Source organism: Microbacterium terrae, from assembly GCF_017831975.1.
GTDB lineage: Bacteria > Actinomycetota > Actinomycetes > Actinomycetales > Microbacteriaceae > Microbacterium > Microbacterium terrae.
On record NZ_JAFDSS010000001.1, the window covers coordinates 3,649,819 to 3,880,504 of the forward strand.

A 230,686-nucleotide genomic window follows, 5' to 3' on the forward strand; every position below is an offset into this window, starting at 1 on the left:
GGCGCAGGGGCAGGTCGAAGCCGTCACCCGCGAGGTGGGGCACGTGCTGCTGTACGTGCCCGTCGTGCGGCCCGACGAGTTCGACGTCGCCATCAGCTACCTGGTGCGGCGGCTGGAGGAGAACGCGTCGAGCGAGAACTTCCTCTCGGCCGCGTTCGAGCTCGCCGATGATCCGGTTCTGCTCGTGCGCGAGCGCGACCGCTTCCTCGCCTCACTCGCCCGGGCCGACGACCCGGAGTTGTCGATCGGTGCCCACCGCCACCAGGACCGCGCCGCCGAGGCGGCTGCGCTCGCCGCCGGCACCGACGAGAAGCAGAGGCTCCGCACCCGTGCGCGCGGCGGCGACGAGTCCGGTCTCACCCAGGCGGTCATCGGCATCGCGCGCTCCGCCGTCGCCGGCGACGAGATCCTGCAGCGCGAGCCGGGAGAGACCGCTCCGGTCGCGCCGACGGTCGAGGAGCAGCTCTTCGGCGGCGCGAGGTTCGTCGAGACCGCCGTGTTCGCCCCCCGGGAGGGCGCGGAGCGCGCCGCCGGGGCCCCGGGCTTCCACAACGCCCCCGACTCCGATCCGGCGCTGCCCGCCAACCGCGCCTGGGCGCGCGGCATCCTCTCCCGCGTCGAGCACTCCACCGCGGGCGATGCGACTGTCGCGGCGTCGCGCCTCTCCGACATCGCCGCCGTCGACGCCGTCGTCGCACGGGTCGGCGCAGCGGCGGCCGCGTGGGGTGCGCGTCCTGCCGCCGAGCGCGGTGACGTGCTGGCCGCCGCAGGTCGCGCTCTCGAGGCCCGACGCGCCGAACTCATCGAGGTCGCAGCGTCCGAGACCGGCAAGGTGTTCGCCGAGGCCGATGTCGAGGTGAGCGAAGCCGTCGACTTCGCCCACTACTACGCGGCGACCGCGCGTGAACTCGACCGCGTGAGCGGGGCGGTGTTCGAGCCCGCCCTGGTGACCGTCGTCACGCCGCCCTGGAACTTCCCCGTCGCGATCCCCTCCGGTGGCGTGCTCGCCGCGCTCGCCGCCGGGTCGGGCGTGGTCTTCAAGCCGGCTCCGCAGGCGCGCCGCTGTGCGGCTGTCGTCGCCGAGGCGCTGTGGGATGCCGGTGTGCCGCGCGACGTGCTCGCTCTGGTCGACATCGACGAGGGCTCCCTCGGCCAGGCGCTCGTCTCGCACGACGACGTCGACCGCGTCATCCTCACCGGGTCGTACGAGACCGCGGCGCTGTTCCGCTCCTGGCGGCCGGAGCTGCCGCTGCTGGCGGAGACCAGCGGCAAGAACGCCATGATCGTGATGCCGTCCGCCGACCTCGACCTCGCCGCGGGCGACGTGATCAAGAGCGCCTTCGGTCACGCCGGGCAGAAGTGCTCCGCCGCGTCGCTCGTCATCCTCGTCGGTCCGGTCGGTCACTCGCAGCGCTTCGCGCGCCAGCTCGTCGACGCCGCATCGTCGCTGCGGGTCGGCCCGCCGTCCGACCCGCTGTCCGAGGTCGGGCCGGTCATCGAGCCGCCGCACGGCAAGCTCGCGTGGGCGCTGTCGACCCTCGACGAGGGCGAGCAGTGGCTCGTCGAGCCGCGCCGCCTCGACGCGGGCCCCGAGCTCGCGGGGCGCATGTGGTCGCCCGGCATCCGTGTGGGCGTGCAGCCGGGCTCGCGGTTCCACCAGGAGGAGTTCTTCGGGCCGGTGCTCGGCGTCATGCACGCGTCGTCGCTGTCGCAGGCGATCGAGCTGCAGAACGCCGTCGCGTACGGGCTGACCGCCGGGCTCTACACCCAGAACCCCGAAGACCTCGAGGTGTGGCTCGACCGCGTCGAGGCGGGCAACCTCTACGTCAACCGCGGCATCACCGGCGCGATCGTGCAGCGCCAGCCGTTCGGCGGATGGAAGCGGTCCTCGGTCGGCGCGGGGGCGAAGGCGGGCGGCCCGAACTACCTCGTCGGCCTCGGCTCGTGGCGGGCCTCTGCCGGCGGGCAGTCGTCGTCGACGACCCTTCACCTGCGCGGGCTCGATTCGCGCATCGCCGGCGTGATCGAGGCCGCCCAGCCGTCGCTCGACTACGAGGCGTTCGAGTGGCTGCGCCGCGGCGCGCTGTCGGACGCGATCGCGTGGGACCGTGAGTTCGGGCAGGTTCGCGACGTGTCGGCGCTCGGCGTCGAGCGCAACCTCTTCCGGTACCGCCCGGTGGGCGAGGTCGCCGTGCGCGCGACGGCGGATGCCTCGTGGCAGGCGCTGCTGCGCGTGATCGTCGCGGGCGTGCGCGCCGGCGCGGTGCTCACCGTCAGCGCGCCGGTCGGCCTCCCGGCCGGTGTGCGCCGCGCCCTCACCGAGCAGGACGTGCCGGTGTTCGTCGAGAGCGACGCGCAGTGGATCGAACGGATGCAGCTGCCGGCGGCCGACGGGTCGGATCGTTCTGCCCGCGCCCGCCTGGTGGGCTCGCGCTCCTCGGTCGCGCAGCTGCACCGTGCGCTGGCTGCGGCGACCGGCGGAGACCCCGACCTGGCGGTCTACGACGCCGACGTGACGACCGCCGGGCGGCTCGAGCTGCTGCCGTTCCTCCGCGAGCAGTCGATCACGATCACCGCGCACCGATTCGGCAACCCCGACCGCTGGTCGGAGGCGGTGATCTGAGGTCGTCGGATCCGCGGAAACACGCGGCGGATCAGTAGAATCGCGAGGTGACCTCCGACGACGCGCAGCCTCGTGACGACGCGGGCGCCGGCGTCCCGGCGAGCCTTCCCGACCGACCTGCGCCGCTGCGCCGCAAGCCGCGCGCCGCGGTGACGATGCACGAGGTCGCCGCGCGCGCGCGGGTGTCGATCAAGACCGTGTCGAACGTCGTCAACGGCTACCCGCACATCCGCCCGGCGACCAAGGAGCGGGTCGAGAAGGCGATCGCCGAGCTCGGCTACAAGGTGAACATGTCGGCGCGGAGCCTGCGCAAGGGGCGCGCAGGGGTCATCGGGCTCGCGCTCCCCGAGCTCGCCCTGCCGTACTTCGCCGAGCTTGCCGACGCCGTGATGGTCGCGGCCGAGAAGCACGGCGTCTCGGTGCTGATCGAGCACACCGCCGCCCAGCGCGAGCGCGAGTTCGAGGTGCTCCGCAGCCCGCGGCGCAGCCTCACCGACGGACTGCTGTTCTCGCCGCTCGAGATGGGCCAGGACGACGTCGGTGCGCTCAACGTGGACTACCCGCTCGTGCTCCTCGGCGAGCGCATCTTCGGCGGTCCGGTCGACCACGTGACCATGGCGAACGTCGACGGGGCGCGGGCGGCGACGGCGCACCTCATCGAGCGCGGCGCCCGTCGCATCGCCGTCGTCGGCGGGCACGAGGGCGAGGTCGTCGGCTCGGCGGCTCTTCGGACGACCGGCTACCGTCGCGCCCTCGATGACGCGGGCATCGCGTTCGATCCGGTGCTGGTGCGCGAGGCAGGCCTGTGGCACCGCTCGACCGGCGCCGAAGCGGTGCGACGGATGATCGACGAGGGCGTCGAGTTCGATGCGGTGTTCGGGCTCAACGACGCGCTCGCCCTCGGCGCGCTGCACGAGCTGCACCAGCGCCACATCGACGTGCCCGGGCGGGTGAAGGTGATCGGCTTCGACGACATCGAGGATGCCGCCTACGCGACGCCGACCCTCTCGACGATCTCACCCGGCAAGGCACAGATCGCCCAGACGGCCGTCGACTTCATCGTCGAGCGGATCATGGAGCCCGATCTGCTGATCGGCCCCCGCTACGTCGAGGCCGCGTACGCCGTCGTCGCCCGTGAGTCGACCGGCGGCTGATCCGCTCAGTCGGATGCGGCGGAGTCCGCGGACGCCGCCAGCGCCGGCGCGGCGATCCACCCGGTCACGAGGATCGGCGCGGCGAGACCGAGCAGCACGGCCACCGGCGGGACCATCCAGTACGCCCAGCCGATCGCCGCGAGGCTGACGAGGATCGCGCACCCGCGCCCCGGGTGCAGAGCCGGTGCGAGCAGGAGGTACCGGATGCTCGCACCCCACGGGTCGTCGAACTCACCGGCCACGAGGGGGAGGTACGCCAGCGCGACCAGCGCGTACGCGGTCACGACGACGAGGGCGACGCCCATCGCCGCGCGCACCGCGCCGGTGGTCTGCGCCAGCGCCCAGGCATCCGTCGCCAGCAGCACGCCGATGCCCCAGAACGGCAGGGCGAGCAGATTGGCGCGACGGAACGACGACCGCCATGCACCCCAGAACTCGCGCCACATCGCGAGGCCCGCAGTGCCGTCGGCGAGGTGCGACGTGAGCGAGCGCGCGGCTGTCGCGGCGGGGGCGAGTCCGCCCACGATGCCGCCGGCGAGCGTGCCGAGCACGATCAGCACATGGATGCCCACCAGCTGGGTGATCGCCCGCAGCACGAGCATCACCGCCCCCGCCCACCCGGGCACGTCGGCCAGGTCGGCGGAGGCGGGGGAGCGGCGCTCGGCGCTCGGGGCGGTCATCGTCAGCCCTTCGTTCCGGTGAGGGCCACCGAGGCGATGATCTGGCGCTGGAAGATCAGGAACACGATGAGGATCGGCAGCAGGGCCACCACGCTCGCGCCCATGATCAGCGGGTAGTCCCGCTGCGTCGCGAACTCCACGTTGAGGTTCGCGATCACCACCTGCAGCGTCTGGTTCTGCGGCGAGTTCAGGTACAGGATCGGCGCGAGGTAGTCGTTCCAGATCGCCATGAACCACAGGATGAACTGCGCGGCGATCGCCGGGCGGATGAGGGGCACGACGATCGTGGCGAACACCCGCGGGTGCGAGGCGCCGTCGATGTAGGCGGCCTCGATGAGCGAATCGGGAACGCTCGCGAGGTACTGGCGGATGAAGAAGATCATGATGATGTTGCCGAACAGCAGCGGCACGATCAGCGGGAGCAGGGTGTCGACCCAGCCGAACTTCGCGAACATCACGAACTGCGGGATCATCAGGGTCGGGTACGGGATCATCAGGCCGGCGAGCAGGCCGATGAAGATCGCGTTCTTGTACGGCAGCCGCATCTTTGCGAGCGCGTACGCCGCCATCGTCGACGTGATCGAGCCGATGATCGTGACCGTCAGCGACACGATGAGGCTGTTCTGGATGCCCGAGAGGATCGGCGCGGCATCCCACATGCGGGTGTAGGTGTCCCACTGCGGGTCGGTCGGCCACAGCACGGGCGGCAGCGCGAACACCTCGACCTTGGTCTTGAGCGAGGTGGTGAACATCCAGATGAGCGGGGCGAGCATCGCGATCGAGCCGACGGCGAGCACCACGAACAGCACGGCGTTGACGAGCCGGCTCTGCCCCTTCTCGGTGGCCGGGCGCAGTCGCCGCTTCTTGGCGTCGGGGACGGTGAGGGTGCGGGTGTGATCTGACATGGCTGTTGTGCTCACTCGATGCTGAAGTCGTTGCGCTTGTTGAGGCGGAACTGGATCAGGGTGACGACGAAGATGAGGATGCCGAGCACCACCGCCATCGCGGTCGCGTAGCCCATCTCCTGATAGCGGAACGCCTGGCGGAAGACGTACCAGACGACGGTGGCCGAGCTGAACTCGGGGCCGCCGTTCGGGGTCATGATGTTGACCTCGGTGAACAGCTGCGCGCCGCCGATGATGTTGGTCACCACGAGGAAGAACGTCACGGGCCGCACCATGGGCACGACGATGGTCCAGACCCGCTGCGTCGCATTCGCGCCGTCGAGCTTGGCCGCTTCGATGAGCGACGCGGGCACCGACTGGATCGCGGCGAGGTAGAGGAGGGTCGAGTACCCGAGCCCCTTCCAGACGGCCATGATGATGATCGCGGGCTTGACCGTCGCGGTGTTCTGCAGCCAGTCGGGGCCCTGGATGCCGAAGATCGCGAGGAACTGGTTTATGAGGCCGTAGTCGCCGTTGTACGCGAACTGCCAGACGATCGCGACCGCGGCGAGCGACGAGATCACCGGCACGTAGTAGATGGTGCGGAACGCCGTCTGCCCGAAGATGCCGCGGTTGAGTGCGAGGGCGAGCAGCAGCGAGAGCGCCAGGCCGATCGGGATGCCGATCATGTAGAACGCGGTGTTCCACAGCGACGTCAGGAAGTACTGGTCCTTGAACAGTCGCACGTAGTTCTCGAAGCCGATGAAGGTCATCTGCCCGAGCCCGTTCCAGCGGGTGAGGGACGCGTAGATCGCGTACCCGAGGGGGTACGCGGTGAACGCGAGGAATCCGATGATGGGCGCCACCATGAAGGCGAAGGCCCAGCGGTGCTCCACGCGGTGGAGGCGGTTGACCTCGCGCTTGGAGCGCATCGGCTCATCCGGCTTCGGGTTCAGCGCCGCCCGGGTGGCAGACCTGAACGCTGCCGGGGTCGGGATCTGTGTCGACATGCTCGCTCCTGGTGTGGAGTGGGCGCCCCGCCGCAGCGGGGCGCCCACTCGATGATGCGTCAGCCTGCGGAAGCCGCCTGCTCGGCGCGCATGTTGGCCTCGTCGAGAAGAGTCTGCATGCGCGGCTGCACCTCCGCCAGGTAGTCCGCGGCGGTCTGCTCGCCGTCGAGGACGGGCTGGATGTTCGTCCAGAGCTCGTCGTACCAGGCGGCGCCGTAGGTGAATGCCGCCGGCATCGCGCGACCGGTCGTGCTCGCGATGTTCACGAACTCCGCGCGGTTGGCGGGCTCGGCACCCTCCTCGGCCGCCCACTCCTCAGCCATGTCGATGAGGTTGGGGATCTGGATGTTCGCGGAGACGAGGGTCTCCTGCGCCTCGACGTCGGTCGTGAGGTACTTGACCAGGTCGACCGAGGCCTCGGGGTTGCCGCTCGTCGCCGAGACGCCGATGCCGAGGCTGCCGAGCCACGTGGCCTGCTCGCCGGTGGAGCCGACCGGCCAGGGGATGAGGTCGTAGTCGAAGTCGAGGTCGTTGTAGACCGAGACGTCCCACGGGCCGACGGGGAAGAAGCCGATCTCGCCGGCCATCCACCGCTGGTAGGTGTCGAGGGTCGCGGCATCCGAAGCGCTCGGGGTGACCTTCTCGACGTTGGTGAGGTCGGCGAACCACTGCAGCGCCTCGGCGAACTCGGGGGTGTCGACGGTGACCTCGGTACGGTCCTCGTTGGTCCAGTCGCCGCCGTTGCTCCACACCAGCGACTGCAGGTTCCACTGGACGTTGAGTCCGGTGCCCCACTGGTCGATCGCGCCGTCGCCGTCCTTGTCGACGGTGAGCTGCTTGGTCACGTCGACGAACTCGTCCCACGTGTAGCCCGTGGTCGGGTCGGGGAGCGGGATGCCGGCGTCTTCGAGCATGGTCTTGTTGTAGCCGAACGCGAAGGGGCCGACGTCCTTGGGCAGGCCGTAGAGCTTGCCGTCGGGCGTGCCCTGGAGCGTGCCGTCGAAGCGGTAGCTGTCGACGCCGAACTGCCAGATGTTGTCGAGGTCGATGTCGCTCTCCGCGACGAGGTCGGTGATGTCCATCAGGACGCCCGAGTGCACGTACGACTGCAGGTTGGCCTGCTCGATGTAGAACACGTCGGGCACCTTGCCGCCCGACACCGCAGCCTGCAGCTTGGTGGCGTACTGGTCGGCGTCGGTCACGATCATCTCGACCTCGACGCCGGTGTCTTCGGTGAACCGGTCGATGGCCGCTTCGTACGCGGCCTTCTCGTCGGGTCCGCCGCGGAACATGAACTGGATGGTGTCGGCGTCGCCCTCGCCCGAGCCGGCGCCGCAGGCCGACAGGGTGAGCGCGGCGACGGATGCCAGCGCCGCTGCCGCGACGATCTTGGTCTTCCTCATTGATGCCTCCGGTGTGGGATGGGAGGTCGCTGGCCCTCGTTCACTTCTGCGTGTGCCGTTGCCGAGGTTGTCGCCTTTGACCGGTGGATCCGGTGATCCATTACAACGTTAGAGATAGTGCGACATCTCGACGCTCATGTCAAGCGCATCAAAGGATCTTTAAATGAATTGACACCCCGGCGGACGCCTGTGTATGGTCCCTCTACAACGATGTACAGCACTCGCGCCACGACACGGTCGTCCGGCGCCCGGGAGGAGACCCTCACCATGCGCGCAGCGCGTTTCACCCTCGACCCCGCCTTCCAGGTCGGACCGGTCCGCCGGCGCACCTTCGGCTCGTTCGTCGAGCACCTCGGCCGCTGCGTGTACACGGGCATCCACGACCCGGCGCATCCCACCGCCGACGAGAACGGCTTCCGCGGCGACGTGATCGACCTCACCCGCGAGCTGGGCGTGTCGACGGTGCGCTACCCCGGCGGCAACTTCGTCTCGGGCTACCGCTGGGAAGACGGCGTCGGTCCGGTCGACGAGCGCCCGAGCCGTCTCGACCTCGCCTGGCACTCGATGGAGCCGAACACGATCGGCACCGACGAGTTCATGACGTGGGCCGCGAAGGCCGGCGTCGAGCCGATGATGGCCGTCAACCTCGGGACCCGTGGCGTGGAGGAGGCGCTCGACCTGCTCGAGTACTGCAACGTGCCCGCCGGCTCGGCGATGGCGGAGCGCCGCCGCGCGAACGGCGCAGAAGACCCGTACCGGGTCGCGATGTGGTGCCTGGGCAACGAGATGGACGGCCCGTGGCAGATCGGCCACAAGACCGCCGCCGAGTACGGTCGCCTCGCCGCCGAGACGGCGCGCGCGATGCGCCTCATGGACCCGAACCTCGAACTGGTCGTCTGCGGCTCGTCGAGCTCTGACATGCCCACCTTCGGCGAGTGGGAGCGGGTGGTGCTCACCGAGACCTACGAGCACGTCGACTACATCTCGGCCCACGCCTACTACTGGGAGGAGGAGGGCGACCTCGATTCGTTCCTCGCCTCCTCGGTCGACATGGACGGCTTCATCGAAGACGTCGTCGCCACGGCCGACCAGGTGCGCGCCGCCGGTCGCCACAGCAAGCGCATCAACATCTCGTTCGACGAGTGGAACGTCTGGTATCAGAAGCGCGCCGAGTCGAAGCCGCCGACCGGCGACGACTGGCCGGTCGCGCCGGTGCTGCTCGAGGACCGCTACACCGTGGCGGATGCCGTCGTGGTCGGCTCCCTGCTCATCAGCCTGCTGCGCCACACCGACCGCGTGCACGCGGCATCCATCGCCCAGCTCGTCAACGTGATCGCGCCGATCATGACCGAGCCGGGCGGGCGCATCTGGAAGCAGACGATCTTCCACCCGTTCGCGCAGGCGGCGAACCTCGCGAAGGGGTCCGTGCTGCGGCCGGTGATCGCGTCGCCCACCTACGAGACGGCCCGCTTCGGCGAGGTGGCGCTCATCGACGGCGTCGCGACGTACGACGACGAGACCGGCGAGATCGTGGTGTTCGCGGTCAACCGCTCGCAGACCGACACCCTCACGCTCGAGGTCGACGTGCGAAACGGCGCGGTCGAGGTCGTCGAGGCGACCTCGTACGCCCACAACGACCCGCGGTGGACGGCGACGGCCGACGACGACAGCACGGTGCGGCCGCGTCCGAACGACACGGCCGCCGTCGACGCGGGCACGGTGTCGATGCAGCTTCCACCCGTGTCGTGGAACGTGATCAGGCTCGGCCGTGCGGGCTGATCGCCGGATCCTCACCGCCCTCGCGCTCGCCATCGGACTCGCCATGACGACATCCGCCTGCGCCGCCCAGTCGGCGGCCACCCCTCTCGCCCTCGAAGGCGACCTCGCCGTGCACGACCCCGCGCTCGTCGTGGGCGCCGAGGACGAGCCCTGGTACGTCTTCTCGACCGGCGACGTGCGGCGGGGGCTCGGGGCGCCCCAGATCCGCCGGTCCGTCGACGGCGGCACGACGTGGGACGACCTCGGCACCGTCTGGGATGCGGCATCCCGCCCCGACTGGGCCTATGAGGCGGTGCCGGGGGTCTCCAACTTCTGGGCGCCCGACGTCGTCGAGCACGACGGCACCTTCTACCTCTACTACTCCGCCTCGACCTTCGGGAAGAACAGGTCGGCGATCGGGCTCACCACCAACACCACCCTCGACCCCGACGACCCCGACTACGCATGGGTCGATCAGGGCATGGTGTGGCAGTCGACGCCCGGCGTCGACGACTACAATGCCATCGACCCCGGCGTGATCACCGATGAGGACGGCACGCCGTGGATGAGCTTCGGCTCGTTCTGGGGCGGCATCCAGCTCATCGAGCTGGAGTGGCCGAGCGGGATGCCCGTCGCCGGCGCCGAGCCGGTGACCATCGCCTCGCGCGACGCGCCGCCGAACGCGATCGAGGCGCCCTACCTCTATCGCCACGGCGACTGGTACTACCTGTTCGTCTCGGAGGAGTCGTGCTGCAAGGGCACCGACTCGACGTACCGGATCGCGGTCGGCCGCTCCGCCGACATCACCGGCCCGTACGTCGGTCCCGACGGCGCCGAGCTGACGATGGACGGTGCGGGGGTCATCCTCGACGCCTACGGCGACATGGTCGGCCCGGGCGGGCAGTCGGTGTCGGACGGCCACCTCGGCTTCCACTTCTACGACGCTGCTCAGGGCGGCGCGTTCCAGCTGGCGATCCGCGAGCTGGCGTGGACCGACGACGGCTGGCCGGTCGCCCGCACCTCCGAGGAGCTCGCCGCCGCGGAGTAGCCCGCCGGCGCGGACTCCGTCGCCGGGGGCGTCAGATGCCGTCGGCGTCGAGGTGCGAGGGCGGCTCGGCGCGCGCCCGGCCGTCGACCTCGGCGCGGTGCGTCCGCAGGGCGCTCAGCACCGCGGCCCGGATGACGTAGAACAGCGCGACGAGGCCGATCGCGGCGAACGCGAGCTGCAGCACCAGTGCCGACAAAGCATCCATCCCCGAACCATACAACGCGCCGGGGTGGCGCCGACCGGGCCTTCGACGATCGCGGTGTAAAAAATTCTTGACATGACCGTTCCGCCGGCGTAGCGTGCGTGTCAAGAAAACCTGACACCGCAGGAGGCCGTCATGGCATACGCAGAGCGCAACACGTGGGCGCAGCTGATCGCGAGCATCCTGGGCACAGCGGTATACCTCGTGATCGTCGTGCCGCAGCTGTTCCAGAAGCCCGTCGACGAGATCGACTGGGTGTGGCCGATGGTGTGGACGATCCTCGCCGCGATCGTGCTGTCGATCGTCGTGAGCATCGGCTGGGGCATCGCCGCGGGCATGCGCGACCCCGACGAGGAGCACACGGCCGATCAGCGCGACCGCGACATCGAGCGGTTCGGCGACCGGGTGGGGCAGGCCTTCGCCGTGATCGGGTCTCTCGTGGCCCTCGTGCTCTGCATGGTCGAGGCGCCGTGGTTCTGGATCGGCAACGCGATCTTCCTCGGCTTCTTCCTCTCGGCGACGCTCGGCGGGTTCGCCAGGCTCGCCGCGTACCGGGAGGGGATCCCGCAGTGATGGCGGCACGACCCACCCGCGTCACCAACCGCATCCGCGCCGTGCGCGAAGGTGCGGGACTCACCCAGGCCGAGCTCGCCCGTCGCGTGGGCGTGACCCGGCAGACCCTCATCGCGATCGAGCAGGAGAAGTACTCGCCCACGCTCGAGCTCGCGTTCCAGATCGCCCGCATCTTCGAGGTGGGCCTCGACGACCTCTTCCAATACCCGGAGGAATGACATGAACGAGATCCAGAACCAGGCGACGGATGCCGCACCCGGCGCCGTCCCGCAGACGATGACGGCCTGGCGGCAGGAGCGCTACGGCGGTCCCGAGTCCGTGACCCGCCAGAGCGGCCCCGTTCCGGTGCCGGGGAAGGGCCAGGTGCTGCTGCGCGTGCGGGCCACCGCACTCGCAGCAGGAGACGTCAAGGTCATGCGCGGCGAGCCGCTCGTCGGCCGCGCGGCGTTCGGCCTGCGCCGACCCAAGCAGCCGGTGCGCGGCCTCGAGACCGCCGGCACCGTCGTCGCCCTCGGCCCCGGCGTGGCCGGTCTCGCGGTGGGCGACGAGGTGGTCGGCGAGCTGTCGTCGCTCGGCGGCGGGCTGGCGGAGTACGCCGTGACCGACGCCGCGCGCCTGGTGCCGCGGCCCGTGGAGCTCGATCCGGTCGTCGCGTCGACCCTGCCCGTGAGCGGCGTCACCGCGTGGCAGGCGCTCGACCGCGGCGAGGTCGGCGACGGAGACCGCGTGCTCGTGCTGCGGGCCACCGGTGGGGTGGGCACGTTCGCCGTGCAGCTCGCGCGACTGCGGGGCGCCGACGTGCACGCGTTCTGCGGCGAGGCGAACCGCGCTCTCGTCGAGGGCCTCGGCGCATCGCGCACCTGGGACTACCGCGTGACCGATGCCGCGGGCCTGCCGCCCGGGCAGTACGACGTCGTCATCGACATCGCCGGCACGGCATCGCTGCGCGACCTGCAGCGGCTCGTGCGGGACGGCGGCCGCGTCGTGCTGGTGTCGGGCGAGGGCAGCCGGTTCTGGGGTCCGATCGCGCGCCTGGCCGGGGCATCCGTCCGCTCGATCGGCTCGAAGCGACGCCTGCTGTCGTTCCTGGCGACGTCGAAGACCGGTGTGCTCGCCGACCTCGTCGCGCTCGCCGTCGACGGGCGCGTCACGCCGGTCGTCGAGGGGACCTGGCCGCTGGCCGAGGCCGGCGCGGCGCTCGCGCGCACCGACTCGGGGCGGGCCGTGGGCAAGACCGTCGTGCTCGGAAGCGCCCGCATCGACCCGCCGGCGCGGTGATCCCGGCGGTCGACCGCGGTTCCCAGGCTGCACGCAGGTGTCGTGCGAGAATGGATGCGGCGTGCCCGAGTCGATGGCTTCTCACAGCTCCGCCGGGCCTCTGGACAGCGTCCGCCGCCCCTTCCGAAGGAGCCAGATGTCCACCCAGAACACCGCGCCCGCCACCGCCACCGCAGCCGCCGCGGGCGCAGCATCCGCCCGCATCCAGCAGACGCGTCGCTACCTCATGTGCCGCCCCGAGCACTTCACGGTGAGCTACACGATCAATCCCTGGATGGAGCCGGCGAACCCCACCGACACCGCGCTCGCCGTGCGCCAGTGGCAGGCGCTGTACGACACCTACATCGCCCTCGGCCACGAGGTGCACCTGATCGACCCGATCGCGGGCCTGCCCGACATGGTCTACACGGCCAACGGCGGATTCGTGATCGACGGCGTCGCGTACGGCGCGAAGTTCCGATTCCAGGAGCGGATGCCCGAGGGTCCGGCGTTCATGGACTGGTTCCGCGACAACGGCTACGAGGTCGCCGAACCCGTCGAGGTGAACGAGGGGGAGGGCGACTTCCTGCTCGTCGGCGACACGATCCTGGCCGGAACCGGCTTCCGCTCGACCGGCGACAGCCACCGCGAGCTCGCTGAGGTGTTCGGCAAGGAGGTCGTCTCGCTCACCCTGGTCGACCCGCGCTTCTACCACCTCGACACCGCGATCTCGGTGCTCGACCCCGTCGAGGGCCCCGGCGGCGTCGAGAAGGCGAACATCGCCTATCTCGTGCACGCCTTCGACAAGGCGTCGCAGCAGGTGCTCGCCGAGCGCTACCCCGACGCGATCCGCGTCGCCGACGAGGATGGCGCCGTGTTCGGCCTGAACTCGGCCAGTGACGGCCTCAACGTGATCATCTCGCCGCGCGCGAAGGGCTTCGAGGCTCAGCTGCGCGAGCGCGGCTACAACCCGGTGCTCGTCGACCTGTCGGAGCTTCTGCTCGGCGGCGGCGGCATCAAGTGCTGCACGCTCGAGCTGCGGCGCTGAACGGAAGGAACCCCATGAGCACCGCATCGCTCGACACCGCCACGATCGAGATCATCGGCTCCGAAGAGGAGCACGTCGCCCACAACTACCACCCGCTTCCGGTGGTCGTCGCCCGCGGCGAGGGGGCCTGGGTCACCGACGTCGAGGGCAAGCGCTACCTCGACCTGCTGTCGGCCTACTCCGCGCTGAACTTCGGCCACGGGCATCCTGCTCTCATCGCCGCGGCGCAGGAGCAGCTCACGCGTCTCACCCTCACCAGTCGGGCCTTCCACAACGACAGGCTCGGCGTTTTCGCCGGCGCGCTCGCCGAGATGTGCGGCAAGGATCTGGTGCTGCCGATGAACACCGGCGCCGAGGCCGTCGAGACCGGCATCAAGGTCGCGCGCGCCTGGTGCTACCGCGTCAAGGGCATCGCCGACGGCGCTGCGCAGATCGTCGTCGCCCACGGAAACTTCCACGGCCGCACCACCACGATCGTCGGCTTCAGCGACGACGACACGGCGCGTGACGGGTTCGGACCCTTCACCCCCGGGTTCGTGGGCGTGCCGTTCGGGGATGCCGCCGCACTCGAGGCCGCGATCACCGAGTCGACCGCGGCCGTGCTCATCGAGCCGATCCAGGGCGAAGCGGGCGTCATCGTTCCGCCCGAGGGGTACCTGCGTGCGGTGCGCGAGATCTGCACGAAGCACAACGTGCTCATGATCGCCGACGAGATCCAGTCGGGTCTCGGCCGCGTCGGCGAGACGTTCGCGTGCGACCGCGAGGGCGTCGTGCCCGACGTGTACCTGCTCGGCAAGGCGCTCGGCGGCGGCATCCTTCCGCTGTCGGCCGTCGTCGCCGACCGCGACGTGCTGGGCGTCATCCGTCCCGGAGAGCACGGCTCGACCTTCGGCGGCAACCCACTCGCCGCGGCAGTGGGACTGCGCGTGGTCGAGATGCTGCAGTCGGGCGAGTTCCAGACTCGCGCGAAGGCGCTCGGCGAGCACCTCGAGGCACGGCTCGACGCGCTCATCGGCCACGGTGTGACCGCGGTGCGCGTCGCCGGTCTCTGGGCCGGCGTCGACATCGACCCCGCCGTCGGCACGGGTCGCGAGGTCGCCGAGAAGCTCATCGCGCGCGGTGTGCTGGTGAAGGACACCCATGGCCAGACGATCCGCATCGCCCCGCCGCTGGTGATCCGCGCCACCGAGCTCGATTGGGCGGTCGAGCAGCTGAAGGTCGTGCTCGCCGGCTGAGCCGAGCACGCACGACCGGAACGGCGGAACGTTCACCAGCCGGTCGCGATGAGCTTCCTCGTCTTGAAGCTGCCGTTGCCGAGCCCTGAATAGAGGTACAGCCGCCCGGTCGAATCCTCGCGGGCGACGATGTCCGCATAGCCGACGCCGTCGATGTCCTCGCCGGCCGCGATCGTGTACTTGCCCCAACCGGCGCTGACCCGTTGGCGGTTCTTGAACGTCCCGTCGCCACGGCCGAAGGACGCCCACAGCACCCCGTCCGCGTCCACCGAGACGAGGTCTGCCTCGGCGTCCTTGTCGAGCCATCCCGCGGCGTAGAGCGTGTGTCCCTTCCACCCGCTGCTCACTTTCGAGGACGGCCCGAGGAGTGCGCCCGAACTGCTGCCGCGATGCAGTCGCAGGACGCCGTTCCCGTCGACGCTGAGCAGATCGGGGCGATTGTCGCCGCTGACGTCGGCCGAGAGGACGACCTGATGGTTCCGCCACCCCGATCCGACCTTCGTCGGGGGCCGGAGGTAGCCGTATCCGTCGCCTTCGTACATGATGAGGTCGCCGTTCGGGTCGACGGTCACGAGGTCGCTCCTCGGCTCCCGGGCCTGATAGTCGGGGTTCGACCAGAAGTAGTCGTACTTCCCCCAGTTGCCCGGGGCATGGATCTGCTCGTCACCCAGTCCGCTCCGGATGGGAACCCCCGGCTGCAGCTTTCCGCCTGCGTACGAGAAGGCGGAGAGCGTCCCGCCGCTGACCTGCAGGATCTCTCCGATCGGGGCTTCGCAGCAACTGGCGGTCAGGCGACGGCCGAGGATGAACTGATCTGCCGGAAGAGTCGTGACCGGCAGAGTTACCGTACCTGCGTCGATCGGCGCGGTCGTCCGGCCGAACACCCGTGCCCGATCAGCGGGGACGATGCCATCAGCCGGGTCCTTCCCGATGAATGCGGGGTAGCCGTTCAGCCCGCGGAACAGGGCGACGATGTGCCCCCGGACCTCCGAGCCGGCTGTCTCCAGGCCCCGGACCGTGTACGAGCCGTCTGCTGCCGTGCGCGTCTGATAACTCGGAGCGAGCCCGCCATAACCGTCGGGCGCGGTGGCGTAGTCGACGCGTGCGTACACATAGACTTCGGCGTCTGCCTGCGGCGAGCCGTCGGCGTTGCGGAAGGCGCCCGAGATGGACGTGCGTGCCTCGCGCTGGAGCGTGAGACCGGACAGGCCGGCCGACTTCGTGACGAAGATGCGCCCGCGCGCTTGATAGCCGGTCTCCGGGTCGGAGGGGTCGCCCGTGAAGTACCCGAAGGATCGCCCCTCCTTCGAGCTCACGCTCGTCTCGGCAGACAGGTAGTACTTCCAACCGGCGGTGAGGCCGGGAATGGTGAAGCGACCTGCGGCATCTGCCTGGACGCGGTCGATGAACGTTCTGGCGCCGGGCCGCCACGCGGCCACCCACACCGAGCCCGCGGTCGTGCCGTCGGAATCGAAGACCTGCCCCGAGATCGACACCGACGATGCGGCGGAGGCGGGCGCGGCAACTCCGACCGCCAGCGGTGCCACGAGCACCGCCACGAGGGTTGCCGTCAGCCAGCGACGCGGTGAGAAGTGCCGGAGCCGAGGGGAGGTGCGCACGATGACTCCAGGGGGAGGGAGGATGACCACGCGATTCTATGCGCCGCGGGGGCGCAGCCAGGCACTGTCCACAGGCGCGCCCACGGCGTTCGCGACATGGGCCGGTCGTCAGGCGAAGACCGTGATGAAGCGCTCGTGCCAGCCGGTCGCGCCGTCGGGTGCGGGATGCGCGCGGGCGTCGGTCTGCACCTCGCCCGTGGCGCTCGTCGCTCGGCAGCGGATGAGGTGGTCGCCTTCGGTGGCGGTCCACGGGAGGCTCCACTGCACCCAGGTGTCATCGGAGATCGCGGTGGCCAGGGTAGCCGGCATCCACTCGCCCTCGTCGATCTGCACCTCGACGCCCGAGACGCCGACGTGCTGCTGCCAGGCGACCCCGGCGATCACGGTGTCTCCCGCTTTCAGCCCCTGCGCGCGGCGCGGCACGTCGATGCGCGACTGCAGCTTGATCGGGCCGCGCTCCGACCAGCCGCGGGTCGACCAGTAGGCCTGGTCGGCGTCGAATCGGGTGACTTTCAACTCGGTCACCCACTTCGTCGCCGACACGTAGCCGTACAGCCCGGGCACGACCATGCGCACCGGGAAGCCGTGCTCGAGCGGGAGCGGCTCGTCGTTCATGCCGACCGCGAGGATCGCGGCCCGGTCATAGGTGAGCACCTCGAGTGGGGTCGACGCGGTGAACCCGTCGATCGAGCGCGAGAGCACCATGTCGGCCTCGGACGTGGGCGCCGCGCGCGCGAGCAGGTCGCGGATCGGGTAGCCGAGCCACTTCGCGTTGCCGATGAGCGAGCCGCCCACCTCGTTCGAGACGCACGCGAGGGTGGTGTAGCTCTCCTCGAGCGGCAGGGCGAGGAGCTCGTCCCACGTGATCGTGACGTCGCGCTCGACCATGCCGGTGATGCGCAGCGACCAGTCCGCGGGGTCGATCTCGGGCACGATCAGCGCGGTGTCGATCCGGTAGAAGCTGTCGTTCGGGGTGACGACGCGGGCGAGACCTGGCAGGGCGAGTTCGGCTCCGGAAGGAACCGCGGACGCAGCGACCGCAGGCGCCGGCAGGCGCAGCGCATTGCGGACCGCGGTGACCGCGGCGGCTCCGGCGCGGCGCGCGTTGGTGATCGCGATGGCCACGACGCCGGCGGCGACGGCCGCGCCGGACCAGGCGAAGAAGGCGCGCCGGTCGGGGCGGCGGATGTCGTGTCCGGAGCCCGCCGTCCGCTCCTGCGGATCCGAGGCAGGGACCGGATGGGTGGAGACATCGGTGACGGATGCCTCGGTGACGGATGCCTCGGGTCGCAGCATCCGGACCAGGCCCCACAGCGCCGCTGCGCCCACAGCGCCGGCGACGACGGACGGGATCCACGACACCGCGCCCGCTCCGGGCCGCAGCATCGCCAGCACGGCGCCGACGACGCCGAACGCGGCGACGATGACGCGCCCCCACGGCGGGCGGCGCGCCTCGACCCACCCGGCGAGGGCGGCGAGGGCGAGCATCACGAGGGCGATGCCGGCGAGCAGGGCGATCTTGTCAGCGGTGCCGAACAGGGCGATGGCCGTGTCCTTCGCCCAGGGCGGGGCCAGGTCGATGAGCGTGCCGCCGATCGCGGCGACGGGGCTCGATGCCGGGGAGACCACGGCGGCGATGAGCTCCCCGACCCCGACGCCGAGCACCACGGCGGCGACACCGGCGAGGCAGGCGAGCAGCGCGGGCGTTCTGCGCGGCGCGGCGTCGCGCGGCGCCGACCGCGTCGAGTCGACCCGGGGTGTGCCCATGCGGCGAGCCTACGTCCGTGTCGGGCGGCCGGGGCCGGAAGCGGGTGACGAATCGATGACGAATGCCCGGACGGGCCGCGCGAGCAGCGGGGCGGTGCCGGCGCCCGTGCCGGAAACACCTCGGCAACATGCCCCGGGCTAGGCTCTCCCCATGGGTGACCTGTTCGACGGATACGGCTCGATCCTCGCGCCGCGCAAGACGCCTTCCGGTGTACCTGCGTTCGACGAGATGTTCGGCAGTCCGCCGCATCCGGGAGCCGCGGCGCAATCGCGAGAGTCGTACCGGGAGCTCTACCAGGCCCTCGCGAAGATGACGCAGGAGGAGCTGCGCGGGCGCACCGACTCGCTGGCGAGCTCCTACCTCGCGCAGGGCGTCACCTTCGACTTCGCCGGCGAGGAGCGCCCGTTCCCACTCGACGCCGTGCCGCGCATCATCACCTACGACGAGTGGTCGCGGGTCGAGGCCGGCGTCAAGCAGCGGGTGCTCGCCCTCGAGGCGTTCCTCGACGACGCGTACGGCCATCAGCACTGCGTGCGCGACGGCGTGCTGCCCGCGCAGCTCATCGCGTCGTCGCAGTACTTCTACCGGCAGGCATCCGGGATCCACTCCGCCAACGGCGTGCGCATCCAGGTGTCGGGCATCGACCTCATCCGCGACGAGCACGGCGAGATGCGCGTGCTCGAAGACAACGTGCGCGTGCCCTCGGGCGTCTCGTACGTCATCTCGAACCGCCGCGTCATGGCGCAGACGCTCCCCGAGCTCTTCGTCTCGATGCAGGTGCGCCCGGTGGGTGACTACCCCAACAAGCTCCTCGCCGCGCTGCGTGCGTCGGCTCCCGCGGGCATCGAAGACCCGAACGTCGTCGTGCTCACCCCGGGCGTGTACAACTCGGCGTACTTCGAGCACACGCTCCTCGCCCGCCTGATGGGAGTCGAGCTCGTCGAGGGCCGTGACCTGCTGTGCATCGGCGGCAAGGTGTTCATGCGCACCACCCGCGGACCCAAGCGCGTCGACGTGATCTACCGCCGGGTCGACGACGACTTCCTCGACCCGCTGCAGTTCCGTGCGGATTCGATGCTCGGGGCGCCGGGCCTCATGCTCGCCGCCCGCCTCGGCAACGTCACGATCGCGAACGCGGTCGGAAACGGCGTGGCCGACGACAAGCTGCTCTACACGTACGTGCCCGACCTCATCCGCTACTACCTCGCCGAGGAGCCGATCCTCAAGAACGTCGACACCTGGCGCCTCGAAGACCCGAACGCCCTCGAAGAGGTGCTCGACCGCCTGCCCGAGCTGGTCGTGAAGCCCGTCGACGGGTCGGGCGGCAAGGGACTGGTCGTGGGCCCGGATGCCTCGCCCGGCGAACTCGAGAAGCTGCGCAAGCGTCTGATCGCCGACCCGCGCGGCTGGATCGCGCAGCCGGTCGTGATGCTCTCGACCATCCCGACGCTGGTCGAAGACGGACTGCGCCCGCGTCACGCCGACCTCCGGCCCTTCGCCGTCAACGACGGCGAAGACGTGTGGGTGCTCCCCGGCGGGCTCACCCGGGTCGCGCTCCCGGAGGGCCAGCTCGTCGTCAACTCGTCGCAGGGCGGCGGATCGAAGGACACCTGGATCGTGGGCGGCTCCGCACCCGGACACGTCGAGTACGGTCAGGGCACGGGCCTGGCGGGTCTCGTCGCCGATCAGGCGACCCCCACCGCGGCGATCTCGATCGTCTACCCCGACGAGTCCCCGGCGCCCTCGGCGGCCCCGATCGTCTACGACGACCAGCCCGAGGTGACCCACTCGCCGCAGGATCGCCCGCGGTCGCTGTCGGAGCAGCAGGAGCAGCAGCAACAGCAGGCCGACGGCCGCGACGGAGGTGCATCGTGCTGAGTCGCATCCGCGTTTCGACTCGCTCACTGCGCTCGCTCGCTCAACGACCGCCCGCGACGAAGGGTGTCCGGACATGCTGAGTCGCATCGCCGAGTCTCTGTTCTGGATCGGGCGTTACATCGAGCGCAGCGACGGCACCGCCCGCATCCTCGACGTGCATCTGCAGCTCCTCCTCGAAGACCCGTGGATCGACGAAGACACCGCGTGCCGCTCGCTTCTGAGCGTGATGGGCTCCTTCCCGCCCGAGGGTCTCACCACGGTGCGGCGCGAAGACGTTCTCGCGCGCCTCGCGGTCGACCGCAACAACCCGTCGAGCATCGCGTACGCCCTGCAGGCCGCGCGCGAGAACGCCCGGCGGGCACGCGAGATCGTCTCGACCGACCTGTGGGAGACCCTCAACACCACGAACGCCCGGATGCCGCGGAGGCTCCAGACCGACAAGGTGCACGAGTTCTTCCAGTGGGTGCGCGAGCGGTCGGCGCTCGCCGTCGGACTCGTCGACTCCTCGACGAGTCGCGACGAGTCCTGGCAGTTCTTCACCCTGGGCCGGGCGATCGAGCGCACCGACATGACCGCGCGGATGCTGGCGACGCGGTCGCTGACCGAGGCATCCGGTCCGTCGTGGACCACCATCCTCCGCTCGTGCGGCGCCTACGAGGCCTACCTGCGCACGTACCGCGGCATGCCGAGCGCGCGCAACGCCGCCGAGTTCCTGCTGCTCGACCGCCTGTTCCCGCGGTCGATCATCTACTCGATCCAGCAGGCCGAGCAGTGCATGCGCGCGATCGACCCCCGCGACGACCGCGTCGGGCACTCGAACACCGTGCTGCGCGCCCTCGGGCAGATCCGCAACGACCTCGAGTACAGCCCGATCTCCGAGATCCTCGGCGAGCTGCCGCTGCACATGGATCGGGTGCAGAAGGTGACGCGCGAGGCGTCCGAGGCCATCCGTGGGCGGTTCTTCCCCACGCAGGCCGAGCCGAGCTGGATCGGGGAGATCTCATGAGGCTTCAGGAGAAGGAATCATGAAAAGGCTCAGAATCGAGCACCAGACCGGGTACAGCTACCAGGGCGACGTGTCGGCCTCGTACAACGAGGCGCGGATGCTGCCGGGCTCGACCGAGAACCAGTTCGTGCTCAACGCGTCGCTCGACATCGAGCCGTCGTCGAGCGTGAACCAGTTCGTGGACTATTTCGGCACGCGGGTGGCGTCGTTCGACATCCTCTCCGCGCACACGAAGCTGATGATCACGGCCCGCTCGCTCGTCGAGGTGCGCCCGCGCCCGATCGACCACACGGACTACTCGTGGGCCGACCTCGAGCGCGATGCGCCGCGGGCGATCGAGACCGTCGAGCAGCTGTCGCAGACCGCGCGCACGAAGCCGCACCCCGAGGTCGCCGACCTCGCCCGCCGCATCGCCGCCGAGCACGACCATCCCGGTCGCGCCGCCCACGCTATCGCCACGGCGATCGGCGACGCGGTCGAGTACATGCACGGCATCACCGGAGTGCACTCCACCGCCGTCGACGCGTGGGAGGCCCGCAAGGGCGTGTGCCAGGACATGGCGCACATCACCCTCGGCGCGCTCCGCGAGGTCGGCATCCCGGCGCGGTACGTCTCGGGCTATCTGCACCCGAAGCCCGATGCGGCAGTCGGCGAGGCGGTCGCCGGCGAGTCGCACGCGTGGGTGGAGTGGTTCGCCGGGGAGTGGCAGGGCTTCGACCCCACCAACAACATCGAGATCGGCGATCGGCACGTGCTCGTCGGGCGCGGCCGCGACTACAACGACGTGCCGCCGCTGCGCGGCGTGTACGGCGGTCCCCACAAGGGCCACCTGCATGTGAAGGTCACCATCACGCGCGAGGCGTGAGACCGAGGGCGCTCGGGCGTTCGTGAGCCGCCGTCGCCGGCGGAGGCGTCACGCCGGGCTGTCGTCGGGGTCGAGCGCCTTCAGCGTGTCCTCTTCGACGGGGTTGTCGGCGTCGAGTCGTTCCTCGGTCGACTCGTCGCCGCCTGTGGGGGAGTCGGGGTCGGATGCGTCCGGGGTCGGGGCGTGCCGGTTCTCGTCTTCGCGCTCGCGGTCCATGCGCCCCAGGGTACGCCCGACCCGTGACGCGGGCGTCGGGTCAGGCGCCCGACACCACCGCGTTGCTGAGCTGGTCGGCGTCGATGTCGCGCTGCGCGCGGTTGGTCATCAGCACCCAGGCGAGCCCGGCGGTCGGGTGCACCCAGAACTCCGTGCCCGCCCAGCCGCCGTGGCCGTACACGTCGTGGTCGATGAGGCCGGGCGCGCGGGTGCGCAGGTTCCACGTGAAGCCCCAGTCCTGGCCGCGCGCGGCGATGTAGGGCTCGAGGCGCGGGATGTCGCCGGTGAGGGGCCGGAGCATCATCGCGAGGGTCGACGGATGCAGGATGCCGCCGGTCTCTCCGCGCCCGATGCGCAGCAGCGCCGACCCCACGGCGAGCAGGTCCTCGGCGCGGCCGAGGAGGCCTGCGCCGGGGTTGCGTCCGGCCACGAACGTCGCGATGTCGACACCCGCAGCGCCCGCGTCGAGCACCTCGTGCGGGTCGGCCGACTCGTCGAGGGTCAGTCCGTCGGCGCCGATCTCGCGCGCCCAGGCGCTGACCGCGGCATCCCACGGGGCATCCGTCGCCTTCTCGATCATCGCCGCGATGCCCTCGTACGCGATCGTGGAGTACCGCGACGCCGACCCGGCGACGAAGTCGCGCCCGGCCGACAGCAGGTGGTTCCGCAGCGGCGGCGCCGGGTCGAGGGGCGGCTCGGAGATGCCCGCAGTGTGGCTCACCAGGTGCTTCAGCCGCACGATGTCGTCGCGACCTGCGCCGAACTCCGGGAGCGCCGACGTGAGCGGCGTCTCGGGGGTGAAGCATCCGCGTTCGATCGCCCGTGCCGCGGCGATGCCGACGAGCGGCTTGGTGATCGAGAACAGCCGGAAGTGGTCGCCCGTCTTCGCGGGCCGACCGTCGGCCCTGCCGAACGCGTCGAGCGCGACGACCCCGTCGGCCGTGGCGATGCCGAGCACCGCCGTGGGCAGGCGTCCGTCATCGACGCGCGTGCGCGCCCAGTCGAAGGCTGCGGCGTATCCGGTCATGTCGTCCTCGGGGTCGGATCGTCTGGTCGTCGGGCGGGCCCGCGCGGGTCGGTCAGGGCTGGGGTGCTTCAGACCGCGGTTCAGGACCGCGGCGTGAAGCGGGCCGGAGGGAAGGCGTCCGCCACCGCGGCGCGCAGCGTCTCGAGCGTCGCATCGGGACCGTACCACCCGTGCGCGCGCGCCTGCACGAGCACGTTGCCGAGCGCGGTCGCCTCGACCGGGCCCGCGAGCACCGGGAGACCCGAGCGATCTGCGGTGGCCTGGCACAGCAGCCGGTTGAGCGACCCGCCACCCACGATGTGGATGACGTCGATGTCGCGGTCGGTCAGGCGTCCCGCGGTCGCCACCGCACCCGCGAACGCCTGCGCGATCGACTCGACGATCGTGCGTGCGAAGGCGGCGCGCGTGGCTGGCACCGGGGCGCCAGACTCCTCGAGCACCGCGGCGATGCGCGCCGGCATGTCTCCCGGCGCCGACAGGCGCGGGTCGTTGGCATCGAACAGGGCGACGTCCGCGTCGACGGATGCCGCATCCGCGAGGAGCGCCGGCAGATCGATGGCTGCGCCGTCCTCGGCCTCCCACGTGCGCACCGCTTCGCTCAGGAGCCACAGGCCGGTCACGTTGTGGAGGAAGCGCACGCGTCCGTCGACGCCGCCCTCGTTGGTGAAGTTCGCCTCGCGCGCGGCGTCGCTGACCACCGGCTCGTCGAGCTCGACGCCCACGAGCCCCCATGTTCCGCACGAGATGTACGCGGCATCCGGGCTCGACAGCGGCACCGCGACGACGGCCGAGGCCGTATCGTGCGAGCCGACCGCGACCACGTCGAGGGCCGCGCCGATGCGCTCGCGTGCGGCGCCCGAGAGCGTGCCGAGGTGCGCGCCCGGCTCGACGAGGGGCGCGAGGACGGATGCCGGGATGCCGAGCGACTCGGCGAGCTCGACGTCCCACAGCCCGCTCGTCACGTCGACGAGGCCGGTCGTGGAGGCGTTGGTGCGCTCGGCGACGACGGCACCGGTGAGGAGGAAGGCGACGAGGTCGGGCACGAGGAGCGCGGCATCCGCGTCGGCGAGCCCGCGCTCGGTGACGAACTGGTAGAGCGTGTTGAACGGCAGGAACTGCAGTCCGTTGCGCCGGTACAGCTCGTCGAACGGCACGGCCGCGTGCACCTGCTCCACACCGCGCACCGTGCGGTCGTCGCGGTAGTGGAAGGGCTCGCCCTGCACCTCGCCGCCCGAGACGAGGCCGTAGTCGACGGCCCACGAGTCGATGCCCACGCTCGCGATGCCGCGCTCGCGCGCGACCGCGTCGCGGAGACCTTCGACGACGTGCCGGTACAGCGCCGAGAAGTCCCAGTGCAGGGCGCCGTCGGGGCCTTCGACCGGGCCGTTCGGGAAGCGGGCCACCGGCTCGAGGCGCAGCTCGCCGTCACCGACGAACCCGAGCATGACCCGCCCGCTGGTCGCGCCGAGGTCGACCGCCGCGACGACCCCGCCGGTGACGGCCCCGCCGCTCATCGCCCCGCCCCCGTGTGCGAGCGGGCACTCCGGCCCCGAGCGGGCATTGTGGCCTCGTGCGCGGCGTGCTCGCTCGGGAGGATGACGCCCGCTCGCGTGGGAGAGAGGAGGCTCGGAGGGAAGGGGGTGAGGGAGAGGGAGGTCATCGCAGGAACGCCGCGGCCACGCCGGAGTCGACGGGGATGTGCAGGCCGGTGGTGCGGGTGAGCTCGGGCCCCGTCAGCACGAAGACCGCGTCGGCGACGTTCTCGGGCACGACCTCGCGCTTGAGGATGGTGCGGTTGGCGTAGTACTGGCCGAGGTCCTCTTCCTTGACGCCGTAGGTGGCGGCGCGGTTGGCGCCCCAGCCGGCGGCGAAGATGCCCGAGCCACGCACGACGCCGTCGGGGTTGATGCCGTTGACGCGGATGCCGTGCTCGCCGAGCTCGACGGCGAGGAGGCGCACCTGGTGGGCCTGGTCGGCCTTCGTCGCGGAGTACGCGATGTTGTTCGGGCCGGCGAAGACGGAGTTCTTCGACGAGATGTAGATCACGTCGCCGCCGAGCTGCTGCTCGATGAGGATCTTCGCCGCGGCCTTCGAGACGAGGAACGAGCCCTTCGCCATGACGTCGTGCTGCAGGTTCCAGTCCTTCTCGGTGGTCTCGAGGAGCGGCTTGGAGAGCGAGAGCCCGGCGTTGTTGACCACCAGGTCGACGCCGCCGAACGCGAGCACCGCGGCGTCGAGGGCGGCCTGGATGGCGTCGGCGTCGGCGACGTTCGCGGCGACGCCGATGGCGACATCCGTGTTCCCGAGCTCGGCGGCTGCGGCCTGAGCCTTCTCGAGGTCGAGGTCGGCGATGACGACACACGCGCCCTCGGCGGCGAGGCGGGTGGCGATGGCCTTGCCGATACCCGATGCGGCGCCGGTCACGAACGCGATGCGGCCCTGGTGGGTCTTGGGCTTCGGCATGCGCTGCAGCTTCGCCTCTTCGAGCGCCCAGTACTCGATGCGGAACTTCTCGGCGTCGGAGATGGGGGCGTAGGTCGAGAGCGACTCGGCGCCGCGCATCACGTTGATCGCGTTCACGTAGAACTCGCCGGCGACGCGGGCGGTCTGCTTGTTCGCACCGTACGAGAACATGCCCACACCGGGGACGAGCACGATGAGCGGGTCGGCGCCGCGGATCGCGGGGCTGTTCTCGTCGGCGTGGGCGTCGTAGTAGGCCTGGTAGTCGGCGCGGTACTCGGTGTGCAGCTCCTTCAGGCGTGCGATCGAGTCCTCGATCGACGCGTCTGCGGGCAGGTCGAGCAGCATCGGCTTGACCTTGGTGCGCAGGAAGTGGTCGGGGCAGCTGGTGCCGAGTGCGGCGAGGGTGGGGGCGTTCGCGGACGCGAGGAAGTCGGTGACGACCGCGGCGTCGGTGAAGTGGCCGACCATGGGCTTGTCGGTCGATGCGATGCCGCGGATCGTGGCGGCCAGCGCGGCGGCCTTGGCGCGACGCTCCGCCTCGGGGAGTGCGGCGTAGCCGGCGCGCTCCGCGCCGAACGGGTCGGCCGTGCCGTTCGCCTCGATGTAGGCGGCAGCGGTCTCGATGATCCAGAGGCTGTTGGCCTCGGATGCCTCCGAGGTGTCGCCCCACGCGGTGATGCCGTGACCGCCGAGGATGCAGCCGATGGCCTGCGGATTCTGCGCCTTGATCTCGGCGATGTCGAGGCCGAGCTGGAAGCCGGGGCGGCGCCACGGCACCCACACGACCTTGTCGCCGAAGATCTTCGCGGTGAGCTCCTCGCCGTCGGCGGCCGTCGCGATCGCGATGCCCGCGTCGGGGTGCAGGTGATCGACGTGGTTCGCGTCGACGAGGCCGTGCATGGCGGTGTCGATCGAGGGGGCCGCGCCGCCCTTGCCGTGCAGGCAGTAGTCGAACGCGGCGACCATCTCGTCTTCGCGCTCGAGGCCCGGGTACACGTCGACGAGTGCGCGCATGCGGTCGAGGCGCAGCACGGCGAGACCCTCGGGCTTGAGCGTGCCGAGGTCGCCGCCCGAGCCCTTCACCCACAGCAGCTCGACGGGCTGCCCGGTGACCGGGTCGGTCTCGGTGCCCTTGGCAGACGTGTTGCCACCGGCGTAGTTGGTGTTCTTCGGGTCGGCGCCCAGGCGGTTCGACCGCGAGATCAGGTCGGAGACGGCGGGGTTCGTCATGTCGGTTCCTTCGGTGAGTCGTGCGGCCCGGCCGGAGCGCCCGGGGCTGTGTGGTTTCGGTCGTTCGCCTGTCGCGATCTGCGGTGGTGCCGGTGATTCGCGCCAGGTGAGCAGGGATGAGGGGTGTTCGCCGGTCACGAACTGCGGGTGAGGTCCGCAGGGGGCGACAGGGGAGCGGTGGAGGTGGTGAGGGGCGCGTCGGCGGCAGCGCGGAGGGCGCCGGTGGGGAGGAGGGCGCCGGTGGGGAGGAGGGCGTCGAGGCGTGCGGCGATGCGGGCGATGGATGCGGATGCCGCCGGCTCGTGCGGCCGGTTGAGGTGCCCGTGCTCGGTTCCGGGCTCGACGACGACCTCGACCTCGCGGCCGGCGGCGCGCAGTGACGCCGCGAAGGCCTCGCCCGAGACGCGCAGCTCGTCCATGTCGCCGTTGATCATGAGGGTCGCCGGGAACTCGACCAGATCGACGGGGCGCGCCAGGCCCGGGATCGCGCCGGCGGGGGCGCCGTCGACGGAGCCGCCCAGGTAGTTCTCGTACATGCCGAGGACGGCGGCAGGGCCGAAGCGGTCGGCACCCGGGTTGGCGTCGAGCGCTGCGCGCAGGTCTGCGCCGGGCGCCGGCTGCACCGCGAGGAGCGTCGGGTAGGCGAGCACCGCGAGCGCGGGAAGCGTCGGGAACCGGCGCTCGATGAGCCGGATGGCGGCCCCGGCTGCGAGGTTGCCGCCGGCGCTCGTGCCGCCGATCGCGATGCGCGTGCGGTCGATGCGCAGGCGGTCGGCGTTGTCGACGACCCACGACCACGCCGTGAGCATGTCGTCGGACGCTGCGGGGTAGTGGTGACCCGCGCGCGTCGCGCCGCCGGTCGCGGATGCCCACGCCGCAGGAACCGGCGCGAGCCGGTAGTCGACCGAGACGACCGTGGTGCCGCTCGCGGCGAGCTGCCGTGCGACCCAGTCCGACTCGGGCATGTCGAGGTCGCCGCCGGCGAAGCCGCCGCCGTGCGCCCAGACGAGGCCGGTGCCGTCGGGGGACTGCGCGGGGTAGACGCGCACGAGTCCGTCGGCTGCGGAATACGGTTCGCTCATCGGTGTCCTCAGGGTGGTGGTGGAGGTGGTGTCGCCGGGACGCGGGGATCGGCTTCCCGCGCCCCGGCGGTCTGTGGGCGGGGCTCAGGCGCCCCAGCCGGCCTGGGTGCCGCCGACGCGGTCTGCCGCGATCTGCTGCTGGTAGCCGGATGCCGCGTACGCCGCCATCGGGTCGGCCGGGAGGCCGCGCGACTCGCGCCACTCGGCCAGCGCCGGGCGCACGTCGGTGTAGAACGCGTCCATGAACACGGCGTTCGCGGCGAGCACGTCGTTCGCCTGCTGCGCGGCGTCGAGGGCGGCGCGGTCGACGAGCAGCGCGCGCGCCGTCATCTCCTGCACGTTGAGCACCGAGCGGATCTGGCCGGGGATCTTGTCTTCGACGTTGTGGCACTGGTCGAGCATGAAGGCGACGTCGGGGTTGTTGAGGCCCCCGCCGCGGATCACCTCGAACACGATGCGGAACAGCTGGAAGGGGTCGGCCGCGCCGACGATGAGGTCGTCGTCGGCGTAGAAGCGCGAGTTGAAGTCGAACGAGCCGAGCTTCCCGAGGCGCAGCAGCTGCATGACGATGAACTCGATGTTGGTGCCCGGCGCGTGGTGACCGGTGTCGAGGCAGACCATCGCCTTGTCGCCGAGCGAGGCGACCTGAGCGTACGAGGTGCCCCAGTCCGGAACGTCGGTGTGGTAGAACGACGGCTCGAAGAACTTGTACTCGAGCACCAGGCGCTGCTCGTCCCCGAGGCGTGCGTAGATCTGCTGCAGCGAGTCCTGCAGGCGGTCCTGACGGCCGCGCATGTCCATCTGGCCCGGGTAGTTCGAGCCCTCGGCGAGCCAGATCTTGAGGTCGCGCGAGCCGGTGGCATCCATGATGTCGATGCACTCGATGTGGTGGTCGATCGCCTTCTGACGGATGCGCGTGTCGTGGTGGGTCAGTGCGCCGAACTTGTAGTCCTCGTCCTGGAAGGTGTTCGAGTTGATCGTGCCGAGCGCGACACCCAGGTCTTCGGCGTACGTGCGCAGGGCCGCGTAGTCGTCGACCTTGTCCCACGGGATGTGCAGCGCGACCGACGGGGCGAGCGCGGTGTACTTGTTGACCTGCGCGGCATCGGCGATCTTCTCGAACGGGTCGCGCGGGGTGCCCTCGGTCGTCCACACGCGGAAGCGGGTGCCGGAGTTGCCGAACGCCCAGGAGGGGAGCTCGATGCCCTGGCCCTCGAGGGAGGACAGGATCTCGGGAGAGAACGTCGTCATGATGCCGTGCTTTCGTTGGGGGTGGACGGGGTCGCGGCGCGTGCCGCGTCGAGCTGTGCGCCGAGGTTGAACACCTCGGCGAGGGGGGTGGCGGCCTGATCGGGGCGGCCGTCGAGCCCGATGAAGAAGCGGCCCATCTCGGCCTCCCACTTCGCGGCGACCGCGGACGCGGTGAGGTAGGCCTGCGCGGCTTCGTCGTCGTCGGTCTCGTAGTAGCCGATGAGCCTGCCGCCCTCGCCGAGGAAGAGCGAGTAGTTGCGGCGACCGGATGCCGCGATCTCTTCGAGCATCTCGGGCCACACCGGGGTGTGGCGGGCGATGTACTCGTCGAGGAGTTCGGGCTTCACCAGCAGCTGGAAGCAGACGCGCGTCGGTGCGGTCGTGCTCGTCATCGAGGACTCCTGTGATCGTTGAGCGATGAATCGTTTCAAACTCTAACCCGCATGTATCGTTTCACGCAACCCTGGAGCGGTTGGAGAGAGGTGCAGGCGTGTCGGTCAGTGTCAAAGACGTCGCGGCGGCGGCATCCGTCTCGGTCGGCACCGTCTCGAACGTGCTGAACCGGCCCGACAAGGTCGCGCCGGCCACCGTGGAGAAGGTGCACGCGGCGATCGCCGAGCTCGGCTTCGTGCGCAACGACGCCGCCCGGCAGCTCCGGGCGGGGCGCAGCCGCAGCATCGGGCTGGTCGTGCTCGATGTCGGCAACCCCTTCTTCGCGGCCATCGCCCGCGGCGCGGAGGAGCGAGCGGCCGAAGACGGCATGACGGTGCTGCTCGGCAACAGTGACGAGCGCCCCGATCGTGAGGGCGCCTACCTCGATCTCTTCCGCGAGCAGCGGGTGAACGGGGTGCTCGTCTCGCCCACCACCGACGATCTCGTCGCACTCGAGCGGCTGCGCGACGGCGGGGTGCCGGTGATCCTCGTCGACCGCGAGGTGCACGACGGCTCGTTCCCGTCGATCGCGGTCGACGATGTCGAGGGCGGCCACCTCGCGGCGTCACACCTGCTCGCCGCCGGGCGTCGCCGGCTCGCGTTCGTCGCGGGCCCGCTCTCGATCAGACAGGTGCGCGACCGCCTCGACGGTGCGCGTCGCGCGGTGGCGGAGCATCCGGATGCCGTGCTCGAGGTCATCGAGATGTCGGCGCTCACCGTGCTGCAGGGGCGTGCAGCGGGCGAGGGGATCGTCGCCCGGCCCGCCGCCGAGCGACCCGACGCGGTCTTCGCCGCCAACGACCTGCTCGCCGTGGGTGCGCTGCAGGCCTTCAGCCTGATGGCCGATGTGCGCGTCCCCGACGACATCGCCCTCATCGGCTACGACGACATCGACTTCGCGTCTGCGACCGTCGTTCCGCTCAGCTCGATCCGCCAGCCCGCCCACCTGATCGGCTACACCGCTGTCGATCTGCTGCTGCGGGAGCTCGCCGAGCCCGGCGGCGAGCACGATCGCGCCGTGCGCTTCCAGCCTGAGCTCGTGGTGCGGGAGTCGACCGCGCGCTGACTCTGCGGCGATCGCCCCGCGCGGTGTCGGATCACCCACGCGGCGTGGGTGACCGCGTCGGGGGAGCGCAGCGCCCAGACCCGCCGTCGGCGCTCCCGGGCGCCTCGGTACACTGCGGGAATGACTTCGACCGGCTCCGACGCGCCCCGCGCGCGGGGGAGCTACGCGAAGGGCATAGCCCGGCGGCAGGAGATCCTCGACCGAGCGATCGAGGTGTTCGCCGAGCGCGGCGCCCGGCGCACCAGCCTGCGGGCGATCGCCGAAGAGGTCGGGGTCACGCATGCCGCCCTCACCCACTACTTCGGGTCGCTCGACGAGCTGCTCGTCGCGGTCTACCGCGAGTCCGAGCGCCGCGGAGACGAGAACCCGGTCGCGCCGCCGGATACGACTCCGGGAGAGTCCATGCGCATCGCCGCGCAGGAGAACCGGGCGGTCCCGGGCATGGTGCAGCTGTACTCGACCCTGGTGGCCTCGGCGCTCGAAGACGATCGCCCCGCTGCGCAGGAGTTCGCGGCATCGCGCTTCGCGAGACTGCGCGCCGAGATGGCCGAGCGCGTACGGGAACTGCAGGATGCCGGTCGGCTGCGCGGTGATGTCGAACCCGAGCTCGCGGCGGCGCTGGTGATCGCCGCGTCCGACGGCTTGCAGACCCAATGGCTGCTCGACCCCACCGTCGACCACGAGGCCGCGCTCGCCATGCTCGACCGGCTGCTCGCCCCACCGGCAGACTGAACGACGACGCCCCGGCCGACGCGTGTCGGGCCGGGGCGTCGATCGCCCCGTCAGAGCGTCGCAGCGAAGGGGTCGAACCCCTCGGGAAGCAACGGCACCGGCGCGACCGAGCTGGCCACCGGCACGGTGACGCCGGTCGCGGCAGACTCCTGCGCCGACAGCAGCACGTCGAGCACATGGAAGCCCAGCTCGCCCGAGGCGACGTGCGGACGGCCCTCGGCGATGGCGCGCACCATGTCGAGCGCGCCGAGGCCGCGACCCACGGCGAGGTCGGCGTGTTCGATCTCGATCCACTCCTGCGTGGTCTTCATGCCGTCGCGCAGCACGCCCAACGGCTTGACGTAGGCGATGCGGCCCGCGAACTGGTTGGGGTCGGGCAGCACCAGCGTGCCGTCGGTGCCGTGGATCTCGACGACGCCGTGGCGCTCCAGCGCCGAGTCGAAGCTCAGCAGGCTCTGCGCGCTCTGACCCGACTCGAATGCGGTGACGACCTGGATGGTCGAGGGCACCTCGACAGGGAACAGAGTGCCGGCGTTCGGGCCGGTGTGGATCTCGCGCTGCTCCCGGGCCTTCGACCCCACGGCGGCAACCCGGTCGACCGAGCCGAACAGGCTGATCAGCGCTGAGAAGTAGTACGGCCCCATGTCGAGGAGCGGACCGGCACCCTGCGCGAACAGGAAGGCGGGACTGGGATGCCACAGGTCGGGCCCCTGCGTCTGGAAGACGGTCTGCGCGAACAGCGGTCGGCCGATGACCCCCGCCTCGATCGCGCGCCGCGCGGCCTGGAAGCCGGGGCCGAGCAGGGTGTCGGGGGCCGAGCCGATGCGCACGCCCGCGGCATCCGCCTCGTGCAGCAGCAGCGCTGCGCCGTCGCGGTCGAGCCCGAGCGGCTTCTCGGTCCACACGTGCTTGCCCGCGGCGACCGCTGCGCGCGACACCTCGATGTGCGCGGCCGGGATCGTGAGGTTGACCACCAGGTCGACGCCGGGGTGGGCGAGCACGTCTGATGCGGCGCCGAATGCGGGCACGCCGTGCTTCTCGGCCTGCGCCTGCGCGCGCGCCCGGTCGAGGTCGCCCACGATGAGCACCTCGGTGTCGGCGAACGCCGCGAGGTTCTCGAGGTAGGTGTCACTGATGACGCCGACACCGATGATGCCGATTCCGACCGCGCTCATCGGACGAACCCGCCGTCGGTCAGGAATGCGAGGCTCGCCGCGATGTCGTCGAACACATCGCCCGGGGCGTTGTCGTACTCGATGATCGCGTACTCGAGGGCCGATGCCGCGCGCAGCGACTCGGCGAGCGGAACGTCGCCGGTGCCGGCGCGACGCTGGTCGAGGCTGGCGGAGCCGAACTCCTCGGCATCCGGTCCGAACGGGTTCACGGCGGGGGCGATGCCGTCCTTGACGTGGGCGGCGATGAGGCGGTCGCCGAGACGCTCGACGAGAGCGGGCACGTCCTGCCCGCCGGTGAGCGCCCAGAAGAGGTCGAGCTCGATGGCGACCCGCGCGTCGGTGAGGGCGACGAACCGCTCGAAGGCGGTCTGGCCGTCGAAGGATGCCACGAACTCCTGCGCATGGTTGTGATAGCCCACGCTCAGGCCGAAGCCGGCGGCCACGTCGACGAGCGCGTTGAGGCGTTCGGCGATGTCGGTGACGCCCTCGAGCGTCAGCCAGCGCTCCTTGGCGACGAAGGGGTCGATGACGGTGGTGATGCCGATCTTCGCGGCCGCCTCGAAGACGATCTCGGGCGCGGGTGTCGGGATCGAGCCGTCGGGGGTCCACAGCTCGTCGGTGAGCAGCGGTGCGTGTCCGGTCGGGGAGGCGAGGCCGGCGGCATCGAGGGCGGCGCGGATCTCGTCGGGGCGGCGCACGAAGTCGAATGCCTCGACGTTGCGCAGGCCAATGGCCGCGAGCTTGTCGAGGGATCCCGACATGTCGGCGGAGAACTGCTCCGCGAGCGTATAGAGCTGTACCGAAGCGATCGGCAGGGCCACGGTGACCTTCCTTCCCGCGCACGCGCAGGCTGCGGCGGCGCAGAGGGAGCCTAGCAGAAGAAACTTCCGGGTGGAGGTTTTATTCGTGAGGATGCAGTGCGCCATGCTGTGTGGGGACCGACGCCGCGGCGTGGGCCCCTCGCCGTTCTCTTCCCGCGACAAGAAAGCAGCAGCGCATGGCTTCACCCACCCTCACGCTCGGTCCGGTCACGCTCGGCACGTCGGGCCTCGGCGTCGACACCCTGCCCGGAAGTGCCGAGGAGGCGGCGGCGGTCGCCGACGCCGTCGCGCTCTTCGCGTCACGCCACGCCTTCGTCGACACGTCGAACAACTACTCCGACGGACGATCGGAGGCGGTGCTCGGACTCGCGCTCGCCGAGGCGCCGACGGATGCGGCATCCCGCGTGATCACGAAGGTCGACGTGGACCCCGTCACCGGGGCGTTCGACCGCGACCGCGTGCTGCGCTCGTTCGAGGAGAGCACGGCGCGGCTGGGAGTGGATCGTCTGCCGCTGCTGCACCTTCACGACCCCTACGCCGTGAGCGTCGCCGAGGCGACCGGGCCGGGCGGTGCGGTCGAGGGGCTGCGCGAGCTGCGCGACGCCGGTGTCGTCGACGCGATCGGCATCGCGACCTACCCCGTCGACGAGATGCAGGAGTACATCGCCACGGGGCTGTTCGACGCCGTGCTCAGCCACAACTGCTTCACGCTGCTCGGGCAGACGGCCACGCCGCTGTTCGAAGACGCGAAGCGTCGGGGGATCACCGTCTTCAACGCGGCGCCGTTCGGCAGCGGCATCCTCGTCAAGGGCACATCGTCGACCTATGGCTATCGGCCGCCGACGCCCGACGTGGTCGCCCACGTCGAGCAGCTCGAGGCGATCGCGCAGCGCCATGAGGTGGCGCTCGCCGCGGTCGCGCTGCACTACTCGCTGCGCTCGCCGCTGGTGGACTCCACCGTCGTCGGCATCAAGACCCGTGCCCGGCTTGCCGCGCTCGACGCTCTGGTCGACACCGAGATCCCGAGCGCGCTCTGGCCCGAGGTCGATGCGCTGATCGCGGGTTGGTGAGCGTGGCGCGCAACTGGGCCGGGACCCACACGTATGCGGCGCCCCGCATCGTCGAAGCCCGCTCGATCGACGACGTCCGCCGTGCGGTCGCGGAGACGGCACCCGGTCCCGTGCACGCGCTCGGCACCCGGCACTCGTTCACCGACCTGCCCGACACGACCGGCACGCTCATCGACGTCACCGGCATCGCGCCCGTGTTCGACCTCGACGAGGATGCCCGCACCGTGACGGTCGGCGCCGGCACCCGCTACGGGGTGCTCGCTCTCTGGCTGCACGAACGGGGGTGGGCGCTCCCGAACATGGGCTCCCTGCCGCACATCAACGTGGCCGGGGCCGCGGCGACCGGCACCCACGGGTCGGGCGACGGCAACCGCGTGCTGTCGGCGTCGGTGCGGGCGCTGCGCTACGTCGGCGCCGACGCAGAGGTGCACGAGGTGCGAGCGGGCGATCCCGACTTCGACGCCCTGGTCGTGGGCCTCGGCGCGTTCGGGGTGATCGTGTCGGTCACGCTCGCGATCGTGCCGGGCTTCCGGCTGCGCCAGGACATGTACTCGGGCGTGACGTGGGATGCGGCCCTCTCCGACCTCGACGCGGTCACCGGTGCCGGGTACAGCGTGTCGGTCTTCTCGACGTGGAGTCCCGAGACGCTCGGCGTGGTGTGGGTGAAGTCGCGGCTCGACCGCGACGACGACGCCATCGCCGAGACCCTACTCGACGGTCGCGTCGACCCCGACGCCGATCCGCTCCCGGGCCTCGTCGATGTCACCGAGCGGGGCGGCGTGCCCGGGCCGTGGATGCTGCGCCTGCCGCACTTCCGGCTCGACGGCGAGCCCTCGTTCGGCGACGAGATCCAGTCGGAGTACTTCGTGTCGCGCGCCGACGCGCCGGCGGCGCTCGAGGCGGTGCGGGCGTTGGGCGACGGCATCCGTCCGCTGCTCTTCGTCACTGAGCTGCGCACGATGGCCGGCGACGATCTGTGGCTGAGTCCCGCATACCGGCAGAACGCGCTCGCGATCCACTTCACGTGGTTCAACCGCCCCGACGAGGTCGCCGCCGTGCTGCCGGCGATCGAAGCGGCGCTCGCTCCGTTCGGGGCGCGGCCGCACTGGGGCAAGGCGCACGGGTTCGACCGGGTGGCGATGGAGCGGGTGCACCCGCGGCTGGGCGACGCGCGTGCCGTCTTCGAGCGGCTCGACCCCGACGGCCGGTTCGTCAACGATCATCTCGTGCGGGTCGGCGTGCGCGAAGCGCGCTGAGCCGCCTGAGGCGCGACCACCACCCACCGGCCCGATAAGGTCGGCTCGTGCCGATCGACGTGGGGGTCATGCTGCCCCGAGACCTGCCCGCCGCCGATGTCGTGCCGTTCGTGCGGCGCGCTGAGGAGCTCGGGTTCGCCGAACTGTGGGTGGTCGAAGACCTCGGGTTCCGTGGCGGCGTGGCCCAGGCGGCGGTCGCCCTGGCGGTGACCGAGCGGATCCGCGTGGGCATCGGCATCCTTCCCGCCGGCGCACGCTCGGCGGCGTTCGCCGCGATGGAGGCGGCGACCCTCGCGCAGCTCTTCCCGGGGCGGATCCACTTCGGCGTCGGCCACGGCATGCCCGACTGGATGCGCGCCGTCGGCGCCTGGCCCGCCCGGCCGCTGGCCGCGCTGCGGGCCCACGTCGACACACTGCAGACGCTCGTGCGCGGCGGATCGGTCGACGGGGTGGGCCTCGATGCGGCGTGCATCCCCGCCGAGCCCGCGCCCGTGCTGCTCGGCGTGCGCGGCCCGCGCTCGCTGGAGCTGTCGGGAGAGATCGCCGACGGCACGGTGCTCGCCGAGCCCGTCACCCCCGAGTACGCGGCGGCTGCGCGCGCGAGCATCGCCGCGAGTCGCCCGCACCGTGTCGTCGGGTACAACGTCGGCAGCGTCGACGACGATCCGGGCGTCGCGATCGACCGCGCGCGGCCGGCCCTGCAATGGATCGGCGAGCCCGACTGGGAGCCGCACCTGCGTCCGCTCCCGTTCGCCGACGAATTCGCGCGGCTGCGCGCAGCCCACTCGTCGCGCGAGGAGTGGGCCCGGGTGCTGCCGGCCGATTGGGTCGCGCAGCTCGCCCTGGCGGGCACGCCCGCGCAGGTGCGCGCGCGGCTGGACGAGCTCGCGGCGGCGGGGGTCGACGCATCCGTCTTCATCCCCGTCGGCGACGACCCGTTCGCCGCCCTCGACGCGCTCGCTCGCGTGCTCTGACCGGAGCGACGGCGCGCGACGCCGGCCCCGCTTCGGCCGGTTAACCGTGCCGGGCGCGGAACTCCGACGGGCTCACCCCGTGCCAGCGGCGGAAGCGGCGCGAGAAGTAGAGCGGATCATCGAACCCGACGTCGCGGGCGATGTCGGCGATCGCCCGGTCGGTGGTGCGCAGGAACATGTCGGCCCGGGTCATGCGCTCGCGCTCGACGTACTGCTGCGGCGAGAGGCCGAATGTCCGGGTGAACACGTGCGACAGGCGCGACGCCGACAGGTGAGCGACGCGCGCCAGCGACTCCGTGTCGAGCGCCCCGGCGAGGTCGCCGCTGATGTGCTCGGCGACGTGCAGGATGCGCTCATCCAGGCGCGGCGCGGCGCTGCGGTGCGTGTCCAGCCACAGCAGAGCAGCTTCGAGGGAGTTCATCGCGAACATGTCGGACTGGGCGAGCGGGGCTGACGAGAGACGGATGCACGCACGCAGCGCCTCGAGCAGGCGCGGGCGCGCCGCGGTGCCGACGCTGATCCGCGCGGCGGAGGAGCCGGTTCCCGGCCACTCCAGGAGCGGGGCCCACGCGGCGCGCGGGTGGAAGTGGGCGTACGCGAGCGACCAGTTGTCACCGCTCGTGCCGTAGTGCTGGCGCGTACGCGGCGAGAACAGGACTGCGTCGCCGGCGGCCGTCGAGACGGTATCGCCGCCGACGTCCACGAAGCCTGATCCGGCGAGCGTGTAGATGAGGAGCCAGTCGGATCGTCCGCGCTCGCGCAGTGTCGCGTATCCGCGTCGCTCCGTGAACTCTCCCGCCAGGACGCGCTGCGAGGGCGCGCCCTCGATATCGAGAGGGTGCCCCGTTGCGCCGCCTGCAGCAGGATGTTCCATGTCTGCGACCGATTCTGCCATGGCGCCCGAGGTGTGCGCCGGTGAGAGTTGACGCATGACCACAGACGTACTGGCGAGCCACGCCGCCGACTACCAGCAGACCGGGATCGCGCAGCTGCGCGGAGTGCTCACCGCGGAGGAGGTCGCCGAGATCCGCGATGTCTTCACGGATCAGGTCGAGCGAGACCGCTCCATCGGCTCGGCCGACGACCTCGCGCCGGATGACGTGCTGGCGCAGTACCCCCGCTTCATCCATCCGCACCGGCGCGAGGGTCTGCCGGTCGCGGACCTGGCGAAGAAGTGGATGCTCGACCCGCGCATCGTCGGGCCGGTGGTGGACATGGTCGGGCCGGTCTACGCGGCGCAGTCGATGTTCTACTTCAAGCCGCCGACCGCGCGCGGACAGGCGCTGCACCAGGACAACATCTTCCTGCAGGCTCACCCCGAGACCTGCATCGCGGCCTGGATCGCGATCGACGACTGCGACGCCGAGAACGGCGGCCTCAAGGTGGTGCCCGGCTCGCATCGCTACGAGATCGTGTGCCCCGACGAAGCCGACCCCGAGGAGTCGTTCACGAGCACCGAGATCACCCTCCCCGACGGGATGACCGCCGAGCAGACCGAGCTCGCCGCCGGCGATGTGCTGTTCTTCCACGGCAGCACCGTGCACGGGTCGGGTCCGAACCGGTCGGCGGACCGATTCCGGCGCTCGCTCATCTTCCACTACGTGCCAGTGGGGAGCACCGAGATCTCGCGCTTCTACAGCCCGCTGCTCGCGATGGACGGCTCGGAGGTCCTGATCGCACTGACCGATGAGGGTGGTGTCTGCGGTGAGGGGTGGACGCCCAGCGCACCGCACTGAGCTCGGTGTCAGCGGCTCTCGCGGGGGTCGGCGTCGGCCGGTACCCGGATGGGGGTCGTCAGGGCGACCTCCTCGCTGAACTCCTCGGGTGGCACGATCGACAGCGGCCGGGTCTCGTCGATCGTCAGCAGGAACCGACGCTCGTCCTGGCGGTGGAGGCGCCCCGACACGATGAGCCAGGTGGCGCCGATCGCGAAGGCGACCACCGCGGCGCCGGCGCCGAGCAGGATCGCGGCGCGCGGGCCGTATGCGTCTGCCACCCAGCCGACGATCGGCGCGCCGATGGGTGTGCCTCCCATGAGGATCGCCATGTACAGCGCCAGCACGCGCCCCCGCAGGGCCGGGTCGGTGGTGGTCTGCACGTAGCCGTTGGCGGTGGTGAGCATGGTCACGACCGCGAACCCGGTGAACATCAGCGTGATCGCGTAGAGCCAATACGTGGGCATGAATGCGGAGACCGTGGCCGCGGCCGCGAACAGGGCGGTGCCGCCGATGACGACGCGGATGCGGGCGCGGTCGCGCCGGGCGGCGAGCAGGGCGCCGGCGAGCGAGCCCACCGCGAGGATCGAGCTGAGCAGGCCGTAGCCGTCGGCATCCTGGCCGAACTCGATCGCCATGGTCGAGGCGAAGATCGGGAAGTTCATGCCGAACGCGCCGACGATGAACACCATCGCGAAGGTCACCATGAGGTCGGGGCGCTTGCCCACGTAGCGGAAGCCGTCGGCGAGCCGCGACGCTCCGGGGGCCTTCACGCGGGGGATCAGCTCGTGGGTGCGGATGAGCAGCAGCGCGACGATCATCGCGAGGAACGTGACGCCGTTGACGAGGAACACCCAGCCGGTGCCGACCGCGACGATCACGATGCCGGCGACGGCGGGGCCGATCATGCGGGCCCCGTTGAACGATGCCGCGTTCAACGCGACCGCGTTCGATGCGGCCTCGCGCGAGACGAGGTCGGAGACGAAGGCCTGCCGGGCGGGGTTGTCGAACGCGGCGATCACGCCCAGCGCGAGGGCGAACACGTAGATGAGCGGCAGCGTCATGACGCCGAGCAGCAGGAGCACGCCGATCGTCACGCCGAGGATCATCAGCAGGCCCTGGGTGATCACGAGCAGCTTGCGGCGCTCGAACCTGTCGGCGACCCAGCCTGTCACCCCGACGAGCAGGAGCGGCGGGGCGAACTGCAGCGCCATCGTGATGCCCATGGCGCCGGCGTCGTTGTCGGTCAGCTCGGTGAGCACGACCCAGCTGAGCGCGGTCGCCTGCATCCACGCGCCGACGTTCGACACCAGCGCGCCGATGAACCACACCCGGTAGTTGAACACCGAGAACGAGCGGAACATGGCGCTCACAGGGTCACCATCCGCTGCATGATCTCGGCGGCGCGGGCCATGGTGGCGCGCTCCTTGGCGGTGAGGCCGGCGAGCGCGGACTCGACCCAGGCGTCGCGGCGCCGCGCGGTCTCGTCGACCACACGGGAGCCTTCGTCGGTGAGCGCGATCACGACCTTGCGGCCGTCGTTCTCGTCGGCCGAGCGCGAGATGTACCCCGAGTCCTGCAGGCAGTTGACCGTGCGGTTCATCGACGGAGCCGAGACGCGCTCACGCTCGGCGAGCTCGCCGAGCGTGTGGGGTCCGTGCACCCAGAGGGCGGCGAGCACCGCGAACTGCCCGTCGCTCATCGAGTCGACCGCGCGCTGCGTGCGCATGCGGCGGGCGAGGCGGAACGTCGAGATCCGCAGCTGCGATGCGGCTGCGGACAGGTCGTCTGGTTCGGGGGTTCTCTCGGTGCTCATTCGATTAGTTAGCATAGCTTATTAGTTTTGCTAAAGGAATCTCGGATGCCTCGGCCGCGGCGTCCGTCGGCAATAGACTCTGCGCATGCCCGAGTTCACCGATGCACACGGCATCGCGATCGTCTACGACGTCCACCCCGCGAAGACCACCCCGCGCGCGGTCGTCCAGCTGCTCCACGGCGTCGGCGAGCACGCCGGCCGCTACGCCGCCACGATCGAGGCGCTCACCGCGGACGGCTACATCGTCTACGCCGACGACCACCGCGGCCACGGACGCACCGGCATGCGTCAGCACGGCGGCGACGCGTCGCAGCTCGGGCGGCTCGGGCCCGGGGGACTCCCGGCCGCTGCGGAGGCGGTATGGCTGCTCACGCAGATGATCCGCGCCGAGCATCCCGATCTTCCGCTGGTGCTGCTCGGCCACTCGTGGGGCTCGTTCCTCGCCCAGATCCTCGTCAACGACCACCCCGACGGCTACGACGCCGTGGTGCTCAGCGGCTCGTCGCTGCGCTGGCCGGGCGCGCTCAACTCGGGCGACCTCAACAAGAAGTGGAAGGGCCCCGACGCGAACGGCGTCGAATGGCTCTCGACCGATGCGGCGGTGCAGCAGGCGTTCCTCGACGACCCGCTCACCACCGTCACGCCACTGCCGAAGCTGTTCGGGCCGCTCAACACGCTGCGGCTCATCGGCAGGCCGCGCAAGAACCTGGGCGTCGACGTGCCGATGCTGCTGATGGTCGGCCGCGACGACTCGGTGGGCGGTCCGCGCAGCGTGCACCGGCTCGCCGATGCGTACCGCAGCCGCTCGCGTTTCACCGACGTCACGACCCTCGTCTATCCGGGGGCGCGGCACGAGATCTTCAACGAGGTCGTGCAGGAGGACGTGCGCGGCGACCTGCTCGTCTGGCTCGACAAGCGCTTCGCCGCGCGCGACTGACGCACGACGGAGCGGCGTCCGCCCATTGACGGGCTGTCGCAGGTTGCGCCATCCTGTGTGCAGTACCCGCCGTGAGAGCGCTCCCACGCACGTCGAGCGGTGCGGACACTCCTCGGGCGACGACGCCCGGGTGGTCGACGAAGACCGAAGGAGCCCCCGATGATCCATCCATCCCGTCGCCGCGCACTGGCGCTCGGTGCCGCCGCGGCCCTCGCCGCCGGCCTCGCCGTGCCGCTCACTGCCTCGGCGGCCGCCGCTGAGGAGACCGGCCTCGCCGGGTCGGAGCTGTACCTCAACCCCGTGAGCACGACCCTCGAGGCGGCGCAGTCGCTGCGCGGTCAGGCCCGCGCCGACGCGCAGCTTCTCGGCAGCATCCCGTCGGCCGACTGGTTCACGACGGGCACCCCGGCAGAGGTCGAGGCCGCTGTCGACGAGGTCGTCACCGCCGCGGCCGCCCGCGGAACGATGCCGGTGCTCGTCGCCTACAACCTGCCGTTCCGCGACTGCGCGCAGTACTCGGCCGGCGGCGCGGCCGACACCGCCGCCTACGCCGCGTGGATCGACGGTTTCGCCGCGGGCATCGGCGACCGTGCCGCCACCGTGATCCTCGAGCCCGACGGGCTCGGCATCATCCCGCACTACACGACCCTCGACGGCGTGCCCGAGTGGTGTCAGCCCGCAGAGGTGCCCGCCGAGACCGCGGCATCCGATCGTTTCGCACAGCTGAACCACGCGGTCGACGCGCTCGGCGCGCTGGCGTCGACCTCGGTGTACCTCGACGGCACCGGGGCGAGCTGGCTGAACGTCGGCGAGATCTCCGACCGGCTCCTCAAGGGCGGCGTGCAGAACGCCGACGGCTTCTTCCTCAACGCCTCGAACTACCAGTTCACGACGAACTCGACGTACTTCGGCACGTGGGTGTCGCAGTGCATCGCCTATGTCACGCAGGTGAACGCCGGCGACTTCGGGTCGTGCGGCAACCAGTACTGGAACGGCGGTCCGGCGACGGACTGGTCGGGCGTCGCCATGTCGCAGTACGGAGAGTGGAGCGCGGATGCCGCCGACCCGGCCCTGAACACGAGCGGCGTCGACTCGCGCTACGCGTCGATCCTTGGGGGCGTCGAGCCCTCGACCCGCTTCGTGATCGACACGAGCCGCAACGGCCTCGGGCCGTGGCAGTACCCCGCGGGCGAGTTCACCGTGCACGAGGACTGGTGCAATCCGCCCGATCGAGGACTCGGTCTGCGCCCCGACACCACCACCGACGTTCCGCTCGTCGACGCGTACCTGTGGATCAAGGTGCCGGGCGAGTCCGACGGCAAGTGCTACCGCGGCACCGACGGACCGCTCGACCCCGCCCGGGGCATCGAGGATCCGGCCGCCGGTCAGTGGTTCGTCGAGCAGGCGCGCGAGCTCATCTCGCTCGCATCCCCGCCCCTCGCGGCGCTCACGTGCGAGGTCGACGTCCACGGCACGGCGCTCGGCAAGGGGCGCGGATTCGTCGCCGCGGTCACGGTGCGCAACACCGGCACCGCGACGCTCGACCCGTGGACGCTGTCGTGGACCTTCGACGACACGCAGCAGGTGAAGAAGGTCGTCGGCGCATCGTTCACGCAGACCGGCGCCGACGTGACCGTCACGGCCCCTCGACTGCTGTCGAAGCTGCGTCCGGGCAAGACGACGGCCTTCGTCGTGACCGGCACGGGAGCTGCGACCGAGCCGTGGCAGTTCCATCTGGGCGGCGGCGCCTGCACCTCGTGAGGCCTGCGGCGGCGACGGACCGCTCCCGTCCGTCGCCGCCAATAGGCTGGAGACCATGCACGGCGAATACAAGGTGCCCGGCGGGAAGCTCGTCGTCGTCGACCTCGAGGAGCGCGACGGCCGCATCGCGGACTTCCACCTCGCAGGCGACTTCTTCCTCGAGCCTGACGAGGCGCTCCTCGACATCGACGCGGCGGTCAACGGCCTTCCCATCGAGGCGGATGTCGCGACCATCGCAGCAGCCGTGCGCTCGGCTCTCCCGGAGGGGGCTCAGCTGCTCGGCTTCACCCCGGAGGCCGTCGGCACAGCGGTGCGCCGTGCGCTGGTGACCGCCCCCGGGTGGCGCGACTTCGACTGGGAGATCGTGCACGAGAAGCCCGTGTCTCCCCGCATGAACCTCGCGCTCGACGAGGTGCTCACGGGCCGCGTCGGCGACGGCCGGCGCCGCCCCACGCTCCGCCTGTGGGAGTGGGACGAATCGGCCGTGGTCATCGGCTCGTTCCAGTCGCTGCGCAACGAGGTCGACCCGGAGGGGGCGGCCCGGCACGGCTTCGACGTCGTGCGCCGCATCTCCGGCGGCGGCGCGATGATGATGGCCGCGAACTCGATCGTCACGTACTCGCTCTACGTGCCGGCATCCCTCGTGCAGGGCCTCACCTTCGCCGATTCGTACGCGTTCCTCGACGACTGGGCGCTGCAGGCGCTGCGTGCCCTCGGCGTCGAAGCGACCTACCAGCCGCTCAACGACATCGCCTCGCCTCAGGGCAAGATCGGCGGCGCCGCGCAGAAGCGACTCGCCAACGGCGGGGTGCTCCACCACGCGACGCTCTCCTACGACATGGACGGTCAGATGATGACCGAGGTGCTGCGCATCGGCCGCGAGAAGCTGAGCGACAAGGGCACCACGTCGGCGGCCAAGCGCGTCGATCCGCTGCGCCGCCAGACCGGGCTCCCGCGCGAGGCGATCATCGAGAAGCTGATCGAGACGTTCGCGAACCTCTACGGCGCGGTCCCGGGCGAGATCACCGCCGACGAGTACGCCGAGGCCGAAGCACTGGTCGAGTCGAAGTTCGCCACCGACGCGTGGCTGCGTCGGGTGCCGTGAGCGACGAGGCCGCCCCGGGGTCGGTCGAGATCCACCACGGCGACAACCTCGCGGTGGTCGCCGGCTTCGCCGATGCATCCTTCACCCTCATCTACCTCGACCCGCCCTTCAACACCGGGCGGCTGCAGACGAAGTCGATCGAAACCGCCCGCTCGCGCGTCACGTCTCCGTCCGAGTCGGATGCGGCGGCCTCGGAGGCCGCGGAGTCAGCGGTGCTCGCCGGCGCTGCCGACGCGACCGGACTGAGTAGTGGCACGTCCGCCAGCGTGCCGGGGGACTTCCGGCGGGGGTTCCACGGGCGCGAGTACGAGCGGATCACCGGCGACCTGCGGGCGTACGACGACCGGTTCGACGACTACTGGGGCTTCCTCGAGCCGCGGCTCATCGAGGCCTGGCGGCTGCTCGCCGACGACGGCACGCTCTACGTGCACCTCGACTACCGCGAGGCGCACTACGCCAAGGTGCTGATGGACGCACTGTTCGGCAGGGACAAGTTCCTCAACGAGCTCATCTGGGCCTACGACTACGGCGCGAAGACCCGCAAGCGCTGGCCCACCAAGCACGACACGATCCTGGTGTACGTGAAGGATCCGGCGCGGTACTGGTTCGACTCCGACGCCGTCGACCGCGAGCCGTACATGGCACCGGGGCTCGTCACGCCCGAGAAGGCGGAGCGGGGCAAGCTGCCGACCGACGTGTGGTGGCACACCATCGTGCCGACCACCGGCCGCGAGAAGACCGGCTACCCGACGCAGAAGCCGGAGGGGATTCTGCGCCGGATCGTGCAGGCGTCGTCGCGGCGCGGCGACCGGGTGCTCGACTTCTTCGCCGGGAGCGGCACCACGGGCGCCGTGGCCTCGGCGCTCGGCCGCCACGCGGTGCTCGTCGACGCGAATCCCGAGGCTGTCGCGGTGATGACCGCACGGATGCCGCACGCGGTGGTCGCCGGAGCCTAGGGTCGCAGCTCGCGCCACGCGGCGAGGTCGTGCACGGCCACGCCGGCGAATCCCTCGTGGCCTGAGAGGGCGGCAGCGACAGCCGCGGACTGCCGCGCGAGCGCGTCGCGCCCGTCGTCGAAGAACGTGGTGTGCGGCTCGGCCGACGGCACCGTGTCGACGCCGATGCGGAATGGCTTCGCCCGCCGCGCGGCGATCCGCACGGCGGCCTCGGCGTCGGCGAGGATGGCGTCGGCCCGGTCGCGATAGGCGAGGATCGCGACGCCGTCGGCCGCGCGCAGGAGTGCGGTGAAGGCATCCGGATGCTCGCGTGCGAGCCACGCCGGCAGGTCGATGTCGACCTCGATCGGGTCGGCCGCCGCCGACACCGCGCGCACGGTCGCTACGAGGCCGTCGAGGAGTGCGCCCGGGTTGCGCCGCCACTCCGCGGACGCCCAGGGCTCGATGTCGAGGTGCACCCGCGAGAAGAGACCCCCGGTGACGGCCCGCCGGGTCCAGGCGGCAGCGGACGCGGCATCCGTCGCCCACTCGGGCTCGCCTCCGAGGCACGCGACCCGGACGCTCCGGGCGGTGAGAGCCCGCGCCTGCAGGGCGGTCCGTCGGGTGGGCCCCTCCCAGGGCACGCTCGTCCACGCGTCGAGCACCCCGTTGCGCGCGGCGAACGAGGCGAGTTCGGCGGGCGTCGCGGGTGCGGACGCTTCTGTCCACAGCCAGGCCGATCGGGCGAACCAGGGGCTCACCGGATCAGGCTAGCCGCCGCGCGTGACGCGCATGTGACGCGGCGCCACCCCTAGGGTGAAACCCATGCGATTCGGAACCTTCATTCCCCAGGGCTGGCGATTCGACCTCGTGGGCATCGAGCCGGCTGACCACTGGAGGGTGATGGCGACCCTCGCCCAGCGCGCCGACGAAGGGCCGTGGGAGTCGCTGTGGGTGTACGACCACTTCCACACGACTCCGGTGCCGAGCCAGGAGGCCACCCACGAGGCGTGGACGCTCATGGCGGCGTTCGCGGCGTCGACCAGCCGCATCCGTCTCGGTCAGATGTGCACGTGCATGGGCTACCGCAACCCCGCGTACCTCGCGAAGGTGGCCTCGACCGTCGACCACGTCTCGGGCGGGCGCGTCGAGATGGGCATCGGCGGCGGCTGGTACGAGCACGAGTGGCGGGCGTACGGCTACGGGTTCCCGGGCATCCCGGATCGCCTCCGGATGCTGCGCGAGGGCGTCGACATCATGCAGCAGGCGTGGACGACGGGCAGTGCGACCCTCGACGGCGAGTTCTATCAGGTCGACAGCGCGATCGTGCAGCCGCTGCCGGTACAGGACGGCGGCATCCCGATCTGGGTGGCCGGGGGCGGCGAGAAGGTGACGCTGAAGATCGCCGCGACCTACGCGTCGTACACGAACTTCTCGGGGTCGCTCGAAGAGGTCGACCACAAGAGCGCCGTGCTGCGCGGCCACTGCGACGCGATCGGCCGCGACTTCGCCGACATCACCCGCTCGTCGAACTTCAACACCATCGTCGGCGCCACCGAGGCCGAGGCGCGCGACCGCCTGGCAGCGGTGAAGGCGCGGCTGCTGCCGCACGTGGGCCAGGAGCGGGCCGACGGCATCGAGCGCGAGTACCTCGCCTCGCCGGCGTTCGGCACGCCCGAGCAGGTGGCCGAGCGGCTGGCCGAGCGCGAGCGCCACGGCATCACGTACGCGATCCACTACTTCCCCGAGTCGGCGTACGACCTCTCGGGTGTCGACCTCTTCGAGCGCGAGGTCGTCGCCGCGCTCACGTAGGCCGGCGTCGAGCGCACCCGGGCGTCGAGCGGTCCCGGCGAGATGGAGCGCCCACCCGCCCGTCGAGCGCTCGCGCTGATTCGACCGCACCCGGTCGTTGAGCGAGCGCAGCGAGACGAAACGCCCGCCCGTCAGACCAACGCGCGCACGCTCGCGTAGCCGTCGGCATCGATGTCGGGGCGGGATGCCGCCCCGCCGAACACGCGGGTCGTTCCGGAGGCAACGGACCACGACTTCCACCCCGGATCGCCTTCGCGGATGAGCGCGACCGCCGCGCCGTGCACGGCATCGGCGAGCCGGCGTGGCGGCGCGTCACCGGCGATCGCGGTGACGCCTGCGGCGTCGAGGTGGTCGAACCAGAACGGCACGTCGAGGCAGTGCAGCGCCCAGGTGCGGGTGGGGGACGCCCACGAGAACCGGTACACCCAGGTGGGTACGGTCGCCCCGGCCGCAGTGCGCGCCTCGGCGACGCGCACGACGAGCGACCGGAAGACGGCGTCGGTGACGTACCTGCCGATCATCGCGGCGGTGCCCTTGCGCCGCTGGGGGGCGTTGTCGGCGAGATACGCCCGGCGGCGGTCGGTGGGCACCTTGAGCAGCGCGAGCGCGAGACCGGCGGGCACGAGCCGGAGCCGACCGGTGAGCGAGTCGGTCGCCATGGTGAACTCGTCGTCGGTGGCGCCGAGCACGAGGGGTTTGCCCGACCCGACGCCCGACCGCAGCGATGTCATCGTCGGCTCGGCGATGAGATCGCCGTCGATGGCAGGACCCCAAGAGAGCCCTTCGTCGACGAGCGTGGTCATGACGGCCAGCCGATCCTTCGACGCGGGCCGCGCAGCCTCTTCCTGAAGCTCGCGCAGCCGGTCTTCGGGCACTGAGGCGAACCCCTCGCGGGTCGGTGCGACACCCGCGAGGACGGCCAGCTTCGCCGACATCGTGCGGGCCCGCTCCGGCGCGACGCCCGCGATCGCGGCCGACATCGCCCACGCGGACCGGAACAGGTGCTGGGCCGCGGGCATGCCGAGGAGCGTCAGCACGGCGCCACCGCCCGCCGACTGCCCGGCGATCGTCACGCGCTCCGGGTCGCCGCCGAATGCCGAGATGTTCGCCTGCACCCACTCGAGTGCGGCGAGCCAATCGCGCACGCCGCGGTTCGAGGGGGCGCCCTCGATGTGCCCGAACCCGTCGAAGCCGAGCCGGTACGACACGGTGACGGTGACGACGCCGTCGCGGTTGAACGCACGGCCGTCGTACCAGGGGCTCGCGGGCGACCCCGAGACGAAGCCGCCGCCGTGGATGTAGACGAGCACCGGCAGCGCGGCTGCCGCGTCGCCCGGGGCGGGCGTGAAGACGTTCACGTTGAGGGTCGAGTCGCCCGGAACCGACGGCTCGGGGATGAGCGTGATGCCGGTGTCGCCGCGCTGCGGGGTCGGACCGTACTCGACGGCGTCGCGCACGCCCGGCCACGGCGTCACCGGCACCGGAGCGGCGAAGCGCAGCTCGCCGACCGGCGGCTGGGCGAACGGGATGCCGAGGAACGCGGCCGAGGAGCCCGAGGCGAACGGCTCCCCCCGCCAGAGTCCGCGCACGTCGCCGCTCGCGGTCGCGACGACAGGGTGGTCAGGATGCGGCGCCATCGCGCGCACCTCCGTTCGGGCGTGCACCGGTCAGAAGGTCGAAGAGCGCGTCGACGGTGGCAGCCATGTCGACGTCGGGTTCGAGCATCCACTGCACCTGCATGCCGTCGGCGACAGCCTGGAAGATGCGCGCGATCGTCTCGGGCGGCACCGTGTCAGGGATCGCGCCGACGGCCTGCTGCCGGGAGACGGTGGCGGCGAACACCTCGCGCAGCTGGGCGTTTCGGGCCAGGAAGAAGTCGTGTGCGGGGTGCTCGGTGTCGGCGGCGTCGACCGAGAGCCGGGCGAACAGCTGCACGAGCCCGGGCACGTCGGCGTTGTGCCGCACGACGCCGACGTAGCCGCGACGGACGTCGTCGACGGTGGCGGAGGCGGGGGAGTAGGTCGCCTCGTCGAGGCCGGACGACTCGCTGTCGAGCTCGTCGCGCTTTCGGAGGATCTCGGTGAAGAGCTCCTCCTTGCTCTCGAAGTAGTGCAGGAGTCCGGCCTGGCTCAGCCCGACGGCCTCGGCGAGCTGCTTGACGGATGCTCCGCCGTAGCCCTCGCGCGCGATGACCTCGAGGGCGCGCACCAGGATCTCTTCGCGTTTGGCCACGCCCTTGGCGTAGGAACCTCTTCGTGCCATACGGCAAGTAAACCCGAACGATGCTTGATTTCTCAAAACCAAATGACGTATGGTTTTCTCGATCGCTCACAGCCGAGCGTCAGTGAATGCGAGGACATCGACATGACCGACATCTCCACGATCGACGGCGCCCGCGCGGCATCCGTCGCGGACCTCACCCTCGAGGAGAAGGCATCGCTCACGAGCGGTGCGAGCTTCTGGAACACGAAGGCGATCGAGCGCGTCGCGATTCCGGCGCTCATGGTCACCGACGGGCCGCACGGGCTGCGCAAGCAGCGTGAGGGCGGAGACCACCTCGGTCTCGGCGACAGCGTGCCCGCCACCTGCTTCCCGCCGGCGGTCGGACTGGGATCGTCGTGGGACGTCGACCTGATCGAGCGCGTCGGGCGGGCGCTCGGCACCGAGACGTCGATCGAGAACGTCGCGGTGCTGCTCGGCCCGGGCATCAACATCAAGCGCTCGCCGCTGTGCGGCCGCAACTTCGAGTACCTCTCCGAGGACCCGATCGTCTCGGGTGTGCTCGGCGCCGCGATCGTGCGCGGCATCCAGTCGATGGGTGTGGGCACCTCGCTCAAGCACTTCGCCGCGAACAACCAGGAGGCCGACCGCATGCGCGCCTCCAGCGACGTCGACCCGCGGCCGCTGCGCGAGATCTACCTGCGCGGCTTCCAGCGGGTCGTCGAAGACGCCCAGCCGTGGACGGTGATGTGCTCGTACAACCGCATCAACGGCGTCTATGCGTCGGAGGACCCCTGGCTGCTCACCCAGGTGCTCCGCGACGAGTGGGGCTTCGAGGGTCTCGTCGTCTCCGACTGGGGCGCCGTCAACGACCGGGTGACCGGCCTCGCCGCAGGCATGGACCTGGAGATGCCGTCGTCGAACGGGGTGACCGACGCGCAGATCGTCGCGGCCGTCGAGGCCGGCACCCTCGACGAGTCGGTCGTCGATGTCGCCGCCGGACGCGTGCTCGACCTGGTGCGCAAGGCGCAGGCGGGCGCCGGCCTCATCGAGGGCCCGCTCGACGTCGACGCGCACCACGCGCTCGCCCGCGAGGCGGCCGGCAGCTCGATCGTGCTCCTGAAGAACGACGGCGGCGTCCTTCCGCTGGCGAAGGACGCGGGCATCGCGGTCATCGGCGCGTTCGCCGCGAAGGCGCGCTACCAGGGCGCAGGCTCGTCGCTGATCAGCCCCACCCGCCTCGACAACGCGCTCGACGAGATCCGCGCACTCGCCACCGGCGACGTGTCGTATGCGCAGGGCTTCAGCGTCGCGGTCGACGTCTCCGCCGAGGAGACCGCGACGCTGCGCGACGAGGCCGTGGCCGCGGCATCCGTCGCCGAGGTCGCCGTCGTCTTCCTCGGGCTGCCCGCCCGCTTGGAGTCGGAGGGCTATGACCGAGCCGACATCGACCTGCCGGCCGAGCAGCTCGACCTCCTCGATGCCGTGCTCGCGGTGAACCCGAACGTGGTCGTCGTGCTCTCGAACGGCGGCGTCGTCGCGCTGCCGTTCGCCGGTCGCGTCCCCGCGATCCTCGAGGGCTGGCTGCTCGGCCAGGCCGGCGGCGGCGCGACCGCCGACGTGCTCTTCGGCGAGGTCTCCCCGTCGGGCAAGCTCACCGAGACCATTCCGCAGCGCCTCGAGGACACCCCCGCGTACCTCGACTTCCCCGGCGAGTTCTCGCACGTGCGGTACGCGGAGGGCCTGCACGTCGGGTACCGCTGGTACGACTCGCGCCGCATCGACGTCGCCTTCCCGTTCGGGCACGGCCTGTCGTACACGACGTTCGCGTACGGGGATGCCTCTGCTGCGGTCGTCGCGTCGGGCGACATCGCCGTCACCGTGCCGGTCACGAACACCGGCGATCGCGCCGGCCGTGAGGTCGTGCAGGTCTACACCTCGCTCCCGGGCGGCTCGGTGCAGCGGCCGGTGCGCGAACTCAAGGCGTTCGCATCGGTGTCGCTCCATCCGGGCGAGACCGCCGACGTCGTCGTCACGGTGCGTCGCAAGGACCTCGCCTACTGGGACGTGCGCGTCGACGAGTGGGTCGTCGAGGGCGGCGACTACGTCGTCGACGTGGCTGCGTCGAGCCGCGACATCCGCTCGTCGGCGATCGTCGCCGTCGAGGGCGACCCGGTCGTGCTGCCGCTGTCGCGCACGTCGTCGCTCGCCGAGGTGTTCGCCCACCCGATCGCGGGCCCGATTGTGCAGGCCGCGATGGCCGACATGATGGGCGCGATGGGGGGAGCGGCCTCGGTCATGCCCGAGGGCGTCGACATGATGGAGATGATGGGGTCGTTCCCGATCGGGCGACTCGGGATGCTCGCAGGCCTCGCCCCCGCGGGTGACGACGGTCAGGGCGGGATCAGCGCCGAGATGATCGACGGCCTCATCGCGATGGCCAACGCGCCGCAGCAGAGCTGACCGTGGGCAGGAGGGGCTCGCCGTCGCCGGCGGCCCCTCCCGTCGACCCGGGTCGGACGCGGCGTCAGACGGTGTGCGAGATCCAGGCGATCGCGGCGGCCTCGTCGGCCGCCGCGAACACGCGCACGTCGAGCCTGGTGAACGCGGTGAGCATGCCGACCGCGAACGCGAGCCCCTCGTGGTCGGACACGATCGCCAGGCGCCCCCACTCGTGACGGTCGCGCAGGCCGAGTGCCGCATCGCGCAGTGCGACGCCGGGTTCGAATCCGGCCACGTCGTCGATCACCGCGACGACGTCGATCGGACCGCCGGCCCGTGCCGCCTCGGCGATGCGGGTCTCGACGACGTCGCGGTACTCGTCGACGGTCACCTCGCCTCCGACGCGGAAGCCGACGGCGCCCGAGGGCAGGTCCGGGATCTCGGTGAGCATGCGCTCAGCGTAGGCGGCGTGCCGTCGACCGGGCAACGGCGGCGGGCCGGGTCATCGTGATCAGCTCCGCAGGAACGCCAGCAGCGCCTCGTTGACCTCGGCGCCGTGCGTCCAGAGCAGCCCGTGCGGGGCGCCCTCGATCTCGACGTAGGTGGCATCCGGGAGCAGTTGCTTGAACCGCCGCGCGGTCGCGTCGATGGGCAGGATGTTGTCGGCGGTGCCGTGGAGGATCAGGGCCGGCACGTCGATCTGCGGGATGTCTGCGCGGAAGTCGGTCGGCCACGTCAGCGGCGCCGCGGCGATCGCGGTGTTGCCCGCCCGCGTCGCCGTCTGCACGCTCGCGTCGACGGCCTCCTGCGAGATCCGCGAGCCGAGTGTGTCGTCGAGGTTGTAGAAGTCGCGGAAGAACCCCGCGATGAACGCGTACCGGTCCTCGCGGACGGTGGCGGCGATCCCGTCGAAGAACTCCTGGGGCCCGGCGCCGTCGGGGTTGTCGTCGGTCTTCAGCAGATAGGGCTCGAGCGAGCCGAGGAAGGCGGCCTTCGCAACGCGCGCGCTGCCGTAGCGCGACAGGTAGCGCGCGACCTCGCCGGTGCCCATCGAGAAGCCCACGAGCACCGCCTCGCGCAGGTCGAGGTCTTCCATGAGCGCGTGCAGGTCGGCCGCGAACGTGTCGTAGTCGGACCCTGTTCCGGTCTTGGTCGACGCACCGAACCCGCGGCGGTCATAGGCGATGACGCGGTACCCCGCATCGAGCAGAGCGGCCTGCTGCTTGCCCCATGACTCGCCGTCGAGGGGGAAGCCGTGGATCAGCACGACCGGCTGCCCCGACCCCTGGTCGGTGTAGTAGAGCTCGACGTCGACCGAGTTCTCGGTCGCCACGGTGATGTAGGCCACGCTCGTTCCTTCCGGGCCGAGGACGGATGCCGCGGTCCCGCGTACGACGCTAGGCCGCGGTATCCGTCAACGAAAGGCCTTGACGCGGAGCACCCGATGAACTTCCCGGGTCGCCGTGGTTCGGCCCGGGCGGTGACTGCGGGTCAGTCGCGGGCGGCGCCGGCGGACGGGGTGACGGTGAAGATCGTCGGGACGGCGAAGCCGCGCTCGGCGAACGCCGCGATCGCGGCATCCGTCACCGCGGCGACGTCGGCGTGCTCGACCAGGGCGATCGCAGCACCGCCGAAGCCCCCGCCGGTCATGCGCGCACCGAGGGCGCCGGCGGCCAGTGCCGCATCGACGGCGGTGTCGAGCTCGGGAACCGAGATCTCGAAGTCGTCGCGCATCGACACGTGGGAGGCCACCAGCAGGTCGCCGATGGCGCGCGGGCCCGTCTCGCGCAGCGCCTGCACGGTGTCGAGCACGCGCTGGTTCTCGGTCACGATGTGGCGGGCGCGACGGAAGGTGACCTCGTCGACGAGCTCGGCGAGTCGGGGCAGATCGGCCTCGGAGACGTCGCGCAGAGCCGGCACGCCGAACGCGGCGGCCGCGCGCTCGCACGCGGCCCGGCGCTCGCGGTAGCCACCGGTCGAGTGCGCGTGCTTGACGTTGGTGTCGATCACGACGAGGTCGAGACCGGCCGCCGTGAACCCGAGGTCGACGGTCTGGGTCTCGAGCGAGCGGCAGTCGAGGAAGATCGCCGCATCGGGCTGACCGAGCATCGAAGCCATCTGGTCCATGATCCCGGTCGGGGCGCCGACCGCCTCGTTCTCGGCACGACGGCCGGCCTGGGCGAGCGTGACGCGGTCGAGTCCCAGCTGCCACAGGTCGTTGAGGGCCGACGCGGTCGCGCCCTCGATCGCGGCCGACGACGACAGGCCCGCGCCCACGGGAACGTCGGAGGCGAAGGCGAGCTCGACACCGGGGACGTCGCGGGGATCGCGGCGGGCGGCATCCAGCAATGCCCAGGCGATGCCGAGCGGGTACCGGGCCCACTCGGTGACCTCGTCGCGGCGGGCGGGGAAGAGCGCGCTCAGATCGGAGAGGGGGGCCTCGACGGCGTCGCCGTCGAACGTCGAGATGACGATCGCGGTGGCGTCTTCGCGCAGACGCGCGGCCACATGGGTGCGGTGCTCGATCGCGAACGGCAGCACGAAGCCGTCGTTGTAGTCGGTGTGCTCGCCGATGAGGTTCGCGCGGCCGGGAGCCGACCACGTGCCGGCGGGCTCGCCGCCGAAGGTCGCGGTGAACAGCTCGGTCGCGGCGGTGCGAGCGGGGGCGGCGGGAAGGGTCATTCGGTCACCTCGGGGATGGACTGGACTGCCGCGCGCAGACGTTCTGCGGCGGCCTCGGGGGGGACGTCGCCGATCCAGGCGCCCATGGCGGCCTCCGATCCGGCGAGGAACTTGAGCTTGTCGGCGGCGCGGCGCGGGCTCGTGAGCTGCAGGTGCAGGCGCGCGACGTCGCGGCCGCGGCGCACCGGCGCCTGGTGCCACGCGGCGATGTACGGCGTGGGCGTGTCGTAGAGCGCGTCGATGCCGCGGAGCAGCCGCAGGTAGAGCGGGGCGAGCTCGTCGCGCTCGGCGTCGGTGGTCTCGGCGAAGTCGGGCACGTGGCGGTGGGGCAGGAGGTGCACCTCGAGCGGCCAGCGCGCCGCGAACGGCACGAAGGCGGTCCAGTGCTCGCCGGTGAGGATGACGCGGTCGGAGGAGCGCTCGTGCTGGAGGATGCGCTCGAACAGGTCGTCGCCCTCGCGCTCGATCGAGCGGAGCAGGCTCGTCGTGCGCGGCGTCACGTACGGGTAGGCGTAGATCTGCCCGTGCGGGTGGGGGAGGGTGACCCCGATGGCCTCGCCGCGGTTCTCGAACGGGAAGACCTGCTCGATGCCGGGGAGCGCCGACAGCGCGGCGGTGCGGTCCGCCCACGCCTCGATGACGGTGCGGGCGCGGGTGCGCGACTGGGTGCCGAACGATCCGGCGTGCTCGGGGCTGAAGCACACGACCTCGCAGCGCCCGACGCTCGTGCGGGTGCGGCCGAGGCCGGGCGCGTCGAGGTCGTCGAGGCCTCGAGGGGCGTCGTCGGCCGCGGGCGCGTCGCCGTGGGCGACGGCGAGGGCCGGGCCGAAGGAGGGGCTCTTGTTCTCGAAGACGGCGACGTCGTAGCGGCTCGGGATCTCGCTCGGGTTCGCGGGTGTCTGCGGGGCGAGCGGGTCGAACTCGGCGGGCGGCATGAAGGCGCGGTTCTGGCGGGCTGCCGCGACCGAGATCCAGTCGCCGGTGAGCACGTCGCGGCGCATGGTCGCGGTCGCCGGGCGCGGGTCGAGGGTGCGGGCGTCGGCAGCGCGCTCGGCGCCGAGCGTCGTGCCGGGGTCGTCGAAGTAGATGAGCTCGCGGCCGTCGTCGAGGCGCGTGGCGCGCTTGACGACGCCGCCTCCGAGGGTGACGGGGGTGTGGTCGGCGACGCCGGCCGGGCCTGCGGCGTCGGTGGGGGCGACTGCGGCGTCGGTGGGGGCGGACTCGAACTCCGGAATGTTCACGTCAACACGGTAGCAATCACGCGTGGTAACGTCAACATCGACCGGATCAGTGGAGTTCTGCCCGCGGCCGGCAGCGACCAGACGGGGGTGCGCATGCAGCGACGGGTGTCGATGGCCGATGTCGCGGCCCTCGCAGGGGTGTCGGGGCAGACCGTGTCGCGGGTCGTCAACGACAGCCCGCGCGTCGATCCGGCGACCCGCGCCCGCGTGGAGGTGGCCATGGCCGACCTCGGATACCGGCCGCATCGTGCTGCTCGGGCGCTGCGCACCGGCCGCACCCAGACCCTCGGGCTCGTCGTGTCGACGCTCGAGACGGTCGGGAACTTTCGGATGCTGCAGGCCGTGACCGCCGCCGCCACCGCGCGCGGCTTCGCCGTGACCATCGTCACCGTTGGCGCCGCCGGAGAGCTCGAGGACGCCTTCGAGCGCCTCCGCGACCAGGGCGTCGACGGCGCGGTCGTGCTCAACGAGGCGACCGCGATCGCCCGGGGTTCGACGCTCCCCGCCGATCTGCGGCTGGTGGTCGTCGACTCGGCGCCCGACGGCCGGGTCTCGATCGTGCAGTCCGACCATGCCGCGGGTGCCCGGGCGGCGACCGGGCATCTGCTCGCCCTCGGCCACGCGACGGTGCACCACCTCGCCGGGCCCGACGGCTCGTTCGCCGCCTCCGAGCGCGAGCGGGGCTGGCGCGAGGCGCTCATCGCGGCGGGCGCACCCGTCGCCGAGCCCGTGCGCGGCGACTGGTCATCGGCGTCGGGCCATGTCGCGGCATCCGCGTTCGACGCCGATGTCACCGCGGTGTTCGCCGCGAACGACCAGTCGGCCCTCGGACTGCTGCGCGGACTCGCCGAGTCCGGCCGCGACGTGCCGGGCGACGTGAGCGTGGTGGGCTTCGACGACGTCGCGGACGCCGCCGACTATCGGCCCCCCCTCACCACCGTGCGACAGCGGTTCGACGTGCTCGGGGAGCGTGCGGTGGCGACGCTGGTCGATGGCCTCGACGACGCGCGCGGCCAGGTCGACGAGGCGGTGCCGACGCAGCTCGTCGTGCGGGCGAGCACCGCTTCGCCGACGCGCTGAGTGCGGATGCCAGGAGGCATCCGCACTCAGGCGCGTGCGCGGGTCAGCCGGCGTTGCGGCGCGCGGCCCAGCCGGTCTCGACCATCTCGTCGACCGTGTAGCGCATCTGCCAGTCGAGGTCGCGGGCCGCGAGCTCGCCGGTGGCGACGATGCGGTCGGGGTCGCCCGGGCGGCGGGGCGACACCTCGGGCGTGAAGTCGATGCCGGTGACCCGAGCCATCGCGTCCATGATCTGCTTCACCGACAGGCCGTTCTGCGAACCGAGGTTGTAGGCGGCCTCCACCGGCTCGCCGTCGGCGAGACGCTGGGCGGCGATGACGTGGGCGGCCGCGATGTCGGCCACGTGCACATAGTCGCGCACGTTCGTGCCGTCGGGGGTGTCGTAGTCGTCGCCGAAGATCTTCGGGGTGCGCCCGTCGAGGAGCGCCTCGAACACGAGCGGGAACAGGTTGTGCGGGCTGGTGTCGTACACCGACGGGTCGCCCGAGCCGACGACGTTGAAGTACCGGAGCGACGTGTGGCGCAGCGGCGCATCCGTCTCCGCCGTCGCGACGCCCTGATCGCGGATCAGCCACTCGCCGATCAGCTTCGACTCGCCGTACGGCGAAGCCGGGCGCTTGGGGAGGTCTTCGGTCACGAGCGGCACGTCGGGCGTTCCGTATACGGCGGCGCTCGACGAGAACACCAGGTTCGTCACGCCCGCGGCCGCCATCGACTCGAGGAGCACGCGCGTGCCCTCGACGTTCTGCGCGTAGGTGTGGAGCGGGCGCTTGACCGACACTCCCGCGTACTTGTAGCCGGCGAGGTGGATGACGCCTTCGACGCCGTTGTCGCGCAGCGCGCCCTCGACGGCTTCGCGGTCGAGGATCGACGCGCGCACGAACGGCACGCCCTCGGGAACGAACGACTCGTGCCCGCTCGAGAGGTCGTCGATGACGACGGGCGCGAGGCCCGCTTCGGCGAGAGCGCGGACGACGTGGGCGCCGATGTAGCCGGCACCTCCGGTGACGAGCCAGGACATGGTTCTCCTCGGGGTGTGACGGTGGGGGAGGCCGCATGCGCGGTCGGGTCCATTGTGCACGCTCGCGAGGTGCGGTGCCGAACCGCGGTCGGCCGGGTGCGTCGCGCGCTCGCGCCCGGAGTGCGACGCCGCCGGTGTCAGTCCGCCGACGCGGCCCAGCGGGCGGCCTGCCGGATGAGCGTGCGCAGCGTGGGCGACTCGTACGCCCGAGCGTCGTGCCCGAACGCCGAGACCACGGCGCGCACCGGCTGCTCGCGCGCCCACACGATCGGGTGGCTCACGCCGTCGATCTCGTGCTTCACGAGCACCACTGCGCCGGGGTCGACGACGAGGTCGCTGTAGAGCTCGTCGAACAGCTCGATCGTCTCGAGACCCGCCGTGACCGGATGCGTCGCGTCGGCGACCGGAATCGTCGCCGGACCGATGGGCGGATGCCACGAGGTGCCGGCTGTCCACTCCCCGCCGATCGCCTCGCGATACTGCGGGTAGTCGCGCAGCGACGCGGTGGCGGCGTGGAGGGCGAGGATGCCGATGCCGGCGTCGAGCGCCCGGGCGAGGCCTGCCGACGCCGCGGCGTCGCGGTACGGCACGGGGTCGGCCGTGCCCTCGGGCGCGTTGCGCCAGGGGTCGCCGGCGGCGACGACGAGCAGGTCGACGTCGTCGAGGTGCGCGAGCGCGTGGTCGACGTCGTCGTCGACGGTGACGTCGAACCCGTCGGCGCGCAGGATCTCGTCAGCGGCGGCGGCGGTCTCGGCGAACGGATGCCACGGGTCGGCGTACCGCCCGGTGCCGACGGCGATCAGCGCGTGCAGGGCCTTCGACGGCATGATGTCTCCTCGGGGATCACCGGCAGGATAGCGCTTTCCCACATTATCCGCGACAATGGACGGATGCCGCACACGGTCGTGATCGCACCCGACAGCTTCAAGGGGTCGATCCCCGCCGCCGCCGCAGCCGCCGCTCTGTCAGCAGGATGGCACGACGAGCGCCCCGACGACGAGATCCGCCTCCTCCCGATGGCCGACGGCGGAGAGGGCACGCTCGACGCGTTCGCCGCCGCCGTGCCCGGAGCTGTGCGGATGGCGGTCGCCGTGACGGGCCCCGAGGGCACGCCGGTCGAGGCATCCTGGCTGCTCCTGCCGCCGACGCCCGATGCGCCCGCGGGCACCGGTGTGGTCGAACTCGCGTCGACGAGCGGGATCGAGCTGCTCGGCACGCCGCCGCGGCTGCGCGCGCTCGATGCCGACACCCGCGGCTTCGGCGAGACCGTCGCCGCCGCCCTCGCCCACGGCGTGAGCCGGCTCGTGCTCGGGATCGGGTCGAGCGCCTCGACCGACGGAGGGGTCGGGATGCTCCGCGCACTCGGTGCGACCTTCATCGGCGCCGACGGCGAGCCGATCGCACCCGGAGGACGCGGCCTCGATCGCGTCGTCGCCGCCGACCTCGGCGGACTGCCGCCGCTTCCCGCAGGCGGCGTGCAGGTGCTGAGCGACGTCACCAATCCGCTCCTCGGACGCCGCGGAGCGGCCGCGGTGTTCGGCCCGCAGAAGGGGGCGACCGAAGCCGACGTCGAGCGGCTCGACGCGGGGCTTGCGCGATTCGCCGCCGTCGTCGGCGCCGACCGCGCGGACCCCGCCACCCCCGGCGCGGGAGCCGCCGGCGGCACCGGCTTCGGGCTCCTGGCCTGGGGCGCCGCGCTCGTGCCCGGTTCGACCGCGGTCGCCGAGCTCATCGGGCTGCGCGGCGCCGTGGCCGACGCATCCGTCGCCGTCACGGGCGAGGGCTCGTTCGACGGCCAGTCGGCCGCGGGCAAGGTGCCCGCCCACGTCGCTGCCCTCGCCGCGGAGGCGGGGGTGCCGGTGGGGCTCGTCGCGGGGCGGATCGCCGACGATGCCGACGTGTCGGCCTTCGGGGCGACGGCATCGCTCACCGCGCTGTCGGGATCGTCCGACGCGGCGATGGGCGAACCGGCGCGCTGGCTCCGTGCCGCCGGCGCCGCCCTCGCGCGCGAACTCGGCTGAGGGCGCGGCGGGCGCGTTTCGTCTCGCTGCGCTCGCTCAACGACCGGTGTTGGGTCGGGGGCGTTTCGTCTCGCTGCGCTCGCTCAACGACCGGTGTTGGGATGGGGCGTTTCGTGTCGCTGCGCTCGCTCAACGACCGGGGATCGCTGCGCTCGCTCAACGACCGGGGATCGCTGCGCTCGCTCAACGACCGGGGATCGCTGCGCTCGCTCAACGGCCGGGATGGTGTCGGTCGTTGAGCGAGGAGCGCAGCGACGAGACGAAACGCGGTGGCGTTGCCCCGCGGAACGACCCGCCTACGGGACCTGGAGCACGCCGTTGCGGCGGTGGGGCAGTGCAGCGAGCGACGCGTCGCGCAGCTCGGCCGGGAGCAGGCGCTCGGGGGCGTCCTGATAGGTGACAGGCCGGAGGAACCGGCGGATCGCGGTCGCGCCGACCGACGTGTGCAGCGAGGTCGTCGCGGGCCACGGGCCGCCGTGGTGCTGCGACCACGTCACGGCGACACCGGTCGGCCAGCCTGCGAACAGCACGCGGCCGGCGATGCGCTCGAGCACCGCGAGCACCTCGTCGACGTCGTCCGTGTCCTCGGAGTGCAGCGTCGCGGTGAGCGAGCCGGGCACCGCGCGCAGCGCGGCGAGCAGCTCATCCTGCGAGGAGTAGGCGACGAGCAGGGTCACCGGGCCGAAGCACTCCTCGAGGAGCACCTCGGGGCGCGCGGCGACGGCCGCGGCATCCGTCGCCAGCACCACCGGCTGTGCGGAACCGGGCTCGGCGGGGAGGCCCTGCGCGACGACCGAGACCGACGGGTCGGACTCGAGGTGCGCGATCCCCGACGGGAACGCGTCGGTGATGCGATCGGTGAGGAGCGGACCGCCCGCGGCTGCGGCGGTGAAACCGGCTACGAGGCTCTCGAAGCCGCCGCCGGCCGGGACGAACACGACTCCCGGCTTGGTGCAGAACTGACCCACGCCGAGGGTGAACGAGCCGGTGAGACCCTGCGCGAGCGCCTCACCCCGCGCCGCGAGGGCGGCCGGGGTGATGACGACCGGATTCACCGAGCCGAGCTCGCCGTAGAACGGGATGGGATCGGGTCGACCGGATGCCAGGTCGAACAGCGCGCGACCCCCGCCGAGCGAGCCGGTGAACCCCGCCGCCTGGATGACCGGGTGCTGCACGAGGGCGTTGCCCGCTTCGCGGCCGGTGACCAGCGCGAGCGAGCCCTCGGGTGCGCCGGCCTCGACGAGCGCCGCCGCCACGATCGACGCGGTGCGCTCCGACAGACGCGGGTGGCCCGAGTGGGCCTTGACGATGACCGGGTTGCCCGACGCGAGGGCCGACGCGGTGTCGCCTCCCGCTACCGAGAACGCGAACGGGAAGTTCGACGCCGAGAACACGGCGACCGGGCCGACACCGGTGAGCATGCGACGCAGCTCGGGGCGCGGGGGCGCGGCCGAAGTGTCGGCGTCATCGACGGTCAGCTCGAGGTACGAGCCCTCTTCGACGACCGTGGCGAACAGGCGCAGCTGGCCCGTCGTCCGTCCGACCTCGCCGCGCAGGCGGGTCTCGCCCAGGCGCGTCTCCTCGTCGGCGATCGCGACGAGCTCGTCGATGTTCGCGTCGAGGGCGGCCGCGGCCGCGCGCAGCCACGCGGCCCGGGTCGAGGCATCCGCCGCCCGCCAGACCGGCGCGGCAGCAGCCGCGGCCAGCGCGAGTGCGTCGAGCTCTTCGACGGTGGTGGTCTCGGTCGTCGTGGTGGTCATGGTTGGTCCTTTCGTCACGGGTTCGTTCCCCTGTCGCGGTCTACGTGGCTCAGATGCGATCTGCGACAGGCGAACGACGAGGTCAGGTGAAGCGGATGCCGAGGCCGGGGTGGTCGACCTCGGTGAGGGCGGCGCCCGAGATGGCCACCGGAGACGGATCGGCCAGTGCGCCGAGAGTGCCGAAGCCGGCATCCTCCACGTCTTCGGCCATCGGCTCGGCGACGCCGTCGGGGGTGCGGAGGGTCAGGGCGAGCTGGCCCGACAGCTCGGGGAGCAGGTGCGGGTGGAAAGCGGCGCCGTACTCGGCAGCGATCGCCGCGATGGCGAGGAACGGGGTGATGCCGCCCACACGCACGACGTTCGGCTGCACGATCTGCGCGGCGCCGGTGCGGAGGAAGTCGTCGAACCGGTACACGTTGTGCAGGTTCTCGCCGACCGCGATCGGGATGCCGCTCGACGCGCGCAGCCGCGCGGCCAGCTCGATGTGCCCGTGCAGGTCGTCCGCGCGCAGCGGCTCCTCGATCCACGCTGGGTCGACCGCGGCGAGCACCTCGAGGCTGCGGGTCGCGCGATCGAGGTCCCACCGCTGATTGGCGTCGATCATCAGCGCGCGGTCGGGGCCGAGCACCTCGCGGACCGCCTGCATCCGCTCGAGGTCCTCGGCGACGTCGGGTTTGCCGACCTTCACCTTCACCGCGTCGAAACCGGCGTCGACCCAGCGCTGCACCTGCGCGACGAGCTCGTCCTGCGTGTAGTGCAGGTTCACGCCCGAGCCGTAGGCGCGCACGCTCTCGCGGGTGCGACCCAGCCACTGCGACACCGACCTGCCGTCGGCGCGGGCCGCGGCATCCCACAGCGCGAGATCGAGGCCCGCCTGCGCGATCGTCGTGATCCCGCCACCGCCGGCCTCGTGCAGGTGCTGCCAGAGCTCCCGCCAGATCTCGCCCGGCTCGGCCGAGCGGCCGATCGCGAACGCCGTGATGTCGTTCGCGAGCAGGGCGTGCACGGCCTCGGCGCCGATCTGCGGCGTCCACGAGAAGCCCCAGCCCTCGGCGCCGTCGGAGCGCACCACGTGCGTCGCGATCACGCCGACCGACGTGACATCCGCGGCCCACGGGCGCGTCAGCGGCACCCGCACGAGGCGGGTGACGAACGCGGCGATCGTCGCCCCGCCGGGTGCGGGGGCGGCGGCATCCGACAGCAGCGGGCTCGTCACAGCAGCGCTCGTCCCGCCTCGAGGATCTCGCCGAGGCGCGCCTCCTGCGCCGGCGTCGGGTCGACCAGCGGCGCACGCACCGAGCCGACCGGGAGTCCGCCCAGGCGCAGGCCCGCTTTGATCAGCGAGACGCCGAACCCGGGGGTCTCGTCGCGGAGCTTCACCAGCGGTGAGTAGAACCCGTCGAGCAGGGCGCCGCGGCGGACTTCGTCGCCGTCGACGTAGGCGCGGTAGTACGCGTTCGCCACCTCGGGGATCATCGCGAACGCGGCCGACGAGTACAGCGGGATTCCGATGCCGCGGTATGCACCCTGCGTGAGCTCGGCCGTCAGCAGTCCGTTGAAGAACGCGAAGTCGTCGCGGCCGGCGTCGGCGACGGCGCGCACGATCTGCTGCGCGACACCGACGTCGCCCACGCCGTCCTTGAAGCCCACGACCTTCGGGTTCTGCGCGAGACGGCGGACCGAGTCGACCGAGTACTGCGCGTTGCCGCGGTGGTAGATGACGACGGGGAGGTCGGATGCCGCGGCCACGGCCTCGACGTAGGCGACGAGCCCGGCCTGAGGCCCGCCCACCAGGTACGGCGGCAGCACCAGCAGGGCGTCGGCGCCGGCATCCGCCGCCGACTTCGCGAGCGCCGTCGCGTGGCCGAGGGGGCCGCCGGTGCCGGCGACGACCGGCACGCGACCGCCGACGGTCTCTGCCGCGATCTTCACGACGTGGGCTGCTTCGTCGGCGGACAGCGCGTGGAATTCGCCGGTGCCGCACGCAGGGAAGACGCCGCCGGGGGAGTGCTCGAGGGCGGTGGCGACGTGGGTGCGCAGCAGGTCGTCGTCGATCCGGCCGTCGGTGTCGAAGGGGGTGACGGGGAAGAAGAGGATGCCGTCGAAGTTCACGCCAGCACGTCCTTTCGGGTGGGTTCGGTGCGGTCTGCGGTTGCGCCGGTCGGCGGGGCCGGCTCGTCCTCGCCGAGTTCGCCGCGCCAGGTGCGGGTGGGGCGCCAGCCGAGCAGGCGCGCCGCCTTGGCGTTCGAGAAGGCCGGCGCGGTGCCGGTGAGGTGGGCGGCGAGCCGCTCGGAGCCGGGGACGAACTGGGGCAGCAGCTCGGCCAGCGGGCGGCGGGCGAGCGCGTCGTCGGCGCTCACGAAGAAGGTCTCGGCATTGGGGATGTCGGGCAGGGCGTCGAGCAGCGCGTCGATGAACGTCGCGACATCCCGCGCGTCGACGTAGTTGAACAGCGCCGGGGCGGACAGCGCCGGGTCGTCGAGCCGCTCGATCACGGTGTGGCCCTGCTGCGTGGGTGCGCCGCTCCACTCCTCGGGGGCGATCACGTAGCACGGTCGGAACGCCGCGAACCGGGTGGCATCACCCGTCTGGCGGGAGAACATCGCGAGGCTCTGCTCGACGAGGTGCTTCGAGAGGGCATACGCGTTCCACGGCTTCGGCGTCGTGTCCTCGTCGAGCGGGAACCGCTCGGGCAGCCAGCCGGCCGGCGCGTTGTAGCCGAGCACCGTCGGGCTGGATGCCGCGACGATCTTCGGGATGCCGGCGGCCACGCCCGCGCCGATCGTGTTGACGGCGAGGGCTGCGTTCGTGCGGAGGATCACGTCCTCCGGCGCGCTGAACGGCACGGCGATCGCGGCGAGGTGGATGAGCGCGTCGGCTCGCGCCCCGGCGATGGCCGCGGACGCGGCATCCGCATCGGTGAGATCGACGGCGACCTGGGCGACGCCGTCGAGTTCGGCGGCATCCGACACCGCGCGGTCGAGCGACACGATCTCGTGCCCCGCCGCGGCGAGGCCGCCGACGAGGCTGCGCCCGAGCCGCCCGGCTCCGCCGGTGACGACGATGCGGCTCATGCGCGGGCCCGCGCCGCCGCATCCTCGACGAGGAAGCGCACGCCGAGGTCGGCGACCTCGACGGGCTGCCCGGTCTCGAGGGAGCGGTTGCCGGCGATGCCGGTGGCGATGGAGCGCACGCCGTCGCGCCAGTCCGCGGCGCGGGCGAGCGGATCGGACGGGTCTGCGCCTTCGAACACGTCGGCGAGGAGCAGCGCGTCGCCGCCCCCGTGTCCGCCTGCCTGGTTGATGATCGGGACCTCGTATGCCGCTTCCCAGTGGCGCTGCACGAGGAGGCGTTCGCCCTCGGGGCGGAGGGATCCGGTGGTGCCGGCATCGGTCGCCGACGGGTCGAGGACGGGGTGGAGGCCCTCATCGGCGAGCACGGCGCCGCGTTCGACGACATCGAGTTCGGCGCGGCCCTCGGTGCCGTTGACGGCGACCCGGTACCCCTCCCACGGGGCGTGGGCGTTCAGCGAGTAGCTGAGGGTGGCGCCGGAGAGGTAGTCGACGACGAGGGCGAGGTTGTCTTCGATGGTGATGCCGTCGCTGAACACGTCGAGGTCGCGACGGTACCCGTCGTGCTGCTCGGCCTGGAGATACAGGGCGTTCAGTCGCTCGTCCTGCCGAAGGTCGAGCTCGAACGCGTCGGCACCGTCGTGGGTGCCCCGGTCGGGGCGGTTCACGATGCCGCGGGACTCGGCGTTGTCGGCGCCGTAGAACTTCAGGCCGCCGGATGCGTACACGCGGCGGGGGGCGGAGCGGATCCACCAGTTCACGAGGTCGAAGTGGTGGGACGACTTGTGTACCAGCAGGCCGCCGGAGTTCTGCTTCTCGCGGTGCCAGCGGCGGAAGTAGTCGGCGCCGTGCTTGGTGTCGAGCATCCACGAGAAGTCGATCGACGTGACGGTGCCGATGGTGCCGTCCTGGATCACCTGACGCAGCGCCGAGTTGCGCGGCGAGTACCGGTAGTTGAACGTGATGACGACCTCGCGACCGGTGCGATCGATCGCCTCCTCGATCGCCGCCGCGGACGGGCCGTCGATCGTGAGGGGCTTCTCGACCACGACGTCGGCTCCGGCGTCGAGCGACCGCACGATGAGGGACGCGTGCAGGTCGTCACGGGCGCAGATGATCACCCGGTCGACCTGCTGCTCGGCGATCATCCGCTCCAGGTCGTAGGGCGCGTACACGGCCGGCGCCGTGTGGCCGGCGGCCTCGACCACATCGACGTAGTACTGCGCGCGGACCGGGTTCGGCTCGCAGATCGCGACCAGGCTCGCACGGTCGGCATACGTGCGCACGATGGCGTCGACGTACATCTGGGCGCGGTGACCCGCTCCGACGAGGGCGTAGCGACGGGTACTCATCTCACTCCTTCAGGAAACGTTTTCTCAGCGTACCATGTCGCGGTGGAGGGTGGGCCTGGGGGTACTGAACGGCGTCGAGGCAGGACGGCATCGGCGCCTGGGTCGGCGAGGATGCCTGTCTCGGCGGTGAGCGCGGGTGCGAGTGCGCGTGCGGGTCAGGCGGGAGGGGGCCCGCTGGTGCCGCGCACGATGAGCTCGGGCGTGAGCGAGAGGGCGGGCGCGGCGGCGGTGCCGTCGAGCTGTCCGCGCATCCGCTCCCACGCCTGGACGCCGATCTCTTCGGCGGGCACGCGCGCCGTGGTGAGCGGGGGCGTGGTGTACCGGGCGAACGGGATGTCGTCGAAGCCGACGATCGACAGGTCTGCGGGCACGCGACGGCCGCGATCCTGCACGGCGCTGAGGAGCCCCATCGCCACGAGGTCGTTGAACGCGAGGGCCGCGGTCGCCTGCGAGGCCAGTACCGCGTCGGCGGCCGCCGCGCCGGCGTCGAAGTCGACGCCGCACGCGATCTCATTGACCTCGACGTCGGGATGTTGCGCGCGGAAGGCCTCGATCGCCTCGAGTCGCGCGGCGTTCGCGACGCTGCGCTCGATGCCGGCGAGGAAGACGATGCGGCGATGGCCGAGCGCGCGAAGGTGCTCGAGTTCGGCGCCGAGCGCGCCGCGGTAGTCGGCGCGCACCGTCGGCGCGTCGCCCGCCGAGCGGTTGATCAGCACGACGGGTCGGAGGCCGCCGATGAGTCGATCGAGTTCGTCCTGCGCGAGGCGCGGCGAGCACAGGATCACGCCGTCGGTGCGGCGCCGCGTCGCCGTGGCGAGCACGCGCTCCTCGTCGACGGACTCGGCGGAGTCGGCGACGAGCACGTGGTACTCGTCGGCCGCGGCAGCTCGGCTGACGCCGCGGAGGATCGCCTGGAACGTGGGGTTCGCGAGGTCGGGCACGACGACGGCGACGGTCTGCGTGCGTCCGAGCACCAGGCTGCGGGCGACGGGGCTCGCCGAGTACTGCAGCTCGGCCGCGGCATCCTGCACGCGCACGACCAGCTCGGGGTCGACAGTCGGGTTGCCGTTGAGCGCGCGCGACACCGTCGACAGCGACACTCCGGCCTTCGCGGCGACGTCGGAGATTGTGACGCCCTTGGGCTGCCGGGCCATGGGACTCCTCTCGGCTGCCGTCAGTGTAGCCGCCGAGGAATCGCTTCCTCGGATCGTGCCCGCGGTCAGATGCGGGGCGGTGTGCTTCCGCGCACGATGACCTCGAGCGGGAGCGGCGGCTGCGCGGCATCCCAATCCTCATCGACGACAGCGTGCAGCGCGCGGTAGCCCAGCTCCTCGAGCGGGACCCGCACGGTGGTGAGGCCGGGGCGGATGTCGCGGCCGGTGGAGATGTCGTCGAAGCCGGCGACGGCGATGTCGCCGCCGACCTGGCGACCGGCGTCGCGGATCGCCGACATGATGCCGATCGCCACGACGTCGCTGACACCGAAGATGAGGGTGCCTTCGTCGAGCCCGCGGGCGAGGATGCCGGTGCCGATCTCGTAGCCCGCGTCTCGGGTGAAGCCGCCGCGCACCACCTCGTCGATGACGCCGCCCCCACCGGTGAAGCCCTCGGTGAATCCGGCGACACGGTCGTCGGACGTGCGGATGCCGACGGCTGCGGCGACCACGACGGCCCGACGGTAGCCGAGGGTCGCGAGGTCCGCGCCGAGTGCGGCGGCGCCGACGTGGTTGTCGACCGGGACCGAGCGGATGTCGCCGGCGACGCGGCCCAGCGCCACCACGCGGCCGCCGGTCGCCGAGAACGCGTCGAGCTCGTCGCGGAGCCCGGCGGCGTCGTTCTCGTCGGTGCGGGATGCCGCGAGGATGAGGCCGCGTGGGCGCTGTCCGCGCAGGGCCCGCACCAGTCGGACCTCCCGCTGGGGGTCGCGCTCGGTGATCGCGATGGTGACGACCAGGCCCAGCTCGTCGGCGCCGCGGGCGACGCCCGACGCGAGCTGGCCGAAGTAGGGGTCGGCGATGTCGGCGACGAGGAGGGCGACGATGGCGGCGGTGCCGCGCGCCGTCGCCTGCGCCGACAGGTTCGCGGTGTAGCCGAGCATGTCGGCGGCGGCCTGCACCTTCTCGCGGTAGCTCTCGGCGACCTTGCGCGTCGATCCGTTGAGCACGCGGGAGGCGGTCGCGAGCGACACCCCGGCCTCGCGGGCGACGTCGTGCAGGGTGGCGGCGCCCCGGGCAGGCGGCGTGGACTGGCTCACAGGGCTGAGTCTAGGCCCTGGCCGATCGCGGCCGCATAGACTAGCAAACGCTTTCCGCGTGCAGATGCGCGGTCGAAGGGATCGGTGCGCGGTGCACGGTGCGGAGATCGACGAGACGTCCGGGTCGGAACCGGTGCGGATGCTCCAGCCCGCGAGCGTGGAGCTGCTCGCCGGTGCCGATCTCGATGCCGAGCGCACCGTGCGGGCGACGCTGAGCCGCCTCGACACCGAGCGGCTGCTGGCCCCGCTGCGCCGCGAGGCAGGGCTCGAGAGCGGCGACGGCTACGGCGGGTGGGAGGCGGACGGGCTCGGCGGTCACACCGCCGGCCACGCCCTGTCCGCCGCCAGCATGCACGCGGCGCGCGGCGACGACGACATGCGCGCCTTCGCGCAGCGCCTGGTCGACGGCATCCGCGAGTGCCAGCACGCAGGCGGATCAGGGTACGTCGGCGGCGTCCCCGACGGACGCGCGCTGTGGGACGATCTGCGCGCCGGCCGCATCGATGCGGGTGCCTTCCATCTCAACGGCCGCTGGGTGCCGCTGTACAACCTGCACAAGACCCTCGCCGGGCTCGTCGACGCTGCCGAGCTCGCCGCGATCCCCGGCGCCGCCGAGGCCGCCGCCGCGTTCGGCGACTGGTGGCTCGAGACCTGCGGTGCGCTCGATGACGACGCGTTCGAGCAGATCCTGCGCACCGAGTTCGGCGGCATGCCCGAAGCTCTCGCGCGCCTGGCCCTGCTGCGTCGTGACCGATCGCTGCTCGAGCTCGCGCGACGGTTCGTGCCTGACGTGCTGACGACCCCTCTTGCCGCCGGCCGCGACGAGCTCGACGGCCTGCACGCGAACACGCAGATTCCGGTGATCGTCGGCTTCGCGGTCATCGAGCGCGCGGCGCGCGAGCTGGCGCCCGACCTGCTGCCCGAGGTCGAGGCGCGCGAGGGCGCTGCCGCTCGGACGTTCTTCGACGCCGTCGCCCATCGCCGCAGCTCCGCGATCGGCGGCGACAGCGTGCGCGAGCACTTCCACGCGGCATCCGACTTCCTGGCCATGTTCACCGCCCGCGAGGGTCCGGAGACCTGCAACACGCACAACATGATCAAGCTCGCCGCCGAGCTGCACCTGCTCACCGGCGAGGACTCGTACCTGGCGTGGGCCGAGCGCGCCCGAGCGAACCACCTGCGCTCGGCGCAGCATCCCGAACACGGCGGCCTCGTCTACTTCACGAGCCAGCGCCCCGGCCATTACCGGGTGTACTCGCCCGAGGCTGAGGGATTCTGGTGCTGCATGGGGTCGGGCTTCGAGGCGCAGTCGCGCCACGGCGCGCTCGTCTTCACCGAGACCGATCGCGAGGTGCGGGTCAACGCCTTCGTGCCCGCGATCGCGCGGACGGATGCCGCGACCGTCGCGGTGCGGCCGCTCGAGCAGACGGAGCACGGTGTCGACCGGTGGGAGATCGTCGCGGAGGCCATCACGCGCCCTGCGGGCCCCGCGGAGGACGCCGGTGTCGACGGCGGTGCCGGCTTCACTCCGACGCTGAGCGTGCTCATCCCGGACTGGGTCGACGGCGCAGCGGTGGTGCGCGCCGCCGGAGCGGGCGCCGAGCGCGTCGCGGCCGGTGCCCGCTGGCGGGGCGCCCTCGGCGCCGTGGAGGTGGAGCTGCCGCGCGCGTCGCGCGTCGAGCGCGCGCCCGACGGCTCGGCGTGGGGCTGGGTCGTCGACGGCCCCGATGTGCTCGCCGCCCGCCATCCCGACGACACGGTCGAGTATCGGGGCAACGGCGCGCGCATGGGTCACCTTCCGACCGCCGCGCTCCGCCCGCTCGCCGCCACGCCGATCGTCGACCCCGACGACCTCGGCCTCGTGCGTTCCGCCGACGGCCGGCTGCGGATCGCGACGGATGCCGGGGCGGTCGAGCTCGAGCCGTTCGCCGGACTCCACGACGCGCGCTACACGCTGGCGTGGCCGCTCGCCGGGGCCGCGGAGATCGCATCCCGCCGCGCCGAACTCGCGGCGGTGGATGCCGCCTCGCTCGGGCTCGAGGTCCGCACGCGCGACAGCATCCGCTTCGGCGAACAGCAGCCCGAGTCCGACCACGCGCTCATCGCCTCCGACGAGGAGATCGGCATCTCGGGCGACCAGCGGTGGCGCCGCACTCGGGGAGTGATCGAGATGACGCTCGCGGACTGGAGCGGCACCGCCGAGAGCATCCGCCTCACCTGGCTCGCCGGCGACGACGCCGGCGCCGCGCTGCGCGTCGTCTACCGCGGCGACGTCGTCTTCGAGGCGGTGGTCGGCTCCGGCCCGACGGAGTGCATCATCCCCGTGCGGCGCACGGAGGGCGAGGTCGAGATCCCGGTGCGCATCGAGGCGCCGGACGGTGCCGTGACCCCGCGCCTGGTCGAGGTGCGCCTGCTGTCTGCCGCCGCCGACAGCTGAGTTCCGCCGACCGCTGAGTTCCGCTGTCTGTGAGTTCCGCCGACCGCTGAGTTCCGCCGTCCTCGCGGTACCGCCACCTGGACCCCCCTGTCGCAACCTGCGGTCGAGGCTGCACTTTGCGACCGGGGAGCTGGGTGGGTGTTGGGTTCGCCTGTCGCAACCTGCGGGCTGGGTTGCAGATTTTGACCGGGGAGCTGGGTGGGTGTTGGGTTCGCCTGTCGCAACCTGCGGTCGAGGCTGCACTTTGCGACCGGGGAGCTGGGTGGGTGTTGGGTTCGCCTGTCGCAACCTGCGGTCGAGGCTGCACTTTGCGACCGGGGAGCAGGGACCGCCCCGCGGGTCAGCCGAGCGCGCCGCGCAGCCATCCGATCGCGTCGTCCTGCATCGGCGCCGTCCACTCGTGGCCGTCGTCGAACCACCGGCCGGTGTAGCGATCACCGAGCGCGGTGGCGAGAGCGGCGTCGGCCGCGCGCATGCCGGCCGGCGGGAACAGGGGGTCGCGCTCGCCGTACTGCACCAGCATCCGTCCGTCGGTCATCGCGGCGACGGCAGGCCAGTCGCGCCATGCGGCGAGTCCGGGGGAGTGCAGCAGCCAGGAGTGCGCGTCGAGGTAGCCCGGCACGAGCGACGAAGACGTCGCCATCATGCAGGCGACGACGGATGCCGCGACCCGGCGGTCGAGCGCGCCGAGGAGCGCGGCTCGGCCCCCGCCGCCGGAGAGCCCGGCGATGCCGAGGCGGTCGTCGTCGACCTCGGGGAGCGACGCGAGAAGCTCGAACGCGGCCAGATCGTCGCCGGCCACCATTCCGGCGAGGGTCGTGCCGAGCACGCCCAGCGCCTTGGCGAGGTGGTCCTCGTGCAGCGACGAGACGGCGTCGAAGCGCTCCTCGTCGCTCGGCATGCCGCCGTGCTCGCGCCAGAACGCCTCGAGTGCATCGATCTGCGCGGCCAGCTTCGGGCTCGGGGCGCTGAGGTCGAACGCGCGCGAGCCCCACGAGAACGCGTCGTGGGCGAGCACGGCGAATCCGGCTCGGGCGAGATCGCTCGCGACGGCCCGACCGGCGTAGTACGCGGCGCGCAGGTGCGCGGCGGACGGATGCGGGGCGCACGCGGTCTCGACGAGCTGCTCGGCGCCGGTGGAGCGGATGCCGCCGTGGCAGTGCAGGGCGAGCAGACCGGGGAGCACGCCGTTGTGCTCCACCGGAGTCAGGAGGAAGGCGCGCGTTCGGGGGCCGAACCCGAGGCTCCACGAGAGCTCGCGCCCGCGCACCCCGTCGGCGGTCCATTCGCGCTCGACGCGCACCTCTGTCGCGGTCGCCGCGCGCACGCCGAGGATCTCGGCGAGGCGCCGACGATCGGCATCCGGGAATGACACGACGGGCGCGCCCGCGAGGTGAGCCGGAAGATCGGCATACCCCGCGAGCGGCCCGTCGGGTGTCATGCGGTGCCGTCAGCTCGCGACGGCGGCACGCAGGTGGGGCGTGACGGCCGACCCGAAGGATGCCGCGGTCTCGCGCACGATCGTGTCGGTGTCCTTCGCCCAGATCTCCTCGTTGAAGATCTCGACCTCGATGTCGCGGTCGTAGCCGGTGGCCTCGACCGCACGGGTGAGCGACGCGAAGTCGATCACGCCGTCGCCGGGGTAGTGCCGGCTGTTGAGCACGTTGGCGGGCAGCGGCGTCTTCCAGTCGCACACCTGGTAGGTGGCGATGCGGCCCTCGCGGCCGGCGCGCTCGATCGAGGTGAGCACGTCGGGATCCCACCAGATGTGGAACGTGTCGACCGTGACGCCCACGACCTCGGGGTCGAAGTCGGCGGCGATGTCGAGCGACTGCCCCAGCGTCGAGACGACGCACCGGTCGGAGGCGAACATCGGATGCAGCGGCTCGATCGCCAGCTGTACGCCCGCGGCCTTCGCAGCCGGGGCCAGCTCGCCGATCGCGTCGCGCACCCGCTCGCGGGCGCCGATCACGTCACGGGATCCCTCGGGGAGACCGCCGGCGACGAGCACCAGCACCGGGAACGAGCCGGCGGCGCCGGCTGCGGCGAGGGTGGCAGCCTCTTCGATCGCGACGAGGTTGTCGTCGATCGAGGAGCGGCGCGCCGGGCCCTCGGGCATCGTGAAGAAGCCGGAGCGGCAGTGCGTCGAGAAGCGCAGGCCCGAGTCGGCGAGCATCTTCGCGGCGGTCGTGAGACCGACCTCCTGCACGGGCTCGCGCCACAGGCCGATCGACTGCACGCCGTTCGCCACGGTCGCCCGCAGAGCTTCGGCGAGGTCGGCCCTCTTGATGGTGCCCTGGTTGATCGACAGGCGCGGATCGACCGTGCTCATGCGATCACCCCGGGCACGTCGATGCCGTTGTGGCGCAGCATCCCGTGCCAGCGGATCGCCGCCAGTTCGGGCTGCTCCAGGGCGTGGGCCGAGTTCGCGAGCTCGACGATGCGCGACAGGTGCGGGAGGCTCCGCGCGGAGTGGAGGCCGCCCACCATCTGGAATGCGCGCTGGTGGCCGTTGAGCCACGACAGGAACGCGACGCCGGTCTTGTAGTAGAACGTGGGCGCGGCGAACACCTGGCGGCTGAGCTCTTCGGTCGGATCGAGGATCTCGAAATAGCGATCGGCGTCACCGGCGTCGAGCGCCTGGATCGCTGCCGACGCCACCGGGGTGATCGCGGCGAACGCGCCCAGCAGCGCATCGGAGTGCTGACGCGGCGAGTTCGGGTCGCGGTCGGGCTGACGCGCCTGCGGCACATCCTGCCCGCCGATGAGTCCGACGTAGTTGAAGTCGTCACCGGTGAACATGCGCACGCCCTCGGGCAGGCGCTCGCGCACCGACACCTCGGAGGCGGCATCCAGCAGGCTCATCTTCACGCCCGCGACCTTGTCGGCGTTCTCGCCGATGATCTCGAGCAGCACCGACGAGGCCTCGCGCCAGTCGGTCGACCCGAAGTAGCCCTCGAGCACCGGGTCGAACGCGGTGCCGAGCCAGTGCAGCACGACCGGCGCGGTCGCCGACTGGAGCACCTCGCGGTACACGCGGCGGTAGTCCTCGACCGAGGATGCCGCGCGCGCCAGGTGGCGGCTCGCCATGAGCACGGGGCCCGCGCCCTGCTCCTCGGTGAAGTGGAGCTGGGTCTTGTAGGCGTCGATGACCTGGTCGACGGTGATGTGCTCGTCGTCGATGTGGTCGGTGTTGACGCCGACCACGACCGAGCCGCCCTCTTCACGGGCGACCTGGGCCGAGCGCGCGATGAGGTCGCGGGTGGCGGCGGCGTCGAGACCCATGTTGCGCTGGGCCGTGTCCATGGCGTCGGCGACGCCGAGGCCCCACGAGTACACCGCACGGCGGAAGTCGAGCGTCGCGTCCCAGTCGACGTCGGCCGGCTGACCCGGCGTGTTGTCGGCGTGGATCTTCGGCACGACGTGCGCGGCGGCGTACGCGACGCGGCTGCGGAGGGGGCCCTCGGGCTTGGTGTAGCCCGCGGCCTCCTCGAGCTCGACCGCGGTCAGGGCGCCGTCGGCGCCGAGAAGGGAGAGGTGCGGCATGCGGGTCACGCCAGGTTCAGCGTCGGCAGCTCGACCTTGCGGCCCTCACGGCTCGACTCGAGCCCCGCCTCGGCGAGCAGCACGCCGCGGGCGCCCGCGAGCAGGTCGTACTCGTACTCGGTGCCGAGCACGTACGACTCGAGGAACTCCTCCCACTGCTGGCGGAAGCCGTTCTGGAACACGTCGTTGGTGGGAACCTCGGCCCAGTCGTCGTCGTAGTCGTGGCTGTCGGCCAGGTCGGGGTTCCAGACCGGCTTCGGGGTGGCGTTGCGGTGCTGGATCTTCGCGCCGAACAGGCCGACCACGGCCGAGCCGTGCGTGCCGTCGACGTGGAACTCGACGAGCTCGTCGCGGTTCACGCGCACCGTCCACGAGGAGTTGATCTGGGCGACCACGTCGTTCTCGAGCTCGAAGATGCCGTACGCGGCATCCTCCGCCGTCGCGGTGTAGGGCTCGTCGTTCTCGTCCCAGCGGGTGGGGATGTGGGTCGACGCCTGTGCGTAGACGGTCTTCACGCCGCCGAACAGGTTCTCGAGGATGTAGTTCCAGTGGGGGAACATGTCGACGATGATGCCGCCGCCGTCTTCGACGCGGTAGTTCCAGCTGGGGCGCTGCGCGGGCTGCCAGTCGCCCTCGAACACCCAGTAGCCGAACTCGCCGCGCACCGACAGGATGCGGCCGAAGAAGCCCGAGTCGATGAGGCGCTTGAGCTTCTGCAGGCCCGGGAGGTAGAGCTTGTCGTGCACGACACCGGTCTTCACGCCGGCCGCCTGGGCGAGCCGGGCGAGCTCGAGAGCCTCTTCGACCGACTCGGCCGTGGGCTTCTCGGTGTAGATGGTCTTGCCGGCGGCGATCGCCTTGCGCAGCGCGGTGGCGCGGGCCTTGGTGACGAGGAAGTCGGCGTAGATCTCCCAGCGCGGGTCGGCGAGGGCTGCGTCGAGGTCGGTGGTGTAGTCCTCGATGCCGTGCTTGGCCGCGAGCTCGGCGAGCTTGGCCTCGGTGCGGCCGACGAGGAGGGGCTTGACGGTGACCTTGGTGCCGTCGGACAGCTCGATGCCGCCCTGGTCGCGGATCGCGAGGATCGAGCGCACGAGGTGCTGGCGGTAGCCCATACGGCCCGAGACGCCGTTCATGATGATGCCGATCTCGCGGACGGCGGGGCGAGCCTCGGCGGCGGCCGGGGCGAGGGTCGTGTCGGTCACGGTGGTCCTGCTTTCTTCGGTGGGTCCGGCGCGACGTCGCGGTCGCGGAGCGGGGTGAGTCAGGTGCGGGTAAACGCTTTCCAACAGTGTGCCACGGGTGCTGGGCGCGCGCAAGCGCTTTCCCGCTCCCGAACTCGCGCCATCGGTGCTCCGCCCCCAGGATCTGTGGCGCGCGGCCACGATTTCTGGGGGCGGAGCAGCTTGGGGGGTCAGGCGCGGAGCAGGGCGCAGCCGTGCGGCGGAAGCTCGAGGCGCACGACGGAGGAGCCGGGCGCGACGCCGCGCGCGGCATCCGACTGCACCGAGATCGGTTCGACGGCGACGGATGCTCCCGACCAGACGTCGACCACCGGCGCGGGAGCCGCGCCGAACCCGAGCACGCGCGTGTCGAACGGCTCGGTGCGCGCCTCGTCGGAGAGGTTGAACACGGCGACCCAGCGCTCGGCGCCGGCGCCGTCGGCGGCCCACACCACGAGGTCGCGCTCGCGCAGCAGCTCACGGTTGCCGCTCGACGACCGCAGCACCTCGAGCACCGCGTCGTTCTGCAGGAGGGCGACGGTCGCGGCATCCGTCGTCGGAAGATCGCCGCCCACCATCAGCGGCGACCGCGCCATGACCCACAGCGTGACCATCGAGCGGCGCTCGTGGGGGGTGAGCAGGTCGTCGCGCGGCTCGCCGCGCTCGGCGCGCAGGCCGATGCGGCCGAGCGGGAGCATGTCGGCGTCCGGCCAGCCTGCGGCCGACGCCGACGGCGCCCACCGGGCGAGGCGGGCGAAGTTGTCTTCGACGTCGACCCAGCGGTCCCACACGTCGTCGCAGACCCGCCACATCGTCGCGTGCTCGCGGAGGTGGTCGAGGTGGGCGGCCGACAGATCGCGACCCGGCGAGAGCGAGAGCGAGATCTCGCGCGGCGAGGCTTCGATGGCGGCCGAGAGCGACTCGATGTCGGCCGCCTGATAGGGCCACAGCAGGTCATCCGCCTTGATGAAGTCGATGCCCCACGCGTCGTAGAGGGCGATGAGCGAGCGGTAGTAGGCGTCCGCTCCCGGGTGCGCGTGGTCGAGCCCGGCGTAGTGCGGATTCCATTCGCAGAGGTTCGTCATGTCGGCGATCTCCGACGCCGTGGCGCCTGTGCCCAGGACCGGCAGGTCGAGCTCGACGGCACGCTTCGGGATGCCGCGCATGATGTGGATGCCGAGCTTCAGGCCCATCTCGTGCAGCGCTGCCGCGAGCGGGGCGAAGCCGGCCCCGTCTGCTGAGGAGGGGAATCGCACAGCGTCGGGGATGAGGCGGCCGTACTCGTCGAGCGCCAGCTGCGCGTCGTCGGTATAGCCGTGCGTGCGGGGGGTGGGGTCTGCCCAGTCCGCGTCGATCACGACGGTGTCCCACCCGTGCGGCAGCAGATGCTCGGCCATGAACCGCGCGTTGGCGAGCACCTCGTCTTCGGTCACCGTCGTGCCGTAGCAGTCCCAGGAGTTCCATCCCATCGGCGGGGTGGCGGTCTTGCGGAGTGTCATCGTCTTCCTTTCGGTGAAGGCGGTGCGGGTCAGGGCTGGAGATGTTCCAGGACCAGAGAGATGCGGCCGGGGCGGGCGGGGAGCCGGTGGCGGGGGAGCACGCCCGGGCCGCAGGTCGCCGTGCCGACGCCCGACTGGAACAGGTCGACCGAGAGATAGGTGCGCTCCGGCGCCGGGAGCTCCCAATCGTGAGCCGCCGCGGCGAGCTCGCCGCGGCTGTGCGGCGACACCGTGATGGCGAACGGGCGATCGAGCGAGCGAATCCGCAGCGCTCCGCCGCTCACCCGCACCGTGGCTTCGAGGACGTCGATGCGCGAGCCGCTCTCCTGCGGTCGCACGTTCGGCACGGTGAGCTCGTCGGCGGCGAGCGACCACCAGCCGAACCGGGCCCCCGCGCGCAGGTCGGGGTAGCTCGGCATCGGGCCGAACCCGACGACGTCCATGCCCTGCGGCGCACCGGGCAGCTCGAAGTCGAGTCCGAGGCGCGCCCAGTCGGTGGACCACCGGGCATTCGGCACGAGGTCGGCGTCGAGTCGCACCGAGCCGTCGGCCAGCGCCGTCCACACGAGGTCGGCGTCGATGGCGGTGTCGCGGATCGGCGTCCCGGTGCGGGTGCGCACCCGCACCGCGGCATCCGTCGCCTCGATCCCGATCAGGCGGGTGACCATGCGGTCGATGCCGGCCTCGTGCCAGCGCACCGCCACCGGAGGGAGGTCGGGCTCGTCGTTGCCGAGGTCGCGGTCGTTGTCGGTCGGCGCGCGCCACACCCCGACCACCGGTCCGCTGAGCTCGAGGCCGCCGAGGCGCGCCACGCGTCCAGTGACCGGGTCGAGGGACACAGACCCGACGCCGTCGACCGCCGCGGGCTCGACAGCCTCGGGAGCGGCGACGGCGACGGATGCGCGCACCGATTGCCCGTTCGCGATGATGTGTCCGGCCGGCGCCCAGGCCGTCGCGGCTGCGGTCGCCGCCGTCACGGTGACGACGTCGGCCACGGTCGCCACGGTCGCGCGCGCCTCGCCCGCCGCCGTCGGCAGCGAGACCGTGACCGACGATCGGGGCGTGCACGCCGGAACCTCGAGCTCGCCGGCATCCGTCACCACGCCGTCGACCACGCGCTGCCACGACAGCACGAGGTGCGACAGGTCGAGGAAGTCGTGGCGGTTCTCGATCACCACCGACGTGCGGTCGTCGGCGACGCGCAGCACCACCGGCGCGATCACGGCCGCGTAGTGCAGCAGCCCCGGGCGCGGCACCCGGTCGGCCGACACCAGGCCGTCGATGACGAAGTTGCCGTCGTGCACGTCCTCGCCGAAGTCTCCGCCGTACAGGAACCGGCGCCGGCCGGTGCCGTCGTCGGGGGCGAGGATGCCGTGCTCCAGCCATTCCCAGACGAACCCGCCCGCGATGCGCGGGTACCGCTCGAACAGGTCCCAGTACTCGTCGAGCCCGCCGGGACCGGTGCCCATCGCGTGGGCGAACTCGCACTGCAGGAACGGCAGCGTGAGCCGGTGCATCTCATCGGGCGTGCGGTCGAACGCCGCGGGGTGCAGCGCCTCCTCGCCGATCTCGCGCACCTCGTCGAACGGCGCGTACATGCGCGAGTACACGTCGACGTAGCGACTGGACCAGTCGCCCTCGTAGTGCACGAGTCGCGAGGGGTCGAAGGTCTTCGTCCACGACGCCATCGCCTCGAGGTTCTCGCCGTGGTGCGACTCGTTGCCGAGCGACCACATGATCACGCTCGCGTGGTTCTTGTCACGGTGCACGGTGCGGCGCATGCGGTCGAGGTAGGCGCCCTGCCAGCGCGGGTCGGCGCTCGGGTTGCCGCGCCAGCCGGTGTGCTCGAATCCATGGCTCTCGAGGTCGCACTCGTCGATGATCCAGAAGCCGAGTTCGTCGAACAGATCGAGCACCTCGGGATGCGGCGGATAGTGCGAGGTGCGCACCGCGTTGATGTTGTGCCGCTTCATGAGAAGGAGCTCGTCTCGCACGACGCGAGGATCGAAGACGCGACCGTGCTCGGGGTGATGCTCGTGACGGTTGACGCCCCGCAGCATGATCGGAGCGCCGTTGACCAGCAGCACGGCGTCGCGGGTCTCGACGCGGCGGAAGCCGATGCGCACCGTGGCGGTCTCGGTCGCGGTGATCACGCGCGCCTCGTACAGACGCGGCGTCTCGGCGGTCCACGGCTCGACGACGCCCACGCGGATGCCGGCACCCGGCGCCGCGTCGACGGCGAGCTCGTCGATCACGATGCGCGCCGTCGCGCCGCCGTCGGTCGTGACGGCGGCATCGAGCACTCCCTCCGCGGTGGTGGGGTCGTAGTCGGCCACGAGGAACACGTCGTCGACCCCGCCGGCAGGGCGGCCGAGGAGGGTGACGCTGCGGAAGATGCCGGGCAGCCACCACATGTCCTGGTTCTCGAGATAGGTGGCATCGCTGAACTGCGCCACGCGCACCGCGAGGCGGTTGGCCCCGGCGACGAGCGCGCCCGACACATCGAACTCGTGGGTGAGGCGGCTGCCGCGTGTGGTGCCGAGCAGGGTGTCGTTCAGCCAGATCTCGGCCGCCGACTCGATGCCGTCGAAGCGGAGGATGCGGCGTCCGTGGGCGAGTACGGATCCCGATGCGGTGAACTCGAGCCGGTAGTCGCCGATGGGACTCGCGTCCGGCGGGAACGGCGGGTCTACCGGGAACGGCATCTGCACATTCGAGTACGCCGGAGTGCCGTAGCCCTGCAGATTCCAGTGGCCCGGGACGACGATCGAGCCCCAGCCGGCCGTGTCGGCGGTGCGCCAGTCAGCGGGTGCGCCGCGCAGCGACGGCGAGACGCGGAACGCCCACCGTCCGTCGAGCGACTGTGCGGGCGCATCCGAGCGCAGACGCGCGCGGGGCGGGAGGGAGCCGGTGCCGGGAAGAGTGGTGGCGATGTCCATGGATCCTCAGTGAAACGTGGGTGTCGGGTGACTGCTCGATCCTGCCAACAAGCGGGGGTTCCGAAGGGACGCCGAGCCGTGGACGGGAAAGCGGTCTCCTAACTTTTCCACGACCGTTGTGGACTTTGCAATAATGTCCTAACATCAGGTCAGGCAACCCGATCCCGCTCCGCTGACGGAGCCGAGTTCCGCCTCTTGAGATCGACGAAGACGTTGTCCCTGGATCACCCAGGGGAAAGGGAAGACCCAATGAAGCGTTCAGCAAACTCCCGCGTGCGCATCGCGCTCGGCCTCGCCGCGGCGACGGCCACCGCCCTCTCGCTCGCCGCGTGCTCCGCCGGCGGTGGCGACGCCGCCTCCGACGAGCCCATCCAGTTCTTCCTCTCCGGCGACGCCAACCAGGGTGGCGGATACGCCCACATGGCGGAGAAGTACGAAGAGGAGACCGGCGTCAAGGTCGAGATCGTCGACATCGCCAACGATGATCTTCCGACGAAGCTCCGCAACGCGGCGCAGGCCAACGACCTGCCCGCGATCGCCCGCGTCGGAGCCGTCGACCCGGTGTGGCGCAACATGGCGAGCGACCTCTCCGACATCACGGACGGCAGCGAGATCGACACCGACCTGTCGGACAAGGACGACGACGGCAACGTCATCTCCCTCCCGTCCGACATCACCGCGGTCGGCATGTTCATCAACAAGTCCCTCTTCGACGAGGCCGGCGTCGCGTATCCGACCAGCGAGGACGACATCTGGACGTGGGACGAGTACGTCGCAGCCGTCAAGGAGGTGCAGGAGGCCACCGACACCACCTATGGCATGGTGATGGACAAGTCGTCGCACCGTCTGAAGGCCTTCCTCTACGAGTTCGGCTCCGACTACTTCCAGGCCGACGACTCGGGCGAGTTCAGCACGAACGATCAGACCAAGGTCGCGCTGGAGTACTTCGACTCGCTCAACGACGACTCGTTCATGCCGCGCTCCGTGTGGCTCTCGGACGCCGACCCGAACGCGCTCTTCAAGAGCGGCGACGTCGTGTCGTATCTCTCGGGCTCGTGGCAGATCGCCGACTTCTCGGCGAACATCGCCGACTTCGAGTGGGCGTCGGTCTACCTGCCCACCGACGAGGAGCGCGCCACCAACTTCGGCAACGCCGCATCGGTCGTGGTCTTCGACGGGCCGCAGCAGGAGGCAGCGCACGACTTCATCGCGTGGCTGTACGAGCCGGAGAACTACACCGAGCTGTCGGAGACCTCCGGCTTCCTCCCCGCGGTCGGCGGCCTCGACATCGAGTACGCGTCGCACGCAGACGCATTCGGCATCTACAACCAGGAGATCGCCGCTTCGCCGGCGATCGTCGGCGAGATCAAGGCCATGGAGCTGCAGTACGGCGCCCAGGGTGTGACGACCGAGGGCGACCCGGTGCGCGACGAGACCGTGAAGTACCTCAACGGCGAGCAGGACGTCGACACCACCATCGCCAACATCAACGCGCAGTTCACCGACCAGCTGGGCGCTCTGGAGTGACCATGTCCACCACCAAGACCGTCGATGGGCGCAGTGCCGAGACTTCTGCGCTCATCACCGTGGGGCGGCGGACGCGACGCGTCCGCCGCCCCCGGCGGCGCAGCTCGACGAGGTTCGTGCTGGCCCCGCTGACCTTCATCGCCGTCGCGGTGGTGCTCTTCTGCCTGTTCTTCCTCTGGCCGGGGGCGCTCGGCCTCTGGTACTCGTTCACCGACTACTCCGGCGTCGGCACACCCGAGTTCATCGGCGGCGAGAACTACGCCGACCTCATCCAGGACCCGGTGTTCTACTCGGTGCTCGGCCGCACTTTCCTCTACACGCTGCTCTCGGTGCCGCTGCACTACATCGCGGCACTCGGCATCGCGATGCTCCTCACCAGCACGCTCGCCAAGGGCAAGTCGACCGCGCGCATCATCTTCTTCCTCCCCTGGCTGATCTCGCCGATCGTCGCCGGTGTCATCTGGAAGTGGCTCTTCGGCGAGAACTTCGGACTCGTCAACTACCTCATCGAGCTGATCGGCGGTCAGGGTCTTCGCTGGGAGACCGATCCGACGCTCGCCCTCGTGCTGATCCTCATCGTCAGCACGTGGGGCGGCACCGCGTTCAACATGCTGCTGTTCATCGCGGCGATCCGGAACGTGCCGCAGTCCTACCTCGAAGCCGCACAGATCGACGGAGCGAGTCCCTGGCAGCGCTTCCGGCACATCACGCTGCCGCTGCTGCGGCCCACATCGTTCATGGTGATCCTCCTCACGACCATCGGCTCGATGAAGGAGTTCGCGATGGTGCAGGCGCTCAACGGCGGTGGTCCGGGCACGACGAACATGTTCATCGTGCAGTACATCTACCGCACGGGGTTCGAACGTGCCGATGTCGGCTACGCCAGCGCCGCCTCCATGGTGCTCATGGTGATCCTCATCATCATCGCCCTGATCCAGATGCGCTTCGACAAGAGGAACGACCTCGCATGAACACGAACACGAAGGTGAAGCGCCTCGGCATCCCGAGCACCCTCATCCTCTGGCTGCTCGCTCTCGGCTTCGCCGTGCCCGTCGCATGGTTCCTGCTGAGCTCCTTCAAGCCCGGATCCGAGCTGTTCAGCCTGCCGCTGACGCTCTTCCCCGAGGACTGGACGGTCAGCGGCTACTCGACCGCGTGGAACCGGTTCAACTTCGCGCAGTACTTCATGAACACCGCGATCGTCGCGATCGTGACGACCGCGCTCACCGTCGTGGTCAGTGCGATGACCGGCTACGCGTTCGCGAAGTACAACGCGTGGTGGCTGAAGGCGTTCTTCATCTGCATCCTCGCGACGACGATGCTGCCGACCGAGGTCATCATGCCGAGCTCGTTCGCCGTCGTGCGCGACCTCGGCCTGTACAACACGCTCGCGGGCATCATCGTGCCGTCGATCATCACGGCCACCGGCATCTTCATGTTCCGGCAGTACTTCAAGACGATCCCCGACGAGCTGCTCGAGGCGGCGCGCATCGACGGCGTCTCGGAATTCGGCGCGTTCTGGCGGATCATGCTGCCGCTGGCGAAGCCGATCGCCGTCGTGCTCGCGATCTTCTCCTTCCAGTGGCGCTGGAACGACTACATCTGGCCTCTCATCGTGCTCCGCGATCCGAGCCAGTACACGCTGCAGGTCGCGCTGCGCTCCATCGTCGGCGCCGACAACATCGACTGGTCGGTGCTGCTGGCGGCATCCGTCATCTCGCTCGTGCCGATGGTCGTGCTCTTCGCGATCTTCCAGCGTCAGATCATGAATGCCGACATCAACTCGGGCCTCAAGGACTGACGTGGGCTCGCCTTTCGAAGCGGCGCTGCGCGGCGCCGTCGCCGACACGGTCGAGGCGGCGCTCGCGGCGGGGGTCGACCCGGCCGACAAGCACCGCCATCACATGGACCGCGCCAAGCTTCTCGTCGCGGCATTCGTGTGGCCGGCGTCGGCGCACGCGGGCGATGCGCGGCTGGTGGCGTCGGCGCACGAGAGCGTGCGTGCGCTGCGCGCGCTGCAGGGGCCGGGCGGCCTGTTCATCGGCGGTGACAACGTCGACTCGCCGCCGGACTCCTCGTTCACGGTGAACGATGTGTGCGACGCCCGCGAGATCATCCGCGCAGCTCCCGCCGACGCGCGCCTCGCGGCTCTCGCCGCGGAGCTGGACGAGATCGCGGATGCCGCCGAGCCGGCGCTGCTCGTCGGCGGGGTGCACACGCCCAATCATCGCTGGGAGATCAGCGCCGCACTCGCGCGTCTGCATCGCCGCAGGCCGTCGCCCGCACTGCGCGCACGTGCTGAGGAGTGGCTGGCCGAGGGCGTCGACATCACGCCCGACGGAGTCTTCTCCGAGCGCAGTGCGAACTATGCGGCGCACGTCTCGATTCCGTCGCTGACGGTCATCGCCGACGTGTTCGACCGCGCGGATGCCCGCGATGCCGTGATCGCCAACCTCGAGAGCACGCTCGGCCTGATCCATCCCGACGGCACCGTCGAGACGGTGCACTCCCGCCGGCAGGATCAGCGGAGCGCGTTCAGCGTCGCCCCGTACCTGACGCCGTATCGCCGCTACGCGGTGGATCTCGGCCGCGGCGACTTCGCGTGGGCCGCCGAGCGCGCCCTGCACGCCGGCATCCCGTATCCCGCCGCGGTGCTCGGTGATCTGCTCCTCACCCCGGTGGTGGGCGCTGCGCTCCCCGAAGCGGAGCCGGTGCCCACCGGGCGACGGGGCTGGGCGCAGTCTTCACTCATCGTCGATGACGGCGCGCGTCGCCGCGTGGTGGTGTTCGGCGGATCGGACTACCCGCGGTTCCGCCGTGTGCGGTCGGGGCTCGCGACCAACCCGACGTTCCTGCGGATGTACGCGGGCGAGGTCGTGCTCGAGTCGCTGCGTCTGTCGCGTGACTTCTTCGGTCTCGGGCCGTTCCGTGCAGATAGCATGCGCGATGCGGGCGACCGGGGGTGGGAGCTCGTCGAGACGGTGTCGGCGAAGTACTACCAGCCGGTCGGAGACGCGGAGCGGTCGGCGACCGGGGAGTACGAGCTCACCGACGACGGACGCTTCTACGGCTCGATGTCGTTCCCGCGGCGTGCAGCCGATGTGGTCGCGCTGCACACGTCCGTCGGAATCCTGGCGACCGACGACGGCGTCGAGATCACGGTCGGCGTCGACGGGCCGGACTGCCCCTGGGCGATCGAGCTGGCATTCCGCCCCGGCGGGACGTTCGAAGGAGTCCGCGCCCTCGGCGACGGCACGGCCCACCTCGACTCCGGCGTCGGTCGCTATCGAGTCGGCGGCGACGCCGTGGTCATCGAGGGCGGCGAGGGGTATCGCGGTGACGGCACCCCGCGGTACGTCCCCGGCGAGGACTACGCGTTCCTCGGGGCGACGGATGCCGCAACCGGCCCGCGCCTGTATCTGACCGGTCGCTCACCCGGCCGTGTCGTGTTCTCGCTCCGTGCCGAGACTCACGCGAGCTGACGGGCGGTGCCCGTGCCCGGCTACTTCGCGACCAGCGTCGTCTCGAAGCTGTACATGTCGGGGCGGTAGCAGTGGTGACCGTACTCGAACGCACGCCCGGTGTTGTCGAACGCGATCCGCTCCATCGTGAGCACCGGCCCTGCGCCGTCGATGTCGAGCAGGTCGCCCTCGTCGCCATGCGCCCGACGCGCTCCGATCTTCTGCTGTGCGACGCGGATCGTCACTCCGCGAGCGCGCAGCACCTGGTACAGGCCACGAGTCTCGAGCTGCTCTGTCGTGATGTCGGCGAATTCTCGAGGCAGGTAGTTCTCGAGCACGGCGACCGGGATGCCGTCGGTCGAGCGCTGCCGGCGGATGTAGACCACCTCGGCGCCGACGGCGACGCCGAGCCCTCGGGCGACGTCTTCCGTCGCCGGCACGAGCCGGTGGGCGAGCACACGCGTGCCGGGGGTGTGCGCGGAGTTCTGCAGGTCCTCGTAGAGGCTGGTGAGTTCGACCTGACGCGTGACCTGACCCTGCACCACCTGGGTGCCGATGCCGCGGCGGCGCACCAGCAGTCCCTTGTCGACGAGCTCCTGGATGGCTCGGCGGATGGTGGGACGAGAGAGCCCGAGCCGCTGTGCGATGGCGATCTCGTTCTCGAGGCGTGCGCCGGCGGGGATCGCGCCGGAGCGGATCGCCGACTCGAGCCGGCTCGACACCTGGTAGTACAGCGGCACGGGGCCGGTGCGGTCGAGGTCTGCGAACAGATCCTCGGGGAAGTACGTCTCGTCGGCCGCCATGGCTCCTCGTCGTCCGGGGCGTCGGAACCCCATGTACCGACAATATTACTTGGGACCTCACAAACACCAGTGATGCGTTCCGAGGCTTGTGCTATTGTTAGGACATTCCGACGCCATGGGTCGGAAGCATCCGTCATCGGAAGAGAGTTGTACGGCGAAGTATGACCGCGGCCAACGAAGCCCCCCAGAGCCCTGATCTCTCACGGGTGCCCGAGATCCTCGCGATCGGGCGCCTCGGTGTGGACCTGTATCCCCTCCAGGACGGCGTCGGGCTCGAAGACGTGTCGACGTTCGGAAAGTACCTCGGCGGCAGTGCGGCCAACGTCACCGTCGCCGCCTCGCGGCACGGGCGGCGCGCCGGGCTCGTCTCACGGGTCGGAGACGACCCGTTCGGCGTGTACCTGCTGCGTGAGCTCGATCGGCTCGGCGTCGACCCGCGGCTCGTCGCGGTAGACCCTGCGCTCAAGACGCCGATCACCTTCTGCGAGATCTTCCCGCCCGATGACTTCCCGCTGTACTTCTATCGCGAGCCCAAGGCGCCCGACCTCAATGTCGACTCGGCGCAGCTCGACCTCGAGGCCGTGCGCGAGGCCGACATCCTCTGGCTCACGGTCACGGGGCTGAGCCAGGAGCCGAGCCGGGCTGCGCACCTCGCCGTGCTCGACGCGCGCGCCCGCCGCACCCACACGGTGCTCGACCTCGACTACCGCCCCATGTTCTGGGAGTCGGCATCGGCCGCCTCGGCCGTCGTCGCACCGCTGCTGGAGCAGATCACCGTCGTGGTGGGCAACCGAGAGGAGTGCGAGGTCGCCGTCGGCGAGACCGATCCGTCGCGCGCCGCCGATGCACTCCTCGACCGGGGGGTCGAACTCGCGATCGTCAAGCAGGGTCCTCGGGGCGTGCTCGCCAAGACCCGCACCGAGACGGTCGAGGTGCCACCGCACCCCGTCGACGTGGTGAACGGGCTCGGCGCCGGCGACGCGTTCGGCGGTGCACTGTGCCACGGGCTGCTCAGCGGCTGGGGGCTCGAGCGCATCCTGCGCTTCGCCAACGCGGCGGGCGCCATCGTCGCGTCCCGGCGCGAATGCTCCACCGCAATGCCGACCACCGCCGAGGTGGACGCGATCCTGGGAGAGGGGAAGTGACGTGACCGCACCCGCCGACATCGCCCTGCGATTCGACACGCTCCGGGCGCTGCGCGCCGAGCGGCCCGAAGCCGTGCGAGAGGCCCACGCCGAGCGCGCACGGCGCGACGTCATCCGCGGCGACGGGCGCCTCTTCATCGTGGCCGCAGACCACCCGGCCCGGGGGGCTCTCGCCGTCGGCGGGGAGGCCGACGCGATGGCCGACCGCTATCGGCTGCTCGAGCGTCTCACCGAGGCGCTGCGTCACCCCGGTGTCGACGGTGTGCTGGGCACCCCCGACATCATCGACGATCTCGCGCTGCTCGGGCTGCTCGACGACAAGGTGGTCGTCGGCTCGATGAACCGAGGTGGGCTCCGCGGGGCGTCCTTCGAGATGGATGACCGCTTCACCGGCTATGACGTCCGCTCGATGGTGGCGTCCGGCATCGACTTCGCCAAGGTGCTGCTGCGCGTGAACCTGGCCGACTCGGGCACGGCGGCGACCCTCGAGGCAGCAGCCCGTGCGGTCACCGACGCCGCCGACGCCCACCTGCCGATCATGCTCGAGCCGTTCATGAGCCGCTGGGTCGACGGGCGCGTCGTGAACGATCTCACCCCCGACGCGGTGATCCTCTCCCTCGCGATCGCCGCCGGGCTCGGCGGCAGCAGTGCGTACACCTGGATGAAGCTGCCGGTGGTCCCCGACATGGAGCGGGTGATGGCCGCGACGACTCTGCCCACCCTGCTGCTCGGCGGCGAGGGCGGTGACGACCCCGACGAGACGTTCGCGTCGTGGGAGGATGCTCTGGCGCTGCCGGGTGTGCGCGGCCTCACGGTCGGCCGCACGCTTCTGTACCCGCCCGACGGAGATGTCGCCGGTGCGGTCGACATCGCGGCGCGGCTCGTCCACCCCGACCTCTGAGCTCCACGGAGGAACCGCATGACCGATCCTCGATGGTTCCATCGACGCGGCGCCCTCGCCCGCGGCGAGTGGGAGAGCGTGGTCGACGAGACCACACCCGGCTGGCAGCACACCGGCATCCGCATCGCCGAGGTGACGGATGCCGTCGAACTGACGCTGCCCGAGACGGGAGTCGAGCGCATCGTCGTCCCGTTGGCCGGCTCATTCACCGTGACGCACACCGAGGACGGTGCGACCACCGAAACGGGGCTCGTCGGGCGCCCGTCGGTGTTCGCCGGTCCGACCGACGTGCTCTACCTGTCGGCAGCGGCGACAGCCGTCGTGCGCGGAGCGGGACGGGTCGCCGTCGCGACCTCGCCCACCGACGTCGTCAAGAAGACCACCTACATCCCGGCGGCAGGTACGCCGGTCGAGCTGCGCGGGGGCGGCTCGGCGAGCCGGCAGGTGCACAACTTCGGCACGCCCGCAGCGCTCGACGCCGCGCGTCTCATCGTGTGCGAGGTGATCACGCCCGCGTCGAACTGGTCGTCGTATCCGCCCCACAAGCACGACGAGCACATCGACGGCCACGAGTCGCGACTCGAGGAGATCTACTACTTCGAGTCGGCGCCGGGAGCGGGTTCGACCGGGGGAGCAGCAGACGACGCGTTCGGAATCTTCAGCGCCTACTCGTCTCCTTCGGGCGAGATCGAGATCGATGCCCGCGTGCGTTCCGGCGACATCGCCCTCATCCCGCACGGGTACCATGGCCCGGCCGTCGCTGCGCCGGGGTACGACCTCTACTATCTCAACGTCATGGCCGGCCCCGACCCCGAGCGGCAGTGGCTCATCAGCGACGATCCCGCCCACGCCTGGGTGCGCGACTCCTGGCCGGTGGAGGGGATCGACCCCCGGCTGCCCCTCGGACACGACAGCGGAAGCGAGCAGTGATGACCGCGATGAAGCGGATGACCGTGAGCCAGGCGCTCATCGAGTTCCTGGCTCACCAGTGGACGGTCGACGGCGACGTGCGCGAGCGCACCGTGCCGGGCGTCTTCGGCATCTTCGGCCACGGCAACGTGGCCGGCATCGGTCAGGCGCTGCGTCAGCTGAACGCGTCGGAACCCGACCTCATGCCCTATCGCCAGGCGCGCAACGAGCAGGCGATGGTGCACCAGTCGGTCGGCTGGTCTCGGGTGCATCGTCGCCGCAGCACCTGGGCGTCGGCCGCGTCGGTCGGCCCGGGCGCGACGAACATGCTGACCGGCGCTGCGCTGGCGACGACGAACCGGCTCCCTGCGCTGCTGCTGCCGAGCGACACCTTCGCGACCCGCGTGGCCGACCCGGTGCTGCAGCAGCTCGAGCAGCCGTTCGACACCGGTCTCACCGTCAACGACGCGTTCCGCCCGCTGTCGCGGTTCTTCGATCGGGTGCAGCGGCCGGAGCAGCTCTTCTCGACTGCGCTCGCCGCGATGCGGGTTCTCACCGACCCCGCCGAGACCGGGGCCGTGACGATCGCCCTCCCCGAAGACGTGCAGGCGGAGGCCCTCGATGTGCCGCTCGCGTTCTTGCAGGACCGCGAGTGGCACATCCGGCGTCCGGTGCCCGAGACCGCGGCACTCGGCCGCGCCGTTGCCGCGATCCGCGCGGCGGAACGCCCGTTCATCGTCGCCGGCGGCGGAGTGATCTACTCCGGGGCCGAGGAGCAGCTGCGGCGCTTCGTCGAGGCCACCGGCATCCCGGTCGGCACGACTCAGGCGGGCGGAGGCTCCCTGCCCTGGTACCACCCGCAGTATCTCGGCGCCGTCGGCGCCACAGGCACGACGGCCGCGAACCGCCTCGCCGCCGACGCCGACCTCGTGATCGGCATCGGCACCCGCTACAGCGACTTCACCACGGCGTCGCGCTCGGCCTTCCAGGATCCGGGCGTGCGGTTCGTCAACATCAACGTCGCCTCCTTCGATGCGTACAAGCACGGCACGCAGCTGCCGGTGATCGCCGACGCGCGCGAGGCTCTGGCAGCGCTCGCCGCCGAACTCGTGGGCTTCGCGGTGTCGCCGGCGCTTGTCGAGCGGATCACCCGCGAGAAGGGCGAGTGGGATGCCGCCGTCGACGCCGCCTTCGTGCCGTCGGGGCTCGAGCGACCCGGTCAGCCTGAGATCATCGGCGCCGTACGGGCCGCGACCGCTCCCGAAGACGTGATCGTGCAGGCCGCGGGGTCTCTCCCGGGTGATCTGCACAAGCTGTGGCGGGTCGCCGACCCGCTCGGCTATCACGTCGAGTACGCCTACTCGTGCATGGGCTACGAGATCGCCGGCGGCCTCGGCGTCAAGCGCGGGCTCGAGGCTCTCGGCGATGACCGCGACGTCGTGGTCATGGTCGGCGACGGCTCGTACCTGATGCTGAGTTCGGAGTTGGCGACCGCGGTGGCCGAGGGGATCAAGATCATCGTGGTGCTCATCCAGAACCACGGGTACGCATCGATCGGCCACCTGTCCGAGACCGTGGGGTCGGAGCGGTTCGGCACGAAGTATCGCGCGTACGACGCAGATGCCCGCAACTTCCAGGGCGACCAGGTGCTGCCCGTCGACCTCGCGATGAACGCCCGCAGCTACGGGCTCGATGTCATCGAGGTCTCGCCCGGTGCGACGGCCATCGACGACCTGCGGGCGGCCATGGCCACCGCGAAGGCTTCTGCGCGCTCGACGCTCATCCATATCGAGAGCGACCCCCTGCTGTACGCACCCGACGGCGAGGGATGGTGGGACGTGCCCGTGCCCGAGGCGTCATCGCTGGAGGCGACGCAGGCGGCGCGGACAGAGTACGAATGGGGGCGGACCGCGCAGCGGCCGCTGCTCGGAGACGAGGGGAAGCGATGAACGCCACTGTCGCCGGCGCGCCGGTGAGTTTCGGCGTCTTCGAGATGACGCCCGAGGGGGCGCCGACCGTCGCCGCCGACGACCTGCTCGAGACCCTCGCCGAGGCGGGCTACGCCGGAGTCGACCTCGGGCCCGTGGGCTATCTCGGGCGCGAGCGCGAGCTGCGGTCGCGGCTCGCGCGGTTCGGTCTCGAACTCGCCGGAGGCTGGGTGCAGCTGCCGTTCTCCGACGACGACGCCTTCACCGCGTCGCTGCCGTCGCTGCGCGACGCGCTGCGGGTGTTCGCGGATGCCGCCGAGGCCGGGCCCGACCGTCTGCCGCTGCCCACCCTCGCCGACGACGGATCCGCGACGCGACGGGCGAATCCCGGTCGCGGTGCCGAGACCGATCCCCTCGCCACCGAGGCATGGCAGCGGCTCATCGTCAATGCCGGCCGGGCCGCGGAGCTCGTGCGCGAGGCTGGCTTCGAGCCGACGTTCCACCACCACGCCGGCACTTTCGTCGAGTCTCCTGAGGAGATCGACCGCTTCCTCGCCGAGGTCGAGGTCGACCTCACCCTCGACACCGGGCACCTGTTCATCGCCGGCGGAGACCCCGCCGAAGCGGTGACCCGCTGGGGCGATCGCATCAACCACCTGCACCTCAAGGACGTCGATCTTCCGGTGCTGCGGCGCGTGCTCGCCGCGGGCGGAGGCATGCCCGAGGTGTGGTCGTCGGGGGCCTTCGTCGCGTTCGGCAGGGGCGACGTCGCACTCGCCCCGGTGATGGAAGCGATGGACGCCCGCGGATTCGACGGCTGGGTGATCGTCGAGCAGGACGTGCTCAACGCCCCCGACGTCGCCGTCGACGCCTTCCGTGCCGCCCGCGGGGAGGATCAGCGCGTGAATCGCGCAGCTCTGCGGCCGTGGCTCTGAAGCGACGGCTCGTCCGCCGTCGACGGCTCCGCGCCTCGCCCGCATCCGATTCCAGTAGAAAGAGCATCCCGTGACCGACGCCCCACTCCGCTTCGCCCTGATCGGCACCGGCCGCATCGGCCAGGTGCACGCCGCGAACATCGCCGCCGACGCCGAGGCGACCCTCGCCTGGGTCGCCGACCCGTTCGTCGAGGGCGCGCGTGCCGTCGCGGACCGCTTCGGAGGCCGCGCGACCGACACCGCCGAGGAGGTCTTCGTCGCGGGCGATGTCGACGCCGTGCTCGTGGCCTCCCCGACCTCCACCCACGTCGACCTCATCGAGAAGGCGGTGGATGCCGGCATCCCCGTGCTCTGCGAGAAGCCGATCGATCTCGACATCACCCGCGTCGACGCCCTGCGGGCGAAGGTCGCCACAGCGGGCGTGCCGGTCGCGCTGGGCTTCAATCGGCGTTTCGACCCCGCCTTCGCCGAGGTGCGGGCGCGCGTCGCCGCCGGCGAGATCGGCGCGCTCGAGCAGCTGACGATCATCAGCCGCGATCCCGCGGCGCCACCGGCGGCCTACGTCGCCGTCTCAGGCGGGATCTTCCGTGACATGACGATCCACGACTTCGACATGGCGCGCTTCTTCCTGCCCGACATCGTCGAGGTGAGCGCGGTCGGTTCGACGCTGTTCGACGAGGGCGCCCGCGCACACGGCGACTTCGACACCGCGGTAGTGACGCTGCGTGCAGCATCCGGCGCGGTCGTCACCATCATCAATTCGCGGCACAGCGCGGTCGGCTACGACCAGCGGCTCGAGGCGTTCGGCTCCGCCGGCATGCTCCAGGTCGCGAACCGCTCGACGAGCCTCGTCTCGCTCTCGACGGCCACCGCCGTCGAGGCCCGCGCGCCCTACGAGGACTTCTTCCTGCAGCGCTACGCCGAGGCCTACGCTGCCGAACTCCGGGCGTTCGTCGCCCTCGCGCGCGGCGGTACCTCGGACTGCTCGACCTTCGAAGACGGCCGCAGCGCCCTGCTGCTCGCCGATGCCGCGCAGGCATCGGCCACGGAGCGGATGCCGGTCGTCGTGACGTCTGCGTGACGCGCCGGCAAACCGTGCCAACGCCCCCTCCCGGAACAGGAGGGGGCGTTCGCACATGTCCGGGCGCGTCGGCGCGCGACAGGAGGTTGCGGCGGGCCGGGGTCCCCCCGAAGCCCGACCCGCCGCGGCTGAGTGTCAGCTGAGGCGGATCGCCGCCCAGCTGACGGCGGGCAGCGAGACCGACAGCGTCGAACCGTCGACGGATGCGTCGGCCGCCCGCACACCGACCCGCTCGGGGTCGGTGAGGGTGTTCGCCGCGTAGATGTCGTCCTCGTGCAGGAGGTGCGACTCGGACACGGTCACCGAACGGCCGAGCGCCGACACGAGCGGGGACAGGTCGACCTTCAGGTCGGCGGCATCCGTCGTCGAGCGGTTCACGACGAAGAGCGACACGCCCTCGTCGTCGACGGTGGCGACGGCGTTGACCTTCGCGACCTCGCCGAGCTTCTCGCTGGTGAACGTTCCGGCGTCGACGGGCACGCGCACCGCACGGCCGTTCGCCAGCCGCGAGGTGATCGAGAACGGGAAGAAGGTGGTCTGCTTCCAGGCGATGCCACCCGGCTCGGTCATGATCGGCGCGATCACGTTGACGAGCTGCGCGAGCGACGCCGAGCGCACGCGGTCGGCGTGCTGGAGCAGCGTGATCATCAGGTCGCCGAAGACGACGGCGTCGAGCGCGTGGTACTGGTCTTCGAGCAGCCGCGGCGCGACCGGCCAGCCCCGCTCCTCGGGCTTGTCGTTCTGGCCGCCCTCTTCGTTGTGGAGGTACCAGACGTTCCACTCGTCGAAGGAGATCATGATGCGCTTGTCGCTCTTCTTCGTGGCGGCGACGGTGTCGGCGATCGCGACGACGGACTCGATGAACTTCGCCATGTCGACGCCCGAGGCGAGGAACTCCTGCGCGTTCCCGCCCATCTCCTGGTAGTAGGAGTGGCACGAGATGAAGTCGACGTCGTCGAAGGTGTGCTCGAGCACGGTGCGCTCCCACGACCCGAAGGTGGGCATGCCGCGCCCCGACGAGCCGCAGACCACCAGTTCGACCGACGGGTCGAGCATGCGCATCGCCTTCGCCGTGCGCATCGCGATCTTGCCGTAGTCGTCGGCATTGCGGTGGCCGACCTGCCAGGGGCCGTCCATCTCGTTGCCGAGGCACCACATCTTCACCGCGAACGGGTCGGGGCGGCCGTTGGCCGCGCGCTGCGCGGTCCACGTGGTGTCGGCGTCGGAGTTGGCGTACTCGAGCAGGTCGAGGGCCTCGGCGGTGTCGCGGGTGCCGAGGTTCACCGCCATCATGAGGTCGGATCCGACGCGGTCGAGCCACTCCTGGAACTCGTGCAGGCCGACCTCGTTGGTCTCGGTGGAGTGCCAGGCGAGGTCGAGCCGGCGGGGGCGGTCTTCGACCGGGCCGATGCCGTCCTCCCACTTGTAGCCCGACACGAAGTTGCCGCCCGGGTAGCGGATGGTCGAGACGCCGAGCTCCTTGACGAGGTCGATGACGTCCTGGCGGAAGCCCGCGGCATCGGCGGACGGATGCCCGGGCTCGAAGATGCCGTCGTAGATGTGGCGACCGAGGTGCTCCACGAATCCGCCGAAGATGCGGCGGTCGATGTCGGAGACCTCGTTGTAGGGGTCGAGGCGGGCGGTGGCGTCGGTCATGGCCTGCATCTTTCTCATGGGGAGGTGCGACGAATGCCGCGGCACGATGTTCGCCGTGCCGCGGCATCCATTTGTATCGTTATACTACCGGTCTGCCGGGCTCATGTCTCGAAGAATTCAGGCTTCGACGAGCTCAGGCTTCGACAGGCTCAGGCTCGACGAGCTCAGCCGAGGATGACGTCGGCTTCGGCGAAGAACTCGTCCACCGCGTCGTCGACGCTCTTGGTTCCGAGGCCCAGCTCTTTGCCGAGGTCCCAGAACTTCTGCTCGAGCGAGCCGTAGCCGACGACCGGCACCGGCGGGGCGTCGCCCACGCGGTCGGCGTTGGCGTCGATGTAGTCGGCGACCTGCTTGTCGACGCCTTCGAGCACGGTGGCGGCGAGCTTCGACGACGAGGCGGGGAAGCCGAGCGTGGTGCCGAAGATCTCACCGGCCGCGTCGCTGTTCACGACGAAGTCGAGGAAGAGCGCGGCTGCCTCGGGGTGCTCGGAGTTCTCGGCGATGGCGACCTGCAGGCCCGCCTGACGGTAGAGGTCCTTCGAGCCCTCGACGGCGGTCGGGGGCGCGACCATCGAGATCGACGAGGCGCCCGAGTCGGCGATGTAGCCGCCGAGGAAGTTGCTCCAGCTCATCTCGCTCGCGGTGAGGTTCGCGCCGAAGCCGGACTTCGGGGTGATCTCCTCGAGCTTCTGCTGTGGGACGGTGATGCCGTCGCGCAGGTCGTCGCCCGACTCCCAGTACTCGGCGAGCTGCTCCTTTGTGAAGCCGAGCTCGCCGTCTTCGGTGTAGAGGTTGCCGCCCTCGGCGCGCAGCTGCAGCTCGAACGTCTGGATGCGCTGGGTGTAGTCGGTGCCGCCGTACACGGCGCCGCCGGTCGCCTCGGTGACCTCTTCCATCCAGTCGTCGAAGTCGTCGAAGCTGGTGCCGCCCTCGGGGGCGGGGACACCCGTCTCGGCGAGGAGGTCGTCGTTGACGAAGTTGGCCCACAGGCTGTAGCCGGTCGGCAGCGAGTACTGCACGCCGCCGAGCGCCCCCGTGCCGAGGAGGCCCTCGTCGAAGGTCGACATGTCGATGTAGTCCGACACCTCAGCGAGGTCGAGCAGGTGCCCGGGCTCGCCGTACTGGCGCAGATAGCTGTCGGAGAACTGGAAGACGTCGGGGAGCCCGCCGCCGGCGACCTCGGTCGCGCGCTTCTCCCAGAAGCTGGGGAAGTCCGAGAACGAGGTGTTGACCGTGATGTTCGGGTACTCCTCGTTGAAGGCCGCGATCAGGTCGTTGTAGCGCGTGGCGCGGTCGTCGTTGCCCCAGAATGCGAAGTCGATCGTGACTTCTTCTTCGGGGTCGAACTCCGCACCTGCGTCCGAACCGCCGCCGGCGCAGCCGGCGAGTGCGAGTGCGCTGACCGCGGCGATGCCGGCCACGGTGATGAGGCGTGAGTGCTTCATGGTGTCCCTTCGAGTTGGAATGCGCTTTCCGTAGCGATGCGAGTCCGGCCGCAGCGGGCCGGATTCCCTCACACCGACGCTGTGGCGAGGCCGAGCGGCCCCGAGGCGGCGACGACGACCGGAGCCAGCACGAACGCCGCCTCCTGCGAAGCGAGCCGCACGCTCTCGACGGGGGCGCCGGTCTCGGCATCCGTCCCCTCGATCGCGATGTCGACGTCGTCGTCACCGTGGTTGATGAGTGTCACGAGGTCTCCGCGTCGCGCGACTTCGACGTCCGCAGGGAGGCCCGCGACCACCGGTCGCACCCCCGACGACTCGACGAGGGCGGCCACGACGGCGTCGGCACCTGCGGTGTCGGGAAGGGTGGCGATGTACCAGGCCTCCCCGGCGCCGTGCCGGTGGCGCGTGAGCGCCGGGCGTCCGGCCGCGGCTCCCGTCTCGAAGTGAGAGACGACGTCGGCGCCGACCGCGTGGATCGACTCGGCGACGAGGCGTCCCTCGGCGGGCGTGCCGCCGACGGTGAACGCCGCGGTCGCCCGAACCGCGGGCGCGGCCGCGGCGCTCAGCGCTCCGACGCCCATTCCGCCGACGCTGGCCCCGCCGAGAGCACCGAAGTCCTCGAAGCGGATGCCGAGCACGTCGCGCAACTGCGTGACGAAGCCGCCCGGGCGGAACTGGTCGTGGCCGTCGACCACATCGGTGAACGGACCGGCGAGTAGCGTGCCGCCGCCGTCGACGAAACGGGTGAGGGCGGTCGCACCCTCTTCGCGGAGGAGGTACAGCACGGGCGCGAGGGCAAGGTCGTAGCCGTCGTCGACGCGCTCGGGCGCGATGATGTCGACTTGGATGCCGCGGCTGTGCAGCGCGCCGTACCACTCGAGCACCGCCGCGAGATAGTCGACCTCGACGGGGTGGTCGCGCTCCTCGACCGCCCACCAGCTCTCCCAGTCGAACACCAGCGCGACACGGGCGTCTCGTCCGGGCGCGGGCAGCTCGCCCAGCGCCTTCAGGCGCGCGCCGAGCTCGGTGACCGCCTGCCAGGTGCGGGTGTCGGTTCCGGCGTGGGGGAGCATCGCCGAGTGGAACTTCTCGCTTCCTGCCCGGGACTGCCGCCACTGGAAGAACATGATGCCGTCGGCGCCGCGGCCGATCGACTGCGCCGTCTCGGCCATGAGGGCGCCGGGCTTCTTCCCCGGGTTCGCCGGGCGCCAGTTCACGGCATCCGTCGCCTGCTCCCACAGGACCCACGGCACGCCGGGCTTGAGCGAGCGGATCAGGTCGCGCTGGAAGGCCGCGTCGCGGACGCGGGTCGGGCTGGTCGGATCGGGGTAGCAGTCGTCGGCGATGAGGTCCATGTGGGGTGCCCATGCCGAATAGTCGGCGGGCTTGAACGGTCCCATGAAGTTCGTGGTGATCGGCTGCGTCGCGCCCGCCTCGAGAAGGATCGCGCGCTCCATCAGGTAGCACTCCAGCAGCATGTCGCTGGTGAACCGGCGCCAGTCGAGCATCGACGACGGGTTGTGGCTGTACGGGGCCAGCCGCGGCGGGAAGATCTCGTCGAACGAGCCGTAGCGCTGCGACCAGAAGCTCGTGCCCCAGGCCTCGTTGAGGGCGTCGATGCTCGTGTACCGGTCGGTGAGCCAGCGGCGGTAGGCGTCGCGGGCGGAGTCGGAGAAGTCCATCCACAGGTGGCAGCCGAACTCATTGCCCACGTGCCACATCACCACGGCGGGGTGGTCCACATAGCGCTCTGCGATGCGCCGCACGAGTTCGCCGGCCAAGCGACGGTAGGTCGGCGATGAGGGGGCGAAGTGCTGCCGGCTTCCGGGCCAGTACGAGGCGCCGCTCTCGTCGGCGGGGAGGGTGTCGGGGTAGGTGGCGCTGACCCACGGCGGCGGCGAGGCGGTCGCCGTGGCGAGGTTGACCTGGATGCCGCCGGCGTGGAGCTTCTCGATCACGGTGTCGAGCCAGGCGAAGTCCCAGACGTCTTCCGACGGCTGGATGCGCGACCACGCGAAGATGCCGAGACTCACGATGTTGACGCCGGCCTCGCGCATGAGGCGCACGTCGTCGTCCCACACCTCCTCCGGCCACTGGTCGGGGTTGTAGTCGGCGCCGTACAGCAAAGCAGGTCTCCTTGACGAGGTTGGGGGTGTCGGCCGGTGGGCGGTCGTGGTCAGCGCCCGCGACGGGCGGGGATGGCGACGACGGCGGTGGCGGCGCAGCCGAGCGCGGCGATGACGAGGGGGACGAGCATCCAGGTCACGACGCCGGTGAAGACGACGGTCGCGGCGAGGTAGAGCGTGCCGACCGGGTCGCCCGCGAGGGCGGCGGGGATGCCGCGGACGGCGGGCATCCATCCGGTGCCGGGCGTCCAGGCGCCGGCGGCAGCGAGCAGCGCGGTGCCGGCGAGGGTGAGGCCGGCCCAGCCGATGATCCCGATCGCGGCGCCGCCGGGCAGGGCACCGGTGTTCGCGAGGAGGATGTCGGCGATGAGGATGCCGGCGATGAGGGTGGTGACCGCGCCGACGGCGAGCCCGCCGGGGAGGGCGTGCCGGTAGTCGGTCCAGAACTGGCGGGCGTGGGACTGCTCGGCGTTCAGGTAGCGGCGGATGTGGCGGATGCCGGCCGCGAGGGCTGCGGGGAGGGTGATGACGGGGAGGCTCGCGATGGTGACGAGGAGTCCGGTGAGGAGCACTTCGCCGAACAGTGCGAACGCGCCCGTCGCCCCGGGGTAGCGGGCGGCTTCGCGCTCTTCGAGCGTGGGGCCGGAGCCGTCGCGATCGGCGCGACGGGCGGCTCGCATCTGTCGGCGGTCCATGGTGTCTTCTTCCGGGATCCCGGTCAGCCCTTGAGGCCTTGGGTGGCGACGCCGTCGACGAGGAACCGCTGGAACACGAGGAAGAACAGCAGCACGGGGAGGAGGGCGACGAACGACGCGGTGACGGTGGCGCCGTAGTCGGACGACGAGGTCTGGTCGTTGTAGAGACGCAGCGCGATCGGCAGCGGGTAGTTCTCGGGGCTGGTGAGGTAGAGCAGGGGTCCGAGGAAGTCGTTCCAGGCCCAGATGAACGCGAAGATCGCGCAGGTGATCAGGGCGGGCTTGATCAGCGGCAGGATGATCGACCAGAAGATGCGGACGTGTCCGGCGCCGTCGATGCGGGCGGCCTCGTCCATGTCGCGGGGCATCTGGCGCATGAACTGCACGAGGAGGAACACGAAGAACGCTTCGGTTGCGAGGAACTTCGGCAGCAGCAGCGGCCAGAACGTGTCGACCAGGCCGAGGTTGTTGAACAGGATGTACTGCGGGATGATCACGACGTGGAACGGCAGCAGCAGGGTGCCGATCATCGCGGCGAACAGGATGCCGAGGCCCTTGAACTGGATGCGGGCGAACGCGTACGCGGCCAACGCGCTGGAGAGCACGGTTCCGATCACGGAGCCGACGGCGATGATGAGGGAGTTCGCGAAGAACCGCCACATCGGGATGCCGGCGATGCCTTCTGACACCTTGATGTAGTTGTCGAAGGTGGGGTTCTCGGGGAAGATCGCGATCGAGTTGCCGAACTCGCTGTTGGGTTTGAACGTGGAGAAGAACAGCCAGACCAGCGGGTAGAGGACCACCAGGGTGATCGCGGTGAGCGCGATGAACCAGATCACGGTCTGCCAGGTGCTGCGCTTGACCTTGCGGCGCGGGGCGGCAGGGGTCTTGGTGTCGGGGTCGACCTGGTTCTCGGTGACCAGCAGGGCGTTCTCACCGAACGAGGATGTGGTGCTCATCGGTTGTCTCCGGCGTAGTGGACCCAGGATCGCTGGGTGCGGAACAGGATGAAGGCGATGATCGCGACGACGACCAGCAGCACCCACGCGATCGCGGAGGCGTAGCCCATCTGGCCGTCGGAGAATCCTCGCTTGTAGAGGTAGAGGGTGATGAAGTTCGTCATCCCGGCCGGACCGCCCGACCCGTTGCTGATGATGTACGCGGAGGCGAATACCTGGAATGCGCCGATGAGGCCGAGCAGCAGGTTGAAGAAGATCACCGGGCTGAGCATCGGGATGGTGACGGCCCGGAACCGGTGCCAGGCGTTCGCGCCGTCCATCTCGGCCGCTTCGTACAGTTCCTTCGGGATCTGCTTCAGCCCGGCGAGGAAGATGACCATGGTGGCGCCGAACTGCCACACCGACAGCAGGATCATCGCGGGGAGCACCAGGGCGGGGTTGCCGAACCAGCCGCCCAGGTTGATGCCGAAGAACGACAGCGTCGTGTCGACCGGGCCGTCGCCGGCGAACATCGCCCGCCACACGATCGCGACCGACACCGATCCGCCGATGAGGCTCGGGGCGTAGAACGCGGACCGGTAGAACCCGGCGCCCTTGTCGCGGTAGTTCAGCAGCATCGCGATCAACAGCGCGGCGAGCAGGGTGATCGGGGTGCCGATGAACACGTAGATCAGGGTGATCTGCGCGGACTGCATGAACGACGGGTCGTTCGTGAACATGCGGACGTAGTTGTCCAGCCCGATCCACTTGGGCGGGGAGAAGATGTTGTAGTTCGTGAACGACAGGTACAGCGAGTACGCCATCGGCACCAGCGTGAGCCCGAAGAACCCGACCAGCCACGGGATCAGGAACCCGTACCCCGCCAACGACTCCTTGACCTGACGGGAACGCTGCCCCGGCCGATGCAGATCCTGCTCGCCCTTGCCTCGCCCAGACAGGGGACCGCGCGAGGACTTCTTCCCCGTCACGATGACTCTCGTCGCTGTGGTGCTCACGTCGACTCTCCCGATTGTGGTGGTTGGAATGGTGTTCCGGGTCCGGCCGCGAGGCGACCGGACCCGGAAGGCTCTCACGAGGTCAGGACGACGTCCATCTCGGAGAAGAACTGCGAGACCGCGTCCTCGACGGTGATGGTGCCGAAGGCGAGCTCCACACCGATCTGGCGGAACTTCTCCTCGAGCGTGCCGTAGCCGACGATCGGCACGGGCGGCGCGTCGCCCAGACGGTCGGCGATCGACGCCTCGTAGTCCTTGACCTGCTGGCTCAGCGGGTCGAGCTCGGCAGCGGCCAGGGCGGTCTCCGAGGCGGGGAGGCCGCGGTTGGTGCCGAAGATCTCACCCGACTCGGGCGAATTCACGAGGAAGTCGACCAGCGTGGCGGCAGCTTCGGGGTGCTCGGTCTTGGCCGAGATGGTGTGGAGCATCGACGGCTTCAGGTAGAGATCCTTCGCGCCCTCTTCGGTGACCGGAGGAGCGATCAGGCCGAGCTCGGTGTAACCCTCGCCGAGGCCGGCGAGGTAGCCAGCGCCGAAGTTGTCCCACGTGAGCTCGCTCGCCGTCAGCGCGGAGTCGAAGCCGCCCTTGGGGACGAGCTCCTCCACGCGCGACTGCGGAATGATCGTGCCGTCCTCGCGGATGTCGGAGCGCGACTCCCAGAACTCGGTGAGGCGAGCCTCGTCGAAGCCCGGCTCGCCGTCCTCGCTGAAGAGGTACGAGCCCTCCGAGCGCAGCTGCAGCTCGAAGTTCTGGATGCGTCCGGTGTAGTCGCCGCCACCCCAGATGTCGCCGCCGCCGGCTTCGGTGACCTCGGTCATCCATGCCGCGTAGTCGTCCCAGCTGCCGCCGGGGAACTCCTCGACGCCGGCCTGCTCGAGCAGGACCGGGTTGGTGAACAGGCCCCACGCGTTGGTCGAGGTCGCGATGCCGTACGTGGTGTCGCCGACCACGCCGATGCCGAGAATGTTCTCGGGCAGCGGGTCGGTCTGGATGATGTTGCCGAGGTACGGGTCGAGGTCGAGCAGCAGGTTGTTCTCGGAGTACTGACGCAGGTACGAGTAGTCGAACTGCATCACGTCGGGGAGGTTGCCACCGGCGGCCTCGGTCTGACGCTTCTCCCAGAACGAGGGGAAGTCCAGGAAGGTGGCGTTGACGGTGATGTTGGGGTATTCCTCGTTGAACGCGGCGATCGCCTCGTCGTAGAGCTCCGCGCGCACGTCGTTGCCCCAGAACGCGAGGTCGAGCGTGACCTCTTCGTCCGGGTCGAAGGTGGGGTCAGCCTCGGGGGCGTCGCCGCCTCCGGCGCAACCGGCCAGGACCAGGGCGGCGCCGGTCGCGAGTGCGACTCCGGCGAATGCCCGCTTCTTGCTGAACATCGTTGTCCTCTCATGAACGTCTGTGTTCGATCTTCCCGCGCAAGACGTTCGGTGTCTGTTGGTGCGGTCTCGGCGCATCCTTGGTGCTGGAGTGGAAAGCGCTTGCCCGCAAACGTACTGCACATAAAAACGTTTCGCAAGAGTTTGGACAGAGAGATTTAAACGATTCAGTAACGGTCCGGTCTCGCCGCGGATGCTGGACTGTGCGCGGTCACAGTCCAGCATGCCGGATCAGGCCCGATCCCGCGGCGATTCGTGGCCCGCCGTCGTCGGCGGTCGGGGTTGCGAGCGGCCGGGGTTGCGAGCGGCCGGGATTGCGAGCGGCCGGGGTTGCGAGCGGTCGTGGTTGTGCTGCTGCCCCGGCCGCCCGCCCCGGTCGCCCGCCGCGCATGCTGTCGTCGCTGTCGCGTTCCTCGGCTCGATCAGCTCCGCCCCCGCGAATGGTGGCTGCCGAGCGCGGATTCCGGGGTGGAACAGGTGCGAGCGGCTCCCGGTGTTCCACCCCCAGGACTTGTGGGAATCAGGAGCGAATTCTGGGGGCGGAGCGGCAGTTCGGGTGAGTTCCGCCCCCAGGAATCGCGGGCGCCGGGGACGGAATCTGGGGGTGGAGTGGAGGGGGAGAGCGGCGGGGTCGAACGAGGCCGGGGTTGTGGGCGACGGCGGCGATCCCACGGCGACCTGAGGAGTGCGACGTCGGCATGAGGGTTCGAGGAGAGTTCTCTCCGCGAAGTTGACTCGTTTCAATCGCAGAGTTAGGGTCGCTCGGGAAAACGCATTCCCCTCGGCGCCGCCGCTGAGGTAATCGATGGAGATTCTGATGAGCACCAGCACGGCCTCGCCCACGTGGGCGCTCCGACTGCACGCGATGTTCGACTGGGTGCTCTGGATCCTCGTCGTCAATGCGCTCTGGTACGTCTTCACCCTCCTCGGCGCGATCGTCCTCGGCGCGGCCCCGGCCGCCGCGGCGGCATCCGCCCTCACCCGTCGGCGGCTGCGGGGCGAGGTGTTCCCCGCCGTCCCAGCGTTCTGGCGGGAGTGGCGCCGCAGCTTCGTCGACGCGAACCTCGCGCTCGGCCCCGGCTTCGCGGTCGTCGCGCTCCTCGGCCTCGGCGTGGGCGGCATGGCGGTGAGCGGAAGCCTCGGCTCGCCGTTCGGCATCGTCAGCCTCGTCGCGCTGACGGTCGCGGCCACGGTCACCGCGATCGCGGTGCCGATGTACGCCCACTACGACCTGCCGCGCCGCGCCTACCTCGTTACCGCGAGCCGGTGGATGCTGCGCAACCTCCCGCACGTCTTCGTGCTGGTCCTCGCCGCGGTCGCGGTCGTCGCCGTGAGCGCGGTCGTGCCGGGCATCGTGCCGTTCCTGTCGACCGGAGCATGGATCACCGCGAGCACGGTCATGTGCCTCGGCTTCTTCGCCGCGAACGACCGGCGCCTGGAGGAGCAGGCATCCGGTCGCTGACCGGCCCCATCACCACCTGTCCGTCCCCAACCCCCACCAAAGAACGAAGGAGTTCCTTCATGAATCGCAGCAGAGCACTCGTCGGGATCGGTGCCGTCACCGTCACCGCGCTCGCCCTCGCCGGCTGCTCGGCCGGCGGCGACGCCGAGCCGGCAGACCTCGACACGATCGAGATCATGGCGCCGTATCTCGTGACCAACGCGCCCGAGGAGGGCAACGAGATCGAGACGGCGGTCGAAGACGTCGTCGGCGTCGACCTCGACATCACCTGGGTGCCCAACTCGTCGTACGGCGACAAGGTCAACATCACCCTCGCGGGCGACGACCTGCCCCACGTGATGGTCATCCAGGGCAAGGACCCCGGCTTCGTGCGCAACGCCGAAGCCGGCGCCTTCTGGGACCTGACCGACTACCTCGGCGACTACGAGAACCTCGCCACGACATTCCCCGAGGTGCAGAAGGCATCGAGTGTGAACGGCAAGGTGTATGGCGTCTACCGCGCGCGCGACGTCATGCGCGAGGCGGTCATCATCCGCAAGGACTGGCTCGCCAACCTCGGCCTCGACCTGCCCGAGACGACCGAAGACCTCCAGGCCATCGCGAAGGCGTTCACCGAGGACGACCCCGACGGCAACGGCCAGGACGACACCTACGGCATCATCGTGCCGAAGTGGCCCGGCACGATCGGCACCAACAGCCCGTGGGATGCCATGGAGACCTGGTACGGCGCCGGCAACCGCTGGACCGAGCGCGACGGTGAGCTCACCCCGAACTTCACCACCGATGAGTGGCTGGATGCCGTGCAGTACGAGCGCGGGCTCGTCGAGGACGGCGTGGTCAACGCCGACTTCGCGACCTTCGATTCGGCGAACTGGAACGAGCCGTTCCTCAACGGCAAGGGCGGAATCATCATCGACGTGCACTCCCGCGCCGGTGTGCTGATCAACCTGTTCAAGGAGTCCGACCCCGAGAACTTCGACCAGTACGTCGACGTGGCCGGCAACCTCACCGGCCCCGACGGCGAGCTGCACGCGCTGCCGACGACCGGCTACAGCGGCTTCCTCGCGATCCCGAAGGCCAAGGTGCGCACCGAGGCCGAGCTGCGCGCGGTGCTCGAGGTGCTCAACGACCTGAACTCGGCCGAGGCGGGTCCGATCCTCAACAACGGCATCGAGGGCGTCACCTACGAGCTCGAGGGCGATCTCGCCGTCGCGATCGACGACGCGCCGCAGGCGCTCAAGGACACGGTCCTGAGCTACTCCCAGCTCGGCATGAACGTCACCGGCTTCCAGGGGTACCTACCCAAGCAGGCGAGCGACTACGAGCAGGAGATGTACGACAAGCGCAAGGAGATCGAGGCGACCGACACCGAGTCGGCCGAGTTCGACCCGTCCGCACCGTACGTCTCGCCGACGTACGTCTCGAAGGGCGCTCAGCTCGACACGATCGTCGCGGATGCGCGCATCCAGTACATCGCCGGCCAGATCGATCTCGACGCGCTGAAGGCTGCCGTCGAGCTGTGGCGCACGAGCGGCGGCGACGACATCATCACCGAGATCAACGAGCTGGCCTCGGCCGACTCCTGATCCCGAATGCCGGGGCGGCGGCGCAGCCGCCGCCCCGGCACCACCGAGAGGCCCTCCCATGGCAATGCTCGACACCGCCATCACGGCGACCGAGACGCTGACCGTCGAGAAGAAGTCGCGACGGCGACGCGGGGTGCGCGTGCACTTCACCCAGTTCAAGTGGCTGTACCTGCTGCTGGTCCCCGGCATCCTGTACTTCGCCGTGTTCCGCTACTGGCCGATGTACGGCGCGGTCATCGCGTTCAAGGACTACGTGCCGTTCCTCGGCATCTCCGACAGTCCGTGGGTCGGCTTCCAGCACTTCGAGGACTTCTTCTCGAGCCCGGACTTCCCCCGGCTCCTGGCCAACACGCTGATCCTGGCGCTGCTGAGTCTCCTCATCGCCTTCCCGCTGACGATCATCGTCGCGCTTCTGCTCAACGAGATGCGCCTGATGATCCTCAAGCGCACCGTGCAGACGCTCATCTACATCCCCCACTTCCTGTCGTGGACCGTGGTCGCGTCGCTCACCTACCTGCTGTTCGCCCTCGACGTCGGGCCCCTGTTCCAGCTGATCAACGGCATCCTCGGCACCGACGTCAACTTCCTCGCCGACCCGGCCTGGTTCCGGCCGATCATCGTGCTGCAGGACATCTGGAAGAACACCGGCTGGGGCACGATCATCTTCCTCGCCGCCCTCGCCGGCGTCGATCAGGCCCAGTACGAGGCGGCCATCATCGACGGCGCCGGCCGCTTCCAGCGGGTGTGGCACATCACGCTCCCGTCGATCATGCCGACGGTCATCGTGATGCTCGTGCTGCAGATGGGCCAGGTGCTCAACACCGGATTCGAGCAGATCTACCTCATGACCAACTCGCTCAACCGCTCGGTGGCCGACGTGTTCGACACCTACGTCTACTTCATGGGCATCACGCAGGGGTCGTACAGCTACTCGACCGCGGTCGGCCTGTTCAAGGCTGTCGTCGGCGTCGTGCTCATCTTCGGCGCCAACTGGCTCGCACGCCGGTTCAACCAGACGGGAATCTTCTGATGGCTCGCGAGAAGTATCGCTTCAACACGCCTGCGGGACGGGTCTTCGACGTCTTCAACGTCGTCCTGATGATCGGCATCGCCATCATCGCCCTCGTCCCGTTCGTGTTCGTGCTCGCCGGATCGTTCGCGACCGAGTCCGAGCTGGCCACCCGGTCGTTCTTCCTGTGGCCGGAGACGTTCTCGCTCGATGCGTACGAGGCGATCTTCACCAGCCCCGCGTTCGTCCGCGCCCTGGTCACGACGATCGCCGTGACGGCCGTCGGCACCGTGGTGCAGCTGATGCTCACGGCGACGATGGCCTACCCGCTCAGCAAGTCGAACCTGCCCGGCGGGCGCCTGATCCTCTCGCTCATCGTTTTCACGATGGTGTTCTCGGGCGGCATGATCCCGACATTCCTCGTGGTCAAGGATCTGGGTCTGCTCAACAACTACTGGGCGCTGATCCTGCCGATGGCGATCAACCCGTTCAGCCTGATCATCATCAAGAACTTCTTCCAGCAGCTGCCGAACGAGCTGGAGGAGTCGGCGAAGATCGACGGCGCGAACGAGCTGCAGACCCTGTGGAGCATCGTGCTGCCGCTCTCGAAGCCGGTGCTCGCCACCTTCGCGCTGTTCTACGCGGTGGGCATCTGGAACGACTTCATGTCGCCGCTGCTCTACCTCAACGACAACTCGATGTGGACGCTGCAGATGTTCCTGCGACAGGTGACCGTCGCGACCGACCTCTCGATCGTCGAGCAGGACCCGTCGCAGATGCCGCCCGCGCAGGGGATCAAGTTCGCGGTCATCATCGTGGCGACGCTGCCGATCGTGCTCTTCTATCCGTTCCTGCAGAAGCACTTCGCGAAGGGCATGCTGATCGGCTCGGTCAAGGGATGAGCGATCTGCGCTATGCGAACCCGCTCGCCTCGGCGGCCGACGTCGCCGACTGGATCGGGGAGGGTCCGGTGTCGGCCGCGCAGGGCGACGACGGCCTCGTCCTCTCGAGCGCCGGGGGGCCCGACGACCACTGGACGCTCTGGTGTCCCGAGACCTTCGGCGACCGCATCCGCGTCACGTGGGAGTTCTCGCCCCGCGGGGAGCCGGGTCTGGCGATGCTGTTCTTCGGCGCGGCATCCGTCGTCGGCGGCGGCATCTTCGACGCCGATACGGCCCCGCGCGACGGGGCGTATCCGCAGTACCACTCGGGCGACATCCGCACGCTGCACGTCTCGTACTTCCGGCGCCGGTGGGAGGACGAGCGCGCCTTCCACACCTGCAACCTGCGCAAGTCGCCGGGGTTCCACCTGGTCGCGCAGGGCGCGGACCCCCTTCCTCCGGTCGTCGACGCACGCGACGCGTTCTACCGGATCGAGGTCGTCAAAGACGGTGCGCACGTCTCCTTCGCCATCGACGACCTTCCCCTCTTCGCCTGGGCCGACGACGAGTCGACCGGTCCGCGCGTCCGCGAGGGCCGCATCGGCTTCCGCCAGATGTCGCCCCTCGTCGCCTGCTACCGCAACCTGGAGGTTCACTCGCTGTGACCGCGATCGACGCGACAGTCCCGCTCCGCTGGCTCGATGACACCCCGCCCGCCCAGCTCTCGGGTGGTGTGACCTGGGGCGTTCCGCTGCCGCGGGGCACCGTCGCCTCGCCGGCGCAGCTGCGGCTGCGCGAGTGCGCGGGCGCCGACGTTCCTGCGCAGTTCTGGACCCTCGCCACCTGGCCCGACGGCTCGGTGAAGTGGGCGGGCGCCGCCGTCGGCGCGCTCGCCGCGCCGACCCGGTACGAGATCGCCGTGACGGATGCCGCGGCACCCGCGTCGGCCGGACACGAGGCTCCTGTCGTGGTGCGCCGCGACGGCGGCGAGATCGGGGTCTCGAACGGGCTGACCGAGATCGTGTTCGCCGCGGACGCCGGCGCCGACACCGTGGCCCGGCGCATCCTGCGCGACGGGCGTGTGGTCGCGGAGGACCTGCGCCTCGTGAGCCTGCTGCAGGAGGAGATCCCCGAAGACGGCGGCCCGGCGCCCCGGCGTCCGTTCCGCTCGCGGACGACGGTCGTCGAGGTCGAGCAGGACGGCCCGATCCGCGCGGTCGTGCGCGTCGAAGGCGTGCATCGCGACGAGGCCGGCGGCCGCGAGTGGCTTCCGTTCACCCTGCGCTTCGTCGTCGCGGCCGGTTCGGCGGAGGTGCGCGTCGTGCACACCGTCGTCTGGGACGGCGAGGCCGACCACGACTTCCTCGCCGGGCTCGGCCTGCGCGCCGACGTGCCGCTGCGCGCGGCGCTGCACGACCGCCATGTGCGCGTCGCCGGCGCCGACGGCGGCTTCTTCTCCGAGGCGGTGCGGGGCCTCACCGGACTGCGGCGCGACCCCGGCGCCGAGGTGCGCGCAGCCCAGATCGCGGGAGCGCAGACCCCGCCGGTCGACACCTGGAACCCCGAGGTGTCGAACAGGCTCGAGCTCATCCCGTCGTGGGCCGACCTCACCCTCACCCAGCTGAGCGCCGACGGCTACTCGCTCCGCAAGCGGACGAAGGCGGGGCACGCCTGGATCGACGCCGGCGCCGGAACCCGTGCCGAGGGTTTCGTCTCGGTGAGCGATCCGACCGGCGGCCTCGGCGTCGGCATCCGGTCGTTCTGGCAGTCACACCCGGGGCAGCTCGACCTGCGCGGCATGACCGGCGACCGGGCCGAGCTCACCGCATGGCTGCACGCTCCCGAGGCGCGCCCGATGGACATGCGGTTCTACCACGATGGTCTCGGGCAGGACGACTTCGCGACTCAGCTCGAAGCGCTCGAGATCACCTACGAGGACTACGAGCCCGGCTTCGGCGACGCCCACGGCGTCGCCCGCACCCACGAGCTCACGCTGTTCGCGTATGCCGCCACGCCGCCGATCGCCGAGGTCGCGGCATCCGTCGACGCCGTGCAGCGGCCGCCGCTGCTGCAGCCCACCCCCGAGCACCTCCACGCCGCCGGCGTCTTCGGCGACTGGGCTCCGGTGGACCGGTCGACCGCGGCGCGCACCGAGATCGAGGACAGCATCGACTTCCTCCTCGACTTCTACCTCGGCCAGATCGACCAGCGGCGCTGGTACGGCTTCTGGAACTACGGCGACGTGATGCACGCGTACGACGGCGACCGCCACGTGTGGCGCTACGACGTCGGCGGCTACGCATGGGACAACAGCGAGCTCTCGCCCGACCTGTGGCTCTGGTACTCGTACCTGCGCACCGGTCGCGCCGACGTCTTCCGGCTCGCCGAGGCGATGACCCGCCACACCGGCGAGGTCGACGTGTACCACCTCGGCCGCTGGCAGGGCCTCGGGTCGCGCCACAACGTGCAGCACTGGGGGTGCAGCGCCAAGCAGCTGCGCATCTCGAGCCCGATCTACCGCCGGTTCTTCCACTACCTCACCGCCGATGAGCGGGTCGGCGACCTGCTCACCGAGCTGCGCGACAGTGACGCGCGGTTCCTCGACACCGACCCCACCCGCAAGGTGCGGCCGGATGCGGCGACCTACCGGCCCGACCGCGGTGCGCTCGCCGTCGGCCTCGGCACCGACTGGGGCGCCCTTGCCGCGACCTGGCTCGCCGACTGGGAGCGCACCGGCAACGAGCGATCGCGTGACCGGCTGCTCGGCACCATGGCCGACATCGGCGCTCTTCCGCAGGGCTTCCTCACCGGCGAGGCGCTGTACGACATCGACCGCGGCCGCTTCGACACGACCCGAGACCGGGTGTCGGTGTCGCACCTCAGCGCCGTGTTCGGGCTGGTCGAGGTGGCGAGCGAGCTGATCTCGCTCGTCGACGTGCCCGGGTTCCGTGAGGCGTGGATCGACTACTGCCGGCTCTACCTCGCCTCGCCCGAGGAGCAGATCGCCGCGGTCGGCGAACCGCTCACCGGCATCCATCTCGAGCAGGCGCACAGCCGCCTCACCGCCTATGCTGCCGCGGCGACCGGCGACGACGCGCTCGCCGATCACGCGTGGGAGGCGTTCGAGGGGATCGGGGAGTGGCTCGTGCACCGCAGCGACTTCGTGCTCCGTCGCATCGACGGCGCCGCCGTGCTCAACCCCGTGGACGAGGCGCCCAGCGTCGGCACCAACGACGTCGCGCAGTACGGCCTCGCTGCGATCCAGAACCTCGCGCTGATCGGTCACCGCCTGCCGGAGTGAGGCCGGCTGCCACGCTCGGGCGGGGGCAGTGTTGCTCCGCCCCCGGGATCTGTGGCCGAGGCGCCCGATTCCTGGGGGTGAAACCTTGCCTCGAGCTGAGGTCGGTGTGGTTCCGCCCCCAAGAAAAGGGCGCTGGGGGCACGCTTCCTGGGGGTGGAACTGCGGAGGCCGGCAGGGCGAGGGAGTCGCTGAGCCGGCAGACCGCGGACCCGCGCCCGCCGGCCCGGGTCAGCGGTCGGCGATGAGCACGCCGTCGTCGACCCGCAGGCGTGCGACGTGCACGGCGGTCGGTCGGTGCGCGCGGTCGTCGGCGTCGGCGAGCTCACTGCCGTCCCACCACGGGTGCGTGAAGAAGTAGAAGAGCGTGTCGCCGGCATCCTGCGTGATCGCGCCGTGCCGGCCGATCTGCACGCCGGACTCGATCGGTCCGCTCTCGCCCAGGATCACGGCATCCGCCCCGCCCTGACGCTCCCACGTGACGGCGTCGGCCGAACGGTGCACGGCCATGCCGCGCCATTCGTCGGTGATCATCCACCACCAGCCGTCGAGCTCGAAGGCCGACGGACCCTCGTGCCCGCGCCCGTCGATCGCGGTGCCGTCCGCGTGCCACGCGGAGAGGTCGGCGGATGTCGCGACCTTGGTCACCGAGCCCGCTGCCTCGTCTTTGTACCAGAGGCGCCACAGCCCGTCGGGGCACCGGGCGACGTTCGCGTCGATCACGCGGTCACTGTCGAGCTGAAGAGTCTCGTGCCGGGTCCACACCGCGAGGTCGTCCGACGTGTACTCGACGATCGTGCGGGCGTGCCCCTCCCACTGCGTCGGGATGCCGTCGATCTCGGTGAGGTACATGCGCCACCGCTCACCGTCGTGGATCACCTCGGGTGCCCAGTGCGTGACGTCGACCTCGGCGGGCGGCGCTCCCGCGCGCAGCGACAGCCCCGACGCGTCGGGCTCGAGCGTGCCCGCGTACGTCCAGCGCAGTCCGTCGGCGCTGCGGGCGATGCCGATGCGGCTGCCGTGCACCCACGCGACGCCCGCTCCGGGGTCGGGGTGGGTCGCCCGGCGCTGGGTGTAGAACATCCACCACCCGGTGTGGTCGTCGTGCACCACGCGCGGATCCGTTGCGCCGTCGTAGACGGGGTCGCGGTAGATCTGGCCGGGCGCGGGACGGGACGGGTCGACGGATGCCGCGCCCTCTGCCGCCGGGTGACCCTGGTCTCCGGGCTCGTCGATCAGCGGTGCGGTCATGCGCGACGGTCGGCGACGGGGCTGGCGAAGCCGCGGCGGTGGGTCGGATGCTGCGCGAGACGCTCCGCCGTGACCACGCCGCCATCGGCCGCCGAGGCGTAGATCGCTGCGACGATCTCGAAGGAGCGGGCCGGGTCGGCTGCCGTCGGGGGCAGCGGCGCACCACTCAGAAGCGCATCGAACACCTCGCGGATGAGCGGCGTGTGGCCGCTGCGCTCCTCATCGCCCGGCAGCTCCCACGTCGTCGCCTGGTCTTCGAACCCGGGCGCGGGAGTGATCAGCCAGTTCTCGTGGCCGTGGCCGTACAGGTGCTCGACCGTGATCGTGGCGCGCTCCGTGTCGATGCGGATCACGCTCACCTCCCGCGGTGACACGGCGCTGGTGACCACCGAGGCGACCGCGCCGTTCGCGAAGGTCACCGTCGCCGTCGAGGCGTCCTCGGTCTGGGTCTCGCGCGCGAGACGCCACAGCTGCGCCTGCACGCTCTCCCAGTCGCCGAGGAGGTAGGCGAGCAGGTCGATCTGGTGGATCGCGTGACCGAGGGTGGGGCCGCCGCCCTCGGTCTCCCACTTACCCCGCCACGGCACGGCGAAGTAGGCGGGGTCGCGGAACCACAGCGTCTGGCACTGTGCGATGAGCGGCTTGCCGAAGGCACCGCTGTCGAGCAGGCGCTTCACGTGCGCGGCGGCGGTGCCGGTGCGCTGCTGGAAGACGACGGCGAGCTGCTTGCCCGCGTCGGCGGCTGCGCTGCGCATCTGATCGAGTTCGTCGAGGCTCGGTGCCGGGGGCTTCTCGACGATCACGTGCGCGCCCGCGGCGAAGGCCGCGATCGTCTGGGCGGGGTGGGCGCCCGGGGGAGTGCACACGTGCACGACGTCGGGCTTCGCCGTCGCGAGCAGCTCATCGAGGTCGTCGTAGACGGCCGGCGCCCCGTGGGCTGCGGCGAAGCGTTCGGCGGACTCGCGCGAGAGGTCGGTGACGGCCACCAGTTCGGCGTGCGGGTACGCGGCGATCGCATCGGCGTGGGCCTGGGCGATGGCCCCGGTCCCCACGATGACGCAGCGGAGCGTGTCGGTCATCGGGTGGTCTCCTTCGACGTTCGGGATGCCGCGTCCCGGCGGCATCCGTCACAGCCTAAAACGATTCGAGGGAAAGCGCTATCCCGATTCTGCCGCGATTCCGCGCGTCGCGACCCCGCGGCCCCTCCGCCGACGATGCGACGGCTCAGCCCGGGACGCCTGCCTGCGTGGCGTGCAGGTGCGCATACCGGCCCGCGGCCTGGACGAGCGCGTCGTGCGAGCCGACCTCGACGATCTCGCCGTGCTCGAGCACGACGATGCGGTCGGCCTGCCGGATCGTCGACAGTCGGTGGGCGACGACGAGCGTGGTGCGGCCCTTCATGAGGCGGTTGAGCGCCTCCTTCACCAGCTGCTCCGACTCGGGGTCGAGCGCCGAGGTCGCCTCGTCGAGGAGCAGGATGCGCGGGTCGCGCACGAGTGCCCGGGCGATGGCGAGTCGCTGGCGCTGGCCGCCCGACAGACGCGCTCCGCGCTCGCCGACCACGGTGTCCCATCCTTCGGGGAGGCGGTCGACGAACTCGGCGGCGTTCGCATCGCGCAGAGCCGCGCGGAGGCGCTCATCCGAGACGTCGTCGAGGCCGTAGGCGATGTTCTCGCGGATGGTGCCCTCGAAGAGCACCGACTCCTGCGGAACCACCGACACCGAGCGGCGCACCGTCCGCAGATCCAGCTCCTGCATGTCGACGCCGTCGAGCAGGATGCGCCCGGCCGACGGGCGCACGAACCCGAGCACGATGTTGAGCATGGTCGACTTGCCCGAACCGCTCGAGCCGACGAAGGCGACGGTCTCGCCCGGGGGGATGTCGAGTGAGATGTCGCGCAGCGCGTCGCGATCGGCCTCGGGGTAGCGGTGCGAGACGTGGTCGAGCTCGAGGTGGCCGCCGACGCTGTCGACCGCGCGCTTGCCCTCGTTGAGTTCGAGGTCGGGCTCCTGCAGCACCTCCGAGATGGAGCGCACCGACTCGAGCCCGCGCGCTCCGACGGGGATGAGCATGAGCAGCTGGGTGAGTCCGCCGGTGAGGAGGGTGAAGTAGGTCGACAGCAGCACGACCTCACCGGGAGTGATCGGCAGGAAGCCGGTCAGCGAGAAGATGGCCGCGAGCACGAGGCATCCGACCCCCAGCAGCTGCATCGCGACCCACGAGATCGACGCTACGTGGCCGTTGAGCATGTCGAGCCGCAGGCCCGCGCGGCGCACGCCGTCGGCGCCGGTCGCCACGCGGGTGACGGCGGTCTGCTCGAGGCCATGCGCGCGCGTGACCGGGATGAGCGACGCCATCTCGCCGACGCGCGCCGAGAGGGTCTCGACCTCGCGGCGGAACACCTCGTTGCGCTCGCGCGAACGGTTGCGGAGGCCATGGCGGATGCCGATCGCGATCGGCACGGCGAGGGCGTACACCGGCAGGAACTGCGGCACGGTGATCGCCGTCATCGAGATCGCGCCGATCATGACCATGGTCGACGACAGCAGGGGGTGCGTGATCTGCTGCAGCATCAGCTCGATGTTCTCGACGTCGCGCACGACCTTGGTCTGCACGATCGACGAGCTCACCCGCGTGTGGTAGCCGATCGACAGGCTCTGCAGGCGTGCGGCGAGGGCGTTGCGCAGGTCGGCGCCGGTGTCGCGCACCACCGTCATGAAGTTGCGCGTGTAGATGATGTGCATCGGGTAGTTCTGCACCAGCAGCACGGCGGCGATCGAGAACCAGATCAGCACGGTCGAGACCTCACCGCCGGTGGCGACGATGTCGATGATGCGCGCCGTCACCACCGGCAGGAACCACAGCGGGATCTCCTTGCACGCGAACGCGAGGATGGCGATCGTCATGCGTCCGGGGCGGCGCGCGAGCAGCTTCAGCACGGCGCGGGCGGGGCGCGGGTTCTGGGTGATGTTCACGATGCGGATCGCACCAGTAAACGCTTTCTGCGTCATGCGGCTATGGTATCGACGGATGCCGCACCCCCGGCGGGATCGAGAGGAAGCCATGACCTACCACCTCGCCGGAGACTCGACGGTCGCGCCGCCGAAGCCCGAGGAGCTGCCCATGACCGGATGGGGCTCCTACCTCGAGATGGATGCGCCCACGCGCAACCTCGCGTTCGGGGGAGCGACCACCGAGTCGTTCATCGAGTCGGGCTCGTGGAGCGAGCTGCTCGGGGCGGTGGAAGCCGGCGACACGGTGGTGATTCAGTTCGGCCACAACGACCAGAAGCAGCCCGAACTGCTCGCGGCGCGGGGCGGATACGCCGACCGCCTCCGCGGGTTCGTGGCCGACGTGCGCGGCCGCGACGCGACGGCGGTGCTGTGCACGTCGTGCGAGCGCCGGTGGTTCGACGGAGATCGGGTGATCCCCACGCACGGCGACTACCCCAATGCGGTGCGCGACCTCGCGCACGAGCTCGACGCGCCGCTCATCGACCTCACCGCGTTCACGACCTGGCTCTACGAAGACCTCGGGCCGGAGGCATCCGTCGCTCTGCTCAGCCACTTCGCGCCCGGGGAGCATCCGGTCTGGCCCGAGGGGCTCGTCGACGACACGCACTTCCACGAGCGGGGCGCCCGTCGCATCGCGGCGTTCGTCGCGAAGTCGCTGCGTGCGATCGAGCGCCGCGACGGCGATCAGGCCCCCAAGGGAGTACCCGGCGTCGTCGCCTGACTCGGGGAGCAGGCGTTTCGTCTCGCTCCGCTCGCTCAACGACCGGGGAGCAGGCGTTTCGTCTCGCTCCGCTCGCTCAACGACCGGGGAGGGGCGGTCGTTGAGCGAGGAGCGGCGCGACGAGACGAAACGGTCGCGGGTGGGCGTTTCGTCTCGCTGCGCTCGCTCAACGACCGGGAGGCTCGCAGCACTCGCTCGACGACCGGGAGGCTCGCACCACTCGCTCAACGACCGGGGGTGGTCGTTGAGCGAGGAGCGGCGCGACGAGACGAAACGGTCGCGGGTGGGCGTTTCGTCTCGCTTCGCTCGCTCAACGACCGGGAGGCTCGCTGCGCTCGCTCAACGACCGGGAGGCTCGCAGCACTCGCTCGACGACCGGGAGGCTCGCTCCGCTCGCTCAACGACCGGGAGGCTCGCTGCGCTCGCTCGTCAGTGGGCGCCGCGGCCGGCCGTCGAGGCGCGGACGGCGAGTTCGGGCTGATAGACGATGTTGCCCTGTGCGCTGCCTGCCTCGCCCGAGATGCGGGCGAGGAGCATCTCGGCCGCCGTGCGCCCCATCTCGCGGGCCGGCTGGCGCACCGAGGTGAGGGGCACGGCGGCGATCGCGGCGAACTCGATGTCGTCGTAGCCGACCACGGCGACGTCTTCGGGCACGCGCACACCGCGCGATATCAGCCCGTAGACGAGGCCGATCGCGAGGTGGTCGTTCGAGACGACGAGCCCGTCGGGGCGGTCGTCGGGGTGGCGTGCGGCGATCTGCTCGCCGAAGGCCCGGCCGAGCTCGGACGTGGTGCGCTCGGTCCAGATCGGCTCGAGGCTCGCGCCGGGCACCGCGTCGACCGCCGACTGCGCGCCCTCGCGGCGCTCGCGCACCTGGCGGACGGCGGAGCGCGCGCCGACGTACGCCAGTCGCCGCCGGCCGGTCGCGAGTAGGTGGTCGGCGGCCAGGCGTCCGCCGGCGACGTCGTCGAACGAGACCGAGGGCAGCGAGCCGGTGTCGTCGACGGCATCGACGAGCACGACCGGGATGCCGCGGCGTCGGAGTCGCTCGAGCCAGGGCCCGGTGTCGCCGAAGGGGCTGACGAGGGCGCCTTCGACCTGCACGCGCTCGAAGAGCTCGAGGTGGTCGCGCTCCTTGGCGACGTCGTCGCTGGAGTTGCCGAGGAGCACGCGCATGCCGGCCGCCGACGCGGCATCCTCGGCTCCGGCGACCATGTCGCCGAAGAACGGGTTGGCGATGTTGATGACGGTCATGCCGAGCAGGCCGCTGCGGCCGGCGCGCAGCTGCTGCGCCGCCTGCAGCGGCACGTAGCCGAGCTGGTCAGCGGCTGCGCGCACGCGTTCGACGAGTCTCTCGCTGACGAGGTGCGGACGATTGAGCGCGTTCGAGACGGTGCTGATCGAGACGCCCGCGCGCTCGGCGACATCGCGGATGCCGGCTCGCTTCATGACGACTCGATTCCCCCTGCGGACTCGGTGCCGCCCCGTCGTCGGGGCGCGTGTTCCTGCCCATGCTAGGCGTTCCCGGCCGTCGCGCCGGTCGCGCGTCGGCGCGAGAGGGCGAGGGCGGTGCGCCGCCGGGCTGGTCCGTAGTCATCCCGACGGCACACCAATGAAACGTTTCGGGGCCGAGGCTACTGGGCGACTCCGATCCCGCGCAAGCGGCGGTCGCAGTTCGATGAAACGTTTTTAGAAGATGCTTGCCGTCGCCGCCCGCGCTGTGTCAGACTTCGAGCGATCGCGACGGGAATGCGTTTTCCGTTTCGCTGTCGACACACGTCGAGCCCGCCGCGATCAGGACAGGGCCGAGTCCGTACGCGCCCGGTTCGTTGCGAGGGGATGCCGCGCCGTGGCGGCATCCGTCGCTCCTTTGCCGATGCAGACACAAGGAGGAACCGTGCCCCATCCGTCAGAGCGGCCCGCGGTCGCCAGAGCAGACCACGCGGCGTTCGCGCCACCCCCATCACGCGGACGCGGCGCGCGACGCCTCGCCGCCGCAGCGACGTCGGCCGTCGTCGTCGGCGCGCTCCTCGCCGCGGTGCCCAGCGCCGCGTCGGCCGTCGAGCCGAACGCCGAAGGCGCATACCTCTTCGACTTCGGCGGGCCCGCGTCGCCGCTCGCCGAGGGGCACAACCGCGTCACGCCGACCACGGCGTACGACGCGGGCACCGGCTACGGCATCTCGCTGCCCGCGGGTGCGAGCGTCATCTTCCGCGACCGCACCGGCTCGACGACGCCGGCCGATCCGCTCGCCAACGACTGGATCGGCGGCGTGAACTGGGGCTTCCTCGTCGACGTCCCCAACGGCGCCTACGAGGTGACCATCACCACCGGCGACCAGCTCGCCGGCACCTCGACGACCGCGACGACCGTCGCCCTGGAAGGCGTCGAGGCCGGACGCGTGACCGCGCGGCAGAGCGTGACCGTGCAGTCGTTCACCACGGTCGTCGAAGACGGCCAGCTCACCGTCGGCATCACCGGTACCGGCATCGGCGGCCTCCTCAACGGCGTCGAGATCACCCCGCTCGTGCCCGAAGCGCCCACCGGCGTCGCGATCACGAAGGTCGCGCACGACGCGGTCGACCTCGCGTGGGACGAGGTGGCGGATGCCGCCGGCTACGACCTGCTGCGCGCCGATGTCGACGGCGCCGAGGTCGGCGACTTCGCTCCGCTCGCAGAGGACCTCACCGAGACCTCGTACACCGACGCATCCGTCGAGGTGGGCGCTTCGTACGCGTACGCCGTCGTCGCCGTCAGCAGCTACGACCGGGCATCCGCCCCGAGCGACTCGGTGCGCAGCGGCGTGATCCCCGCGCTCGCCGCACCCGAGGCGCCGTCCGACCTCGCGGTCGGCACGGTGACCGCTGACGCGGTCTCGCTCACCTGGTCGGCGGTGTCGAACACCGACACCTACCTCGTCGAGCGGGCACCGGGGGGCACCGCGACCTTCAGCGAGCTCGGCGTCGTCGAGACCCCCGGCTACACCGACTCGGGTGTCGACACCTCGCAGGCGTGGACCTACCGGGTCACGGCACGCAACGACGCGGGCGAGGCAGCGGCCTCGGTCGACTCGAGCGCCTACAGCGCCCCCGCGCCGCTCCCCGACGGCGACACCGTCACCTTCGACTTCGGCCCGGGTGCGATCGCCGAGGGCGCGCTGCCCGTGACGAGCGCCACCGGGTTCGCCGAGGAGTGGGGCTACGGCTTCTCCACCGCTCCCACCGCCGCGACGCCTGATGTGGACCGCGGCACCGCCGACGCACTGCGCAGCGACTTCGTCGCGGTGGCGGGCTCGACCTTCGAGGTCGACCTCGGCGCAGGTGACTACAGCGTGACGATCACCGCCGGCGACGAGCACGCGGCGACCACGACCACGGTCACCGCGGAGGGCATCGCCAAGGTGCTCGCCAACCCGCAGGCCGCCGGTTCGTACCTGCAGATCCCGTTCACGATCGCCCTGGTCGACGGCACCCTCACCCTGCAGTTCGCCGGTGATGCGGCATCCGTCAACGCCGTCACGATCACGCGTCTGCCCGAGCGTGTCGCCGGCGCCATCACCACGGCGTACATCACGGGCGACTCGACGGTGCAGACCTACGACGCGACCGCGTACGCGCCGCAGGCCGGGTGGGGCCAGATGATCGACCGGTTCTTCGCCGACGACATCGCCTTCGCCAACCACGCCATCGGCGGCCGGTCGTCGAAGAACTTCATCACGCAGGGCCGTCTCGACGAGGTGCTCCGTGCGATCCGCCCCGACGACTACCTGTTCGTGCAGTTCGGTCACAACGACGCCACGCAGGGCGTCGACGACCGCTACGCCAGCCCCGAGGACTACAAGGAGTACCTCCGCACGTACGTCGAGGGAGCACGCCAGCGCGGCGCCACCCCGATCCTCGTGACTCCGGTGTCGCGTCGCTCGTTCGACGCCGAGACCGGGCAGTTCAACGTCAGCTTCCCCGAGTACGTGGCGAAGATGACCGAGCTCGCCGTCGAGGAGGACGTGCTGCTGGTCGACCTGTCGGCCTCGAGCCGTGCGTACCTGAACGAGATCGGCCCCGAGGCGTCGAAGGCGGTGTTCCTGCACGTCGATCCGGGCATCTTCCCGAACCGGCCGGCCGGGATCGTCGACGACACGCACTTCCAGGAGTACGGCGCCATCCAGATGGCGCGACTGATCGCTCAGGATGTCGCGCAGCTCGACGACCCGCTCGCCGCCGAGGTCTCCGACATCGAGCCCCCGGCCGAGGTGCCGGTCGCCCCGCAGAACGTGGTCGCCGGCGCGATCTCGAACGGGGGAGCGACGCTGCAGTGGGATGCCTCGCCCAGCGCCGACATCTACAAGATCTACCGACAGGCCGTGTCAGACCCCGAGCCCACCTGGGCGCTCGTGGGCATGGTCACCCAGACGAGCTCGATCGTGCAGGGTCTCGCCGAGGGCACCGGGTACCGCTACCGGGTGGTCGCGGTGAACGGCCGCGGCGAGTCCGAGCCGAGCGCGACGGTGACCTTCACCACCAAGCAGGCGCTGTACAAGTTCGACTTCCAGCTGTCGGGCAACCCGCTCATGGCGGGCTACACCGAGGTCACCCCGAACATGGGGTACACCGAGGAGCGCGGCTTCGGGTTCGCGACGCCGCTCGCGGCGAACGCGGGCCGCGACCGCGGGGCGGCCGAAGGATCGAACGACCTGATCCGCGATTTCGTGCTCCCGGGCGACAGCTCGACGTTCTCGCTCGACGTGCCCAACGGCACCTACTCGGTGAAGACGTACTCGGGTGACTGGATCGGCTCGACGCGCACCAGCTTCCGGGTCGAGGGCAAGGAAGCCGGCACCGGCAACGCCGGCCGCGGCGCGGTGAACGACACCCTCCGCGGGCCCTACCTGGTCACGGACGGGCAGCTGAACGTCGAGGCGTACGGCGCCGCGGCGGGAACCCGCTTCAACGGCCTCGAGGTGACCCCGATCCTGCTCGGCCCGACCGGGCTCGAACTGGTCGACCTCGACACCGATCCCGCGGCCCCGGCCGTCACCCTCGGGTGGGACGCCGAGCCGGGCCTCACCTGGAAGGTGTACCGCCAGTCGCCGTTCGACGCGAAGCCGGTGCTGGTCGACACGGCCTCCGAGCCGACGTTCGTCGACACCACCGCCCGCGTCGGGCTCGACTACGAGTACCACGTGACCGCCGTCGACCAGACCGACCTGGAGTCGGTGCCCTCGGGCACCGTCGAGGTGTCGTTCGTCGACGCCGACGTCACGGTGCCGAGCGCCCCGCAGGACCTCGGGGTCGAGCGCCTCGAGGCGCGCGAGATCGAGATCTCGTGGGCCACGCCGCTGAACACCCTGTACCACCTGGTGTTCCGCTCCGAGGTCGAAGGCGAGCGCGGCGAACTCGTCGGCGTCGCCGACGCGAACCGCTACGTCGACACCGACGTGCTCACCACGATCCCGTACTTCTACACGGTCGTCGCGGTGAACGCCGGCGGCGCGGGCGCGGCATCCGCTCAACTGGAGACGGATGCTCCGACCGTGCTGCAGCGTCAGGCCGAGTACCTCGACCGGGCCCCGGCCGCGGTGCAGACCGACGACGGCGTGCTGGTGACCTGGCGACTGCTCGGCACCGATCCTGCTGCGGTGGCGTTCCACGTCTACCGCGACGGGGAGCGCATCACCGACGAGCCGATCACCGACTCGACGAACCTGCTCGACGCCGACGGCACCGCCGACTCGACCTACTTCGTCACGAAGGTGCTGAACGAGGTCGAGACCACAGAGACCGACGAGTTCGGCGTGCAGACGGCGGCGTACCTGTCGGTGCCCCTCGACAAGCCCGCCGACGCGTACACGAAGGACGGGCAGCCCTACAGCTACTCGGCCAACGACGCATCCGTCGGCGATGTCGACGGCGACGGCCAGTACGAGCTGTTCGTGAAGTGGTACCCCTCCAACGCGAAGGACAACTCGCAGGCGGGCTACACGGGCAACGTCTACCTCGACGCGTACCGTCTCGACGGCACGCGGCTGTGGCGGGTCGACCTCGGAGTCAACATCCGTGCCGGTGCGCACTACACGCACCACATGGTCTACGACTTCGACGGCGACGGTTCGGCCGAGCTGATCGCGAAGACCGGTGACGGCACGATCGACGGCGTCGGCCAGCCGATCGGCAACGCCAGCGCCGACCACCGCAACAGCTCGGGGTACGTGCTCACCGGACCCGAGTACCTCACGGTGTTCGACGGGAAGACGGGTGCTGCGATCGACACGATCGACTACACGCCGGCCCGCGGCGACGTGGGAGCGTGGGGCGATGCCTACGGCAACCGGGTCGACCGGTTCCTGGCATCCGTCGCCTACCTCGACGGCGAGCACCCGAGCGCGGTCTTCAGCCGCGGGTACTACACCCGTGCCGTCGCCGCCGCGTACGACTTCGACGGCGAGAAGCTGACCGAGCGGTGGGTGATCGACTCGAACGACGAGGGCTCGGAGGGGTTCTACGGGCAGGGCAACCACGCCATGTCGGTGGCCGACGTCGACGGAGACTCGAAGGACGAGATCGTCTACGGCTCGGCGACGATCGACGACGACGGCACGCTGCTCTACTCGACGGGCCTCGGTCACGGCGACGCGCAGCACGTGTCGGACTTCGATCCGTCGCGTCCCGGCCTCGAGGTGTTCTCGGCGCACGAGGACATGGGCTCGTCGGGCAACCGCGGAGCGACGATGCGCGACGCGCGCACCGGCGAGATCCTGTGGGACATCCCGGCGACCGTCGACACCGGTCGTGCCGCGGCCGGCGACATCGACCCCCGCTACGCCGGCGCCGAAGGGTGGGCGGTCGGAAACGACGCCGCCTGGAACTCGCCGGTCGGTCAGCTGAAGTCGGCGACCGGGGAGCTGATCGGCGAGAGCATCCCGGCGGCGAACTTCCTCGCGTGGTTCGACGGCGATCCGCTCCGCGAGATCGTCGACCACGAGTTCGATGAGGCCGCCTACTGGGGCTACCCCACCGTGTCGAAGTGGAACTGGGAGACCGGCACCGAGGAGGTCATCCTGGCCGACGAGGGCGCCCGGTCGAACAACGGCACCAAGGGCACTCCGAACCTGCAGGCCGACCTCTTCGGCGACTGGCGGGAGGAGATCGCGTGGCGTTCGGCCGATTCGACCGAGCTGCGCATCTACTCGACGACCGATGTCACCGAGTACCGGATCCCGACGCTGATGCACGACACCCAGTACCGGGTGGCCGTGGCATGGCAGAACACGGGCTACAACCAGCCGCCGCACCCGAGCTTCTTCATCGGGGACGGGATGGATGCCGCTCCGCTGCCGTCGATCGCGGTGACGGGTGCCCCGTCGGGGTCGGATGACACGACCGCACCGGTGGTCGCCGGGGTTCCGGACGACGGCACCCTGCTGCCCTCGACCGGCACGTTCACGGTCGACGTGGCCGCGACCGACCCGGAGTCGGGGGTGCGCAACCTCGACATCGCGTTCGACGGCGAGCCCGTCGCGCCCGGCGCCGTGATCGACCTCGACGGCCTGGTCGGCTCGCACACCTTCACGGTGCGCGCGGTCAACCACGCGGGGCTCGTGACCGCGGTCACCTCGACCCTGCTGGTGTTCGACGACGAGGGCGCGACCGCGAAGCCGGGTCGGGGAAACCTGTCGAGCAACTCGGGATGGGACGACGGGCTGCACGACGGCACGTTCACCATCTCGATGAACCTCTGGTACGGAGTGAACGGATCGGTGTTCCGCCTCTACGAGAACGGTGAGCTGATCTCGACGAAGCTGCTCGACGCGAACAGCCCGCAGGCGCAGGTGACCACAGTCGACGTCGCCGGCAAGGAGAACGGCACCTACGTCTACACCGGTGAGCTCGTCAACGCGAAGGGCACCACCGCGACCACGTCGGTCACCGTGAAGGTGAAGGATGCCGCGCCCGCCCAGCCCGTGCTCTCGCACGACAACTGGGACAAGGACGGCGCCTACACGGTCACCGCCAACCTGTGGTGGGGCACCAACGGCACCACCTACCGGCTGTACGAGAACGGCACGCTGATCGACGAGCAGGCTCTCGTCGCAGCATCGCCGAACGCACAGCAGGCGACGACCGCCGTCACCGGCCGGGCGCCTGGCACGTACACGTACGTGGCCGAGTTCTCGAACACCGCCGGTGCGACCAGTTCGAAGGAGCTGAAGGTCACCGTGAAGTAGCGCCGTCGAAGCGCTTTGCGCCCTGCCCGGCACGCGTCCACGCGCGTGCCGGGCAGGGCTTCTTCGTTTCAGAACCCAGGAAATCAAGCACATTCAGGTGATCGTTACCTCGGCGTTACGATCAACCATTTGACGAGAGCGCTTCCATGCGCCTATTTTTATCGAAGCGGTTCGACGGACTTCGAAGCACGTTCGACTCCTCGGGCCGCGCCGCCGGCGGACCGGCGACCAGGTACACGAAGGAGTGGCATGGATCAGCGGCGATGGACAGGGGCCGTGAACGCGGGCGCCCGCGGGGTCTGGGCGTGACGCTGTGACGACTCAGGCGCAGGCGCAGGCGGTGTTCCAGGAGGCCGCGGTCCACAACCTCAAGCGTCGGGGCCGGCGCCGGCGCGGCGAGCGGCTGAAGCCCGCGGGGCGGCGCACCTCGTTCCGGATGTTCCTGTGCATCGCGCCGTTCGTCTTCCTGGCGTTCCTGTTCTCGTACCTGCCGCTCTACGGCTGGATCTACTCGCTGTACGACTTCAAGCCGGCACTCGGACTCGAGGGCAGCGAGTTCGTCGGGCTGCAGTGGTTCCAGATGCTGGTGAGCTCGCCGACGCAGATGGCGCAGATCGGCCAGGTGCTGCTGAACACCCTGGCGATCAGCTTCCTCGGGCTCGCGACCTCGATCCTGCCGCTCGCCTTCGCGGTGTTCCTCAACGAGATCAAGGCCGGGTGGTTCCGCAGCTCGGTGCAGACGCTCACAGCACTGCCGAACTTCATCTCGTGGGTGCTCGTCTACATGATCGCGTTCTCGCTGTTCTCGAGCTCCGGCCTCGTCAACGACGTGCTGATGGATGCCGGGCTCGTGACCGCACCGGTGAAGTTCCTCGACACCAGTGAGAACGTCTGGCTCACGATGACGCTGTGGTCGATCTGGAAGGGGCTCGGCTGGGGCGCGATCATCTACCTCGCCGCGATCGCGGGCATCGACCAGTCGCTCTACGAATCGGCCAAGATCGACGGCGCCGGGCGCATGCAGACAATGTGGTACGTCACCGTGCCGCAGCTCATGCCCACCTACCTCGTGCTGCTGCTGCTGTCGATCGCGAACATCCTGAACAACGGCATGGAGCAGTACTACGTGTTCCAGAACGCGTTCAACCGGGAGTACATCCAGGTGCTCGATCTGTACGTCTACAACATCGGCATGACCGGCAACAGCCTCTCGATGGCGACGGCGATCGGCATGCTCAAGAGCCTGATCTCGGTGGCGCTGCTGCTGACCGTCAACGCGGTCTCCAAGCGCGTCCGCGGCGAATCGATCGTCTAGGAGGATCCGTGGTCACCACGACTGAGACCCGCACGCTGCTGGCACCCAAGCGCCCCGCGCAGCCGGCGCGCTATCGCATGACGGCGGGCGACGCGATGTTCCGCATCCTGAACTACACCGTGTTCGCGGTCTTCACGGTCATCTGCGCGTACCCGTTCTACTACCTGATCATCAACTCGGTCTCGGCGAACGACCTCTCGGCGCTCGGCGACGTGCGCCTCTGGCCGATCGGGTTCCACCTCGACAACTACACGCAGGTGTTCCAGCTGCGCGGGCTTCCGCTCGCGACCGCGGTGAGCATCGGGCGCACGGTGCTCGGCACGGCGGCGACAGTGCTCGCTTCGGCGTTCCTCGGGTTCATGTTCACCCAGTCGCGCATGTGGGGCAGGCAGTTCTGGTACCGGTTCATCATCATCACGATGTACTTCAGCGCGGGCCTCATCCCGGTGTTCATCATCATGAAGAACCTCGGCCTCACCAACAACTTCTGGGTGTACGTGCTGCCGTTCGTGGTGCAGCCGTTCAACATCATCCTGGTCAAGACCTTCGTCGAATCGATGCCCCGCGAACTGCAGGAGGCGGCGGAGGTCGACGGTGCGAACATCCTCCAGATCTTCTTCCGCATCTATCTGCCGAACATGACGCCGATCCTCGCGACCATCGCGATCTTCTCCGCGGTCATGCAGTGGAACAGCTTCCAGGACACGCTGATCTACGTCACCGACCAGAGCCTGTACACGCTGCAGTACCTGCTCTACATGTTCATCAACCAGGCCTCGAGCCTCGCCCAGGCGGCGCAGGACGCCGGCGGCAACCTCGGACAGATCGCGAGTGCGGCGACGACCCAGACACCGACGTCGATCCGCATGACGGTGTCGGTGCTGGTCGTGCTGCCCATCATCTTCATCTATCCCCTGTTCCAGCGCTTCTTCGTGAAGGGCATCATGCTCGGCGCCGTCAAGGGCTGACGACGCGAGAACCCCGAGAAAGGAAAGCAATGAAGCTGAAGAGAATGGTGGCCCTCGGGGCCGTCGCTATGCTCGCCGCGGGATCCCTCGCCGCCTGCACCGCCGGCGGCACCGACGAGGAAGTGGTCGAGACCGAGGCGTTCCCCGAGTCGTGGGACGAGACGATCACGATCGACGTGTTCGACGGCCTGGCGAACTACATGGGCATCCAGCAGGGCTGGTTCGCCAAGATCGTCAAAGACAAGTTCAACATGGAGCTGAACGTCATCGCCCCCAACGTCGCCGGCGGCGGCGACACGCTGTACAACACGCGTGTGGCGGCGGGCGACCTCGGCGACCTCATCATCACCGACAAGGGCGAGAAGCTCGATGAGCTGATCGACGGCGGGCTCGTGCTCGACGCGTCGCAGTACTACCCCGCGATGCAGAGCGTCGCAACGTTCGACACCGCCGTGGAGCACCTCAACGAGGGCAAGGAGGGCATCTACGGCTTCCCCGGCTCGGTGTCTTCGAAGCTGCCGACTGAGCCGTCGGAGGGCCTCGAGCCGACCTTCGGCCCGTACCTGCGCTGGGATCTCTACGGCGAGGCCGGGTACCCCGAGATGGACACCCTCGAGGATCTGCTGCCGGTGCTGAAGGAGATGCAGGATCTGCAGCCCACCGCCGACAACGGACAGCCCACCTACGCGTTCTCGCTGTTCAAGGACTGGGACGGCAACATGATGACCGTCGCGAAGCAGCCCGCATGCTTCTACGGCTACGACGAGATCGGGTTCGTGCTCGCGAAGGCCGACGGCTCGGACTACCAGTCGATCCTCGACCCCGACGGCGCGTACGTGCGCAACCTGCGCCTCTACTACGAGGCCAATCAGCTGGGCCTCGTCGACCCCGAGTCGACCACTCAGAACTACGACACCCTGTTCTCGAAGATGCAGAACGGGCAGGTGCTGTTCTCATGGTGGCCGTGGCTCGGCCAGTCGGCCTTCAACACCGAGGAGAACCTGCAGGCGGGCAAGGGCTTCCAGATGGCGCCGCTCGCCGACCAGGAGATCTTCTCGTACGGTGCCGAGGCCTACGGCGGCAAGCAGGTGTTCGCCATCGGCTCCGGTGCGGAGGACCCGGAGCGCATCGCGGCGTTCATCGACTGGCTGTACTCGCCCGAGGGCGCCTACTCCAACGGCAGCCAGACCGGCGCCGGCGCCGGCCCCGAGGGGCTCACGTGGGAGCTCAGCGACGACGGTGAGCCCGCGCTCACCGAGACCGGCACCGCGGCATTCCTGCAGGGTGGCGCGACGGTTCCCGAGGAGTGGGGCGGGGGCGAGTACGCCGACGGCGTCTCGGCCCTCAACATGACGGCCGTGCTGCCCATCGAGATCGACGAGGCGACCGGGTACCCGTACAACTACACCTTCTGGCCCTCCTACCAGGAGTCGATCGCCAACCCGCTGACCGAGGACTGGTCGGCGAAGATGGACGGCTCGACGACGACGATGGAGTACCTCACCGCCAACGACCAGCTGCTGGTCGCTCCCGGCGCGAGCTTCACGGCGCCGGCCGACGCATCCGACATCGAGACCCTGCGCAACCAGGTCAAGGCGATCATCGTGCAGTACTCGTGGCAGATGGTGTTCGCCGAGAACGACGCGCAGTTCGACTCGATGCTCGACGAGCTGCAGGAGACGGCGAACGGCCTCGGCTACGAGCAGGTGCTCGACGTCGACATGGCAAACGCCGAGGCGCAGAACGACGCCCGCGAGCAGGTGACTGCGGACTTCGCCGGCTGAGCGGACGCAACGGACGGGCCCGGGGTCGCACGCGATCCCGGGCCCGTCCGCGTGCGCGGCGCGGCTGCGCGTGCGGCCGGTTGCGCGTGCGGCGCGGCTGCGCACTGCGTCTGCGGTTGTGCACTGCCGATGCCGTTCCGCCCCCAGATTCCGTGGTGCGGAGCCACAGGTTCTGGGGGTGGAGCGCCATGCCGAGCTGCTCCGCCCCCAAGATCTGTGGCGCACGACCGCAGATTGTGGGGGTGGAGCGTCAGGTGCGCGCGGGGGCGTGACCGCGGCGGGGGCTGGGGGGCCGCGGCCGCCCGGGAGGTCAGGCGGAGCGGCGGGTGAAGATGCTCCGGAAGAGGAACGCCGCGACGTAGGCGCCGAACGAGAAGCCGATCGTCGCGACCACGAAGAGGAACGGCGGGAAGACGATGCCGAGACTCACGACCGTGATCGGAAGGAGGAGTATCCCGAGGGTGCGCACCGGCTCGGCGAACGGCAGCAGCAGTGCGTTCTTCACGGTCTGGCGCATCGTGTTGCGGTAGCGGGCGATGAGCGCACACGCGTGGAGGAAGACCGCGAAGACGTAGATCGCCGCGAGGAACGCGAGGACGGATGCGGCGCCCGCGAGCGGGCTCGGGTGCGACATCCAGAACACCCCGCTGAAGGCGAGCACGACGGCCGGCACGAGGAGCGCAGTCGCGGCGAATCCCCGGACGAAGTTCTCGCGCAGCGCGGGGAAGAAGTCGGCGAGCGGGCGGCCGCGCTCGTCGTCGGAGTAGTGCAGCATCACCTGGAACAGCGCGCTCGTGGCCGACCCGATCGTGACGAGCGGCAGGCACAGCACCAGATACACGACGTTGAGGGCGATGAAGGCGAGGAACCCGGTCACACCCGAGGCGATGCGTCCCTCTGGATCGGTGCGCATCGGCGTCACGGCTTCGTCGCGCTCGCCAGGTGAGGGGGCAGCAGCCGCACGGCCTGACGCGGAGAGCCTGCGAGCATCTCGCACAGCATGTCGGTGGCCGCCGCCCCGATCGCCTCGGCCGGCACCGAGATGCTGTCGGCGAGCCCGGGCACGGTGGCCGCCACGTCTTCGGGGCACAGGGCGACCGTGTCGAAGCGGTCGCCGCCGTGCACCGCGAGCCGCGCCGCCGCATGGGGGAGCGCTCCTTCGTTGTGCACGAGGAATCCGGTGGCCGACGGATGCTCCGACACGACCCGGTCGACGGTCTGCGCCGCCTCGGGAGTGCTCGGACAGGGGTGGATGGTTCCCGACACGTCGTTCGCCTCGCAGGCGGCGAGGAAGCCGCGGGCCAGGCGGTCGGCGTACGAGGTGTGCCGCGCCATGACCTCGGGCGGCGAGCCGATGAGCGCGAGGTCGCGGTGGCCGAGCGCGACGAGGCGGTCGACGGCGAGCCAGCCCGCGGCTTCGAAGTCGAAGTCGACGCAGGGCAGCGCTCGCCTGCCGGCGGGGAGGCCGATGAGCACGCTGGGGTGCGGCAGGTCGGTGAGCGTGGCGATGCGGGGATCGTCGCTCTCGACGTCCATCACGAGGAGCGCGTCGACCATCGATCCGCGTGCGGCGCGCTGGAGCGCCTTGGCGTCGTCGCTCGCCAGGAGCAGGATGTCGTAGCCCTGGGTGCGCGCCCGGGTGACGACGCCCGTGACGACCTGCATGATGACGTGCACGTCGACTCCGGAGCGCAGCGGCGCCTGCAGCCCGATGACGTTCGTCGCCCGCGATGCGAGCGAACGGGCGCCGGCGTGCGGGCTGAAGCCGAGGGCGTCGATGGCGCTCTCGACCCGATCGCGCGTCTCCTGCGAGATGGTGCGCTTGCCGCTCATCACGTACGAGACGGTGGAGATCGAGACCCCAGCCTTCTGGGCGACATCCGCGATCGTCACCATGTGGTTCCCCTTCCGCCGGTCCCCGTGGTCACGCCGAGCGTGAGCACGCACGTGCCCCGGGCGTCGCGCGGACCGGTCTCCGCCATTCTCGCGTGCATCGGAGAGTGCCGTCGATCGTGCGCCGCGCGCCGCTGCGTGGACATCGTCACAGGGGTAGTATATGGTCTCCGTTGTTGAAGCGCTTCGAGGATGTTGCGAGAGAGTTCGGGAATCAATGTCGATCACACGTCCTGCCGTCTCCGGCGCCGACGCGTTCACGGCGCTCACCGACGATCTCGGCATCTGCTTCGGGGGCGACTACAACCCCGAGCAGTGGCCGCGCGAGACGTGGATCGAGGATGCTGCGCTCATGGAGCGCGCCGGCGTCAACCTCGTCACGGTCGGGGTCTTCAGCTGGTCGACGATCGAGCCGACGCCCGGCGAGCGCACCTGGGACTGGCTCGACGAAGTGCTCGATCTTCTGCATGATCACGGCATCGCGGTGGACCTCGCGACCCCGGTCGCCTCGCCGCCGCCGTGGCTCGGCGTGCTGCATCCCGAGACCCTTCCGGTCGACCGCGACGGGGTGCGCCTGGTCGCCGGATCCCGCAACCAGTTCGCCCCCGCCTCGCGGGCGTATCGCGACGCCGCGCGCGCCGTCACAGCCGACCTCGCCGCTCGTTACGCGGCCCACCCGGCGGTGCGGATGTGGCACGTCGGCAACGAATACGGGCAGCTCGACTTCGGCGACGAGGCGGCCCGCGGGTTCCGCTCCTGGCTCCGCGATCGCTACGTGACTGTCGAAGCGCTCCACCAGGCGTGGGGCACGTCGGTGTGGTCGCAGCGCTACCGGGACTTCGACGAGATCCTGCCGCCGCGACGCACGCCGTATCTGGTGAACCCGGGGCAGGCGCTCGACTTCCGCCGCTACACCTCCGACGAGCTGCTGGAGTGCTACGTCGAGCTGCGCGACGTCATCCGCGATGCGGGGGCGACCCAGCCGATCACGACGAACTTCATGGGCTTTTTCGCCCACGCCGACTACCACCGGTGGGCCGGCGAGGTCGATGTGATCGCCGACGACCAGTACGTCGACCACGCGTCACCGAACGCCCCGGCCGACATCGCGCTGGTGCAGGACCTGATGCGGTCACTCGGGGGCGGTCGTCCGTGGGTGCTCATGGAGCAGGCCGTGAGCGCGACGTCGTGGCGGGCGCACAACCTGCCGAAGACCCCGGCACGCCTGCGGCTGGACTCGCTGCAGGCCGTGGCCCGCGGCGCCGACGCGGTGTGCTTCTTCCAGTGGCGGCAGGCTGCCGCCGGCGCGGAGCGCTTCCACTCGGCGATGCTGCCGCACGCCGGCGCCGATACCGAGGTGTTCGCGGGGGTGACGCGACTGGGGGGCGATCTGGCCCGGCTGCGCGCCGTGACGGGCACGACCGTCGAGGCATCCGTCGCGATCCTCTTCGATTGGCCGTCGTGGTGGGCGGGCGAGGAGACCGCGCGCCCGACCGAGCGGCACGAGACCCTCGCCGAGGTGGCGCGGTGGCACCGCGACCTGTGGCGCCGCGGGGTCGCGGCAGACGTCGTGCGCCCGGGCTCCGACCTGTCGGGGTACCGCGTGGTGCTCGTGCCCCACAGCTACATCCTCGAGCCCGACGCCGCCGCAACCCTCGCCCGCGCCGTGGCGGGTGGTGCCCAGCTCGTCGTCGGCGCGTTCAGCGGGGTCGCCGACGAGCATGGGCGCATCCTGCAGGGTCGCTCACCGGTGCTGCTGCGCGACCTCCTCGGCGTGAGCGGCGAGGAGTGGGTCGCGCTGCCGGACGCGGGCGTGCAGTTGCGCGCGGAGCCCGCCGCGACGACCGACGCCGCTGCGACGACCGACGCCGCTGCGACGACCGACGCCGCTGCGACGACCGACGCCGCCCCGACGACCGACGCCGCCCCGGCACCGGCATCGCCGCCCGCGACCGACGCGTCGGCAGGGTCGGCGAGCATCCTCGGGGAGAGGCTGCGCGCCGATGGAGCGGAGGTGCTCGCGCGGTTCGCCGCGGGGCACCTCGCCGATGCGCCGGCCATCACGCGGCGCCGCACCGACGCGGGCACCGTCTGGTACCTCGGGGCCGTCGTGTCGGACGACGCGCTCGCCGCCGTGCTGGGCGATGCGCTCGCCGCCGGTGACGTGCAGGGCGCGCTCGGCGCGGCATCCGTCCCCCTCGGCGTCGAGGCCGTGCGCCGCGGCGACGCGCTCTTCCTCCTCAACCACGGCGACGTGCCCGCGCGGCTCGATCTGCCGTCCGCGACCACCGACCTGCTCACAGGCCGAGACATCGGCCCCGCCGCGACCCTCGGTCCGGCGGAGGCCCTGGTGCTCATCGAAAGGCACGCACAGTGAAGTTCACAGACGGGTACTGGCTCGCACGGCCGGGCATGACGCCGCTCTACGCCGTCGAGGTCGACGACGTCCGTGCCGATGCGGCGGCGGGCACCATGACGGTGTACGCCACGACCGTGCCGGTGCGCGGACGCGGCGACACGCTCAACCGCGCCCTGCTGACCATCACGTACTCGTCTCCGGCGCCGGGGGTGATCAAGACGCGCGTCCAGCGTCACTCCGGGGGCGTGCACCTCGGTCCCGACTTCGAGATCACCGCGGCCCCCGACTTCGTCCCCGAGATCAGCATCGACGAGAGCCGGGGCGTGCTGACCGCGGGCGAGCTGTCGGTGGTGGTGCGCCGGTCGGGTCCGTGGCTCGTCGAGTTCCGAAGCGGCGGCCGTGTGCTGACGACGTCGCTCCCGCGATCGATCGGCCACGTCACCAACCACGCGGCGACGTGGGTGCATCAGCAGCTGTCGATCGAGGCGGGCGAGCGCGTCTACGGACTCGGCGAGCGGTTCGGCGCGTTCGTCAAGAACGGTCAGGTCGTCGAGACCTGGAATGCCGACGGCGGCACCTCGAGCGAGCAGGCGTACAAGAGCATCCCGTTCTACGTCACCAGCCGCGGCTACGGCGTGCTCGTCGACAGCCCCGGGAACGTCTCGTTCGAGGTCGGCAGCGAGGTCAACTCGCGCGTGCAGTTCTCCGTCGAGGGCGAGACGCTCGACTACTACGTCATCGACGGGCCCGAGCCGAAAGACGTGCTGCGCCGCTACACCGCGCTCACCGGGCGACCGTCGCGGGTGCCGGCGTGGTCGTTCGGGCTGTGGCTCACCACATCGTTCACCGCCAGCTACGACGAGGAGTCCGTCAACTCGTTCGTCGACGGCATGGCCGAGCGCGACCTTCCGCTGTCGGTCTTCCACTTCGACTGCTTCTGGATGCGCGAGTACCAGTGGACCGATTTCGAATGGGATGCCCGCACCTTCCCGCATCCCGAGGCGCAGCTCGCGCGGCTCCACGCCAAGGGGCTCCGGATCTCGGCGTGGATCAACCCGTACATCGCGCAGCGCTCCGCGCTGTTCGCCGAGGCGGCGGCCGCCGGCTACCTCCTCAAGCGCACCGACGGGGGCGTCTGGCAGTGGGACATGTGGCAGGCCGGCATGGCCCTCATCGACTTCACCAATCCCGCGGCCCGCGACTGGTACGTCGGCAAGCTCGACCGCCTGATGGAGCAGGGCGTCGACACGTTCAAGACCGACTTCGGCGAGCGGATCCCGGTCGACGGCGTGGCCTGGCATGACGGCTCCGACCCGCATCGCATGCACAACTTCTACGCGAAGCTGTACAACGAGGTGGTGTTCCGGGCCATCGAACGGCGCCGCGGCGCGGGCGATGCCGTCGTCTTCGCGCGGTCGGCGACCGTCGGGTCGCAGCAGTACCCGGTGCACTGGGGCGGCGACTGCGACTCGACGTACCTGTCGATGGCCGAGTCGCTGCGCGGCGGGCTGTCGCTCGCCATGTCGGGCTTCGGATACTGGAGTCACGACATCGGCGGCTTCGAGGGCACGCCCGACCCGGGTGTCTTCAAGCGCTGGCTGGCCTTCGGCCTGCTCTCGTCGCACTCGCGGCTGCACGGCTCCGACTCGGTGCGCGTGCCCTGGGTGTTCGACGACGAGGCGGTCGACGTCACGCGGCTGTTCACCAAGCTGAAGATGCGGCTCATGCCGTACCTGGCCCGGTTCGCCGAAGAGGCCCACACCGACGGCATCCCGATGATGCGTCCGATGGCTCTCGAGTTCCCGGGCGACCGCGGCGGCTACGACGCCGACACGCAGTACATGCTCGGCGATGCGCTCGTGGTCGCTCCCGTGTTCACCCCCGACGGGTCGGTCGAGTACTACCTGCCCGAGGGGGAGTGGACGTCGCTGCTCGACGGCTCGGTCGCCGCCGGCCGACGCTGGATCTCCGAGACCCACGGCTTCGACTCGGTGCCGCTGCGGGTGCGCCCGGGCACGGTGCTGCCCCTCGGGGCGGTCGACGACCGGCCCGACTACGACTGGGCCGACGGCGTGACGCTGCGCTGCTTCGCGCTGCCCGACGGCTACGACGCCACCACGACGGTGCCCGGCCACGACGGCGCCGCATCCGTCGCCTTCCACGTGCGCCGCGACGGCGCCGTCATCACCGCGACGACCGACGACGCGCGCGCCGGCTGGTCGCTGCAGGTCGGCGCTCGCACCGTGTCGGCGACCGGCGCCGCGCAGCTGCAGATCGAGATCGAGGAGACCGACCGATGACCACCCAGGCGACCCCCGCGGCGGTGCCGAGCGAGACCGACCCGGACGCGGCGGCGCCGCTCTTCCGCCGGGTCGACGCGTCACTCGCCGAGCGGGCACGCGACCTGCTCGAGCGGCTGACCACCGAGGAGCGCATCGCCATGCTGCATCAGGCGATGCCGGCGGTGCCCCGCTTGGGTGTCGCCGAGTACCGCACCGGATGCGAGGCGCTGCACGGCGCCGCCTGGCTCGGCACGGCGACGGTGTTCCCGCAGCCCGTCGGCCTCGCCGCGACGTGGGACCCCGACCTCATCGAGCGCGTCGGCGAGGTGGCAGCCACCGAGGTGCGGGCCAAGCGCGCCGAGAACCCGCTCGTGAGCCTCAACGTGTGGGCGCCGGTGGTCAACACCCTGCGTCACCCCGGCTGGGGCCGCAACGAGGAGGGCTACTCCGAAGACCCGCACGTGACTGCGCTGTGCGGCACCGCGTACTCGCAGGGCCTGCGCGGCCGGCATCCGCGGGTCTGGAAGACCGTGCCCGCGCTCAAGCACTTCCTCGGGTACGACAACGAGACCGACCGCTCGGTGACCGACTCCGAGATGTCGCTGCGCACCCTCCACGAGGAGGAGCTGCCGGCCTTCCGCGGCGCGATCGAGGCTGGTGTCGCCGGCGGCATGATGCTGGCGTACAACCGGGTGAACGGGTCCCCGGCGCACACGCAGCCCGAGCTCGTCGCCGAGGCCCGGTCGTGGGCGGACGGCTCGCTGGCCGTGGTGTCGGATGCCGGTGCCCCCACGTTCCTCGTCACGACGCAGCGGGCGCAGCCCGACCACGTGCACGCCGCCGCGGCCCTCGTCACGAGCGGGCTCGACTCGTTCACCGACAACGACGCCGATGCCGCGCCGACGATCTCGTACGTCACCGAGGCGCTCGAGCGCGGGCTCCTCACCGCCGCCGACGCCGACCGGGCCGTGCTGCGGCTGCTCGAGCTGCGGCTGCGCACCGGCGAATTCGACGGCGACGCCGACCCGTACGCGACCATCACCGTCGCCGACATCGACCAGCCCGCCTCGCGGGAGCTCGCGCGCGAGAGCGTGGCGCGCTCGGTCGTGGTGCTGCGCAATGCGGCCGGGGTGCTCCCGCTCGCGGAGCCCGCGCGCATCGCGGTGGTCGGCCCGCTCGCCGACGCCGTGCTGACCGACTGGTACGCCGGCACCCCGCCGTACTCGGTGGGCATCGCCGCGGGCCTCGCCGCGCGGTACCCGAAGGCGGCCGTCGAGGTCGCCACGGGCGCCGACACGGTGGCGCTGCGAGCACTGTCGAACGGGCGCTACCTGCGCGCGGATCAGACGGGCGCCGTCGTCGAAGCCGCCGCCGAGGCCGCCACTGACGACACCCGCTTCGACGTCGTCGACTGGGGCGACGGCATCCTCTCCCTGCGCTCCGCCGCGAGCGGGCGTCTGCTCACCGGCGGCGCGTGGCCGGTGCGCGCCGACGCCGACCGCATCGGCGGCTGGGTCGTGCAGGAGAGCTTCCGCCGCCACGTGCACGCCGACGGAACCTGGTCGCTCCTGCACCTCGGATCGGGTCGCTGGCTGCGGGTCATGCGCGATTCGGGGCTCGTCGCCGCTGAGGCCGTGACCGTCGATCAGGCCGAGCGGTTCGCCGCCCGGGTGGTCGTGTCGGGCGCGCAGGCAGTCGCGGATGCGGCGGCCGCCGCCGACCTCGTCGTGGTGGCCGTCGGCAACGATCCGCACCTCGCGGGACGCGAGACGGAGGACCGCCCGCACCTGTACCTGCCCGCATCCGCTGTGGCGGTCTGGCGCGCCGCGCGCGAGGCCAACGACCGTGCCGTGCTCGCGATCGTGTCGAGCTATCCGTACATCCTCGGTGACGGGGTGCGCGACGCCGAGACCGTCGTGTGGTCGAGCCACGGCGGGCAGGAACTGGGGAACGGCCTGGCCGACGTGCTCTCGGGCGACGCGGAGCCGACCGGGCGACTCGCGCAGTCGTGGCCGGCGACGCCCGAGCAGGCCGGCGACCTGTTCGACTACGACACTTTGCGCCAGGGCGCGACGTACCGCCACCAGGCTGACGCCCCCGCGTTCGCGTTCGGCCACGGACTCACCTACGGCGCGGTCTCGTACGGCGAGGTGACGGTGACGGATGCCGCGGCGCCGGCGCCGGCGCCCACGCACGCGCATCCCGGGTTCGCGCCGCGTGCGGGTGACGCGCTCGTGCGCGCATCGGTGCGCGTGCGAAACAACGGCGAGCGGGCGGCAGAAGAGCTGGTGCAGCTGTACGCGCTCCCCGAAGGGATGCCGATCCCGACGCCGCGCCGGCTGCTGGTCGCGTTCGATCGCGTGCGGCTCGAGCCGGGCGAGGAGCGCGTGGTCGACCTGGCCTTCGCGGTCGACCGGCTCGCGGTGTGGGACGACGACGCGCGGGTCGCGGGCGCGGTCGACGACTGGCTGCATGCCGGAGCCCTGCGCGTGCAGCCGGGTGTCTACCGGCTGCACGCCGGCAGCTCGGCGTGGGACCTGCCGGTGTCGACCGCGTTCGAGGTGACCGCCGGCTGAGGACGTTTCGTCTCGGGCGCTGCGCGCCCTCGCTCAACGACCGCGTTGTGCCCCCCCCGGGGTCGTTGAGCGAGCACAGCGAGTCGAAACGTGTGGTGCCCCCTGGTCGTTGAGCGAGCGCAGCGAGTCGAAACGCGTCGCCCCCCCGGTCGTTGAGCGAGCGCAGCGAGTCGAAACGGGTCGCCCCCCGGTCGTTGAGCGAGCACAGCGAGTCGAAACGTGTCGCGCCCCCCCCGGTCGTTGAGCGAGCACAGCGAGTCGAAACGCGTGTCGCCCCCGGTCGTTGAGCGAGCACAGCGAGTCGAAACGTGTCGCCCCGCGCGCTCAGGCCGAGGGCCACTTCCAGCTCTGGAGGCGCCCGCACATGCCGTAGCGGCGCTCGCCGGGGGCGGGCTCGCCGCGCACGACCCCCGCCTCTCCGAGCAGGCCGGGGTCGCCCGAGGCGAGCGAGACGAGCTGCTCGCGGGTGCGCTCGGTCTCGGCCGCGACCGTCGACTCCCACAGGCTCCGCCAGTGCGCGACGCGGGGCTGCACCAGCCGTGCGGCCCGGGCGTGCAGCTCGGCCAGTGCCGCGTCCCCGCGGCGTTCGAGGTCGTCGAGCAGTTCGAGATAGCCGCGGGTGGCCAGGTCGCGCCGGGCTCGCGCGGCATCCGCGCGCTCCGCATCGCCCGCGTCGGCCGGCAGCGCCGCCGCGGCGGCGTAGGCGAGGGGATCATCGAGCACGGCGGCCGGGAACGTGAGCACGGCGTCGCCCGCCTCGGGGAGTCCGGCGTTCTGCATCACCACGACGAGTTCGAGGTCGCCGTGGTTGACGAGGCGATGCACGGTGCCGGGGGAGAACCACACCACTTCGCCCGGCTCGAGCCGGTACACGGCCCGCCCGGTCGCCGAGACGGTGTGCACCTCGCCCGAGCCCGCGGTGACGACGTAGCCCTCGCTCGAAGCCGTGTGCAGGTGCGGGCTGCCGGCGCGGCATCCGTCCTCCGCCTCCCAGTCGTACACGCGCAGGCCGCTCACGGCCACGCCGCCGGGGAAGAGGGGAGTGGTCACGGCGCCAGCTCCGCCGCCAGTGCGCGCGTCTCGTCCACCGTCCACACGCGGTCGCCGAACACGTGGCGGTGGCTGAGTGACACCTCCTCGCCCGGCGCGAGCACGATCGGCTCGTCGAACGAGGCCGACGGGCTCATGATCGGGAACGGCTCGCTGCGCACGAACCACTTGATCGGCGGTGCTCCCGTCGACGAGCCGGCGAAGACGAGCACGGTGCCGCCGCCGTCGACCTCGTCGTGCTCGCCCGACAGCGCGAGCCACGGCGTCTCGGCACCCATCAGCGCATCGGCGTCCTCGGCGTCGACCGACAGCACGCGGCCGCCGGTCCAGGCGCGCGGCATCCGGATCGCGAAACCGGTGTAGCCCGCGTTCGGCCGACCCTCGGTCGTCGGGCTGCCGAGCTCGAGCTCGCGATCGGCGATGTTGCGCAGCGTGCTCGAGAAGTCGAGCTGCCAGAGCCCGCGATCGGTGTCGAGGCCGTGGAACCGGTGCGTGCGGGTCTCGGCGAACCAGTCGTCGCCCGCCTGCGTGATCCAGGTGAGCTGCTCGGTGAACGAGACCGAGGTGTCGGTCTCGGTCGTGGCAGTGAACCCGTCGTGGCGCATGCGGCCGACGTTGTCGAGCGGCACGTACCCGGTCTCGCGCTGGAACGTCGGCCCGCCCCAGAAGTTCTGGCCCGACACGGCGGTCCAGGTCATCTGCAGACCCTTGTGCCAGCGGTGGTCCCACGGGCGGAAGGCGGTGAGCTCGGCCCCGTCGAGGGCGCGGACGGGATGCAGGTAGGGCTTCGGGCCCTCCGACGCCGCGCCGCCCGGGTCGAATGCGTAGCGTGCGATGTCGACGCCGGCAGCGGTGACGGTCAGGTCTGTCTCGGTCGTTCGGAGGGTGAAGTCGGCCACGCGTCCATTGTGGCGCAGATCGACGGAAAACGCTTCCCCAGGTTCGCTCGACATAGTGCAGCGCGGCATCGACGCGGCACCGCGCCCTGACCTGGCCTGCCTCCTCTTCTTCTTCTCGCGAGCGGGCACGTTTCTCCCGAGTGGGCGCACAGGCCACGTGGTGAGCGTGCCCGCTCGCAACGAACGTGCCCGCTCGCGAGGAGTTGGGGGGAGGATGGTGAGGCGGGGGGTCAGGCGATGCGTGTTCCCGGCGGGAGGGTGCGCGCGGGCGTGCGGGTGCGGGCCGACGCCCCCCACAGCAGTGCGGCCGCGAGCACGGCCTGCAGACCGAGTCCGATGAACCAGCTCGGTGTCGAGCCGGCGATGGTCTCCTCCGCGGACTTCCAGGTGTCGTCCTGCGGTTGTGCGCACTCGTCGTAGGTGTATTCGAGCTGCGGGGGCTGCTGGGCCATGCGCACGCCGAGCTTGATCTGCCCGAACATGTCCTCGACGTTGCCCTGCCGGTCGTACGTCGTCGGGGTCGCGTCGGCGAGGATCACGAACGGGTTCGCGCTGAGGATCCACCACCAGTAGTCGTACCGGGGCACCTCGTAGGTGTAGGTCTCCCAGTCGCTGCACACGGGTTCGGCATCCTCGTCGCACGGCCAGTCCGAGGTGGACTGCTCGCCGGGGTAGCAGGGCGGTTCTTCGCCGTCGACCGCGCTGTAGTCGAGGTAGCGGGTGGTCGAGGTCACCGTCGACGTGGTGGAGTACCCGACCAGGAAGAACGCGATCACCGTGCCGATCACGAGCGCCGCGACGACCAGGTACGTCGTCGCCACCGAGAAGAGCGGACGAGCCTGGATGCCGCTGAGCGCGACGCCGATCGCCGAGATCAGGCCCACCTCGACGATGAGCACGAGCAGCGACACCAGGATGGTCAGCGCGCTGCCGCCGCCGGTGATCGTCGCGATGATCAGGAAGGGGGTGGCCACGGCGACGAAGGCGAGGCCCGTGATCCACGCGGCGAACCACTTGCCGAACAGGATCTCGGCGGTGGTCGCGAGGGTGACCTGCACCGTGGCGAGGGTCGCGGCCTCACGGTCGCCGTTGATCGCGTTGCCGCTCAGGGTGGGCGACACGAGCACGACCAGGAGCAGCGTGATGTAGACGATCGTCGAATAGATCCACGGGCCGGGCTCGGGTGCGCTGCGCCACGCCAGGAACGACAGCACCGTGACGCCAACGAGGAGCGCGGCGAAGACGCCGAGCATGACGTACCAGGAGGTGGTGCGGGTGCGCTGGGTCAGTTCCAGCCGGACGATCGTTCCGAGGCGGCGGCCGCTCATGCGCGTGTCTCCTCGTCGGGGGTGGTCGGTTCCGCAGCAGCGGACTGCTCCGCAGGCTCGGGCGGAGACGGATCGGATGCCGGTGCGCCGTCGTGGGACGCAGCCGGGACGCGTGCGGCCGCCGTCGTGCCGAGGTCGAGGAACGTGCGCTCGAGGCTGCCCTGCGCGGCGGCGAACTCGGCGACCGCCAGATCTGCCGACACCAGCGACCGGAGCGCTGCGGCAGCGGCCTCTTCGGAGTCGAAGCCGATGAGCACGTCACGCCGGTCGACGCGCACGGCGTCGGGTGCGAGACCGAGCGCGGCGGCGATCTGCTCGGCGGCGACGGATGCGTCGGCTCCGGCCAGGCGCACGCGCCACGGAGCCACACTGCGGGCAGCGGCATCCACCCGCTCCTGGGCGACGGTCTCGCCCGCCACCATGAACACCGCGTCGTCGACGACCTCTTCGAGCTCGGACAGCACATGGCTCGACACGAGCACCGTCCGGCCCTCGGCGGCGAAGCGGCGCAGCAGCGTGCGCAGCTCGATGCGCGCGAGCGGGTCGAGGCCTGACGCCGGCTCGTCGAGCAGCAGCACGCGCGGGTCGTGCACCAGGGCGCGGGCGAGTCCCAGACGCTGCTTCTGGCCGCGCGAGAGCACACGGGCGGGTGCCTTCGCGAGGTCGGCGAGCCCCACCTCGTGGAGCAGGGCGTGGGCGCGCATGGTCGCGGCGCCCTTGTCCATGTCGTGCAGCTGTCCGGTGACGACGAGGGTCTCGAGCGAGGTGAGGGCGCCCCACGCGCCGAGTGCGTCGGGCATCCACCCGATCCGCGAGCGCACCGCCTGCGGATCGGAGAGCGGATCGACGCCGTCGATGCGGATGGATCCGGCATCGGGCGCGAGCAGCGAGGCGAGCATGAGCAGCAGCGTGGTCTTGCCGGCGCCGTTCGGGCCGACCAGGCCCGTCACCCGCCCGGGCAGGACCTCGAATGTGGCGGCGCGTACGGCGTGCACGTCGCCGAACGAACGCCGCACCCCCGTCGCAGCGATCCCCGGTGTCGTCACGGTCCCACCCTAGGGGGTGAGCCGCGTGCTCCGGCCCGGCGGTCGGGGGCGTTTCGTCTCGTCGCTGCGCTCCTCGCTCAACGACCGGTGTCGGTCGCGCCTCCGTTCAGCGCGAGGAGCGAGTCGAAGCGCGCCCGGGCCGCTGCGTCGTCAGCCGCCGAGGGCTGCCGTCACGACGGCACGGGCCTCGGCCTGCACCTCGGCGAGGTGCTCGGGGCCGCGCAGCGACTCGGCGTACAGCTTGTAGACGTCTTCGGTGCCCGACGGGCGTGCGGCGAACCAGGCGTGCTCCGTCTGTACCTTGAGGCCGCCGATCGCCGCACCGTTTCCGGGTGCGTGCGACAGCTTCGCCGTGATCGGCTCGCCGGCGAGGTCGGTCGCGGTGACGGCGTCGCCCGAGAGCTTGCCGAGCGCCGCCTTCTGCGCGGGCGTCGCCGGAGCGTCGACACGCTGGTACGCGGATGCTCCGAACTCCGCCTCGAGCTCGCTGTAGCGCTGCGACGGCGTCTTGCCGGTCACCGCGAGGATCTCGGCCGCGAGCAGGCACAGCAGGATGCCGTCCTTGTCGGTGGTCCAGACCGATCCGTCGCGACGGAGGAACGACGCACCGGCCGATTCCTCGCCGCCGAACGCGACAGAGCCGTCGAGCAGGCCCGGGACGAACCACTTGAAGCCGACGGGAACCTCGAGCAGCGTGCGCCCGAGCGACTCGGCGACCCGGTCGATGATCATCGACGACACCAGGGTCTTGCCGACCGCGGCATCCGTCGGCCATCCCTCGCGGTGGGCGAACAGGTAGTCGATCGCGACGGCCAGGTAGTGGTTGGGGTTCATGAGCCCGGCGTCGGGGGTGACGATGCCGTGGCGGTCGGCGTCGGCGTCGTTGCCGGTGAGGATGTCGTACTCGTGGCGGCGGGCGACGAGGGCGGCCATCGCCGACGGCGACGACGGATCCATGCGGATCTTCTCGTCCCAGTCGAGCGTCATGAAGCGCCAGGTCGGGTCGACGTCGGGGTTCACGACGGTGAGGTCCAGCCCGTAGACCTCGGCGATCAGCGCCCAGTACTCGACGGATGCTCCGCCCAGCGGGTCGGCGCCGATCCGCACCCCGGCCGCCTTGATGGCGTCGACGTCGATGATCGTGGCGAGGTCGCGCACGTACGCGTCGCGGAAGTCGTACTGGCCGAGCGCATCCAGGTCGATGTCGGCGTGCAGCTTACGCTCGACACCGGCGAGCCCGGCCGCGATCAGCTCGTTGGCGCGATCGGCGATCCACCCGGTGGCGTCGGTGTCGGCCGGGCCGCCGTGCGGCGGGTTGTACTTGAACCCGCCGTCACGCGGCGGGTTGTGGCTCGGGGTGACGACGATGCCGTCTGCGCGGCCCGGGTCGGCGGCATCCCGTCCCGAGTTGTACGTCAGGATGGCGTGGCTCAGAGCCGGGGTCGGCACCCACGAGTCGCGGGCGTCGACGCGGACGTCGATGCCATTGGCGACCAGCACCTCGATCGCGCTGCGCTCTGCCGGCAGCGACAGGCCGTGGGTGTCGCGCCCGAGGAACAGCGGCCCCTCGATGCCCTGCGACCGGCGGTAGTCGACGATCGCCTGCGTGGTGGCGAGGATGTGCACCTCGTTGAAGCTCGCCGACAGGCTCGAGCCGCGGTGGCCGCTCGTGCCGAAGGCGACGCGCTGCTCGGCGACGGAGGGATCGGGCTTGACGTCGTAATAGGCGGCGATCAGCTCATCGATGTCGATGAGGTCGGTGGCTTCGGCGGGCTGTCCTGCGCGACTCATGCCCCCCAGTCTGCCCCCCATGAGCCGCTCGCGCACGATCCGTGACGCCGCACGCCGCACGCGCGCCGGCTCGCCGGCGTGCCGTAAGCAGGATGGATGGGCGGGCGCGCGCGTGTGCGGCCCGGAATCACGCGCCCCGCGCGGTGCGCGGCATCCGTTCGTCCTGCAATCGGCACCGGGCGGAATGCCGACAGGCCCGGGCTAGGCTGGCACCCGTGACTTCCGAGCCTGCCGTCGCGGCATCCGAGCCCGCCCGCCGCACGTACAGCTACCTCGGCCCGGCCGGAACGTTCACCGAGGCGGCTCTCGCCCAGGTTCCCGAGGCTCGCGGCCAGGTGTGGCGGCCGGTGCGCAACGTCGGCGAGGCGCTCGCCGACGTCGTCGAGGGCCGGTCGGATGCCGCCATGATCGCGATCGAGAACTCGGTCGACGGCGGCGTCTCCACCGCGCAGGACGCGCTCGCAACGGTGCCGGGCCTGCGGATCGTGGGGGAGTACCTCGTGCCCGTCGAGTTCGTGCTCGTGGGACGCCCCGGTGCCGCGCTCGCCGACGTGTCGCTCGTGGCCGCGCATCCGGTCGCCTACGCGCAGTGCCTGCAGTGGCTCACGAACGCCCTCCCGGGCCACGCCCACATCCCCGCCGCCAGCAACGTCGCGAGCGCCATGGGGCTCCTCGACGGTTCGAGCGACGCCGATGCGGCGATCGCGCCGCCCGGCATCCTCGAGCACCACGAGCTCGAGCTGCTCGCCTCGAACATCGGCGACAACGCCAACGCGGTCACGCGTTTCGTGCTGGTGAGCCGCACCGTCGCCCCGCAGCCGCAGACCGGCGCCGACAAGACCTCGCTCATCGTGGAGCTGCCCGACGATCACCCCGGCGCGCTTCTTGAGATGCTCGAGCAGTTCGCCACCCGGGGGATCAACCTGTCGCTGCTCGCATCACGGCCGATCGGCGACGCCCTCGGGCGGTATCGGTTCGTGATCGACGCCGACGGCCACATCGCCGACGAGCGCATGGCCGATGCGCTGATGGGGCTGCGGCGCTTCAGCCCGCGCGTGATCTTCCTCGGGTCGTACCCGCGCGCCGACCGTGCCGTCGTGCGCTACCCCGACCGCTACTCCGACGATGTGTTCGTCGAGGCCCGCGACTGGCTCCGCGGCCTCATCTCGGGCGAGCCCGGAGACCTGACGTGACCGCCTTCGTCCTCGACGAGAGGGTGGAGCGCGACGCCCGGGCGCTCGATCGCCTGCGGTCGGAGGCGATCGGCTGGCTCGGCACGAACGGCCGCGACGGGTTCCCGCACGCCGTGCCGGTGTGGTTCCTGTGGCACGACGACGCGGTGATCGTGTTCGTGCAGCCCGGATCGGCGAAGGCGAAGAACCTGCGGGCCGACGCGCGGGCGCTGTTCCACCTCGAGGCCGGCGACGACGGCGAGCAGATGCACGTGCTGCAGGGCACAGTCGAGATCTCGCACGCGGATGCCGCATCGTGGATCAGCCGCATCGGCGAGGCCTACCTCGGCAAGTACGCCACCGGCATCGCCGGGCTCGGCTCGACGCCCGAGCGCATGTGGGCCGACTACTCGATGGTCGTGGTCTTCCGGCCGCACAAGCTCATCGCCTGGTAGGCGTTTCGTCTCGCTCCGCTCGCTCAACGACCGGTGCCTCAGGGCGTTGAGCGAGGAGCGCAGCGACGAACGCGCGCATCCGGGCGCCTGTGCGTCCGCGGGCGCTGTGCCACCCGGTCGTTGAGCGAGGGGCGCAGCGACGAGACGAAACGCGCGCGGCTGCTGCCCCCCTGCCGCGGCCCGCGGTCGCGCAGTACCCTGGGCCTTGCTCGACCGGCTGGGGCGCCGTCGCGCCGACGGTGAGGTGACCGTCGGCGACGCGGGCTCGGCGCGCCGCCGGCGGAATCGCCGCACCGAAGGAGCGCGCCATGAGCGGAACATCCGACCCGATGAACGCGGAGCAGTTCGCCGAGCGGATGCTCGACGCGACGCTCGGCTGGATCGACGTCATGGCGGCGTACCTCGGCGACCGGCTCGGGTGGTACCGCAGCCTGGTCGACGAGGGACCGGCCACCTATCCGGAGCTCGCCGCGCGCACGGCGACTGCGCCCCGCTACGCCCGGGAATGGCTCGAGCAGCAGGCTGTGTCGGGCATCCTGACCGTGGATGCTCCGGATGCCGCGCCCGAACTGCGCCGCTACACCCTGCCTCCTGCAGCGGCCGAGGTGCTCACCGATGCCGGCAGCCTCGCCTACCTCGGGCCGATGCCGCGGCTGTTCGCCGCGACCGCGTCGGTGCTCCCTGAGCTGCTCGACGCGTACCGCACCGGCGGCGGCGTCGGGTGGGAGCGCCTCGGCGCCGACGCCCGCGAGGCGCAGGCGGGGCTGAACCGGCCGTGGTTCGGTGAACTCGCCGACGCGTTCTCCGGCGTGGACGCGATCCAGTCCGTGCTGTCGGCCCCGGGAGCACGGATCGCCGACATCGGCATGGGCGGAGGCTGGTCGTCGATCGCCCTGGCCCAGGCCTACCCGGAGCTCGTCGTGGAGGGCTTCGACATCGACGAGGCGTCGATCGAGCTCGCCCGCCGCAACGCCGACGACGCCGGGGTGTCGGACCGGGTGAGCTTCCGCAACGCCGACGGTGACGGCCTCGCGAACCACGGACGGTTCGACGCGGCGTTCGCGTTCGAGTGCATCCACGACATGGCGCGTCCCGCTGACGTTCTCGCCGCGATGCGCCTCGCCGTGCGCGAGGGCGGACCGGTCGTCATCATGGACGAGGCGGTGGCGGAGCGCTTCGGGGCACCGGGCGACGAGCTCGAGCGGCTGATGTACGGCTTCAGCCTGTTCTGCTGCCTCCCCGACGGCCTGTCGCACGCGTCGAGCGTCGGCACCGGCACGGTGATGCGCCCCGACACGCTCCGCGGCTACGCCCGAGGGGCCGGCTTCGCCGACGTCGAGATCCTGCCCATCGAGGACTTCAGCTTCTTCCGGTTCTACTCCCTGACGCGCTGAGCCCTCAGAGCCCGAGCGCGGCCGCGATGAGCTCGAGCGTCTGCGTGCGGCCGATCGCGGCATCCATCGGCTCCGCATCGTAGGCGCCGGCGATCGGCGAGATCATCACCTCGTCCACCCCGTGCTTCGCGGCGAACGCCGTGAGGGCGCTCGCGACGTCGGCGCCCGTGCCGACGAACCAGCCCGTGCGGGCGGACGCCATGATCTCGGTGGCGAGCCCGTCGAAATCGGCGGCGCCGGCGAGCGCCTGCTCGACGGTCTCGGCCGGGACGAGCGGCTTGTTCGTGCGCAGCCGCGCCATCATGCGCTGGTTGGGCAGCGACCGTGCTTCCGCTTCTTCGGCTGTGGGCGCCGCCACCGCGTTCGCGGTGAGGAAGGTGCGGGGAGCCGACAGGTGCTCCGACGGCTGGAACTGGGTGCGGTAGAGGTCGAGCGCGCGCTCGAGCCCCTGACCCGAGAAGTGGTTCGCGAACACGTACGGCAGCCCGAACGAGGCGGCGAGCTGTGCCGAGTAGTCGCTCGAGCCGAGCAGCCACACCTCGGGTGCGCCGGTCGCCGCCGGTGTCGCGTGCACGTCGTACGTGCCCCCGCTGGTGAATCGCAGCGATGCGCCCTCGGGTGAGACGAGGGCGGCGATGTCGCGCACGTGCTCGGGGAAGCGCTCGACGTCGCTCGTGGTGCCCGACTGGCGCAGCATCTGCGTGATCACCGGGTCGGAGCCGGGGGCGCGACCGATGCCGAGGTCGACGCGACCCGGCGCGAGCGCCTCGAGCGCCGCGAACTGCTCGGCCACGACGAGTGGCGAGTGGTTGGGGAGCATCACGCCGCCCGAGCCGACGCGGATGCGGGTGGTGCGGGCGGCCGCCGCGGCGGCGAGCACCGGCGGTGTGGTCGACGCGACCGCCGGCATGTTGTGGTGCTCGGCGAACCAGAACCGCCGGAATCCGAGTCGATCCGCCGTCGCGGCGAGGGCGAGGGATGCTGCGACCGCCTGTGCGCTGGTCTGCCCGGTGCGCACCGGAACCAGGTCGAGGACCGAGAGGGAGAGGGCGGACTGGTCGGGGGCGGGGGTCGCGGTGCTCATCACACGGGTGCAACCCCCGCCGCGGCATCCGGTATTCCGCGGATGCGCGTCCGGATCAGGGGAGCCGGTTCGCCTTCGCCGCGTTCTCGCGCAGCTCGGCGGCGGTCTGGCGCACCACGTACGCCGGGCGGTCGCGCTCGAGACGCCACGATTCGCTGAGCGGCCCGACGTTCACGGTGTCGAAGCCGAGCCGGTCGTACAGGTCGGTGACGAGGGCGACCGCCTCGTCGTGGTCGCTCGCGGTGCCGAGCGCACGGCGGTCGGGGTCGCCCGCGGGCAGGCCCGTCGTGTTGATGTCGGACGCGTAGAGGTGGTTGAACGCCTTGACGACGTGCGAGGTCGGCAGGTGCTGCTGCAGCAGTTCCGAGGTTGTCGTCTCGCCGCGGTCGAGCGCGTCGATGTGGCCGTCGCGCTCGAAGTAGTAGTTGTTCGTGTCGAGCACGACCTTGCCGGCGAGCGGGGCCACCGGCACCTGGTCGAGGGCCTTCAGCGGAACCGTCACGACCGCGATGTCGGCTGCGGCCGCGGAATCCGTCGCCGTCGCCGCCCTGACGTTGTCGCCCAGCCCCGCGACGAGCTCCGCGAGCGTCTCCGGCCCGCGCGAGTTCGAGATCACCACGTCGTAGCCGAGACCCGAGAAGGCCTGGGCGAGCGCGCTGCCGATGTGTCCTGCACCGATGATTCCGATCGTTGTCATGGTGAGGCGCAACGGCGCCCGTCGCGCGGCTATTCCGGCGGGGTGATCGGGTTTCCGCGTGTGACGGTGTGGTGCCTCAGGGGACGAGGTGCAGCTCGCGACCCGACGTGATGAAGTGCAGCCGCGCCGTCTGCTCGAGCTCCTCGAGCGCGTCGGCCGCGGCGCGGACGTCCTTCGCCGAGACGACCGGTCCGTGGTTGCGCAGCAGGAGAGCGTTGGTGGACGCCGCCTCCGCGCGGGCGAGCGGGCCGAGCCCGTCGTCACCGGGCGCGTAGTACGGCAGCAGCGGCAGCCGCTCGATGCGCATCGTGTAGTACGCCGTGAGGCGGGGGAGCACGTCGCGCTCGTCGAGACCGGCGAGGGCGGACAGCGCCGCGGAGTACAGCGAGTGCGTATGGACCACCGCGCCGTCCTGCGGCCGCGCCGCGAGCACGGCGGCATGGAGAAACGCCTCCTTCGTCGGCGCAGGGCCGTCGAGGTGCGTGCCGTCGAGATCGATGAGCGACAGATCCTCCGGCGTCACCACGCCGAGGCTCACGCCGGTGGGAGTGACGAGGATGCCTCGCTCCGTCCGTGCCGATACGTTGCCGGTGCTGCCGTGTGTGTACCCGCGCGCGAAGAGCGAGTGCGCGACCCCCACGACGTCCGCGCGGAGGCGGCTGTCAGTGCCCGTCATGCGACCAGTCCTCCGACGCGCTCGCCGCCGACGGCGTCCGCCAGGAGGTTCTCGTCGCCGAAGTTCCCGGACTTCAGCAGGAGCGTGAGCGGACGTGGGCCGAGCGTGCGGATCCAGGGAACGCCCGGGGCCGCTTCGAGGCCGATCTCGGCACCGTCGACCGCGAGCGCCTGCACCACCGCGCCCGACGTCTCACCGCCGGCGACCACGATGCGCGTGACGCCCCGCTCGACGAGACCGCGGGCCACCAGGCCCATCGTCGTCTCCAGGAGTGTCGATGCCTCGGCGACGCCGAGGCGCTCCTGCACCTCGCGCAGCTCGGCGGGCGGGAGCGACGAATACACGAGCGGGCCGTCTGCCAGATCCTGCTGGTCGATCCAGGCGAGGGCGTCGGCGGCGAGATCCTCGGGTCGCGCGTCGCGCTCGGCGCGGACGTGGAGCGCGGGATGCCCGCGTTCGGCCATGATCGCGATCTGCTGAAGGGTGCGGGCCGAGCAGCTGCCGGCCAGGGCGACCCCGGGAAGCGACGGATCGATGTCGGCGGGCGCGGAATCCAGCCCGGAGTATGCGGTCGCGCGGCGTTCCAGCGCGACCGCTCCGAGGGCGGCGGCGAGCCCGGCGGCTCCGGTCAGGAGCGGCTCGTCGATGAAGGCGCGGGCGACGTGGAGGAGATCGACGTCGTCGATCGCGTCGATGACGGCGTACGAGCGGTCGGGGAGGGCCTCGACCCGCTGTCGCAGGGCGGCGCTGCCCTCCCGCACCTCCTCCAGATCGAGCAGTGCGATCGGTCGCGCGGTCTGCGGTGCGAGCAGATCCGCGACCGACGACTTGCGCATCGGAGTGAGCGGATGGTGGCGCATCGGCGACTGCGACAGCAGCTGGCGCCCGACGAAGAGGTTGCCCATGTACTGCGTGCGCCGGTGCGGGGGAGAGCTCGGCACGATCGGCGTCACACGCGCCCCGCTGAGGTCGGCGAGTGCGTCGGCCACCGGGCCGATGTTCCCCTCCGGCCGGGAGTCGAAGGTGGAGCAGTACTTGAAGTACAGCTGGGTGGCGCCGTTCTCCTGGAGCCACCGCGCGGCAGCCGTCGACTCCGAGACCGCGTCGTCGACCGGCACGGTGCGCGTCTTCAGCGCGATCACGACGGCGTCGGCGGGCGCGTCGATCGCGTGGCCGGGGATGCCGAAATACACGAGGGTCCGCATGCCCGCGCGACGGAACGCCACGGCGACATCCGTCGCGCCGGTGAAGTCGTCCGCGATGGCGCCGATCATGCGCTCGCCCTTTCGTGTGCCACGAGCGACGCGAGCGAGCGCGCAGCGCTTCCGGGCGTCGTGATGACGGGCAGCCCCGTGAGCTCGGCCACCGCCTCCGCGGCGGGCGCGAGCGAGTACTGAGCGAGGAAGATCGCGTCGGCGGAGTCGCGGACCGGAGCCGTCGCGGCGGCGATGCTCTCCGCCAGCGCGAGCGGGCTCGTCGCGGTGTGGGCACCCTCGGCGATCACGCCGACGATCGTGAGCGCCGAGTGGCGCGGCAGCGAGGCGCGCAGGCGTGCGGTGGAGTCCTCGAGCGCCTCGGCGAGGGGAGCGACCAGGATGATGCGGGAGTAGTCGAGCTCCGCGATCTCGGCGAACGCCGCATCGTCGGCCGTGAGCACGGGCACGTCGATGTGACCGGCGAGCGAGCGAACGACGCTGCCGTAGAGAGAGCAGGTCACGAGCACGCCGTCGGCTCCACCGCGCACCGCGTGATCGATGAGGCGACCCATCCGTTCGCGTTCCTCGGTGCGGATCCCGTGGGCGCGGGCGTCGGTCAGGAGACGATCGTCGAGGATGTTCCACACCTCGACGCCGGTCACGTTGGCGTCGATGGCGGATGCGGCCGGACCGATCGCCGCGGACACGGCGCTGATCACCGCGATGCGGGGAGTGTCGAGAACCACGGGAATTCCTCCAGAGCGAGTGCGATGGAGAAACTATAGCGAAAACTGGATTACTGGTCGACCACTTATCGCCAAGTTGCGATCGTCACGCCGAATAGGATCGGGTCATGACCACTGAGGTTCCCGATTCAGCCGAGCGTCGTCGCGGGCGCCCGCCGCGGGCTGCGGGTGCCGTCGAAGGGCTGCGGGAGATCACCTTCTCGCCGGTCGAGCCGCCGTCCAACGAGATCGCCCGTGCGATCATCGACTACATCCTGTCGGGGCATGTGGCCGCGGGCGACAAGCTCCCCTCGGAGCGGCAGTTCGCCGAGTCGTTCGGGATCGGTCGATCCATCGTGCGCGAGGCGCTCAAATCGCTGGGACTCCTGGGCGTGGTCGAGTTCCGCCACGGCGGTGGAACCTACTTCCGCGGTGCCGACTCGGTGTTCCTCCCGCGGGTCATCGAGTGGGGGCTGCTGCTGGGCGGCCGCCAGGCGTCCGACCTCGTCGAGGCCCGGAAGTTCCTGGAACAGGCCACGGCTCGCCTCGCCGCCGAACGCCGCACGCCCGAGCAGCTGGAGGCGATCGAAGCGGCGCTCGCCGCCATGGAGCGCGCCGTCACCACCGAGCAGTTCGTCGATGCCGATGTCGCGTTCCACCTCGCCATCGCCGATGCCGCGGGCAACGAGGCGCTCGGCAACATGCTGAAGTCGATCGCCGCTCTGCTGCGGGTCTGGATCCATCGCGTGATGTCGGCCGCAGAGACGTTCGAGCCCTCGTACCGCGAGCACGTCCCGGTCTACGAGGCGATTCGCGACGGCGACCCGGAGGGGGCGGAGGCGTACATGCGGACGCACATGCGCCTCGCCGGCGGACGCCTCATCGACACCCTCTCGACGGCCTCCGCCGACGGGGGCGGACCCGACGCGGACTGAGCTCATCCCTTCGCATTTCTTATTTTGTGGTTGACCAGTCGACCACTTGGGGTAATACTGTCTTCGGCGCAGGTGCGCCACATCCGCTCTCCCGGATGCCATCCCACACTCCACGACGACGTGATCGCCGCCGAGACGAAGACGACCCAGGAACGCGAGGCTCCCCGTGATCTATCACCACCTGTTCAACCGCACGGATCACCCCGTCGTGACCGCCGCAGTGATCGGCGCCGGCCAGTACTCGACGGCCGTGGTGACCCAGGCGGCGTACACGCCCGGACTCACGGTCCGCGTCGTCGCCGACATCAACCTCGAGAACGCGATCGGCGCCTACCTCAAGTCCGGACTCACGACCGACGACTTCGCGTATGCCGACACCGCTGAGGCCGCGCAGGCGATCCTCGACGGCGGCGGACGTGTCGTCACCGACCGGGCCGACATCGTGGCACTCCTGCCCGCCATCGACATCGTCTGCGAAGGCACCGGCATCCCCGAGGCGAGCGCCCGCTACGCCCGCGACGCGATCGCCGCCGGCAAGCACGTCGCGATGGTCACGAAAGACACCGATGTCACCGTCGGTCCCGAGCTTCGCGCGCTCGCCGTCGAAGCCGGCGTCGTCTACACGCCCGTCGACGGCGATCAGCACGGTCTGCTCGTGCAGCTGGTGGAGTGGGCGAAGCTGGTCGGCCTCGACGTGATCGCCGCCGGCAAGGCCACCGACGGTGAGTACATCTACGACCCCGAAGCCTCGACGGTGCGCATCCACACCGACAAGAAGATCCACGCGCCGTTCGTCGAGGAGATCACGGTTGCTCCGGAGGATCGCAAGTGGCTCGCGAAGATCCCGGAGGGGGAGTCGTTCCGCTACATCGAGGAGCGCCGCCGGATCCTCGCCCGGCTTCCGCAGCCCGGCTCGTACGACCTGTGCGAGATGGCGATCGCCGCCAACTACCTCGGCTTCGCGCCGCAGGTGGACACGCTCGAGCACGCGCCCCTCCGGATCACCGAGATCCCCGTCGCCTACGCTCTCGTCGGCGACGGCGGCATCTACGCGGCGCCCGGCGCGATCGATCTGGCGACGTGCCTGCGCACCCCCGACGAGTCGGGACTCGGGGGCGGCGTATGGATCACCGTGCGCGCCGAGAACGAGTACTCGAACCACATCCTCACCACCAAGGGGCAGATCGCGAACGCCGATGGCACCGCGACGGTCATCTACCGCCCGTACCACCTCTGTGGAGTCGAGACCTCGGTGAGCCTCCTCGCCGCCGTGCAGCTCGGCGTCGACACGGGTGCCGAGACCTACCGTCCGCACTTCGACCTCATCAAAGTCGCCGCGCACGACATCAAGGCCGGCGACGTCTTCGGCAACGACCACAGCCCGCAGACCACGGCGCGCATCGTCCCGGCGGCGCGCATCGCCGCAGACAACGCGGCAGCCGCGCACCTGCTCACCGGCAATCGCGCCACGCGCGACATCCCCGCCGGAACGGTCATCACCTACGACATGGTCGAGCGCCCGGAGGCGTCGGCGCTCTGGGAGTTGCGCGAGCAGCAGGACGACCGCTTCGAGCTCGCCGAGGCTGGCCTTCCCGCCGGCGTCGCCCGCTGACCCGATCCCTCCCTCATCCGCGTACGTAAAGGAGCGTATTTCCTGTGATCACCCTGTTCGCGTGGCTCACGATCCTCGTCTTCATGACGTTGATCATGCTCAAGCGCATCCACCCGTTCGTCGGGCTCGCCCTCGTGCCGATCGTGTTCGCCATCGTCGGCGCGTTCTTCGGCATCTTCACCGATTCGGTCGCGACCTACCTCGAGATGGCGCCCGCCGATGTGACGCTGCTCAACCAGTTCCAGGCCATTGGCGACTGGTCGCTCGACGGCATGATCCAGACGTCGAAGACGGCGTTCATGCTGCTCTTCGCCATCCTGTTCTTCTCGGTGATGCTCACCGTCGGGCTGTTCGATCCGGTGACCAAGCAGATCCTGCGGATCGCGAAGGGTGACCCCCTGAAGATCCTCGTCGGAACGGGGATCATCTCGGCGGTCGTCTCGCTCTCCGGCGACGGCACGACGACGACTCTGATCGTCTGCTCGGCCCTCATCCCGATCTACCGCAAGCTCGGCCTCAGGCTCATGGACCTCGCGGTGATCCTGATCCTGATGAACACGATCCTGAACCTGCTCCCGTGGAGCGGCCCGACGGCGCGAATGCTGGCGGTCCTCCCCGAGGTGACGGCCAACGAGATCTTGCAGGCGCTGCTGCTGCCGATGGCGCTGTCGATCGCGTTCATGCTGCTGGTGTGCGTCTACCGCGGCTTGCGCGAGCGCAAGCGACTCGGCATCTCGGAACTCACCAACGCCGAGATCGACGAGCTGATGGAGTCCCGCAAGCTCGACAGCGGCGTCATGACCGTGACGCGCAACCGCACGATCATGACGATCAACGCCGTGCTCACCATCGGCGCGCTCACGGTGCTGATGATGGGTCTGTTCGAGCCGGTGTTCATCTTCCTCTTCGGCACGCTCATCGCGATGGCGATCAACTTCCCGGTGATCCCCGAGCTGAAGAAGTTCCTCGACTCGGTGTCGGCCGACGTGCTGGCCACCGTGATCATGGTCATCGCCGCAGGTGTGTTTATGGGCATCTTCACCAACTCGGGCATGTCGACGGCCGTCGCCAACAGCCTCGTCGACGTCTTCCCGCCGGCGTTCGGCGACTCCTGGCCGTTCGTCGTCGCGCTGGTGTCGGCCCCGGGCGGGTTCTTCATCTCGAACGACGCGTTCTTCTACGGGGTGCTGCCGGTGCTCGCCGAGGCCGGCCAGCAGTACGGGTTCTCGCAGTTCGACATGGGGTACGCCTCACTGATGGGACAGGCGTTCCACATGCTGAGCCCGCTGACGGCGTTCATCTACCTGCTGCTCAACCTCACGAAGGTCGACATGGGCGAGTGGCAGCGCAGCGCCGGCAAGTGGGCAGCGGGCATCTTCGTGATTATGATCGGCACATCGTTCGCGACCGGAGCGATCCCGGTGCCGGTGCTCCCGGTCGGCTCGTGGCAGTTCTGGCTCGTGGTGGTGGCGTTCGTCGCCGTCGTCGCGGCGATCGTGACTCTGGTCGAGCGGCGCCGTCGCAAGCGCCGCGCGATGGCCGGCGAGTCGCCGCAGTCCGAGAAGACCGACGCGCATGACCGCGAGGAGTCCGTGCCCGCGAGCTGAGCACGTGGTGAGCGGAGGGGTCGGCCGTCAGGCCGGCCCCTTCGTCGCGCGCGCCGCCTGCTTCACATGCTCGTAGGCCGCGAGGGCGGCCTTGCGGGTCTCTCCGAGGTCGACGATCGGCTCGGGCGGGTTCTCGGACACGTGCTCGGGCGCCCACTCGCCGATGTACCGGCGATCGGGATCGAACTTCTTCGCCTGCAGCTCGGGGTTGAAGACGCGGAAGTACGGTGCCGCGTCGGCGCCCGAGCCGGCGACCCACTGCCAGTTGAAGGGGTTGCTCGCGGCATCCGCGTCGACGAGCGTGTCCCAGTACCACTGCTCGCCCAGCCGCCAGTCCACGAGCAGATTCTTGATCAGGAATGACGCCGTGACCATGCGTACGCGGTTGTGCATGAACCCGGTGGTCCACAGCTCGCGCATGCCGGCGTCGACGAGCGGCACGCCGGTGCGCCCGCGTCGCCACGCGGTCAGTGCGGCCTCGTCGAGGGGCGGCCACGGGAACGCGTCGAACTCCGGGCGCAGGTTGTCGGTCGCGAGGTCCGGGAACCGATAGAGCGTGTGCCAGGCGAACTCGCGCCAGCCGAGTTCGGAGAGGAACGCGCCGCCATGGCCGCCGGCCAGCGTCTCGCGCCACACCGTGTGCGGACTGAGCTCGCCCCACCGCAGCCGCGGCGACAGCAGCGAGGTCGCACCGGCGGCCGGTTCGTCGCGGGAGCGGTCGTAGCCGGCCAGGTCGTCGTCGAGGAACTCGCGCAGCCGCCGTCGCGCCGCGAGCTCGCCCGGCTCCCACGCGTCGCGGAGCCCGCCCGCCCAGTCGGGGTTGCGGGGGAGGAGCCCCCACGCATCCAGGTCGTCGGATGCGACGGCATCCGTCGCTCCCGATACGTGCCGCGGCTCCGCCAGCGGCGTGCGGGGCGCCGGCCCGGCGAGGCAGGCGCGCCAGAACGGCGTGTAGACCGAGAAGGGCGTGCCGGCGCCGGTGGTCACGGTCCAGGGCTCGAACAGGACGGATGCCGCGAACGAGCGCACTTCGATGCCGCGGTCGCGCAGCGACGCCTTGAGTGCCGTGTCGATCGCCCGCTCCGGCCCGCCGTAGCGCCGGTTCCAGAAGACCGCGCCGGCACCGGCATCCGTCACCGTCTCGGCGACCACCCGCTCGGCAGGGCCCAGGCGTAGCACGAGCGCGGCGCCGCGGTCGCGCAGGCGCTCGTCGAGGGAGGCGAGCGAGTGGTGCAGCCACCACCGCGCCGCGCCGCCGAGCGGGCGCATACCGGGCGACTCCTCGTCGAGCACGAAGAGCACGAGGAGGGGCTCGCCGCGATCGACGGCTGCGCGCAGAGCCGGGTTGTCGGCCAGGCGCAGGTCGTCGCGCAGCCACACGATGCTCGGGCCGGTCATCGTTCCATCCTGCCCCGCACCGCCGTGCCGGTCACAGCCCCGACAGGTCGTGCCCCTTCGGCACCGCGATGATCAGCGCACCCGCCTCGACGCGGGTCGTGACCCGCACGGCCTCGCCGAACTCGTCGCCGTCGAGCTGCACCGGCTGCGCCTCGTTCGTGGCGATCTCGATGCCGGCACCGCGCGAGTAGCGGATCGCGTTGTCCTTGGTACGCAGCGACAGGGCGCGGCGGCCGGCGCGGAAGCGGCGCAGCACCGAGTTGTCCCACGCGACGCGGCGCCAGATGAAGATCCACCCGAGCGGTCCCTTGGGCTGGAAGATCACGATGTCGAGGGCGCCGTCGACGATGGATGCCTCGGGGATGAGGTCGAGCCCGGCGGGGAGCTTGCCGCAGTTGGCGAACAGCACGCTCTGCACCTTGGCCGAGTGCAGGCGGTGCCCGGGCAGCTCGTACATGACGCGGAAGGGCTTTGCGCCGGGGAGCGACCGCGCCGCGCCGTCGACGTACGCCACCCAGCCGACCTGCTTCTTCAGCTGCGGGTTCGTGTTGGCGATCATCGCGGCATCCAGGCCGATGCCGCCCATCACCACGAACGCGCGGTCCTCGCTCGTGCCGTCGGCGCGCGCGAGCGTCGACCAGCCGATGTCCATCGGCACGGTGTCGCCGGTGAACGCCGCGGTCACCATCGCGTCGGGCGAGGTGAGGGGGAGCCTGAGGTTGCGGGCGAGCAGGTTGCCGGTGCCGCTCGGCACGATCGACAGGGGCACGCCCGATCCGCTCATCGCCTCGGAGACCGCCCGCACGGTGCCGTCGCCGCCGGCGACGAGCACGATGTCTGCGCCCGCCTCGAGGGCTTCGCGGGTCACGCCGTCGCCGAGGTCTTCGGGGGTCGTCTCGTAGAAGTGCGGAGCGCCCCACCCGGCAGCCGCGGCGGCCTGCTCGACCGTGGCGCGCAGCTTCGGGCCGTCGGCCTTGATCGGGTTGTAGACGAGCGCAGCCCGCTTGGAGGCCGTGGCTTCGTCTGTCATGGTCACACGATAGCCGCAGGCGGTGAACCCCGGCGCCCCGGGCGAACGGTTCCGGATGCTGCGCCCGAAGCCGCGACTAAGCTTGCAGGGTGATCGATCCCGTGCTCCTCCGCGATGAACCTGAGCTTCTCAAGCGCTCCCAGGTGGCGCGAGGGGAGTCGCCCGACACCGTCGACGCCGCCCTCGACGCAGACCGTGCCCGCCGCGCCGCCATCACTGCGTTCGAAGAGCTGCGCGCAGCCCAGAACGCGCACGGCAAGCGGGTGGCCCAGGCGCCCAAAGACGAGAAGGCCGCGCTCGTCGCCGAGGCCAAGCAGTTGAGCGAGCAGGTCAAGGCCGCCCAGCACGCGGTCACCGCGGCCGAGGAGGCGGCATCCGTCGCCCTGTCGAAGATCGAGAACGTCGTGATCGACGGCGTGCCCGCCGGCGGGGAGGACGATTTCGTCACCCTCCGCACGCACGGCGAGACGCCCACCTTCGACTTCGAGCCGCGCGACCACCTCGCGCTCGGCGAGATCCTCGACGCGATCGACATGGAGCGCGGCACCAAGGTCTCGGGAAGCCGCTTCTACTTCCTCAAGGGCATCGGCGCGCGACTCGAGCTCGCCCTCATGAGCCTCGCTCTCGACCGCGCGCTGCAGGCCGGGTTCATCCCGCTCATCCCGCCGACGCTCGTTCGCCCCGAGGTGATGCGGGGCACCGGGTTCCTCGGTCAGCACGCAGCCGAGGTCTACCACCTCGAAGAAGACGACCTGTACCTCGTCGGCACCAGCGAGGTGCCCCTCGCCGGCTACCACATGGACGAGATCCTCGACCTCGGGAAGGGCGCGAAGCGCTACGCCGGCTGGTCGACCTGCTACCGCCGCGAGGCGGGGTCGTACGGCAAGGACACCCGCGGCATCATCCGCGTGCACCAGTTCAACAAGCTCGAGATGTTCGTCTACACGACCGCGGAGGATGCCGAGGCCGAGCACCTGCGGCTGGTGGCGCTGCAGGAGGCGATGCTCCAGGATCTCGGTCTCAGCTACCGCGTGATCGACGTCGCCGCCGGCGACCTCGGCTCGAGCGCCGCCCGCAAGTACGACGTCGAGGCCTGGGTGCCCACGCAGGGCGCGTACCGCGAGCTCACCTCGACCTCGAACTGCACCACCTACCAGGCCCGCCGCCTCGACATCCGCCACCGGCTCCCCGCCGACCAGGGCGGCAAGACGCAGCACGTCGCCACCCTCAACGGCACCCTCGCGACCACCCGCTGGATCGTCGCGCTCCTCGAGACGCACCAGCGCGCCGACGGCTCGGTGGTCGTGCCCGAGGTGCTGCGCCCCTACCTCGGCGGCCTCGAGGTCATGGAGCCGATCGCGTGAGCGAAGCGCACCTGCCGCCGACGGGCTCCATCAAGGTCGTGAAGCCTGCGAAGGCCGCGAAGCTCGTCGAGCAGGTCGCGCGCGACACCGAGGAGGCGCCGGCGGTCGTCGAGCGCCTGCTGATCGTGCTCGACATCGACGGCACCGTGCTGCTCGAAGACGAGTCGCTGAGCCCCGGCGTCGTCGAAGCCGTGGAGCACGCCCACCGCACCGGCCACGAGGTGATGATCGCCACCGGCCGCAGCTGGGAGGGCACGCACGAGATCCTCCGCGCCCTGCAGATCGCCCCCGAGTTCGTCGTCTGCTCGAACGGCGCCGTCGTGCTCAAGCGCATCGACGCGACCGACCTGTCGTACGAGCGGTGGCACGTCGAGACGTTCGACCCCGCCGAGGTGCTGACGCTGCTCAAGGAGCACCTTCCCGACGCGCGCTACCTCGTCGAGCTCCCCGACGGGCACCGCCTGTTCACCGAGCACCTCGACGACTGGAACCTCACCCGCGCCGACCGCGTGCCGTTCGAGGAACTCGCGAAGGCGCCGGTCTGCCGCGTGGTCGTCGTCGCGCCCGAGAAGGGCGAGGGCGACTTCGTCGAGCTCGTCTCGCGCATCGGCCTGCACCAGGTCTCATACGCGGTCGGCTGGACCGCGTGGCTCGACATCGCCCCGCTGGGCGTCGACAAGAGCACCGGCCTCGAGCGGGTGCGCACCGAGCTCGGCATCGACCCCGCGCACGTGCTCGTGATCGGCGACGGCCGCAACGACCTCGGAATGTTCGCGTGGGCCCGGCAGAACGGCGGACGTGCCGTCGCGATGAAGCAGGGCCCGCAGGAAGTGCGGGATGCCGCGACCGAGGTGACGGCATCCGTCCACGAGGGCGGCGTCGCCGCGGTGCTCCGCAGCCTCTGACGGCTCGCACTTCGCGTATCCAGGGCATCCACAGATGCCGCTGGAAGAATCTTCTGCGGAGCCGTCGGCTAGACTCGACGCCTGATCGACGGATGCCACCTCGCGCGGCATCCGATCGGGAGGGTTGTCCGAGCGGCCGATGGACCTGGTCTTGAAAACCAGTGGGCAGCAATGTCCCGTGGGTTCGAATCCCACACCCTCCGCGACAGCATCACGTCGAGGAGACTCCAGAACCGGAAGAACCCCGAGAGGATGCGAGTGAGCGCACACAAGCCCGCCACACGTGGCCGCCGCACGGTGGCGCGCCACGGCGAGCTGTCGTCGCCGCATCCGGTCTCGCTGATCCTCAAGGTGATCGGCGTCGTGCTCGCCGTGGTCATGGTGTCGGGCGCCGGCGTCGCGGCGTATGCCGCGTACGACCTCACCTCCGGGCTCACCGAAGACGCGATCGCGCTCGAGGGGCAAGACGCGGTTCCGCCCGACATCGGCGCGATCGAGGGCGGCGTGAATCTCTTCCTCGCGGGGACGGATGCCTGTGAGCCCGAGTACGCCGATCTGTTCGGCGACCGGTGCACCGGCGCCGACGCGGGCGGTGAGCTCAACGACGTGAACATGCTCGTGCACATCTCGGATGAGCCGCGGCGCGTGACGGTCGTGTCGTTCCCGCGCGACCTCATGGTGTCGATCCCCGAGTGCACCCGCGAAGACGGCTCGACCAGCGCGGCGATGGACTACCAGCCGCTCAACACCGCGTTCACCGTCGGCGGCCTCAACTGCGTGGTCAAGACGATCTCGCAGCTGAGCGGCATGAACATCCCGTTCGCGGCGAAGGTGACCTGGGGCGGTGTGATCGAGATCACCGACGCGATCGGCGGCGTCGAGGTGTGCCTGGCCTCGGGCATCAAGGACCCGTACACGGGCATCGACTGGCCGGCCGGCAACCGTGAGATCTCGGGGATGGATGCGCTGCAGTTCCTGCGCACGCGCCACGGCGTCGGCGACGGTTCCGACCTCGGCCGCATCGCGAACCAACAGCAGTACATGTCGCGTCTCGCACGCAAGCTCATCAGCGACGAGGTGCTCGCCGATCCCGCGACGCTGTACCGGCTCGCCACGACAGCGGTCGACAACGTCACCCCCAGCCAGTCGCTGACCAACCCGCTCACCCTCGTGCAGATCGCGCTCGCCGTGAAGAACGTGCCGTTCGACGAGATCGTGTTCGCCCAGTACCCGGTCGCCGAAGACCCGTGGGATGCGAACAAGGTCGTTCCCGACGAGGCCGCGGCCGACGAGCTGTGGTCGGCGCTCGCAGCGAACGAACCGGTCGAGCTCAGCGGCGAGATAGGCTCCAACGGCGGGGTCGTCGCAGGCGATGACACCGAAGCGGATGCCGGCGACACCGAGGCGACCGCGACCCCCACCCCCGAAGCCACGGGCGAGGCGACCGCCGCGCCGACCGAGGAGACGATCGAGCTGCCCAGTTCCATCACCGGGTCCACCGCGGCCCAGTCGACCTGCTCCAACGGCAACCTCCGCGGTTCCGACTGATGGCGCGACGGAGTGCGGCCGGCGCAGCCGGCCGGGTCACCGTCGCGCGTCACGCGCAGAGCGACGAGCGGCATCCGCTGCTCCGTCTTCTCGCACTGGTGCTGGTCGTCGTCGGCGTCTGCGCGGTGAGCGCGACCGGCGTGGCCGCGTATTCGCTCTGGGATGCGGCATCCACGGTCAAGGATCAAGCCGTCGTGCTGAACCCCGACGAGGAGCTCCCACCGTCGCTCGGCGCGATCGAGGGCGGCGTCAACCTGCTCATGGTCGGCACCGACACGTGCGAGGGTCAGGACGTCAAGCTCTTCCCCCGCTGCGCCAACAACGACTCGCCGGGCGAGCGCAACGACGTGACGATGCTCGTGCACATCTCCGACGAGCCGCGGCGCGTGACCGTCGTGTCGTTCCCGCGCGACATGATCGTGCCCATCCCGGCCTGCCCCGACGGCGCCGGCGGCAGCTACTCCGCGATGAGCGCCCAGAAGATCAACGAGTCGTACACCTACGGCGGACTGGCCTGCACCGCGCTCGCCGTCGAGTCGCTCATCGGCGACAAGATCGACTTCGCGGCCGCCATCCGCTGGACCGGCGTGATCAACATGTCCGATGCCATCGGCGGCGTCGACGTCTGCATCGCGGGCGACATCAGCGACCCGCACACGAACCTCACCCTCACCGCCGGGCAGCACACGCTCGTCGGCGTCGAGGCGCTCCAGTTCCTGCGCATCCGTCACGGCATCGGCGACGGCTCCGACCTCGGCCGCATCTCGAACCAGCAGCAGTTCATGGGCTCGCTGGTGCGCAAGCTGCAGTCCGACTCGGTGCTCGGCGATCCGACCCGGCTCCTCACCCTCGCCACGACCGCGATCAGCCAGGTGCAGCAGGGCCAGCTCGTGCTGAGCTCGGGTCTCACCAACCCGACGCTCATGGTGCAGATCGCCTTGGCCGTGAAGGATGTCGCGTACGAGGACTTCGTGTTCGTGCAGTACCCGACGCAGTACGTCACGGTCGGCACCACCGAGCAGGTGTGGCCGGTCACCGAGGCCGCCGATGCACTCTTCGCGGCAGTGCAGGCGAACGAGCCGCTCACGCTCACCGGCGAGGCGAGCCAGGGCTACGGCGTCGAGATCACCGGCCAGGCCGAGAAGCCGGTGGCCACGCCGAGCGCCACCCCGAGTGAGTCCGGGTCGGCTGGTGATGCGGGTTCGGGTTCTGGCGCGACCCCCTCGCCCTCGGCTTCCGCCACGGCCGAGGCCGAGGATCGTGTCGAGCTGCCGTCCGACATCGCCGGCCAGACCGCCGACGACGTCACCTGCACAGTTCCCCAAGGCTGAGCGCCGGGTCGGTGGCGTTCCCGGCTCTGCCGGGCTTCGGCTCGGGATGTGGTTCGGTCTGCGTGTGCCGGCAGGTTATGATTGCTGAGGTCATCTGCCGATTCGTCGACGGATGCCTGGAGACGTCGCATAGTCAGGCCTAGTGCACCACCCTGCTAAGGTGGAGTCCCCTCACGGGGACCGAGGGTTCAAATCCCTCCGTCTCCGCCAAAAACCCCCGGTAATCCGGGGGTTTTCGCATTTGGGTCAGAAGATCATATTGCCCGTAGACGGCCCCAAATCAGGGTCAGGGGTCCCCCAGGGGTCCCCCGCCGACTTTCGCTCCTCCGCGCGGGCCAGTCTCTCGGCGTGGTCGCGCCGCTGGTCCTCGCCCAGGATGTGTGCATAGACGGCGAGGACGGTGTGAGCCTCGTCGCCGAGATGCTCGGCTACCTCGCTGACCGGCGTGCCCAGGCGCAGCCGTCGCCGTCGCCGTTGCCCCGCGGGCAGCGCGCGGGACTCGCGCGGGACAGCGCCGTGAATGCGCTGCTCGACTTCATCCCACTCGTAGTGTGGGTCGTCGTCGCGCCCCTGTGGTCGAAGTGTCCGCTCGCTCACTCCTCGTCGGCGGGGCTTGCGGGGTTGCGCTCGCGGTCGTCCACAACGTCCCGCGGAGCGTTGTGTAGGTGACTTGCGCCGCGACTGGGCGGCAACGCGGAGCGCGTTCTCTGCCCACCCAGCGTTGAGGAAGCCCCGATGCGCGGCGCCGCTCGCGTGCAAACCATCCTCGGCCGAACTCTTGCGGTGACGACCATGCGGCTATACGATCCGGAGCAAACATTTGATGCACTGCTGTTGCACGTTACCAACGGACGCAGCGCCCGAACCGCAACGTCGCGGAGCACCGGCTCCCTCACCGTCGAAGGACTCGAGTATGACTACACATAGTTCACCCACCACCTCTCAGGGGTGGACCCCACGGATGGTCGTGACGACCATCCTGCTGGCATGCGTGTTGGAGGCGGTGGCGCTCGGTGCCATCATGATCTCAATCGCCCTGCCGAGTATCCTCGAGGAGTTCCCCACCGATCAGGGTGGCTGGCTCCTGTCGACGTACTACCTTGCCGGTGCCGTCGCGGCGCCGATCCTTGGTAAGTGCGCCGACCTCTACGGCAAGAAGCGGATGCTGCTGATCACGATGGGCATCTCGGGCCTCGGCATCATCGTCGCCGTACTGGCGCCGAGTTTCGGCGTGCTGCTGATCGGTCGCACGATGCAGGGTGTGATCCTCGCGACGCTCTCGCTGACCTACTCCCTGATCCGTGATATCTTCCCGCCGAAGCCGGCAGCCTTCGCCGCCAGCATCACGGTTACGGGGATGGGGATCTTCGGCATCGTCACGCCGCTTCTGGTGGGCATCCTCATCGCGGCTTTCGGATGGCGAGGAATGTTCGGTTTCGACGCCGTCTGGACGCTGGGTCTGCTCCTGCTCATCGCCGTCGTCGTGCCTGAGTCATCGCTCCGCCGGAAGGCCCGGCCCGACATCCTGGGTGGTGTGCTCCTTGCGCTCGGCGTCGTCGGAATCCTGCTCTACGTCAGTCTCGGGCGACAGCTGGGGTGGGTTTCGCTCGTGTCCCTCGCATCCCTCATCGGAGGCATCGCGTTCTTCACGTGGTTCCTCCTCCACACCCGACGGGTGGCCGAGCCCATCATCGACGGCTCCCTGTTCCGTCGTCGACCGGTGATCTTCGTCGTCCTGTTCGGGGCGGTCGGCTACGCGCTATCGGCCACGATCGGCCAGCTCATGCCGCTTCTCGCGCTCACCAGCGCAGAGGACGGCGGCACGTATGGCCTGGGTCTCACGACCGTCGAGTATGCCGCCGTAGAAACCCCACGCGCGATCGCCGCCGCCGCAGTCGGCATTCTCCTCGGCATCCTGGTCGCGCGCGGACGATCTCCGCGGATGTTCATGGTGCTCGGCATGAGCTTCTGGCTCGCGGCGACGCTCTGGCTCATCTTCTTCAACGACACGCAGTACTTCCTCACGATCGGCGCGCTGCTCATCGGAACCGGTGGCGGCATGGTGAACGCGTCGCTCCCCAATGTCGTCATTCAGGCGACTCCGGCGGACAACCAGGGCTCCGTCGCAGGAACGGTGCAGCTGTGCCAGACCGGCTTCGGCGCCGTCGCACCCGTGTTGATGTTCGCGATCCTGGCGCCCTATGCGATGCCCTCGTCGACCGGTGGCATCGTCTACCAGGAGACCGGCTTCACGATCTGGCTCACCTGCGCCGCGGTGACCGCTGCGGTACTCCTCCTGCTGGCCGCAACCGTGCTGCGTCCCCGGAAGGGTGACGTCGTCTCGCCGCTCCTGGTCTCGGGCAAGCGCGCGGCCGCCACCGAGGGCGGTGGCGAGGGCGTGCGCGAGCCCGCCGGACAGCCCACGACTTGACCAGGACGAGTTGAGGGCGGCCGGCGCGGATGACTCCGCGTCGGCCGCGCTGTGCTCAGGCGAACTGAGCGGCGGCGTACCGGGTGGCTGACTCTGCCACCTCGCGTTGCCACACGCGCAACTCTCTGGGAGGTGTGTTGATCCCCACGACGCCGAGGATGCGTCCGAGCGATCGATACGCGGTGACGAAGCTTCCTTCCGACACGCTTCCTGAGACGATCTCGGCCTCGTCGTACCCACGCAGGTAGCCGTGCGTCTGGATCTTGACGCCGAACTGATCGGACCACGAGTACGGCACCGAGAAGAAGGGCTCGCCGCGCCGCCCCTCTAGCTCCGCCAGGAGTGTGCGCGCGGCGTGCGCGCCCTGAAGCGTCGCGTTGGTACGGTGCTCGATGCGCATGGACACCCCGTAGGCGGGGTTGAACCAGCGGGCGACATCGCCGGCGGCGGTGACGTTCTGCGCGGCCACGCACGTCGCGTCGCATACGACCCCGTCTCCGAGCGTCAGCCCGCTGTCGGCGAGCCATTCCGTAGCGGGTTCGGACCCGATGCACGCGACGACCACATCGGCCTCGACGATCTCTCCGCTGGACAGGGACACCTCACCGGCGTCGGCGCTGAGAACGGTGGAGTTGGAGAGGATGCGCACGCCCTGCGCGCGATGGAGGCCGGTGATGTATGCGCCGATCCGCGGTCCGAGGACGGTGGTCAGGGGTGCAGGACCGTGGTCGAGCAGCGTGACTCGGCATCCCAGGAGCGCGGCCGATGAGGCGATCTCGGTTCCGAGCAGTCCCGCTCCGATCACCACGACCCGGGCATCGGGGCGCAGTGCCGCCCGCAGTGCTCGCGCGTCGTCAATCGTGCGAAGTACATGTTGAGTGGATGCCGCCGCCACCGGGCGCGGGCGGAGCCCGGTCGCGATCACCATTCCATCGAACGCGATCGTCTCGCCGCGGTCGAGATCCAACTCACGGTCTTCAAGTCGGAGACGCTCCGCGCGTCGACTGAGAAGGAATTTCCCTCCGAGCCCACCCAGATCGTCGTCGCTGCGGAGGCTCAGCCGGGCGTCGTAGCCTGCGTCTTTGAGGAGTTGCTTCGACAGGGGCGGGCGGTCGTACGGTGCATGGGGCTCATCGCCGATCACCGTCAGCGCTCCGGTGAATCCCTGACGCCTGAGCTCTTCTGCCGCCGCGAGTCCGGCCGCGGCCGCGCCGACCACGACGATGTGATTCACTCCCGCACCAGCCTGAGTGCAGCCGCTGGGCAGATCGTCACCGCTTCGCGCACGTCGTCGATGAGGTCATCGCCGGGCTCCTCGATCAGCACGATCGCCACGCCGTCGTCGTCCCGCTGATCGAACACGTCGGGCGCGGCCATCACGCACAACCCGGATGACACACAGCGCGGCTCGTCGAACTCCACCTTGTTGCGCATGATCACCTTCAGCCGATCGCGTCGAAGCCCGCGATCACGGGCGGATGGGCTGCTACGTCGACGAACGCGGCGGCGCCCGGCACTCCGGGTGTGCGCATGTCGGCGAGAACATCGTTCGCGGGGCGGCTGATCCGGTACACGGCGACGAAGCGCGTTGGATGCTCGGCGTCGCTCCCGCGGTAGCGCTCGACACTTTCGATCCCCGGAACTCGTTGCCGAAGCTCCGGCACGTGGACCTCGTCGTACCAGCGATGGAAGTCGGGCTCGGAGACCCCTGGAGCAGGCGTGGTCGTCACGATGAGAAGGCCTGTCGAGGCGTGGTCCATGTCAGCTCCCTTGCCGATCCCGGGGCGACGACCCGTTGGACATCGCGCGGTCAGATTCTAACCCGAATCAACTATTTGCTCTACGGATGGATCCGATTAGGCTCATGCAATGCCTACTGCAGTGGTCAGAGTCATCGTGGACGCGACGCCCGATCCCAAGCGTTTGGCGGGCGGCGTCGCGCGCCTTCGCGCGCAGGGGTTCACCCTTCTCGAGCATTCGACGCGCCCCTCCGACGCCGACAGCATCGAGATCGCGCTCCTACGAGACGACGAGGACTTCGAGTGGTCCGATGATGATGCGGTCTCGTTCTGCCAGCAGGTCTTCGATGCGCCAGCCGCACTGGGAGTCACCACTTTCGTGAGTCGGGGAACCGACGACGACGCCCGCTCGGTGCTGGCACGCTTCGACCTCGTGGGGGATGTGCGTAGGGCCGTCATCGAAGGCAGCGACGTCGTCACAGTGACTGTGCCGCGCGCCGAGATGAGGCGTGTTCCCGAGAGTCGCCTGCACACGGCGCTGGAGGCCGCGCTCAACGCCGAGGTGCAGATCGTGCTGACGGACTGATTCAGCGAGGCTGGAGGAGGCCGCGGAGCACGGAGTTTCTGAGGAAGCGCAGGGTTCGCCGCCGATCGGCCTTCGTCCGATACGGATACGGCACCCAGAGGATGAATCGGAACTGCGGACCCACATCGGAGGGGAGACCGAGGTCGCGAATGTCTCCGGACTCCCGGCCGTGCGCGAGGACGCTCTCCACGTAGTGGAGTCGAGTCGAGGTGCTCTCCTGGAAGGCCTGGACGGCCGGAATGCTCACGCGGCTCGACGACCAGCCGACCTTGACGATCTCGGATTCGAGCTGGAAGCGGTGCTTGGCTTCGACGAAGATCAGAGCGAGTGCGTCGAGGGTGGCGATGTCCGAGTCTTCCGCCGCTCGGATGGCCTCGTAGGCCCGCTCGATGTGGTCCTTATAGGTCTCGACGATCTCGGTGAGGATCTCCTCCTTCGATCCGACGCGGCGGTAGAGAGTGCCCATGCGCACACCGGCTGCGTTCGCGATGTCCCGCACGGTCGTGGCGTCGTATCCCCGGCGTGCGAACTCCGCTCGCGCTGCGTTGACGATGTGCTCGCGGCTCGTGGGGTCCTTCGCCGGCGAGGACTTTCCCCACGACGCGATCCCCTCGAGCGCCGCACGCATCGCGTCGGAAGCGTCGAGCTCTTCGTCCGTCGGGGCCGCCGCCAGGAATCCGTCGAGCAGCATCGAAATCTGTAGCCGCGCGAGTGCCTCCGGATCGTCAGCTTCCGGCGTGTTGATCGCGGCATTGATGCTGAGGAAGTGGAGGGCGAGCGCCAGCCGTTCGGTGTCCAGACTCGCGTCCGGGCTGGGGATCAGGCGGTCGACGGCCCGCTTCCAAACGCGCTCCAGCGACGGTGCACTGGTGCCGACGGCGGCGCGCAGCCGCTCCGTCGATACGCTCGGGGCGTCGTAGGCGAAAAGGCGCATCGCCGCTCGATGCCGTAGTGAGAACGCGATCACGGTGGCAGAGACGTCGACCAGCCGATCCCGGGGGTCGCGGTCGACGTCGTCGAGCAGCCCGGTCAGAGTCTGGATGAGATCGGCTCGATCGTGCTCGAACTCCGCGAGGATCTCGAGCGCGATCTCCTCTTTCGATGTGAAGTGGTGATAGAGGCTCCCCGGCAGGATGCCGACGGCCGTCGCGATGTCGCTCATCGTCGTGGCCGAGAATCCCGACTGCTCGAACAGCTGCGCGGCGATGTTCCTGATCTCGGTGGTGCGGCTGCTCTCTTCGACAGCGGTGCCCTGCACGTCTGTGGGTGTGCCCATCCGTGAATTATCCACTTCCGCCGGCCTCGCGTGCGGGCCGACCTGCCGAATCCGAGTTGCAATGGTTCCGGAACAAATATTAGGTGCGCAAGGCACTTCTCTGCATAATCGGTCGTGCGTGATGCATCGAAGCGCGCGCAGAGAGGGCGATCTCGATGGCGACGATCGAAGTGAACGGCGGTTTCGTGGAATACGAGCTCCTCGGGCCGACCGATGGCGAGGTGCTCACGATCACCCCCGGCGGGAGGTTCAGCAAGGACTATCCGGGTGTGCGGCCCTTCGCCGAGGCTCTCGCGGCCGCGGGCAAGCGGGTGCTGATCTGGGATAGGCCGAACACCGGCCGGTCCGACATTCAGCTCTATGGCCCCTCGGAGTCGCACATGCGCGCCGAAACACTCGCCGGCATCGTCCGTGCGCTGGACCTCGGCCCGGTGGTGGCGCTCGGTGGCTCGGGCGGCGCGCGCGACTCGATCGTCTTCGCGGTCGAGTATCCGGAGCTCATGAGGAAACTCATCGTCTGGTCGATCGTGGGTGGCGCGTACTCGTCGATGAGCCTGGCGAACGTCTACGTGATGAACGAGATCCGCACCGTACGGCGCAGCGGGATCGACGGCATTCTCTCCCATCGAGGTCCTGCGGGAAGCTGGGCCGATCTCGTCGAGGGGAACCCCCGCAACCGTCAGCGGCTCATCGACCTGGGTGCCGACGAGTTCGAGAAGGTCATGTGGCGGTGGTTCGAGGCCTACGTCCCGAAGGCCACCGAGGCGATTCCGGGCGTCCCCGACCACAAGATGCGCAGCATTTCTGTGCCAACACTCGTCGTGCGCGGAGGAGAGGCCGACCTCGATCACCCCAAGCGCACCTCGCTCGAGGTGCACGCGCTCATCCCGGGCTCGCGGCTCATCGATCCGCCGTGGCCGGAGGATGCGTGGGAGCGTGCACAGGAGGCGCGTGACGCGGGCCGAGGGGGAATCTTCGACCCATGGATGCTTGCCGTGCCCACATTCCTCGACTTCGTCGACGAGCCCACGGGCGAACTCGTTTCATCTGGGCTTGCGAAATCCGGCACGGAGCAATAGTTTGTTCCGCATGCAACGAAGCGCCGCATCCGGACCTCGCGTCGACGCGAGTGTGCACGTTTTCTTCTCGTCGGACCGTGAACTCCGCGACTACCTGGGCGAGCCATGGGCGAGCCGTGGTTTTCCGACCTACAACACGACGTACACCGCGCCGCACGGCGGGCGCTTCCTCCGTGACTCGCAGTCGCAGCCGGGACTGCACGCCGGCTCGGACCCGGAGTTCGTCGGGCGTGAGGTGATCGATCAGCGTGGCTTCGACTTCGCCGTTCTCCATCCGATGTCAGTCGGGATGCTTCCCGACTGGCACCTGGAGTCGGCGATCCTCGAGGCGACGAACCGGATGCTGGTCGAGCGGTGGCTCGACTCCGGCACGTACGCTGAGAACTTCCGCGGGACGATCCGGGTGAATCCGAACGATATCGAGTCCGCGGTCCGCGAGATCCGGCGCTGGGGGAGCCACCCGAAAGTCGTGCAGATCGGTCTTCCGATGCAGACACAGGCGCCCTACGGCCGCCCGCAGTACGCGCCGATCTGGCGAGCTGCTGTCGAGGCCGGCCTTCCCGTCGCGATCCACTGGGAGATGGGAGCGGGGATCACTCACCCGCCGACACCGAACGGCGTCGCGCACACGTATCAGCAGCTCGTCGGGTTCCAGCCGCTCACCTTCGTCTACCACCTCATGAACATGATCGTCGAGGGTGTCTTCGAGCAGTTCCCCGACCTCCGTGTGGTGTTCGCGGACGGTGCGGCCGACATGCTGACGCCGATGATCTGGCGGATGGATACGTTCGGTCGCCCGCACTTGGAGCAGACGCCTTGGTCGCCCCGCATGCCCAGCGATTACCTGCCTGGGCACGTGTGGTTCGTCAACGGCATGCTCGACGGCCCCGGCGATGTCGACTACGCCTCGGAGTGGCTCCGGATGACGGGCAAGGAGGACATGCTCATGTTCGGCTCGAGCTACCCCGACTGGCAGACCGCGACCGTCGATGCACTGCCCTCGGCTTGGACCACGGAGCAGCAGGACAAAGTGATGTGGCGGAACGCGGCATCGCTCTATGGCCTTCCTGTTCCCGCACACGTGTGATTCGTCGAAGGAGACTGAAATGACAACGATCATCACGACGTCCGACGTGAAGCAGGAGGCGGCCACCGTCCCCGTGCGGGTCGTCGACTGCGACGTCCACCCGTACCCGCGCCGCGGCGACCTCCAGGAGTTCCTCGACCCGAAGATCGCTAGGCATCTGCGCCTCAAGGGGGAGGGCGCCAACAACGGCGTCTTCTACGACGCGCCGGACTTCTATCACGCGAACGCGATGCGGGTGGATTCTTTTCCCGACGACGGCGAGTTCGCGTGCAGTGATCCCGCGCTCGCATTCCAGCAGCTCGTGCTCGACTCGGGCTCCGACCTGGTGATCCTGGGGCCGACCTCCGGCGGCGGTGGTGACACCGACGAGGAGACCACGGCACTTGCGGCTGCGACGAACGCCTGGCAGGAGGCGCGCTGGCTCGACTCCGAGAACAACTGGCACGGCCGGTTCTACGGGTCGATCTGCGCCAACATCAGCGACCCGGAGCGAGCCGCGCTCGAGATCGAGGCCTGGGCGGGGCACGAGCGGTTCAAGCAGATCCTGATCCACGCCGAGCCGCGTCCGTCGTGGGGGCACCCGAAGTACGACCCGATCTGGGCGGCGGCGGTCAAGCACAATATTCCGATCGCGTGCCACCTCGGGCGCGGGCAGCACAACCTGCTTCCCATGAGCCCGGTCGGGTTCATGACCTACAACCACGACTTCATGGTCACGTACTCGATGCTCGCGGCGAACCAGGTCATGAGCCTGATCTTCGACGGCGTCTTCGAGCGCTTTCCGACGCTCCAGTTCCTCTTCATCGAGCACGCGTTCTCGTGGATCCTGCCGCTGATGTGGCGGATGGATGCGATCCATGCCGCGCGAGGGAACGAGACCGGCCTGAGCAAGGAGCCGTCGCAGTACGTCAAGGACAACATCTGGTTCACCACACAGCCGCTCGACTACCCTGACGACAAGCTCGAACTGGTCCGCGCCCTCGAATGGATGGAAGCCGACAAACTGCTGCTGTTCTCGTCGGACTACCCGCACTGGACGTTCGACGAGCCGCGCTGGCTGGCCAAGCACCTCCCCGAGCGGATGCGCGAGCCGGTGATGTTCGGCAACGCGACGAAGCTCTTCGGTCTCCCGACCGAGGTCGCGCCGCTCCCCGGCCAGGTTCGAGCCTTCTGATGGCGAAGAACATCGGGCTGGCCACCGGACGCGAGCACGTGGTTGCGACGGTCGACGAGATCCCCCCGGGCGAGCACAAGGTGGTTCCGATCGGTCGCTACGGTGTCGGCGTCTACAACGTGGATGGCTCCTTTTACGCGATCGCGAACTACTGCCCCCACGAGGGCGGCCCGCTGTGCGTCGGTCGCACGCGGGGCACGAACGTCGCCGACGACGAGCGACCCGGCGGCGCCCGTGAGAGCCGCCCGGGCGAGTTCATCTACTGCCCGTGGCACCAGTGGGGCTTCGAACTGGCGACGGGCACCACGACGGTGAAGCCGGAGTGGAGCATCCGCACCTATCCGGTCCGCATCGACGGCGACAAGGTTCTGGTGACCGCATGATCTCTCTTACGGACCCCGCGCTCGACGTGCCGGTTGCGCACTTCCCCGGACTCGAGCCGCGATTGCTGCGTTCTGCGGCGGTCGAGGACCTCGCATCGTACCTCGACAGCGGCGGGTACGCACCGTTGCGAAGCCCGGACTCGCTTTTCGATCACGTGGCCGCGGCAGGGTTGCGTGGGCGCGGGGGCGCGGCGTTCCCGCTCGCGCGCAAGATCCTCACGGTGCGGTCGGGCGCAGCATCCCCCGTGCTTGTCGCCAACGGTGAGGAGGGCGAGCCGGCATCGATCAAGGACAAGTGGCTGCTCCGGCATCGCCCCCACCTTGTATTGGATGGACTGCGACTGGCGGCCGCGATGGTCGGTGCGCAGCGCGCTTACGTCTACGTCTCCGACCCGATCGCGGCGCAGAGCGTTTCGCAGGCGCTTGAGGAGTTTCCCGCAGAGGGGTGGAATGAGATCTCCATCTCGGTCCACCGCGTCGAGCCCGCATATGTCGCCGGAGAGGAGACCGCGGCTGTCCGCTCCCTCAACGGCGGCCCGGCGCTCCCCGCGGACAAGCCGCCACGACCCTTCGAGCGAGGAGTCGATGATCGGCCGACTTTGATCAGCAACGTCGAGACGCTCGCGAACCTGCCACTGATCCAGGCGCGTGGCGCGGCGTGGTATCGGTCGGCGGGAACTGACGACTCGCCCGGAACGTTCCTGATGACCTTGACGGTACGCGGCGAGTCGTTGCTGGCCGAGGTGCCTTTCGGGTCCACCCTGCGGCAGGTCCTCGCCTGGCGTGGCATCGACGACGCGATCGACGGGGTGCTGATGGGGGGCTACTTCGCCGGCCTGTTGTCGCCCCGGGTGCTCGATATCCCGCTGGAGTATGGGGCGTTGCGAGATGCCGGGAGTGGGCTGGGATGCGGCGCCGTGGGTATCGTCGATCAGGCCGTGTGTCCGGTCGCGGTGGCAGCGGGCGTGCTGGGGTATTTCGCCGAGCACAACGCCGGCCAGTGCGGCTCCTGCTTCAACGGCACTGCCGCGATGGCAGCCGTCGTCCAGGCGCTGGCGAACGGTCGGGCGCAGACCGCCGACCTCGACCGGCTTCGGCATTGGGCTGCCGATCTGCGCGGCCGCGGTGCGTGCGGCACCCTCGACGGCGCGACGAACATCGCGGCGACCCTACTGCGCGAGTTCCCGGCGCTGGTCGCCGATCACCTCCGGGTGGAATGCGGGAGGTGCGCCGTCGAGGATGCGTCGATGTCCGTCCCCTTCGCAGTCAGGATCGCCTCATGAGCTCGGAACCCATCCGCATCAAGCTGGACCGGACCGTCTGCGACGGCTTCGGCACCTGCGCACTCCATGCTCCGGAGGTGTTCTCTCTGGACGACTGGGGCTATCCGTCGCTGCGTGGCAGCAACGAAGTCGCCCCGGAGCGCGTCTCAGGCGTGCGCCGGGCGATCCTGGACTGTCCCGCGCATGCGATAGCCGAGCTTGACGGCCCCGCGACGATCCCGACCGGGGGAGAACCCGGCACGGCGCGGTCGGCGCGACCCGACGCCCTGTGGCCGCGAGAAAAAAGACCCCCGGCCCCCGACAAGCAGTGAGCTTGCCGACGCACCCCTGAAGTCGTCGCCGCGGCCGTTGCAAAAGGCTCAGGAACGACCTAACCTTGAGCAAATATTTGGTCGCAGCGACGTAGCTGTGATCGAGGAGAGAGAGGTTCAAAGATGACCATCGCTGAATATCTGCCGGTTGACGGCATCGAAGAAGCGATCGCGCTGGGTCCCAACGGAGCCGACGTGACCTCGAAGGTCCCGTTCGCCATGACAAAGCCCCACGAGGTACCGGCGGAGCGCTACTACTCCCGCGAGTTCTACGAGCTCGAGAAGAAGCACCTCTGGCCGAAGGTCTGGCAGATGGCCGCGCGCGAGGAGGAGTTGCCGCACCCGGGTGACTTCGTCGAGTACGAGATCGTCGGCCAGTCCATCCTGATCGTCCGCCAGCCGGACATGAGCGTGAAGGCCCTGCACAACGCCTGCCGCCATCGCGCGACCGAGCTCGCCAGCGGCTGCGGCCGGTTCCCCGGCAACCAGATCGTGTGCCCGTTCCACGGGTGGCGCTGGAAGACGGACGGACAGATCAGCCACGTGTTCGGCCGCGAGGGCTTCAGCGACGAGGCGGTAGACCCGTTGAACATCAATCTGCGCGAGGCGCAGTGCGAGACCTGGGGCGGTCACGTGTGGATCAACCTCGATCTCGAGGCTCCGTCGCTGATCGAATCGCTGTTCCCAGCTGCGAACATCCTCGAGCGCCAGGGCGTGCAGCGCATGAAGGCGAAATGGTGGAAAGAGTCCATCATCAACTGCAACTGGAAGCTCGCGCAGGAGGCATTCTTCGAGGGGTGGCACGTCAAGCAGACGCACCCTCAGCTGTGGACCTACAAGGAGGTCGACGGCGAGGAGGAGATCAACAAGCAGAACGTCGCCTACACGCCCTTCCTCAATGGCCATGGCCGCTTCCAGAGCGGTGACGCACGTTCCAGCTACGGAGGAAAGCCGGACTTCCTGCACTCCGCCCGCATGAACTGGTCGGGTCAGGATGCGATGACCCTCGAGCGCGACGTCACGATCTTCGAGTCGGTCGCCGGTGAGTTGGACACGAGCACGCCCGAGTACACGATGAAGGCTATCGGAGCATTGTACGAGTTCTACAAGGGTGCAGGCATCCCCGCCCCGCCTTTCACGCCCGAGGTCATGAAGCTGTGGGGTGGAGACATCCATCTGTTCCCGAACTACCTCATGCTTCCGATGTACGCGAACTCGCTGGCGTACCGCATCCGCCCCTACAACGATGACCCGGACTGGTGCCGTTTCGAGGTCTGGTCGCTGACCACGTACCCCGAGGGTGAGGATCGCGGGCGTCTCACGCTCACTGGTCGCTACGACAAGGATGACGACGACCACTGGGGCCTGATCCCGCGCCAGGACTTCGCCAACCTCGAGCGCATGCAGCGAGGCATCAAGAACCAGAGCCTGGGTCATACGACGCTTGCCGAGCAGTGGGAGATCACGATCTCGAACATGCACCAGGAGCTCGACCGTCGACTGGCTGCGGAGCTCTGAGCTGCGGTGTTCACCGAGAACTCGGTCCAAGACGTCTCGGTCACGCCCGATGCCCCGTTTGTCACAGCCCTGCTGGCCAAGCTCGTCGACATCGACAAGAACCGGATCAACCGGTCGGACGACCTCGTGCTTCGCAAGGCCGTGTTCGCATTGATCGAGCTGGTCGGCGACCTCGAGGCGCGCGTGCGCGAGCTCGAGGGGCCGGATGCGAGCGAGCGCTGGTACGTCAAGCTCGAAGCCGAGCTCGCCGCACCGACGCCCGACGAGCTGCGCCTGGGTGAACCGGACGAAGCGCGGATGGGGCACTGACACCATGCCCCGCGTGAGGATCATGCCCGCCGACGTCGAACTCGAGGTCAACCCGGGTGAGTCGGTCGCAGAGGCCGCCTGGCGACAGGGCTGGGTCTGGCCGACGCAGTGCTGGGGTCAGGCGGACTGCCTCAGCTGCTTCACTCGCATCGTCGACGGAGAGCAGGATGCCGTACCCGCCGAAGACCTCGAACTGGATGCGATCCGGCTCAAGATGACCGGCAAGATGCGCACCGACGGACAGGTGCGCCTGGCGTGCCAGCTCCGGTGTACCGGTACTGCACTCGTCCTCGAGAAGCGCGGGTTCCGGCGGGAGATTCCCGAGGACAACAACATGCTCACGGCTGAGGCAGAGCCCAGCCGAGCATGAACGACTAGAAGACCAGCAGAAAGGAACTCGAATGAGTGAAACGGTGGCTGAGGCCCCACCAGTCGAACGTGAGCTGACAACGGAGCAGCTCCGCGGACTCTGGACCTCGATGACGTTGGAGGAGGCGCTCGACACGCGGATCCTCAACGGGATCAAGCGCGGCGAGCTCGCAACGGTCATCTGGCCATCGCGTGGCCAGGAGGCGATCTCGGCGGCGGTGGGCGCGGTGCTGCGCACAGATGACCGGCTGATCACCACGTACCGCGGACTCCACGACCATGTGGCCAAGGGTGTGCCGCTGACCGAGATCATCGGCGAGGTCATGGGCACCACGGTCGGAGCATCGCGTGGCAAGGGCGGGACAATGCACATCGCCGACCCCGCGCACGGGGTGCTCCTCACAACGGGCATCGTCGGTTCCGGTGTCCCCATCGGCGTCGGAACGGCACTCGCGGCCGTGAAATCGGGATCGGACCGCGTGACCGTGGTGTCGTTCGGCGATGGCGCGACCAACACCGGCTCGTTCCATGAGGGTGTCAACCTCGCGGCGACGTGGAAGCTGCCCGTCGTGTTCGTCTGTCAGAACAACCTGTACGCAGAGATGACGCCGGTCGAAGACACCATGGCGATCGAGCATGTCGCCGATCGGGCGAAGGGTGTCGGGATGCCGGGGGTCACCGTCGACGGGAACGACCCGGTCGCGACGCTGCAGGTGCTGGCCGAAGCCGTGGAGCGTGCTCGATCGGGCGGCGGTCCGACGCTCGTCGAGGCGGTCACCTTCCGCTTCGAAGGCCACTACGCCGGCGACACCGGTAAGTACATTCCGTCGGAGCAGCTCGCGCGTCAGCGGGAGCTCGACCCGATGGTGACCTTCCCGCGCTACCTCCTTGAGCACGGGTTCACGCAGGAAGAGCTCGACGCGATTCGCGTCGAGTCCGCGGCCGCCGTGGAGGAGGCCCTCCGCACGGTGCTCGCCGCACCCGGACCGGACATCGACGAGATCCGGTCCGATGTCTACGCCGACGGATTGGTGGTCACCCATGACTGAGACCCGCACTATCTCCATTCGCGAGGCGCTGAACGAGGCGCTCGCCGAAGCCCTGCGCGACGACCCGTCAGTGTTCCTCCTCGGCGAGGATCTCGCCGACCCCGCGGCAGGCGTCAATGCAGTCACCAGGGGCCTCGCCACCGAGTTTGGGTCGGATCGCGTGATGAACACGCCGATCTCGGAGGCGGCGATCATCGGTGCGGCGGTTGGTGCCGCGATCGAGGGGTACAAGCCCGTCGCCGAGATCATGATCATGGACTTCATCGGCATCGCGATGGACCAGATGGTCAACCACGCCGCGAAGATCCGTTACATGTCGGGCGGTCGCACCACGTGTCCGATCACCGTCCGCACGGCGGTGTTCGCGGGTACCGGCTCGGGTGGAACGCACTCCCAGTCGCTCGAGGCGTGGTTCATGCACGTCCCCGGGATGAAGGTCGTGTACCCGAGCAACCCGGCGGATGCGAAGGGCTTGCTGCTGTCGGCGATCTTCGATCCTGACCCGGTGCTGTTCATCGAGGCATCCCGGCTGTACGGCGTGAAGGGAGAGGTTCCCGTCGGCGACGGTCATCGCGTCCCGATCGGCAAGGCCGCGATCATCAGGCCGGGCACCGACCTCACGATCATCACATACGGCCTCGCCACAGCCAGCGCCGTGCAGGCCGCGGAGCGACTGGCGGAAGAGGGCGTGGATGCCGAGGTCATCGACCTGCGCACCCTGCTCCCGCTCGACATGGACACGGTGCTGGAATCGGTGGGGCGCACCCGCCGCGCGATCATCGCCCACAACGCGACCACCGTCGCCGGCCCGGGAGCCGAGATCGCGGCGCAGATCTCGGCGAAGCTCTTCGGCGTCCTCGCCGAACCGGTGCAGCGGGTCGGCGCCCGCTTCACTCCGATCCCTGCGCGGGCATCGGAGTTCGCCGTCACCCTCAGCGTCGACGGAATCGTCGACGCTGCCAAGCAAACGATCGGAGCAGTTCGTGTCTGACCATGTCCCCGTGACCATTCCCAAGGTCTCGATGGCCGCTGAAGAAGTGGTCTTCGTCGAATGGCTGGTCGCCGACGGCGCGACCATCAATGTGGGCGACGCGATCTACAGCGTTGAGACCGACAAGATCGAGATGGAGATCGAAGCGGCGGCCGGGGGCATCCTGCGCCACGGCGAGGCCGTCGGCGACGAGACCTACGAGGTCGGCGCGCAGATCGGGCGCATCGAGCAGCCCGCATAGGGATGAGCATGCACTGGGACTTCGAATTCGATGTCGTCTCGGTCGGAAGCGGCGGTGGCGGTCTCGTCGCCGCCGCTTCCGCATCCGACGCGGGCGGCACGGCACTGGTCGTCGAGAAGCGAGGCGTCCTCGGGGGCTCGACCGGCATGTCGGGGGGCGTGGTCTGGCTCCCGAACAACCCGGTGATGAAACGCGACGGCATCGACGACTCCGAGGAACGCGGGATGCGCTACTTCGCGTCGACCGTGGGAGATGTCGGGCCCGCATCGTCGGACGCCCGACGGCGGACCTTCCTCTCGTCCGGAGCCGACATGATCCGCCTCCTCGAAGACAAGGGGGTCGCCTTCGTTCGTTGTGACGGCTACAGCGACTACTACTCGAACAACGACGGCGGACACGACATCGGGCGCTCGATCGAGCCGCGACCGTTCGATGGGCGCCGAATCGGCGAGTGGCTGCCGAAGATCCAGCCGGGAATGGCAGCGGGGCTCGGGATGTCGGTGAAGACCAATGAACTGCGGCACGTCCAGTACTTCAACAGGTCGCTCCGGTCGTTCGTGATCGCCGCCCGTGTTCAGCTGCGCACGTGGGTGTCGGCGCTGACCAAGCGCCCGATCCTGACCAACGGCACGGCACTCATCGCCGAACTCGTGCGGGTGTGCCTGGACGCGGGCGTCGAGTTGTGGACAGACACCGCATTCGAGGAGTTCATCGTCGAGGACGGCGCGGTCACCGGCATCCGGGTCCGTCGGGGTGAAGACGTGGTCGCGGTGCGCGCCCGCAAGGGTGTCGTGCTGGCGTCGGGCGGCTTCGCCCACAATCCGGCGCTTCGGCGGGAGCATGGCGGCGATCAGACGCCCGACCCGGCGTGGAGCGTTGCCAATCCCGGTGACACCGGCGAAGCGCTGTCGGCCGCGATCGCACTTGGTGCTCAGACCGACCTCCTCGATGAGGCCTGGTGGCTTCCGGGGCCGGACCGCGCACTCGGTGCGAGCACCCTGTCAGCGGCGAGGAACCGGCCCGGAACGATCATCGTCGGCACCGATGGCAGGCGCTTCGTCAACGAGTCCAACTCGTACGTCGAGGTGGGGAAGGCGATGTTCGCCCGCGATCAGGTCACGCCGGCCGTGCCGTCCTGGCTCGTCTTCGATGATGGCTATCGTCGGCGCTACGCCCATCGGCGCAGTCTCCTGGTGGGGAGGCTCTCGCCCGAGTGGCTCGAGTCGGGTCTGATCGTCCAAGCGGCTACCCTGCGAGAGCTCGCCGTCTCGTGCGGCATCGATCCGCAGGGGCTCGAGCAGCAAGTCGCCGAGTTCAACCGACACGCCGCTGCCGGAGAGGATCCGCAGTTCGGGCGGGGAACGTCCGCCTACAACGTGTGTCTCGGCGACCCGGGCGGTTCGGTTCCGAACGCTGCCGTGGGCCCGCTCGAGTCAGGTCCGTTTTACGCCTTCCGCGTCTTCCCGAGCGACGTCGGGACATGCGGAGGCCTGATCACCGACGAAGCGGCCCGAGTGCTCACCGCGGATGGCCCGATCCCGGGACTGTACGCCACCGGCAACACCACGGCGACGGTCATGGGCCGGCACTACCTTGGCGCGGGCGCGAGCATCGCCAACTCCATGGTTTTCGGGTACGTTGCTGCTCGCCATGCGCTCGGCGGATCGGACGATCCAGAACAGCCTCAAGACCGCAAGACACAAGGAGTCAGCGCATGACCATAGCCCCGCCCCTCACCGCCCCGCCGCCGGCGTCCCCGGCTCTCGACGTCTCTCCGCTGCGCGGTTCGACCGAGAAGCTCAGTCGACTTCGCAAGATCATCGCGCGCCGCATGTCCGAGTCGCTGCAGAACACCGCGCAGTTGACCACCGTGGTCGAGATCGACGTCACCAAGCTCGCCGCGCTCCGGGATGAGCATAAGCAGGCATTCGTCGAGCGGGAGGGTGTGAAGCTGTCATTCCTGCCCTTCTTCGCGAAGGCCGCCGTCGAAGGTCTGCAGGTCTACCCGCGGGTGAACTCGACGCTCGACCTCGAAGCGGGAACCGTCACATATCCGGATGCCGAGAACTTGGGCATCGCGGTCGACACAGCACAAGGGCTGTACGTCCCTGTGATCGCCGATGCCGGCAACCGGAGCGTCGCGGAGATCGCACGGCGCGTCGACGAACTGGCCGATCGGGTGCGATCGGGGACTGCCGGCCCGGATGACCTCGCGGGCGGAACGTTCACGCTGACCAACACCGGCAGTCGGGGGGCCCTCTTCGACACGCCGATCCTCAATCGTCCGCAGTCCGCGATCCTCGGGACGGGGGCCGTCGTCCGTCGGCCTATGGTGGCGAGGGATGCGTCGGGAGACGAGGTGATCGCGATCCGGTCGATGGTCTACTTCGCGCTCACCTATGACCACCGCATCGTAGACGGCGCCGACGCAGCCCGATACTTGACGTGGGTCAAGCAGAGGCTCGAGGGAGCGCAGTTCGACATCTGAACCACGGCTGAAGAGCGGCCGCCGGGGGAGTTGCCCTCGGCGGCCGCTCTTCGTCTGGGCGGCGATCAGCTCTACAGAGCGGCAGGCTCCAGCGCGGCATCCGTCACCGCGACGAGTTCGACCGGGATGTTGCCGCGAGTGGCGTTCGAATAGGGGCAGATCTGGTGCGCACGCTCGGCGAGCCGGTCGGCGACCTCCTGTTCGAGACCTGGCAGCCCAACGCGAAGCGCGACCGAGAGGCCGAACGCGCCGTTCTCGCGCGGACCGATGCCCACTGAGGTCGTCACGCTTGACCCGGTCAGGGCGACGCCGTCCTGACGCGCGGCCACCAGGAGGGCGCTGTGGAAGCACGCGGAAAAACCGGCCGCGAACAACTCCTCCGGATTGGTGCCGTCGCCGGATCCCCCCATCTGCGGGGGCATCGCCAGCGTGAGGTCGAGCCGACCGCCGTCGGACTTCACCTGACCGCTGCGGCCATTGCCCGTCGACGTGGCCGTCGCGGTGTAGAGAGGGTCAGACATGGGTGATCTCCTTTTCTGAGAGTGACCGCTGCGGCTCCTGCGCCGCGACGGGGGAGGGGAATCGCTTCTGTGAGGGGATGAAGATTGCCAGGGCGATGCTCACCATGCCGCCGATGCATCCCAGCAGCAGGGCGACCTGGAACCCACCGCCGGTCGGATACCCGGTGTGCGAGGTGTGGGCCGACTGCGCAAGCACCGCGGCGATCACCGCGGATGCCGCCGTCGTGCCGAGTGCGCGCATCAACGTGTTCAGCCCATTGCCCGCCGCCGTTTCCGAATCCGGCACGGACCGCATGACGAGCGTGGGCATCGCCGCGTATCCGAGTCCGATTCCAGCGCCAAGCACAGCGTTGATCACGGCGATGCTCACGATCGTGGTCGGGACCAGGAGGGCGACGATGTATGTCGCGGCGATGGTCGCAGCACCCAAGATGAGCAGCGACTTGGGGCCGACCCGGTCCATCAGGCGCCCCGAGATCGGTGACATCGCGAGCATCGCGAGGCCCGAGGGCATGAGGGTCACGCTGGCTACCAGGAGCGAGGCGCCGAGGCCCCCGGCGCTTTCAGGAAGGCTCAGCAGTTGAGGGAAGGTGATGTGAGAGGCGAAGAGCGCGAAGCCCATCGCGATGGACGCGAGGTTCGTCATGAGTACAGGCCTGCGCAGACTCACGCGGACGTCGATCAGCGGCTCCCGTCGTCGCAACTGGTACCAGCCCCACATCACGAACACGAGCAGTCCGCAGCCACTGAGGACCAGGGTCTGCCACGCTGCCCAGCCCCACTGATTCCCGTTGGAGAGCACGAGAAGCAGGGCTGTCAGACACACCGCGAGGCCTAGCGCTCCTACGTAGTCGAAGCGGCCACCACTTCGGATGCCTTCTGTCGGCAGCACGAGCAGGCAAAGAACGAGAACAGTGATGCACAGTCCGGCCGACACCCAGAAGAGGATGTGCCAATCGCCGATCGCGGTGATGATCGCACCCACGGGAAGCCCTAGTGCCGCTCCGACGCCGAGCGTCGCGCTCACGAGTGACACGGCGACGTTCACCCGGTTCTCGGGCATCACGTCGTGGAGCAGGGCGATGCCGAGCGGGATGACCCCCATGCCGACGCCCTGTAGGCCTCGCCCGATGATCATCGGGAGCAGCGAGTCCGACAGCGCGCACACGAGCGATCCGGCGGTGAGCAGACCGAGCAGGACCAGGATCACCGTCCGCTTGCCGTACATGTCGCCGAGCCGACCAGAGATCGGCACGCAGATGGCGGAGACCAACAGGGTGATCGTGATCACCCATGCGGAGTCTTCTCTCGACGCGTGCAGGAGGTCGGGGAGCTCGGACTGGATCGGAATCAGCAGCGAATGCATGAACGCTGCAACCATCCCGGCGGTCGCGAGAACGAACAGGATCAAGCCAGGTCGGATCGTCGCGCCAGAGCGGGGATGTGCTTTCAGCGTCGTTCGGTTCGGTCGACGGACTCTCCGTGAAGTTGCTGTGCTCACAGTCCACTTGTAGCACGGAACAAATGTTAGGTACAGTCATCGTGATCTTCGACGACGAAAGAAAAACATGACAGATACCGCGTTGACCCCTCAGGACCCGTGGACCGACGTCCGCACGATCTCGCATTGGATCGATGGCGATGAGCGTGCGTCGCAGTCGGGGCGGACGGCTCCGGTGTTCGACCCGGCGACCGGTGCGGTGCAGGCGCGGGTCGCGTTGGCGGACGAGGCGGAGATCGCTGCGGCGATCGCGTCGGCGAAGGCCGGGTTCGAGGTGTGGAAGGACTACTCGATCGCGAAGCGGCAGACGGTGCTCTTCGCGTTCCGGGAGCTGCTGAACTCCCGCAAGGGCGAGCTCGCCGCGATCCTGACCTCGGAGCACGGCAAGGTGCTCTCCGACGCGATGGGTGAGATCCTGCGCGGTCAGGAGGTCGTCGAACTCGCGACCGGGTTCCCGCACCTGATCAAGGGCGCCTACTCGGAGAACGCGTCCAGCGGCATCGACGTGTACTCCACCAAGCAGCCGCTCGGGGTGGTCGGGGTCATCTCCCCGTTCAACTTCCCCGCGATGGTGCCGATGTGGTTCTTCCCGATCGCGATCGCCGCGGGCAACGCGGTCGTCCTCAAGCCGAGCGAGAAGGACCCGTCGGCCGCGCTGTGGCTCGCACGGCTGTGGGCCGAGGCCGGTCTGCCGGCCGGGGTGTTCACGGTGCTGCAGGGCGACAAGCTCGCCGTCGACGGACTGCTCACCAGCCCCGACGTGCAGTCGATCTCGTTCGTCGGGTCGACCCCGATCGCGCAGTACATCTACGAGACCGCGTCCCGTCACGGCAAGCGGGTGCAGGCACTCGGCGGTGCGAAGAACCACATGCTCGTCCTCCCCGACGCCGACCTCGACCTCGTCGCCGACCAGGCCGTGAACGCCGGGTACGGTGCCGCCGGGGAACGCTGCATGGCCATCAGCGTGGTGCTCGCCGTCGAACCGGTCGCCGACGACCTGATCGCCAAGATCACCGACCGCATCGGCCGACTCCGGATCGGCAACGGCGCCGGGGTCGACGGTGTGGAGCCCGACATGGGGCCGCTGATCACCGACGTGCACCGCGACAAGGTCTCCTCGTATGTCGACATCGCCGAGGCGGACGGCGCGAAGATCGTCGTCGACGGCCGCGGCTTCCAGGTCGACGGGCACGAGGACGGATTCTTCTTCGGCCCCACCCTGATCGACGACATCCCCACCACGAGCCGCGCGTACACCGAGGAGATCTTCGGCCCCGTCCTCTCGGTGGTCCGCGTCGCCTCGTACGAGGAGGGACTCGACCTGATCAACTCCGGTCAGTTCGGCAACGGCACCGCGATCTTCACCAACGACGGCGGCGCGGCCCGCCGGTTCCAGAACGAAGTGCAGGTCGGCATGATCGGCATCAACGTGCCGATCCCCGTCCCCGTCGCCTACCACTCGTTCGGCGGCTGGAAGCAGTCGCTGTTCGGCGACGCGAAAGCCTACGGCGTGAACGGCTTCGACTTCTTCACCCGCGAGAAGGCCATCACCGCCCGCTGGCTCGACCCCGCCACCCGCCACCACTCCGAGAACACCGGCATCAACCTCGGCTTCCCCCAGAACCACTGACCCCGTTTCGCATTGCGCACGCGCAGAGGAGGGTGGGGCATCGCTTACCCGGGTTCGGGCGGGGTAATGAGAGTGTTGGGCCGTGACTGACGCCGACGCACCGGGTTCCAGCAGGCGAGTACTCATCATTCGTCAGCAGGATCGAGTTGCCGCTGCCGACGACCTCGCCCGCTCGGTGGAGCTCTTGCACGCTGTCGCGGATGGAAGCCTCGCTGAGGACCGTGTAGTGCGCCTGTACACTCCGGCGCCCACCGTTGCGATGAGCCGTCGCGAGAGCCGACTGCCCGGGTTTGCTGCTGCAGCACGGGAGTCGCTCGCTCGCGGGTTCACTCCCGAGATCCGACCGACCGGTGGACGCGCTGTCGCGTATGACGACACGTGTGTCGTGTTCGACGTCATTCAACGCGAACGACAGGACGAGATCGGCCAAGAGCGACTGTTCGCGAAGATCGGCGAGGCGCTCGTGCAGGCGTTGCACGTTCTTGGCGTCGACGCTCATGTCGGCATCGTGCCCGGCGAGTACTGTCCGGGCGAGTACAGCGTCAACGCCGGGGGGCGCGTGAAAATGATCGGCACTTCGCAGCGATCTATCCGCGGCGCGCGACTGCTCAGCGGAATGCTTCCTTTGGGTGATGTCGATTCCCTGGCGGAAGTCCTCGCGATGGTAAACGCTGCTCTCGACCTCGAATGGGACCCCAGGACTTTCGGCAGTCTTCATGCCGAGTCTCCTGGCGTGTCACGCTTTGAGGTCGAGAACATACTGGTCGCCGCACTAGCGAGCTGGTGATCGCGACTGTCATGTTGGCGCTGGCGTCAGCGGGCGGAGACGGAGTCCCCAACGGCGGTGCCCATTGGGTAGACGCTTGAGTGCGAGTTACAGTCCGAGCTCTGCGACTGAGCGGAGCGCCTCGGCGACGCCTGAAGTCACTTTGGGTGGATGGTCGGGGAGACCCGCGAGACGCGTCACTTCGGCCGCGGCATTCTCGGCGCCGTGCCTGTCACCCAGGCGCAGCCGCAGCTCCGTGAGGTAGGCCCACGCCGTCGCGCGCTCGTCGATCGAAGCCTCCGAATGTCGGACGAGCGCTCCGGCGAGCAGCCGTTCGGCCTGCGCCTCGACACCGTGAGAGTCGGCCATCACGACGGCGTTCTCGACGGCGCGTGCGAGGGGGCCGCCGCCTTCCGACACCCACTCGACTCGATCGTCGACCGAGCGCGGCGACTCCTCGGTGCGAGTGGGGCGAGGGCTGGCACGAATCCAGTTGCCGTCGAGGTCGACGATGCTGAACCCGCTGAGTCCGCCGTTGTTCGCGCGTCGTCGGGGCCTCGTGATTCGAGGCAGACCGTTCAGTGGCGTGCGACCGTAGAGCTTCGTGAGGCCGTCTTTCAGCAGCGCGTGCAACGGTTCTGTGTCGTCGACGAGGATCCCGCAGGTCGAATGATTGGCGGCCGGGTCGAGGTCATCAATCCCGTAGTAGTGCAGCGCGAAGCCGCCGTGCTCGAGAGCGAGGTAGGGGTTGGGTCGAAGCTGACGATACGTGACGGTCAGCCCGAGCGCCGTCCAGAACTCCGCAGTGCGGTCGATGTCCGCGCATGGGAGCATCGCGATCATCCGCGCATCCGTCAACGCAGCGTCCACGACTCCCGCGCTACCCGACCACACGGATCATCTTGCGGGCATGCCCGAAGGTGGGGCGCGTCGCGTTCGCTTTGCGGTCTGTTGGTCGGGACTGAGCGCGGCGGTAGGTGGTCTGGCTAGTCGCGGCGGGTGACGATCTTGCCGGGGTGGCCTCCGGTGGTGAGTGCGGCGAGGGCCTCGGGGGTCTGCTCGAACGGGTAGGTCTGGGCGACGATCGGGCGGATGATGCCGGTGTCGACGAGGTCGGTGATCCTTGTGAGCTGTTCGCCGCTGGCGCGCATCCAGAGGAAGTCGTAGTCGACACCGAGGGTGCGGGCGTGCTTGCGGGTCTTGGTGCTGAGTCGAGAGATCACCGCACGGACGATGAGGTTCGCGCCCATGCTGCGTGCGAAGGCCGGGGTGGGTGGGCCGGAGATGCCGATGGCGCGTCCACCTGGGCGGAGGACGCGGAGTGATTTGTGCAGGTTCTCGCCGCCGAGGCTGTCGAGGACGAGGTCGAACCCGGTGAGTTCGTTCTCGAAGTCTTGGGTGCGGTAGTCGATCGTGATGTCGGCGCCGAGGCTGCGGGCAAGATCCGCGTTGGCGGCGCTGACGGTCGTCGCGACGATGGCTCCGAGGTGTTTGGCGATCTGGATGGCGATGGATCCGACGCCGCCGGCGCCGGCGTGGATGAGGATCTTCTGCCCGGGCTGCACGTTGCCGAGTTCGACGAGCGCCTGCCAGGAGGTGAGCGCGACCAGCGGAAGGGATGCCGCTTCCTCGAGGCTGATGGAGGTGGGGGCGGCGGCGAGGTCGTCCTCGGCGACCGCGATGCGTTCCGCGAAGGTGCCGATTCGTCCGTCTCGGACGCGCCCGTAGACGCGGTCACCGGTCGTGAACCGGGTCACGTTCGCGCCGGTCGCGGTCACGATCCCCGCAACGTCGTGCCCCAGTGTCAGGGGGAACGGCTGCGGGAGGAACGCCTTGAATGCGCCTTCGCCGATCTTGATATCGAGCTGGTTGATGCTCGCTGCTTTCACGTCGACGAGCACGTCATGCGCGCCCAGTGTCGGCTCGGGGAGGTCGGCCGCCAGCAGCGGCAGACCGTACCCGGCGATGGTGAATGCCTTCATGTTCAGTTCCTTCGGTTGTCGTGATGTCGTTGTCGGCCCCAGTTGCGACTGCCGCGGTCAGCTGGTCGCGGAGGCCAGCTGCGGGTAGAGCGCTTCGATCGGAGCGGAGAGCGCCCCCTTGACCTGCTTCGACGCCTCATCCGCGAGCACCTCGAACTCGTCGGCCTCGACGGCGTCGAACACCTGACGCACAAGGTTCGCGGGGTCGAGTTTCGGCCCGGGTGCGTGCGCGGCCATCGGGGTGTCCACCCACCCGGCGTGGACGCCGACGACGTGCACGCCGCTGGGTGCGAGTTCCAGGCGGAGCGCGTTCGTGGCAGACCACAGCGCCGCCTTGGACACGCTGTACACCCCGGCCGTCGCAAACCAGCTCAGCACGGAGTGGATGTTGATCAGCGCTGCGCCGGGCGCGGCGGCCAGGACGGGGGTGAACGCGCGGGCAAGGCGCAGCGGGCCGAAGAAGTTCGTCTCCATGCTCCCCCGCAGTTCCTCCTCGGACAGATTGAGAAGGCTCCCTGTCGACGGGGAGACACCCGCGTTGTTCACGAGTACGGTCACGTCGGGTGCCGCGGCGACCGCCGCAGCAATGGATTCCGGATCGGTGACATCCAATCGCAGCGCGACCACGCGAGGGTCGTCCCACTCGCGCGGACTGCGGGCGGTCGCGTACACCTTGCTCGAGCCGCGCTCGAGAGCTTCATGTACGAACTGGGTACCGATGCCCCCGTTCGCGCCGGTGACGAGGACAACGGATGAGGTGAGATCGGGCACGGCGGTCCTTTTCGAGCAAGCATTGAGCGGGTGGAAGGATGGGACTGATCGCGAACGCGGCGACTAGACTCATAACTGAGCATAGTCAGTAATTATTCCGGAGGGCATGATGATGCCGGCGAATGAGCCGCACATGGGCAGACGCGAACGCAACAAGCAGCAGAAGCTCGAGCGCATCACGGCCGCGGCTTCCACCCTGTTCGCTGAGCGCGGGATCGACGATGTCACTACCCAGCAGATCGCCGACGCCGCCGACATCGGCACCGGCACCCTGTTCCTCTACGCCAAGACCAAGGGTGAACTGCTCTTGCTCGTCCAGAACGCGAACTACGCCGCCGCGCTCGAGCGAGGTCACGCCGCAGCGCCCGCCGCCTCGACGGCTGTCGACGCCGTCATGGCGTACCTGCGCCCGATCATCGAATGCAACCGCACCCAGGTGGAGAACGGCCGCACATACCTACGTGAAATGGTGTTCGGCGACCCCGCCGAGCCCTACCACGCCGCCGCGCTGGAGATCGTCGCAAGAACTGAGACCAGCATCGCCGACACCCTCACCACCCGGCATCGAATCGACCACGAGCGGGCGTCGGCAATCGCCCGGATCGGCTCCGCAATCATGTACGTCACGCTGAGTGCGAGCACCAACACCGCTGCCGACACAGAGGTGCTCTTCGAGCACATCCGCCGGCAAATCGCCACCGTGCTCACCGATGTTCATTGACCGCCTAGGCAACGACAGCGCAGTCGGATCCCAATCGGGCAATGCTCGCAGACGGGACCGGTGCATGCAACGGGATCCCGAGATGGGGGAGGCTGCAGGGAGAGCGCCGCTATTGCTGTTGGATGAGGGTTTCATTGCGCGCTGACCAGGGTGATCCTCCACTGCGCTAACGGGCCGAGACGCGGAGCACGAGCGCGAGCTTTCGGTGAAGCATCTGCTCGGGAGTCAGGGACAGCATCTCCGCGAGCGCGGGCGCCAGGCTTGGGTCCACGCCCTTCAACTTCGATGTCTCGTGGTTGTCCGACCTCCACCCCGTGGAGCCGACGGGGCACGGCCGCGCCTCGCCGGAACACTTGTCACCATCGTGGGCGACATGGCGGCGAGTGGGGAGGTCAGCGTGTCGGCGATGCAGGCCGGGTCGACGCCCGCACCCGCAGCTTCGGCTCCAGTTCGCGATGGCGGGGCTCGGTGCGGCCCCCGCGGATCCGCTCCATGAGGAGGTCGATTGCCGCTCGACCCATCGCCTCGCCGAACTGATCGATTGTCGAGAGCGAGACGAGCGGGTGTCCCGCCATGCGGATGTCGTCATAGCCGATCACCGACACATCTTCCGCTGTAAGGCCGAGGTCGGCGATTGCGCGAAGCGACTCGATGGCGAGTGTGTCATTGCCGGCGAAGATCGCGGTGATTCGGGGATCGCTGACGAGCAGTTCCTTCGCCGAAAGGTAGGCGCCGTCTCCCGCCAGGTCGCTGTAGACGACAAGTGGTTCGAGCCCTGCGTCCGCGGTCACGCGTTCATACATGAGGCGCCTGACGGTGTGGGGTGGCTGAGCGTCGGAGCGTTCGTTCTTCATGCGCAGGGTGAGGTGCGCGATTCTGCGGTGGCCAAGGCCGAGCAGATGGTCGAGCGCGAGGCGAGTACCTGCCTCGTCGTCATTGGTGATGGTGTCGTAGCTCGCGGACTTATCATGCCGGCCTAGCAGAACGACCGGAACCTCGCGGGAGAGCTCCTCGAGCCACTCGGGCGTCACCTCCGGCGAAATGGCGATGATACCGTCCACCTGACGGTCCGCGAGGTTCTCCAGAACCGGAGTGCCGCTGAGCTCGCCGAGGCCTGGAGCGATCATCAACTGGTAGTTCGTGCCGGATAGCTGAGAGGCCGCGCCTTTCATGATCTGAGTGAAGAACTCGCTGTCGAGATTCGGGATCTCAAGTCCGATGCTGAAGCTCGAACCTCGCATTGCTCGCGCCGCGATCCTGGGGCGGTAGCCCAACTCGCGAATCGTCGCCTCGACGCGCTGCCGCATCTCGGGGCTCACGCCATAGGCGTCACGGATGACCTTCGAGACGGCGCCCTTGGAAACGCCCGCAGCCTTCGCCACGTCGTCCATCGAGGGGCGGCGCCGCGTCGCAGGTGTGCTCATCTTCGAACGATCCTCTCCGTCGTGTCCCGCCCGGCCACTCTAGCGGGGTTCGTGCACCGGTTGACGTATTTCGTGTGAACCGGTTGACAACCTTCGCATTTGTCCCCTACCTTGCTCTAAGCGGCATTCCGGCGGTTGTGTCAACCGGTTTACGCGACGAGATACACGGCTCACAATCGAAGCCTTTACAAGGAGGTAAACGCAATGTCCCGTATTGCCAAGAGGACGGTCGCCATCATCGCGGCGGCAGCAGCAACAGGCCTGGTTCTTGCCGGGTGTTCCACGGATACGTCAGAGGGCGGCGAGGACGGCGACACCGTGCTGACCATGTCGGGTTGGGCAGACGACGGTATCGCCGAGGCGCTCATCGCACAGTTCGAAGAAGACAACCCTGGCGTCACCATCGACTACACGGGACTCCCGTGGCCGAACATCCTCACCCAGATCAATACCGAACTCGTTTCGGGGACCGCGTCCGACATCGTCGTGGTCTTCCCCGGCAACGGCAACCCCATCACCGCGCAGACGCTGGCGAAGGGCGACTACCTCGCCGACCTGAGCGACTCACCGTGGGTGTCGAACTACAACGACGCCAACCAGGCCGTGATGGGCGCTGACGGCAAGATCCTGATGGGCGCCAACGCGTTCACCATCATCCCCGCCATCTACAACACCCAGGCGCTCGAGGCGGTCGGTGCAACTCCTCCCGCGACATGGAGCGAGGTGCTCGACCTCTGCAAGACCGCGACTGACAACGGGAAGGTCGCCTACGCACTCGCCGGTGTCGCCGGTGGCAACTACCACCTGACCCCGTACGCGTTGACCGCGACCTTGCTCTACGGGCCCAACCCCGACTTCGTCGCCGACCAGTACGCCGGGGACGCCACGTTCAGCGATTCCGAGTGGAACGCTGCTCTCGACCAGTACACCGAGCTCATCGACGCAGGATGCTTCACCGCAGACGCCACCGGAACGGCGCTCGACATCGCGCAGGGCCAGGTCGCCAAGGGAGACGCTCTCGGCATCATCACGGTCAGCCCGCAGATCAGCACCATCCAGGACATGGCACCTGACGGCACGACCTTCGAGACCGCCGCGTTCCCGTCGACGGACGATCCCGCTGACACCTTCCTCCCGGTCGGGCTTGGCGCGGGCTACGGCGTGAACGCGAAGTCCGAGAACATCGACCTCGCCAAGAAGTTCGTGGACTTCTACCTCTCCGAGGCGGGCCTCAAGATCGCTGTCGACAACGGCTCGATCTACCCGAGCGGCCCGGTCGAGGGATACACCCCGCCCGAGGCGCTGGCCGGCGTGTCGGACCAGGTCCAGAGCGACAAGACGGTGTCCTTTCCGGACCAGACCTGGCCCAACGCCGTCGTGAACGACGCGTACACCACTGGTCTGCAGACCTTCATCGGCGGCTCGACCACGGCCGCGACGCTCCTGCAGCAGATGGATGCCGCCTGGAACGGCTAACCCCGTATCACACCAAGGGTCGCGGTGCGATGTTTTCGCAGCGAAGCATCGCACCGCGACCCTTCTCAACGAGGAGAAAGAACGACATCATGGCCATAGCAACTGCCGTCCGCCTGAACCAGGCGCCCAGGAAGCGCCGCCGCTACCGCGGCTTCGCATCCAGCGTGTGGTGGTTCGTCCTCCCGGCCCTTGCCCTGTACGTCTTCGCGGTCGTCTACCCCAGCATCCGTGGCAGCCTGTTCGCTTTCACCGACTGGGACGGCGTCACGCCGAACCCGAGCTGGGTGGGTCTGGACCAGTTCGCCCGAATCCTGACCGACCCCAACGCCGTCGTCGCGGTGCGCAACACACTGCTCATCGCGTTCGCGGTCACCGTCATCCAGAACGCCATCGGACTGCTGATTGCGCTGGCCGTCAACTCGCACATCAAGTCACGCAACGTCCTGCGCGTCATCATCTTCGCGCCGGTGGTCATCACGTCCATCGCCGTCGGGTTCCTCTGGCAGAACCTCTACTCGCCCGGCGGCGGCATCAACCAGATGCTCGAAGCCATCGGGCTCGGCGCGCTGCAGCAGAACTGGCTCGGGGACCCGGACATCGCGATCTGGTCCATCATCTTCGTCGTCTTCTGGCAGTTCGTCGGCTACTCGATGGTCATCTTCCTCGCCGGACTGCAAGGCATCCCGGAGGAAGTCCTCGAGGCGGCCGCCATCGACGGCGCAGGCCCCATCCGCCGATTCTGGTCTGTCGTCCGCCCGCTTCTCGCCCCAGCCATCACCATCAACGTGATGCTCTCCCTGATCGGCGGGCTGAAGCTGTTCGACCAGGTCTTCGTGATGACCGCAGGCGGGCCCGGCGGTGCGACGAACACCATCTCGACGCTCATCTACTCGAACGCCTTCTCGCTGGGACGGTTCGGCTACGCCGCCGCCCTGGCGGTGGTGCTGTCGATCTTCGTCGCGGTGGCGTCCATCATCCAGTACCGACTGCTCGCCCTCCAGGAGCGTTGACATGAAGAAATACACCTGGCGAACCGGCGTTCTCGAGGTCGGCACGATCCTCGTCGCCGTGCTCTTCCTCATCCCCATCTACATTCTGGTGAACCTGTCGTTCAAAGCTCCGGGCGACCAGAGCTCGACATTCGCGCTTCCGCAGGAGCCGACCTTCCAGAACTACATCGACGCATGGGCCCAAGGTGGGCTCGGGAACGCGCTCATCAACAGCGCCATCGTGACCGGCGCCATCGTCCTGTTCACGGTCATCTTCGCCGCCGCTGCCGCCTATCCGCTCTCCCGGTTGGGGGCACGCTGGTCGAAGCTCACCTACCTCGTGTTCCTCGCCGGACTGCTCCTCCCCGCCCAGCTCGCCCTGCTACCGCTGTACCAGACGGTCCGGGACCTCGGACTGCTCGGAACACTCGCCGGTGTCATCATCGTCGGCGTCGGTGCCAGCATGCCGTTCTCGATCTTCCTGTACGCGGGGTTCATGCGTGCTCTCCCCGCCGAGTACGAAGAGGCCGCAGCGCTCGACGGCGCCCACGCGTTCCGGACGTTCTGGTCGGTCGTGTTCCCACTCGTCCGGCCCATCACCGGAACCATCATCATCCTCACCGCCGTCGCGAACTGGAACGACTTCCTCACGCCGCTGCTGTACCTCTCCGGCAGCAACCAGAAGACCATCACGGTCGCGATCTACGGATTCGTCGGACAGTACGGCGCGCAGTGGAACCTCATCTTCGCCGGAATCATCATCAGCATCCTGCCTATCCTCATCGCCTACTTCTTCCTCCAGAAGTACATCGTCCAGGGCTTCGCCGGAGGGCTGAAGGGATGACCATCGATACCGCACCACTGCCCTACCTCGACCCTGCAGCGCCCATCGAAGAGCGTTTGGAGGACTTGCTCAGCCGGATGACGCTGGCCGAAAAGGTCGGTCAGATGCTCCAGCTCGACGCGCGCGGCGACCTGGAGGATCTCGTCGGCGGAAAGCTTGTCGGTTCGCTGCTCCATGCGTCGCCCGAGCGCATCGTCGAGTCACGAGCGCTAGTCGAACGCACACGCCTTCGTATCCCACTCTTGATGGCTGACGACTGCATCCACGGGCACTCGTTCTGGCCCGGCGCGACCATCCTGCCAACCCAGTTGGCGATGGCCTGCACGTGGGATCCGGAGCTCGTCGAGCGCGGGGCGCGGATGACCGCCGTCGAAGTGGCCGCCACGGGTCTGCACTGGACGTTCTCACCCGTGCTCTGCATCGCCCGCGACACGCGGTGGGGACGTGTCGACGAGACATTCGGTGAGGACCCTCACCTCATCGGAGAACTCGGAGCCGCGATGATCCGGGGCTACCAGGGGGCCGGGCTTGCAGACCCGACTGCGATCCTCGCCACGGCGAAGCACTTCGCCGGGTACTCCGAAACGCAGGGCGGAAGGGACGCAAGCGAAGCGGACCTCAGCCCGCGCAAGCTGCGGTCCTGGTTCCTGCCACCCTTCCAGCGCGCGGTCGAGGCGGGGTGCCGAACGTTCATGCTCGGCTACCAGGCCATCGACGGGGTGCCCATCACCGCGAACAAGTGGCTCCTCAACGACGTCCTGAAGGGCGAGTGGGGATTCGCCGGGACGCTCGTCACCGACTGGGACAACGTGGGCCGCATGGTCTGGGAGCAGAAGGTCTGCGCCGACCACGTCGAGGCTGCCATCGTCGCCGTGCAGGCGGGCAACGACTTCGTCATGACCACACCTGAGTTCTTCGACGCAGCGCAGGAAGCGGTCCGCCAGGGACGTCTCGATGAAGCGCTCATCAGCGCGGCCGTACACCGCATCCTCCGACTCAAGTTCGAGCTGGGCCTGTTCGACGATGCGCGCCTCCCCGACAGCGCGCGTCTGTCTGAGATTGGCAGCGAGCCCCACGCCCGCATCAACCTCGACATTGCTCGCCGGTCGCTCGTACTCCTCCGCAATGACGGCACGCTCCCGCTGTCTGCTCCGGCTGGCCGCACCCCGACCGTCGCCGTCATCGGCCCGAACGCGGACGACCAGCACGCACAGCTCGGCGACTGGGCGGGCGCATCCGGCCAGATCCCCTGGCTGCCTGACGGACACCCGCGGCATCTGACGTCCACCGTCCTGGACGGTATCCGCAGCTCCGTGCCCGCGGACTGGACCGTCACCTACGCGCGGGGGGCGGACATCGGACACGAGATCGTCGACCCCGCCGGCGAAGTGCTCCGCGATGGGCAGCCTCGTCCGAAACTTTTCATCCCCGCGGAGCCCGACAGCGACCAGATCGCGGAGGCCGTGCGCTCCGCCACCGACGCGGACTGGGCTGTGGTGGTTCTCGGCGACGTCGTCCCCCTGACCGGCGAGAACAAGTCGACGGCCACCCTGGACCTCCAAGGCGCGCAGATCGCGCTCCTCGATGCGCTTGTCGAGACCGGAACCCCTCTCATCGTGGTCCTTATTCAATCGAAGCCGTCGACCCTCCCCGAGTCGGCAGACCGGGCGGCGGCCATCGTGCAGGCGTTCAACCCAGGTATGCAGGGCGGACGCGCTATCGCCGAACTGCTTCTTGGCGTCATCGAGCCCACCGGGCGGCTGCCCATCACGGTGCCGCGCCACGTCGGCCAGCTCCCGGTCTTCTACAACAACGTGCGAGGTCAGCACGGCGAGCGATATGCCGACCTCACGCAGGACCCGCGCTTCGCGTTCGGTGAAGGGCTCAGCTACTCGACTGTCGAATACTCCGACCTGCGACTCGAGAACAGTCAGCTCACCTCAGAGGGTGCGGTCACCGCGCTGGTCACGGTTCACAACACCGGCTCTCGGCCCTCCATGGAGACGGTTCAGGCGTACGTCACCGACATCGTCACCTCTGTCACCTGGGCCGAGAAGGAGCTGAAGGCGTTCACGCAGGTCATCGTGCAGCCTGGAGAGTCCGTCGACGCCCGCCTCGAGATTCCCGTCCGTGAGTTGACCATCGTGGACGCGCGCGGCCACCGCACCGTCGAACCCGGCGACTTCGAGCTACGGGTAGGACGCAGCTCACGGGACGCCGACCTCCTCACCGCGCGGTTCACCGTCACAGCCTGACTCCGACGACAACCACACAGAAAGCACGTCATGACGATCCCCGAGGCGCACTTCATCGCAGCGAACATCGAGCCCGACACCGCACCCATCTTCCGCATCGAGTTCGACCTCGAGCCAGGGCACGGCGCAGTCCGGTCGGCGGTGATCTCGTTGAGCGCGCTCGGGATCTGCGAAGCATGGCTGAACGGGCAGGCGATCACCGACGCCCTCTACACGCCGGGATGGACCAGTTACGAGTGGCGGGTGCACTACACCGACCACGACGTCACCGCCCTCCTTGTCGACCGCTCCGTGCTGGGCATCCGGGTCGGCAACGGCTGGTACCGCGGGCGGCTCGGCTGGATCGAGACGGAGCGCTACGGCACAGAGATCGCTGCCTACGCGAAGCTCGTCATCGACTACGCCGACGGCCACCGGCAGATCATCGCGACGGACGAGTCATGGACAGTCGGCCCCAGTGCGGTCACCGCGAACGACTTCTACGACGGGCAGAGCATCGACGCGCGCCTGCACGATGACCGCTGGATGCAGAGCGGCTTCACGAGCGAAGCATGGGGTGGGGTGCATGTCGTCACCGACACCCCCTCCCTCGAACTGGACCCTGCCCCGCCCGTCCGGCGTGTTGACACGCTGAAACCCCAGAAGATCTGGGACAGCCCATCCGGGCAGACGCTCATCGACTTCGGGCAGAACATCGTCGGGTTCGTCCGCGTCCGCGTACGCGGGAAATCCGGCGACCAACTCACTCTCCGCCACGCCGAGGTCCTCGAGAACGGCGAACTGGCAGTACGACCCCTCCGTTCTGCGGCCTCGGTCGACAGGTACATCCTGAGCGGCGGAGACGACGTCTTCGAACCGACGCTCACCTTCCACGGGTTCCGATACGCGGAGATCACCGCCTGGCCCGAGGAGGTCGACCTGGCGGAGGCCCTCGAAGCGGTCGTCGTCTCCTCTGACCTGCAGCGCATCGGGTACTTCGAGTGCTCCGTTCCGGAGCTGAACCAGTTCCACTCGAACGTCGTTTGGGGCATGCGCGGCAACTTCGTCGACATCCCGACGGACTGCCCCCAGCGGGACGAGCGGCTCGGGTGGACCGGTGACATCTCCTCGTTCGCGCCGACCGCCGCGTTCCTGTTCGACGTGAAGGACTTCCTCACCGACTGGCTCCGCGACCTCGCCCTCGAACAGAGCGCACGCGACGGCCTGGTGCCGTACATCGTCCCCGACATCCTCAAGTACGCGAAGGTCCCGCAGCCCGGAGCCGGCGCCGAGGAAGCCGCCGCGTTCTGGAGCGACGCAGCCGTCTGGGTGCCATGGGCGCTCTGGCAGGCCTACGGCGACCGCGACGTACTCACCGCCGCCTACGAATCCATGGTCGCCCACGGACGACGTGTGACGTCACTGCTCTCCGAAAGTGGGGTCTGGGACAGCGGCTTCCAGTTCGGTGACTGGCTCGACCCGGACGCACCCGCCGACCAGCCAGGCGCAGCGAAGGCCGACCCCGGTGTGGTCGCCACCGCATGCGCGTACCGCACGGCGGACACCATCCGTCAGACTGCGCTACTCCTCGGGCACGCGGAAGTAGCCGCCGAGTTCTCCCTCATCTCCGCGCACATCCGCGACGGATTCCACCGGGAGTACGTGGACGGCGAACGGATCACGAGCGACTGCACGACCGTATACGCGCTCGCCATCGCGTTCGGCCTCCTCGACGAGCACGAGCAGGAGTGGGCGGGAGCGCGGCTCGCGGAACTGGTAGCGGCGAGCGGCTTCCACATCTCCACCGGTTTCGCAGGCACCCCCTTCATCACCGAAGCGCTCACCGCCACCGGCCACACCTCGACCGCGTACCGGCTTCTGCTGCAGCGCGAGTGCCCGTCGTGGCTGTATCCGGTGAGCATGGGCGCAACGACCATCTGGGAACGGTGGGACTCGATGCTTCCCGATGGGAGCATCAATCCCGGCGACATGACGAGCTTCAACCACTACTCTCTCGGTTCCGTCGCCGACTGGATCCACCGCGTCGTCGGCGGCATCGCACCCCTCGAGCCCGGATACCGCCGCATCCTCGTCGCGCCTCAACTCGACCCTGCGGTGGAGTGGGCGAGCACCCGGCTTCGCACGCCCCACGGATGGGTTGCCGTGAACTGGCGGCAGGACGACGACGCGACGACGCTGGACGTCATCGTTCCGACGGGTACGGTCGCAACCGTGCGCCTCGGCGGGTACGAGCAGCACCTTCCCGCTGGGCGACACGAGGTTCGCGTGGCGGCGAAGGACATAGCGGCGACGCGAGCGGCGTGAGGCGCAGTGAGAAGCTTGACGTCCGCGCTCTGGAGCAGTTAGCGAATGGGCGCGGCTTCCGGACCCGTTGGTGCGGAACTCGTCTCCGTTGACGCCGCGTCGCTCACTCCCAACGAGCTCAGAAGCTGAGCCATTCGGGCCCGCACGTCGATGCTGGGGTCATACATCCACATCAGTTGAAGCCCATCGAAGCTCGAGGCGAGGATCACTGCTGCGGCCTCCGGGTCACCATCAGCAGGGAACTCTCCCCGCGCTTGAGCGCCACTCAGTCCTTGGTGGGCGTAGAGGACGAAGGACTCGTAGCGTTCACGAAAGTAGGTGTGGGCAGGATGCTCAGGATCGCCTGCAGCGATGAGCAGGCTGAGCAGAAGCTGGCTGATCCCGTTCACCGCGACCGAGTAGCTGAGAGCATCGAGAATCCGGTTCGCGAATCCGATGGAGAAGTCGGTGTGTTCCGGGTCGATCATGGCTGCTGTGTCAGCGTCGTGCCAGCGCAGGATCTCCAGGAACAGGGCATCCTTTGACCCGAAGTAGTAGAGCATGCCGTTCTGACTCATGTCGACGGCTTCCGCTAGCTCCTTCACCGTGGCGCCGCTGAACCCGTTCTTGTCGACGACGTCGAGAGCGGCGCGGAGAATCTCCTCACGCTTCGCCGCCGTCTTCCTATACGGTCCGCGGGCTGGCATGTCCGAAGTCTAGGACGAATCCAAGCGAAAATCGCACAACATGCGAAAAGTGCTTGCGGGAGCGAAAATCGCATGGCATGCTACTTTCATCCGACCGAGACAGCCTCGATGCCGTGCGCTGCGAGTCGGGCATCACTGTTGATGGGACGACCATGAGCGAGACCTTGTCTGCCGAACCCACCGCGAATCGTCGCGGCGAGGTTGTCATCGAACCGCGGGAGCCGGGAACGGCGACCATCCTCATCAAGGGCGTGCGGTCACGCCGCTATCTGACGTGGTTCACGATCCTCACCATCGCGACAACCGCGATCTGGGGAGGCATGTCGATCCTGCTCGCCAACCACGTCCAGATGCTTGAGTTCGGCAACTGGTTCACCGGGAACGACGCGAACCTGAATTTGCAGGAGCTCACCGCTCTCAAGCAGCAGATCGACGACGGAACGGCAACAGCCACGGCTGAGCAGGTGCGCCAGCTCGCGATCCTCGCCCAGTTCGACGCCGCCCGCGCGCAGTCGCTGTCCATCATCGCGTCGGTCGGCGTCGTGCTGACGATGCTCGTTCAGCCGCTGGTGGGCGTCGCATCCGACCGCACCCGCTCGCGCTGGGGACGCCGCACCCCCTGGATCCTGTTCGGCACCGTCGTTGGCGCCGTGCTCCTGGTCGGTCTCCGGTTCGCTCCCACCGTCGCGATGCTCGCCGTGATTTGGATGCTCGCGCAGGCCGTCATCAACGCGGGCCTCGGCCCCCTCAACGCCACCGTCGCAGACCGCATGCCCGAGAACCGACGTGGAACCGCGTCCGCCCTCGGCGGGTTCGGCAACTTCTTCGGCGGTGTGCTCGGCGGCGTGTCCGCCGGCGCCCTCTTCGCCTTCCTCGGCCTGGACATGTACTTCGTCTTCGCCGCGTTCCTTGCCTTCGCCGGCGTCATGTTCGTGCTGTTCGCCCGCGAGGACTCCTCGAGGGCGCTAGAAGTGCCCAAGTTCGACTGGAACACGTTCTTCGTCGGATTCACCATCGCCCTGCGCTCCCGCAACTTCCGCTGGGTGTGGGTCGCACGCATCCTGCTCACCTTCGGCTACGCCGTGTCCACCGCGCTCTCCCTGTACATGCTTCAGAGCTACATCCGCCCGGCCCTGGGCGTCGTGGAGGCGACTCAGACCTCGGCGATGCTTGCCCTTGCCGGCGTGCCGTTCCTCATCGTCGCAGTACTCATCGCAGGGAAGCTGTCGGACAAGCTCCAGAAGCGGCGCTCGTTCGTCATCTTCTCGTCCTTCCTGATGGCGCTGTCCATGCTCATCCCCATCATCTCGCCGACGCTGCCCGGACTGTTCCTTCAGGCCATCGTCGGCGGCATCGCCTTCGGCACGTACCTTCCCGTCGACCAGGCGCTGTTCATCGACGTCCTCCCTGACGAGAAGGCTGCAGGTCGAGACCTCGGTGTGGCCGCACTCGGCAGCAACCTCGGTCAGGCGCTCGGCCCTATCCTCGCCGGCACCGTCGTCGCCGTGACCGGCAGCTACCTGGGCGTCTGGGTCGCCGCGTTCGTCCTGGTGATCCTTGCCGCGGTCGTCATCTTCCCGCTGAAGGGTGTCAAATGAGCACGCTGACCACACTCGAGCCGCTCGCGGAGCACCTCGACTTCGGAGCACCGTTCATCGACATCGACGAGTGGCGACAGCAGCCCATCGCGCATCGGTACGTGCACGGCGGGTTCTCCGACTCCGACATCCGCTTCTCCTTCTACCTCCCTACGGCGGAGCATTATGAAGGCAGGTTCTTCCAATACATCACCCCAGTACCCGAGAGTGAGAACACCCTCCAGGCCCGCGAGGGTGAGGACGACACCATCTTGTTCGCTCTCGTCAGCGGCGCCTACCTCGTGGAGACCAATGGTGGCGGCCCGGTAGCCGCAGACCCCTTCTCCGGCGTCGACCCGGCCATCGGCGCGTACCGCGCGAACGCCGCCGCCGCGACCTTCTCGCGCGTGGTGGCGGAGGAGATGTACGACCGCGGACGCCCGTTCGGGTACTCGTTCGGCGGCAGCGGCGGCGCGTACCGGACAGTCGGTGGCCTCGAGAACACCGTGGGCGTCTGGGACGGTGCGGTGCCATTCGTTCTCGGTTCCCCGATGGCGATCCCGAACTGCTTCACCCCGCGCCTGCACGCTATGCGAATCCTCGGTGACAAACTGGATGACGTCGTCGACGCCATGGACGCAGGTGGTTCAGGCGACCCCTACGCCACGCTCAGCGCCGAGCAGGAAGCGGCACTGCGCGAGGTCAGCGGTATGGGCTTCCCCCTTAGGTCCTGGTACGGCCACCGCACCATGGGCATGCACGCGCTCGCCGTCCTCTATCCCGGCGTCCGCGCGATGGATGCCTCCTACTTCGACGACTTCTGGACCGTCCCGGGTTACCTCGGCGCAGATCCGACATCGTCCGTGCACGAGGACCGCGTTGTCCTTGCGACCACCATCGACATGCTGCTGACCGTCGAGGATCTGGTCGCGGCAGGAGTCGATGTCTCGTCCATTCCGGGCGCGTCCACCGGGAACGCCGATGACGCGTGGCTCGGCCGGGATCAGGCGGCGATCGTCGGGGCGAAGTTGGCCGTGGTGCCGACACGGGATCCGGGGTTCGCGGAGCTCGTCATCGGACCCGACGGCGCGACGCGGATCGTGCTCATGCAGGTGCTGGGAGATGTCGTGGTGTTCGGGCCAGCCGACCCCGGCCAGATCGCAGCCCTGTTCCCAGGTGCACCCGTCACCCTCGACAACAGCGGCTTCCTCGCGGTGCAGACCTACCATCGCCACCAGGTCCCCGGACCCGAGTACAGCGTCTGGGGCCAGTTCCGTGACGTGAACGGCGACCCCCTCTACCCGCAGCGACCGTTCCTCGTCGGGCCCCTCTTCACCGCGGGCGCTGCAGGAACGGTCCCGACCGGCAAGTTCGAAGGCCGTGTGATCCTCGTGGAGTCCCTGATGGACCGCGAGGCCTACCCATGGCAGGCCGACTGGTACCGGGCGCGCGTAGAGGAACACCTCGGTGCCGACCGCCTGGATGGCCGGTTCCGGCTCTGGCTCACCGACCGGGCACTGCACGCGGACACCGACGTGCGGGATCACCCGGATCAGTCCATCAGCTACGGCGGAATGCTCCACCAGGCGCTCCGCGATCTCGCCGCCTGGGTGGAGCAAGACATCGAGCCGCCCGCGAGCACCGCCTACCGACTCGACAGCGGTCAGATGCTCACTCCCGCCTCAGCGCGAGAGCGACGCGGCATCCAGCCGACGCTGACGCTCTCGGCCAACGGGGAGTCTCGCGCTGAAGTCGAGGTCGGCGAGAATGTGCAGCTGGTCGCTGCGGCCGAGACGCCGGGACTCGGAGCGTTCGTCAGATTCGAGTGGGACCTCGATGGCGACCAGGTGTTCGACGTGGTCAGCGACGTTCTGCCGGACGCCACCGCAACCCAGACGCGTTCCGTGTCGTTCGATGCTCCGGGAACCTACTTCGTGACAGTCCGCGGGTTCGCGAAGCGCGACCCGCAGGATCCGCGACCGTTCGCACGGCTGTACAACCTCGCACGCGCGCGTATCGTCGTTCGGTGAGCGTGTGACGAGGGCGGGCGGTCTCAGGAGTGGCGAAATCGTCGGCGCTCAGCCGACAGCTGAACGACTCGAACGATCTGCGAGGCGATGACGATCCCGGTCATCACGATGCCGGTGACGACGAGAGCGCCCGCTTCCGCTACACCCATCGCGGTCATGAAGACGCGGTCCGTGAACGTGAGGTTCGTCGTTCCGGCGCTCATGATGTGGCAACCGTTCCCTGTGGCGCGCGGGGAGCGAGGTCCCAGCTGCTCACGTACGCGGTCGCGACGGTGCCGACCTGAATCAGCGATCCGGCCACCAGCATGAGGAGGCTGTACGCGGGGTGTCCGACGCGGGGTCCGCTCGGCGGGGCCGCGGGTGTCTGTTCGGTCTGTCGAAGGTTGTGGTTTGTCATGGTTCAACCCTCGTCAGGTGCCCTCGCTTGCACGTCGTGCGGGTGGACGAACCTCCGTCGTTCAAACGCAGTAGCCCTGCCTGTCAGGGCCGATCGGTTTCGCGTTCGTGCACGTTACGGTCTCGCGAATACTGCGGACGCAGTACACAGCTCGCTTCGCGCAGACGACGTATCCCCCCGCGCCGGAATGCAGAGTTGCTGTCAGACCCCACTTGGGTCGAGCAGAGGAGAAGAGCAGATGAGCAAGCGGAAGAAGATCGCAGTTGGTGTGACGCTGGTGGGGATTCTCGCCACCGTCGGCACCGTACTCGGGGTGCGACGCGCGCGAGCAGCGGCGTGACCGGGCGAGCGGCACTGGACGAACGCTCCAGTGCCGCTTCGCGTGCGACTCGCTCCACTCGCCTTCCTAGCAGACGCGGCGATGGCGCATGATGGCGCAATGACCTTGGAGACCTCATCCTCCGGCTGGACGTGGCCACGCCAGTCATGGTTCCTTCGTGGTCCGCTGCTCTCCACCATCGCGATGGTCGCTGCTGTGGCCGCGCTCGCCACCGAGCTGACTGTCATGCTCATCGCCGCCGAGGAGTCATGGGGCTACCTCGGCATCGGACTGTCGGCCATCGGGCTCCTCGTGATCTTCCGAGCACGATGGGTCGGCCTATCGTTGACAACCGCCGGTGGGATCGCGAGCGCCCTCTTCGCCGACGAGTACATCGGTGTGTGGACGGTCACCGTCTTCGCAACCTTCATCTTCGCGCGCCAAGGTCGCCACGTTCTCCCCGCTGTCACCGTCTCCGCATCATCCCTGTACCTCGCGCTCGTCCTGCGTGAAGGCGGGGACTTCGACGCCGCGGGTGCACTCATCGCGGCGACATTCTGCGTCGCGGCCGGCGCCGCCGGCAGCGCAGTGCGGTTGCAGACCGAGTCATGGGATGCGGCTCGGCAACGGGCCGAGGACCTGGCGATGGCACAGGCCGCGCAACTCCAGCAGGCAGTCACCGATGAGCGCCTACGCATCGCACGCGACCTGCACGACGTCGTCGGGCACGAGCTCGCGGTCGTGAACGTGAATGTCGGCGTGGCCGAGATCTCGCTGCCCGAAAACAGCGACGCGTCGCGAGCCGCGCTGCGCTCTGCACGCGAAGGGCTTCAACGCACCCTTCAGGAGACGCAGCAGATCCTCGATCTCCTTCGACGCACGAACGACGAGAACGAGCACCGCGTCGAACTGCCCCTCGCCGAGCACATTCCGTCAATGGTCGAGCGCCTTCGAATCGCCGGGAGTGTTGTGGAGACCGAGATCGTCAGCCCTCTGCCTTCGCTCGACGCCGAAGTGTCCGCCGCCGCATACCGAATCGTGCAGGAAGCGCTCACCAACGCCGGAAAGTACGGCACAGGCCCCGCACGGTTGACAGTGGTCGCCACAGACGGCTGGCTAGACATCGACGTCGTGAACGCCATCCGTCGCGATGACCCGAGCGTGAACTCGGAACGCGACGGATACGGGCTTGTCGGCGTCCGAGAGCGAACACAGGCGGCCGGCGGTGAGCTCACCGTCTTCCAGACGGATGACACGTTCCGGCTGCATGTCGAACTGCCCACGAAGGGAAGACCGCAGTGATCCGAGTACTCATCGTCGACGACCAGGAGATGATTCGCACTGGTCTGCGCACCATCATTTCCTCCAGCCCCGATCTGGAAGTCGTCGGCGACGTCGGCGACGGGTTCCTCGCCCTCGAGTACCTGGATGCGCACCCCGTCGACGTGGTGCTGCTGGATATCCGCATGCCTGGAATCGACGGTGTGGAGACCACAGCCCGCATTCGGAAGACCCATGCGCCGGAGCGGGTGAAGATCATCATCCTCACCACCTTCGAGCAGGAGGAGAACGTTTATGCTGCGCTCAGTGCAGGAGCGAATGGGTTCTTGGGCAAGGGTGTCGGGCCAGTTGAACTGATAGACGGCATCATCGACGTCAGCGCTGGCGGCGGCACCCTCTCTACCGCGGCTGCCGCAGCGGCGATCAGCCGGCTGGCAGAGACTCCGGTGCAGCGAGTGGATGAACCACTGGCTCGACGGTTTGAGGCGCTTACGGCGCGCGAGCGCGATGTTGTCGTCGAGGTCACGAAGGGCCTGTCGAACGATGAGATCGCCGCAGCCATGTTCGTCTCCCCGTTCACGGTGAAGACCCATGTGAACCGGGCGATGGCGAAGGTGGAGGCACGAGACCGGGCGCAACTCGTCGCGTTCGCTTACCGTGCGGGGATCGCGCCCTCGTCGTAGCGCTGCAGTGGACGTGAGAAGGGGCCCGACGGCATCGTCGGGCCCCGTCTGTGTCGGTCACCGAAAGAGGGGAGAGGTGACCGGGCTGAACGGCTCGGGGAGCCCATCGAACAGCGTCGCGACGTTCGCGTCGACCGCTTCGATGACGAACGCTCGGGCGTCGAGAGCTCGAAGCATCTCCGCAGCGGCAACGGTTGCCTCGGCCGCCATTTCGAAGATGACGACGGACTCGTTGGCAGCCAGGGAGTCGCCCAGGTCCTGCAGCTGGTCGTTCTTGAATCCCATGTCGCGCAACTTGGACGCCAGGGCGCCGACACCGCCGCCTGCGAGCATTCCGACGGGGCCTCCGATGAGGCCGATGACGGCTCCCAGCAGAGCGCCGCGTCCCGGGCCCCAGTCCTTCGTCTCGACATAGTGGGGCGTGCCATCTTGCCGGACGTGAATCACGGCGGTGTTGACGATGCTGCGGCCGTGCGCCGCGACCACGGCGGACGCGGCGCGGTGCGCTCCGTCGCTGGTACCGAAGGACGCCGCGAGGATCTTGCGGGTGGTGGGAGTGGTCATGGTCTTCAACCTCCTTTCGGGTCCGATGGATCTCATCGGCCCGTTTCATCAAGGCTCGGACTCGGAGCGCAGCTTCACGTCGTCTTCGTGGAGGACCTCACGTCGTCTGTTCGCAGTAGTCCGTGCGCGGCGAAGCAGAACGGGGTGGCTGCATCCTCGGCAGCCACCCCGTTCTTCCGGGGCAGGTCAGTTGACCCGCACCGGTTCGCGGAGGGGTTGGGCGTGGACGGCAGCAGGGGGGTTGCTGTCGAGCGAGTGGCCTTCCACGTCCACGTTGGGGAGGATGCGGTCGAGCCACGTCGGAATCCACCAGGCTGACTTGCCGAGCAGCGACAGGACAGCCGGCATCAGCACCATCCGGACGATGAATGCGTCAGCTGCGACACCGACCATCAGCCCGAATGCGATGGACGCGCCGATGGCGAAGTGGCTCGTCGCGAATCCGCCGAACACGACGAGCATGATGGTCGCGGCCGCGACGAGCACGGGCCCGGAGCGTGCGAAGCCTTCGCGGATGGACGGCTTCGGGTCCATGCCCTTCCGGTGCATCTCTTGGATGCGCGAGACGAGGAACACCTGGTAGTCCATCGCCAGCCCGAAGAGCACTCCGACCAGCAGGAGCGGGAGCAGGCTCAGCATGGGATCTCCTTGCGGAGCCGCGATGAGCGGGTCCAGCCAGCCCCACTGGAAGACGGCGACGGACGCCCCGAACGAGGCGCCGACGGACAGCAGGAATCCGGCTGTGGCGACGATGGGGATGAGCACGGAACGGAACAGCACGATGAGCAGAAGGATGGAGATGACGACGATGACGATGATGTACTTGATGAGCGCCTGCATGAGCTGCTCGTCCTGGTCGATGCCGATGGCCGTCTCACCGGTCACCTCGAGGGTCACCCCTGGGATCCTCTCGGCGTCCCGGATCGTGTGCACGATGTCCTTCGTCTCCTGATCTATCGGTCCGCCGTCCGGGATGACGATGATCCGTGCGGCCGTGCCGTCGGAGCTGACCTCCGCCGGGATCACCTGCTGGACGCCGGCGATGTCGGCGAGGTCGCGTTCGATGCTGCCCGTACTCGACGCCACGTCGTCGCCTTCTGCCAGCACGATGAGCGGACTCTGCGCGCCTCCGAACTCGGCGAGGATGAGGTTGTAGGCCGCGCGCTCGGTGGACTCCGGGTCGGCGCCGCCTGGCACGTTGAACGCGGTCTTCATGCTCAGCATGGGCAGGGCGACGACCACCAGGAGCAGCACGCCAGACAGGAGCGAGATCACGGGCTTGTTGACAACGAAGCTGCCCCACCCACGCATGATTCCACGCTTCTGCTTCTGCCCTTCGGCCCACAGCTCACCATGCTCGAGCGCGTGGCGCTGCTTCTTGGACAGCGCACGGACGCCGAGGAATCGCATGAGTGCAGGCAGCAGGGTGAGCGCGAGCAGCACGGCGACGAGCACAGCGAATGCGGCCGCGATACCCATCTCGGTCATGAAACTGAGGTTCGCGACGAGGAGCGCGACGAGCGCGACGATGACGGTGAGCCCTGCGAACACGACAGCGGTGCCGGCGGTGCCGGTCGCGCGAGCCACAGCATCGTCCACCGTCCTGCCTGCGCGGAGCTCGTTGCGGAAGCGGGACAGGATGAACAACGAGTAGTCGATGCCGACTGCGAGACCCAGCATGGACGCCAGGATGATGGTGTTGTCACCGATGGGCGTGAGTGAGCCGTAGGCGAGGATGCCCATGAGCCCGACACCGACGCCGAATACCGCGATGAGAAGGTTGACGCCGGCCGCGATGAGGGCGCTGAAGGTCAGAGCGAGGACAACGAACGCGATGAGCACGCCCACGCCTTCACCGATCCCGGGGGCGGGGGCCCCGAGCGGAAGGAGGTTGCCGCCGAGCTCGACTCCCAGTGCCGGGGGTGCGTTCTCCTGCAGCTCGAGGGCCGCGTCGTAGAAATCCTTCCCCTCGTCCTCCGTCAGCTCACCATAGGTGAGCGTTGCAACGGCGAGAGCCAGGTCCTCGGACAGATACGGGCGGGTCGGATCGAGCGGGTCATTGACCGACTGAACACCGGGAAGATCATTCGCTTCGGATAGCACTTCGGCGATGGCCGACGCGGTCGCATCGGACGTCACGTCGCCACTGTCGGGCTGGAAGACCAACTGGAGCGATGCCGTGTTGTCGTCAGCGGCCGGGAAGTGCTCCTCCATCCGCTCGAGCGCGAGGGACGCGGGCGAGTCGGGGATGGAGGTTTCGGCGGTGCTGTTGGAGTTCGCGTTGCTGCCAACGACGAAGACGCCGATGAGCGCGGCGAAGATCACCAGCCAGGCGACGATCACCACCCACCGGAATCGAGCGCTGAAGCGCCCGACAGCGGACAAGAACTGGGACATTGGAATCCTTTTGCAGGTTGAGGCGGAACAAGATCGTCCTCAAGGTTCCCCACCTGGGCGCCGTGACGAACCGTCCAGACGGATCGTCATGTGTACTCCAGACGCAGTAGGTCTCGCTTGCCGGCAGTGATATGAGCGATGCGGGTGCTCGTCTGCCGAGACGATTCATGCCCCGCGTGAGTGCGGGCAGCGATCAGTCGGCGCGATGCGAGGGACGCACAGGCGTTTAGGTCTCGACAACGGCGCGATCGGTCGCATCCTCGTCAGGCGCGATACGCCGCCTACGCGAATGATCAGATGGTCTCGCCGGCAATAAGGGACAACACCGCGGGAGCCACCGTGGGCCGCGGGGCTCCAGCGCCGAGGGCTTGCAGAAGGCTCGCCGCGCCGGCGTTGGCTGCAGCTACCATGTCGTACTCGATGGTGGTCAGACGAGGCACCGCAATCCGTGAGAGGTCGGTGCGGTCCATGCCGACGAGCGCGAGATCTCGCGGAACTTCCAGGCCCATTCGACGCACGTCGCAGTCGAGTCGAACCGGCAGCAGAACTCGCCGCTCCCGAGCCGCCGAGGCCGCTGTCCGCACAGTCGACGATCGGCGAATGGCTTGATCACCCGGTTGGAGGATCGGTCCTCGAAGGCCTGCTGTCGCGAATGGGAGCAACGGCGTCCAGCTTGGCGCCACTGCGCGGGGCTCCCCTCATGCAGTTGGTCGCGATGAGCAACGGAGCGCTTCCCGAGTCCCTCATCGATGGACTGGTCGCCACCGTACACGCAGCGGCCGGGGCGGATGCCGTGGGCTGAGCCGCTCTCTGACCACCTCCGGGCGATCACGTGCGCATGCCATCACGGTCGCCTCCTCGCCGCGCCACCACACTCACCGAAAGGACAGACATGACTGACCAGATGACCCCCATCGACGCAGAGAGCACGATCGGAGAATGGATGCGGCATCCGGTGGGTGCCCGGATCATCGCCGGCATCGCGACTCAAGGCGGAATCTCCGACAGCGCCCTCCGGCTCGCACGCAACGTACCGTTGAGTCGATTTCTCGGTGCGGGCGGCCCGCCGCCCGAGGGGATGATCGACAATCTCGTCGCACAGGCCAACGGGGGCGCCGCACCCGAAAGAGTTGCGCACACGTCATGGACCGAGGTCGTCGCAGCGGGTCGATTCGACGGCCAGACCATCATCGTCACCGGTGCGGCCAGCGGGATCGGGCGCGCCGTGGCGTCACGGATTGCGCGCGAGGGAGGCCGTGTTGTCGCGGTCGATCTGTCCGAGGAGCGATTGGCCGAGTTCGCCGCGAGCGTGCCCGAGGCCGACATCGTCTTGGTGGCCGGAGACATCACGGCAGCCGAGAGCATCGATCGCATCATCGCCGCGGCAGGTCCGCACATCGACGGCCTTGCGAACGTCGCCGGCCTGTTTGGATGACTTCAGCCCGATCCACGAGGTCTCGGACGAGACCCTCGAGCGGGTCTTCAACGTCAACGTGTTCGGCCTCATCAAGCTGACTCGTGCGGTGGTTCCCTTCATGATCGAGCATGGCCACGGATCCATTGTGAACATCGCGTCCGAAGCCGCCCTGCGTGGCTCGTCGGCTGGGCTCGCGTACACCGCATCGAAGAATGCGGTCGTCGGCGTCACCAAGAACACCGCTTACATGTACGAGCAGCACAACATCCGAGTCAACGCTGTAGCCCCCGGCGGCACCCTCACCGGCATGCGCCCGGGAAAGGTGAGCGCGTTCGGTCAGACCCGCCTCGACGAGCATGTCGCGGACGCCCCACTCGCCCTGCCGGAGGCTCTCGCCGCGTCGATCACTTTCCTACTCAGCCGCGACGGAATCAACATCAACGGTGCAGTGCTCCCCAGTGACGGAGGCGAATCCGTCTACTGAGTTCGTGATTTCGACGTCGCGCACTCTCATCGACGAGGGCGGAGGATTGTCAGACCCAAACGCTATCTCCCGGTCCTTCACGTCTTGCAGATCGAGAGTGGAGCAGGCAATGTCCGCCACGGAAGCCACCGCCTGTGCGAGTTCCGCTGCACCACCTCTCGCGTGAGAGGCGGAGCCGGGTGTCGGTCCCGATGCAAGTCCCCGCCATGTAGAAGCTGGGCGAGGGTGTCCCCTTGTGGGCGAGCCGAGGTGCGCCGACGCCGTCCGTGCGAAGCTGGCTCTACTGAGGTTCGTGGCGGGTTCGCGTGGGGTCCCCCAGGGGTCCCCGAGCATCCCGAGGACGCCGATCATGGCGAGCCTGAAGTGCACAGAGTGCGTAGAGTGCGACCCGCCGGGTAAATGAATCGCCTGATGAGCCAAGAACACCGCGGGACTCCGCGGCAGGAGGGCAATCGCCCTGGACACGCCCTGGAGTGCTGAATCTACACTGCTAAGGTGGAGTCCTCGCAAGGGGACCGAGGGTTCAAATCCCTCCGTCTCCGCAGAAAAATCCCCGGTCAACCGGGGGTTTTCGCGTTTCGGTCAGAAGGGCATGTTGCCCGGCGCATGCCAAGGTACGCCCACCCCGCGAACACGCGGAGGATCCCATCAACCTGCTCGGGAACGTCATGCAGGCGACCGTCATCGGTTACCTGCGGAAGAACCCTGGCCTCACGCGTCTCGAGATCGCCGATGGTGTGCATTCGCCGAAGATGACGATCGCGAACGGTCTCGAGAAGCTCGTCGACGGCGGTCTTGTCATCGCCGACCCACCTCGAGACGAGGCGATGCGCGGGCAGCGCATCCGTTAAATCGTCGACGACGCGAAGGTGACCGAGATGCTGATGCGGCTCGAGCAGGTGCTGGGGGAGTATTGACCGGCGTTATCAGCCGACCCCGCCTACGATCTCGATACCCTTCGCCGGCTGGTCGCCGTCTCGACGTTCAATCGCGCGGAGGCTCTTCGCGACGAACGCGGCGATCCTGCGGGCCCCGTCGATGCGGAAGTGGGTGTTGTCGACGAGGCCGTCGCGCCAGGCTATGGTCTCGCCCGGTGCGTAGTGCGACAGCAATGCGCGGGACTCCTCATCGCCGAGGTCTTCGTAGAGCCAGGTCGTGAACGCGGTCAGGTCGATGAGCGGAATGTCGAGGTCGAGCGCGAGGTCGCGGACGGCGTTGGGATAGTCACCGTGAGTCGGCGTGACGCGATCGCCATCGAACCAGCGCCGCTCGACCGGGGTGCACAGCACCGCCGTCGCGCCACCAGAGGACAGATCCTGGACGAAGCCGCGGAGCCGCTCGGCGTATCCGCCCCGCGAACCGAGCAGAGCCGGTTCCCTCTGGTCGTTGTGTCCGAACTGGATGACGACGGTGTCGCCCGGAACGATCGTCTCCAGGAGCGAAGCCCACGAGCCGAACTGGATGAATGACTCGGTGGTCGCCCCGCCGAACGCGAAGTTCCGCACCGAAGCGTCGACGAACTCGTGGAGGCACTCACCCCATCCAGCCATCGGCTCTTCGCCGGGCTTCATCGACGCGACGGTCGAGTCCCCGGCGAGCAGGTACGTCATGCGGTGACGGTCCGGCCGGCGAGGATCACGCCGAGCTTGGCGATCTGCTCCTCGGTGTCGAAGGCGGACCCGAGGGCGACGACGCGGCAGCCGGCGTCGAGGAAGGACTGTGCGGTCTCGGGGGCCACGCCGCCGGTGGCGACGAACCGCACCTGAGGGAACGGGCCGTGCAGGTGCTTGACCCAGGCGGGGCCGAGGCGCTCGGCGGGGAACGCCTTCTGCCACGTGAATCCGGCACGCAGCGCCGCCTGCACCTCGGAGCCGGTGCCGACTCCGGGGATATGGGGGAGCCCCGCGGCGACCGACGCGGCGGCGATCTCAGGGTCGAACCCGGGGGCGACCGTGAACGCCGCACCGGCGTCCTTTGCCGCCGCGATCTGCTCGAGCGAGATGACGGTGCCCGCGCCGACGTCGAGGCCTCGCTCGCGGGCCTTCTCGGCGACGGCGGCGAGCACGGTGTAGTCGTCGGGTTCCATGACGGGCACTTCCATGATCCGCACTCCGGCGTCCCAAGCCGCGTCGGCCAGGCGCAGTGTGCGCTCGAGCCCTTGGCTGCGGAAGATGCCCATCACGGGCACCTCGCCGAATGTCTTCTCGAAGTAGGCGTCGGTCATGGGTGGGTCTCCTCCGGGGTGGTGATGGTGGATGCCGCGGCCGGCGCGGCGGTGTCGTGTGGGCTCATCAGCACGGCGACAGCGGACGTGTGCCCGGCGGCGACACGCTCGGCGGGAGACTGATCGCGCAGGTACCCCGTGAGCCAGCCGGCGGCGAACGCATCGCCGGCGCCGACCGGCTCGACGACCTCCACACGCTTCGCGGGTACGCGGGTGACATCCTGGCCGTGGAACTCGACCGCTTCGATGTCGCCGTCCTTCACGACCAGGTGGGGCACGTCGGGCAGCAGGTCGCGGACCGATTCGGCGGTGGAGGTGCCCCACAGGTTCTCGGCCTCGTCGCGACCGACGAACACGATGTGCGCGCGGCGGGCAAGGCGCAGAAGCACGGTGGCCGCCGTATCCTTCGACTCCCACAGCACGGGTCGGTAGTTCACATCGAAGCTCGCCACCGCCGCGGTGTCGAGGATGTGCTCGACCAGGGCGTGCGCCGACGCGGACAGCGCAGGGGTGATGCCGGTGGTGTGCAGGACGCGCGCCGCCGGAGCCCCGTCGAGATCCGCGGGCGACAGCGCGGATGCCGCCGACCCAGCCCGGTAGTAGAACACCCGCGATCCGGTAGGGGATGGCTGCTTGACCATCAGCCCGGTGCGGCGCGCCGGATCGGTCCGCACACCGCCGACGTCGACGCCGCGCGAGGCGACGGCATCCCGAACCATCGCACCGAAGGGGTCGTCACCGACCCGCGATACCCACGCAGATCGGACCCCGAGCATCGCCGCGCCGATCGCGACATTGCTCTCGGCCCCGCCCGACGACAGCGCCAAAGCCGTGCCTTCGGCGAGGTCGCCCGTCACGAGCGCCATCGTCTCACCGACGGTCAGCAGCTCGGCGTTGGTCATGCGCCCGCGAGTGAACCGCTGAGAACCTGGGTGACGGCGCGCTCTACCCCACGCAGTTCGGCGAGGCCCTTGAGCCGGCCGATCAGCGCGTAGCCGGGGTAGGTGGGGCGGGCGAGATCGTCGAGCAGGAAATGGCCGTGGTCGGGGCGCATCGGGATGACAGCGGCGTCCTCTCCTGCCGCCGCCCGGCGCTGCTCTTCGCGGACGAGCTCTGTGATGACGCCGACCATGTCGGAGCCGCCATCGATGTGGTCGTCTTCGAAGAAGCTCTTGCCGTCGGCCTCGATGGTCACGTTGCGCAGGTGCGCGAAGTAGATGCGGTCCGCAAACCGGCGCGTCATCTCGACCACGTCGTTCGTCGCGACCGACCCGTACGACCCGACGCACATGGTCAGGCCGTTCGCCCACGAGGGCGCGGCATCCAACAGCCACTGCGCATCGTCGGCGTTCGAGACGACGCGCGGCAGGCCGAACAGCGGACGGGGCGGGTCGTCGGGGTGGATGGCCAGGCGGATGCCCGCCTCCTCGGCCGCCGGGACGACCGCGCGCAGGAACGTGCCGAGGTTCTCGCGGATGTCGTCGGCGGTCAGTCCGTCATACAGGGCGAGGCTCGCGCGAAGGCCGGCGAGCTCGTAGGACTCCTCCGAGCCGGGTAGCCCGAGCAGCACCGTGTTGCGCAGCTCGGTCAGCTCGGCCTCGCTCGCGCGGTCGAGGTAGTCACGCGCCTGCGCCACCTCGTCGGGTGTGTAGTCGGCTTCGGCGCCCGTGCGCTCCAGGATGAAGAGGTCGAACGCCGCGTGCGCGTTGAAGTCGAACCGCATCGCGAAGCCGCCGTTGGGCATCGCGTAGCGCTGCTCGGTGCGCGCCCAGTCGATGACGGGCATGAAGTTGTAGCAGACCGTCTTCAACCCACAGGCTCCGAGGTTGCGGAGAGTCTGCGCGTAGTTCGCGATCGCCTCGTCGCGCTTCGGCCCGCCCCACTTGATGTGCTCGTGCACGGGGACCGACTCGACGACCGACCAGGTGAGGCCCGCGGCCTCGATGACGGCCTTGCGCTTCAGGATCTCTTCGACCGACCACACCTCGCCGTTGGGGATGTGGTGAAGCGCCGAGACGATTCCGGTCGCATCGGTCTGACGGACCTCTGCCAGGCTGATCGGGTCGTCGGGGCCGAACCAGCGCCAGGTGTGCTCCATCGGAAGGTTCCGTCTTTCTGCTCAGGCGTCGACCGCGGTTGCGATCGCGGGGTGGTGCGGCGGCGCCACGGAGCGTGCCGTCGGCTGCCAGCGTGCATCGATGGGGGGAAGCTCGTTTCCGAGCGTGAGGTAGATGCGGTCCACGCGCAGTCCGGATTCGCGCGCGTGGATCGAGAAGGTATGGCGGCCCTCGGCGATCTCCAGGTCGGAGATGTGCGTCCAGACCCACGCCTGCCGCAAGCCGTACGTGCACAGCGAGCCGTGCGAGAACTGATCCTCGACTGGTTGCGGCACCCCGTCGAGCGCGATCACACACGAGTCGTCGCGGTCGTCCTGGAAGGAGACCAGGAGCCACACGCGGTAGGAGCCGCCGGTCGTGACATCGATCGCGAAGTGCATCGCCGGCGCCTGCAGCGGGTCGTGCCACCGCAGAGCGCGTGGGCGCACCTGGAGGGCAAGACCGACTCGCGCGGCGGACTCAGCCTGCGTGTGCACCCACCGCGCCGCGCCGCCCTCTTCGGGGGTGAGCCAGGCATGCCCCGTGTCAGCCAATGCGTCTTCGGCTTCGAAGGCGACCACACCTCCCGACTCGACGAGGGGGCCTGTGGCGATTCCCGCGAGAAGATCCTTCGCCACTGGCGGCTCGAGCGACTCGGGTTGCAGTGAACGCCTCGGCTGGGGTGCGGCGATCGGTCGACGGTTCGTCGTGTCACCGCTCCAGAAGCTGCGGTCCGCATACAGCTGATCCGGAGTGGGAAGTTCGTCGTCGCCGCCCCGGAACAGCGCGGCCAGCGAATCGCGCAGCGCCTGCATGTCGAGCGCTGCCGGATCGGGGTCGGACACGAAAGAACTGGGCCGATCGGTGTGCGTGCTGAACTCGGGACCGAGATTGGTCGAGGCGATCCGCGACGTGTAGATCACGGCCTTCGAGACGGCGAACGCCGGGTCGATCGCGTGCAGCGTGAGGGTGTGAGCCCCCGGCGCGAGGCGAGGCAGATGCACGCGGAGCCGCTCGACGTTGTCTTGAATGCCGGACGCCCAGTGACCCCGGTGCTCGTCGGTGGTCTCGCTCTCGACGACACGCGGTTCGTCTCCGTCGATGCTCACGCCGACACGGATTCGCCCTGTGGAGTCGAGCGACGGAAGCCGGTGGAGTTCGAGGACGTGCGTGCCGGGCGTAGCGAGATGGAATCCGAAGGTCGCCGTCGCCGTCGACGTGCCGTGCGCGCGGGACCCGTTGATGCGTTGGGCCATCAGCGCACCGTTCGCGTACCGCCCGAGGTCCTCGACGACCGACCATGCGTGGTCGCTGGACGGACGCACGGAATCGGGCATCGACGGATCGATGCTCACCACTCCGTCGGCCTCGATCCATCCGGGGTGTCCGGGGGCGATCGAGGGCGCATCGGCCACCTGGACCTCTATCACGGTGGTCTGCCCGGTATCGGGCGAGACGACACGGATCCGGCCACGGCGCCCTGCCAGCGCGCGCATGTCGGATCGCACCCGCACCGCAAGTCGCTGCTCTGTCTGGACGATCCCCGCGGCGGGCGACACCTCGATCCAGTCGTCGCAGTCGACCGCGAAAGCCGTGCCGGGGTGACCGAGCGACGACACCTCGATCCACTTCTCGGTGCGCCCATACGGTGCGAATGTGAGATGGCGCGCATCCGCGTACCCGGTACTCCACGCAGTGACGCCGAGCCCGTGCCCGGCGATGCGCAAAGCCGGAGTTCCGGGCGCGAACAGAGGCATGACCGGCGGAGGGAATGCCTCCGGGGTGAACATGCCGTCCCACCTGCCGTCCGACATCGTCGTGTTGTAGAAGTGGATGAGCCGGCGGCGAAGGTCTCCGAAGCTCCGAGCGGTCGCCACGTGCGCATCCGCAGCCGCGTGCCTTCCCTGCTCATAGGCGAGCGTGCTGCGGTCGGCGTAGACGAACTCGCCGTTGACGAGGTACGACATGTGGATCTTGATGGCGAACATCTGGAAGAACGCATCGCGCTCGTCCTCGGGCAGCTCCGCCATCAACGCGTTCGTCTCATCGAACAGCTCGCGCAGCGAGGCGAGGCGTCGCCCTGCCTCGTCGCCGTACCCGGTCTGCGAGAAGACGTCGGCCGACAGGTGCTCGTACTTGCGCTGGTTGTTCAGCTGGTAGTAGCGAGCGTAGATGTCTGCGGCCCGTGCGCCGAGAGATCCGCTGAACGTCGCGTTCGTCCACCGCTCGATGAAGGCGCGCACGTTCCCGGTGGTCGTCTCGCGCCCCGCCTCCCAGGCGCACCGCAGGAAGAACTCCGTCTCGATCTCGAGGGGCTTGAGGCCGCCGACGTTGTCGACCCACAGCTGCCGTATGCCGCCATCCCAGGCCTTGGTCAGTTCGGAACGCATGAGCGCGAGCGGAGTGGAGGAGGTGGCGAGGTAGCTCGTCGTGTAGTTCGACCAGTAGGACGAGTGGTAGTACAACCCATGGCCCCCTGCCCGCTCCCGCTCGGCGTCGGACGGAAACCGGCGGATGTAGCCGAAGTTGTCGTTCGCCCACACCAGCGTCACGTCGTCGGGCACCTGAAGACCCGCGTCGTACAGCGGCAGCACCTCTTTGTAGGGGATGAACAGCTGCGGCGGCCGGGTGGGGTCGACTCCGAGTGTGTCCGAGAGGATCGATCGCTGGTCCTCGATCGCCTTCTCGAGAAGCTCCACACGAGCGCGGAACTTGCCGTCGTCGTCGAGGGACTCGTCGGCGTCGATCGCGGCCGTCTCGAACCCCGAGTCGTGGACGCCACGGATGCCGACGGTCCACGTGACCTCGTAGTCGCCGTTCTGCTCGACGCTGCCCCGCCAGTACTCGCGCAGCGCATCGCGGTTGGAACCTTCGAGGGAGTAGTCGTAGATGACAGGTTCCGGCCGTGCCTGCGACCAGGGGGTGAACTCGTGGTTGTTGCTGCGCAGCAGCATGTCGCAATGGCTCGAGCCCACCACGATGCCCATCTCGTGAGCCAGGCGACCGTTCTCGGCGTCGTGGTTGAACGCGCCGACGTGCATCGCCGGCCAGATGTAGTTCCCGCCGAGCCGCAGCAGCAGCTCGAACAGGCGCTCGTACGTCTCAGGCCCGATCGTGTCGTCCGCAGTGTGCAGACGCGACCAGTGGAACAGCTCCTCTTCGTCGTTGATGAAGACGCCGCGATACCGCACCGACGGCCAGTCCGAGATCCGCGTGTCGCGGGGGAGCGTGATGTGATCGCGCGGGTGCACCGGCGCATCTGCCCACCACTGCCAGGGCGAGACGCCGATGGCGCGGGCGAATTCGTAGACCGCGTACACCGTGCCGCGGCGGTCTGTGCCGACGAGGTGCAGCACGTCGTCGACCACGGCGATGGTGAAGCCCTCCCAGCGAGCCGCGCCCGTCTCGTCGTAGAGGTCGCGCACGTCGAGGCGACCTTCCGCTACGGCGGTGTCGACAGCCTCGGAGACGCCGAGGGTGCCGACCACGATGCGTGTCGGAGCAGACGCGGAATCCAGGTCGACCTCCGCGCCGACCAGCGATCGGAGGTCGTCGGCGAGTCGCCGGGCGGCGCGCTGCACTGCTGCGGGCTCGGCGGGATCGAGGGCGAGCTGCAGTCGGGTGGCGCGTTCGGCGATGAGCACTCCGTCGTGGCGATCACGCAGAGAGAGGCGGTCGTGGTTCGGCGGTAACGTCATCGTGCTTTCCGTGGTCGTCGATCGTTCAGTGATCGTTCACTGAGATCAGTGTAGTGATCGTTCACAAAATGCCCAAACGGAGGGGGTGCCGCGGTGATTCGCGACACCCCCTCCGATCAGCCTCGCACGGTCATCTGGAGGGGCTGCGAACTCGTCGACCCGCTCGGATTGGTGAACACGGCCTGGATCGTGTGAACGCCGGGGCTGACGCCGGTGAAGTGCGCGGACGCCGTCTGACGGTTCGGACTGTTCGCCGCGAGTGTGCCCTCGGCGACGACCTGGCCGTCGAGCGTGAACGTGTACGACGTCGCGTTCGTGCCCCACCACATGTTGGCTGTGGCGGTGAAGTCGCCGTCGCCGTCCCAGTTATCGTGACTCACGGCGGGCACGCCCGGCGCGGCGGCGTCGACCACCACTGTCGTCGATGTCGTGGTGGTTGTGCCCTTCGAGTTGATCAGCTCGCTGGTGTACACGTACGTGCCGTTGGGTTTGCCCGTGAACCGCGTGGTGAGTGTCTGCGATGTGCCGACCGCGGCGCCCAGCACCTTGGTCGCCACGAGCTCGCTGTTCTCGTACAGGCGGAAGACCGACCCGGGGGTGCCCCACCACAGGTTCATCACGACGTCGTACGAGCCATCGTGGAGCCCGTGCGCCCAGCCGCTCGTGTTCGAGAGCACTCCGGTCGATGGTGCCTTCGTCGCGCCGTCGACTGGGACGACGAAGATCGTCGAGGTGGCGGTGGTCTCGAGCCCCGCATTGTTGGACGCGGTCGCGGTGACGGTCTGTTCGCCCGACAGTCCGCTGATGTCGACGTGCCCGTTCGCGGTGATCTCGTCGCCGGCGAGGGTCACCACGAGTGACCGGATGCCGCTCTCGGGGTCGGTGGCCGTGATCGACACGTCCAGGCCGTCGATGGCGTTCACGTCTCCGGTCGGCAGACCCGTCACCTCGGGTTCTGTGGCATCCTGCGGTGCCCCCCCGTCGACGTCCACGGTGATGCGTGCGGTCAGGGGGGTGTCCGCACCGAACGTCCACACGCGCACCGTGATCGTGGCTGTTCCCCGCCCGCCAGCGATCGCCCGGATGGCGGCTTCGCGGCCTCCGACGGACTCGAGTGCGACGACGCCGTCGTCGGTGCTGGTCCACTCGATGTTCGCGATGTCGGACGGACCGTCGCCGCCGGTCGGGGTGGCGATGAGCGTCAGCTGCTCGCCGTCGTCGAGTGCGATCGGATCATCGGCGGGGGAGACCGTATCCCCCGATTCGTCGATCACGGTCAGCTGCTCCGACGCGTTGGGTGTGTCGGTGATCGTCACCCTTACTGTCTTCTTCACCGAGGGGTCGGATGTCGCGGCGACGGTGATGTCGGCGGTGGCGGGAACGACGGCGCCGAGGTCGGCATAGGTGGTGACTGCCGATACGAGGCCGTCATCGTCCACAGCGACGATCTCGGGTGCCGACGACGTCCACGTGAGATCCTGCGGAGCAGTTGCCGGCAGTACCGACGCAGTGACCTGCTCAGAGACGCCGAGCGTGCCCGTCACCGGCACGAGTCGCACCTCGGTGGGATCGACCACGACCTCTCGCGCCGTCGCCGACGTCCCGTAGAAGTGGGCCTCCGCGACGGCGGGATACCAGACGCCGCTTCCGCTGCCGGCGGTCCACAGCTGCACTGCCGCTACATCGCCGGTGTACTCGGTCGCATCGTCGAAGGGAATCGTTCGGGTGGCGGTGATCGCGTTGTTCGCGCGAGAGGTGACGGTCACGGTCGCCTGGCGCGCTGCCAGGTCCAGTTCGGCGTGCACGGCGTACCACGCCGCGTTGACGTTCAATCCCGTGCCGACGGGAGTCATACCCGGGACGAGCGACGCCGCGTTCGCGCCCGTGAGCGCTCCGCCCGAGCCGATCGCGAGTTCCGTGCCTCGAATGAACTGCAGGGTGACGTACCGGTTGCCCGCACTGTCGGCGATCGCCAGGTATGCGCCGTTCGACGAGCCGGGAGTTCCGACGTTGTATGTCAGGTCGGCGACGACCGTGTCGTTGACGATCGGCTCGGCGAACACCTTCTGCAGGGCGCTCGGTCCTGTGCCGCTGCGCGATGTGTACACCAGAGCCATGCCGCCGGCACCTGTCGTCACCCGCGACGTCATCGCGGGAACACCGGAGACTGCAGTCTGCCCCCAGGTGAAGGTCGACCCGCGGTTCTCGAACGTCTCGCTCAGCTGCGGGACGTGCACAGTGGTCGTCGAGGTCAGGCTGCCGTCGCGCGTGCGTGCCGAGATCTCCGCCACTCCGGGAGCGACAGCTGTCACGGTGCCCGCGGGGTCGACCGTTGCCACCTGCGGCGTGTTCGACGTCCAGACGATGTCGGCATTGGTGGCATCGGCAGGCTCGACGGTCAGCGAGAGGGCCCGCTCCGGGGCATCGCCTACCGAGGGGTTGGCGAAGTGGTCGGACTGGAACCAGTGGGTTGCGGGCTCCAGTGTGAGTGCGGTCGCCTCGATCGCGTTCTCATGGACCGTGACGTGCGAGACGGCGGTCAGGTCGCTGCCGTCGGTCGTGCGCGCGGTGATGTCTGCTTCACCGGCGCCGACCGCGGTCACCTTTCCGCCCGCATCGACCGTCGCGACGGCCGGGTCGGCGGAGGTCCACGTCAGGGTGGCATCTGCGACGTCGGCCGGGGTCACGGTGGCGCCGATGGTGCGCGTCGCTCCGGCCGCGAGATGGACATCGGCGGGGAAGACAGCTAGGTCGGTCGCGCGCACCCCGGCAACGGTGATCGTGGCTGTCGCCGACGCCGACGGGTTGTCGTGCGAGACGGCGGTGACCGTCGTCACCCCGTTCTCGACGCCTCGGACCGTTCCCGAGTCATCGACGGTGGCGACCGACGGGTCGGCAGAGGTCCAGACCAGCTTGTTCAGCGTGGCGTTCGACGGGGTGACCGCTCCGCCGAGCGAGACGGTCGTGCCGATCGCGACGTGTGCGTTCGGCTTGGCGAGCGTGACTGCCGTGACGGCGACCTTGGCGGCCACGACGTGAACGGTCACGCTGGAGCCGCCGTCGGAGGTCGAGACGGTGAGGTCGGTCGTGCCCTCGTCGAGGATGTTCAGCTGGACTGTGTTGCCGCTGCCCGAGTAAGCACGGAGCTCTCCCTGTGGGGTCTGCCACGTCTCGCCCAAGAAGGTGGCCACGTCGGGATCGGACGAGGTGAACACGACCTTGCGGTCGGTGGCGCCGTCGGCGAGCGTCGTCGAAAGCTGCAGCTTCTCGAGCGCGGCCACGGTGATCGTCGCGCCATCCGTGAGCTCAGTCGCGCCTCGGCGGACGATGAGATCGCCCGCGTCGGCTGTCCCGGGCGCGGTCACCACCACCGGAATCGAGGCGGTGAGGTTCCCGCTGACGGCGGCGGTGACCGTCGTCGTCCCGGGGCCTGTGCCGACCACGTATCCGGATGGGCTCACGGTCGCGACGGTCTCATCTGCACTCGTGTACGAGATGGTCGACTCGGTGAGTACCCTGTCGACCGGCGCGACCGTGGGCTGGAGCCGTTCGCGTGACCCGACCGTGAGCTCCACGGCGTCGCCGGCGAGCGTGATGCCGGTCGGAGCGGTCGATTCGACCGCATACGCTTCGCGCGTCGTCGGGTCGTCCAGCGGTGACTGCATGTCGACAGGCTTGTCTTTCACGGTGCCGCGCATCAGGTACGCGCTCAGGCTGTCGAGCATGTCGCCGGTCTTGCCCGGCTGAGTCGAGCCCATCTGGGTGATCGCCGGATTGCCGTTGTTGAACATGGTGCGGGTGCTCACATCGGCCGGAACGCCCTGCTTCGAGCCGATGCCGCCCACGGGGATCCAATCGATCTCCCAGAAGTAGAAGCCGCGCATCTGCCCATACGGGTTGGGCACGTCCAAGGGCGCCTGCATGTAGTCGAGCAGCCAGTTGTACTGCCCGTTGACGCTGCGGCTGTAGTACTGAGACGGCGGAGTGATGACGTTGTCGCTCGCCCACGTGGCCTTGTAGCTAGTGAACGACACGGCTGCCTCGACGTTGACGTAGTCGAGGTGACGCAGCGCCGGGTCGGCGTTGAGCATCTCGGCCATGTTGAGGATGTTCGCACTCGAGCGCCCACCGTAGAGCGAGAAGGAGGCTCCGTCGATCTTGGCGCCGTTGTTCATCAGCCCCGTGAAGAAGCTCTGCGCGGCACTCGTCGAGTAGCCGTTGTTGGTGTGCGCCCATCCGGGTGCGCCGGGTGCGACCTCTTGGACGGCATCGTTGACGGCGGCGATCAGCGCCGCATGGCCGGCAGACGTGGCTCCCTTGCCGATCGGCCAGACCAGGCCGCCGTTCTGCTCGTTGCCCTGCTTGACGGCGATGATGTCGACGCCGGTGTCTGCGATCGCGGTAAGCGAGTCGCGCACATAGTTGTAGGTCGCCGATCGGATGTGGGCGAGGTCCGAGTTGGCCACCGTGCCGTCGTACGAGTGATCCAGCCACTCGTACGGCGTCGATGCCTTGCTTGCGCTGACGAAGCCGTCGCTCAGGTGGTAGCTGGGCATGAGGCTCAGGTCCAGGTCCGCGGCGCGCTCGGCCAACGCGACGGTGTGCACCTCGTCGAAGTAGCCCTCGTGCGAGAGCTTGAGGGTGTCGGGATAGGCCCCGCCGCCCGGAATCGCGTCGGTGACCTTGATGGGCTGGAGGCTGTCGTCGTAGAGCGTCTTGCCGGCATGGACGAAGATCATCCCGGTGATGGAGTTGACGCCGCGGTTGGAGAGAATCCGGAGCGCGTCCTGCTGAACGCCGTTGGCGAAGTACTTCGCGCCGTTGTCTTCGAGCACCTGCAGGTTGGACACATCCGCGCCGCGGATGTAACCCTCCTCGAGGGCGAAGACGTCGAAGTTGTCGATCCAGGCTCCGTCCGAGCCGTTGCCGGTCCAGTCGTCGGCGGGGGCGGCGCCCGACGCGGTAGCACCGTCGCCGTCGGCGAACACGCCGACGGACTCACGGTAGGCCTCGTCGGCGATGGTGTTCGCGTAGACCGTCACCTCCTCGTCATCTGCGTCGGTGGTGAAGCTCACGCTCACGAGCGAATAGCCCGCAGTGGCGGCGGGCGCCTGACGCAGCACGACGTCATCGGCACCCTTCACGCCGATGTTGACGCGGTTGCCGGTGGTGGATCGGGTGACGAGCGTCCCGATCGGCCCGAACCGATCCGTCTGCGTCGTGCTCGTATAGGTGTCCTCGCGCTCCACGCGGGCGCGGGCGGTGACGACATAGCGGGTGTCGGGCTCGACGGGGATCGTCTGGGAGATCGCCCCGCCGGCGCCGAGTCTCACGGCGCCCGACCCGCTGTCGGCGCCATCGGTGACGCCCGTCACGCGCGCGGCATCGTTGACGGCCCACCCCGACAGGCCGTCGTCGAACCCCCAGTTCTGCAGCGGGTTCACATCCTGCGAGTCGAGGGTCAGAGTGAGGCCGTCGACGAGGAGCGGCGACGAGCCTGCGGTGATCGTGATGGTGACCTGGCCGTTGTAGACCAGGACGTTCCGATGAGCGCCCTGCGCCCAGGTTCCGGCACCCGCAAGGTACACGTCGACCGGCGCGGTGGCGGAGGGGGCGCCCGTGTCGGTGGCCGTCAGGGCAGCGGCGTTGTTGCTCTTCGCGCCGTCGAACCAACCGGCCAGCGTGTAGCTGCCCTGAGCGATGCCGGTGACGGTGCGGGTGACCGAGGCGCCCGCCGCGAGGCGCACGTGCTGTGTGCCGTCGTGCGCGTGGCCATCTCCCACGGCGGTGACCGAACCAGTCGACGTCCAGCCGGAGAGGCCCTGCTCGAAGGACAGGTTGTCGACGGGCACGGTCGTTCCGGCAGGCACATGCGTGGAGCCGCCGACTGCATTCGCGGCAGTCGGAACGCCGATGGCGAGCAGTGCCGCCATGCCGAGCGCGAGCGACGAGCGCCACACCGGCGCCGTCCGTCGACGTGCCGCGCGGATGCTCGCAAGCGGTGGGGAAGTGGTGTCGAGCTCGTGCTGCGTCATCTTCGGCTCCTCGGTGAGCGACCGTCCTGGTCGCGAGCGGATCTTCAGTGATCGTTCACTACCGGAGGACGATAATGAACGATCACAATCGCTGTCAACTGTCGAGGCCCGGATATTCCGAATGCTTTGACGTGAAGGATGGCGTCGACTACGCTCACCCAGCATACGTGAACGATCACTTTGCGACAGCGGCGTCGATACGTCGCTGTCGAACGTGCCACCGATGAGGAGCCCCGTCGTGCTATCGACTGAGACCACTGCGCGTCAGCACGAGCAATTCGAGACCGCCAGTGGGCTGCTGGAGCCTCGTTCCTGGGCGCACTCGAATGCTCCCCGGATCGATCTGAACGGGAGATGGCGCTTCCGGTTCAGTTCCGATCCGTCCACGCCGATCGACTTCGTCGGCGCCGTACCCGCGGGCTGGCAAGAGATCGACGTCCCATCGCACTGGCAGCTGCGCGGCTTCGGAACTCCGGTGTACACCAACCACCCCTATCCCTTTCCTCTCGATCCGCCGAGGGTTCCCGACGAGAACCCCACCGGCGACTACGTGCGCGCGTTCGATGCGCCCGCGGAGTGGCATGGCCGAATCGTGCTGCGATTCGAGGGCGTCGACTCCTTCGCGACGGTGTGGGTCAATGGCTCCGAGGTGGGATCGACGAGCGGCAGCCGCATCACGAGCGAGTTCGACATCACCGACGTGGTGCGCTCGGATGCGGCCAACGTCATCGCCGTGCGAGTGCTGCAGTGGTCGTCGAACACCTACCTCGAAGACCAAGACATGTGGTGGCTCTCGGGGATCTTCCGCGACGTGAGCTTGGAGCTGCGGCCAGTCGGGGCTATCGGCGATCACCGTATCGAGGCGGACTTCGATCCCGCCACCGGTGGCGGTTTTCTCCGTGTCGAGACCGACGTCCCCGCGATGGTCGTGATCGATGAGCTCGGAATCGAGGCCCCGGCAGGCGAGCTCATCGCGATCGACGACGTGTCGCCGTGGTCGGCGGAGGAGCCTCGGCTCTATCGCGGCCGATTGGTCTCCACCGGAGAGACCCTCGAGATCGCCGTCGGGTTCCGTCGCGTCGAAGTGCGCGATGGCCTCATCCAGGTCAACGGAAAGCGCATCCAGTTCCGCGGTGTGAACCGTCACGACTTCCACCCCGAGCACGGCCGCGCGATCGACCGTGCGACGATGCTCGCCGATGTCCTGCTGATGAAGCGGCACAACATCAACGCGGTCCGTACCAGCCACTACCCACCGCATCCGCATTTCCTCGACCTCTGCGACGAGTACGGACTGTGGGTCGTCGACGAGTGCGACTTCGAGACGCACGGTTTCGGAGCCGAGGGCGACGACGCCGGTTCTGGCAACCCCGTCGACGACGAGCGCTGGCAGACGGCTCTGGTCGGGAGGATGCGCCGCATGGTGGTCCGCGATCGCAATCACCCGAGCATCGTGATGTGGTCCCTGGGCAACGAGTGCGGTCCCGGTGTCAATGTGGCGGCGATGGCTGCGGCCGCGCGCGAGATCGATCCGACGCGGCTGATCCACTACGAGCGGGACTTCACCAGCGCGCACGTCGACGTCTACAGCCGCATGTACCTCACCTACGGCGAAGTGGAGGCGATCGGTCGTGGCGACGAGCCTGCGCTCGACGACCCCGCGCTCACCGAGCACCGTGATGCGCAGCCGTTCATCCTCGCCGAGTACGCGCATGCCATGGGCAACGGGCCTGGCGGTCTGAGCGAGTACCAGGAGCTCTTCGACGCATATCCCCGCCTGCAGGGCGGGTTCGTGTGGGAGTGGATCGACCACGGACTGCTGTCGACGGATGCTGCGGGACGGCCCTTCTACGCCTATGGCGGCGACTTCGGCGAAGAGCTGCACGACGGAAACTTCGTCGCCGACGGCCTGCTGTTCCCCGACCGAACGCCCTCGCCGGGCCTGCTCGAGCTGAAGAAGGTGCTGGAGCCTGTGCGGCTCGATCCCGTGCCGGGCGGCATTCGGGTCTTCAACGCACAGGACCACTCCGGCACGGCGCGCTACCGTGCTGAGTGGGTCTTCGAAGAGGTCGGGGTGGGGATCGCCCGGGGCGCATTCCCGCTTCCCGACGTCGCTCCCCGCGGCGAGTCCGTCGTCGAGCTCCCTGCGCTTCCGGCCACGGAGGGCGAGAGCTGGCTGACGGTCCGCGTCGTCCTCGCACGCGCGACGTCGTGGGCGGAGCAGGGGCATATCGTCTCGTCCTCGCAGTGGCAGGTCCGTTCCGCGACCGCAGAGATCCCGGCCGCGCGTGTGGCGATCGCGGCGCCCCACGTGGGCCCCGCAGAGTTCGACGCACGCGGTCGCCTGCGTCGATTCGCCGGTATCGACCTCGGGTCGCCGTGCATCGACGTCTGGCGTGCTCCGATCGACAACGATCACGGGTACTACGGCGAGGCGCTCGAACCGACCTGGCGTGCGAACGGCCTGCACCGCATGCACCATCGTGTGGAATCGGTCACATGGGACGACACCGCCCTCGTGGTCGAAACCCGCACCGCCGCTGCCGGCTCGCGCCTTGCCCTCCGCGGCGCGTGGCGCTGGAGCACCGACGGTGACGATCTCGACCTGTCGCTCGGCATCGAAGCGGAGGGGGAGTGGAGCTTCCCGCTCCCGCGCCTCGGCATCCGCGTCGGCCTCCCGGCAACCGCCCGCACAGCGGAGTGGTACGGACGAGGTCCCCTCGAGGCGTACCCCGACTCGGCCCGCTCCCAGCTCATCGGGCGCTATCTGGCCGAGATCGACGATCTGCAGACCCCCTATCTGATGCCGCAGGAGAACGGCAACCGCCTCGACACCCGCTGGCTGCGCCTGGGGCTTGCCGGTGGGTCGGCGCTGCGGGTGGCGTCGGCCGTTCCGTTCGCGTTCACCGCGCGACGCTGGACCAGCGAAGACCTCGACGCCGCACGCCATCCGAACGACCTCGTCGCGGGCGATCGTGTCTGGCTGAATCTCGACGTTGCCCAGTACGGTCTCGGCTCGGCATCCTGTGGGCCCGGCGTGCATCCGCGCCATGTGCGCGAAGTTCTTCCGGCGCGCCTCGACCTGCGGTTCACCCGAGAGGTCTCCGCATGACCGAGGCGACCGATCACCTGTTTCCCGCCGACCGGGCGACCCGAGCGATCGCGCACGAGCTGTACGACGAGGTGGCGGGCGCGCCGATCATCTCACCTCACGGGCACGTCGATCCTCGCTTGCTCGCCGATGACGCACCGTTCCGAGATCCTGCCGACCTCTTCCTCACCCACGACCACTACGTCACGCGCCTTCTGCACTCGGGTGGCATCTCGCTGGCCGACCTCGGGGTTGGACGAGCTGCACCGGTCGATCCCCGCGCCGCGTGGCGCATCCTCGCCGAGCGCTGGCACATGTTCGCGGGAACGTCGAGCGGCTACTGGCTGGAGCGCGAGCTCGAGCAGTTCTTCGGTGTCACCGAGGAGCTGTCCGCCGACTCTGCCGACCGCGTGTACGACCGCATCGCGGCTGCCCTCGCCGACCCCGCGATGCGCCCGCGCGCGCTCTTCGATCAGTTCGGCATCGACGTCCTCGCCACCACCGACGATCCTCTCGACGATCTGTCGGTCCACGCCAGGATTGCGGCGGACCCGACGTTCCCCGGGCGGGTGCTCCCGACCTTCCGGCCCGACGCGTATCTCGACCCTGCGGTCCCCGACTTCGCTGAACGCGTGGCGAGGCTCATCGCGCAGGCCGGGCAGGAGACGACGTTCTCGGGATACCTGGCGGCGATCGAGGCCCGCCGCGCGCATTTCATCGCGCACGGCGCGGTCTCCACGGATCACGGCGTGACCGAGCCGTTCGCGACGGACCTCGATCCCGACGCCGCCGAGAAGCTGTTCGCGGGCGCGATCGCAGGCGAGCTCGATGCCACGTCCGCCCGCATCTTCCGCGGCCACATGCTGTTCCAGATGGCACGCATGAGCGTGGAGGACGGACTGGTGATGACGGTGCATCCGGGCGTGTTCCGCGGCCACCACACACGCACGCTCGAGCGGTTCGGCCCCGACACCGGCCATGACATCCCGCTGCGAACCGAGTTCGTCGAAAGCCTGCGCCCGCTGCTGCAGGCGTTCGGGACCGCCCCCGGATTCCACCTCGTGCTGTTCTCCGTCGACGAGACGGCGTACTCCCGCGAGATCGCCCCGCTCGCAGGCTTCTATCCAAGCGTTTACATCGGCGCTCCGTGGTGGTTCCTCGACGCACCGGATGCGATCCTGCGATGGCGCTCGGCCGTCACTGAGACGGCGGGCTTCTATCGCGGCTCGGGGTTCATCGACGACACCCGCGCTTTCCTGTCGATCCCCGCCCGGCATGACACGGCGAGACGAATGGATGCCGCGTTCCTGGCGCGCCTCGTCATCGAAGGCCGCGTGACGCGCCGGACGGCGACCCGAATCGTCCGTGATCTCGTCGACGCCATTCCGCGAGAGGTCTTCAAGCTGTGAGCGCGATCTCGCCTGTGTCTCTCTCGCGTGACGAGCTGCGACGCAGAGGGAGCGAGTCCGATCCCGCGCCAGCCCGTATCATCCACCTCGGGCTCGGGCACTTCTTCCGCGCGCACCAGGCCTGGTACACCGCGCACGCCGCCGATGCCGACGGGTGGGGGATCGCGGCGTTCACCGGACGCGGCCCCAAGCTCGCCGCCGAGCTCACCGAACAGGATTGCCTGTTCACGCTGGTGGAGCGCGGCGCCGCCGCGGATCGCCTCGAGGTGGTGACCAGTGTCGTCGAGGCGCGCTCCGGGTCCGACGTGCACCGGCTCGTCGAGATGGCGGCGGACCCCGCCGTCGCGATCGTCACCCTCACGGTGACCGAGAACGGCTACCGCCTGACCGCGGAGGGGGCGCCCGACCTCGATGATGCCGACGTGCTCGCCGACCGTGACGATCTCCGGTCCGGCGGTTGGGGCGCACGCACCGTGCTCGGGAGACTCCTGTGCATCCTCGCAGCGCGTCGCGCGGCGGAGGCGGGGCCGATCGCCATCGTCTCGTGCGACAACATCCCGCGCAACGGAGTCTTCGTCGAGCGCGGCGTGACGGCGTTCGCGCGCGACATCGGCGCCGGCCTCGCCGAATGGGTCGACCGGAATGTCTCGTTCGTCAGCACGTCGGTCGATCGAATCACGCCGCACATCCCTGACGCGCCGCAGGCCGTGGCCGATGCCGGGTGGATCGATCGATCGACCGTGATCACCGAGCCGTTCGCCGACTGGGTTCTCGCAGGGGAGTTCCCTGCGGGGCGCCCGGCATGGGAGACCGCGGGCGCACGATTCGTCGACGACATCGAGTCGTGGGAGAACCGCAAGCTCTGGCTCCTCAACGGAGCGCACACCATCCTGGCCGTCGCCGGGCTGCCGCGCGGCCTCCTCACCGTCGCCGAGGCGATCGCCGACCCGACGTGCCGGGCCCTAGTGGAGGACTTCTGGGACGAGGCGGTTCAGTGCCTTCCTGCGGGGACGGAGCACGTGCGCTACCGCGACCAGCTGGTCGAGCGCTTCTCGAACCCGCGGATCGTGCATCAGCTGACCCAGATAGCAGCCGACACGACGGTGAAGGTCCAGTTCCGGTTCGCATCGGTCGCAGAGCGCACGGTCGCTGCGGGTCGACGAGCGTTCTGCAGTGCTCGGGCGTTCGGCGCATGGATCGACTGGGTCGTCGCACGCCCGACGTCTCCGGACCCCCGTGCCGACGACATCGCGGAGGCGGCGGCATCGGACGATCCCGTGGTCGCTCTGATCCGCATCGTGTCGCCATCGCTGGCTGCGTCGGAACCCTTCGTCTCCGAGGTGCGTGCGGCGCGGGGCTGAGAGGTCCCGCAGCCCTACGCCGTCGGTGCGACTCCGGTCGATTCGCGCCAGATCACGCGGTTGATCGGCTCGGTCGACAGCACCGGCGCCTCGTCGCGGAGCCGCCCGATCAGGCGAGCCATCGCGTTGCTGCCGATCTGCTCGATCTTCGTGTTGACCGTGGTCAGGGCGGGAATGAGGTACTCGCTGCCGGGCGCGTCATCCCATCCGGTGACGCTCAGATCGTCGGGCACCGACCACCCGCGCTGGTGGGCCGCGCGCAGCACACCCGTCGCGACGAGGTCGTTGGCGGCGATGATGGCGGTGGGTCGGTCTGAGCTGCGGATGGCTTCGACCGCGGCGATGCCCGATTCGCCCGACCAGTCGCCGTCGAAGATTCCGACCGATGCGAGTCCAAGACGGGCGATCGTCTCAGTGAACACGGTGGCCCGGGCTCGGGCCGAAGCGAATGTTCTGTCGCCGGCGATATGCAGGAAGCGGTGGTGTCCCGACTCCGCGAGGCGCTCGATCATCTCCGCCACGGGCGCGGCGTCGGCGAGATCGCCGATTCCGCGCATCTCGTCGTCGAATTCGGGCGACACGACTAGCACCGTGCCCTTCGGCAGGTTGTTCGCTGCCTCGTCGACGGTCGAGAAGGACAGGATGCCGTCGACCAGGCGGGCGTCGGCGAGTTCGAGGATGCGGGTGGAGCGCGCAGCGGCGCCACCCTCTGGGCTGATCACTTCGACCTGGTAGCCGGCCTCGTGCGCGGCGCGCGTCGCGCCCGACAGCATGCGGGTGGGGTTGAAGGCGAGCGACGGCATCACCACGGCGACTCGGCCTGTCACGCGGGACCGCATCGAACGCGCCACCAGATTGGGGCGGTAGTTCAGCTTCGCGATCGCATCGGCGACCCGCTCGCGGGTCTGAGGCTTCAGCCCCGCGCCGTCGAAGCGCAGGTACCGGGACACCGTCTGGTGCGACACGCCGGCCAGGCGGGCCACCTCCATGATCGTGGGTCGGCGCTCCGCGGCGGATGTCATCGGCATCGTCGGCTCCTTCGCTGCAGCGGCATCGAACACTCGTAGTCCCACCGTACGGGATCCTTTGACTGTGAACGATCATTCCTTACCCGACGCACGTACTGATGCGAACCTTGACAACAAAGGTGATCGTTCACTACAGTGTGGGGACACCGAATGTGAACGAACACTTTCTGGAAAGGACGAAGATGTTCCACAGCAACAAGCGGGCATTCGCCGGGGCTGCACTCGCAGCGGGCGCGGCCCTGATCCTCGCCGGCTGTGCCGGCGGGAGCACACCCGAAGCCGCATCGACCTATGACCCCGACGAAGAGGTCACGCTCGACTTCGCGTTCTGGGGCAATGACGTGCGCGCCGAGCTCTACAACGAGGCGATCGCCGCCTTCAACGAGGAGTACCCGAACATCACGGTGAACCCCACCTTCCTCGCGTGGGACGAGTACTGGGAGAAGCGCCAGACCGAAGCCGCCGGCAAGAATCTGCCCGACGTCTTCCAGATGGACATGACGTACGTCCGCCAGTACTCCGAGAACGGCCTGCTCCTCGACCTCACGCCTTACCTCGGCGGCATCATCGCTACCGATGGCTACGAGCAGAGTGTCCTCGACATCGCCTCGATCAACGACACCGTCGCGGGTATGCCGATCTCCACCAACACCCTCGGCATGTTCGAGAACCCGACGCTCGCCGGCGAGGTGGGGGTCGAGGGCTTCGGTGAGGGCACCTGGGCAGACTTCGAAGACTGGCTGTACGAGGTCAAGGATGCTGCCGACGCTGCCGGAGTCGAGGCGTGGGGCAGCGGAAACCCCTACGGATTCATCCAGTCGTTCGAGCTGACGCTGCGTTCCGAGGGCAAGTCGATCTTCACGGAGGATGGCGAGGTCGGCTTCACTGAAGAGGACCTCACCGACTTCTGGAACCAGGCTGTCCCGCTCATCG

General features: G+C 69.6%; 186 protein-coding genes and 2 tRNA genes (2 of these 188 running past the window's edge). 99 read left to right on the forward strand and 89 right to left on the reverse strand.

Annotated features, from left to right (window positions below; all coding sequences use genetic code 11):
- Together JOD63_RS16590 and JOD63_RS16595 are read left to right on the forward strand one after the other, a co-directional pair.
- Positions 1-2,623 carry the 3' portion of a proline dehydrogenase family protein gene (locus JOD63_RS16590; RefSeq protein WP_407665028.1) on the forward strand. It extends 1,142 nt beyond the left edge of the window, so the window shows 2,623 of its 3,765 coding nt (coding positions 1,143-3,765); the start codon falls outside the window, past its left edge; the stop codon is at positions 2,621-2,623.
- 155 nt (positions 2,624-2,778) lie between these two features.
- Positions 2,779-3,777, forward strand: coding sequence for a LacI family DNA-binding transcriptional regulator (locus JOD63_RS16595; protein WP_045274971.1), 999 nt, complete (start codon positions 2,779-2,781; stop codon positions 3,775-3,777).
- A gap of 5 nt (positions 3,778-3,782) precedes the next feature.
- Here JOD63_RS16595 and JOD63_RS16600 read toward each other — a convergent pair whose 3' ends face one another.
- The 4 genes from JOD63_RS16600 to JOD63_RS16615 are packed head-to-tail and all read right to left on the reverse strand — an operon-like array spanning position 3,783 to position 7,754.
- Positions 3,783-4,457, reverse strand: coding sequence for a YesL family protein (locus JOD63_RS16600; RefSeq protein ID WP_045274921.1), 675 nt, complete (start codon positions 4,455-4,457; stop codon positions 3,783-3,785).
- Between the two features lie 2 nt (positions 4,458-4,459).
- Positions 4,460-5,362, reverse strand: coding sequence for a carbohydrate ABC transporter permease (locus tag JOD63_RS16605; RefSeq protein WP_084613408.1), 903 nt, complete (start codon positions 5,360-5,362; stop codon positions 4,460-4,462).
- Between the two features lie 11 nt (positions 5,363-5,373).
- Positions 5,374-6,351 (reverse strand): carbohydrate ABC transporter permease, encoded by a 978-nt coding sequence (locus JOD63_RS16610; RefSeq protein ID WP_211088146.1) that lies wholly within the window; start codon positions 6,349-6,351, stop codon positions 5,374-5,376.
- 59 nt (positions 6,352-6,410) lie between these two features.
- Positions 6,411-7,754 carry an ABC transporter substrate-binding protein gene (locus JOD63_RS16615; RefSeq protein ID WP_045274922.1) on the reverse strand — a complete coding sequence of 448 codons (1,344 nt, stop codon included), beginning with the start codon at positions 7,752-7,754 and terminating at the stop codon, positions 6,411-6,413.
- A gap of 267 nt (positions 7,755-8,021) precedes the next feature.
- Between JOD63_RS16615 and arfA (JOD63_RS16620) the strand changes: the two genes are divergently transcribed.
- Together arfA (JOD63_RS16620) and JOD63_RS16625 are read left to right on the forward strand one after the other, a co-directional pair.
- Entirely contained in the window at positions 8,022-9,533 is a 1,512-nt protein-coding gene (gene arfA, locus JOD63_RS16620) for an arabinosylfuranosidase ArfA (RefSeq protein ID WP_045274923.1), read from the forward strand.
- Positions 9,523-10,560 carry an arabinan endo-1,5-alpha-L-arabinosidase gene (locus JOD63_RS16625; protein WP_245617949.1) on the forward strand — a complete coding sequence of 346 codons (1,038 nt, stop codon included), beginning with the start codon at positions 9,523-9,525 and terminating at the stop codon, positions 10,558-10,560. Before arfA (JOD63_RS16620) ends, JOD63_RS16625 begins: the two co-directional genes overlap by 11 nt.
- Positions 10,561-10,591: 31 nt before the next feature.
- On the opposite strand, the gene JOD63_RS16630 is transcribed toward JOD63_RS16625, so the two are convergent.
- Positions 10,592-10,765: a hypothetical protein gene (locus JOD63_RS16630; RefSeq protein WP_157003948.1), complete on the reverse strand. Its 174-nt coding sequence runs from the start codon at positions 10,763-10,765 to the stop codon at positions 10,592-10,594.
- A gap of 132 nt (positions 10,766-10,897) precedes the next feature.
- Between JOD63_RS16630 and JOD63_RS16635 the strand changes: the two genes are divergently transcribed.
- From JOD63_RS16635 to rocD, 5 genes are all read left to right on the forward strand, one after another.
- Positions 10,898-11,335 carry a hypothetical protein gene (locus JOD63_RS16635; protein ID WP_045274924.1) on the forward strand — a complete coding sequence of 146 codons (438 nt, stop codon included), beginning with the start codon at positions 10,898-10,900 and terminating at the stop codon, positions 11,333-11,335.
- Positions 11,335-11,553, forward strand: coding sequence for a helix-turn-helix transcriptional regulator (locus JOD63_RS16640; protein ID WP_045274925.1), 219 nt, complete (start codon positions 11,335-11,337; stop codon positions 11,551-11,553). Before JOD63_RS16635 ends, JOD63_RS16640 begins: the two co-directional genes overlap by 1 nt.
- A gap of 1 nt (position 11,554) precedes the next feature.
- The gene (locus tag JOD63_RS16645; RefSeq protein WP_052682434.1) at positions 11,555-12,613 is read left to right on the forward strand and encodes an NAD(P)-dependent alcohol dehydrogenase; all 1,059 of its coding nucleotides are present in this window, start codon (positions 11,555-11,557) and stop codon (positions 12,611-12,613) included.
- Between the two features lie 136 nt (positions 12,614-12,749).
- Positions 12,750-13,640, forward strand: a complete 891-nt coding sequence (gene ddaH / locus JOD63_RS16650) for a dimethylargininase (protein ID WP_084613409.1) — start codon at positions 12,750-12,752, stop codon at positions 13,638-13,640.
- Between the two features lie 14 nt (positions 13,641-13,654).
- On the forward strand, positions 13,655-14,875 hold the full coding sequence (rocD, locus tag JOD63_RS16655) for an ornithine--oxo-acid transaminase (protein ID WP_045274926.1): 1,221 nt from the start codon (positions 13,655-13,657) through the stop codon (positions 14,873-14,875).
- Between the two features lie 32 nt (positions 14,876-14,907).
- Here rocD and JOD63_RS16660 read toward each other — a convergent pair whose 3' ends face one another.
- Positions 14,908-16,524: an FG-GAP repeat domain-containing protein gene (locus JOD63_RS16660; protein ID WP_157003949.1), complete on the reverse strand. Its 1,617-nt coding sequence runs from the start codon at positions 16,522-16,524 to the stop codon at positions 14,908-14,910.
- Between the two features lie 78 nt (positions 16,525-16,602).
- Positions 16,603-18,261 carry a molybdopterin-dependent oxidoreductase gene (locus JOD63_RS16665; RefSeq protein ID WP_084613410.1) on the reverse strand — a complete coding sequence of 553 codons (1,659 nt, stop codon included), beginning with the start codon at positions 18,259-18,261 and terminating at the stop codon, positions 16,603-16,605.
- 151 nt (positions 18,262-18,412) lie between these two features.
- Here JOD63_RS16665 and JOD63_RS16670 point away from each other — a divergent pair, with 151 nt between their 5' ends.
- From JOD63_RS16670 to JOD63_RS16680, 3 genes are all read left to right on the forward strand, one after another.
- Positions 18,413-20,140 (forward strand): circularly permuted type 2 ATP-grasp protein, encoded by a 1,728-nt coding sequence (locus JOD63_RS16670; RefSeq protein ID WP_045274928.1) that lies wholly within the window; start codon positions 18,413-18,415, stop codon positions 20,138-20,140.
- A 73-nt stretch (positions 20,141-20,213) separates the two neighbouring features.
- The gene (locus JOD63_RS16675; protein ID WP_045274929.1) at positions 20,214-21,146 is read left to right on the forward strand and encodes an alpha-E domain-containing protein; all 933 of its coding nucleotides are present in this window, start codon (positions 20,214-20,216) and stop codon (positions 21,144-21,146) included.
- 19 nt (positions 21,147-21,165) lie between these two features.
- A complete protein-coding gene (locus JOD63_RS16680; RefSeq protein ID WP_045274930.1) occupies positions 21,166-22,011 on the forward strand; it encodes a transglutaminase family protein in 846 nt (281 codons plus the stop codon).
- Between the two features lie 48 nt (positions 22,012-22,059).
- Here JOD63_RS16680 and JOD63_RS16685 read toward each other — a convergent pair whose 3' ends face one another.
- The 7 genes from JOD63_RS16685 to JOD63_RS16715 form a co-directional block, all read right to left on the reverse strand.
- Positions 22,060-22,227 carry a hypothetical protein gene (locus JOD63_RS16685; protein ID WP_169748389.1) on the reverse strand — a complete coding sequence of 56 codons (168 nt, stop codon included), beginning with the start codon at positions 22,225-22,227 and terminating at the stop codon, positions 22,060-22,062.
- A 40-nt stretch (positions 22,228-22,267) separates the two neighbouring features.
- A complete protein-coding gene (locus JOD63_RS16690; protein ID WP_045274931.1) occupies positions 22,268-23,254 on the reverse strand; it encodes a serine hydrolase domain-containing protein in 987 nt (328 codons plus the stop codon).
- 80 nt (positions 23,255-23,334) lie between these two features.
- Positions 23,335-24,768 carry a rhamnulokinase gene (locus tag JOD63_RS16695; RefSeq protein WP_045274932.1) on the reverse strand — a complete coding sequence of 478 codons (1,434 nt, stop codon included), beginning with the start codon at positions 24,766-24,768 and terminating at the stop codon, positions 23,335-23,337.
- 142 nt (positions 24,769-24,910) lie between these two features.
- The gene (locus JOD63_RS16700) at positions 24,911-26,947 is read right to left on the reverse strand and encodes a bifunctional rhamnulose-1-phosphate aldolase/short-chain dehydrogenase (RefSeq protein ID WP_045274933.1); all 2,037 of its coding nucleotides are present in this window, start codon (positions 26,945-26,947) and stop codon (positions 24,911-24,913) included.
- A gap of 134 nt (positions 26,948-27,081) precedes the next feature.
- Positions 27,082-28,029: an alpha/beta hydrolase fold domain-containing protein gene (locus JOD63_RS16705; protein WP_211088147.1), complete on the reverse strand. Its 948-nt coding sequence runs from the start codon at positions 28,027-28,029 to the stop codon at positions 27,082-27,084.
- Positions 28,030-28,113: 84 nt separating this feature from the next.
- Positions 28,114-29,280 carry an L-rhamnose isomerase gene (gene rhaI, locus JOD63_RS16710; RefSeq protein WP_045274935.1) on the reverse strand — a complete coding sequence of 389 codons (1,167 nt, stop codon included), beginning with the start codon at positions 29,278-29,280 and terminating at the stop codon, positions 28,114-28,116.
- Positions 29,277-29,672, reverse strand: a complete 396-nt coding sequence (locus JOD63_RS16715) for an L-rhamnose mutarotase (RefSeq protein WP_045274936.1) — start codon at positions 29,670-29,672, stop codon at positions 29,277-29,279. Before JOD63_RS16715 ends, rhaI begins: the two co-directional genes overlap by 4 nt.
- A 98-nt stretch (positions 29,673-29,770) precedes the next feature.
- Here JOD63_RS16715 and JOD63_RS16720 point away from each other — a divergent pair, with 98 nt between their 5' ends.
- Positions 29,771-30,778, forward strand: coding sequence for a LacI family DNA-binding transcriptional regulator (locus JOD63_RS16720; protein ID WP_045274937.1), 1,008 nt, complete (start codon positions 29,771-29,773; stop codon positions 30,776-30,778).
- 120 nt (positions 30,779-30,898) lie between these two features.
- The gene (locus JOD63_RS16725; RefSeq protein ID WP_045274938.1) at positions 30,899-31,510 is read left to right on the forward strand and encodes a TetR/AcrR family transcriptional regulator; all 612 of its coding nucleotides are present in this window, start codon (positions 30,899-30,901) and stop codon (positions 31,508-31,510) included.
- Positions 31,511-31,560: 50 nt separating this feature from the next.
- Here JOD63_RS16725 and JOD63_RS16730 read toward each other — a convergent pair whose 3' ends face one another.
- Together JOD63_RS16730 and JOD63_RS16735 are read right to left on the reverse strand one after the other, a co-directional pair.
- Complete coding sequence (locus tag JOD63_RS16730) at positions 31,561-32,685, reverse strand: Gfo/Idh/MocA family protein (RefSeq protein WP_045274939.1); 1,125 nt, start codon at positions 32,683-32,685, stop codon at positions 31,561-31,563.
- Positions 32,682-33,506, reverse strand: a complete 825-nt coding sequence (locus JOD63_RS16735; protein ID WP_045274940.1) for a sugar phosphate isomerase/epimerase family protein — start codon at positions 33,504-33,506, stop codon at positions 32,682-32,684. Before JOD63_RS16735 ends, JOD63_RS16730 begins: the two co-directional genes overlap by 4 nt.
- Positions 33,507-33,682: 176 nt before the next feature.
- Here JOD63_RS16735 and JOD63_RS16740 point away from each other — a divergent pair, with 176 nt between their 5' ends.
- The 3 genes from JOD63_RS16740 to JOD63_RS16750 are packed head-to-tail and all read left to right on the forward strand — an operon-like array spanning position 33,683 to position 36,806.
- A complete protein-coding gene (locus JOD63_RS16740) occupies positions 33,683-34,576 on the forward strand; it encodes an aldo/keto reductase (protein WP_045274941.1) in 894 nt (297 codons plus the stop codon).
- Positions 34,577-34,578: 2 nt separating this feature from the next.
- Positions 34,579-35,832 (forward strand): FAD-binding protein, encoded by a 1,254-nt coding sequence (locus tag JOD63_RS16745; protein ID WP_052682436.1) that lies wholly within the window; start codon positions 34,579-34,581, stop codon positions 35,830-35,832.
- A gap of 47 nt (positions 35,833-35,879) precedes the next feature.
- Positions 35,880-36,806: an LLM class flavin-dependent oxidoreductase gene (locus JOD63_RS16750; RefSeq protein ID WP_245617950.1), complete on the forward strand. Its 927-nt coding sequence runs from the start codon at positions 35,880-35,882 to the stop codon at positions 36,804-36,806.
- Positions 36,807-36,846: 40 nt separating this feature from the next.
- On the opposite strand, the gene JOD63_RS16755 is transcribed toward JOD63_RS16750, so the two are convergent.
- Positions 36,847-37,680 (reverse strand): helix-turn-helix domain-containing protein, encoded by an 834-nt coding sequence (locus JOD63_RS16755; protein WP_052682438.1) that lies wholly within the window; start codon positions 37,678-37,680, stop codon positions 36,847-36,849.
- A gap of 55 nt (positions 37,681-37,735) precedes the next feature.
- Between JOD63_RS16755 and JOD63_RS16760 the strand changes: the two genes are divergently transcribed.
- Positions 37,736-38,542 (forward strand): phytanoyl-CoA dioxygenase family protein, encoded by an 807-nt coding sequence (locus JOD63_RS16760; protein ID WP_045274943.1) that lies wholly within the window; start codon positions 37,736-37,738, stop codon positions 38,540-38,542.
- 8 nt (positions 38,543-38,550) lie between these two features.
- Here the strand turns inward: JOD63_RS16760 and JOD63_RS16765 are convergent, their stop codons facing one another.
- The gene (locus JOD63_RS16765; RefSeq protein WP_045274980.1) at positions 38,551-39,885 is read right to left on the reverse strand and encodes an MFS transporter; all 1,335 of its coding nucleotides are present in this window, start codon (positions 39,883-39,885) and stop codon (positions 38,551-38,553) included.
- Between the two features lie 5 nt (positions 39,886-39,890).
- Complete coding sequence (locus JOD63_RS16770) at positions 39,891-40,337, reverse strand: MarR family winged helix-turn-helix transcriptional regulator (RefSeq protein WP_084613412.1); 447 nt, start codon at positions 40,335-40,337, stop codon at positions 39,891-39,893.
- An 85-nt stretch (positions 40,338-40,422) separates the two neighbouring features.
- Here JOD63_RS16770 and JOD63_RS16775 point away from each other — a divergent pair, with 85 nt between their 5' ends.
- The 4 genes from JOD63_RS16775 to JOD63_RS16790 all read left to right on the forward strand — a co-directional run bounded on the left by JOD63_RS16775 (position 40,423) and on the right by JOD63_RS16790 (position 45,096).
- Positions 40,423-41,274 (forward strand): alpha/beta hydrolase, encoded by an 852-nt coding sequence (locus tag JOD63_RS16775; protein ID WP_045274945.1) that lies wholly within the window; start codon positions 40,423-40,425, stop codon positions 41,272-41,274.
- A gap of 159 nt (positions 41,275-41,433) precedes the next feature.
- Positions 41,434-43,035 carry a glycoside hydrolase family 6 protein gene (locus tag JOD63_RS16780; RefSeq protein WP_045274946.1) on the forward strand — a complete coding sequence of 534 codons (1,602 nt, stop codon included), beginning with the start codon at positions 41,434-41,436 and terminating at the stop codon, positions 43,033-43,035.
- A gap of 55 nt (positions 43,036-43,090) precedes the next feature.
- Positions 43,091-44,140, forward strand: coding sequence for a lipoate--protein ligase family protein (locus tag JOD63_RS16785; protein ID WP_045274947.1), 1,050 nt, complete (start codon positions 43,091-43,093; stop codon positions 44,138-44,140).
- Entirely contained in the window at positions 44,137-45,096 is a 960-nt protein-coding gene (locus JOD63_RS16790; protein ID WP_045274981.1) for a DNA-methyltransferase, read from the forward strand. Before JOD63_RS16785 ends, JOD63_RS16790 begins: the two co-directional genes overlap by 4 nt.
- Here JOD63_RS16790 and JOD63_RS16795 read toward each other — a convergent pair.
- On the reverse strand, positions 45,093-45,836 hold the full coding sequence (locus JOD63_RS16795; protein WP_045274948.1) for a hypothetical protein: 744 nt from the start codon (positions 45,834-45,836) through the stop codon (positions 45,093-45,095). The two genes, JOD63_RS16790 and JOD63_RS16795, sit on opposite strands and share 4 nt — an antisense overlap.
- A gap of 64 nt (positions 45,837-45,900) precedes the next feature.
- Here JOD63_RS16795 and JOD63_RS16800 point away from each other — a divergent pair, with 64 nt between their 5' ends.
- Positions 45,901-46,887, forward strand: coding sequence for an LLM class F420-dependent oxidoreductase (locus JOD63_RS16800; protein WP_045274949.1), 987 nt, complete (start codon positions 45,901-45,903; stop codon positions 46,885-46,887).
- 131 nt (positions 46,888-47,018) lie between these two features.
- Here the strand turns inward: JOD63_RS16800 and JOD63_RS16805 are convergent, their stop codons facing one another.
- A complete protein-coding gene (locus tag JOD63_RS16805; RefSeq protein WP_045274950.1) occupies positions 47,019-48,524 on the reverse strand; it encodes a carboxylesterase/lipase family protein in 1,506 nt (501 codons plus the stop codon).
- The gene (locus JOD63_RS16810) at positions 48,508-49,149 is read right to left on the reverse strand and encodes a TetR/AcrR family transcriptional regulator (protein ID WP_052682439.1); all 642 of its coding nucleotides are present in this window, start codon (positions 49,147-49,149) and stop codon (positions 48,508-48,510) included. Before JOD63_RS16810 ends, JOD63_RS16805 begins: the two co-directional genes overlap by 17 nt.
- A gap of 102 nt (positions 49,150-49,251) precedes the next feature.
- Here JOD63_RS16810 and JOD63_RS16815 point away from each other — a divergent pair, with 102 nt between their 5' ends.
- Positions 49,252-51,570: a glycoside hydrolase family 3 C-terminal domain-containing protein gene (locus tag JOD63_RS16815; protein WP_045274952.1), complete on the forward strand. Its 2,319-nt coding sequence runs from the start codon at positions 49,252-49,254 to the stop codon at positions 51,568-51,570.
- Positions 51,571-51,634: 64 nt separating this feature from the next.
- On the opposite strand, the gene JOD63_RS16820 is transcribed toward JOD63_RS16815, so the two are convergent.
- The 4 genes from JOD63_RS16820 to galT form a co-directional block, all read right to left on the reverse strand.
- Positions 51,635-52,000 carry a SpoIIAA family protein gene (locus tag JOD63_RS16820; RefSeq protein ID WP_045274953.1) on the reverse strand — a complete coding sequence of 122 codons (366 nt, stop codon included), beginning with the start codon at positions 51,998-52,000 and terminating at the stop codon, positions 51,635-51,637.
- 60 nt (positions 52,001-52,060) lie between these two features.
- The gene (locus tag JOD63_RS16825; RefSeq protein ID WP_045274954.1) at positions 52,061-52,897 is read right to left on the reverse strand and encodes an alpha/beta fold hydrolase; all 837 of its coding nucleotides are present in this window, start codon (positions 52,895-52,897) and stop codon (positions 52,061-52,063) included.
- Positions 52,898-53,040: 143 nt separating this feature from the next.
- Positions 53,041-54,231 carry a galactokinase gene (galK, locus tag JOD63_RS16830; protein WP_045274955.1) on the reverse strand — a complete coding sequence of 397 codons (1,191 nt, stop codon included), beginning with the start codon at positions 54,229-54,231 and terminating at the stop codon, positions 53,041-53,043.
- Positions 54,228-55,319, reverse strand: coding sequence for a galactose-1-phosphate uridylyltransferase (galT, locus tag JOD63_RS16835; protein ID WP_045274982.1), 1,092 nt, complete (start codon positions 55,317-55,319; stop codon positions 54,228-54,230). The genes galK and galT overlap by 4 nt, the downstream gene beginning before the upstream one ends.
- A 246-nt stretch (positions 55,320-55,565) precedes the next feature.
- Here galT and JOD63_RS16840 point away from each other — a divergent pair, with 246 nt between their 5' ends.
- Positions 55,566-56,552, forward strand: a complete 987-nt coding sequence (locus JOD63_RS16840) for a LacI family DNA-binding transcriptional regulator (protein ID WP_407665029.1) — start codon at positions 55,566-55,568, stop codon at positions 56,550-56,552.
- A gap of 43 nt (positions 56,553-56,595) precedes the next feature.
- Here the strand turns inward: JOD63_RS16840 and galE are convergent, their stop codons facing one another.
- Positions 56,596-57,573: a UDP-glucose 4-epimerase GalE gene (galE, locus tag JOD63_RS16845; protein ID WP_045274956.1), complete on the reverse strand. Its 978-nt coding sequence runs from the start codon at positions 57,571-57,573 to the stop codon at positions 56,596-56,598.
- Between the two features lie 137 nt (positions 57,574-57,710).
- A complete protein-coding gene (locus JOD63_RS16850) occupies positions 57,711-58,400 on the reverse strand; it encodes a ThuA domain-containing protein (protein WP_045274957.1) in 690 nt (229 codons plus the stop codon).
- A 63-nt stretch (positions 58,401-58,463) separates the two neighbouring features.
- On the opposite strand from JOD63_RS16850, the gene JOD63_RS16855 reads away from it, so the two are divergent.
- Together JOD63_RS16855 and JOD63_RS16860 are read left to right on the forward strand one after the other, a co-directional pair.
- Complete coding sequence (locus JOD63_RS16855; protein ID WP_045274958.1) at positions 58,464-59,594, forward strand: glycerate kinase; 1,131 nt, start codon at positions 58,464-58,466, stop codon at positions 59,592-59,594.
- A gap of 101 nt (positions 59,595-59,695) precedes the next feature.
- Positions 59,696-59,833 (forward strand): hypothetical protein, encoded by a 138-nt coding sequence (locus tag JOD63_RS16860; protein ID WP_157003950.1) that lies wholly within the window; start codon positions 59,696-59,698, stop codon positions 59,831-59,833.
- Between the two features lie 57 nt (positions 59,834-59,890).
- Here JOD63_RS16860 and JOD63_RS16865 read toward each other — a convergent pair whose 3' ends face one another.
- From JOD63_RS16865 to JOD63_RS16895, 7 genes are all read right to left on the reverse strand, one after another.
- Complete coding sequence (locus tag JOD63_RS16865) at positions 59,891-61,354, reverse strand: aldehyde dehydrogenase (NADP(+)) (RefSeq protein WP_045274959.1); 1,464 nt, start codon at positions 61,352-61,354, stop codon at positions 59,891-59,893.
- Between the two features lie 82 nt (positions 61,355-61,436).
- On the reverse strand, positions 61,437-62,570 hold the full coding sequence (locus JOD63_RS16870; protein WP_407665030.1) for a mandelate racemase/muconate lactonizing enzyme family protein: 1,134 nt from the start codon (positions 62,568-62,570) through the stop codon (positions 61,437-61,439).
- Positions 62,567-63,466, reverse strand: coding sequence for a 5-dehydro-4-deoxyglucarate dehydratase (locus tag JOD63_RS16875; RefSeq protein ID WP_045274960.1), 900 nt, complete (start codon positions 63,464-63,466; stop codon positions 62,567-62,569). Before JOD63_RS16875 ends, JOD63_RS16870 begins: the two co-directional genes overlap by 4 nt.
- Entirely contained in the window at positions 63,463-64,428 is a 966-nt protein-coding gene (locus JOD63_RS16880; protein WP_045274961.1) for an NAD-dependent epimerase/dehydratase family protein, read from the reverse strand. Before JOD63_RS16880 ends, JOD63_RS16875 begins: the two co-directional genes overlap by 4 nt.
- A complete protein-coding gene (locus JOD63_RS16885; RefSeq protein WP_045274962.1) occupies positions 64,425-65,777 on the reverse strand; it encodes a Gfo/Idh/MocA family protein in 1,353 nt (450 codons plus the stop codon). Before JOD63_RS16885 ends, JOD63_RS16880 begins: the two co-directional genes overlap by 4 nt.
- 155 nt (positions 65,778-65,932) lie before the next feature.
- Entirely contained in the window at positions 65,933-66,931 is a 999-nt protein-coding gene (locus tag JOD63_RS16890; RefSeq protein WP_045274963.1) for a LacI family DNA-binding transcriptional regulator, read from the reverse strand.
- Between the two features lie 65 nt (positions 66,932-66,996).
- Positions 66,997-68,031 (reverse strand): LacI family DNA-binding transcriptional regulator, encoded by a 1,035-nt coding sequence (locus JOD63_RS16895; protein ID WP_045274964.1) that lies wholly within the window; start codon positions 68,029-68,031, stop codon positions 66,997-66,999.
- Between the two features lie 139 nt (positions 68,032-68,170).
- Here JOD63_RS16895 and JOD63_RS16900 point away from each other — a divergent pair, with 139 nt between their 5' ends.
- Positions 68,171-70,468, forward strand: coding sequence for a beta-L-arabinofuranosidase domain-containing protein (locus JOD63_RS16900; protein WP_045274985.1), 2,298 nt, complete (start codon positions 68,171-68,173; stop codon positions 70,466-70,468).
- A 340-nt stretch (positions 70,469-70,808) separates the two neighbouring features.
- On the opposite strand, the gene JOD63_RS16905 is transcribed toward JOD63_RS16900, so the two are convergent.
- The 6 genes from JOD63_RS16905 to JOD63_RS16930 all read right to left on the reverse strand — a co-directional run bounded on the left by JOD63_RS16905 (position 70,809) and on the right by JOD63_RS16930 (position 79,672).
- Positions 70,809-71,909 carry an acetylxylan esterase gene (locus JOD63_RS16905; RefSeq protein ID WP_045274965.1) on the reverse strand — a complete coding sequence of 367 codons (1,101 nt, stop codon included), beginning with the start codon at positions 71,907-71,909 and terminating at the stop codon, positions 70,809-70,811.
- Positions 71,910-71,918: 9 nt separating this feature from the next.
- Complete coding sequence (locus JOD63_RS16910; protein WP_045274966.1) at positions 71,919-72,800, reverse strand: sugar phosphate isomerase/epimerase family protein; 882 nt, start codon at positions 72,798-72,800, stop codon at positions 71,919-71,921.
- Positions 72,797-74,014, reverse strand: coding sequence for a dihydrodipicolinate synthase family protein (locus tag JOD63_RS16915; protein WP_045274986.1), 1,218 nt, complete (start codon positions 74,012-74,014; stop codon positions 72,797-72,799). The genes JOD63_RS16910 and JOD63_RS16915 overlap by 4 nt, the downstream gene beginning before the upstream one ends.
- A gap of 5 nt (positions 74,015-74,019) precedes the next feature.
- Positions 74,020-75,216, reverse strand: coding sequence for a Gfo/Idh/MocA family protein (locus tag JOD63_RS16920; RefSeq protein WP_211088148.1), 1,197 nt, complete (start codon positions 75,214-75,216; stop codon positions 74,020-74,022).
- A 209-nt stretch (positions 75,217-75,425) separates the two neighbouring features.
- Positions 75,426-76,733: a glycoside hydrolase family 27 protein gene (locus tag JOD63_RS16925; protein ID WP_045274967.1), complete on the reverse strand. Its 1,308-nt coding sequence runs from the start codon at positions 76,731-76,733 to the stop codon at positions 75,426-75,428.
- A gap of 29 nt (positions 76,734-76,762) precedes the next feature.
- On the reverse strand, positions 76,763-79,672 hold the full coding sequence (locus JOD63_RS16930; protein ID WP_211088149.1) for a glycoside hydrolase family 2 TIM barrel-domain containing protein: 2,910 nt from the start codon (positions 79,670-79,672) through the stop codon (positions 76,763-76,765).
- Between the two features lie 249 nt (positions 79,673-79,921).
- Here JOD63_RS16930 and JOD63_RS16935 point away from each other — a divergent pair, with 249 nt between their 5' ends.
- From JOD63_RS16935 to JOD63_RS16950, 4 genes are read left to right on the forward strand one after another with little or no spacing between them, the layout of a single operon-like run.
- Positions 79,922-81,199 (forward strand): ABC transporter substrate-binding protein, encoded by a 1,278-nt coding sequence (locus JOD63_RS16935; protein ID WP_045274182.1) that lies wholly within the window; start codon positions 79,922-79,924, stop codon positions 81,197-81,199.
- Positions 81,200-81,201: 2 nt separating this feature from the next.
- Positions 81,202-82,170 (forward strand): carbohydrate ABC transporter permease, encoded by a 969-nt coding sequence (locus JOD63_RS16940; RefSeq protein WP_084613303.1) that lies wholly within the window; start codon positions 81,202-81,204, stop codon positions 82,168-82,170.
- Positions 82,167-83,000: a carbohydrate ABC transporter permease gene (locus tag JOD63_RS16945; protein ID WP_045274183.1), complete on the forward strand. Its 834-nt coding sequence runs from the start codon at positions 82,167-82,169 to the stop codon at positions 82,998-83,000. Before JOD63_RS16940 ends, JOD63_RS16945 begins: the two co-directional genes overlap by 4 nt.
- Before the next feature lies 1 nt (position 83,001).
- Positions 83,002-84,681, forward strand: coding sequence for a hypothetical protein (locus JOD63_RS16950; protein WP_045274184.1), 1,680 nt, complete (start codon positions 83,002-83,004; stop codon positions 84,679-84,681).
- A gap of 20 nt (positions 84,682-84,701) precedes the next feature.
- Here the strand turns inward: JOD63_RS16950 and JOD63_RS16955 are convergent, their stop codons facing one another.
- Positions 84,702-85,463: a GntR family transcriptional regulator gene (locus JOD63_RS16955; RefSeq protein WP_045274185.1), complete on the reverse strand. Its 762-nt coding sequence runs from the start codon at positions 85,461-85,463 to the stop codon at positions 84,702-84,704.
- Between the two features lie 161 nt (positions 85,464-85,624).
- Here JOD63_RS16955 and iolC point away from each other — a divergent pair, with 161 nt between their 5' ends.
- The 6 genes from iolC (at position 85,625) to iolG (ending at position 92,362) form a co-directional block, all read left to right on the forward strand.
- A complete protein-coding gene (gene iolC, locus JOD63_RS16960; protein WP_045274186.1) occupies positions 85,625-86,608 on the forward strand; it encodes a 5-dehydro-2-deoxygluconokinase in 984 nt (327 codons plus the stop codon).
- Positions 86,609-86,627: 19 nt separating this feature from the next.
- Entirely contained in the window at positions 86,628-87,509 is an 882-nt protein-coding gene (locus JOD63_RS16965) for a Cgl0159 family (beta/alpha)8-fold protein (protein WP_211088208.1), read from the forward strand.
- Positions 87,510-87,527: 18 nt separating this feature from the next.
- Positions 87,528-88,439, forward strand: coding sequence for a 5-deoxy-glucuronate isomerase (iolB, locus tag JOD63_RS16970; RefSeq protein WP_045274187.1), 912 nt, complete (start codon positions 87,528-87,530; stop codon positions 88,437-88,439).
- Complete coding sequence (gene iolD / locus JOD63_RS16975; protein ID WP_045274188.1) at positions 88,439-90,367, forward strand: 3D-(3,5/4)-trihydroxycyclohexane-1,2-dione acylhydrolase (decyclizing); 1,929 nt, start codon at positions 88,439-88,441, stop codon at positions 90,365-90,367. Before iolB ends, iolD begins: the two co-directional genes overlap by 1 nt.
- On the forward strand, positions 90,364-91,281 hold the full coding sequence (locus JOD63_RS16980; RefSeq protein ID WP_045274189.1) for a sugar phosphate isomerase/epimerase family protein: 918 nt from the start codon (positions 90,364-90,366) through the stop codon (positions 91,279-91,281). Before iolD ends, JOD63_RS16980 begins: the two co-directional genes overlap by 4 nt.
- Before the next feature lie 70 nt (positions 91,282-91,351).
- On the forward strand, positions 91,352-92,362 hold the full coding sequence (iolG, locus tag JOD63_RS16985; protein WP_045274190.1) for an inositol 2-dehydrogenase: 1,011 nt from the start codon (positions 91,352-91,354) through the stop codon (positions 92,360-92,362).
- 135 nt (positions 92,363-92,497) lie between these two features.
- Here the strand turns inward: iolG and arfA (JOD63_RS16990) are convergent, their stop codons facing one another.
- From arfA (JOD63_RS16990) to JOD63_RS17020, 7 genes are all read right to left on the reverse strand, one after another.
- Positions 92,498-94,018 (reverse strand): arabinosylfuranosidase ArfA, encoded by a 1,521-nt coding sequence (gene arfA / locus JOD63_RS16990; protein WP_045274194.1) that lies wholly within the window; start codon positions 94,016-94,018, stop codon positions 92,498-92,500.
- A gap of 164 nt (positions 94,019-94,182) precedes the next feature.
- On the reverse strand, positions 94,183-95,463 hold the full coding sequence (locus tag JOD63_RS16995) for an ABC transporter substrate-binding protein (protein WP_045274191.1): 1,281 nt from the start codon (positions 95,461-95,463) through the stop codon (positions 94,183-94,185).
- A 68-nt stretch (positions 95,464-95,531) separates the two neighbouring features.
- A complete protein-coding gene (locus tag JOD63_RS17000; protein ID WP_052682264.1) occupies positions 95,532-97,589 on the reverse strand; it encodes a beta-galactosidase in 2,058 nt (685 codons plus the stop codon).
- A gap of 50 nt (positions 97,590-97,639) precedes the next feature.
- Positions 97,640-98,284: a DUF624 domain-containing protein gene (locus JOD63_RS17005; RefSeq protein ID WP_211088150.1), complete on the reverse strand. Its 645-nt coding sequence runs from the start codon at positions 98,282-98,284 to the stop codon at positions 97,640-97,642.
- A gap of 23 nt (positions 98,285-98,307) precedes the next feature.
- Positions 98,308-99,243 carry a carbohydrate ABC transporter permease gene (locus JOD63_RS17010; protein WP_045274035.1) on the reverse strand — a complete coding sequence of 312 codons (936 nt, stop codon included), beginning with the start codon at positions 99,241-99,243 and terminating at the stop codon, positions 98,308-98,310.
- Complete coding sequence (locus tag JOD63_RS17015) at positions 99,240-100,238, reverse strand: carbohydrate ABC transporter permease (RefSeq protein ID WP_084613292.1); 999 nt, start codon at positions 100,236-100,238, stop codon at positions 99,240-99,242. Before JOD63_RS17015 ends, JOD63_RS17010 begins: the two co-directional genes overlap by 4 nt.
- 74 nt (positions 100,239-100,312) lie before the next feature.
- Positions 100,313-101,614, reverse strand: coding sequence for an ABC transporter substrate-binding protein (locus tag JOD63_RS17020; protein WP_045274036.1), 1,302 nt, complete (start codon positions 101,612-101,614; stop codon positions 100,313-100,315).
- 817 nt (positions 101,615-102,431) lie between these two features.
- On the opposite strand from JOD63_RS17020, the gene JOD63_RS17025 reads away from it, so the two are divergent.
- The 6 genes from JOD63_RS17025 to JOD63_RS17050 all read left to right on the forward strand — a co-directional run bounded on the left by JOD63_RS17025 (position 102,432) and on the right by JOD63_RS17050 (position 109,853).
- A complete protein-coding gene (locus JOD63_RS17025; RefSeq protein WP_045274215.1) occupies positions 102,432-103,076 on the forward strand; it encodes a DUF624 domain-containing protein in 645 nt (214 codons plus the stop codon).
- Positions 103,077-103,135: 59 nt separating this feature from the next.
- Complete coding sequence (locus JOD63_RS17030; RefSeq protein WP_045274216.1) at positions 103,136-104,662, forward strand: extracellular solute-binding protein; 1,527 nt, start codon at positions 103,136-103,138, stop codon at positions 104,660-104,662.
- Between the two features lie 64 nt (positions 104,663-104,726).
- The gene (locus JOD63_RS17035; RefSeq protein ID WP_045274217.1) at positions 104,727-105,692 is read left to right on the forward strand and encodes an ABC transporter permease; all 966 of its coding nucleotides are present in this window, start codon (positions 104,727-104,729) and stop codon (positions 105,690-105,692) included.
- The gene (locus tag JOD63_RS17040; RefSeq protein WP_045274218.1) at positions 105,692-106,573 is read left to right on the forward strand and encodes a carbohydrate ABC transporter permease; all 882 of its coding nucleotides are present in this window, start codon (positions 105,692-105,694) and stop codon (positions 106,571-106,573) included. Before JOD63_RS17035 ends, JOD63_RS17040 begins: the two co-directional genes overlap by 1 nt.
- Complete coding sequence (locus tag JOD63_RS17045) at positions 106,570-107,217, forward strand: DUF1961 family protein (protein ID WP_045274219.1); 648 nt, start codon at positions 106,570-106,572, stop codon at positions 107,215-107,217. Before JOD63_RS17040 ends, JOD63_RS17045 begins: the two co-directional genes overlap by 4 nt.
- Positions 107,214-109,853, forward strand: coding sequence for an exo-rhamnogalacturonan lyase family protein (locus JOD63_RS17050; protein WP_245617923.1), 2,640 nt, complete (start codon positions 107,214-107,216; stop codon positions 109,851-109,853). The genes JOD63_RS17045 and JOD63_RS17050 overlap by 4 nt, the downstream gene beginning before the upstream one ends.
- Positions 109,854-110,081: 228 nt before the next feature.
- On the opposite strand, the gene JOD63_RS17055 is transcribed toward JOD63_RS17050, so the two are convergent.
- The 3 genes from JOD63_RS17055 to JOD63_RS17065 all read right to left on the reverse strand — a co-directional run bounded on the left by JOD63_RS17055 (position 110,082) and on the right by JOD63_RS17065 (position 114,113).
- On the reverse strand, positions 110,082-111,101 hold the full coding sequence (locus tag JOD63_RS17055) for a family 43 glycosylhydrolase (RefSeq protein ID WP_084613306.1): 1,020 nt from the start codon (positions 111,099-111,101) through the stop codon (positions 110,082-110,084).
- A complete protein-coding gene (locus JOD63_RS17060) occupies positions 111,098-112,180 on the reverse strand; it encodes a Gfo/Idh/MocA family protein (RefSeq protein ID WP_045274228.1) in 1,083 nt (360 codons plus the stop codon). Before JOD63_RS17060 ends, JOD63_RS17055 begins: the two co-directional genes overlap by 4 nt.
- Before the next feature lie 145 nt (positions 112,181-112,325).
- Entirely contained in the window at positions 112,326-114,113 is a 1,788-nt protein-coding gene (locus JOD63_RS17065; protein WP_045274220.1) for an ABC transporter ATP-binding protein, read from the reverse strand.
- Positions 114,114-114,165: 52 nt separating this feature from the next.
- Between JOD63_RS17065 and JOD63_RS17070 the strand changes: the two genes are divergently transcribed.
- Entirely contained in the window at positions 114,166-114,837 is a 672-nt protein-coding gene (locus JOD63_RS17070; protein WP_045274221.1) for a rhamnogalacturonan acetylesterase, read from the forward strand.
- Positions 114,838-115,266: 429 nt separating this feature from the next.
- On the opposite strand, the gene JOD63_RS17075 is transcribed toward JOD63_RS17070, so the two are convergent.
- Positions 115,267-116,286 (reverse strand): LacI family DNA-binding transcriptional regulator, encoded by a 1,020-nt coding sequence (locus JOD63_RS17075; RefSeq protein ID WP_045274222.1) that lies wholly within the window; start codon positions 116,284-116,286, stop codon positions 115,267-115,269.
- Positions 116,287-116,734: 448 nt separating this feature from the next.
- Here JOD63_RS17075 and JOD63_RS18305 point away from each other — a divergent pair, with 448 nt between their 5' ends.
- The 4 genes from JOD63_RS18305 (at position 116,735) to JOD63_RS17095 (ending at position 127,125) form a co-directional block, all read left to right on the forward strand.
- Positions 116,735-123,058, forward strand: a complete 6,324-nt coding sequence (locus JOD63_RS18305; protein WP_307803169.1) for a rhamnogalacturonan lyase family protein — start codon at positions 116,735-116,737, stop codon at positions 123,056-123,058.
- A gap of 313 nt (positions 123,059-123,371) precedes the next feature.
- Positions 123,372-124,373: an ABC transporter permease gene (locus JOD63_RS17085; RefSeq protein ID WP_045274224.1), complete on the forward strand. Its 1,002-nt coding sequence runs from the start codon at positions 123,372-123,374 to the stop codon at positions 124,371-124,373.
- 8 nt (positions 124,374-124,381) lie between these two features.
- A complete protein-coding gene (locus JOD63_RS17090; RefSeq protein ID WP_084613307.1) occupies positions 124,382-125,341 on the forward strand; it encodes a carbohydrate ABC transporter permease in 960 nt (319 codons plus the stop codon).
- Positions 125,342-125,370: 29 nt separating this feature from the next.
- Entirely contained in the window at positions 125,371-127,125 is a 1,755-nt protein-coding gene (locus JOD63_RS17095; RefSeq protein ID WP_045274225.1) for a type 2 periplasmic-binding domain-containing protein, read from the forward strand.
- Positions 127,126-127,435: 310 nt separating this feature from the next.
- Here the strand turns inward: JOD63_RS17095 and JOD63_RS17100 are convergent, their stop codons facing one another.
- Both JOD63_RS17100 and JOD63_RS17105 read right to left on the reverse strand, forming a co-directional pair.
- Positions 127,436-128,038 (reverse strand): YesL family protein, encoded by a 603-nt coding sequence (locus JOD63_RS17100; protein ID WP_045274636.1) that lies wholly within the window; start codon positions 128,036-128,038, stop codon positions 127,436-127,438.
- Between the two features lie 5 nt (positions 128,039-128,043).
- Positions 128,044-129,303, reverse strand: coding sequence for a LacI family DNA-binding transcriptional regulator (locus JOD63_RS17105; protein WP_271180723.1), 1,260 nt, complete (start codon positions 129,301-129,303; stop codon positions 128,044-128,046).
- On the opposite strand from JOD63_RS17105, the gene JOD63_RS17110 reads away from it, so the two are divergent.
- The 3 genes from JOD63_RS17110 to JOD63_RS17120 are packed head-to-tail and all read left to right on the forward strand — an operon-like array spanning position 129,236 to position 136,235.
- Entirely contained in the window at positions 129,236-131,395 is a 2,160-nt protein-coding gene (locus JOD63_RS17110) for a beta-galactosidase (RefSeq protein ID WP_045274622.1), read from the forward strand. The genes JOD63_RS17105 and JOD63_RS17110 overlap by 68 nt on opposite strands.
- Positions 131,392-133,677: an alpha-xylosidase gene (gene yicI, locus JOD63_RS17115; protein WP_045274621.1), complete on the forward strand. Its 2,286-nt coding sequence runs from the start codon at positions 131,392-131,394 to the stop codon at positions 133,675-133,677. Before JOD63_RS17110 ends, yicI begins: the two co-directional genes overlap by 4 nt.
- The gene (locus JOD63_RS17120) at positions 133,674-136,235 is read left to right on the forward strand and encodes a beta-glucosidase family protein (RefSeq protein ID WP_084613364.1); all 2,562 of its coding nucleotides are present in this window, start codon (positions 133,674-133,676) and stop codon (positions 136,233-136,235) included. The genes yicI and JOD63_RS17120 overlap by 4 nt, the downstream gene beginning before the upstream one ends.
- A gap of 324 nt (positions 136,236-136,559) precedes the next feature.
- Here the strand turns inward: JOD63_RS17120 and JOD63_RS17125 are convergent, their stop codons facing one another.
- The 5 genes from JOD63_RS17125 to pgm all read right to left on the reverse strand — a co-directional run bounded on the left by JOD63_RS17125 (position 136,560) and on the right by pgm (position 142,349).
- Positions 136,560-137,285 (reverse strand): cupin domain-containing protein, encoded by a 726-nt coding sequence (locus JOD63_RS17125; protein ID WP_045274620.1) that lies wholly within the window; start codon positions 137,283-137,285, stop codon positions 136,560-136,562.
- Positions 137,282-138,184 (reverse strand): DUF6807 domain-containing protein, encoded by a 903-nt coding sequence (locus JOD63_RS17130; protein ID WP_045274619.1) that lies wholly within the window; start codon positions 138,182-138,184, stop codon positions 137,282-137,284. The genes JOD63_RS17125 and JOD63_RS17130 overlap by 4 nt, the downstream gene beginning before the upstream one ends.
- Positions 138,185-138,414: 230 nt before the next feature.
- Positions 138,415-139,512 carry an ABC transporter permease gene (locus JOD63_RS17135; protein WP_045274618.1) on the reverse strand — a complete coding sequence of 366 codons (1,098 nt, stop codon included), beginning with the start codon at positions 139,510-139,512 and terminating at the stop codon, positions 138,415-138,417.
- Positions 139,509-140,558 carry an ABC transporter ATP-binding protein gene (locus JOD63_RS17140; protein WP_045274617.1) on the reverse strand — a complete coding sequence of 350 codons (1,050 nt, stop codon included), beginning with the start codon at positions 140,556-140,558 and terminating at the stop codon, positions 139,509-139,511. Before JOD63_RS17140 ends, JOD63_RS17135 begins: the two co-directional genes overlap by 4 nt.
- 150 nt (positions 140,559-140,708) lie before the next feature.
- The gene (pgm, locus tag JOD63_RS17145; protein WP_045274616.1) at positions 140,709-142,349 is read right to left on the reverse strand and encodes a phosphoglucomutase (alpha-D-glucose-1,6-bisphosphate-dependent); all 1,641 of its coding nucleotides are present in this window, start codon (positions 142,347-142,349) and stop codon (positions 140,709-140,711) included.
- A 215-nt stretch (positions 142,350-142,564) separates the two neighbouring features.
- Between pgm and pheA the strand changes: the two genes are divergently transcribed.
- The 3 genes from pheA (at position 142,565) to JOD63_RS17160 (ending at position 145,370) form a co-directional block, all read left to right on the forward strand.
- A complete protein-coding gene (gene pheA, locus JOD63_RS17150) occupies positions 142,565-143,542 on the forward strand; it encodes a prephenate dehydratase (protein WP_045274615.1) in 978 nt (325 codons plus the stop codon).
- On the forward strand, positions 143,539-143,976 hold the full coding sequence (locus JOD63_RS17155; RefSeq protein WP_045274614.1) for a pyridoxamine 5'-phosphate oxidase family protein: 438 nt from the start codon (positions 143,539-143,541) through the stop codon (positions 143,974-143,976). The genes pheA and JOD63_RS17155 overlap by 4 nt, the downstream gene beginning before the upstream one ends.
- Before the next feature lie 308 nt (positions 143,977-144,284).
- Complete coding sequence (locus tag JOD63_RS17160) at positions 144,285-145,370, forward strand: class I SAM-dependent methyltransferase (protein ID WP_045274613.1); 1,086 nt, start codon at positions 144,285-144,287, stop codon at positions 145,368-145,370.
- Positions 145,371-145,374: 4 nt separating this feature from the next.
- On the opposite strand, the gene JOD63_RS17165 is transcribed toward JOD63_RS17160, so the two are convergent.
- The 5 genes from JOD63_RS17165 to JOD63_RS17185 form a co-directional block, all read right to left on the reverse strand.
- Entirely contained in the window at positions 145,375-146,454 is a 1,080-nt protein-coding gene (locus tag JOD63_RS17165) for an MsnO8 family LLM class oxidoreductase (RefSeq protein WP_045274612.1), read from the reverse strand.
- Positions 146,455-146,509: 55 nt separating this feature from the next.
- Positions 146,510-147,163 (reverse strand): NADPH-dependent F420 reductase, encoded by a 654-nt coding sequence (locus JOD63_RS17170; protein ID WP_342667283.1) that lies wholly within the window; start codon positions 147,161-147,163, stop codon positions 146,510-146,512.
- Positions 147,164-147,227: 64 nt separating this feature from the next.
- Positions 147,228-147,827 (reverse strand): class II aldolase/adducin family protein, encoded by a 600-nt coding sequence (locus tag JOD63_RS17175; RefSeq protein WP_045274610.1) that lies wholly within the window; start codon positions 147,825-147,827, stop codon positions 147,228-147,230.
- Positions 147,824-149,101 carry a 3-oxo-tetronate kinase gene (otnK, locus tag JOD63_RS17180; protein ID WP_045274609.1) on the reverse strand — a complete coding sequence of 426 codons (1,278 nt, stop codon included), beginning with the start codon at positions 149,099-149,101 and terminating at the stop codon, positions 147,824-147,826. Before otnK ends, JOD63_RS17175 begins: the two co-directional genes overlap by 4 nt.
- On the reverse strand, positions 149,098-149,769 hold the full coding sequence (locus tag JOD63_RS17185) for an aspartate/glutamate racemase family protein (protein ID WP_052682367.1): 672 nt from the start codon (positions 149,767-149,769) through the stop codon (positions 149,098-149,100). The genes otnK and JOD63_RS17185 overlap by 4 nt, the downstream gene beginning before the upstream one ends.
- Before the next feature lie 107 nt (positions 149,770-149,876).
- Between JOD63_RS17185 and JOD63_RS17190 the strand changes: the two genes are divergently transcribed.
- The 3 genes from JOD63_RS17190 to JOD63_RS17200 all read left to right on the forward strand — a co-directional run bounded on the left by JOD63_RS17190 (position 149,877) and on the right by JOD63_RS17200 (position 153,902).
- Entirely contained in the window at positions 149,877-150,683 is an 807-nt protein-coding gene (locus JOD63_RS17190) for a FadR/GntR family transcriptional regulator (protein ID WP_052682366.1), read from the forward strand.
- A gap of 166 nt (positions 150,684-150,849) precedes the next feature.
- A complete protein-coding gene (locus tag JOD63_RS18310; protein WP_045274608.1) occupies positions 150,850-152,295 on the forward strand; it encodes an SAF domain-containing protein in 1,446 nt (481 codons plus the stop codon).
- A gap of 44 nt (positions 152,296-152,339) precedes the next feature.
- Complete coding sequence (locus JOD63_RS17200) at positions 152,340-153,902, forward strand: CitMHS family transporter (RefSeq protein ID WP_245617941.1); 1,563 nt, start codon at positions 152,340-152,342, stop codon at positions 153,900-153,902.
- A gap of 27 nt (positions 153,903-153,929) precedes the next feature.
- Here the strand turns inward: JOD63_RS17200 and JOD63_RS17205 are convergent, their stop codons facing one another.
- Together JOD63_RS17205 and JOD63_RS17210 are read right to left on the reverse strand one after the other, a co-directional pair.
- Positions 153,930-155,300 carry a cryptochrome/photolyase family protein gene (locus JOD63_RS17205; RefSeq protein WP_045274607.1) on the reverse strand — a complete coding sequence of 457 codons (1,371 nt, stop codon included), beginning with the start codon at positions 155,298-155,300 and terminating at the stop codon, positions 153,930-153,932.
- Positions 155,301-155,331: 31 nt separating this feature from the next.
- Positions 155,332-156,330 (reverse strand): diacylglycerol/lipid kinase family protein, encoded by a 999-nt coding sequence (locus JOD63_RS17210; RefSeq protein ID WP_045274631.1) that lies wholly within the window; start codon positions 156,328-156,330, stop codon positions 155,332-155,334.
- 89 nt (positions 156,331-156,419) lie between these two features.
- Between JOD63_RS17210 and serS the strand changes: the two genes are divergently transcribed.
- The 7 genes from serS (at position 156,420) to JOD63_RS17245 (ending at position 163,909) form a co-directional block, all read left to right on the forward strand.
- A complete protein-coding gene (serS, locus tag JOD63_RS17215) occupies positions 156,420-157,694 on the forward strand; it encodes a serine--tRNA ligase (protein WP_045274606.1) in 1,275 nt (424 codons plus the stop codon).
- A complete protein-coding gene (locus JOD63_RS17220; protein WP_045274605.1) occupies positions 157,691-158,599 on the forward strand; it encodes an HAD family hydrolase in 909 nt (302 codons plus the stop codon). The genes serS and JOD63_RS17220 overlap by 4 nt, the downstream gene beginning before the upstream one ends.
- 118 nt (positions 158,600-158,717) lie before the next feature.
- Positions 158,718-158,802: transfer RNA gene (locus tag JOD63_RS17225), tRNA-Ser, on the forward strand.
- 49 nt (positions 158,803-158,851) lie between these two features.
- Positions 158,852-160,147, forward strand: a complete 1,296-nt coding sequence (locus JOD63_RS17230; protein WP_045274630.1) for an LCP family protein — start codon at positions 158,852-158,854, stop codon at positions 160,145-160,147.
- Positions 160,147-161,478: an LCP family protein gene (locus JOD63_RS17235; protein ID WP_045274604.1), complete on the forward strand. Its 1,332-nt coding sequence runs from the start codon at positions 160,147-160,149 to the stop codon at positions 161,476-161,478. Before JOD63_RS17230 ends, JOD63_RS17235 begins: the two co-directional genes overlap by 1 nt.
- A gap of 118 nt (positions 161,479-161,596) precedes the next feature.
- Positions 161,597-161,688: transfer RNA gene (locus JOD63_RS17240), tRNA-Ser, on the forward strand.
- Between the two features lie 757 nt (positions 161,689-162,445).
- Positions 162,446-163,909 carry an MFS transporter gene (locus JOD63_RS17245; RefSeq protein WP_045274602.1) on the forward strand — a complete coding sequence of 488 codons (1,464 nt, stop codon included), beginning with the start codon at positions 162,446-162,448 and terminating at the stop codon, positions 163,907-163,909.
- Positions 163,910-163,964: 55 nt separating this feature from the next.
- On the opposite strand, the gene JOD63_RS17250 is transcribed toward JOD63_RS17245, so the two are convergent.
- From JOD63_RS17250 to JOD63_RS17260, 3 genes are read right to left on the reverse strand one after another with little or no spacing between them, the layout of a single operon-like run.
- Positions 163,965-165,143, reverse strand: a complete 1,179-nt coding sequence (locus tag JOD63_RS17250; RefSeq protein ID WP_045274601.1) for an NAD(P)/FAD-dependent oxidoreductase — start codon at positions 165,141-165,143, stop codon at positions 163,965-163,967.
- Entirely contained in the window at positions 165,140-165,343 is a 204-nt protein-coding gene (locus tag JOD63_RS17255; RefSeq protein WP_045274629.1) for a ferredoxin, read from the reverse strand. Before JOD63_RS17255 ends, JOD63_RS17250 begins: the two co-directional genes overlap by 4 nt.
- Before the next feature lie 8 nt (positions 165,344-165,351).
- Positions 165,352-165,669, reverse strand: a complete 318-nt coding sequence (locus JOD63_RS17260) for a hypothetical protein (protein ID WP_045274600.1) — start codon at positions 165,667-165,669, stop codon at positions 165,352-165,354.
- A 136-nt stretch (positions 165,670-165,805) separates the two neighbouring features.
- On the opposite strand from JOD63_RS17260, the gene JOD63_RS17265 reads away from it, so the two are divergent.
- Positions 165,806-166,234: a hypothetical protein gene (locus JOD63_RS17265; RefSeq protein ID WP_157003930.1), complete on the forward strand. Its 429-nt coding sequence runs from the start codon at positions 165,806-165,808 to the stop codon at positions 166,232-166,234.
- Between the two features lies 1 nt (position 166,235).
- Here the strand turns inward: JOD63_RS17265 and JOD63_RS17270 are convergent, their stop codons facing one another.
- Positions 166,236-167,510, reverse strand: coding sequence for a TetR/AcrR family transcriptional regulator (locus JOD63_RS17270; RefSeq protein ID WP_045274598.1), 1,275 nt, complete (start codon positions 167,508-167,510; stop codon positions 166,236-166,238).
- Positions 167,511-167,665: 155 nt separating this feature from the next.
- Between JOD63_RS17270 and JOD63_RS17275 the strand changes: the two genes are divergently transcribed.
- The 14 genes from JOD63_RS17275 (at position 167,666) to JOD63_RS17340 (ending at position 179,792) form a co-directional block, all read left to right on the forward strand.
- Complete coding sequence (locus JOD63_RS17275) at positions 167,666-168,589, forward strand: alpha/beta fold hydrolase (RefSeq protein WP_045274597.1); 924 nt, start codon at positions 167,666-167,668, stop codon at positions 168,587-168,589.
- A gap of 10 nt (positions 168,590-168,599) precedes the next feature.
- On the forward strand, positions 168,600-169,676 hold the full coding sequence (locus tag JOD63_RS17280; protein WP_045274628.1) for an amidohydrolase family protein: 1,077 nt from the start codon (positions 168,600-168,602) through the stop codon (positions 169,674-169,676).
- Between the two features lie 19 nt (positions 169,677-169,695).
- Positions 169,696-170,850, forward strand: a complete 1,155-nt coding sequence (locus JOD63_RS17285) for an amidohydrolase family protein (RefSeq protein WP_045274596.1) — start codon at positions 169,696-169,698, stop codon at positions 170,848-170,850.
- Positions 170,850-171,233 carry a Rieske (2Fe-2S) protein gene (locus JOD63_RS17290; RefSeq protein WP_045274595.1) on the forward strand — a complete coding sequence of 128 codons (384 nt, stop codon included), beginning with the start codon at positions 170,850-170,852 and terminating at the stop codon, positions 171,231-171,233. The genes JOD63_RS17285 and JOD63_RS17290 overlap by 1 nt, the downstream gene beginning before the upstream one ends.
- Positions 171,234-171,259: 26 nt before the next feature.
- Positions 171,260-172,516, forward strand: a complete 1,257-nt coding sequence (locus JOD63_RS17295) for an NADH-ubiquinone oxidoreductase-F iron-sulfur binding region domain-containing protein (RefSeq protein ID WP_211088152.1) — start codon at positions 171,260-171,262, stop codon at positions 172,514-172,516.
- Complete coding sequence (locus tag JOD63_RS17300; RefSeq protein ID WP_211088153.1) at positions 172,513-172,827, forward strand: ferredoxin; 315 nt, start codon at positions 172,513-172,515, stop codon at positions 172,825-172,827. Before JOD63_RS17295 ends, JOD63_RS17300 begins: the two co-directional genes overlap by 4 nt.
- A 123-nt stretch (positions 172,828-172,950) precedes the next feature.
- On the forward strand, positions 172,951-174,345 hold the full coding sequence (locus JOD63_RS17305; RefSeq protein ID WP_211088154.1) for an aromatic ring-hydroxylating oxygenase subunit alpha: 1,395 nt from the start codon (positions 172,951-172,953) through the stop codon (positions 174,343-174,345).
- Between the two features lie 6 nt (positions 174,346-174,351).
- The gene (locus tag JOD63_RS17310; protein ID WP_045274593.1) at positions 174,352-174,654 is read left to right on the forward strand and encodes a hypothetical protein; all 303 of its coding nucleotides are present in this window, start codon (positions 174,352-174,354) and stop codon (positions 174,652-174,654) included.
- A 22-nt stretch (positions 174,655-174,676) separates the two neighbouring features.
- On the forward strand, positions 174,677-175,024 hold the full coding sequence (locus JOD63_RS17315) for a 2Fe-2S iron-sulfur cluster-binding protein (RefSeq protein WP_052682362.1): 348 nt from the start codon (positions 174,677-174,679) through the stop codon (positions 175,022-175,024).
- Positions 175,025-175,133: 109 nt separating this feature from the next.
- On the forward strand, positions 175,134-176,072 hold the full coding sequence (locus JOD63_RS17320; protein WP_211088155.1) for a thiamine pyrophosphate-dependent dehydrogenase E1 component subunit alpha: 939 nt from the start codon (positions 175,134-175,136) through the stop codon (positions 176,070-176,072).
- Positions 176,065-177,063 carry an alpha-ketoacid dehydrogenase subunit beta gene (locus tag JOD63_RS17325; RefSeq protein WP_045274590.1) on the forward strand — a complete coding sequence of 333 codons (999 nt, stop codon included), beginning with the start codon at positions 176,065-176,067 and terminating at the stop codon, positions 177,061-177,063. Before JOD63_RS17320 ends, JOD63_RS17325 begins: the two co-directional genes overlap by 8 nt.
- A 10-nt stretch (positions 177,064-177,073) precedes the next feature.
- A complete protein-coding gene (locus JOD63_RS17330) occupies positions 177,074-177,304 on the forward strand; it encodes a biotin/lipoyl-containing protein (protein WP_211088156.1) in 231 nt (76 codons plus the stop codon).
- An 8-nt stretch (positions 177,305-177,312) separates the two neighbouring features.
- Complete coding sequence (locus JOD63_RS17335) at positions 177,313-179,022, forward strand: FAD-binding protein (RefSeq protein ID WP_211088157.1); 1,710 nt, start codon at positions 177,313-177,315, stop codon at positions 179,020-179,022.
- Positions 179,019-179,792, forward strand: coding sequence for a 2-oxo acid dehydrogenase subunit E2 (locus JOD63_RS17340; RefSeq protein WP_052682361.1), 774 nt, complete (start codon positions 179,019-179,021; stop codon positions 179,790-179,792). The genes JOD63_RS17335 and JOD63_RS17340 overlap by 4 nt, the downstream gene beginning before the upstream one ends.
- Before the next feature lie 71 nt (positions 179,793-179,863).
- On the opposite strand, the gene JOD63_RS17345 is transcribed toward JOD63_RS17340, so the two are convergent.
- Together JOD63_RS17345 and JOD63_RS17350 are read right to left on the reverse strand one after the other, a co-directional pair.
- Entirely contained in the window at positions 179,864-180,313 is a 450-nt protein-coding gene (locus tag JOD63_RS17345; protein WP_045274587.1) for an organic hydroperoxide resistance protein, read from the reverse strand.
- Positions 180,306-181,724 carry an MFS transporter gene (locus tag JOD63_RS17350; protein ID WP_342667282.1) on the reverse strand — a complete coding sequence of 473 codons (1,419 nt, stop codon included), beginning with the start codon at positions 181,722-181,724 and terminating at the stop codon, positions 180,306-180,308. The genes JOD63_RS17345 and JOD63_RS17350 overlap by 8 nt, the downstream gene beginning before the upstream one ends.
- 157 nt (positions 181,725-181,881) lie before the next feature.
- Here JOD63_RS17350 and JOD63_RS17355 point away from each other — a divergent pair, with 157 nt between their 5' ends.
- Together JOD63_RS17355 and JOD63_RS17360 are read left to right on the forward strand one after the other, a co-directional pair.
- Positions 181,882-183,444, forward strand: coding sequence for a CoA-acylating methylmalonate-semialdehyde dehydrogenase (locus JOD63_RS17355; RefSeq protein WP_211088158.1), 1,563 nt, complete (start codon positions 181,882-181,884; stop codon positions 183,442-183,444).
- A gap of 82 nt (positions 183,445-183,526) precedes the next feature.
- Positions 183,527-184,231 (forward strand): lipoate--protein ligase family protein, encoded by a 705-nt coding sequence (locus JOD63_RS17360; protein WP_052682354.1) that lies wholly within the window; start codon positions 183,527-183,529, stop codon positions 184,229-184,231.
- 87 nt (positions 184,232-184,318) lie between these two features.
- Here the strand turns inward: JOD63_RS17360 and JOD63_RS17365 are convergent, their stop codons facing one another.
- The 3 genes from JOD63_RS17365 to JOD63_RS17375 form a co-directional block, all read right to left on the reverse strand.
- Positions 184,319-185,053 carry a VOC family protein gene (locus JOD63_RS17365; protein ID WP_211088159.1) on the reverse strand — a complete coding sequence of 245 codons (735 nt, stop codon included), beginning with the start codon at positions 185,051-185,053 and terminating at the stop codon, positions 184,319-184,321.
- Positions 185,054-185,196: 143 nt separating this feature from the next.
- A complete protein-coding gene (locus tag JOD63_RS17370; protein WP_045274522.1) occupies positions 185,197-186,192 on the reverse strand; it encodes an NADP-dependent oxidoreductase in 996 nt (331 codons plus the stop codon).
- Positions 186,193-186,249: 57 nt separating this feature from the next.
- On the reverse strand, positions 186,250-186,963 hold the full coding sequence (locus tag JOD63_RS17375) for an SDR family oxidoreductase (RefSeq protein ID WP_045274521.1): 714 nt from the start codon (positions 186,961-186,963) through the stop codon (positions 186,250-186,252).
- A gap of 112 nt (positions 186,964-187,075) precedes the next feature.
- Between JOD63_RS17375 and JOD63_RS17380 the strand changes: the two genes are divergently transcribed.
- Positions 187,076-187,684 (forward strand): TetR/AcrR family transcriptional regulator, encoded by a 609-nt coding sequence (locus tag JOD63_RS17380; protein WP_045274535.1) that lies wholly within the window; start codon positions 187,076-187,078, stop codon positions 187,682-187,684.
- 392 nt (positions 187,685-188,076) lie between these two features.
- Here the strand turns inward: JOD63_RS17380 and JOD63_RS17385 are convergent, their stop codons facing one another.
- Positions 188,077-189,108, reverse strand: coding sequence for a LacI family DNA-binding transcriptional regulator (locus JOD63_RS17385; RefSeq protein WP_045274520.1), 1,032 nt, complete (start codon positions 189,106-189,108; stop codon positions 188,077-188,079).
- Between the two features lie 204 nt (positions 189,109-189,312).
- On the opposite strand from JOD63_RS17385, the gene JOD63_RS17390 reads away from it, so the two are divergent.
- The 5 genes from JOD63_RS17390 (at position 189,313) to JOD63_RS17410 (ending at position 196,976) form a co-directional block, all read left to right on the forward strand.
- Positions 189,313-190,584, forward strand: a complete 1,272-nt coding sequence (locus tag JOD63_RS17390; protein ID WP_045274519.1) for an ABC transporter substrate-binding protein — start codon at positions 189,313-189,315, stop codon at positions 190,582-190,584.
- Positions 190,585-190,673: 89 nt separating this feature from the next.
- Positions 190,674-191,594, forward strand: coding sequence for a carbohydrate ABC transporter permease (locus tag JOD63_RS17395; RefSeq protein WP_045274518.1), 921 nt, complete (start codon positions 190,674-190,676; stop codon positions 191,592-191,594).
- 1 nt (position 191,595) lies between these two features.
- The gene (locus JOD63_RS17400; protein WP_045274517.1) at positions 191,596-192,417 is read left to right on the forward strand and encodes a carbohydrate ABC transporter permease; all 822 of its coding nucleotides are present in this window, start codon (positions 191,596-191,598) and stop codon (positions 192,415-192,417) included.
- Positions 192,414-194,672 carry an exo-beta-d-1,3/1,6-glucosidase gene (locus JOD63_RS17405; protein ID WP_045274516.1) on the forward strand — a complete coding sequence of 753 codons (2,259 nt, stop codon included), beginning with the start codon at positions 192,414-192,416 and terminating at the stop codon, positions 194,670-194,672. Before JOD63_RS17400 ends, JOD63_RS17405 begins: the two co-directional genes overlap by 4 nt.
- Positions 194,673-194,702: 30 nt before the next feature.
- On the forward strand, positions 194,703-196,976 hold the full coding sequence (locus JOD63_RS17410) for an alpha-L-rhamnosidase (RefSeq protein WP_045274515.1): 2,274 nt from the start codon (positions 194,703-194,705) through the stop codon (positions 196,974-196,976).
- 38 nt (positions 196,977-197,014) lie between these two features.
- On the opposite strand, the gene JOD63_RS17415 is transcribed toward JOD63_RS17410, so the two are convergent.
- Positions 197,015-197,662: a TetR/AcrR family transcriptional regulator gene (locus JOD63_RS17415; protein ID WP_052682351.1), complete on the reverse strand. Its 648-nt coding sequence runs from the start codon at positions 197,660-197,662 to the stop codon at positions 197,015-197,017.
- A 152-nt stretch (positions 197,663-197,814) separates the two neighbouring features.
- Here JOD63_RS17415 and JOD63_RS17420 point away from each other — a divergent pair, with 152 nt between their 5' ends.
- Positions 197,815-199,260, forward strand: coding sequence for an MFS transporter (locus tag JOD63_RS17420; protein WP_052682349.1), 1,446 nt, complete (start codon positions 197,815-197,817; stop codon positions 199,258-199,260).
- Complete coding sequence (locus JOD63_RS17425) at positions 199,257-201,269, forward strand: hypothetical protein (RefSeq protein ID WP_045274514.1); 2,013 nt, start codon at positions 199,257-199,259, stop codon at positions 201,267-201,269. The genes JOD63_RS17420 and JOD63_RS17425 overlap by 4 nt, the downstream gene beginning before the upstream one ends.
- A gap of 23 nt (positions 201,270-201,292) precedes the next feature.
- On the opposite strand, the gene JOD63_RS17430 is transcribed toward JOD63_RS17425, so the two are convergent.
- Positions 201,293-201,472 carry a hypothetical protein gene (locus tag JOD63_RS17430; protein ID WP_045274513.1) on the reverse strand — a complete coding sequence of 60 codons (180 nt, stop codon included), beginning with the start codon at positions 201,470-201,472 and terminating at the stop codon, positions 201,293-201,295.
- 615 nt (positions 201,473-202,087) lie between these two features.
- Here JOD63_RS17430 and JOD63_RS17435 point away from each other — a divergent pair.
- Both JOD63_RS17435 and JOD63_RS18315 read left to right on the forward strand, forming a co-directional pair.
- Positions 202,088-203,287: a sensor histidine kinase gene (locus JOD63_RS17435; protein ID WP_084613351.1), complete on the forward strand. Its 1,200-nt coding sequence runs from the start codon at positions 202,088-202,090 to the stop codon at positions 203,285-203,287.
- Positions 203,284-203,949 carry a response regulator transcription factor gene (locus tag JOD63_RS18315; RefSeq protein WP_045274512.1) on the forward strand — a complete coding sequence of 222 codons (666 nt, stop codon included), beginning with the start codon at positions 203,284-203,286 and terminating at the stop codon, positions 203,947-203,949. Before JOD63_RS17435 ends, JOD63_RS18315 begins: the two co-directional genes overlap by 4 nt.
- A 57-nt stretch (positions 203,950-204,006) precedes the next feature.
- Here the strand turns inward: JOD63_RS18315 and JOD63_RS17445 are convergent, their stop codons facing one another.
- From JOD63_RS17445 to JOD63_RS17455, 3 genes are all read right to left on the reverse strand, one after another.
- Positions 204,007-204,513, reverse strand: coding sequence for a DUF1269 domain-containing protein (locus JOD63_RS17445; RefSeq protein ID WP_052682345.1), 507 nt, complete (start codon positions 204,511-204,513; stop codon positions 204,007-204,009).
- A 186-nt stretch (positions 204,514-204,699) separates the two neighbouring features.
- Complete coding sequence (locus JOD63_RS17450) at positions 204,700-206,910, reverse strand: MMPL family transporter (protein WP_045274511.1); 2,211 nt, start codon at positions 206,908-206,910, stop codon at positions 204,700-204,702.
- A 293-nt stretch (positions 206,911-207,203) separates the two neighbouring features.
- Positions 207,204-207,419 (reverse strand): substrate-binding domain-containing protein, encoded by a 216-nt coding sequence (locus JOD63_RS17455; protein WP_045274510.1) that lies wholly within the window; start codon positions 207,417-207,419, stop codon positions 207,204-207,206.
- Between the two features lie 383 nt (positions 207,420-207,802).
- On the opposite strand from JOD63_RS17455, the gene JOD63_RS18110 reads away from it, so the two are divergent.
- The 3 genes from JOD63_RS18110 (at position 207,803) to JOD63_RS17465 (ending at position 209,662) form a co-directional block, all read left to right on the forward strand.
- A complete protein-coding gene (locus JOD63_RS18110) occupies positions 207,803-208,345 on the forward strand; it encodes an SDR family NAD(P)-dependent oxidoreductase (RefSeq protein ID WP_271180699.1) in 543 nt (180 codons plus the stop codon).
- Positions 208,338-208,811 carry an SDR family NAD(P)-dependent oxidoreductase gene (locus JOD63_RS18115; protein WP_271180700.1) on the forward strand — a complete coding sequence of 158 codons (474 nt, stop codon included), beginning with the start codon at positions 208,338-208,340 and terminating at the stop codon, positions 208,809-208,811. The genes JOD63_RS18110 and JOD63_RS18115 overlap by 8 nt, the downstream gene beginning before the upstream one ends.
- Positions 208,812-209,479: 668 nt before the next feature.
- On the forward strand, positions 209,480-209,662 hold the full coding sequence (locus JOD63_RS17465; protein ID WP_045274509.1) for a MarR family transcriptional regulator: 183 nt from the start codon (positions 209,480-209,482) through the stop codon (positions 209,660-209,662).
- 75 nt (positions 209,663-209,737) lie between these two features.
- On the opposite strand, the gene JOD63_RS17470 is transcribed toward JOD63_RS17465, so the two are convergent.
- The 6 genes from JOD63_RS17470 to JOD63_RS17495 all read right to left on the reverse strand — a co-directional run bounded on the left by JOD63_RS17470 (position 209,738) and on the right by JOD63_RS17495 (position 222,864).
- Positions 209,738-210,421 carry a rhamnogalacturonan acetylesterase gene (locus JOD63_RS17470; RefSeq protein ID WP_045274508.1) on the reverse strand — a complete coding sequence of 228 codons (684 nt, stop codon included), beginning with the start codon at positions 210,419-210,421 and terminating at the stop codon, positions 209,738-209,740.
- Positions 210,418-211,035 (reverse strand): bifunctional 4-hydroxy-2-oxoglutarate aldolase/2-dehydro-3-deoxy-phosphogluconate aldolase, encoded by a 618-nt coding sequence (locus JOD63_RS17475; RefSeq protein ID WP_045274507.1) that lies wholly within the window; start codon positions 211,033-211,035, stop codon positions 210,418-210,420. Before JOD63_RS17475 ends, JOD63_RS17470 begins: the two co-directional genes overlap by 4 nt.
- A complete protein-coding gene (locus JOD63_RS17480) occupies positions 211,032-211,937 on the reverse strand; it encodes a sugar kinase (RefSeq protein WP_045274506.1) in 906 nt (301 codons plus the stop codon). Before JOD63_RS17480 ends, JOD63_RS17475 begins: the two co-directional genes overlap by 4 nt.
- On the reverse strand, positions 211,934-213,133 hold the full coding sequence (gene uxuA / locus JOD63_RS17485) for a mannonate dehydratase (protein WP_045274505.1): 1,200 nt from the start codon (positions 213,131-213,133) through the stop codon (positions 211,934-211,936). Before uxuA ends, JOD63_RS17480 begins: the two co-directional genes overlap by 4 nt.
- A 21-nt stretch (positions 213,134-213,154) precedes the next feature.
- On the reverse strand, positions 213,155-216,829 hold the full coding sequence (locus tag JOD63_RS17490; protein WP_045274504.1) for a glycosyl hydrolase 115 family protein: 3,675 nt from the start codon (positions 216,827-216,829) through the stop codon (positions 213,155-213,157).
- A gap of 116 nt (positions 216,830-216,945) precedes the next feature.
- Positions 216,946-222,864: a glycosyl hydrolase 53 family protein gene (locus JOD63_RS17495; protein ID WP_052682343.1), complete on the reverse strand. Its 5,919-nt coding sequence runs from the start codon at positions 222,862-222,864 to the stop codon at positions 216,946-216,948.
- A 238-nt stretch (positions 222,865-223,102) separates the two neighbouring features.
- Here JOD63_RS17495 and JOD63_RS17500 point away from each other — a divergent pair, with 238 nt between their 5' ends.
- Genes JOD63_RS17500 through JOD63_RS17510 form a run of 3 tightly spaced genes read left to right on the forward strand, consistent with a single transcriptional unit; the run spans position 223,103 to position 228,725 of the window.
- The gene (locus tag JOD63_RS17500; RefSeq protein WP_045274503.1) at positions 223,103-225,976 is read left to right on the forward strand and encodes a glycoside hydrolase family 2 TIM barrel-domain containing protein; all 2,874 of its coding nucleotides are present in this window, start codon (positions 223,103-223,105) and stop codon (positions 225,974-225,976) included.
- Positions 225,973-227,364 (forward strand): glucuronate isomerase, encoded by a 1,392-nt coding sequence (gene uxaC, locus JOD63_RS17505; RefSeq protein ID WP_045274502.1) that lies wholly within the window; start codon positions 225,973-225,975, stop codon positions 227,362-227,364. Before JOD63_RS17500 ends, uxaC begins: the two co-directional genes overlap by 4 nt.
- A 14-nt stretch (positions 227,365-227,378) precedes the next feature.
- The gene (locus tag JOD63_RS17510; RefSeq protein WP_045274526.1) at positions 227,379-228,725 is read left to right on the forward strand and encodes a mannitol dehydrogenase family protein; all 1,347 of its coding nucleotides are present in this window, start codon (positions 227,379-227,381) and stop codon (positions 228,723-228,725) included.
- Between the two features lie 14 nt (positions 228,726-228,739).
- Here the strand turns inward: JOD63_RS17510 and JOD63_RS17515 are convergent, their stop codons facing one another.
- Positions 228,740-229,753, reverse strand: a complete 1,014-nt coding sequence (locus tag JOD63_RS17515) for a LacI family DNA-binding transcriptional regulator (protein ID WP_045274525.1) — start codon at positions 229,751-229,753, stop codon at positions 228,740-228,742.
- A gap of 182 nt (positions 229,754-229,935) precedes the next feature.
- On the opposite strand from JOD63_RS17515, the gene JOD63_RS17520 reads away from it, so the two are divergent.
- Positions 229,936-230,686, forward strand: partial view of an ABC transporter substrate-binding protein gene (locus JOD63_RS17520; RefSeq protein WP_045274501.1) — the 5' portion only. 560 nt of this gene lie beyond the right edge of the window; 751 of the gene's 1,311 nt are visible here — the first part of the coding sequence; the start codon lies at positions 229,936-229,938; its stop codon lies off the right edge, out of view.

Excerpts from the sequence above, each read along its gene's own strand:
- JOD63_RS16595 (WP_045274971.1), top strand. The coding sequence starts at position 2,779 with ATGCACGAGGTCGCCGCGCGCGCGCGGGTGTCGATCAAGACCGTGTCG.
- JOD63_RS16600 (WP_045274921.1), bottom strand. The coding sequence starts at position 4,457 with ATGACCGCCCCGAGCGCCGAGCGCCGCTCCCCCGCCTCCGCCGACCTG.
- JOD63_RS16605 (WP_084613408.1), bottom strand. The coding sequence starts at position 5,362 with ATGTCAGATCACACCCGCACCCTCACCGTCCCCGACGCCAAGAAGCGG.
- JOD63_RS16610 (WP_211088146.1), bottom strand. The coding sequence starts at position 6,351 with ATGTCGACACAGATCCCGACCCCGGCAGCGTTCAGGTCTGCCACCCGG.
- JOD63_RS16615 (WP_045274922.1), bottom strand. The coding sequence starts at position 7,754 with ATGAGGAAGACCAAGATCGTCGCGGCAGCGGCGCTGGCATCCGTCGCC.
- arfA (WP_045274923.1), top strand. The coding sequence starts at position 8,022 with ATGCGCGCAGCGCGTTTCACCCTCGACCCCGCCTTCCAGGTCGGACCG.
- JOD63_RS16630 (WP_157003948.1), bottom strand. The coding sequence starts at position 10,765 with ATGGATGCTTTGTCGGCACTGGTGCTGCAGCTCGCGTTCGCCGCGATC.
- JOD63_RS16635 (WP_045274924.1), top strand. The coding sequence starts at position 10,898 with ATGGCATACGCAGAGCGCAACACGTGGGCGCAGCTGATCGCGAGCATC.
- JOD63_RS16640 (WP_045274925.1), top strand. The coding sequence starts at position 11,335 with ATGGCGGCACGACCCACCCGCGTCACCAACCGCATCCGCGCCGTGCGC.
- JOD63_RS16645 (WP_052682434.1), top strand. The coding sequence starts at position 11,555 with ATGAACGAGATCCAGAACCAGGCGACGGATGCCGCACCCGGCGCCGTC.
- ddaH (WP_084613409.1), top strand. The coding sequence starts at position 12,750 with ATGTCCACCCAGAACACCGCGCCCGCCACCGCCACCGCAGCCGCCGCG.
- rocD (WP_045274926.1), top strand. The coding sequence starts at position 13,655 with ATGAGCACCGCATCGCTCGACACCGCCACGATCGAGATCATCGGCTCC.
- JOD63_RS16665 (WP_084613410.1), bottom strand. The coding sequence starts at position 18,261 with ATGGGCACACCCCGGGTCGACTCGACGCGGTCGGCGCCGCGCGACGCC.
- JOD63_RS16670 (WP_045274928.1), top strand. The coding sequence starts at position 18,413 with ATGGGTGACCTGTTCGACGGATACGGCTCGATCCTCGCGCCGCGCAAG.
- JOD63_RS16675 (WP_045274929.1), top strand. The coding sequence starts at position 20,214 with ATGCTGAGTCGCATCGCCGAGTCTCTGTTCTGGATCGGGCGTTACATC.
- JOD63_RS16680 (WP_045274930.1), top strand. The coding sequence starts at position 21,166 with ATGAAAAGGCTCAGAATCGAGCACCAGACCGGGTACAGCTACCAGGGC.
- JOD63_RS16685 (WP_169748389.1), bottom strand. The coding sequence starts at position 22,227 with ATGGACCGCGAGCGCGAAGACGAGAACCGGCACGCCCCGACCCCGGAC.
- JOD63_RS16690 (WP_045274931.1), bottom strand. The coding sequence starts at position 23,254 with ATGACCGGATACGCCGCAGCCTTCGACTGGGCGCGCACGCGCGTCGAT.
- JOD63_RS16695 (WP_045274932.1), bottom strand. The coding sequence starts at position 24,768 with ATGAGCGGCGGGGCCGTCACCGGCGGGGTCGTCGCGGCGGTCGACCTC.
- JOD63_RS16700 (WP_045274933.1), bottom strand. The coding sequence starts at position 26,947 with ATGACGAACCCCGCCGTCTCCGACCTGATCTCGCGGTCGAACCGCCTG.
- JOD63_RS16705 (WP_211088147.1), bottom strand. The coding sequence starts at position 28,029 with ATGAGCGAACCGTATTCCGCAGCCGACGGACTCGTGCGCGTCTACCCC.
- rhaI (WP_045274935.1), bottom strand. The coding sequence starts at position 29,280 with ATGACGACGTTCTCTCCCGAGATCCTGTCCTCCCTCGAGGGCCAGGGC.
- JOD63_RS16715 (WP_045274936.1), bottom strand. The coding sequence starts at position 29,672 with ATGACGAGCACGACCGCACCGACGCGCGTCTGCTTCCAGCTGCTGGTG.
- JOD63_RS16725 (WP_045274938.1), top strand. The coding sequence starts at position 30,899 with ATGACTTCGACCGGCTCCGACGCGCCCCGCGCGCGGGGGAGCTACGCG.
- JOD63_RS16730 (WP_045274939.1), bottom strand. The coding sequence starts at position 32,685 with ATGAGCGCGGTCGGAATCGGCATCATCGGTGTCGGCGTCATCAGTGAC.
- JOD63_RS16740 (WP_045274941.1), top strand. The coding sequence starts at position 33,683 with ATGGCTTCACCCACCCTCACGCTCGGTCCGGTCACGCTCGGCACGTCG.
- JOD63_RS16755 (WP_052682438.1), bottom strand. The coding sequence starts at position 37,680 with ATGGAACATCCTGCTGCAGGCGGCGCAACGGGGCACCCTCTCGATATC.
- JOD63_RS16760 (WP_045274943.1), top strand. The coding sequence starts at position 37,736 with ATGACCACAGACGTACTGGCGAGCCACGCCGCCGACTACCAGCAGACC.
- JOD63_RS16765 (WP_045274980.1), bottom strand. The coding sequence starts at position 39,885 with ATGTTCCGCTCGTTCTCGGTGTTCAACTACCGGGTGTGGTTCATCGGC.
- JOD63_RS16770 (WP_084613412.1), bottom strand. The coding sequence starts at position 40,337 with ATGAGCACCGAGAGAACCCCCGAACCAGACGACCTGTCCGCAGCCGCA.
- JOD63_RS16775 (WP_045274945.1), top strand. The coding sequence starts at position 40,423 with ATGCCCGAGTTCACCGATGCACACGGCATCGCGATCGTCTACGACGTC.
- JOD63_RS16780 (WP_045274946.1), top strand. The coding sequence starts at position 41,434 with ATGATCCATCCATCCCGTCGCCGCGCACTGGCGCTCGGTGCCGCCGCG.
- JOD63_RS16785 (WP_045274947.1), top strand. The coding sequence starts at position 43,091 with ATGCACGGCGAATACAAGGTGCCCGGCGGGAAGCTCGTCGTCGTCGAC.
- JOD63_RS16800 (WP_045274949.1), top strand. The coding sequence starts at position 45,901 with ATGCGATTCGGAACCTTCATTCCCCAGGGCTGGCGATTCGACCTCGTG.
- JOD63_RS16805 (WP_045274950.1), bottom strand. The coding sequence starts at position 48,524 with ATGGCGCCGCATCCTGACCACCCTGTCGTCGCGACCGCGAGCGGCGAC.
- JOD63_RS16810 (WP_052682439.1), bottom strand. The coding sequence starts at position 49,149 with ATGGCACGAAGAGGTTCCTACGCCAAGGGCGTGGCCAAACGCGAAGAG.
- JOD63_RS16815 (WP_045274952.1), top strand. The coding sequence starts at position 49,252 with ATGACCGACATCTCCACGATCGACGGCGCCCGCGCGGCATCCGTCGCG.
- JOD63_RS16820 (WP_045274953.1), bottom strand. The coding sequence starts at position 52,000 with ATGCTCACCGAGATCCCGGACCTGCCCTCGGGCGCCGTCGGCTTCCGC.
- galK (WP_045274955.1), bottom strand. The coding sequence starts at position 54,231 with ATGACCCTTCCCGCCGCCCCCGCTCGCACCGCCGCGACCGAGCTGTTC.
- JOD63_RS16840 (WP_407665029.1), top strand. The coding sequence starts at position 55,566 with ATGCAGCGACGGGTGTCGATGGCCGATGTCGCGGCCCTCGCAGGGGTG.
- galE (WP_045274956.1), bottom strand. The coding sequence starts at position 57,573 with ATGTCCTGGCTCGTCACCGGAGGTGCCGGCTACATCGGCGCCCACGTC.
- JOD63_RS16850 (WP_045274957.1), bottom strand. The coding sequence starts at position 58,400 with ATGCCGTCGAAGGCCCTGCACGCGCTGATCGCCGTCGGCACCGGGCGG.
- JOD63_RS16855 (WP_045274958.1), top strand. The coding sequence starts at position 58,464 with ATGCCGCACACGGTCGTGATCGCACCCGACAGCTTCAAGGGGTCGATC.
- JOD63_RS16860 (WP_157003950.1), top strand. The coding sequence starts at position 59,696 with ATGGGGCGTTTCGTGTCGCTGCGCTCGCTCAACGACCGGGGATCGCTG.
- JOD63_RS16865 (WP_045274959.1), bottom strand. The coding sequence starts at position 61,354 with ATGACCACCACGACGACCGAGACCACCACCGTCGAAGAGCTCGACGCA.
- JOD63_RS16880 (WP_045274961.1), bottom strand. The coding sequence starts at position 64,428 with ATGAGCCGCATCGTCGTCACCGGCGGAGCCGGGCGGCTCGGGCGCAGC.
- JOD63_RS16885 (WP_045274962.1), bottom strand. The coding sequence starts at position 65,777 with ATGAGTACCCGTCGCTACGCCCTCGTCGGAGCGGGTCACCGCGCCCAG.
- JOD63_RS16890 (WP_045274963.1), bottom strand. The coding sequence starts at position 66,931 with ATGGCCCGGCAGCCCAAGGGCGTCACAATCTCCGACGTCGCCGCGAAG.
- JOD63_RS16900 (WP_045274985.1), top strand. The coding sequence starts at position 68,171 with ATGCTCCAGCCCGCGAGCGTGGAGCTGCTCGCCGGTGCCGATCTCGAT.
- JOD63_RS16905 (WP_045274965.1), bottom strand. The coding sequence starts at position 71,909 with ATGACACCCGACGGGCCGCTCGCGGGGTATGCCGATCTTCCGGCTCAC.
- JOD63_RS16910 (WP_045274966.1), bottom strand. The coding sequence starts at position 72,800 with ATGAGCACGGTCGATCCGCGCCTGTCGATCAACCAGGGCACCATCAAG.
- JOD63_RS16915 (WP_045274986.1), bottom strand. The coding sequence starts at position 74,014 with ATGCCGCACCTCTCCCTTCTCGGCGCCGACGGCGCCCTGACCGCGGTC.
- JOD63_RS16925 (WP_045274967.1), bottom strand. The coding sequence starts at position 76,733 with ATGACACTCCGCAAGACCGCCACCCCGCCGATGGGATGGAACTCCTGG.
- JOD63_RS16930 (WP_211088149.1), bottom strand. The coding sequence starts at position 79,672 with ATGGACATCGCCACCACTCTTCCCGGCACCGGCTCCCTCCCGCCCCGC.
- JOD63_RS16935 (WP_045274182.1), top strand. The coding sequence starts at position 79,922 with ATGAAGCGTTCAGCAAACTCCCGCGTGCGCATCGCGCTCGGCCTCGCC.
- JOD63_RS16940 (WP_084613303.1), top strand. The coding sequence starts at position 81,202 with ATGTCCACCACCAAGACCGTCGATGGGCGCAGTGCCGAGACTTCTGCG.
- JOD63_RS16945 (WP_045274183.1), top strand. The coding sequence starts at position 82,167 with ATGAACACGAACACGAAGGTGAAGCGCCTCGGCATCCCGAGCACCCTC.
- JOD63_RS16955 (WP_045274185.1), bottom strand. The coding sequence starts at position 85,463 with ATGGCGGCCGACGAGACGTACTTCCCCGAGGATCTGTTCGCAGACCTC.
- iolC (WP_045274186.1), top strand. The coding sequence starts at position 85,625 with ATGACCGCGGCCAACGAAGCCCCCCAGAGCCCTGATCTCTCACGGGTG.
- iolB (WP_045274187.1), top strand. The coding sequence starts at position 87,528 with ATGACCGATCCTCGATGGTTCCATCGACGCGGCGCCCTCGCCCGCGGC.
- iolD (WP_045274188.1), top strand. The coding sequence starts at position 88,439 with ATGACCGCGATGAAGCGGATGACCGTGAGCCAGGCGCTCATCGAGTTC.
- JOD63_RS16980 (WP_045274189.1), top strand. The coding sequence starts at position 90,364 with ATGAACGCCACTGTCGCCGGCGCGCCGGTGAGTTTCGGCGTCTTCGAG.
- arfA (WP_045274194.1), bottom strand. The coding sequence starts at position 94,018 with ATGACCGACGCCACCGCCCGCCTCGACCCCTACAACGAGGTCTCCGAC.
- JOD63_RS16995 (WP_045274191.1), bottom strand. The coding sequence starts at position 95,463 with ATGAAGCACTCACGCCTCATCACCGTGGCCGGCATCGCCGCGGTCAGC.
- JOD63_RS17005 (WP_211088150.1), bottom strand. The coding sequence starts at position 98,284 with ATGGACCGCCGACAGATGCGAGCCGCCCGTCGCGCCGATCGCGACGGC.
- JOD63_RS17010 (WP_045274035.1), bottom strand. The coding sequence starts at position 99,243 with ATGAGCACCACATCCTCGTTCGGTGAGAACGCCCTGCTGGTCACCGAG.
- JOD63_RS17020 (WP_045274036.1), bottom strand. The coding sequence starts at position 101,614 with ATGTTCAGCAAGAAGCGGGCATTCGCCGGAGTCGCACTCGCGACCGGC.
- JOD63_RS17025 (WP_045274215.1), top strand. The coding sequence starts at position 102,432 with ATGAGCACCAGCACGGCCTCGCCCACGTGGGCGCTCCGACTGCACGCG.
- JOD63_RS17030 (WP_045274216.1), top strand. The coding sequence starts at position 103,136 with ATGAATCGCAGCAGAGCACTCGTCGGGATCGGTGCCGTCACCGTCACC.
- JOD63_RS17035 (WP_045274217.1), top strand. The coding sequence starts at position 104,727 with ATGCTCGACACCGCCATCACGGCGACCGAGACGCTGACCGTCGAGAAG.
- JOD63_RS17040 (WP_045274218.1), top strand. The coding sequence starts at position 105,692 with ATGGCTCGCGAGAAGTATCGCTTCAACACGCCTGCGGGACGGGTCTTC.
- JOD63_RS17045 (WP_045274219.1), top strand. The coding sequence starts at position 106,570 with ATGAGCGATCTGCGCTATGCGAACCCGCTCGCCTCGGCGGCCGACGTC.
- JOD63_RS17055 (WP_084613306.1), bottom strand. The coding sequence starts at position 111,101 with ATGACCGCACCGCTGATCGACGAGCCCGGAGACCAGGGTCACCCGGCG.
- JOD63_RS17060 (WP_045274228.1), bottom strand. The coding sequence starts at position 112,180 with ATGACCGACACGCTCCGCTGCGTCATCGTGGGGACCGGGGCCATCGCC.
- JOD63_RS17065 (WP_045274220.1), bottom strand. The coding sequence starts at position 114,113 with ATGACGCAGAAAGCGTTTACTGGTGCGATCCGCATCGTGAACATCACC.
- JOD63_RS17070 (WP_045274221.1), top strand. The coding sequence starts at position 114,166 with ATGACCTACCACCTCGCCGGAGACTCGACGGTCGCGCCGCCGAAGCCC.
- JOD63_RS17075 (WP_045274222.1), bottom strand. The coding sequence starts at position 116,286 with ATGAAGCGAGCCGGCATCCGCGATGTCGCCGAGCGCGCGGGCGTCTCG.
- JOD63_RS17095 (WP_045274225.1), top strand. The coding sequence starts at position 125,371 with ATGAAGCTGAAGAGAATGGTGGCCCTCGGGGCCGTCGCTATGCTCGCC.
- JOD63_RS17100 (WP_045274636.1), bottom strand. The coding sequence starts at position 128,038 with ATGCGCACCGATCCAGAGGGACGCATCGCCTCGGGTGTGACCGGGTTC.
- JOD63_RS17110 (WP_045274622.1), top strand. The coding sequence starts at position 129,236 with ATGTCGATCACACGTCCTGCCGTCTCCGGCGCCGACGCGTTCACGGCG.
- JOD63_RS17105 (WP_271180723.1), bottom strand. The coding sequence starts at position 129,303 with ATGCCGAGATCGTCGGTGAGCGCCGTGAACGCGTCGGCGCCGGAGACG.
- JOD63_RS17120 (WP_084613364.1), top strand. The coding sequence starts at position 133,674 with ATGACCACCCAGGCGACCCCCGCGGCGGTGCCGAGCGAGACCGACCCG.
- JOD63_RS17135 (WP_045274618.1), bottom strand. The coding sequence starts at position 139,512 with ATGAGCGGCCGCCGCCTCGGAACGATCGTCCGGCTGGAACTGACCCAG.
- pgm (WP_045274616.1), bottom strand. The coding sequence starts at position 142,349 with ATGAGTCGCGCAGGACAGCCCGCCGAAGCCACCGACCTCATCGACATC.
- JOD63_RS17160 (WP_045274613.1), top strand. The coding sequence starts at position 144,285 with ATGAGCGGAACATCCGACCCGATGAACGCGGAGCAGTTCGCCGAGCGG.
- JOD63_RS17165 (WP_045274612.1), bottom strand. The coding sequence starts at position 146,454 with ATGAGCACCGCGACCCCCGCCCCCGACCAGTCCGCCCTCTCCCTCTCG.
- JOD63_RS17175 (WP_045274610.1), bottom strand. The coding sequence starts at position 147,827 with ATGACGGGCACTGACAGCCGCCTCCGCGCGGACGTCGTGGGGGTCGCG.
- otnK (WP_045274609.1), bottom strand. The coding sequence starts at position 149,101 with ATGATCGGCGCCATCGCGGACGACTTCACCGGCGCGACGGATGTCGCC.
- JOD63_RS17190 (WP_052682366.1), top strand. The coding sequence starts at position 149,877 with ATGACCACTGAGGTTCCCGATTCAGCCGAGCGTCGTCGCGGGCGCCCG.
- JOD63_RS17205 (WP_045274607.1), bottom strand. The coding sequence starts at position 155,300 with ATGACCGGCCCGAGCATCGTGTGGCTGCGCGACGACCTGCGCCTGGCC.
- JOD63_RS17210 (WP_045274631.1), bottom strand. The coding sequence starts at position 156,330 with ATGACAGACGAAGCCACGGCCTCCAAGCGGGCTGCGCTCGTCTACAAC.
- JOD63_RS17230 (WP_045274630.1), top strand. The coding sequence starts at position 158,852 with ATGCGAGTGAGCGCACACAAGCCCGCCACACGTGGCCGCCGCACGGTG.
- JOD63_RS17235 (WP_045274604.1), top strand. The coding sequence starts at position 160,147 with ATGGCGCGACGGAGTGCGGCCGGCGCAGCCGGCCGGGTCACCGTCGCG.
- JOD63_RS17255 (WP_045274629.1), bottom strand. The coding sequence starts at position 165,343 with ATGCGCAACAAGGTGGAGTTCGACGAGCCGCGCTGTGTGTCATCCGGG.
- JOD63_RS17260 (WP_045274600.1), bottom strand. The coding sequence starts at position 165,669 with ATGGACCACGCCTCGACAGGCCTTCTCATCGTGACGACCACGCCTGCT.
- JOD63_RS17270 (WP_045274598.1), bottom strand. The coding sequence starts at position 167,510 with ATGGGCACACCCACAGACGTGCAGGGCACCGCTGTCGAAGAGAGCAGC.
- JOD63_RS17275 (WP_045274597.1), top strand. The coding sequence starts at position 167,666 with ATGGCGACGATCGAAGTGAACGGCGGTTTCGTGGAATACGAGCTCCTC.
- JOD63_RS17280 (WP_045274628.1), top strand. The coding sequence starts at position 168,600 with ATGCAACGAAGCGCCGCATCCGGACCTCGCGTCGACGCGAGTGTGCAC.
- JOD63_RS17285 (WP_045274596.1), top strand. The coding sequence starts at position 169,696 with ATGACAACGATCATCACGACGTCCGACGTGAAGCAGGAGGCGGCCACC.
- JOD63_RS17290 (WP_045274595.1), top strand. The coding sequence starts at position 170,850 with ATGGCGAAGAACATCGGGCTGGCCACCGGACGCGAGCACGTGGTTGCG.
- JOD63_RS17300 (WP_211088153.1), top strand. The coding sequence starts at position 172,513 with ATGAGCTCGGAACCCATCCGCATCAAGCTGGACCGGACCGTCTGCGAC.
- JOD63_RS17305 (WP_211088154.1), top strand. The coding sequence starts at position 172,951 with ATGACCATCGCTGAATATCTGCCGGTTGACGGCATCGAAGAAGCGATC.
- JOD63_RS17315 (WP_052682362.1), top strand. The coding sequence starts at position 174,677 with ATGCCCGCCGACGTCGAACTCGAGGTCAACCCGGGTGAGTCGGTCGCA.
- JOD63_RS17320 (WP_211088155.1), top strand. The coding sequence starts at position 175,134 with ATGACGTTGGAGGAGGCGCTCGACACGCGGATCCTCAACGGGATCAAG.
- JOD63_RS17325 (WP_045274590.1), top strand. The coding sequence starts at position 176,065 with ATGACTGAGACCCGCACTATCTCCATTCGCGAGGCGCTGAACGAGGCG.
- JOD63_RS17335 (WP_211088157.1), top strand. The coding sequence starts at position 177,313 with ATGCACTGGGACTTCGAATTCGATGTCGTCTCGGTCGGAAGCGGCGGT.
- JOD63_RS17340 (WP_052682361.1), top strand. The coding sequence starts at position 179,019 with ATGACCATAGCCCCGCCCCTCACCGCCCCGCCGCCGGCGTCCCCGGCT.
- JOD63_RS17345 (WP_045274587.1), bottom strand. The coding sequence starts at position 180,313 with ATGTCTGACCCTCTCTACACCGCGACGGCCACGTCGACGGGCAATGGC.
- JOD63_RS17355 (WP_211088158.1), top strand. The coding sequence starts at position 181,882 with ATGACAGATACCGCGTTGACCCCTCAGGACCCGTGGACCGACGTCCGC.
- JOD63_RS17365 (WP_211088159.1), bottom strand. The coding sequence starts at position 185,053 with ATGATCGCGATGCTCCCATGCGCGGACATCGACCGCACTGCGGAGTTC.
- JOD63_RS17370 (WP_045274522.1), bottom strand. The coding sequence starts at position 186,192 with ATGAAGGCATTCACCATCGCCGGGTACGGTCTGCCGCTGCTGGCGGCC.
- JOD63_RS17380 (WP_045274535.1), top strand. The coding sequence starts at position 187,076 with ATGCCGGCGAATGAGCCGCACATGGGCAGACGCGAACGCAACAAGCAG.
- JOD63_RS17385 (WP_045274520.1), bottom strand. The coding sequence starts at position 189,108 with ATGAGCACACCTGCGACGCGGCGCCGCCCCTCGATGGACGACGTGGCG.
- JOD63_RS17390 (WP_045274519.1), top strand. The coding sequence starts at position 189,313 with ATGTCCCGTATTGCCAAGAGGACGGTCGCCATCATCGCGGCGGCAGCA.
- JOD63_RS17395 (WP_045274518.1), top strand. The coding sequence starts at position 190,674 with ATGGCCATAGCAACTGCCGTCCGCCTGAACCAGGCGCCCAGGAAGCGC.
- JOD63_RS17400 (WP_045274517.1), top strand. The coding sequence starts at position 191,596 with ATGAAGAAATACACCTGGCGAACCGGCGTTCTCGAGGTCGGCACGATC.
- JOD63_RS17405 (WP_045274516.1), top strand. The coding sequence starts at position 192,414 with ATGACCATCGATACCGCACCACTGCCCTACCTCGACCCTGCAGCGCCC.
- JOD63_RS17410 (WP_045274515.1), top strand. The coding sequence starts at position 194,703 with ATGACGATCCCCGAGGCGCACTTCATCGCAGCGAACATCGAGCCCGAC.
- JOD63_RS17415 (WP_052682351.1), bottom strand. The coding sequence starts at position 197,662 with ATGCCAGCCCGCGGACCGTATAGGAAGACGGCGGCGAAGCGTGAGGAG.
- JOD63_RS17420 (WP_052682349.1), top strand. The coding sequence starts at position 197,815 with ATGAGCGAGACCTTGTCTGCCGAACCCACCGCGAATCGTCGCGGCGAG.
- JOD63_RS17425 (WP_045274514.1), top strand. The coding sequence starts at position 199,257 with ATGAGCACGCTGACCACACTCGAGCCGCTCGCGGAGCACCTCGACTTC.
- JOD63_RS17430 (WP_045274513.1), bottom strand. The coding sequence starts at position 201,472 with ATGAGCGCCGGAACGACGAACCTCACGTTCACGGACCGCGTCTTCATG.
- JOD63_RS17435 (WP_084613351.1), top strand. The coding sequence starts at position 202,088 with ATGGCGCATGATGGCGCAATGACCTTGGAGACCTCATCCTCCGGCTGG.
- JOD63_RS17445 (WP_052682345.1), bottom strand. The coding sequence starts at position 204,513 with ATGACCACTCCCACCACCCGCAAGATCCTCGCGGCGTCCTTCGGTACC.
- JOD63_RS17450 (WP_045274511.1), bottom strand. The coding sequence starts at position 206,910 with ATGTCCCAGTTCTTGTCCGCTGTCGGGCGCTTCAGCGCTCGATTCCGG.
- JOD63_RS17455 (WP_045274510.1), bottom strand. The coding sequence starts at position 207,419 with ATGGGCCTGGAAGTTCCGCGAGATCTCGCGCTCGTCGGCATGGACCGC.
- JOD63_RS18110 (WP_271180699.1), top strand. The coding sequence starts at position 207,803 with ATGACTGACCAGATGACCCCCATCGACGCAGAGAGCACGATCGGAGAA.
- JOD63_RS17465 (WP_045274509.1), top strand. The coding sequence starts at position 209,480 with ATGCAGGCGACCGTCATCGGTTACCTGCGGAAGAACCCTGGCCTCACG.
- JOD63_RS17470 (WP_045274508.1), bottom strand. The coding sequence starts at position 210,421 with ATGACGTACCTGCTCGCCGGGGACTCGACCGTCGCGTCGATGAAGCCC.
- JOD63_RS17475 (WP_045274507.1), bottom strand. The coding sequence starts at position 211,035 with ATGACCGACGCCTACTTCGAGAAGACATTCGGCGAGGTGCCCGTGATG.
- JOD63_RS17480 (WP_045274506.1), bottom strand. The coding sequence starts at position 211,937 with ATGACCAACGCCGAGCTGCTGACCGTCGGTGAGACGATGGCGCTCGTG.
- uxuA (WP_045274505.1), bottom strand. The coding sequence starts at position 213,133 with ATGGAGCACACCTGGCGCTGGTTCGGCCCCGACGACCCGATCAGCCTG.
- JOD63_RS17490 (WP_045274504.1), bottom strand. The coding sequence starts at position 216,829 with ATGACGTTACCGCCGAACCACGACCGCCTCTCTCTGCGTGATCGCCAC.
- JOD63_RS17495 (WP_052682343.1), bottom strand. The coding sequence starts at position 222,864 with ATGACGCAGCACGAGCTCGACACCACTTCCCCACCGCTTGCGAGCATC.
- uxaC (WP_045274502.1), top strand. The coding sequence starts at position 225,973 with ATGACCGAGGCGACCGATCACCTGTTTCCCGCCGACCGGGCGACCCGA.
- JOD63_RS17515 (WP_045274525.1), bottom strand. The coding sequence starts at position 229,753 with ATGCCGATGACATCCGCCGCGGAGCGCCGACCCACGATCATGGAGGTG.